Origin of the sequence: Bradyrhizobium sp. 199 (genome assembly GCF_023073355.1) — a bacterium.
GTDB lineage: Bacteria > Pseudomonadota > Alphaproteobacteria > Rhizobiales > Xanthobacteraceae > Bradyrhizobium.
On record NZ_JADPJI010000005.1, the window covers coordinates 507,730 to 732,097 of the forward strand.

Sequence of the window (224,368 nt, forward strand, 5' to 3'; positions counted from 1 at the left end):
GACTTCGGGACGACCGAGCAGGCCGGTCGGCATGAAGATCAGCACGACGATCAGGATCGAGAACGCGGCGACGTCCTTGTATCCGACCGAGAAATAGGCCGACCAGAACGTCTCGATCAGGCCGATCGCAAGGCCGCCGAGCATGGCGCCCGGCAGCGAGCCGATGCCGCCGAGCACGGCGGCGGTGAACGCCTTGATGCCGGCGACGAAGCCCATGAAGAAATCGACCGTCCCATAGTAAAGCAGGTACATAAGGCCCGCGACCGCGGCGAGCGCGGCGCCGATGACGAACGTCATGGAGATGGTGCGGTCGACGTCGACGCCGAGCAGCGCCGCCATGGTCTGGTCCTGCTCGCAGGCGCGCATGTCGCGCCCGAGCCGGGTGCGCGACACCAGCCAGGTGAAGAGCGCCAGCAGCACGACGGTGATGACGACCACCATGATCTGGATGTTGGAGAGCTGGATCACGAAGCCGTCCGTGCTCTCATGCAGGGTGTAGCCACCGGTGATGAAGGGCGGGATCGGCTTGACGCGCGCACCTTGCGCAACCTGCGAATAGTTGGTCAGAACGAATGACATGCCGATCGCCGACAGCATGGGGGCGAGGCGGAAGGAATGGCGCAGCGGCCGGTAGGCGATGCGCTCGATGGTCCAGCCATAAAGCGCCGTGATCGCCATCGAGACCAGCAGCACGACGAGCAGGATCAGCGGGATCGCGGTCAGCCCGAGCGAGATCAGGATCAGGAAGGTGATCAGGGCGATGAAGCCGCCGATCATGAAGACGTCGCCATGGGCGAAGTTGATCATGCCGACGATGCCGTAGACCATCGTGTAGCCGATGGCGATCAGGCCATAGATCGAGCCAAGGACGAGGCCGTTGATGAGTTGCTGGGTGAAATAATCCATGGCTGCCGTACCAAACCTGACGCGGGCTCAAAGTGAGCTCTGAGGAGAGTGGGTTGGAGTGTGGTTTCTTGGGCCCCGGCAGCGCCTAGGCATTCTTCCGGGTTTTGTAACAGGAGGGAACTGGCGGCTGCAACTGGTCACGATGGACCGAAAGGGATTGTACAGAAGTCATTTGGCCTTTGGGTTCCGCAACTGTGAGGAACCGGCTTCCCGGGGGCGACCAAAATGGATCGGCAGCTGTCTCGCCTCTGACGTCAACGAGGCAGTTCCCCGAATGACGGAGCAGAACCAGAAACCGGGTTAGCAGAGTCAGAACCCCGGCCGGCAGCGCCCAGGTCAACAGCCGCGCCAGCAGCAGGGCCGCGATCAGGTAATCTGGGAGTCCACCCGTAAGAGGGGTGAAGAGCGTCCCGCCGAGAGGCCGGGCCCTTTCTTGTGGGCTCACCCGGGGCAATTAAGGTAAACAAACGGTTTAAATTGCCGCCACAGTCTGATGCGAGTTAGCTCCCGCAAAAGCCTTCCAGCGAAGGCGTGTGTAGACGAAGTGGGAAGCGGCATGTTCGGGAATTGGCGGATCGGCTCGGTCAACGGCGCGCTGCTGGCGGCCTATTTCATTCCGGCCTGGAGCCTTGTTGCCTTCAACATCATGGTCGCGCCGGTGCACGGCCTCTACGAGCGGCCGAGTGTCGCGGTCGCGCTGTTCCTCAGCGACCATTTCGAGATGGCAGGGATGAGCACGGTGCGGGCCGCCTGGCTGTTGGCGCTGGGCCGGATGACCGTGGTGGCGTTCTTTGCGATCTACCTCGTGCTTCTGTGCATCCCCCGCGTCCGCAAGGGCGGCGGCAGCGACGAGGCGCTTGGCATTGCGCTGGCGATCGGCAGCCTGATCTCGTTTACCAGCATGGTGATGGCTTCGAAGGTCGGCGAGATGGCCGCGCTGCGGCTGCATGCCACCGAGCTGCTGCTCTTGCTCGGTGCTGCCATCGTGGTGGTGATCGAACGGCCGGAGGCTGCGCCGAAGACCGTCGAGAGAGCCGCGCCGCCGAGTCTTCAGCCGCTAGGACTTGAGCAGGCCGAGCTCCTGCACAATCGCTGAGGCTTCCTTCACGGCGTGGTTGGTGGCCGGCACGCCGCAATAGATTGCCTGCTGCAGCAGGATTTCCTTGATGTCGTCGGGGGTGAAGCCGCCCTCGGCAAGCGCCGCGCGCACGTGCAGGCGGAATTCGTCCCACTGCCCGAGCGCGACCATGGTGCCGATCACCAGCACCCGCCGCGTGCGCTCGTCGAAATGCGGCCGCGTCCAGATCTCGCCCCATGCGTAGCGCGTGATCAGGTCCTGGAAGTCGGTGTTGAAGGCGTTGCGGTTGGCAATCGACTTGTCGACCCAGGCATTGCCCAGCACTTTGCGGCGCACGTTCATGCCGGCATCGCGGCGCTTCTGGTCGTCCATTGTGTTTCTCCGGATCAGTCATTCCGGGGCGATGCAAGCATCGAGCCTGGAATCTCGAGATTCCGGGTTCGCCTCTTCGGCGCCCCGGAATGACAGTAATAACATCAGCGTTGCGTCAGGAAGCCCACCACGGCGTCGGTGAACGCGTGTGGCTGCTCGATGTTGGAAATGTGCGCGGCGTCGATGATGGTCATGCTGGCGCCGGGAATGTTCGACCGGATCAGTTCGCCCGCCGAGACCGGCGTCGCCATGTCGTGGCGGCCGGCGATCACCAGCGTCGGGCTCTTGATCTTGGGAAGCAGTTCGCGCTGGTCGAGCCTCGACAGCGCCTCGCAGCAGGCGAGATAACCTTCGACCGGGGAGGCGAGCAGCATCGACTTCATCCTTGCGGTGATGTCAGGCTCGCGCTCGCGGAAGTCCTGCGTCAGCCAGCCTGCGATCACGGCATCGGCAACGGCGGCGATGCCGCCTTTCCTCACCGCGCCGATGCGCTCCAGCCATTTGGTCGGCTCGGCATAGTAGCAGGAGGTGTTGGCGAGGATGAGCTTGCCGAAGCGTTCCGGTGCGTTGGCGCCCAGCCATTGCCCGACCATACCGCCCATCGACAGGCCGCACCAATGCACCTTCTCGATGTTGAGGTCGTCGAGGATCGCGAGCACGTCGCGGCCGAATCGCTCCATCGTGTAGGGGCCGGGCGGGACGTTGGACTTGCCGTGGCCGCGGCGGTCGTAGCGGATGACGCGGAACACCTGCGTCAGCGCCTTCATCTGCGGCTCCCACATCTGAAGCGTGCAGCCGAGCGAATTGGAGAGCATCAGGGTCGGCCCGCCGTCGCGGCCCTCGACGGAGACGTTGATCAGGCAACCGTCGGCATCGATCATGGGCATGCGGCGTCTCCGTCGTATTTGCAGTTCTTACTCGCGGTCGAGGCTGTCGAGCAGCCGGTCGATCATGGCCTGGGAAGCCCCTTGATAGGCCATCGGCTCGAACAATGCCGCAATTTTTTCCGGCGAAAGATGCGCGGTGACCTGCGAATCGGCTGACAGCACCTCGCGCAGATGTTTCTTCTCGGTCACCGCGCGCTTGCTCGCAGCTTCAATGAGATGATGCGCATCGCTCTTGCCGATCTTTTCGGCCAGCGCAAAGGTGATCGCCTCTGCCATGATCAGCCCGTGCGTCGCATCGAGATTGCGGCGCATGCGCGCGGAGTCGACCTCGAGGCCTTCGGCGATGTCGATGACGGCGGCAAGCGCCCCCGAGGTGACCAGCATCAATTGCGGCAGCGTGGGCCATTCCGCATGCCAGGGGCCGGCGCTGCGCTCGTGGTCCTGCACTTGAGCCGCGAATATCGTCGCGGCAAGCTGCGGAGCCATTGTGGCGGCGCCGAGCGCGCTTGCGGCGGCGACCGGGTTGCGCTTGTGCGGCATGGTCGAGGAGCCGCCGCGGCCCTCGCCGGCCGGCTCAAACGCTTCGGCGACGTCGGTCTGCATCATCAGCGAGACGTCGCGCGCGATCTTGCCGCAGCTTCCGGCCAGAATAGCGAAACAGGAAGCGGCCTCCGCGATCCGGTCGCGATGGGTGTGCCAGGGCGCTTCGGGCAGCGGCATGTCGAGCTCCAGCGCCAGTCGCTCGGCGACCGCGAGCCCCTTGTCGCCGAGGGCGGCGAGCGTGCCCGCGGCGCCGCCGAATTGCAGCGCGAGGCCCTCGCGGGAGAGCCGCCGCAGGCGACAGCGGGCGCGGGCGAGGCTTGACGCATATCCGGCGGCTTTCAGGCCGAACGGCATCGGCAGTGCGTGCTGGAGCCAGGTCCGCGCCACCATCGCGGTGTTGCGATGGTTGCGCGCGAGCGCGGCGAATCCCTTGATGGCGCGGCTGAGGTCGGCGTCCAGCGCGTCGATGCCGGCGCGAAGCGTGAGCATGGTCGCGGTGTCGATGACGTCCTGGCTGGTTGCACCCCAATGCACGTAGCGCGCGGCCTCTGCGTCGGCCTTGCCGACATTGGCGGTCAGCATCTTGACCAGGGGAATCGCGAGGTTGCCCGATCGCGTCGCGGCCTCTGCCAGCGCGGCCATGTCGAAGAAATCGGCCTTGCACGCCGCCTCGATCGGGCCCACCACAGATGCCGGAATCACATCCGTGGCCGCCTCGGCGCGTGCCAGGGCTGCCTCGAAATCGAGCATGTTCTGCAGGGTCGACCGGTCGTCGCAGACCGCGCGCATGGCGGCGCTCGACAGCATCGGCGCGAGCAGGGGGGACAGGGATGTGCTCATTGCGCGCGACCTAATCATCATGGCCCGGCTGTGCCAATCCCCAACCGCCCGCACACGTCTTTTTGCAGTTGCGAATATGCATTGCACTTGATCGGCTACCGCCCTTTCCTTTGCCGCGTCCCTGCGTTACTTGATCAGCACTATAGTTGCGCGATCCGGGAGGCACCCCATGGCCATGACGATGAACGGCGAAGTCCAGCTTGCGGCGCCGCGAGAGGCCGTCTGGGCCAAGCTCAACGATCCCGAGGTGCTGAAGGCCTGCATCCCCGGCTGCGAGGAGCTCGAGAGGACCGAGGACGGCGGCTTTCGCGCAACGGCGAAAATGAAGGTCGGCCCGGTGTCGGCGCGCTTCAAGGGCAAGGTCACGCTCTCCGATCTCGACCCGCCGAACGGCTATAGGATCTCGGGTGAGGGCGAGGGCGGGGTCGCAGGCTTCGCCAAGGGTGGCGCGGTGGTCAAGCTGGCGGAGAAGGACGGCGGCACGCTGCTGTCCTACGACGTCGAGGCGCAGATCGGCGGCAAGTTGGCGCAGCTCGGCCAGCGCCTCATCAACGGGGCCGCCAAGAAACTCGCCGACGAATTTTTCGCGAACTTCGCCAAGGCGGTACAGGGCTGAAGGCCAACACCTTGAGCATTGCGCCTTTCGGCATCGCGATTTGTCATGGCGCCTTGCGTCCGGGGCGATGTTGCCCCGGGGCATAATGGCCCATATGATGGGTCGGAATAATTATAAGAACCGCTTCGACGGGACCCGTCGGGGCGCTGATAGAGAGTGCTTATGGCAAAAATCTCCCTCATCGTGAACGGCAATCCTGTCACGGCCAACGTCGATCCCCGCACCTTGCTGGTGCAGTTCCTGCGCGAGAATCTGCACCTGACCGGTACCCATGTCGGCTGCGATACCTCGCAGTGCGGCGCCTGTGTCGTGCATGTCGACGGCAAGGCCGTGAAGTCCTGCACCACGCTTGCCGTGATGGCCGATGGCCACGAGGTCAAGACGATCGAGGGGCTGGCCGCCGACGGCGCGCCGCTGCATCCGATGCAGGAGGCGTTCCGCGAGCACCATGGCCTGCAATGCGGCTTCTGCACGCCGGGCATGATCATGACCGCGATCGACATCGTGCACCGCAAGGGCAACGAGCTCGACGACCATACGATCCGGGAAGAACTAGAAGGCAATCTCTGCCGCTGCACCGGCTACCAGAACATCGTCGCCTCGATCTCCGCCGGCGCCAAGGCGATGGCGAAATCCGATCTCGCGTAACGCGCATCCCGCGATCAGGACATTCAGATGTACGAATTCAAATATCATCGCCCCGGGACCGTGCGGCAGGCCGCCAACCTCCTGGTGAAGAACGAAGACGCCAAGGTGATCGCCGGCGGCCACACGCTGATTCCCGTCATGAAGCAGCGCCTCGCCAGCCCGCCGCATCTGGTCGATCTCTCCCATATCGAGGGGCTCGACACGATCGAGATGAAGGGGCGCTCGCTGGTGATCGGCGCCACTGCCAGGCACGCCGAGGTCGCAAGCTCCGCCATCGTCGGCGAGGCGATCCCGGCGCTGGCGAACCTTGCCAGCCAGATCGGCGATCCCGCCGTGCGCCACAAGGGCACGATTGGCGGCTCGCTCGCCAACAATGATCCGACCGCGGACTATCCGGCCGCGGTGCTCGCGCTGGGCGCGACCATCGTCACCAACAAGCGCCGCCTCAAGGCCGAAGAGTATTTCCAGGGCCTGTTCACCACGGCGCTGGAAGCCGACGAGATCATCACCAGGGTGATGTTCCCGCTGCCGAAAAAGGCGGCCTACATCAAATTCCGCAACCAGGCCTCGCGCTACGCGCTGGTCGGCGTGTTCGTGGCGCGGCGTCCGTCGGACGTGCGGGTTGCCGTGACCGGCGCCGGCTCCGAAGGCGTATTCCGCGTCGAGGCGTTCGAGGAAGCGCTGAAGAAGCGGTTCTCCTCAAAGGTGCTCGATGGCATCAACGTGCCGGCGGAGGGCCTCAATAGCGACATCCACGGCAGCGCCGAGTATCGCGCGCATCTCATCGGCGTGCTGACGCGCCGCGCCGTCGATGCCGCCAACGCCAAGGAGTGAGGTGACCTCACGCCTCGGCCCAAACTTGTCCCCGATGAGGGCGTAGCAAGACTGGCATTTTCATGACTTCAGCGGCCAATACCTCCGGGGCCTTGCCGGCATCGGTCGATGCGATGCTCGAACTCCTGACCTCGCGCGGCTATCTCGCCGAGCGGTCGCTGGCGACGGTGACATATCTCTCCCTGCGCATGGGCCGGCCGCTGTTTCTGGAAGGCGAAGCCGGTGTCGGCAAGACCGAGATTGCAAAAGTGCTCTCGGCGGCGCTGGGACGGAAGCTGATCCGCCTGCAATGCTACGAAGGGCTCGACGTCTCCTCAGCAGTCTATGAGTGGAACAGCGCCGCGCAGATGATCGCGATCCGGATGGCCGAGGCCGCCGGCGACACCGATCGCGACCAGCTATCGAGCGACATCTTCGCCGACCGCTACATGATCAAGCGGCCGCTGCTGCAGGCGCTGGAGCCCGACGTTGCTGGGCCGCCGGTGCTGCTGATCGACGAGCTCGATCGCGCCGACGAGGCCTTCGAAGCTTACCTGCTCGAAATCCTCAGCGACTTCCAGGTGACGATTCCCGAATTCGGTACCGTCAAGGCGCCGAGCCCGCCCATCGTCATCATCACCTCCAACCGGACCCGTGAGATCCACGACGCGCTGAAGCGGCGCTGTCTCTATCACTGGGTCGATTATCCCGCCGCCGAGCGGGAGCTCGCGATCGTCAAGTCGCGCGTCCCCGGCATTTCGGCCAAGCTGTCGCAGCAGGTGGTGCGCTTCGTCCAGGCGCTGCGCAACCAGGACTTCTACAAATCGCCTGGGGTCGCCGAGACCATCGACTGGGCCACCGCGCTGTCCGAGCTCGACGCCCGCTCGCTGACCCCGCAAGTGGTCGGCGACACGCTGGGCGCGCTGCTCAAGTACCAGGACGACATCACCCGGATGCAGGGCGACACCCTGCAGACGGTGCTGAAGGAAGCGACGAGCGAGAATTGACGTGGGTGCGTCATAACGACCCCGTCATGCCAGCGCGCGCGTAGCGCGAGCCCGGATCCGTCGGGCCGCGGAGTTGGTGCATCAACGGATTCCGGGCTCACGCCAAGGGGCGCGCCGGAACGACGGCTGAGAGTGTACAACCATGGCCATCAACCATCTTGCCCCCGAGCAGACCGAGCAGTTCGCCGACAACATCGTCGGCTTCGCCCGCGCGCTGCGTTCGGCGGGCATGCCGGTCGGGCCGGGCGCCGTCATCGACGCCATGAGTGCGCTCCAGGTGATCGACATCGGTAACCGCGCCGACGTCTTCGCCACGCTGGAGGCGATCTTCGTCAAGCGCCACGAGCATGCGCTGATCTTCAAGCAGGCCTTCAACCTGTTCTTCCGCGCCTCCGAGGAATGGAAGCACATGCTGGACTCGGTGCCGCTGCCGGACCAGGCCAAGAAGAAGCCGCAGGCCGGCTCGCGCCGCGTGCAGGAGGCGATGTCGAAGCCGCGCATGACGGAGACGCCGCAGCATCAGGAGCAGGATCTGCGCTTGTCGGTCTCCGACAGGGAAATCCTTCAGAAGAAGGATTTTGCGCAGATGAGCGCCGCCGAGATCACCGAGGCGCTGCGTGCCGTCGAGCGGATGCGGCTGCCGCAGGCCGAACTCCTGACGCGCCGGCACCGGCCCGAGCCGCGCGGGCTTCGTCTCGATTTGCGCCGCACGCTGCGTGCATCGTTGCGCACCGGCGGCGACATCATCGACATCCATCGGCTCGGGCGGATCGAGAAGCCGGCGCCGATCGTGGCGCTGCTCGACATCTCGGGTTCGATGAGCGAGTACACCCGCCTGTTCCTGCATTTCCTCCATTCCATCGGCGATGCGCGCAAGCGCGTTTCGGTGTTCCTGTTCGGCACCCGTCTCACCAACGTCACCCGCGCGCTGCGCCAGCGCGATCCGGATGAGGCGCTGGCGAGCTGCTCGGCCTCCGTAGAGGACTGGGCCGGCGGCACGCGGATCTCGGCTTCGCTACACAACTTCAACAAATTGTGGGCGCGGCGCGTGCTGAGCCAGGGCGCCATCGTGCTGCTGATCTCGGACGGGCTGGAACGGGAGGCCGATTCCAAGCTTGCCTTCGAGATGGACCGGCTGCACCGCTCGTGCCGGCGGCTGATCTGGCTCAACCCGCTCTTGCGGTTCGGCGGGTTCGAGGCCAAGGCGCAGGGCATCAAAATGATGCTCCCGCACGTTGACGAATTCCGTCCGGTACATAATTTGAGTTCGATCCAGGAGCTGATCACGACGCTCTCCCGGCCGCTGCCGCCGCATCACCGCAGCCTGATCCGCTCTGCAGCTTGAGAGGCCACCCATGCTCGATCGCGACGAGGATATCCTGAAGGCGGCCGAAGACTGGCAGAAGGCGGGCCATGGCGTCGCGCTGGCGACGGTCGTGGAGACCTGGGGCTCGGCGCCGCGCCCGGCCGGCTCGAGCCTCGTCATCAACGACGAGGGCACGTTCCTGGGCTCGGTCTCCGGCGGCTGCGTCGAGGGCGCCGTGGTCACCGAGGCCATGGACGTGATCCAGAGCGGCAAGCCGCGCATGCTTGAGTTTGGAGTCGCGGATGAGACCGCCTGGAATGTCGGGCTGTCCTGCGGCGGCACCATCCGCGTCTTCGTCGAGAAGGTCGGTTAGCCGTGAAACTTGAAATTTTGCACGAGCTCAACGCCGAGCGGGCCGCGCGCCAGCCGGCGATCCTGGTGACGGACACCGAGAGCGGCGAGCAGCGCCTGGTGAAGGCCAGGGACTTCGCCAGGGATCCGCTGCGCGCCGAGTTGGACAAGCAGCTTCGCATGGGCAAGAGCGCCAGCGTCGAAGCCGGCGGCAAGAAGCTATTCCTCAACGTCTACGCGCCGACCGCAAAGCTCGTCATCGTCGGTGCGGTCCATATCAGCCAGGCCTTGGCGCCGCTGGCGCGCTCGCTCGGCTACGACGTCACCGTGGTCGATCCGCGCACGGCATTTGCGAGCCCCGAACGCTTTCCCGATATTCCGCTGGTGGCCGAATGGCCGGACACCGCGCTGCCGCCGCTCAATGTCGATGCCTACACGGCCTTCGTCGCAGTGACGCACGATCCCAAGATCGACGATCCCGCGCTGTTGCACGCCTTCGAGCGCAATTGCTTCTATATCGGCGCGCTCGGGTCCCGGAAGACGCACGCCAAGCGCGGCGACCGGCTGCGGACGCAGGGCGCCAGGGAAAGCGATATCGCGCGCATTCACGCGCCCATCGGGCTTGCGATCGGCGCGGTCTCTCCGTCCGAGATCGCCGTGTCGATCATGGCCGAGATCACGGCGGTGCTTCGGCTCCCTCCCAAGGAAAAAGAAGAAGCCGCATGAAGTTCGGACCGGCCAGCCCCAGGGATGCGATCGGCGGGGTGACCGTCCACACCCTTCGTCAGGGATCGCTGGTGCTGAAGAAGGGCACGACGATCGGCCCGGCCGAGGTCGAAGCGCTCGAACGTGCCGGCATCAAGGACATCGTGGTGGTGCGCATGGAGGCGGGCGACGTGTCCGAGGACGTTGCGGCCGCCAGCATCGCGCTTGCCGTCGGCGGCGAGGGCATCCATGTCGAGCGCGCCTTCACCGGCCGCGCCAACCTGTTCGCCGCGCGCCCGGGCGTGCTGGTGATCGACCGCGCCGCGGTCGACCGCATCAACAACATCGACGAGGCGATCACCTTTGCGACCCTCGCCGCCTACAAGCCGGTGGTCGAAGGCGAGATGGTCGGCACCGTCAAGATCATTCCGTTCGGCGTAGGAGGCAAGTTGCGCGATGCCGCGGTGAGGGCTGCCGGCAAGGACGTGCTCAGAATCGCGCCTTACGTGATTCAGCGCGTCGGCGTGGTCTCGACCCTGCTGCCGGGCCTGTCCACCAAGGTGATCGACAAGACGCTCCGTGTCACCGCCGAGCGGCTCGCGCCGGCCGGCGCCAGCATCGTCGCCGAGCGGCGTGTTCCTCATGAGGAGCAGGCGCTATCGGCCGCGATCAAGGAGCTGCTCGGGCTGGGCGCCGAACTCGTCATCGTGTTCGGGGCCTCCGCGATCGCCGATCGCCGCGACGTCATCCCGGCCGCCGTCACCGGCATCGGCGGCGAGATCGAGCATTTCGGTATGCCGGTCGATCCCGGCAATCTGCTGCTGATTGCTCGCGCCGGCAATGTGCCGGTGCTGGGCGCGCCGGGCTGCGCGCGCTCGCCGGTCGAGAACGGGTTTGACTGGGTCCTGATGCGGCTCCTCGCCGGCATCAAGGTGACGCGGTCCGAGCTGATGGGCATGGGTGTCGGCGGGCTCCTGATGGAGATCGTCACGCGCCCGCAACCGCGCGCCAAGCCCGAGACCGAGGGCAACAGCAAGGTGGCAGCCATCGTGCTCGCGGCTGGCCGTTCGACCCGGATGGGCGGGCCGAACAAGCTGCTGGCCGAACTCGACGGCAAGAAGCTGGTGCGGATCGCGACCGAGCAGGCGCTGGCCTCCAGGGCATCCGAGGTGATCGTGGTCACCGGCCACCAGACGGAGCTGGTGGAGCAGGCGCTGCAGGGCCTCAACGTGAAGTTCGTTAGAAATCCGGATTTCGCCGGGGGTATTGCGAATTCAGTTAAAGCCGGCATCGCCGCCGTGCCGGAAGCCTGCGACGGGGCCCTGGTCTGTCTCGGCGACATGCCGCTGATCGATGCCGACCTGATCAACCGCCTTATCGACGGCTTTGCGCCGGACCGCGGCAACCTCATCGTCGTACCCGTCAGCGAAGGTCGCCGCGGCAATCCCGTGCTGTGGTCGCGCCGCTTCTTCAAAGAGCTGATGACGCTCGACGGTGATATCGGCGCGCGGCATCTGATCGCAAAGCACACGGAGGCGGTCGCCGAAGTGCCGGTGGATGGCGAGAGCGCCTTCCTCGACATCGACACGCCGCAGGCGCTGGAAGCCGCAAGAGGCGGATGATGCGGCCGTAGTGCCGGTAGGGTGGGGAAAGGCGCAATGCGCCGTGCCCGCCATCTCTGCGCACGGTGATCTGCAATGATGGGCACGCTCCGCTTTGCCCAACCTGCGGCACTTTCCCCATCATCCCATTCCAACCACCCGTTCACCATCTGGAAACGACCGGCGCTTACAGTGCCTCCACCTACCTTGGGGGGAGGGGTTTTTCCATGGCTTCGAATGTCGTCGCGCGCCGTTGCGCGATGTTTTGCTTTGTCTTGTCAGTTGCCGTCACGGGCGCACGTTACATCACCGAAGCCCACGCCGCCGGTGCCATCGCGGTCGGCAAGTGCGGCGCCTATGGCCAGGCTTTTGATTACGGCGCCGAACACGAAGCGCGTGCCGCGGCACAAAAGCAATGCAAGGGCGATTGCACGACGGTGACGATGAAGCGCGCCTGCGCTGCGATGTCGGTCGATCTCGCCAATCCCTGCGGCGCCTATGGCTATGCCGTCAAGCCGAAGATCTCGGCCTCCCTCAACGCCGCCACGCGTGAGTGCTACAAATTCGGCGGCAAGGAATGCGTGATCCGCGCCTGGGCCTGCGACGCGAAAGGCTAAATTCTCTTGCTGTCAATCCGCGGCGATGCGTAGCATCGAACCCGGAATCTCGAGATTCCGGGTTCGGTCCGTTGGACCGCCCCGGAATGACGGTGGAAGGAAAAGATGCAGTTCGACACCAAGATCGCGGTCGTGATCCGCACGGATCTTCAGGCCTGGCAGAAGCTCAACGTCGCGGCCTTCCTCACCAGCGGCATCGCCGCGGCTTTTCCCGAATGCATCGGCGAAGCCTATGAAGACGCCTCGGGCACGGAATATCATGCGCTGATCGGCCAACCGATCCTGATTTATGGCGCCGACGGTCCGGCGTTGTCGCGCGCGCTGGACCGTGCGCTCGCGCGCAACGTCAAGCCGGCCGTCTATACCGAGGACATGTTTAGCACCACGCACGACGCCGCCAATCGCGAGGTGGTGAGGGCAGTGGCGCGCACGGATCTCAATCTCGTCGGCATCGCCATGCGCGCCGAGCGCAAGGTGATCGACAAGATCGTTGATGGGCTGAAGTTTCACAGCTAACGAAGGTGCTGGTTGGTTTCACCTCTCCCGCTTGCGGGAGGGGTCGGCGTGAAGCGTTTGGAGCGGGCTTTCTCCGCTTTGGAACTATTCCAGCGCCGAAACCCCTTCCCATGCGCGGCTTGTGCGTCAACCCGGCGGCATGCCGTCGAACTTTGTCAGGCCGAGGGCGAGCGGATCCCAGTCATATCCGCGCGCGGCATAGGTCACGACCTGCGGCTTGTAGCGGGTGGGCTCGTCGAGGCTTCCGGCACGGATGGTGAAGACGTCGGGCTGGGCCGCGAAGGTCATGTAAACGGATACGCCGCATTGCGTGCAGAAGCCGCGCGTCTTCACTTTGCCGTTGTCGGCGACCATGTCCCAACGCTTCGCTTCGCCGGTCAGCGTAACGCCGGCGCGCGCGAAGCTGGCGTAGGAGCCATGGCCGCTGCCGCTTTCCCGCTGGCAGTCGCGGCATTGGCAGTGATTGCTGAACAGGGGCTCGCCGGCAATCGAATAGCGGATCGCGCCGCAGGCGCAGCCGCCGGTATAGGGCTTGTCCATCGCGATCCCTCCTTACTTGTCTTCGCCGGAGATGGCATCGAGCCGCTGCAGCACCTTGACCCAGCCGTCGCTCATGTTGCGATAAGCGGTATCGTTCTTTGGCGTCGCGAAGCCCGAATGCACCACGCGCACGCGCGTCCCTGCTTCGACCGGCGTGAGAAACCAGGTGACGACGGTATCGAGCGCCGAGCCGTAGCCGGCGTTACTCTCGTCGCCGCCCTTCCAGGCGTAGGCGAAGCGTCGGTTCGGCACGACCTCCAGAACGCGGCAATGGATCGTGCCATCCCACGCGCCGGCCGGATTGGTCTTGAACGTGAAATTGTTGCCTTCGACGGCTTCGAAGCCGATCGGCGGCATCAGCCAGCGCGCAATGAGCTGGGCGCTGGTCAACGCCTTCCAGATCGTCGCGGTAGCGTGAGGGAAGACCTCGTCGACGACGATGTCTTGAGTTTGGACTTTGGAAGCAACTGCACTCACTGATCGATCTCCTTCAAGAGGTCACGCAGATTCTGGAAGCGCTCGCGCCAGAACACGCCGTAATGGTCCATCCAGGTGACCAGCGGCTCGAGCCCTTGCGGTGCGGCGCGGTAATAGACGTTGCGGCCCTCGGCACGCTCGGCGACGAGGCCGGCCTGCTTCAGGGACTTCAGGTGCTGCGAGATCGCGCCCTGGGTCACGCCGCTGCCGCGGGTGAGCTCGGCGACGCTGATCTCCTTGCTCTCGAAGACACGCTCGAACACGGCGCGCCGGGTCGGGTCGGCGAGGGCGCGCATCACGGTGGTGATGGCATTTGGGGCGGCATCGGTCATGCCGTTTCAATTAGCCAAGACTAATTCATTAGTCAATACTAATTCGTTGATACTTGTAAGAGTGCGCCTGGCTTGACTATGACTGACTAGTCAGTCATATTTTGGGGATGATAAAGAGATCAAACAAGTCGGCCAACCCGTCAGCAGAGAGCGGGGGGCATACGTCCGCAGCCCAGCGCGAGCTGCCTGTGTCGAACCGCACTGCGCGCGCGCAGGAACGGCGCGCGGCCATCGTAGAGGCGGCGATGGAAGAGTTCATCGCGCGGGGCTTCGCTGCAACGCGCCTCGACGACATCGCCAAGCGCGCCGGCGTCGCCAAGGGCACGATCTACCTGCACTTCAAGGACAAGGAATCGATGTTCGAGGAGCTGGTGCGCATCGTGATCGTGCCTGTCGTGGCTCGGCTGACCGCGCTGCCGCCGCCGACGGGCTCGGTACGCGACCTCGTCGAGGGCTTTGCCAGCAACTTTCTGAAAGAGATCATCGGTACCAGGCGCGGCGATCTGGTGCGCCTGATCGTGGCGGAGGGGCCGCGCTTTCCTTCCGTTGCCGATTTCTACTACCGCGAGGTCGTCTCCCGCGGGATGGCCGCCATGCGTGGGCTGATCGAACTCGGCATCGCCCGCGGCGAGATCCAGCAGAAAAACCTTGCGAGCTATCCGCAGATCCTGGTTGCGCCCGCGATGATCGCAGTGATCTGGCAGAGCCTGTTTGCGCGGCATGCGCCGCTGGACGCGCAGGAGATGCTGCGCGTCCATCTCGATTTGATTTTTGGCGAACGGAGGACGACATGACGTCGTCGCAAGCTATTTTCAGATTGGCACTGGTCGTCGCGCTCGCAACCGGTCTTGGGGGCTGCAACGAGAAGCGCGATCCCGGCTTCCAGGGCTGGGTTGAGGCCGACATGATCTTCGTCAGCCCGGACGAAGCCGGCCGGGTGACGAAGCTCAATGTTCGGGAGGGCGACGAGGTCAAGGTCGGCGATCACCTCTATTCCGTCGACGACGATCTCCAGCTTGCCGATCTCAACCAGAACAAGGCGACGCTCGCCAATGCACAGCAGACCTATGATCGGGCGGCCGCGCTAAACAAGACCGGCTCCGGCACGCAGGCCAATCTCGATTCCGCCGTGTCATCCTTGCGCGTCGCGGAGGCCCGGGTGGCGACGTCGGAGACGCGGATGGCGCGGCGCAAGGGCTTCGCACCCGTTGCCGGCACCATCCAGCAGATCTATTTCCGCGAAGGCGAGATGGTGGCGGCGCAACGGCCGGTGCTATCGATCATGCCGCCCGGCAACATGAAATTGCGTTTCTTCGTGCCGGAGACCGCGCTGCCGAAGGTCGCGATCGGCGATATCGTGCTTATCTCTTGCGACAATTGCGCGGCCGACCTCACCGCAAAGATCTATTTCATCTCGACTTCGGCCGAATACACCCCGCCTGTCATCTACAGCCTCGATGAGCGCAACAAGCTGGTCTATTTGATCCAGGCGCGGCCATCACGCCCCGACGCCTTGCGCGTCGGCCAGCCGATCGACGTGTATCTCGATCCCAAGACTCCGGTGGCGGACAAGCGATGAACGGCGGCAACGGCATCGCGATCGACGTCAAGGGCCTGACCAAGTCGTTCGGGGGCCGCGAGGTCGTGCACGATCTGTCGATGCAGGTGAAGCGTGGCTCGATCTACGGCTTCCTCGGGCCGAACGGCTCGGGCAAGACCACGACCATCCGCATCCTTTGTGGGCTGCTCACGCCTGATAGCGGCGAGGGCACCTGTCTCGGCTACGACATCCGGCGCGATGCCGAAAAGATCAAGCGCCAGGTCGGCTATATGACCCAGCGCTTCAGCCTGTACCAGGACCTTTCGGTGCGCGAGAACCTCGAATTCGTGGCGCGGCTCTATGGCCTCACCGACGCGCGAGGTGCGGCGCGCGAGATGATCAAGCGGCTCGGGCTCTCCGGGCGCGAGGAGCAGCTTGCGGGCGAGCTCTCCGGCGGCTGGAAGCAGCGACTGGCGCTCGGGGCCTGCACGCTGCCCAATCCGCAATTGCTGCTGCTGGACGAGCCCACCGCGGGCGTCGATCCCAAGGCGCGGCGCGACTTCTGGAACGAGATTCACGCGCTCGCCGCCGAGGGCCTCACGGTACTGGTTTCGACTCACTACATGGACGAAGCCGAGCGCTGCCACGAGATCGCCTACATCGCGTACGGCCATCTGCTGACGCACGGCACGGTGGAGGAGGTGATCGCGAAATCCGCGCTGACGACCTACACCGTGACGGGGGAGGACCTCAACCGCCTCACGGCCGAGCTCACGGGCAAGCCCGGGATCGACATGGTGGCGCCGTTCGGCACCTCGCTGCACGTCTCCGGCCGCGACGTCGCGGCGCTCGAAGCCAGCATCGGGCCGTGGCGTGAGAAAAGTGGCCTGCGCTGGCAGAGATCGTCGCCATCGCTGGAGGATGTGTTCATTGAGCTGATGGGTCGCTCCAAGGACAATTTCCAATGAGCGTCGTCGATCACCCCGCACCACGCCACGAAATCCGGGAACGCTTCGGATTCCTGCGGCGCTCTTACGCGATGCTGGTCAAGGAGTTCATCCAGCTCAGGCGGGATCGCGTGTCCTTCGCGATGATCGTGATGCTGCCGGTGATGCAGCTCATGCTGTTCGGCTATGCCATCAACACCACGCCGCACCATCTGCCGAGCGCGGTGCTGCTCCAGGAAGACTCCGATCTCGCCCGCTCGATCCTGAAGGCGCTCGAGAACACCGCCTATTTCCGCTTCCTCTACGAGGTGCACGACGTCGAAGATTTCGACAATCTCCTGAAGTCCGGCAAGGTGCTGTTCGGCGTCGAAATCCCGCGCGGCTTCGAGCGCGCGGTGCGGCGCGGCGACCGGCCGGCGCTGCTGGTGGCGGCGGATGCGACCGATCCGGTGGCGGCGAGCGCGGCGATCGGCTCCCTCGGCATGGTCGTGCAGACCGCGCTCAAGCACGATCTCTATATCGGCAATCCCCCGGAGATGCCGTTCGAGATCCGCGCGCACGCCCGCTACAATCCGACCGCCGCCTCCAGCCTCAACATCGTTCCGGGTCTCGTCGGCACCATCCTCACCATGACCATGCTGATCTTCACCGCGCTGTCGGTCACGCGCGAGGTCGAGCGCGGCACCATGGAAAGCCTGCTGTCGATGCCGATCAACCCGGTCGAGGTGATGTTCGGCAAGATCGTGCCTTACGTGCTGGTCGGCTTCCTCCAGGCCTTCCTCATTATCGGCATCGGCGTCGGCTTGTTCGGCGTGCCCGTGCTCGGCAATCTGTTCCTGTTGGCGCTGCTCTCGGTGCTGTTCATCACCACCAATCTGGCGATCGGCTACACCATCTCGACGGTGGTGCAGAACCAGCTCCAGGCCATGCAGATGTCGATGATGTTCTTTCTGCCGAGCATCCTGCTGTCCGGCTTCATGTTCCCGTTCGCGGGCATGCCGGCCTGGGCGCAATATCTCGGCGAAGGCCTGCCGCTGACGCATTACCTGCGCATCGTCCGCGCCATCATGCTCAAGGGCGCGACCATGGAGAATTTGCGCTTCGACACGCTGGCGCTGGCAGCCCTGATGCTGCTCGCGATGACCATCGCCGTGACGCGCTTCCGCCGCACACTGGATTGAGGCAAACTGTTTCCCAGTCATTCCGGGGCGATGCGCTAGCATCGAGCCCGGAATCTCGAGATTCCGGGTTCACGGCTTCGCCGCGCTCCGGAATGACAAGGGGGCGGAATGGTCAGGTTTGCGAGCAGGAGGACGCGGCAGCATGCCGCGCTGTCGGAGGATTTCGAGCGCGAGCTGACGCGGGAGGTGCTGCGCACCGAGCTGCTGCGAGTGAGGACGCTGATCCTAACGGGCTGCGTCATGACCGTGCTCCTCACCTCCATCTACCTGATTGATCCGGCCGTCGTGAACCGGGTCTGGCGTGGGACGGAAGGGCTGGTCGAGGTCTACGGGCTCCTGGTCGGCTTCATCCTGTTCGAGGTCTGGGTCCACATCCAGATCAGAAAGAACCTCCGGCTTGATCGCGACCTGCCGGTGATCAGGCGCTATATCGGTGCGCTGATCGAGACGTCGCTGCCGACGGTGATCCTGATTCTGCAGATCCGGAGCATGGGCGCAAGCCAGGCGCTCGGCTTTGCGGTGCCGCTGATGTACTTCATCTTCATCGTTCTCTCGACATTGCGGCTGGATTTCCGGCTTTCGAGCTTCACCGGCTTTGTCGCCGCAGCCGAGCTGCTCGCCGTGGCGCTGATCTACGATCCCGCCAGCGGCGTCGGCGAGCCTCAGGCCTACTTTCACGCGGTGCGCAGCACCATCATTCTGATCTGCGGGGTGCTCGCGGGCGCGGTCGGTGCGCAACTCCGGCGCCAGTTTGCTGCGAGCATTGCCGCGGCCACTGCGCGCGACCGGGTGACGAACCTGTTCGGCCAGCATGTTTCCCCTCAGGTGGTGGAGCGGCTGATGGCGGCGGGAGCCAGCGCGGGCGGCGACCTTCGCCGTGTCGCCGTGATGTTCGTCGATTTCCGCGGCTTCACCGCCGGCGCGCAAACGCGCACCCCGCAGGAGGTGGTCGACCGGCTCGACGGCGCATTCGCCGTGCTGGTCGACATCCTCGACCGGCAGGGCGGCATCGTGAACAAGTTTCTCGGCGATGGCTTCCTCGCGCTGTTCGGCGCGCCGCTGGAGGCCGCCGACGCGGCGCAGCGCGCGGTCGCCGCGGGCCGCGAGATGCTGAGCGCGATGGACCGCATCAACGCACAGACGAGCTGGCCGCTTCGCATCGGCATCGGCATCCATTTCGGCGAGGTCGTGGCCGGCAATATCGGCTCGCCCCGGCGGAAGGAGTACACTGTGATCGGTGACACCGTGAACTTCGCCTCGCGGCTGGAAGCGCTGAACAAGGAGTTTGGCTCGCAGCTCCTGATCTCCGCGACAGTGCGCGAAGCGCTTGGTGATGACTGCGACGATGCCGTTGCGCTCGGCGAGGTCGAGGTGCGCGGCTATGAGCAGAAGGTCCCGGTGTTTCAATTGGGGTAGCGCGCCTTCAAATGCGAGGCGCCTTTCGTTGAAGCGCGCCGCGCTTCGGTGAAGGCGTGGGATGAATCATCTCTGCCATAGCTTTTGAGCCTTGCATTCTGGACGCCGCTTACTCGGCTTCCAACACGTCACCGCGATTGCTCCGATTGCACCGAATATTGGGGCATGACGAGCGATATCGCCGGCTTGTAGACTGTCGGCGATGCGGCCGGATCCGGCCGCGACTTGCATGAGGAACTGACGATGCAGCGCCGCTACGTCACCGTCGACGTGTTCACCGACCGCGCCTTCGGCGGCAATCAGCTCGCCGTGGTGCTCGATGCAGGCGGGCTCACGACCCGGCAGATGCAGACGATCGCCACGGAATTCAACTATTCCGAGACCACCTTCGTGCTGCCGCCGCGCGACAAGGCCAATGACGCCGAGGTGCGCATCTTCACGCCTGTCAGGGAGATGCCGTTCGCAGGTCATCCCAATATCGGCACGTCCTTCGTGCTCGCAAGCCTCGCGAAGGAGCCGAAGCCGCGCCTGCTGTTCGAGGAGAAGGCGGGACTCGTGCCGGTCGATATTTTTCGCGAGCAGGGCAGGGTGGTCAGTACCGAGCTCACCGCGCCGCAACCGCTGTCGCGGCTTGCGCAGCTTTCCGCCGAAGATGTCGCGGCCTGCATCTCGCTGACGGCCGATGACATCAGGACCGATCACCACGCGCCGCAGGTCGTCGGCGTCGGGACGCCGTTCGTGGTCGCGGAGGTGCATTCGCGCGATGCGTTGAAGCGGGCGAGGCCCGATGCGGCCGCCTTCGCCAGAGTGTTGCCGCGCGACGACGCCCGCTCGGTATGGTTCTATACCCGCGATGTGTCCGCATCCGAGGCGCCTTGCGAACGGCAGGCGCGGATGTTCATGCGTGGATCCAGCGGTCTTGTGGAGGATCCGGCCACCGGTAGCGCGACGGTCGCCGCGGCCGCGCTGTTCGCCGATCTCGATCCCTCGCGTGAGGGCGAGCTCAAGCTCACCGTCGGCCAGGGTTTTGACATGGGCCGGCCGAGCATCCTGCTGACGCGCGTGCGCAAGCAGGACGGAAAAATCGTCTCCGCCCATGTCGGCGGGCAATGCGTGCAGATGATGGAAGGAACGTTCCGGCTGGCCGGGGAGGGCTAAAGCATAATCCGGAAAAGTGCGCAGCGGCTTTCCGAAAAGATCATGCTTAAACAACAACCTAAAGCGCGATGGCGATTGATCCTAATCGCATCGCGCTTTAGCCGGTCATTCCGGGGCGCGACGAAGTGGCGAGCTACGGTGCGCAATTGCGCAGCTGAGAATCCATTTATCCACTTAACTCCGCCGTTCGATGGATTCCAGGCTCGCGCCAAAAGGCGCGCCCCGGACTGACAGCTCGCTACACCTGCCGTCCCACCAGATTCTTCACCGTCACGCCATCGCGCTCCTCGATGAGCTCCGCGATCATTTGGCGGTGGCAATGGGTGTGGTCGCGCTCGTAGCAGAGCAGGCAAACGGGGCCAGCCTTCTTCACCAGTGCCGAGAGTTCGTCCATCGCTTCCCTGGCCTCAGGCGCCTTCAGGTGCTTTGAGAAGATCTTCTCAAGCACGTCGTACTGGCCGCTGCGCGCGGCGAGGCGGCCTTCCTTCGGCGTGCCGAGTGCGGCCAGATGGACATAGGCGATGCCGCGTTCGTCGAGCCCGGCGGACAGCTGCTTCTTGGAAAAGCCGGGGCGGCGCGACGATGTCACCGCGCGCACGTCGACCACGAGCTTGACGCCGGCCTCTTCCAACTCGTCCAGCACGGCCTTGGGCGGCGTCTGCTCATAGCCGATGGTGAAGAGCTTTTTTGCCTTTGCCATGGAGCACCTCAGCTTAGCCGCGCGATCAGTTCCATGGCGCCGTGAGGTGCGCGCACCTTGCCCTCGTGGATGACGTAGGCGAACACGTCGCGCGGCTCTTTCTTCGGCTTGGCCTTGTCAACTTTCGGCAGGTCATCCGGTTCACCGCCCGAAGCCCAAGCCTGAAAGCGCTCGGCCCAGGCGTCTAACTGCTTCGGCGGGTAGCAGGTCTTGATTTCGTCATTGCCTTTCTGAAGCCGGGCATAGACGAAATCGCCGGCGACATCGGTGATGGCAGGATATTTGCCGTGCTCGGCGAACACCACAGGCGTCTCGAACTCCCGAATCAGCGCCACGAAGTCCGGTGTGCAGAAGCTGTCGTGCCGCACTTCGACGACGTGCCGTAGCGCGCGGCCCCCGAGCTTGCGGGGCAATAGTTCGAGGAACTTGCCGAAATCGGCGCCGTCGAACTTTTTCGTCGGCGCGAACTGCCAGAGCACCGGCCCGAGATGGTCGCCGAGCTCCAGCACGCCGGAATCATAAAACCGCTTGATGGAATCGCCGGCCTCGGCGAGCACACGGCGGTTGGTTGCGAAGCGCGGTCCCTTCACTGAAAACACGAATCCGTCGGGCACCTCGCTTGCCCATTTGCGGAAGCTCTCCGGCTTCTGCGAGCCGTAATAGGTGCCGTTGATCTCGATAGAGGTCAGCTTCGAGGCTGCATAAGACAGCTCCTTCGCCTGTGTGAGTTTTTCTGGATAGAACACGCCGCGCCAGGGCTCGAAGGTCCAGCCGCCGATACCGATGAAGATGTTACCGGATTTTTTAGACGCGGTTTTTGCTTTTGCCACGGAAGGATCTCGCATCGACGGGGAGGGAGGACTTTATCCTAGTCAAACGAGATGTGATTGGCCAGTTCTCGCGTCGAGTCTAAGCTCGGCAGCGCGATCTGCGAAGAAGGAGAACAAGATGCGGATGCTGGTGGTGGGAGCGGCGCTCGTCATGATGACATCTGCTGCCATAGTATCTTCAGCGATGGCGGATGATGACGATGCCAAAGGCGCGCGGAAGCTCGCCCAGCAGGGCCGCGACGATTACTGGCATTGCCTGGCGCGGGAATATTCGCGCGACAGCAATCAGGGAATGACGGAGCAGGATTTTGGCCGCTCGGTTGCCGGCGCCTGTCCGTCGGAGCGGCAATACTACCGGGTGGCGCTGCTCGACTATCTCACCACACAATATCCGAACCTTGATGCCGGCGCCCATCTCGCGACCGCAAACAGGGCAGTGGAAGCCGCGCAGAAGGACATCGTGACCGCCTTCGTCAAGCGCAGGCCGCCGGCGAAGTAGGGAAGGGCAAGTAGTGAGCAGGGCAGAAGCCAGGATTGCCTCATTCCCTACTCATCGCCCCCTCGGCAGCCCTTCCGGCTCCGCGCGCATCCGTGGTATCAGGGGGCACATCTGGAACAGGGGTGGGGTTCATGTCGTCTGAGTCGGTGGGAGGCATTTTGGGCGCGATCGTCGCCGCGACCGTGCTCGCGGTCGCCGTCGTGTTCGGGCCGATCGGCCAGTATGGCAAGCCGCCCAAACCGGCGAAAGTCGAGCCGGCCCCGGCTGCGGCCGCCGCAGCCCCTGCCGCACCCGCGCCGCGTGGCCCGATCATCCGGGAAGTGCCCAACCAATAGGGCAGAAAACGTGGTTTTCGCCCCTTGCAAAGCGATTTTGTCGTTCCTATCTAGCTTCTAACGGCGACGTTGAGCGAAAACTCCGGCGCTGGGACGACCTTGGAATAGCTTGGGCTTGCGCCGGATGTACGCGCGGCCCGCCGTTCCGGGGTCGTTGGCATTTTGGGACCCCTTTGGGTCATTTCCCACAGACCTCCCCCGGCTTGGCAGGCAGCGCAAGAGCTTGGCAGCGTAGGACGCGGCGGATATACGCTGCCGTCATGAATGAAGCGATCAGACCGGGCTCCGACAATCCGCCGCAGGCTCTCGAGGGGCCGGAACTGTCGGTCATCGTCCCGACCTTCAACGAGCGCGACAACGTCACGGTGCTGTACCGCCGGCTGGCGGCGACCCTCGCCAACGTCGTCTGGGAGGTCGTGTTCGTCGACGACAATTCGCCTGACGGCACCTGGGACGTCGTGCGCGCGCTGGCGCAGCAGGACAGCCGCGTGCGCTGTGTCCGCCGCATCGGCCGCCGCGGCCTGTCGGGCGCCTGTATCGAGGGCATCCTGGCCTCGAGTGCGCCGTTCGTCGCCGTGATCGACGCCGACCTCCAGCACGACGAAGCGCAGCTGCCGAAGATGCTGTTGCTGCTCGCAAGCGATCAGGCCGACCTCGTCGTCGGCAGCCGCTATATCGAGGGCTACAAGAGCGAGGGCTTCAACAAGCAGCGCGCCGGCGCCAGCGCGCTCGCAACCGAGTTCGCCAGGAAGATGCTGCGGGTCGAAATCGCCGATCCCATGAGCGGCTTCTTCATGATGCGCCGCGATCGCTTCGAAGAGCTCGCGCCGAAGCTGTCCGTGCACGGCTTCAAGATCCTGCTCGACGTCGTCGCGACGGCGCGCGGCGGCTTGCGGGCCGTCGAGATACCCTACACCTTCGGTGCCCGCCAGCACGGCGAGAGCAAGCTCGATTCCATGGTCGCGCTCGACTTCCTCGGTCTCGTCCTCGCCAAGCTGAGCAATGACATCGTCTCGCTGCGCTTCATCCTGTTCGCGATGGTCGGCAGCATCGGCCTCGTGGTGCACCTCACCACGCTGTTCATCGGACTTCAGCTGTTCAAGGCGCCGTTCGCGGAGGCGCAGGCCGCCGGCGCCATCGTCGCGATGACCAGCAATTTCATCCTCAACAACTTCCTCACCTATCGCGACCAGCGGCTGAAGGGCTTTGCGCTGCTGCGCGGCCTGATCGCCTTCTACATCGTGTGCAGCGTCGGCCTGCTCGCCAATGTCGGCGTCGCCTTCTCGGTGTACGACCAGGAGCCGATCTGGTGGCTGGCAGGTGCGGCCGGGGCGCTGATGGGCGTGGTGTGGAACTACGCGATGTCAGGCCTGTTCGTCTGGCGCAAGAAATAGCGCGATATGGGGGGAGCTGACGCGCGGATTGTCCGCAACACCGCGCTGCTGATTCTCGCGCTGGTGGCCCTGCGGCTGGTCGCGGCCGCGTTCACGCCTGTTACCTTCGACGAAGCCTATTACTGGATGTGGTCGAAGAATCTGGCGGGCGGTTACTACGATCATCCGCCGATGGTCGCCTATGTCATCCGTGCCGGCACCATGATCGCCGGCGACACCGAGCTCGGCGTCCGCCTGGTCTCGATCTTGCTGGCGCTGCCGATGAGCTATGCGGTCTATCGCTCCGCCGCGATCCTGTTCGGCGGCGCGCGGGTGGCCGCGGCCAGCGCCATCCTGCTCAACGTGACCATGATGGCCTCGGTCGGCACGCTGATCGTGACGCCCGATGCGCCGCTGCTGGTCGCCTCCAGCTTCGTGCTGTTCTTCCTCGCCAAGGTGCTGGAGACCGGCCGCGGTGCCTGGTGGCTCGCAGTCGGCGCGGCCGTCGGCGTGGCGCTGCTGTCGAAATACACCGCGATGTTCTTTGGGCTGGCGATCCTGATCTGGCTCGCTGCCGTCCCGAAACTACGGCGCTGGTTTCTCTCGCCGTGGCCCTATCTCGGTGGCCTCGTTGCGCTCGCGCTGTTCGCCCCGGTGATCCTCTGGAATGCGGACCATCAATGGGTCTCCTTCGCAAAGCAGCTCGGCCGCGCGAAGATCGAGGACTTTCGCCCGGTCTTTATCGCCGAGTTGATCCCGACCCAGATCGCCTTCGCAACCCCGCTCGTGTTCATTCTCGGGGCGATGGGCCTGCACGCGCTGACCTGGCGGCGCGCCGGCGCGCTGGCCTCGCGCGTGCTGATCGAGACGATGTTCTGGACCATCGTCGCCTATTTCGTCTGGCATTCGCTGCATGCCCGCGTCGAGGCCAACTGGTTTGCGCCGGTCTATCCACCCTTCGTCATCGCGGCGGCCGCCGCCGCCAACCTCGTGCAGTGGAAACCGCGTGCGCGGCGCCTGGTGGATTTCTGCCTGCGCTGGGCCGCGCCGGTCGGCATCGTGATGTTTGCCGCGCTGATTGTGCAGGCCAACACCGGCTGGCTCTCCGGATATCGCCGCGATGCCACCGTGCGCAGCGTCGGGGTCGGCTGGCGCGAGCTTGCCGCGGGAATCGAAGCCGTCCGCGCGCATCATGGCGCGACCTGCGTGCTCGCGCAGGACTACGGCACCACGGGCTGGCTCGCCTTCCACTTGCCGCGCGGCACCTGCGTGGTGCAGCAGAACCAGCGCATCCGCTGGGTCAACATGGGCGAGCCGGATCCAAAGCTGCTTGCGGGCAAGCTGCTCTATGTCGACGAGCTGCGCCCGGAGGGGCATCCTGTCCTCAACGACCTCTTTGCCAAGGTTACGCAGGTTGCGCAATTGCAGCGCAAGCGCGGGCCACTCGTGGTCGAGACCTACGGCATCGAGCTGCTGGAAGGCGCCAAGGGCGACGTACTGGACCGCTCACCGCCGCCGGAAGCGCGCTAAAGCATGATCCGGAAAAGTGCGCAGCGGTTTTCCGAAAAAGATCATGCTTGGACAACAAACCTAAAGCGCGATGGCGATTCATCCTAATCGCATCGCGCTTTAGCCGCCTCAGTCGATCATTTCGGCCCTGGCTGCTGCCTGGTCCGGCCGGTCCTGGTCGCGCCAGAACCACACGGTCACGATGCCTGAGCGGCCGCGGACCTGGGCGAGCAGGGGGCCTGACAGAACGCCGTCGGGTGCCACGTGGAAGTCGGCCGCATCGAGCAACGGGTCGCTCAGCGCGAGCCGCGCGCCATTCTGAACGGCGACCTCCATCAGCCGGCTCGCGACGTTGACGGTGTCGCCTGTCGCCGTGATGTGCTGGTGACTTTCGCCGAGGCGGGAGGCGACGATCTCGCCGAAATGCGCGCCGATCTTGAAGCTGAGCCGATCGCCGATTGCTGATGGCAGCGAGGCAATCCAGCGGTCGACGCCGCGATGCAGGTCGATCGAACATTTCAGCGCGCGTGCCGCATCATCGGGCATCGCGCCTGGCAGTCCGAACAGGATCATGGCGCCATCACCAAGAAAGCCGGTGATCGTGCCGCCGCAAGCGACCGCGGTCTTGTCGATCAGCGCGTGAAATGTCTTCAGGATCTCCTGGACCGCGTCCGGATCGGTCCGTTCGCTCAGGGCCGTGAAGCCGGAGAGATCGATGAACACCACGGCGGCGTTTTGCCGGACGGGCTTTGACAGAAAATCCGGATCGCGCGCCAACCATTCCTGCACCGCAGGCGCCTGGAACCTGGCGAGCGAATTGCTCTTTGCAGCGAGATATTGCGTGCGGCGGCCCCCGGCCCACAGCTGGACACCGGCGAAGATCGCAAGCGGGGGCACCGCGGCGGCAAGCGTGGTTGCTGCATTCAGCCAGATGCCATGCGTGAACGCGAACGTATTGAGTCCGGCCCAGGCGATCATCACCGCCGCCGCCGCCATGATGCCGAGCGCGCTGCGCCGCCAGGCCAGCAATCCCACCAGCAACATCGGCAGCAGGATCGCAGCAAGCGCGTCCGCGATACGAACCCTGCGGTCGCGCACGACGCCATCGCCGGCAACGAGATGCGTGATCGCAGTCGCGACCACCTCGACACCGGGCATCAGGGAATCGAACGGTGTCGGATAGAAATCGCCGCCGCCGGCAACGGAGGCGCCGATCACGACGATCCGGTTCTCGATCACGGCGCGATCGAGTGTGCCGTCGAAGATGCTCTGCGCACTGACGGTGCGGATGGTGCGTCGCGGACCATAATAGGTGATCGGCAGCGCGAAATCGGTGTCGGTCGGCACGGCGCGGTCGCCGAGCATGAGATGATCCGGCGCGATCGTCAGCGGCTTGTCGAGCGCGCGGCTGGCGACGCGCAAGGGGAACGACAGCTCGACCTTGTCGTGCGTCCGGAACAGCATCGGCACCGAGAGAGGTGAGCCCGACTGCCCCGTCGCGACGTTGACGACGCCGACCTCGGCGTGGTCGGCAAACGCCGGCAATGGCAGCAAGAAGCGTTCTGCCTGCGGCAGTACGGCGAGGGGGCCCTGGCTGCTGGCGTCGACGGTCTCGCTGGCGCTGGGAAAGATCGCCGCGGCGGCGAGCACCATGGGGCCGGTGGCGAGCGTGTTTGCCAGCGTGGCATCCCCGATCGCGGCGCTGCGGTCGACCAGCAGCAGGTCGATCGCGACGACCTTCGGCTTGAACTGCACGATGGTATCGACGACACGGGCGAGGTCCGCGCGCGGCAACGGATAGCTGCCGCCGCGCTTCACCACAGTATCGTCGATCGCGACTATGGTGACGAGATCAGGCGGACGCTGCACGCCGCGGACCTGGGTCCGCCAATCGGTCAGCGTCGCTTCGAGGCCGTCGAGAAAGCGCAGATGGCCGCCTGCGTGCGCGGCATAGATGCCCGCGCCCCACAGCGCGGTGAGGACGAGGGCCACCAGGATCTGAACGCGTCTAGTCACTACGTACTGCAATCTTCTTTGTTCTAAGTTCTGTCGACCAAGCCTTGTCGTGCAAGCCTTATCGTCTAAGTTTTAGCGTCCAAGTCTTATCGACCAAGTCTTATCGACCAAGTCTTGCCATCAGCGCGTCGACGCGCGGTTGGCCCCATGTCTTGACGGTCAACGGGCCGGTCGCTTCGACGTCGACGCCTTCGCCGGGGCCTAGAACGACGCCGCGCCCGCGGGTCCTGCGGCTGACGCCGACACGGCCGTCAGCGACGAAGACGGATGTCTTGGTCTCAGCGACATCGACGGCCCATCTGGTGCCGCGCACCGCGGCAATCGCCTGCGGGGTCAGCACCTTGAAGGGATTGCCGCCGGGCTTCCTGGGCACCTCGATCAGCAGCGCTTTGCTGCTCAATTCCACGGAGTCTATATGTCCGTCGCGGTTGGCGTCCTTAAGTTCAAATCTGGCGCCGTTTTCTGCAACGATTGTGATGCCGTTGTCGCAGCGCCAAATCTGTGTGCTCGCGGTGGAAACCGACGCTGTGCAACCGGCATTGACAGGCTGCGCGGCCGCATATCCCGTCAATAAAGACAACCAGGCCAGGGCGTAACATCCGGCGTGCGCGAACCTTCTCAAGCCAGCCTCCGTTTGCATGCGCGGCACAGTTCAAAGCGATATTGATACGGTACCGTATCACACGCAGAGGCTGCCGAAAAGCGCCGCTCTACGAGTTATTTCCTTCGCATAGCCTTTTCCAGAGCGGCGCGATCAACTTTCAGTCAGGGACCGTGGCACCTGAGTGCCGCGCGGCGCGAGATGATGGGCATGCGCGGCCACCGCGAGCGGCCATGATGCCAGCCTCGCGCAATGCTCCCCCGTCATCGTGCGGGCATTAAAGACCACGAAAAGGACTTGGTTGGATGCGCTTAGAGAGGCGGCCGGAGACGTCCGCTAATGCGCCGATCCGGCCGAGAATTTATGGTTAACAGACGCGCCTAAGTCCGTAGCTTTGCGGACTTTTTCTCAGAATGAGACAGCGTCGACGAGCTGCCCTACATCCGCCCGAACTTAATCCGCATTTAACTAAAAGTCGCCTTAATGACGCTCCGCCCCTCTGCGAGATGCTGTTCCCGGATCGTGACCAGCGGCACTTTGAAGGGGGACCGAGTGACACCGTCCTGGACGCAAGGCGAATGAGTAAGAGTATCGCTACGCAGAGTAACGCGGCACGGAAGTCCAAGAATTCTCTTCGGAAGTCTTCCCGGAAAATGACCAGGACCAATTGGCTTGGCGCCGCGGCGATCGGCTGCGTCGTGATGGGCGCCGGCTGGACCATCTACAACAACGTGCTCGGCGCCAGCGTCTATCCGACGGTCGGCAGCATTGGCTACGATGAGCCGGTGATCAAGCGTGCACCCAAGGTCGCGCTGCGCGAGGTCGGCGACGCCATCAAGGAAACTTTTGCGCTCCTGCCTGACCGGTTGCAGGTCGCCACGCCGATTTCGCGCGAGATGTTCAACGAACGCTTTGCCGCGGCGGCGACGCAGGGCGTGACCTCGAATGCGGCCAGCGCCGCGCCAGCGATCCAGGTTGCGGTCGCCAAGGACGCGCCGAAGCAGAGCGTGATCGCGAAGGTCGCGGAAGCGCTGAAGCCGTCGGCACCGACCAAAACCAGTGACAAGACAACGGACAAGGCCAAGCGCGCTCCGGATGCCCAGATGCAGCTTGCCTCGGCCGATCCGGCCCAGATCGTGCCGGCACCCGAGGCGAAGCCGAAGTCGATTGCCGACCGCGCCAAGGCGGCGGTGATGTCGATCACGGGCCCTCGTCCCTCGATGGTCGAAAAACTCTGGGGCAAGCGCGAGCCGTCCGGCGGGCTGCTCGCTTATGCCTCGGCCGATGCCAGCATCACTGCGTCCATCGCGCCGAAGGAGCAGAATCCGATGCTGGGCGGCGCGCCGCCCTATGAGCGCGATACCGCGGTCTACGACATCACTGCCAAGACGGTGTATCTGCCCGACGGCACCAAGCTCGAGGCGCATTCCGGCCTCGGCTCCAATCTCGACGATCCGCGCTCCCAGCGCACCCGCATGCGCGGCGTGACACCGCCGCACATCTACACGCTGAAGCCGCGCGAGGCGCTGTTCCACGGCGTGCCCGCGCTGCGCCTGACCCCGATCGGCGGCGAGAGCGCGATCTACGGCCGCGACGGCCTGCTCGCCCACACCTTCATGCTCGGGCCGAACGGCGATTCCAACGGCTGCGTGTCGTTCAAGGACTATTACGCGTTCCTCGATGCCTACCGCAACAAGGGCATCCGCAAGCTCGCGGTGCTGGCGCGCGTGGAGTGATCTGGGCTCATTCGCGATGATGCAAAAGGGCCGCTTGCTGCGGCCCTTTTCCTTTTCGTGTGCCGCGGACCTGTCTCAGCCTGGCCAGCACTGTCCGCCGCCGTCGATCCGCAGCACCTGGCCGGAGACGAACGCGCCCATGGGACCTGCGAAGAACTCGACGACGCGTGCGACCTCGTCCACGGTGGCGATACGGTCGAGCGTGCCGGTCTCGACCATCCTGTCAGGGTCCACCGCGCGCGTGCCGAGGAAGCGGCCGGTGCGGGTATCGCCGGGCGCGATGCAGTTGACGGCGATGTCGTAGGGGCGCAGCTGGTCGGCGAGGCATCGCGTGTAATGCGTCACGCCGGCCTTCGAGACCGCATAGATCGAGCCGTTGGTGCGTCCCTTGAAAGCAGCGACCGAGCCAAGCGTGACGATGCGGCCGCGCCGGCGTTCCATCATTCCCTTGGCGGCCGCCTGGCAGGTCAGGATGGTCGAGAGCAGATTGCGCTCCAGCACCGCGCGCACGTCGGCCTCCTTGATGTGGACCGCGTCGTTCGGATCGGGTTTGCCGCCCCCGGCCGCGATGTCGCCGCCGGCATTGTGCACGAGGATGTCGATCGGGCCTAGCGCGGCTTCAGTCTCGGCAATCACGCGCGCGATGTCCTCGCCCTTGGTGAGATCGCCGAGCACACGCTGGCTGCGGACGCCGAATTGCCGGTCGATCTCGGCGGCCACCGCGGTCAGCGTCGTGCCTTCGCCATATTCCGCCGGCCCGTTCTCGCGCATGCCGTGGATGGCGACGTCGGCGCCGAGCTCTGCAAGCTTCTCCGCGAAGGCGCGTCCGAGGCCGCGGCCAGCGCCGGTCACCAGCGCCACTTGGCCTGCCAATACTTTCCCGTCATGTGCTGCCATGATCTTCTCCTGTTGTGAAACCCTAATCGGCCGCGAGGTCGAGGCCGATCGCCATCGCCTGCACGAGACACATCGGTGCGACCAGCGTGCGCAGCGCCGGCTCCGGCATGTCCTGGATCTCGAACACAACATGCGCGCCTTCGACAATCGGGCTCAACAGGCTGTCGGTGATGGAGATGGTGGGGACGCCGCGCGCGACCAGTTCGGGAAACAGCCGTGCCGTGTCGGGATAGTAGTTCCGGAAGCTGATCGCGACCAGTGCGTCCTCCACGGTTGCGGCATGCGACTGCTCGTGGATGCTGCCACCGGTGCCGTCGAGCAGGACGACGCGCCGTCCGAGCTTGCGCAGCACATAGGCGAGGTGGGTCGCAACCGGAAACGAGCCGCCAAGGCCGAGCAGATAGATGTCGCGCGCTTTCGCAAGGATGCCGGTTGCGGCGTCGAGCTCGCGCGCATGCACGGACTGGCTCAGCGCGACCAGCGAGGATTGCGCTTCCGAGACGAAGCGCGACAGCACCGCGGCCGGCCGGCGCCCGAGCACCGATTTCTCCTCGCTCTTCATGCGGGCGAGCCGCGCCTTGTAGCTCGGCGCGACGCCGGCAACGAGGCGTGAGCGGAACACCTGCTGCATTTCCGTGAAGCCACCGAATCCGAGCGCGTGGGCGAAGCGAACGATCGCCGACGGCGGCACGCCCGAACGCTGCGCCACCTCCGCCACAGTTCCGAGCGCGACGTCCGTCGGGTGATCGAGCACGAACTCCGCGATCTGCTGCAACCGGCCGGACAGCGCCCGGTGCCGCTGCGCAATCGCGCCGCGCAGCTCGTCGTAGCTCATCGCGCCTTCTGACTTGTTCATTGCCTCGATTCTCTCCGGATCGGTCGCTGTTTAACGGCATTTCGCGGTTTGGACCAAATATTCCACTTTACATAACAAATGGAATGAATATTCTAATCCCACAAAAAAGCAAAAGATTTCGAAAACGGGAGGAAACGATGAGAGGGCGTCAGATCTCACGGCGAAGCGTTTTGAAGGGCAGCTTGATGGCGAGCGTCATCGGCGGCACCGGCAGCTTCTTTGGTCCGTGGAAAGAGAATCACGCGTGGGCGCAAGGTGCAAAGCCGATCAAGCTGGGGCTGACCTGCGATGCCAGCGGTCAATACGGCAACAGCGGCCAGGATGATTTCCGCGGCATCAAGATGGCGATCGACGAGTTCAACGCCAAAGGCGGCGTGCTCGGCCGCCAGGTCACCTACATCACTGCGGATACCGAGACGACGCCGGCCACCGGCAGCCGCGTCGCCGAACGCTTCATCACCCGCGAGGACTGCACCATCCTGATCGGCGCGCTGCATTCCGGCGTCGCCAACGCCATCACGCAGGTCGCGAGCAAATACGGCGTGATCTACATGAACACCAATTCCTCCGCGCCGAGCGAGGCCGGAGAGAACTGCTCGCGCGTGAAATTCGTCTGGGACGGCAACGGCACCAATTTCTCCAAGGCGTCGGTCAAGAACGCAGTCGATTCCATCGGCAAGAACTGGATGCTGCTGACCAACGACTACGTGTGGGGTCACACCACGTCTGCCGCGACCAAGGCGCAGGTGGAGGCGGCCGGCGGCAAGATTCTCGACAATCTCCTGGTGCCGCAGAACACGCGGGACTTCACCGCTTATCTGTTGAAGATCCAGCAGGCCAAACCAGACGTGGTCGCGACCGCGATCGGCGGCGACGACATCAAGGCATTACGCGAGCAGGTGGCGCAGCTCAAGCTCGACGGCAAGCCGGCCTGGATCAACAACCAGCAGGACTGGCCCGATGTCTGGGGCGCGCCCGACAGCCTGTTCGGCGTGTTCGGCACCACGTGGTATCACAAGCTGCAGCTGCCCGGTGTCGCCGAGTTCGTCAAGAAATGGCAGGCCGCCAACAAGGATGGCCCGATCCCGGTGCCGGGCAACGTCTCCTACAACGGCTACATGTCCACGCGCGAATTGCTCCGTGCGATCGAGCGGGCAGGGTCGACCAACAACGTCAAGATCATCAAGGAGCTCGAGAACCTCAAGGTCTCCGCGACCGATCGCATGCAGCATTTCGACGCCTACATGGATCCGATGACGCATCAGATGCAGCAGACGATCTATCTGGCGCGCCGCAACGCCAAGCCGGCCGACAATACCGACCTGTACGAGCTCATTAGCTGGACCGAGCCGAAATCGGCCGCCGACGATACTGCACCCGGCAAGTGCAAGCTCACGCCCTACGAGCAGGTGCCGACCGTCGATTCCTAGAGACGACCCGCCACGTCGCAGAACGGACGGCGCGCAAACCGCGCGCCGCGTGCCCGGGTCATCTGTGTCCCGGGTGTGAGCAAATGCCAGTTGCGAGATCCAGACCTTGTTCGACCTTCTTCCGCATCTCCTCAATGGCCTGACGCTCGGCCTCTTGTTCGCGCTGATCGCGCTCGGATTTATGCTCATCGTCGGGCTGATGGAGCAGATCAACCTTGCGCACGGTTCTCTGTTCGCGCTCGGCGCCTATGTCGCCATGCAGCTGACCGGACCGCGGCCGCCGTTACCGGCCGATCTTGCCAAGGTGTGGCTGGCGCTCCCGCTCGGCTGGCGCTACGCAGCGACGCTGGTCATCGCGCCCGCGGTCGTAAGCCTGGTGGGCATGCTGATCGAGTTCTGCATGCGTCGCACCTACGGCAAGGATCCACTTTACGGACTGCTCCTGACCTTCGGGGCCGCGATGGTGATCGAGGAGCTGATCCGCCTGGTCTGGGGCACGCGCGACTATGTGCTGCAGGTGCCGTCCGCCATCAATGGCGGCTTTCTGTTCGGCGATCTGATCTGGTCGACCTACCGCTTCTACGCCGCCGGCATCGCGGCCGGGGTCATCGGCCTGGTCTGGCTGCTGATCGAAAAGACCTCGTTCGGCGCGACCGTCAAGGCCGGCGCTCATGACAGCGAGATCGTCCGCGCGCTCGGCATCAACCTGTCGCGATTGCGCCTGCTGGTCTTCGTGTTCGGCACCATGCTGGCCGCGGTCGCCGGCATCATCGTCGCGCCGATCTGGGGCATCCGTCCGCATATGGGCGTCGATGCCGTCATCCCCGCATTCCTGGTGATTGTGCTTGGTGGCATCGGCAGTTTCTGGGGCGCAGTCGTGGCCGGATTGCTGGTCGGGCTCTGCGTCGGGCTTGCCGGCGCCTATGCGTCCGAATGGTCGCTGCTGTCGATGTACATCCTGCTCGTTGCCGTCGTGACCTTCCGTGCGCGGGGCCTGTGGGGCAAGAAAAGCGTGCTCGAGGCCTGAGGAATGATTGTGGGATCAAAAGCTTCATCCGACGCCGCGCGCCTCGTCACGCCGACGATGCTGGTGCTCTGGCTCGTGCTGGCAACGCTACCGCTCTGGATCACGCGGATCGGGCTCTATCCTTATCTGGGAATTGAGATCCTGATCTGGTCCCTCTATGCGCTGGCGTTCAACCTGGTGCTGGGCACGGCCGGACTTCCGTCGTTCGGACATGGCGCCTATTTCGGCATCGGGGCCTATGCATTCGGGCTCTGCCAGCTCGATATTGCTGCCAATCTCTGGGTCTGTCTTGCTGCCGCAGCTGCCGCGGCTGGGCTTGCCGGAGTGCTGGTGGCGCTGTTCATCTCGCACCGGCGCGGCATCTACTACGCCTTCATGACGATCGCCTTTGGCCAGATCTTCTGGACCCTGGCAATCAAGTCGCACCGGATCACCGGCGGCGAGGACGGACTTCTCAAGATCAAGCGGCTGCCGGCCGATTTCGGCCTGGTGTCGTTCGACCTCACCGACAACGTCGCATTCTACTATTTCGTGCTCGCCGTCTTCGCGGTCGGGACGGCCGCATTGTGGCGACTTGTGCACTCGCCCTATGGCCGCGTCGTCGCTGCGATCAAGCAGAGCGAGATTCGCGCCGCCCATCTCGGCTATGATGTGTGGCGCTACAAGGCATCGGTCTTCGCGCTGTCGGCTGCCGTGTCCGGCTTTGCCGGCGGACTGTTCGCGATGGCGCAACTCGCCGCCTTCCCAGATGTCATGAGCTTGCATCAATCCGGCTACGTGGTGATGATGACGCTGGTCGGCGGCGGCCTTGTCAGCTTCTGGGGCCCGGTGATCGGCGTATTTCTCTTCCTCATCGCGCGCGACGTGATCGGTGCGTTGACCAACGCCTGGATGCTCTATTTCGGTCTGCTGTTCATCGCCATCGTGCTGTTCCGTCCAGAAGGCATTGCCGGCGCGCTCTCGGCCGCCGTGCACCGGCATTCCCTCGATGCGCTGCGGCGCCGCGGCACGTCAGCGATGCGGCTGTTGGCCGGAGGCGGGCGATGAGCATGATCGAGGCTGCAGGCGTGCACGTCCGATTCGGTGATCGCGTCGTGCTGGAAAGCGTCGATCTTGCGGTTGCCGAGGGCGAGTTTCACGGCGTGATGGGCCCCAACGGGGCGGGCAAGACCACCTTCTTCAACGTCCTCACGGGCAGAGTGAAGCCGAGCCGCGGCAAAGTCCTGCTTGGCGGGGAGGATGTCACGGGATTGCCCCCGCACCGCATTGCCGCCAAGGGCATCGCCCGCTCGTTCCAGATCATGACGCTGTTCGACGAGTTCTCCGCCCGCGACAACGTCATGATGGGCCTGCCCGAGTTTCGCGCCCGTGGCCTCGATGTTGCCCGTGCCGCGGCCGGCGATAGCCAGTTTGCAACGAAGGCATCCGAAGCGCTTGCCGCAGTGGGGCTTGTCGATAGGGGCGACATCCGAGCCAGGGACCTCTCCTATGGCGACCGCCGCGCGCTGGAGATCGCGGTGGCGCTGGCGCAGGCGCCCCGCGTGCTGTGCCTGGACGAGCCAACCTCCGGCCTCGGCTCCGACGGCGTGCAGCGCCTCGCCGCGCTTGTCGCGCGTTTGAAAGGCAAGCTCACCATCGTCGCGATCGAGCATGACATGGAGTTTCTGTTCTCGCTCGCCGACCGCATCTCGGTCATCCATTGGGGTCAGGTGGTCGCGCGCGGCACGCCGCACGAGTTGCAACAGAACGACTGGGTACGCCGCTCCAATCTCGGGAAGTTCGCATGATCCTCGAAGTGGATGGGGTAGATACTTTCTACGGCGAAACCCAGGCGCTGTTCGGGGCCTCGCTCGCCATCCCGCAAGCCAAGGTGTTTGCGCTCCTCGGACCTAACGGCGCCGGCAAGACCACCATGCTGCGTTCGATTCTGGGATTGTCGCGCCCGCGCCGCGGCGCCGTCCGTTTCGACGGGCGCGACGTGACGCATAATCCGACCCATGAGATCGCGCGCGCGGGCGTCGGCTGGGTGCCGGACGATCGGCGACTGTGTCCGACCTTGTCGGTGGCGCGCAACCTGGCGATCGCGCAGAAGCGTACGCGCTTTCGCAACTGGAGCGTCAAGGAGGCCGCTGCGATCTTCTCGCCGCTCGAATATCTCATGGAGCGTGATTGCGAGAACCTCTCGGGCGGCGAGATGCAGATGGTCGCCATTGCGCGCGCGTTGGTCGGCTCGCCCGGGCTGGTGCTGTTCGATGAGCCGAGCCAGGGCCTGGCGCCGAAAATCGTCGGCGACGTGCTCGCCACCATCTTGCGCATGAAGGACGAGGGCATCGCCTCGCTGGTTGTGGAGCAGAATGCCGAGATCGCACTGTCGGTCGCAGACCATGCCGCCGTGATCGATCGCGGCCGGATCGTCTGGACCGGCGAAGCCGCTGTCCTGCGCGATGATCGTTCCCTTCGGCAGCGCCTGCTGGGAGTACAATAAGTGGCCGCACCGCTGCTCGTGCTCGATGATATCCGCAAGGTCTATACGAAGGGCCGCATCATCCGTCATCCGACCTTCACGCTTCAGGCAAACCTGTCGCTGGATGAGCCCGGCATCGTCGGTGTCGTCGGGCCGAACGGTGCCGGCAAGACGACCCTGTTCGAGATGATGACCGGCTCCAACGCGCCGACGTCGGGGCGCGTGCTGGTAGCGGGAACGGACATCCACGGCGTGAAGTATCGCGAGCGCGACCGGCTCGCGATCCACTATCACCAGTCCTATCAGGTCAGGCGGTTCCGCAAGCGCGTTCCATCCGCCTTGCTGGCGCCGTCGCCGACCCGGACGCCGCTGGTTCACCTGTTCGACGAACCGCAGTTCAACCTGCAGGACGGCTATATCGGCTTCATGCTCGATTTCTTCCGCAAGCTGCGAGACGAGGGCAAGCTGGTCATCCTCTGCATGCATCCGACGGCGAGCTGGCACCTCGACGTCCTCGCCGAGATCGCCGGGCAATTCCTGTTCGTGGCCGGCGGTGGGGTGAGCCGGATCGCGGACTTCCGTGAGCTGAGCGCCGAGCCGCGCTTCCGCGCCTATCTCGGCCCCGAGATGACGCGCGCCGCGGACGCTATCTGTCACAGTTCGACGTAAAAGGAGACTCCTTTGGCTTATTCGAACACACAGCTCTTCATCGGCGGCACATGGCGACCGGCTCATTCGGGCAAGATCATCGAAGTCCGAAATCCCGCGACTGAAGAGGTGATCGGCACCGTTGCGCATGCCGGCCGGTCCGACCTCGACGAGGCGCTGACGGCTGCTGCTGCGGGTTTCAAGATCTGGCGCAATATCGCGCCGTTCGAGCGATGCCGGATCATGCGCAAGGCGGCTGCGATCATGCGTGACCGCAACGACGAGATTGCGCCGCTGCTGACGATGGAGCAGGGCAAGACGCTCGGTGAAGCGAAGATGGAGGCGATGGCCGCCGCCGACGTGATCGAGTGGTTCGCCGAGGAAGCCAAACGCGCCTATGGCCGGCTGATCCCGGCGCGCGGCCCCGGCATTTACCAGATCGCGATGAAGGAGCCGGTCGGCCCGGTCGCGGCGTTCACACCGTGGAATTTTCCGATCAATCAGGTCGTGCGCAAGCTCTCCGCGGCGCTCGCCGCCGGCTGCTCGATCATCGTCAAGGCGCCGGAGGAGACGCCGGCGTCGCCCGCGCAGCTGATCCGCGCCTTTGCCGACGCCGGCGTGCCGGACGGCGTCATCAACCTCGTCTATGGCGTGCCTTCGGAGATTTCCGAATATCTGATCCCGCATCCGGTGATCCGGAAGATCTCGTTCACCGGGTCGACGAATGTGGGCAAGCAGCTCAATGCGCTCGCGGGCCTGCACATGAAGCGCTCCACCATGGAGCTCGGAGGCCATGCGCCGGCGATCGTCTTCAAAGATGCCGATGTCACGTCGGCCGCGAAGATTCTGGCGGCAGCAAAATATCGCAACGCTGGCCAGGTCTGCATCTCGCCGACGCGCATGCTGGTGCAGGACGACGTGTTCCGGCAATTCGTCGACCAGTTCGTCGACAGCGCCAGGACGTTCAAGGTCGGCAACGGCCTCGATCCCGAGTCGAAAATGGGCTCGCTCGCCAATCCGCGCCGCGTCACCGCCATCGAGGGCATGGTGCAGGATGCCGTCGGCAGGGGCGCAAAGCTCGAGACCGGGGGCAAGCGCGTCGGCAACAAGGGCCATTTCTTCGAACCGACCGTTGTGAGCGACGTGCCGAAGGATGCGCGCGCCATGAACGAAGAGCCGTTCGGCCCGCTCGCCTTGATCTCGCGTTTCTCGTCATTCGACGACGCCGTCGAGGAGGCCAACCGGCTGCCCTTTGGGCTGGCGTCCTACGCCTTCACCAGCTCGGCCAAGACCGCGGCCGCGATCGGCGCGGCTGTCGAGGCCGGCATGATGTCGATCAACAGCTTTGGTCTCGCGCTGCCCGAGGTGCCGTTCGGCGGGATCAAGGATTCCGGCTACGGCTCGGAAGGCGGTATCGAAGCCATGGAGGGTTACTTCAACACCAAATTCATCAGCCAGACCGGCGTATAACTGCGGCTAGCGCTTGACGAATACCAGATTGCAGGCACGCGCCTCGTTGCGCTTGCCGCTGCCGCGCGTGCGTTCGAACTGCGCGTCGATCGTGTAGGCGTAAGGCGAGCCGGGGGCAGAATTGTTAATGGTATAGGCGCTCGGACCGGTGAGGCCGCGGGCGGTGAGCGTGGTCTTCCCGTCAGCCGGTATCTGTCCGTCGATGACGAGGGTGCTGTTCGTGCGCTGGTCTAGATCTTCGGCATGAAATACGCCGTTCGCCACGGTACCCGACAGGGCTCGGGTGTAGCCCAACGCTTTACCGGCACCGACGCAGTTCACGGTGACGTCCCACCTGCCGTCGAATGTCTTGCCGTCGAATGTCTTGCTCTCGCCGGTCGCAGGCGCCAGCGCCACCTTCTGCTTCAGGCCCTCGATCCGGGCCTTGGCGAGACTGGCGAAGCTGCAACTCGAAAATCGCGCCAGATGATCCTCGAAGGCGCCGCCGGTGCCGATCGTGTCGGCGGCCTTCCAGTGCGCCTCCGCGGATGCGCAAGGGTCGGCCCGCGGCGGGCCTTGCGGAGCCGCGGGAGCGATCGTGACCGAAACCGGTCCGTTCAGGTAGAACTTGCCGATGATCGAGAGCGAGAGCTCCGGAAGCTGCGTCTTGCCGCTGGCGTCATAGACATCGCTGCTGATGTCGCGAAAGATATCGCCGATCTCGTGCGGCTCCTCGATATGTTTCAGGAACGCCGTCGTGTAGGGGCTGTTGCGGCCGGCACCGTCGGCAGCGACCTGGCCTGATTGCGTCGAGAACGACACGATCGTGCCGCGCGGCGCCTCGACTTTCGACAGGCCGCGTCCAACCGAGGCCGCGCGCGTCGCAGAGCGCTTCAGCATGTCGGCCAGCGGATTGTCGCGGCAGGAATCGAGCACCAGGATGCGCAGGTTCTTGGCTTGTTGCAGGTCGTTCACGATGTCGTCGACCCGCACGAAACGCTTGAGGTCGGCCTCATCGGTCAGCGCGGCGTCGACAGGCATCAGATAGTTCACGCCGTTGTACTGCATCGCATGGCCGCTGTAGTAGAATATGGCGACGTCAGCCCTGCTCGCGGCGCGCGCGAAGCGGATGGTTAGGTCCTGCATGTCGGCCTGGCGCAGGTCGACGCCCTGGATCACCTCGAAACCGCTGCGCTTGAGCGAGTTTGCGACGTCCTCGGCGTCGTGCGACGGGTTGGGAAGTTGCGCCGTCGAGACATAAGCCCCGTTGCCGATCACCAATGCCACCCGCGTCTCCGCCGACGCAGGCCCGATGCCAAGCGCGGCGAAGACCGTCAGGCAAAAACCGGGCAGGGAAAGTCCAGGCAGGACAAATCCGGCGAAACACAATCTGGAAAGAGCACTCATGAATGCCTTCCGGGCAAATATTCGAAAATATCCCCCAGATTAGCGCATGCCGCGTCGACTTCAATGCCCTCGCCTGGACAGCGCTCGGAATTCGCGACCGTGACGTCCGGTCACACCATTGCCTTGCGCAGGGCCATTTCGGTTGCAATCGCTTGCCGCACGGCCGGCCGCGCCTGCATGCGCTGAAGATAGGCCGACAAGGACGGCCATTGCGCGATGTCGACGCCCGCCGGCCGCAGCAGCAGCAAGGCCCAGGTAAGATGCGCGTCCGCGACAGTGAAGCCGTCACCGACGAGGAATTCGCGTTCCGCCAGATGCGCCGACGGCACCGACAATGTCTGCGTGATTCTCGCGCGCGGCTTGGCGAGCGAGCCCTCGTCCTTGTACCAGAAGGTCGGAAACAGGAACGCCTTGTGGATCTCGGCGCCGACGAAGCTCAGCCATTCCTGGAGACGATAGCGATCGGGATCGCCGAACTCCGGTGCAAGGCCTGCCTTCGGCTTTACATCTGCGATGTATTGCAGCACCGCCGCGCTCTCGGTCAGCCGTTCGCCGTTCTCCAGCACCAGAACCGGCACCGCGCCCTTCGGCGACACGCCGCGGAAATCACTGCCGTCATCCACGACCTGCTTGGTCCAGATATGGGCGAGGTGATACTGCGCCTCGATACCAGCCTCCATCAGCGCGATGCGGCTCGAGAGCGAGCAGGCCATCGGAAAGAAATAGAGTTGCAGCATCGTATGCTCCCTCAAATCAGCGCATCGCTCTGCGCGATGATCGCGAAGCGGTCCGAGAGCTCGGCCAGCGCGACCGCGTGAATTGTCCGGGCGTCCAGCGTGCCGCCGCGGCCGTCCGGCAGGTCGCGGGTGGCGCAAGCATCGGCCGCGATCGTCGTCCGAAAGCCGAGGTCGAGCGCCGCGCGGGCGGTCGAAGAGACGCACATGTGAGTCATGAAGCCGGCCAGCACGATGTTCTTGCGTCCGGTGGCGGCAAGCCGGGCTTGCAGGTCGGTGCCGGCGAACGAGTTCGGCAGCGCTTTCTCGATCACGGGCTCGCTTGCGAGCGGTGTCAGGCGTTCGACGATCGCGCCGCGCGCAGCTTCGCGGTCGAACAGGCCGCCGGCGCGCCCCTTGTGCGCGACATGGATGATCACAGCGCCGCTCTCCCGTGCCCTCACCAGCAGGCGCGCCGCCACGGCGATCGCGGGCTGCGCATCGGGCAGGGCCAGCGGGCCGGCGCAATATTCGTTCTGGATGTCGATCAGCACGAGGCAGGATTCATTGAGCTTTGGCGGATCGAGATCGGCGCCGGCGAGTTCGAGCAGGGTCTTGGGAGCGGTCATGCTGGTCGGGCCTTCCAGGGACATCGGTGGCGCGACACTAGCGCAGCAGCGGACTGCCATTGTGCAGGACTATTGCAGCTTACGGCTGCAAATTTGCAGGATGCGGCATCGCCTGCTAGGCTCGCCAGCATGAACTGGGACGATCTGCGCATCATTGCCGCGGTGAGGGACGAGGGGACCTATGCCGGTGCCAGCGCGCGGCTGCGCATCGACGAGACCACCGTCGGGCGCCGGCTCGCGCGCATCCAGCGCGATCTCGGCGTGCCGCTGTTCGATGCGGTGGACGGGTTGCGGCGGCCAACACGCCATTGCGAGGCCGTGATCGAGCATGTCGGCGCGATGGCCGCCCATGTCGCGGCGATCGACCGCATCAAGGAGAGCCAGCCCGGGCCGGTCGGCCGCCTGCGCATCGCCTCGACCAACGCGGTTGCCGAAGAATTGCTGGCGCCGCGGGCAAGCAGCTTTCTGCGCGATCATCCCGGTCTGACCCTGCAATTCCTAACCTCCAGCGGCAACGTCAAATTCTCGCGCTGGCAGGCCGATCTTGCCATTCGCCTGCGCAAGCCGGAGAAGGGCGACTTCACCATCTCCAAGCTCGGCGATGTCAGGCTGTATTTCTTCGAGCCCGCAGATCGCTCCGGCGACCCGGTCGCCTGCGTCTATCCGGACGAACTCGACACCATTCCCGAACAGCAGTTCCTGCGGGCGAAGCGACTAAAGAACGTCCGCTGCATCACCGACAATGTCCGTATCATCAGGACCATGATCCAGTCGCATCACGCCGTCGGCGTGCTGCCCGAGCACAGCTGCGAAGGCCTGCTCGCCGACCGCAGCCTGCGCGCCACGCTGCTGCCGAAACGGCGCGATGTCTGGCTGCTCGTGCAAAATCATCTCAAGCGCGACGCCGCAACACGCGTGACGATCGACTGGGTGAGGGCCTGCTTCCAGGTCACGCCGCGTCCTTGATGCCTGGTGCTGTTCGCGATCCGCGAGGCGGTCACGGGCCGGACGCTGGACGAGGTGCTGTCCGCGAAGGCGGCGCTGGACGCGGAGCTGCGCGACCATGTGCGGGCACGGTCGGTCAGTCCGGCGTGCAAGTGATGGTCCGCGAGCTCAGCTCCTCGCGACTTCGTCGCGCCCCCACAAACAAAAACCCCGGCATCGCTGCCGGGGTTTCGTAGTTCTTGAGATAGCCGGACCTTAGAAGTCCATGCCGCCCATGCCGCCGCCCGGGGGCATCGCCGGACCGGCGCCACCCTTCTTGGGCAGCTCGGCGACCATGGCTTCCGTGGTGATCAGCAGCGCGGCAACCGAGGCTGCGTTCTGGATCGCGGTACGGACCACCTTGGTCGGGTCGATGATGCCCTTCTTGACGAGATCGCCGTATTCGCCGGTCTGGGAGTCGAAGCCGTAAGCGTAGGTCTTGTTCTCCAGCACCTTGCCGACGATCACCGAGCCGTCTTCACCGGCGTTGATCGCGATCTGGCGAGCCGGAGACGACAGCGCCTTGCGCACGATCTCGACGCCGGTCTTCTGGTCGTCGTTCTTGGTGCGCAGGCCCTTGAGCTGCTCGGAGGCACGGAGCAGGGCGACGCCGCCGCCCGGGACGATGCCTTCTTCCACGGCCGCGCGGGTCGCATGCATCGCGTCATCAACGCGATCCTTGCGCTCCTTCACTTCGACCTCGGTCGCGCCGCCGACGCGGATCACCGCGACGCCGCCGGCGAGCTTGGCCAGACGCTCCTGGAGCTTCTCACGGTCGTAGTCCGAGGTGGTTTCCTCGATCTGCGCCTTGATCTGAGCCACGCGCGCTTCGATGTCGGCCTTCTTGCCGGCGCCGTTGACGATCGTGGTGTTCTCCTTGTCGATCATCACCTTCTTGGCGCGACCGAGCATGTTGAGCGTGACGTTCTCGAGCTTGATGCCGAGATCTTCCGAGATCGCCTGGCCACCGGTCAGGATCGCGATGTCCTGCAGCATGGCCTTGCGGCGATCGCCGAAGCCCGGAGCCTTGACGGCCGCGACCTTGAGGCCGCCACGGAGGCGGTTCACGACCAGGGTAGCAAGAGCTTCGCCTTCGACGTCCTCGGCGACGATGACCAGCGGCTTGCCGGTCTGCACCACGGCCTCGAGCAGCGGCAGCAGTTCGTTCAGCGAGGAGAGCTTCTTCTCGTTGATGAGGATGTAGGCGTCGTCCATTTCAACGCGCATCTTGTCGGCGTTGGTGACGAAGTAGGGCGAGATGTAGCCGCGGTCGAACTGCATGCCCTCGACGACGTCGAGCTCGGTCTCGAGCGATTTGGCTTCCTCGACGGTGATGACACCCTCGTTGCCGACCTTCTTCATGGCGTCGGCGAGGAACTTGCCGATCTCCGCGTCGCCGTTGGCCGAGATGGTGCCGACCTGGGCGATCTCCTCGTTCGAGGTGACCTTCTTGGAGTTCTTGACGAGGTCCGCGACCACGGCTTCGACCGCGAGGTCGATACCGCGCTTGAGGTCCATCGGGTTCATGCCGGCGGCTACCGACTTGGCGCCTTCACGCACGATCGCCTGGGCCAGCACGGTCGCGGTGGTGGTGCCGTCGCCGGCCGCGTCAGCGGACTTCGAGGCGACTTCGCGCACCATCTGGGCGCCCATGTTCTCGAACTTGTCCTCGAGCTCGATCTCCTTGGCGACGGTGACGCCGTCCTTGGTGATGCGGGGAGCGCCGAACGACTTGTCGAGCACGACGTTGCGGCCCTTCGGACCGAGCGTGACCTTCACCGCGTTGGCGAGAATGTCGACGCCGCGCAGCATCTTGTCGCGTGCATCAACCGAGAATTTGACTTCTTTGGCTGCCATGTGGATTTTTCCTTGGAATGTTGGACTGGAGGGAGAGAGGGGCTGTTAGGCCGCCTTCTTCTTGGAAGCGGGGACGTCGAGAACGCCCATGATGTCGCTTTCCTTCATGATTAGCAGGTCGACGTTGTCGATCTTGACCTCGGTGCCGGACCACTTGCCGAACAGCACGCGGTCGCCGACCTTGAGGTCGATCGGGAGCAGCTTGCCGGCTTCGTCGCGGCCACCTGGGCCCACGGCGACGACTTCGCCCTGAGAGGGCTTTTCCTTGGCAGTGTCGGGAATGATGATGCCGCCAGCGGTCTTCTCTTCTGCGTCGATGCGCTTGACCACGACGCGGTCGTGAAGCGGACGGAATTTCATGCAGTCCTCCTAAGCATTTGCTTGGGTTGTGGTTTTCAGATTGTTAGCAATCGGTGCCAGCGAGTGCTAGCACACGCGAGCTGAAATAGGGCAGGAATTTTGCGGGAGCAAGGGCTTCTAGCAGAAAAATCAGCACTCGGTAGCACGGACTGCCAGAATCCTTTGCCATCGTTAACTCTGCCGTGTCCGTATTAGCACGGGGGCGCATCTGCTGCTAAAGCATTGAATTTCAACAGCTTGTTAAACTTTTGGGCTTGAGATGGATTGTCAGTTTGCGTCACATTTCTCTCATGTGAGCGCATCAGTACCGGGTGGCTCGTAAGGCGCACACCGACCAAGCCGCCCCTGAATGCGCTCCTGCAAAGGAGGTTGGCATGGGCTTGCGGAGTGGGGTCGTTTCCGAGGAATTCCGGAAACAGATGCTGGGTTACGGGCTGACGACGGCACAGATTCTCTATCGGATGCCGGATCATCCCTCGTTGCTCCAGACCTACGTCTGGCAGAACTACGACATGTTTCCGAAATTCCCGGCGCTGAAGGATTTCCTGGCGTTCTGGCAAGAGAAGCTCGACGGCCCCCTCCATTCAGTCACCGTGGCGCATTCCAAGCTGATCAAGCCGGCGGAGCTGCGCACCGTGGATGGCGTGTTCCGGCTGCATTGAGGCAGCGATGGGCTAGGTGGATTGGCGTGGCGCAATCCACCTCTTCGCCCGACGCGGACGCAAGATTGCGGGTTAGGCCCTCGTCTAACCCACCTTACGTTTTCGCGATCTGTGCTAGCCTCTCCCCACAATAACAGGGGATGCAGCCCATGGCCAAGAAAACAAAATCGCGCAACGCATCGCAAGCCGCGGTGAAGAAGCGGAGCGGAGCCAAGGCCGCGACCGGATCATCGGCGCGCAAGACGGTGAAGGCGAAAGCGCCCGCCGTCATCTCGAAAAAGCCCGCGCGTCCCAGGCAGCGTATCGCGATCAGCCATCACCGCGAGGAAGACTTCAAGGCCGACGGCCTGCGTACCTACGCGCAATATCGCGACCTCGGCATTGCCGCAGCGTCCCATGGTCTTGCCCAAGCGCACGTGATCCGGCTGCAAGGCCCCTGCAATCCGGACGAGGTTTCGAAGCTGCATTTCCACGACGTCGAATTCCAGATGGTCTACGTGCTCAAGGGCTGGGTGAAGACCTATATGGACGGAGAGGGCGAGACGCTGATGAAAGAAGGCAGCGCCTGGACCCAGCCGCCGAAGATCAAGCACATGATTTTGGATTACTCGGATGACGTCGAGCTGCTGGAGGTGATCCTCCCGGCGGAGTTCAGGACGGTCGAGCTGTAGGCGTAGGCTTTCTCCTCGTCATTGGGAGGAGCCTTGCGACGAAGCAATCCAGAATCTTTCCGTGGGTGCAGACTGGATTGCTTCGCTTCGCTCGCAATGACAGCCACGGTGGCTCACGCCAACACCCCCACCACCGCTCCCATCAAACACGTCGTCAGCGTCCCCGACACAATCGACTTCAGCCCGAGCGTGTTGATCTCCTCGCGCCGCTCCGGCGCCATCACGCCGAGGCCGCCGATCATGATGCCGAGGCTGGCGAAATTGGCGAAGCCGCACATCGCATAGAGCATGATCAGGCGCGAGCGCGGATCGAGCGTGTCAGGCGGCAGCTTCGAGAAGTCGACATAAGCGATCAATTCGTTGAGCACGGTCTTGGTGCCCATCAGGCTGCCGCCGGTAACGGCCTGATCCCACGGCAATCCCATCAGCCAGCACACCGGCGCCATCACGAGCCCAAGCAGGCGCTGCAACGAGATCGCGGCGCCGCCGAGGTGTGGCAAGAGGCCGAGCATGGCATTGACGAGATAGACCAGCGCGACCAGCACCAGCAGCATCGCGACGATGTTGATCAGCAGTTCAATGCCCGCGGCGGTGCCCTTTACGATCGCATCCATCGTGCCGGAGACCTCCTTGTCGGGATCGCTGGCGACCCGGGGATCTCCCAGCGTGCCGCCGGTGCGCCTGTCGGAGGTTTCAGGCACCATGATCAGACTGACGAGGATCGCAGCAGGCGCGCCCAGCACCGAGGCGACGACGAAATGCGCGGCGGCATCTGGAATGAGAGGCGCCAGCAGCGTCGCATACAGTACCAGCACCGTGCCGGCAATGCCCGCCATGCCGCCGGTCATCACCAGGAACAATTCGCTGCGGGTCATCTGTTGCAGATACGGCCGCACGAACAGCGGTGCCTCGACCATGCCGAGAAAGATGTTGGCGGCGGTCGAGAGGCCTACTGCACCGCCGACGCCCAGCGTCCGCTCCAGCAGCCAGGCCATGCCGCGCACGATCGGCGGCAGCACGCGCCAGTAGAACAGCAGCGTCGTCAGCACGCTCATGACCAGCACGATCGGCAGCGCCTGGAATGCCAGGATGAAATCGGCGCCGGGCACTTTCAAATCGAAGGGCAGGGGGCCGCCGCCGACATAGCCGAACACGAAGGCGGAGCCGGCGCGCGAGGCCGCGGAGATCGCGCCCACGGCGTCGTTAATGGCTCCGAAGGCGCGCGCCACCACCGGCAGCTTCAGGAGCACGATCGCGGTGACGAAGGTGGCGACGAGGCCGATCGCCGCCTGTCGCAGCGACACGGCGCGCCGATTCTCTGCGAGCGCGAAGGCGATCAACAGCAATGCGAAAATGCCGAGTGCCGATTGCAAGCGCAGCATGATGTCCCCAAACCCTCAATGATTATGGCCGCGCCTGCGCTGCAAAGGCAATGCCGCCACATGCGGGCGGCTCCCCGGTGTTGACAAGCGGGTCCGCCTCGGCCACGCGGGATCGATCGACATCAGGGGCCGAGCGGTCCGAGGGTCACCCAAAAGACGATCCAAGAGGCGATGCCAGAGCAGCCAATATCCAGCCATCCGCCGGTCAGCGCTCGCGCGCTCCTCGCCCACCGCGCCTTCCTGTACTTCCTGCTGTCGCGCAGCCTGTCGCGCTTTTCCAGCCAGATCGCGGCGGTTGCGATCGGCTGGCAGATCTACGATCTCACCGGTTCGGCCTTCGATCTCGGCATGGTCGGCCTCGTGCAGTTCCTGCCCACCGCGCTTTTGGTGTTCGTCGCCGGTCACGCCGCCGACAAGTTTGAGCGCAAACGGGTCGTTCAGCTCTGCCAACTCGTGGAAGCCGCAACCGCGCTCTATCTCGCGATCATCACCTATCTCGGCGCGGTCAGCGAGGTGCAGATCTTCATCGCGACCTTCGTGCTCGGCATTGCCGGCGCGTTCGAAAGCCCGACCACGGCGGCGCTGCTACCGTTGATCGCGCCGCAGGGGTCGCTCCAGCGCGCCACGGCCGTCTCCAGCGGCGCGGCGCAGGTCGCGACCATCACCGGGCCGGCGCTCGGCGGCTTCGCCTATGCGGTCGCCCCGCATCTTGCCTATGCCATGATGGTCCTGTTCTGGATTTTCGGGATGATCCTGACCGGCTTCGTCCGGCCGCGCCCGCAGGCGGTTGCCAAGGAGGGGACAGACGCCGACAACATCTTCGCCGGCGTCCGCTTCATCCGCAGCAATCCCGCGATCCTCGGCACCATTTCGCTCGACCTGTTCGCGGTATTGTTCGGCGGCGTCACGGCGCTGTTGCCGATCTATGCCCGTGACATCCTCCAGACCGGGCCGCTCGGGCTCGGCGTGTTGCGCGCGGCGCCCGCGGTCGGCGCGCTCTTGATGACCATGGTGCTGGCGCGTCACGCCATCTCGCGGCATGTGGGCCCGCGCATGTTCCAGGCCGTGATCGTGTTCGGCCTCGCCACCATCGTGTTCGCGCTGTCGTCCTGGATGTGGCTGTCCGTGCTGTCGCTCGCCGTGCTCGGAGCGGCCGACACGATCAGCGTCGTAATCCGCTTCTCGCTGGTGCAGCTGTCAACGCCCGACGAGATGCGCGGCCGCGTCGGCGCGGTCAACTTCCTCTTCATCAACGCCTCGAACCAGCTCGGCCAGTTCGAGAGCGGCGTGGCTGCCGCGTTGCTCGGCGCCATGCCGGCCGCCGTATTCGGCGGCGTTGCTACCGTCGCGGTGGCGCTGCTGTGGATGAAGTTGTTCCCGAGCCTGCGGAAGGTGGAGAGTTTGGAGTAGGGGAAGCATCGTGTCCCGGACAAGCCGCAACGCATCAGCGTTGCGGCGCAGAGCCGGGACACGGAAGGCCAGAAACGAAACTGCGGAGGGATGTGCCCGGCTCAGCAGCGCGTCATTGCATGCCGCGCGGCGTCCGGGGCACGGTCTGACGCGGCATAGGGAAATCAATGAGATACCTACTGTGCATGGGGTTGTTTTCGCAATTTTTGCTTTAGCCCCGCCCCACGAACGGCATCTTGGTCGCCATCACCGTCATGGTCAGCACGTTGGCATCGAGCGGCAGGCCGGCCATGTAGGCGACGGCATCGCCGACCGCTTTCGCGTCCATGCGCGGCTCCTGCTTCGACGTGCCGTCGGGCTGCAGCACGCCGGGGCCGTTGACCATGCGATCGGTCATGGGGGTCGCGGCATTGCCGATGTCGACCTGGCCGACGGCGATGTCGTACATGCGGCCGTCGAGGTTGCTGGCCTTGGTCAGGCCGGTGATGGCGTGCTTGGTCGAGGTGTAGGCCGCCGAGAACGGCCGCGGCGCATGCGCCGAGATCGAGCCGTTGTTGATGATGCGGCCGCCGCGCGGGCTCTGGTCCTTCATCATGCGGAAGGCGTGCTGGGTGCACAGGAACGGGCCGGTGAGGTTGGTGTTCACCACCGCCTGCCACTGCTCGAGGCTGAGATCCTCGAAATTCACTGGAGGGGCGCCCATCCCGGCATTGTTGAAGAGTACGTCGAGCCGGCCATAGGTCGCCTTCACCTTGTCGAACAGCGCGGCAATGGAGTCCGGCTGGGTCATGTCGGCGGTAACGCACAGGCTCTTGCCGGCCGGGCCGAGCTTTGCGGTCTCCTCCAGCTTGTCGAGCCGGCGCCCGACCAGCACCACGGTGAAGCCGGTGTTCATCAGCGCCAGCGACGCCGCGCGCCCGACGCCGGTGCCGGCGCCGGTCACCACTGCGATCTTCTTTGCTTCACTCATCGTTTCCTGCCTTTTCTCATGCTGTCAGGTTTTCGGTTCTTTTTCGTTCTTGTAGGGCGGCCGCGGAATGTTCTGGTGTGCCGCCCGCAGCGCCGCAGACCAGCGTGAGCGCAAATCGTGGAAATAGGGCTCGCCCGCCTCGATGCGGTGGTTGAGATCGGCCTCGCAGGCGTCCGCGCGTACCACCAGCACATCGATCGGCAGGCCGACGCCGAGATTCGAGCGCATGGTCGAGTCCATGGAGATCAGGCCGGTCTTCAGCGCCTCGTAAAGCTCAACGTCGTAGTGCATGGCGCGGTCGAGCACCGGCTTGCCGTATTTGTGTTCGCCGATCTGCAGGTAGGGCGTGTCGGTGGTGCACTCGATGAAATTGCCCGCGGTGTAGATCATGAACAGGCGCATCCGGGAGCCCTTGATCTGGCCGCCGAACAGGAACGAAACGTCGAAGGACACGTCCTCGGATCTCAGTGCCGGCCCTTCGGTCGCATGCACTGCGCGGATCGCGCGGCCGATGCGCTGGGCGGCCTGGAACATGGTCGGCGCGTTCATCAGCGTCTCGATTTCGCCGGTGTCGGGGTCTTCGAGACCTTCGGTCAGCGTTGACAGAACCGACTGGCTGATGGCGAGGTTGCCCGCGCTGGCGATCGCCATGATGCGCTCGCCAGGCTTTGAGAAGATGTGAAGCTTGCGGAAGGTCGAGACGTTGTCGAGACCGGCATTGGTGCGGGTATCGGCGATCATCACCAGACCGTCCCGAACCAGGATTCCGCAACAATAGGTCATTTCCAGTCCCCGAACGCGTTTGCGCGGAATTACTAGCCAATTTCGGGAAGGCATGAAACCCCCGATTCCGGCTGTCATTCCGGGGCGCGACGAAGTCGCGAGCCCGGAATTCCATTCGTCCACGAACCTTGCCGCCTGATGAATTCCGGGTTCGCGCCACGCGCGCCCCGGAATGAGAACTCGCTTTGTCGCTCAACCCGTCGGATCTACGAGGACGGTTGCCATGGGGCTCCTCGCGGGGACGGTCTGGTCCCGTAGCACGGCCTCGGCATTCGGACGGTCGCGCCTAGCTCTGCCACTGTGACTGTGATTGCGACTGCCCGCCGCGGCCGGTCGGCTCGACCTTGACCGCCACCGTCAGCGTCTCCGCACCGCCGCCATAGCGGGTGCCGCGCACCGGGGCTGCGCCGAGATAGTCGAGCCCGATCGCGACGCGGACATGAGCGTCGGTGGCGCAGATGCTGTTGGCGGGATCGAAGCCGATCCAGCCGAGATCAGGCACGTAGGCCTCCGCCCAGGCGTGCCCGGCCTCCTGATGCAGCATACCGTCCGAGCGCAGGAAATGGCCGGAGACAAAGCGCGCCGGCACGCCGCCGGCGCGGGCGCAAGCAATGAAGATGTGCGCGTAGTCCTGGCAGACCCCGCGCTTGAGCGTGAACGCTTCAGCTGCCGAGGTGCCGCTGTTGGTGGGGTCCTCGTCGAACGTCATGTGATCGGCAATCTGGCTCATCAGCGTATGGAGGAAGCCGAGCCTGTCGCTCTCGGCCTCGCTGCGCAACTGGCGCGCAACCACCATCATCGCCGGATTGACGGAGGTGAGGTCGGTTGAGCGCAGGAACATGCCGGCCGGAAAGCGCTCGTCGGTGCCGCGCAGCACGCCGCCGGTGTCGTGGGTCTCGACCAGGCCTTCGGCGATGATCTTGATGTCGCCGACCGGTCCGCAGGACAGCACGTGGGTGACGTTGCCGAAGGCGTCCTCATGCGTGTCGAGCCTGGTGTCCGTGGAGACGTCGATCTGCCATTCCGCCACATATTGCCCGTCATGGCTGCCGGGTGTCATGCGCAGGATCTGGATCACGCTCGTGGCCGGCGGCTCGTAGCGATAGGTCGTGGTGTGCAGGATTCGCAGGCGCATGGTGTTTCTAGATCCGTCATTCCAGGTTGGCGCGAAGCGCCGGACCCGGAATCTCGAGATTCCGGGTTCGATGCTTCGCATCGCCCCGGAATGACGAAGGGTGAGAGGTTCGGTCCTGACTAGATCAGATACTGCTTCGTGATGATTTCGCCCAGCCTGGAATTGTCCGTGATGAATTCCTGAATGAATTCATGCACGCCGTGCTGGAAAATGTCGTTCATGTTGCTGTGTTCCAGCCGGTTCCGGATGCCGCGGGCGTGGCGCTGGGCCGGGCCCTGGCGACCATAGGCGACGCCGATCTGGTCGAGGTTTCGCGTGAGATTGTCGTAGCAGCTCGCAAGCGAGCGCGGCAGCGTGCTGTTGAGGATCAACAGGTCCGCGACCAGCCACGGTTTGAGCGTCTCGCGATAGACCCAGTGATAGGCCGTCAGCGCCGACACCGAACGCAGGATCGAGCTCCACTGATAGAAGTCGAGCGGGCCGCCGACATGCTCTTCCTCGGGCAGCAGCACGTGATACTTCACATCGAGGATGCGCGCAGTGTTGTCTGCGCGCTCCAGGTGCAGGCCGAGCCGCGAGAACCAGTAGGCGTCGTTGCGCAACATGGTCCGGTAGGCCGAGCCGTCGAAGCGCAGGGAGGTCTCCTGCACGAAGCGAAGGAATTTGGCGAGGTCCTCGCGCGTCGAGGTGCCTTTGCTCCAGACCGCCTGAAGATCGATCCAGGCCGAGTTGATGGTGTCCCACATTTCGCTCGTCAGCGCGGTTCGCACCGAGCGCGAATTCAGCCGCGCCGACTCAATGCAGTTCCTGATCGAGGACGGATTGTTGGCCGAGAACGAGAGGTAGTCGACTACGTTGTGCTCGTTGGCTTCCTCGTAGGTCTGATAGAAGCTGGCGGCGACGCCGGCGGTTAGCAGCGCCGAGTCCCATTCGTTGGTCTTGCCGATATAGGCGGCGGGAAGTGCGGTGACGCGCAAGGTCGCATCGATGGTGCGCGCGAGATATTCGGCCCGTTCGACGTAGCGGGCGAGCCAATAGAGGCTTTCGGCAGTACGCGACAGCATCTGTCTACTCGTCCAGGATCCAGGTGTCTTTGGTGCCGCCGCCCTGGCTCGAATTCACGACCAGGGAGCCTTCCTTCAGTGCGACGCGTGTCAGCCCGCCCGGCACGACGGTCGTGCCCTTGCTGCCAGTGAGCACGAAGGGCCGCAAATCGACATGGCGGGGCGCAAGGCCTGACGCCGTGCAGGTCGGGCAGGTCGAGAGCGCCAGCGTCGGCTGCGCGATGAAGCCTTCGGGCTCGCGCTTGAGCTTCTCGCGAAACGCTTCGATCGTCGCTTTGGTCGCGGCAGGTCCGATCAGCATGCCGTAGCCGCCGGAGCCGTGAACCTCCTTGACGACGAGCTCGCCGAGATTGTCCAGCACATAGGCGAGATCCTTGGGCTCGCGGCAGCGCCAGGTCGGCACGTTCTTCAGGATCGGCTCCTCGCCGAGATAGAATCTCACGATGTCCGGCATGTAGGAGTAGATCGCCTTGTCGTCGGCAATCCCGGTGCCGACGGCGTTGGCGAGCGTGATGTTGCCGGCCGCATAGGCCGACATCAGTCCGGGCACGCCAAGTACGGAATCGGGACGGAAGGTGAGCGGATCGAGGAAGTCGTCGTCGACGCGGCGATAGATCACGTCGACCCGCTTCAGCCCTTCGGTCGTCCGCATGAACACTTCGTTGTTCTTGACGATGAGATCGCTGCCCTCGACCAGTTCGATACCGAGCTTGTCGGCGAGGAAGGAGTGCTCGTAGTAGGCCGAGTTGTAGACCCCGGGCGTGAGCAGGGCCACCGTCGGCTCGCCTGATGTGCTTTGCGGCGCGACGGAACGGAGTGCCGAGAGCAGCTCGTCCGGATAGCGCTCGACCGGGGCCACGCGGTGCCGGGCGAACAGATCCGGAAACAGCCGCATCATGATCTCGCGGTTTTCCAGCATGTAGGAGACGCCGGACGGCGTCCGCGCATTGTCCTCCAGCACGATGAAGTCGTTGGCATCGACCCGGACGATGTCGATGCCGGCGATGTGGACGTAGACGTCGTGCGGCACCTGCTGGCCGTTCATCTCGGGCCGGAACACCGGGTTCTGGAAGATCAGATCGTCGGGTACGATCTCGGCGCGCAGGATGTCGCGGCCATGATAGATGTCGCGCAGAAACATGTTGAGCGCGCGCACGCGCTGCTTCAGGCCCTTCTCCAACAGGGTCCATTCCTTGCCGGACATGATCCGCGGGATCACGTCGAACGGGATCAGGCGCTCGGTGGATTCGGCCTCGCCATAGACCGCGAAGGTGATGCCGATGCGGCGGAACAGGAGCTCGGCCTCCTGGCGGCGATATTCAAGCGCCTCGGGAGGCGTCTCCTTGAGCCAGCGCGCCAGCTCCTCATAGGCAGGGCGAAGCTCCCCGCCGGGAATATTCATTTCATCAAACGCGACTGCCATAAATCCCGACTTGTCTCCGCAAGGCGTTGCCCCATTGGACAGGTCGCGCGGCCCTGGTGAAGACCGCAACGTCCTGTGGCCATGCGGCAAGAGTGCATGACTTTCATGTGGTAGCAAGGGCCGGGCCAGCGCGATAAGCATGGAGAGAGGGCAATTGCCTGAGATGGCCGGCGGCTTGCCTGAAAAAATGGCGGAGGACTGCTTATTTCGGCAGCAAAACCGCGTGACTTCAAGGCGTTACCCCGGCAAAGTCGGCGCCACAGGTGAGGGACTTAAGGTATGAGCGAGATCGTCACGGCGGGCATTCTGGTCATTGGCGACGAAATCCTGTCCGGCCGGACCAAGGACAAGAATATCGGCTTCATCGCCGAATATTTGACCAATATCGGCATCGACCTGAAGGAAGTCCGGGTCGTCTCCGACGATGAGGCCGACATCATCGCGGCCTTGGATGCACTGCGGCATCGCTACACCTACGTATTCACCACCGGCGGCATCGGGCCGACCCATGACGACATCACCGCCGACAGCGTGGCCAAGGCGTTCGGCGTCGGCATCGACCACCACCCGGAAGTCGTCGCCCGTTTCCGGGAGCGCTGGAGCGAGCAGGACCTCAACGAGGCCCGCCTGCGCATGGCCCGCATTCCCGATGGCGCCGAGCTGATCCAGAGCGCGACCATCCTCGCCCCCGGCTTCAAGATCGGCAATGTCATCGTGATGGCCGGTGTGCCCTCGATCATGCAGGCGATGATGGACATCGTCTCGCCCAAGCTGAAGTCGGGTGTGCGCATGCTGTCCGAATCGGTTCGCGCCAATGCACGGGAGGGCGACATCGGAAGTCCCCTGCGGGCGATCGCCGCCGCGCACCCCGACACCATCATCGGCAGCTACCCCTTCATGGACGAGGAGCAGAAGCCCAACACCAATCTGGTGGTGCGCTCGCGCGATGCGGACAAGCTCGCATCCGCGATGGCGGCGGTGAAGGAAATGCTGGCGGGATTGAACATCACCCGCTAGCAGAGAAAGCTGCCGCAGACCAATGGCAGGAGACGACAATGGCTGGCGAAGCACCGGAACTGAGCGCACAGGAGCGGGCGGGCAGGCCCTTTCCGGTCTCCTGGGACCAATTTCATCGGGATTGCCGGGCGCTGACCTGGCGGCTCAACGAGGTCGGTCCGTTCCACGCGGTGATCGCGATCACGCGCGGTGGTCTCGTGCCGGCGGCGATCGTGGCGCGCGAACTCGGCGTGCGCGTGATCGATACGGTCTGCATCGCCAGCTACGACCACAACAAGCAGGGCGAGCTCCAGGTCCTCAAGGGCATTTCGGAAGCGGCGATGAAGCTCGGCGGCGGCACCGGCAAGGGGCTGTTGATCGTCGACGACCTCGTCGACACCGGCAAGACCGGCAAGCTGGTGCGCGAGATGCTCCCCGATGCTCATTTCGCCACCGTCTACGCCAAGCCGATGGGCCGTCCGCTGGTCGACACCTTCATCACGGAAGTCTCGCAGGACACCTGGATCTTCTTCCCCTGGGACACCGCGCTGTCCTATCACCCGCCGCTGCGTGACGGGGCGGCGTGAGGCATGGAGTCATTCCGGGGCGGTCCGCAGGACCGAACCCGGAATCTCGAGATTCCCGGTTCGATGCTTCGCATCGCCCTGGAATGACGATCGTTGAACCGTCGCGCCATCATGCCCCTGCAAAACCGTGTCACGCCGACAGGCGACATCATCGCGACCCCGCACCGCGGCCTGTTCACCGGCAATCGCGGCATCATCCACGATCCCGCGACCAGGACGCTGCTGAATAAGCGCTGGTCGTCACCGGCATGGATTACGTGCCTGTGTGAATTCCGCGGCTGGCGGCGGCCGGTGATGGCGCGGCGGAGCTGGACCGAGCTGTTCTTTCTCGACGAAGCCACAGCCTTTGCCGCGGGGCACCGGCCCTGCTTCTTCTGCCGCCGCGACGATGCCAAGCGATTTCGCGCTGCGTGGGAAGCGGGGAACGGTGCCAGCGGCGTCAGCGCGAAGACGATGGATGCCGTGCTGCATCGGGAGCGTCTCGATCGCGGCCGCAAGCGCTTGCACGCATTGGCGGTGCCGCTCGCAGACCTCCCCGACGGCGCCATGGTGCGGCAGGGCGAAGAGAGTTTTCTGGTGCTGCAGGGCAAGGCGCTGTTGTGGTCGCCGGCGGGCTATGGCACCAGCGCACGTCAGCTCGACGACGTAAAGTTGCTGACGCCGCCCTCGACGCTACGCGCGCTCAAGGCCGGCTACCAGCCCGTGCTGCATCCGACGGCGTCAGGCTAGAGCAAGGCCACCACCGTCGTGATGATCACGCCAGCTTCTCGCGCGCCAGCGCCGCGCCTGCGCCGAGCGCCATCAGCTTGGCTTCGGCGATCTCGCGCCGCATCGGCGCCATGCCGCAATTGGTGGTGGCGATGATGTTGCTCTTGGGCACGAATTTCGATACCGCGTCGATCACCTGAACGACGTCTTCGGCGGTCTCTACCGTGTCGCTGGCGACGTCGATCACGCCGGCTTGCACGATCTTGTTCTTCAAGAGCGCGAGCAGGTCGAGCGGCACTTTCGAATTGCGACATTCGATCGCGACCTGCTGGATCGGGCTGGCGTCGATCGCCGGAAAGATCTGCTCATACTGCCGCCACTGCGCGCCGAGCGTTTCCTTCCAATCGGTGTTGGCCTTGATGCCGTAGCCGTAGCAGATGTGCACGGCCGTGGCGCAGGTCAGGCCCTGCGCGGCGCGCTCCAGCGCCTTGATGCCCCAATCGTTGACCTCGTCCATGTAGACGTTGAAGGCAGGCTCGTCGAACTGCACGAGATCGACGCCGTCGGCCTGCAAGGCCTTGGCCTCCTCGTTGAGCAGCTCGGCGAAGGCGAACGCCATCTTCACGCGGTCGCCGTAGTAGCGATCGGCGATGGTGTCGATGATGGTCATCGGGCCGGGCAGCGTGAACTTCAGCTTCTTCCTGGTATGCGTGCGCGCCACGCGCGCCTCGAAAGCATGCACGCGTTCCCTGAGCCGGAGCGGCGCGACCACTTGCGGCACCATCGCCTTGTAGCGATCCTTGCGGATGCCCATCTCGACCTTGTGGGCGAAGTCGATGCCTTCGATCTTCTCCAGGAAACCGTGCACGAAATGCTGCCGGGCCTGCTCGCCTTCGGTGAGGATGTCGATGCCGGCGTCCTCCTGGATCTTGACCCAGATCAGCGTCGCGTCGCGCTTGGCGCGGAGAAGCTCGTCGCCTCCAGACTTCCAGGGCGCCCAGAGCATGTTGGGCTCGGCGAGCCATTCCGGCTTCGGCAAGGAGCCGGCGATCGTGGTTGGAAACAGCATGGCGGCCCTTCCGGCAGGTTGTGTTGCGCCCCTTCCTGCCATGTCCTAACGTCGAGGTACAGAACAACAAAAGTCGCTCTCTATTCCAGCGGCGACGACGGAAAATGCCAAGGAAATTGCCAAGGGCCAGGTCATGATCGACCTCTATTACGCGCCGACGCCGAACGGCTGGAAGATCTCGATCATGTTGGAGGAGCTCGGGCTTCCCTACACCGTGAAGCCCATCAACATCCGCACCGGCGAGCAGTTCAGCCCCGAATTTCTGGCGATCTCCCCGAACAACCGCATCCCCGCGATCGTCGATCACGCACCTGCCGACGGCGGCGAACCGTTCTCGGCCTTCGAGACCGGCGCGATCCTGATTTATCTCGCGGAGAAGACCGGCCGCTTCTTGGCCACCGATTTGCGCGGCCGCTCCACCACCATCCAGTGGGTGATGTGGCAGATGGCCGGCCTCGGACCGATGCTGGGCCAGCACGGCCATTTCGCGCTCTATGCGGCGGAGAAGATTCCCTATGCGATCCAGCGCTACCGTGACGAGGCGGCCCGGCTGTACGGCGTGCTCGACCGGCAGCTGGAGCACACCAATGCCTATGTCGCCGGCGACTATTCCATCGCAGACATCGCCTGCTTTCCCTGGACAATGACCCACAAGGCGCAAGGCTTTACGCTCGACGACTATCCGAGCGTCAAGCGCTGGTACGCCGAGATCCGCGCCAGGCCGCAGGTGCAGGCGGGCCTTGCGATCGGCAAATTCGTGAAAGAGCCGTTCGACGAGGAATCACGCAAGATCATGTTTGGACAGCGTGCGAAGGAAGTGCTGGGAAAGAAATAGACCTCCGCTCTCTCCTCGTCATTGCGAGGAGCCCTTGCGACGAAGCAATCCAGACTGCTTCCGCAGAAAGATTCTGGATTGCTTCGCTACGCTCGCAATGACGGGGATGGAATAGAATGACAATAAGGGAAACGCCATGATCGAGTTCTTCTTCGACTGTTCCAGCCCCTGGACCTATCTCGCCTTCCACAATATCCAGCCGCTCGCCAGAGAGCTTGGCGCGGAGATCGTCTGGCGGCCGATCCTGGTCGGCGGCATCTTCAATACGGTCAACCCGAGCGTCTACGCGCAGCGCGAGACCCCGGTGCCGCTGAAAACGCGCTATATGAAGAAGGATCTTCAGGACTGGGCGCGCTCGGCCGGCCTGTCGATCAAGATGCCGCCGACGGTGTTTCCGGTGAACAGCGTGAAGGCGATGCGTGGCTGTATCTGGCTGGGTGCCGACGTGGTGACGTTCGCCACCGCATTGTTCGAGGCCTATTGGGGCGGCGACAAGGACATCTCGCAGGATGCGGTGCTGGCCGAGATCTGCAGCAAGGTCGGTATCGACGAGCGAAAATTCTTCGCCGGCATCTCGGAGCAGAGCATCAAGGATCAGCTCAAGGCGAATACGGAAGAGGTGATCGCCCGCGGCGGCTTCGGCTCGCCGACGATCTTCCTTGGCAAGACCGACATGTATTTTGGCAATGACCGCCTGCCGCTGATCCGCGAGGCGCTGCTGCGCAGCAAGGCGAGCGCGGCCTGATGGTGCGCGCTGTCGTCTGCCGCACGCTTGGCTCGCCCGAAACCTTGCGGCTGGAGGAGTTTCCGCCCCGCGCCCTGAAACTGGGCGAGGTGCGCGTCGCGATCCGGGCCGCCGGGCTGAATTTTCCGGATGTGCTGATGGCCGCCGGCGAATATCAGCTCAAGCCGGAGCTGCCGTTCACGCCGGGCATGGAAGCCGCTGGTGACGTGACCGAAGTGGGCGCGGAGGCGAGCGGTGTTGCCGTCGGCGACAAGGTCATCGTCAAGATGCGACACGGCGCCTTCACCGATGAAGCGGTGGTGACGCCGTCGCAGCTGACCCCCAAGCCGTCCACGTTCGACTATGCGGAGTCTGCGACCTATCTCGCCGGCCATGGCACCGCCTATCATGCGCTGATCGATCGCGGCCGGGTTACGCCCGGTGAGGTGCTGCTGGTGCATGGCGCCGGCGGCGGCGTTGGCCTTGCTGCCGTCGAGATCGGCAAGATGCTGGGTGCGATCGTGATCGCGACCGCCTCCAGCGACGAGAAACTTGCCATCGCCAAGGCGCGCGGCGCCGACCATCTCGTGCGTTACGATCGCGAGCCGTTTCGCGATGCCGTCAAGCGCATCACCGATGGCCGCGGCGCCGACGTCGTGTTCGATCCCGTCGGCGGCCAGGTCTTTGAGGACTCGATGCGCTGCATCGCCTGGGGCGCGCGGCTGCTGGTGATCGGCTTCACCGGCGGCATCGGCTCGGCCAAGACCAATCTCCTGCTGATCAAGGGCGCCAGCGTGCTCGGCGTGCGCGCGGGCGAAGCGGTGCGGAAGAACCCGGCGCTGGGTGAGGTCCGGCTGAAGGCGCTCTTGGAGTGGGCGGAGGAGGGCAAGCTGCGCCCCAACGTCTCGCACCGTCTGCCGCTGGCGGACTATGCAAAGGCGATGCAGCTGTTGCTCGACCGCAAGGCGATCGGGCGCGTCGCGCTGGTGATGGAGTAGTTTCGTCATTCCGGGGCGCCCGGAGGGCGAACCCGGAATCTCGAGATTCCGGGTTCTCTCTTCGCGAGCCCCGGAATGACCGTGAACTATTTATATTCCCGCTCCGTCCACCATGGGAAATAGTCCGGCATATCGCTCGACACCTTGTTCTTGAATTGCGCCGGACGCTTCTCCAGGAACGACACCACGCCTTCCTTGACGTCGTCGGAGCGGCCGCGGGCGTAGATGCCGCGGCTGTCGACCTTGTGGGCTTCCATGGGATCGTCGGCGCCCATCATCCGCCACATCATCTGGCGGATCAGCGCAACGGATACCGGCGCGGTCTTCACGGCAAATTCCTTGGCAAGCGCGCGGGCGGTCGGCAACAGATCGTCGGGGGCGACGACTTTGCTGACGAGACGGCCAGCGAGGGCCTCTTGCGCCGGGAAGACGCGCCCGGAATAGCACCATTCCAGCGCCTGCGAGATGCCGACGATGCGCGGCAGGAACCAGCTCGACGCCGCCTCCGGCACGATGCCGCGCTGGGAGAACACGAAGCCGAACCGCGCCGCGTCCGAGGCAATGCGGATGTCCATCGCAAGCTGCATGGTGACGCCGATGCCGACGGCAGGGCCGTTCACGGCGGCGATCACCGGCTTGAGGCACTTGAAGATTCGCAGTGTCACCTGGCCGCCGCCGTCGCGCACCTGCGGATCGCTATAGTCGACCTTGCCGTCGGCAAAGCGCTTCACGGGACCACGGCGCGCGTCGCGATCGAACGTGTCGGCGCCGGAGGAGAGGTCGGCGCCCGCGCAAAAACCGCGGCCGGCGCCGGTGACGATGATGGCGCGGACATTGTCGTCCTTGTCGGCGGCGTCGAATGCGTCGATCAGCTCGGCCTGCATCTGCGCGTTGAAGGCGTTGAGCTTGTCGGGCCGGTTCAGCGTGATGGTGAGGATCTGCTCGGCGACCTCGTATTTGATCGTCTCATACGCCATGTGGTTTCCTTCCCTGTTTCTTTGCCGGTCTCTCTAGCATGTCATTCCGGGGCGCGCGACGCGCGAACCCGGAATCCATCTCTCCGCACCGATTGTGCCGAGGAATGGATTCCGGGCTTGCGCCAAGACGGCGCAAAACGAGAGAGCGTGTTAATGCGCCGGCGGCTTCGGCCAGGGCCGCTGCGGCCCGCGCAGACCTTCGAACGCCTTGGCCATGCCGAGCACGCCGATATCGTCGAAGCGGCGGCCGACGATCTGCACGCCGATGGGAAAGCCCTTCGCGTCGAAGCCGCCGTTGAGCGAGACGGCAGGGTTCTCCGACATATTCCACGGCACGGTATAGGCGATGTGCTCGAACGGCTTCATCGGATCGTTGGTCGGCGAGGCCCACTCCGCCGCATAGTTCACGTTCGGCGCGGTCGGCGAGATCACATAGTCGAGCTCGCAGAACAGCTTTCCTGCCGCGGCCCGGATCGCCATGGTCTGGTTGAAGCCGCGGATGACATCGACGCCCGACAGTTTCGCGCCGGACTCGCCCCATCTGAAGATATAGGGCAGCACCTTGGCCCGGTCGGCCGGCGTCAGCTTGGCCAGATCGTCCCACATCCGCGCGCGCCAGAAATTGTCGAGCCCATCGAGCATCTCGCGGGTGAGGATGCCATCGACTTCGGTGACGACCGCACCTGCGGACTCGAACGCTTTTGCCGCCTTCACCGCGACCTCGCGCACCGGCTTCTCCAGCGCCAGGCCGCAGCCGGGATCAAGCATCAGCCCGATGCGCAGTTTTCGCGGAGACTTCTCCAGGCCCTTCCAGTTGAGCGGCTCGGCGGGCAGGCTCATGCCGTCGCGCCGGTCGGGCTTGGCGATCACGCTCATCATCAGCGCGCAATCGTCGACCGTGCGGGTCATGGGACCCGCGACGCGGCCGACATAGGCAGGGTCGATCGGCACGCGGCCGAAGCTCGGCTTCAAGCCGACGAGGCCGCACCAGCCGGCCGGCAGGCGCACCGAGCCGCCGATGTCGGTGCCGAGATGCAGCGGACCATAGCCGGCTGCAGCGGCCGCGCCGGCACCGGCGCTGGAGCCGCCGGGATTCTTGGAGAGGTCCCAGGGATTGCGCGCCAGCGCGTGGAAGCTGGAGAGCCCGGAGGACAGCATGCCGTAATCTGGCATGGTGGTCTTGGCGAAGATGATCGCGCCGGCCTCGCGCAGCCGCGCTGCGGGCGGGGCGTCCTTCTCGGCCGGCACGAGCTTGACGCTGGCCGCCCCGAGCGGCACCGGCACGCCCTTGGTCGCGATGTTGTCTTTCACTGTGACCGGAACGCCGTCGAGCGCGCCGGATGGCTCGCCGCCGGCCCAGCGCGCGGTCGAGGCCTTCGCGGTCTCGCGCGCGCCGTCGGGATCGAGTGCATAGAGCGCCTTCAGATGCGGCTCCCACGCAGCGACGTGCGCGAGCACGTCCTCCAGCACCTCGCTCGGCGAGAACTGCTTGGCGCGATAGCCCGCGATCAGATCGACCGCGGACAGATCGTGCAGCGGGGTGATCGCCTCTTCGACGTTCTCTTTATGCACTGGCACCTACCGGCATGCGCGTCTCGACGATGCGGGCGAACATGCTGGCGCCGATCGGCAGAATCTTGTCGTCGAGCACGAAGCCGGGATTGTGCACGGGCACCGAGCCGTCATGGCCGACCCAGAAATAGGCGCCGGGAATGGTCTGCAGCATGTCGGCAAAATCCTCGCTGCCCATCTTCGGCTGGGCACGGGTGATCACGTTGGCGGGCTCGACGATGGTGCGCGCGACCTCCTCGACCACCTTGGACTGCTCGACCTGGTTGACCAGCACGTCGAAGGTGTCGCGGATGTCGACGTCGATCACGCACTCATAGGCGCTCGCGATGCCGGCGCAGATCGTGCGGATGCGTTCGCTGATCAGGGTGCGGACGTCTTTCGAGAAGGTGCGGATGGTGCCGCACAGATGCGCATCACCGGGGATGACGTTGTAGGCGGAACCGGCGTGGATCTGCGTGATCGAGATGACGGCGGCCTGCAGCGGCTCGACGTTGCGGCTGACGATGGTCTGGATCGCCTGCGCCAGCGTGGTCGCGATGATCACCGCGTCCTTGGAGCGCTCGGGCATCGCGCCATGCGCGCCATAGCCGGTGATGCGGAGGTCAAAGAAGTCGGCGCTGGCCATCGCGGGTCCGGGCAGGATCGCGATCTCGCCATGGTTGAGGTCGGGCGCGTTGTGCAGGCCGTAGAGCTCATCGCAGGGAAACTTCTCGAACAGTCCATCCTTGATCATCGCGCGGGCGCCGCCGAGGCCTTCCTCGGCCGGCTGGAAGATCAGGTGCACGGTGCCGTCGAAATTCCTGGTCTCGGCGAGGTAGCGCGCGGTGCCGAGCAGTATCGTGGTGTGGCCGTCATGGCCGCAGCCGTGGAAGCGGCCGGGGATTTTCGAACTCCATTTCAGATTGGTGTTCTCTTCCATCGGCAGCGCGTCCATGTCGGCGCGGAGGCCGATGCGCTTGCCGCTCGAACCCTTGCCCTTGATGACGCCGATCACGCCCGTGCCGCCGAGGCCGCGATGCACCTCGATGCCCCAGCTCTTCAGCTTGTCGGCGACGATGCCGGAGGTGCGCACTTCCTCGAACCCGATCTCGGGATGGGCATGGAGGTCGCGGCGGATGGCTGTGAGTTCGTCGGCGTAGCCGTCGATGCGGTCGATGGTGGGCATGTGTTCCTGTCCGGTTAGCGTGAAGGTGGATTGAAAACGGGACCGTTCGGCTTGATGCGGATGCCCGGGCGCAGACGCGTCCAGGGCAGCGTTGCGGTGTCGGCCGGCATCGCGCCGGGCGCGGCGCAGATCAGAAGCATCTCCGCGATCGGCTCGAAATCGGCGCGGAAGTGCACCGAGCTCTTGTTGACCAGGATCTTCTCACGCGTGGGCTCGATGCCGACATAGCGGTACATCGCCTGGTCGGCGAGCTGCGCCTTGTGCGAGCTCACCACGACGCGGACGTCGCCGATGCGCAGGCAGGCCGAGGGGCCCATCTCCATCTCGCGGCCGCCATAGTAAGGGCCGGGCGCGACGAAGCGGCCGTCGGACAGCTTTTCGACGACGAAGGTCTCGCGATAAGGCTCGTCCCCGGGGATGCCGGACTTGCCGCCGAGCGACAGCGTGACGGCAGCGCCGACGCCGGCCGCATGCGCGGCCTTGGCCGACACCGGATCGTAGATCGCGCCCGTCGCTGCGCTCGCCTTGTTGCGCACCAGCGCGCGCAGCATGCCGGTGGTGTCGGAATCGCCGCCGGCGCCAGGATTGTCCTGGGTGTCGGCGATGATGATCGGCTTGCTTGCGCCTTTGGAAAGCTCCATGGCGTGGCGCACGCCTTCGTCGGGAGACCAGATCTTGCCGTCGAAATCGTCCTCGTGGCTTTCGATCAGCTTCACGATCGCATCGGCCGCACGGTCGGCGTCCTCTTGCGTCCTGCCATAGGCGAACACGCTCGGACTGCAGTCGCGGAAGTCGGCAGCAGGGAATCCCGGTGCAAAGGAGAGCGTCGGAACCGCATCGCTCTCCAGCGCGGCGAGTTTTTCGTAGATGCCCTTGGTCGGCTGGTCGTTGGTGCACTGCCAGCTGATCGGGATCAGGAACGGCAATTGCCGGAACGCCTTTGCGAAGCGTTGCTTCGTCTTCAGCAGCAGGGCGAGATGCCGCGCCGAGGCGCGGCCGGTCTCGGCCATGTCGACATGGGGATAGGTGCGGTAGGCGATCAGCGCGTCGGCATGCTCGATCATCGCGGGCGTAACGTTGGCGTGCAGGTCGAGGCTGGCGACGAGCGGAACATCCTTGCCGATGAGGCGGCGCACGCGGGCGAGAATCTCGCCTTCGCCGTCGTCGAGATGCTCGGTCACCATGGCGCCGTGCAAGTCGAGATAGACGGCATCGATGGGACCGGCGGCTGCGATGCCCTCAACCATCACCTTCACGATGCGTTCAAAAGCATCCTCCGTGACATGCGCCGAGGGGCTGGCCCCGCAGGCGATCGTCGGAACGAGTTCCCAGCCGTTGGCTTCAGCGCTGTCGACGAAGCCGGCGAGGCCGACATTGATGCGCCGCATCACCTTCAACACGTCGGCGCCCTCCGTCATCGCCGGCCAGCCGCCGCCATGCTGGAAATCGGCGAAGGTTGCCTTGGTGGGAGCGAAGGTGTTGGTCTCGTGCAGGAAGCCGCCGACGGCGATACGTGTCATCAATTTAAGTCCAGCGTTGGAAAGTGCGCGACGTTAGCCTTGGCTCTGCGGGGAGAGCAAGGTGAGAGGCAATCGCGCCGTGCATGGGGTCAAGTTGTTTTGGGAATGCTGCGGTTGCGGGTACGTTTGAGCTGCTCCGCCAACCAGACTCCTGGTGTCGTCCCTGCGAAAGCAGGGACGCATAGCCCCAGGGAGGAGTTTGGGAAGGCTCGTGGTCCGGGATTAGCACCGCACGCGACCGGCAGATTCCGCGGTATGGGTCCCGGCGTTCGCCGGGACGACACCGGTGAATGTAGCTACAGCGTCGCCGCCGCGCCTTCCGACACCGGCCGGAAGTTCGCAAAGTCCCAGCCGCGCCCGGGTGCTGCTTCCAGCAGCGCCCTGGTGTAGGCCTCCTTCGGATGCGTCAGCACCTCGGCGGCGGGGCCTTGCTCGACGACGCGGCCGTGCTGCATCACCACGACCTCGTCGCAAATCTGCGCGGCGACGCGCAAATCGTGGGTGATGAACAGGATCGCGATGCCGAGGCGGTTCTGGATCTCGTGGAGCAACTCCAGCACCTGCGCCTGCACGGAGACGTCGAGCGCGGAGACCGCTTCGTCCGCGACCAGCACGTCGGGATCGAGCGCGAGTGCGCGGGCGATGGCGATGCGCTGACGCTGGCCCCCCGAGAATTGGTGCGGATAGCGCGACACCGCATCGGCCGGCAGACCGACGAGCTCGAGCAGTTCGCGCGCCCGTTTCATCGCGTCAGTGTGCGCGACGCCGTAATTGATCGGGCCTTCGGCGATGCTCTCGCCGACGGTGACGCGGGGATTGAGCGAGCGATAGGGATCCTGGAATACGATCTGGATCTTCTGCCGGTGCGGCTGCAGCAGGCGCCGCGAGATGTCGGCGATCTCGCGCCCGGCGAGGCGTACGCCGCCGGAGGTCGGGTCGATCAGGCGCACGATACAGCGCGCCACCGTCGACTTGCCCGAGCCGCTCTCGCCGACGATGCCCAGCGTGCGGCCCTTGCGCAGCCTCAGCGTCACCTTGTCGGCGGCGACGACCTCGCGGCCTTTACCGAAGAAGGCGCGTTCCTTGTAGACCTTGCTGAGCTCGTTGGCCTCGAGCACCACGGGCTCACGGCTATCCTCGCGCGGTGGCCGGGGCACCAGGCTTGGCACCGCAGAGAGCAGGTTGCGGGTGTACTCCATGGTCGGATTGCGCAGCACGGTGTCGAGAGGGCCGGTCTCGACCAGGCGGCCCTGCCGCATCACCGCGACGCGGTCGGCGATCTCGGCGACCACGCCCATGTCGTGGGTGATGAACAGCACGGCGGTGCCGTGATCGCGCTGCAGGTCGCGGATCAGGGTCAAAATCTGCTTCTGTGTGGTGACGTCGAGCGCCGTGGTCGGCTCGTCGGCAATGAGGAGCTTCGGCTCCAGCACCAGCGCCATCGCGATCATGATGCGCTGGCGCTGGCCGCCGGAGAGGCGGTGCGGGTAGGAGGCGAAGATGCGCTCGACCTGGGGCAGGCGAACCTGCTCCATCATGTCGAGGATGCGCTTCTTTCGCGCTTTGGCATCGAGATTGGTGTGGGCGCGCAGAACCTCGTCGATCTGGCCGCCGACCGGCACCACCGGATTGAGCGCGGTCATCGGCTCCTGGAAGATCATGGCCATCCGCGTGGCGCGCAGCTGCCGCAGGCGGCGGTCGGTGGCGGTGAGGATCTCCTCGCCGACCAGCTTGACGCTGCCGCCGGTCGGCACCAGCGTGCCCTTGGGCAAGAGCCCCATCGTGGTGAGCGAGGTCACCGACTTGCCCGAGCCGCTTTCGCCGACAAGGCACAGCGTCTCGCGCTCATGGACCTGGATCGAGATGCCGTCGATGATCTTCGGTCCGCCCGGCTTCTTGCCGATCGAGACGACGAGATTGTTGATGTCGAGGATGATGTTGGTCATCACTTGCCTTCCCGCTGCTTCATGCGCGGATCGAGTGCGTCGCGGGCGGCGTCGCCGATCAGATTGATGCTGAGGATGGCGATCGAGAGCAGCAGGCCGGGCCAGAAGATCAGCGATGGCTTGATCTGGAAGTACTGGCGGCCCTCGGCCATGATGTTGCCCCAGGTCGGCGTTTCCGGCGAGATGCCGGCGCCGAGGAAGGAGAGGATCGCCTCGGTGAGGATGGCGCTGGCGCAGACATAGGTGCCCTGGACGATCAGCGGCGCGATCGTGTTCGGCACCAGGTGCCGCCACATGATCTTCGGCAAGGACGAGCCGACCGAGATCGCCGCCTCGACGTAGGGCTCTTCGCGCGCCGACAGCACGACCGAGCGAACCAGACGCGCCACGCGTGGAATCTCGGGAATGGTGATCGCGATCAGCACGGTCCAGAGGCTGGCACCGGACAGCGACACCACGGCGATCGCGAGCAGGATGCTGGGCATCGCCATCAAGCCGTCCATGACCCGCATCAGCACGGCATCGACCAGCTTGAAGAAGCCGGAGACGAGGCCGATCGCGAGCCCGATGGCGATCGACAGGATCGCCGAGCCGATGCCGATCAGAAGCGAGATGCGGCCGCCATAGAGGACGCGCGACGCCAGGTCGCGGCCATAGGCATCGGTGCCGAGCAGGAATTGCGCGGACGAGGGCTTGAGGCGTTGCGACGGCGCGAGCTGGATCGGGTCATGCGGCGCGATCAGCGGCGCGAGGATCGAGACCAGCACGATGAGCGCGAGCAGGACCGTGGCCGTCGCGATGATGGGCGTCGAGGTCAGGAATCCGAAGCGCGGCCGCAGCGGCGACGTGATCGGAATGGAGGACTGGGGAAGGGTATCGACCGACATGTTTTGTCCTTGCCTCAGTACCGGATCCGGGGATCGAGCAGGGTGTAGGCGACGTCGATGAGAAGGTTGACCACGACGTAGATCAGCGACGTCAAGAGGATCATCGCCTGGATCACCGGATAGTCGCGCGCCAGCACCGCATCCACGGTGAGGCGGCCGATGCCGGGAATGTTGAACACGCTCTCGGTGACGACCACGCCCGAAATCAATAGCGCAAAGCCGGTGCCGATCACGGTAATGACAGGCACCGCGGCGTTGCGCAGCGCGTGCCGCATCATCACGGCAACCTCGTTGATGCCCTTTGCGCGCGCGGTGCGGACGTAATCCTCGCCGAGCACGTCGAGCATAGCCGCCCGCGTCATGCGCGCGATCAGCGCGATGTAGATGAAGGAGAGGGCGCAGGTCGGCAGGATGATGCGCTCGAAGAACGGCCCGACGCCGTTGAAGATGCTGCGGAAGCCCTGCACCGGAACCCAGCGCAGCTCGATCGCGAAGACCTGGATCAGGATGTAGCCGACCACGAACACCGGCACCGAGAAGCCGAGCACGGAGAGGCCCATCACGAAACGGTCGATCCAGGTTCCGTGCTTCCACGCCGCGATCACGCCCAGGGGAACGGCGATGACGACGGCGAGGACGATGGTCGACAGCGCGATCGAGATCGACGGCTCGACGCGCTGGCCGATCATCTTCATGACCGGCAGATTGGAGATCAGCGAGGTCCCGAGATCGCCGTGCAGCAGCTTGTTCACCCAGGTGACGAACTGCACGATCAGCGGCTCGTTGAGGCCGAGCGAGGTGCGGATGCGCTCCAGCCGTTCGGGCGTCGCGTTGTCGCCGGCGAGAATCGCGGCGGGGTCGCCCGGGGTGAGGCGGAGCAGGAGGAAGACGAACAGCGCGACGACCCCCATCACGGGCACGGCGGCGAAGATTCGGCGAAGGAGATATCCGAGCAAGTTGGATTCCGTCAGATTGGAGTCAAATCATGGCAGCGACTAGGGTCCGTTCTGCCACCAGCCTAACATTTCAGCAATTCCCGTGCCATCAGGGCCACAGGTTTTGCAGTGCGGTCACTCGTTTTGGGGCAGCTCCTCGGACGATGCAGAGCGAAGGGGCCCGCCGGACGAAATAAGGCGGTGGACGCAAAGGCGCTCCGCGCACCTGACCACACTGTTCAGTCCAGTGTCGCAAGCAGCCCCGCCATCAGGCGGCCACGCTCCACCAGGCTCTCGACCTCGATATACTCCTCGAGCGTGTGGCCGTTGTCGCCGCGCACGCCCAGGCCGTCGAGCGTCGGGATGCCCATCGCACCCGTGAAGTTGCCGTCGGAGCCGCCTCCGGAGCTCGCATGCGGCAGCTCAGTGCCGAGCGACTTGGCGATGCCGCGCGCCTTCTCGTACAGCGCCATCGTGCCGGCATCCGGCTCCCACACCGGACGCGTTACGCCGCGCGTCACCTTGAAGGCGACCTCGTTGGTCGTGCCTGACAGTGCCAGCATCCGCTCGACGCCGCGGTCGAGATCAGCCTGCCGCTTGGCCATGGAGAGCGCTTCGCCGGTGGCGGTCGTGGCCACGCAATTGACCCACTGCCCGCCATGCACCACGCCGACCGAGAAGGTGCAGTCCTCCGTCGTCATGGCGTCGATGGCGAGAATCTGCCGTGCCATCTCGCGGATCGCCGAGCGTCCCGCCGACAAGGTCGCGCCGGCGTGGCTCGGCCGCCCCCTCGCCTCGAGATTGAATCGTGCGATGGCGTAACGTCCGGTGGTGACGCCGTTGTCGGCACGGCCGGGCTCGGGCACCAGCACATATTTGTTGCGCGCAGCCTCCGCCTCGATGATGTCGCGTGTCGAGGGCGTGCCGACTTCCTCGTCCGGCGTGAACAGGACGGTGATCGGCAGCGGCGTGGTGAAGGACGCGCGCGCCAGCTGCCGGATCGCTTCCAGCGAGAGATAGTTGCCGCCCTTCATGTCGTAGATGCCGGGGCCGTAGCATTTGTTGCCCTCGCGCCGCCATTTCAACGTCTCGATGGTACCGACCGGGTGGACGGTATCCATGTGGCCGGCGATCAGGATGCCGGGCTCGCCTTGCCTTGGGTGTGGAAAGCGCGCGCGGATCACGCCGCCGAAGCCCTGCCGGCCGGCGATGCGCTCGATCGTCGCACCCATGATCGCCATGTCCCGCGCTGCGATATCGAGCATGCGGTTCACGGCACCAGCGTCCCAGGTCGGGCTTTCGCATTCGACCCAGCCGCGCAGACCCTCGAGCATTGCCTCGGAATCGAAAGGAAGATTGGCAGGATTCATCTCAATGTCTCTCAAGCTTCGCAAGGTGGAACGCGCATTGCATTGCCGCGGCAGGACGAGTGGAGAGTGTTGTAGAGCTAAACCGATCCTTGTGGAGCCCGTGCCCGCGCCGCCAGGGCTTGCAGCGAAACCGGATTGACGCGCTCGGCACTGTCTGCAAGTCTCGAAAGATAAAGGCATTGCATGAGGTTAGTTCGCCCAAGGAACGAGCCGCATGCTGAACCAATAATCTGCCTTTGAACAGTTTCACGTCAGGAGAAACTTTTTATGTTCAACTTCATGCGCCGGAGGCCTCGCGCGTTTGCCTCCAAACTTGCGCTGTCTGTCGTCGCGCTTTCGACGGCGCTTGCCTCGCCCGTGCTCGCGGCCGGCAAGACCATCACGGCGGTGATGCACTCGGATCTGCGCATCATCGATCCGATCTTCACCACGGCCTACATCACGCGCGATCATGGCTACATGGTCTACGACACGCTGGTGGCCCCCGATTCGAGCTTCAAGATTCAGCCGCAGATGGCGGACTGGAAGATCTCCGACGACAAGCTCACCTACACCTTCACCCTGCGCGACGGGCTGAAATGGCATGACGGCGCGCCGGTGACGGCGGAAGACTGCGTCGCATCGCTGAAGCGCTGGGCCGCGGTCGACGGCATGGGCCAGAAGCTCATGGACTTCACCGCGAGCATCGAGGCGACCGACGCCAAGACCATCACGCTCAAGCTGAAGGAGCCCTACGGCCTCGTGCTCGACTCCATCGGCAAGCCGTCCTCGCGCGTTGCCTTCATGATGCCGAAGCGCCTCGCTGAGACGCCGGCGGACAAGCAGATTCCGGAGCAGATCGGCTCGGGTCCGTTCAAGTTCGTGCAGTCGGAATTCCAGCCGGGCGTGAAGGCGGTCTACGTCAAGAACACCGACTACGTGCCGCGCAAGGAGCCGGCGAGCTGGACCTCCGGCGGCAAGGTGGCGAAGGTCGACCGCGTCGAATGGATCACCATGCCGGACTCGCAGACCGCGGTGAACGCATTGCAGTCGGGCGACATCGACTTCATGGAGAACTTGCCGTACGACATGCTGCCGGTGCTGGAGCCGAACAAAGAGATCACGATCGAGGTCTTGAACAAGTTCGGCTTCCAGACGCTCGGCCGGATGAACTTCCTTCATCCCCCGTTCGATAACGTGAAGGTGCGCCGGGCTGCATTCCTGGCGATGAATCAGAAGGACGTGCTCGACGCGCTCATCGGCAACGCCAAATATCAGAAGATCTGCGGCGCCTTCTTCATTTGCGACACGCCGCTTGCGACCGAAGTCGGCGCCGAGACCCTGGTGAAGGGCAATGGCATGGCGGAAGCCAAGAAGGCGCTTGCCGAGTCCGGCTATGACGGCACCCCGATCGTAATCATGGCGCCCGGCGACGTCACGACGCTGAAGGCACAGCCGATCGTTGCAGCTCAGTTGCTGCGCGAGGCCGGCTTCAAGGTCGATCTGCAGGCAACCGATTGGCAGACCGTGGTGAGCCGTCGCGCCAGCCAGAAGCCGCCGAAGGAGGGCGGCTGGAACATGTTCTTCACCAACTGGGTCGCGGCCGACGTCTCCAACCCGATCGCCAATCTCTCGATCGGCGGCCAGGGCAAGAAGGGCGGCTGGTTCGGCTGGGCGGAGGACGCCAAGATCGAGCAGCTCAAGGACGCCTTCGTTCGCGCCCCCTCGCTCGACGAGCAGAAGAAGATCGCCGCCGACATCCAGAAGGAAGCCTATGAGCAGGTGATTTACATCCCGCTGGGACAGTATCTGGGGCCGAGCGGTTGGCGGAAGTCGCTGAAGGGCGTGCTCGACGGCCCGGCCACGCCGGTGTTCTGGAACGTCGACAAGTCGGAGTAAGCGGGAAACGCCTGGGTTTGAAAGCGGACGGCGCCGCAGGTCATCGCGGCGCCGTTTTTTATGAAGCGATCCCTGCGCGATCGGGTCTAGCAGTTCCCGTCGCGCAGCTGCTCGAGCCCTTCGCTTGCGAACGGCAGGCTCGTATCCGGCCGCTCACCGGACGAACCTTGCCTTGAAGCTGGCCGTTTGATCTCCCATGCGGGCTGATCCGGTCTGTTCTCTTGTTCCATGTGGCCAATCCTCTGAATTGCTGCGGTACAACATCGAGAGAAAAGGGAAGTTCCTAGCCGGTGGGACGATGATGCGGCTTGAACAGCCGTCCCTTCTCCACCACCAGCACGATCGCGAGCGCAGCGAGCGTCGACAGGAAGAAGCCGATCGAGAACGGCAGCAGCGTGCCATCGAAGCTCTGTCCGATCGCCATGCCGACCGCGATTCCGATCAATGTCGTGATCGAGCCGTACAGCGAGGAGGCGGTGCCGGCGATGTGGCCCTGCGGCTCCATGGCGAGCGCGGTGAAGTTCGCGACCATCATGCCGAACGAGAACATCATCAGAGCTGAGAGCACCATGAACAAGGCAAGCGGGAGCACGCCGAGGCTTTCCGTCAGCAGCATCACGGCGGCAACGACCGCGTAGAGCGCCAGCGCCCCGTGCGAGATCACGCGCATGCCAAGCCGCCCGACCAGCTGCGAGTTGAGGAAGCCGGCCACAGCCGTGCCGGCCGCGATCGCGGCGAAGGCGAGCGGGAAGTAATGGCCGAGGTGATAGATATCGGTGAAGACCTGCTGGGCGCAGAAGACATAGGCGAAGAGCGCGCCGATGACGCTGCCGGCGGCGGTGGCATAGCCGATGGTCTGACGGTTCGTCACCGTATGCCGGAACGCCGAGAGAACGTCGGCGGGCGCCAGCGACCGGCGCCCGGACTCGGGAAGGGTTTCCGGCAGCCGCAGCACGCACCATGCGAGCGCGAGCAGACCGCACAGCATCAGCACCACGAAGATGCCGCGCCATGCCGTCACCAGCAGCACCGCCTGTCCGAACGAGGGGGCGATCACCGGCACCGCGATGAATACCATCATCGCGAGCGACATCACGCTCGCCATGCGGCGGCCGGCATAACAGTCGCGCACGATCGAGGTCGCGATCACGCGCGTCGCCGAGGTGCCGAGCCCCTGCAGCGCGCGCGCCAGCAGCAGCGTCTCGAACGAAGGTGCGGCGACCGCCAGCACGCTCGCCACCGCATAGACCGCCATGCCGCCGAGCAGCACCGGCCGGCGACCGAAGCGGTCCGACAGGGGGCCCATGACGAACTGGCCGGCGCCGAAGCCGATCAGGAAGGTCGACAGCACCAGCTGGAGATGGTTGGCGAAGGGAATGTTGAAGGCTGCCCCGATATTGGGCAGCGCCGGCAGCATCATGTCCATCGCAAGCGGGTTCAGCGCCATGATGGACGCGATCATGATGACGAATTCTGGAAATCTCATGGGACGGTGTCCCGAGGACACCCAATCGTCGGCATTGACGTCAGACAAGAAGCTCACCTCTGAAATTCAGCGGCTTTATCCATTGTCCATGCTGCGTTGCACAACCCATGTTTCGGGATGGCTGGCAGGCGGCGCGGGGGCGGACAAGAATTGGTGAAGTCGCCCAGGGCGGGACGCCTCCTCAATCAGCTTGCGTTGCGGCTCTGGTAACCAAGTCGCGTGCCAATCGTCCAGCTGTCTCGACGTAGTCGAGATCGCGATGGATCAGCATCACGGTCGTGGCGCCGTCGAGCAGGATGACAAGCTGCCGTGCGAGCGCCGTCGCATTGGGAACCTCGTGATCGCGCAACTCCGTCGCGAGCCATGCTTCAAAACGCTTCTTGTGCGCCGCGCCGGCTTTAACCGCCGGGTGTGCCGGCGTGTTGGCGAGCTCGGCGATCGTGCGCAGGAATCCGCAGCCTCGCCATCGCGGCACATCCACGGAGCGTCCAAGTTTGGTGAAGAGACCCCGGACCTTTTCGGCCACCGTGCCGTCAGTCTCGGCGAACCAGCGCATGTAGAGCTCCAGCATCGGCTGGTCCCGGGCCGCAATGGTTTCGGCGACGAGCTCGTCCTTGCTGGTGAAGTGGTAGTAGAGCGTCTTCTTGGTGACGCCGGCTTTCGCGGCAACCGCATCCATGCTGACCGCCCTGATGCCATCGCCATAGAACAGGCGAGTCGCCGCAACGACGATCTGCTCGCGCGTGCTGTCACCTCTGGCCGCCATGACGGGTGTATACCGCCTAGTGAGTATACATGACAAGGCCGATGTGGCTGACTTGTTTGCCCGTTCGACCTGGAAGGAGCTGCGACTTGTCCGATCTGATACTCTTTGAGACCCGGGGCGCGGCCGCGCTGCTGACGTTCAACCGTCCGGCCAAGCTCAACGCGCTAAGCTACGCTCTCATCGACCGCCTGATGACGATCCTCGACCGCATCGAGGACGATGCAAACATCCGCGCGGTGGTCCTGACCGGGGCCGGCGATCGGGCCTTCTCGGCGGGCGCCGACATTGCCGAATTCTCGGAAAGCGTGAAAGCCGGGCCAGATATTGCGGTCAAGGACTTCGTGCGACGCGGGCAGGCGATGACGGCACGCATGGAGGCCTTTCCGAAGCCGATCATCGCCGCCGTCAACGGCATCGCCTTCGGCGGCGGCTGCGAGATCACGGAAGCCGTGCATCTCGCGGTCGCCAGCGAGCGGGCGACGTTCGCCAAGCCCGAGATAGCGATCGGCATCACGCCCACCTTCGGCGGCACGCAGCGGCTACCGCGGCTCGCAGGCCGCAAGCGGGCGCTGGAACACCTTCTGACCGGCGACTCCTTTTCGCCACAGCGAGCCCTGGAGATGGGATTGGTCAACCGCATCGTGCCGCACGGGCAGCTCCTCGACGCAGCCTTCGCGCTCGCGGAACGCATCACGCGAAATTCCCACCTGGCGGTCGCCCGGATCATTACGGCCGCCACGCGGGGCCTCAACGTCTCGATCGCGGAAGGCCTCGCCATCGAGCGCGAGCAGTTCGCGCGCATGGCAGCGACAACGGACACTCGTGAGGCGCTCGACGCCTGGCTGGCTGCCCGCCCGTCGCGGTAGGGCCGCCTGGATGTTTTCGCGAGCGTGGCGGGCCAGATCCCTCTCGCTCGTCTCGCAGCTTGGCAACCAGGGATTCACCATAAGCTCGGTCACAGCGCATCGGAGAGATGAATCCGCAACCCATCCTGTCCATTGTGGCCCGATCGGCGCCGCCCAGCGCGCCCAGGGAACTCAGCAGGACAGGTATTCTCGCGGTGTCCGACGTGACCGATGCAGCACGATGGTTGGGATCCTCGGCCGACCCGGCCGCGAGGCAAAGGACCTGGCTTGCCTGCCTGATCGCGCTGACCGCGCTGTTCGTGCTTGGCAATATCGCCAATTACGCCCGGCTCGATCTGAACTATGGCTGGGATCTTCACGTCAATTGCGCGGCGGTCGGTGCTCACACCGCCGGGCTCGATCCCTATTTCGTCGGGAATCTGAAGGTCACCACGCTCTCCTATCCCTATTTGCCCGTGACGCTGGATGTCTTTCGCCCGTTCTGCGCGGGTGGCTTTCTCGCCGGTCACTACATGGGCGTCTATTTCGCCCTTGCCGTGCTCTGCGGCCTGCTCTTGCCTGGTCTGGGCCGCAGGCGCACCCGCGCGCGCGATGTTGCGCTTAGGGTGCTGTGCGCGCTCGGCGCCTTCGTCGGTTTCGAATGGGTGCACGTGTCCGGCAACTTCGCGATCCTGAGCGGCGTGCTGACCACGATCGCGTTGATGCTCCTGCTTCGTGCAGCGGCCGGCGGAGCGTCGGAGGATCAGAGCTTTGCCTTGCGCCTCGGCGGCGCTGCGCTGCTTGGCGTTGTGGCGTCGTTCAAGCTGGTGTTCTTCCCCGTGCTGGCTGCGCTGTATTTTCTGCCGCTGTCGCGTGGTCGCAAGCTGATGCTGATCGCGGTGGCGGCGTTCTGCTTCGCCGTGCCGATCCTGATATCGCGGATGTTGTACCCCGATCTGTTCGCGAGCTGGCTGCTTGCGATTGCGGGACAGATTCCCAACCAGCACGCCGTCAATCTCGTGGAGGTCAATCCGTCGCTGCTGCTGCTCGCGCAGAGCCTGATGGATCATGCCGGCATTGATGCCAGGCCGGCCGTGTTTGCGACCTATGCGCTCGCAGCGCTCGCGCTCGTGCTTATTCCGTTCGCGTTATCCGTCCTGCGCGTGGCTGCGAGCCAGCCTGTGAGGGAAGGGGGATCGCCTCCGTTGCAGCTTGATCGCTGGCTGATGGATCATCCCCGCGCGGCCATGCGCATCACCGTGCTTGCCATGTTTGCGCTTTATCTCAGCTCGCCGCGCCTCAAGGAATACGCCTTCTTCGAGCTCGCGCTGTATGCCGCGATTCTCGTCGTCGACCTGCCGGCCCGCGCGCTCGCCGCCGTTCTCACCGTCGGTCTTCTCATTCCCGCGCTGATCTCGCTTGCAGGAACGGAGCTCGAAGGCACTTTCATCCTCCTCATCGTCGCGCTGATGAGTTTCTGGATCCTGCTGCTGGACTTTCGCGCGGAGCCGAAACGCCTCGAGATGGAAGGCGCGCAACCATGACCGACGTCGCCGCATCCGAGGAAAGCGCAGAACGACGGGGCCCTGCCGTCAATGCACGGGGGAGCAACTGGATGACCCGCTTCATCCTGGCCTTGGCGCTGCTTGTCGCCACGCTTGTCGTGATCGATATGGGCATGGACGAGACGTTCGGCTGGGATGCGCGGGTGAACTGCGCAGCCGTCGATGCGCATATCGAGGGGCTCGATCCCTATTTCGTCAAGAACCTGAAGGACACCAAGCTCTCCTATCCCTATCTTCCGGTGACCCTCGATGCCTTCCGGCCGGTCTGCGCCGGCGGTGTCCTCGTCGCGCACTACAAGCCGATCTATCTCGTTCTTGCGCTGATCTCCGCGCTGCTGCTGCCCGGTCTCGGCAAGACCCGGCCGGGCTGGAGGGATGTCGTGCTGCGGAGCCTGTTCGCGCTCGGTGGCTTCCTCGGCTTTGAATGGATCATCGCTACCGGAAATTTTGCGATCCTGAGTGGCCTGTTGACGGCCGCATCGCTTGCCCTGTTGCTGCGTCCTGCGCAGTCCGAGGTCGCGGGCGGCACGAGCCTCGCACCGCAGCTCGCAGGTGCGGCCGTGCTCGGCCTTGTCACCTCGTTCAAGCTGGTGTTCTTCCTGGTTCTTGCCGCGCTCTATTTCCTGCCGCAGCCAAGGGGTCGCAAGCTTCTCCTGATCGCCGTCGCAGCCGGCATGTTCGTGCTGCCGATGCTGGCTTCGCTGCTGATCCATCCGGACCTGTTCAGAAGTTGGCTGAGCGCGATCCTCGGCCAGATCCCCGGACAGCATTCGCCGGGGAACGAGGTCAATCCGTCTCTGCTCTTCCTCGCGCAGACGCTTGCGGACCGGATTGGGCTCGCCGGCAGCAAGGCGGTCGTTGCGACGCTTTATGGTCTGATCGCAGTCGCGCTCGTGCTCGCGCCGCTCGCGATCTCGGTGTGGCGCATGGTCGGGGCAACGCGCCCGGCTCGCAAGGCGTCGCTGCTTCAGATGTTCGACGACTGGCTCGTCGACCATCCGGTCGCCGCGATGCGTATCACCGTGCTCGCGATGTACGCGCTCTATCTCTGCGCGCCCAGACTGAAGGAGTACGCCTTCTTCGAGGTGGCGCTGTATGCCGCCGTGCTCGTCGTCGGCCTGCCCGCGGTGCTGATGGCGGCCGTGCTGACGGTCGCGATAGCCATCCCGGCCCTGGCGTCGGTCTCTGGCGTGTTCATGGACGGGTTCAGCCAGCTCACGATCGCGCTGATCTGTTTCTGGCTCCTGCTGCCGCGTGGCTATTCAGGCGGCGCTGCATCTTGGCGCGAGCCCCGGCAGGGCTGATCTTACCGGGGTGCGGCTTCTTGCCGGGTGTAGAGGCTGACATACGCGCCGGTATATTCCTCTTTCCAGCCTCTCTCGCTGACCAGGAAGTGCCGCAGCGGGTCATGTGCTCTGACCCAGAGCACGGCATCGATCTCATACTTGCTGATCGCCTTGTCCCAGGTGGCGCCATCGATGTCCCACCGAACCAGCTTGAGATAGTCGCGCAGCAACTCGTCCGGGTAGGCGGTCGCCGCCCGGCCGTCCACGAAGACCGGCACTGATCCCTTCGTTCTGAAGATCAGGAGCCCGCCGATGTTCCAGTGGTTCAGCAGGTGCGCGTGCGAGCTGTGCGCCTCGAGATAGCGCGCATCCTCCTCCGAGAGCATGTCCGGCAAAGCCAGAGCCGGTCTCACTTGCATGAAGGTGAATGGCAGCAACAGGATGCCGACGATTCCTGCCGCCAGCATGGCGCGCTGGACCTCGAAGCCCGACAGGCGTTTCGGCAGCAGCCGGTCGATGTGAAGCGCCATCGGGACGCTCGAGAAAATGAAGAAGAACGCGGCATATCTGAACTGATAGAGACCCAGGACCAGGAAGAGCCACGCAAGCACGCGCGCCTCGAGCGGAACGCGCGTGGAGCTTCGGTATCGCAGCTCCAGTGCAACGAAGGTCAGCGCATAGGCCATGCCGGGAATGCTGCCCGGCAGCTCAATGTTGTAGAAGTAGGACCGCCATTCGCCGATATCGGCCTGGACGAAATGACCCAGCGTCGCCCTGACGCCGTCATAGACGTGCCATCCCAGCGGATTGACGAAGATCGCGACGAAGCACCCAACGCCGGCGAGGCAGTAATTCCGAAAGTTTGTCCAGTCCCGCCGCAGCAAAGCGAGGCCACAGAAGACGCCGAGAATCGGGAAGGCGAGCATAAAGCCGCCATGCAAATTGACCCAGACGATCATCATCAGGGGTAGCAGGAACCATCCTCGCCGCCGCAGGCACTCCCCGTAGAAAACCACTGCGAACAGCATGGTCGCGATGTTCGGCGATGCCGCCAGATACATGTTGGGTGAAGCTTCGTAGCAGGGGTAGAGCAGGCACGCGGCGAACACTGCGATGCACACCGCCAGGGGCGACGCGCCGCTGCTCAAGCCGCAGTAGGCGAGGTATCCTGCGATGACCGCGCCGCAGGCGACGACCATGACGACGATCCCCGCAAAGCCGGCGTGCTGATAGAGCGCGCTGGCCATCACGTCCCAGAGCCAGGACAGATTGTACCATCGCTTGTCGCCGAGGGTGAAGGCCCACGGATCCTGGAAGGGGACTTCGCCGCGCTGCCTGATCAGGTCTCCGGCGGCGAGATGCCAGCCCAGATCATAATGGCCGAGCAGAAGTGGTCCGTTCGACAGATAAAACACGCAGAGGAAGGCGATCAGGAAGATGTAGACGGCGGCCCCGTGACGCCCGGACGCTGGCTGTTCTCCGGCTATCCCGGACCGGGACCAATCCTCGCGCGCGTCCATTGGAGCTCTCACCATCGAAGCCAATAGCTCCAGGCCCTGCATGTCCCTGGGTCTGCATTCGCTTTAGCGGAAGACGCTCTAAAGTGGAGTAAAGGCTGTTTGCGCAGGACCGGTTCCGGGAAGGGCAGGTCGTCTTGGTAAACGAAACATTGCCTCGCGGCTGGCCAGGCCGTCACGCGGGCTTGGTGCCGCACACCGTCCAGCTATAGCCGTGACGATGATAGATCTCCACATCTTCGAATCCGCCGGCTGGGAGCAACGCCTCGGCCTCTTCGCGGGTGTAGTATTTTGCGTAGGCCGGATTGAGCTGATCGTAGATCGTCAGACGCCGGACGCTGCGCGGAAATTTGGCCAGCACCGAACGCATGTAGGAGCGCATCGGGAGCGGCAACATTCGGCATAGCCCGATATAGGCCGTCAGCGCCCATTCCAGAACGTGGGATAGCGCCACAAGCAGACGGTGCGGCAACAGGACCGTAAGCCTGCGCAACGGGACCACGAGGGACAGATAGGTCTCGTTGCCCTCGTAACCGTAGAGCCAGACGATGCATCGCCCGCCGGGACGCAATGCCTCGAACGCCGCGCGAACCACGGGGATCGGCGCCGGGATGTGATGCAAGACGCCCATCGAAATCACATAGTCGAGCCCGAGATCAGGCGGCAATTGGTCGCCGGGAATCTGCAGATAGTCGATCCTGTCTTTGCGCGCGGCCGTGTTGTCCTTTAGGACCTCCATGGCGGCAGATGGCTCGACCGCGACGACGCGACCGGCTCCGGCATCCAGCAGCATGTTGACGATTCGCCCCGAGCCGCTGCCGATGTCGGCGATCGTCTTGCCCTTGAGTTCATCGATTGCAACGAGGGGACCAAGGAGGTCGGCGAGCAAAACGGCGGATCCGTAATAGCCGGGGTTGTCGCGGAACGCGCTCCATTGCTCCCCGAAATCTCTGATCGTGTCTTCCTTCAGATCGCCCATGCGTGCGTTCCCCGCCTGGTCCGCTCAGCGCGGCGCGGGGCAGGCCAGCCCCAGCAACCAGATTCCGAGGGTGAGGATCGGCCACAACGCGAATGCGTTGTCATTGCTTCGGTCAAGATGATCCTTCCACAGCTGCCGGATCGCATTCGGCTTCAGGAACGGCGCAAACACGTCGGCCTCTTGGTTGAGCACGCGCTCGCAGATCGGCCGCAGCCCGCTCCGCATCAATTGCGCGATGGGGACGTTGAAGCCGCGCTTGCGTGACCAGGCAGCTTCGCGCGGCATGCCCAGGCGCTCGGCGAGCTTGCGCAGCACGTATTTCGGCGCGCCTTTCGGCCAGGGATTGAGCAGCGAGCTGTCGATGGTGCCGGCGAGGTCCATGACACGTCGGTCCAGGATGGGAACGCGCACCTCCAGCGAATGCGCCATGCTCATCGCATCGACCTTTGACAAGACGCTTTGCAGATGGAAGCGCTGGTCGGCGATCAGGGCGCGGTCAAGCACGTTCGCGTGCGGCTCGGCGTAATATTCGGCGTATTCGGCGAATGGATCGGTCGATACCAGATCGGCCATCTCGCCGTCATAGATCTTTTTGGCCAGAAACCGGGGAACGAGGCGTCGCCATTGCAGGTGAGGGCTGCCACCGGCTTCGCCCAACCCGAGTGCAAAGCGGGCGAGTTGGGCTGCCGGCGGAAGCCGCTTCTCGTTGCCGCGCACCGACGCATAGGCGATGCGGCCGGTCAGGCCTGCGACGGAGCGCGGAACGAAGTGGCGCACGCGCTCCGCCATCATGGTTGCGGCGTAAGTCTCATATCCGCCGAAGAATTCGTCGCCGCCATCGCCGGACAGGACGACCGTGCAGTGCTGCCGGACGGCGCCCGCCAGGTGGTAGAAGCCGAGCGCGCCGGTGTCGGCGCACTGTCCGTCGAAATGGTAGACGACGGCACGCAACGCGCTCTCGGCGCCTTCGCCGGCTTCTCCGTCGATGACGTGAAGCGGCAGGCCTGCGGTCGCGGCGATCTGGCGCGCCACCGCGGTTTCGTCATGGCTCTTCTCGGTGAAGCCGGCCGTGAACAAGGGCGGCTTCAATCCGAGCCGGCCGAGCGTGAGGCTGATCAGCGAACTGTCAATTCCGCCGCTCTGCAGCACGGCGAGCGGCACGTCGCTCACCATCTGGCTCTTCACCACGGTCTCGATCGTCGATTGCAGCCGGACGACGGCTTCATCGAGGTCGCGGATCGCGGGCGCGCGCACCGGCCGCCAGAAGCGTCGCTCGGTCCGCTCGCGATCGGTGAATCCGATCATTGTACCGGGCGGGAGCTGCTTGATGTCCTGGTACAGGCTCTGTTGCGTGCCTGGATGGCCTGCGGCGAGATAGCTATGCAGTGATACCGGATCGATCCGTGCAGCGAGGTCTCCGCTCGCCGTAAGTCCCTTGATCTCGCTTGCGAACAGGACGCGGCTGCTGCTTTCGGAATAATAGAGCGGCTTGATCCCGATGCCGTCGCGCGCAAGGATCAGGCGGCCTTCCTGCCGATCCCACAGGCCAATCGCGAAAAAGCCCTCCAGGCGTTCGAACATCGCCTCGCCCCAGGCGAGGTAGGCGTAAGGCAGGATTTCGGTGTCGCAGGTGCTGCGAAACCGGACGCCGAATGATCGCTCGAGCTCGCTGCGCAATTCGCCGTCGTTGTAGATTTCGCCGTTGTAGGTGACGACGATGCGCTCCGACGCATCGAGCATCGGCTGGCGCCCGGCATCGGAGAGATCGCGGATAGCGAGCCGGCGGTGGGCGAGGCCGACAGGCCCGTCCAGCCAAGCGCTCTCGCCGTCCGGCCCGCGGTGAACCAGCGCCGCCGACATGGCCGCAACCGCGCGGCCGTCGGCGGGGCGGCCGTCACGATGAAAGATGCCCGCTATGCCGCACATCGGGTTCCCTTGCCGAGGGAGATCATGTTCGCCGATTCATGATCTGCTTCAGCAGCACCGCGAGCAGACCCATGGCGATGACGAGAATGCTGAGCAAGATCGCGCCGACGCCGAGGACGAACGCGCTGACGAGCTGCAGGATGATCCCGCCGATCAGCGAGACCAGTGCGAGAGCCATGCACATCATGGCCAGCAGCACGAAGATCTTCAGCGGGTTGTAGTAGGTGCAGGCCTCCAGCACGTATTGCAGGGTCCGGATGGAGTCTCGGAACAGGTTCACCTTGGAGCGGCCGATGCGCTCGTTGTAGTCGATGTCGATGTAGTCGACGAACTTTGCGTTCATCATATAGGCGAGTGTCAGCGACGTCGTGAAGCTGAAGAGGTCGCTGACATGCTCGAAATAGGAGATCGCGACCTGCCTGCCGAACACGCGCAGGCCGGAATTGATATCCGGAATATCGCGGTTGGCGGTGAACTCGACGATCGCCTTCAGGATGGCGCGTAGCGGCGACTTCAGTCTCGACTCGCGGTAGTTCGGCCCGGTCCTGGCGCCGACGACCATGTCGAAGCCCAGGTTGAAGCGAGCGACGAGTGCCGGAATCGCCTCCATCGGATAAGAACCGTCGGCATCGCTGATGACGATCGTATCGTACGTCGCTGCGCGAATCCCGTCCTTCAGCGAGCGGCCGTAGCCGATGTTGTGAGGATGCCTGAGCACCTTTGCCCCCGCCTGAGCGGCGAGCTCGCCGGTCCCGTCGACCGAACCGTCATCGACTATGACGATTTCATAGGGGGTGAGTTGCGCACCGTCGAGAGCCGCCTTGGCTCGATCAATGGTCTCAACAATGCCGTTGCACTCGTTGAGCGCGGGAATGACGACCGAAATCATAAGCGACGTGCAATGCAGGTGACGGATTGCCCGAAGAAGCTTCGCGAGAGCGGATCGAGCGCCCGCGACAGCGGCACGGCATATTTGTCGAACAGGGCGATCTGCCCGTTGACGGCGGCATCGTTGAGCGACTGATGACGCTTCAGGCGATTGGCGAGCCATCCGAGCCCGCCGATCGGATTGAAGTAACTGAGCCGGACCAGCTCGACCGGTTGATCGGCGAGCAGGTTGGCGAGGCGCGCCGTGGTGTAGCGGCGGCAGTGCCCCGCCAGGCGATCGAGATCGTTATAGAGCAGCATCAGGGCCGGAACGCTGATCAGCAGATGTCCTCCGGGCTTGAGCACCTGCACCAGATTGGCAATTGCGGTGGCGTCGTCCTCGATGTGCTCGAGAACGTTGATGGTGAAAACCGCGTCGACGCCTTCTGGAAACAGCGAGTTCAGCTGATCGCGGATCAGAATGTCGCAGACGGCGAACTTGCGGTCGGGCATCGCCATGGTGGCACGTTCGACGCTTTCACGGTCGTGGTCCACGCCGCAATAATCGCCGAGCTCTCCGAGCACTCTGCTGTAGAGCCCATGGCCAAACCCGACCTCGACGATGCTGCCTTTCAGGTATGGACGGAACTGGTCGACGACCCAGTTCATGTAATTCTGTGCGTCGGCGATTGCGCTCGAATACGTATCGGCCCCGACTTTCAGGCCTTCCGTCGTGGGCTGGGCGGGAAAGGAGGTTTGAGCCATGGAGCCTGCCTTGTTCGAGCCCGAGTTAGCAGCGAGCGGCGCATTTCTCAAGCAGATGTGGGGCACCATCGCCTTAAAGTTGACGGCTCTCGCTTTCGTCTGCGATGGCATCAACGTCCACCTGGCGCTGGTTCCTTTCATGGCTCACCCACCATGCGAATCCACGCAACCAACCATTGGATTGATCGAGCCGTCGCCAGCCGCGCGTGCGATGATCGCTGGCTGAACCCGGTGGTTTGACCGATGGCTCGCCGGGCTGCGCCTCATCGCTCCGGACCTGTGTCCGGAGGCTGCGGCCGCGCGGCGTCAAATCTCGTGGTGCGGGCAGCCGGGGTCGAACCGGCACAGCGCTTGCGCACCGAGGGATTTTAAGTCCCTTGCGTCTACCAATTCCGCCATGCCCGCTTGATCCAACGAGATCAAACACTTAAGTCCACTCCCGGCCGTCTGGAATTGGCGCTTTGCGCAGCGGAGGGGACGGTTCTTCCTTAAGCGAGCCGGGCTCACAAGGCAAAGCCTCAATCCGGACATCTGTTGTTGCTTTAGGCATTGTCAATCCAGTGGGGCTATTCATCTGGCATGGTTGCTTCGTGTTCCTCTTCGCCGCGCGGCTTTGGCGCGCTCCTGGCGCTGCTTGCGGCCGGCGCCGCGCTGTCCGGCTGCGCCAGCATGAGCGAGACGATCGCACCGGCCTTCGCCGATCCCGCCAAATACGAATTGTACGACTGCAAGCAGCTGGAGGGTGAGCGCAAGGCGCTCGCCAAGCGCACTGACGATTTGCGCGGGCTGATGGACAAGGCTGAGACCGGGACGGGCGGCGCGGTGGTGTCCGAACTCGCTTATCGCAACGACTATGTCGCGGTGCGCGGGCAGGCCCAATTGGCCGAGGACGCCTGGCGCCGCAACAGGTGCCGGGAGACGCCGCCAGAGGCGCCGCCGCCCGCCGCGCCATTGTCGCCGGCGCCGACCGCCAAACCCGCACCGAAGTCCGTGAAAGCGGCCCGCTGAGACCGGCGCCCGTCGATCAAGGCCGCCAGCCGTAGATCCAGTCCTGCCGCGCCAGCATGCGGTCCGGGCCGAGCGCGCGGATCGCAAGGTCCCGCGCGGTCGCGAGCGGCCCGCCGAGATGATAGATGCGGCCCTGCTGCCGCGCGGTCCGTTGCACCCGCCGTACCCGCGCTCGACGCGCGCTTCCATATTGCTTCAGCGCCGCGATGATGCCCGCGGTGCTCTCGGCGGCTTCAAGGCTCAAATGCCGGGCGAGCACGGCGGCATCCTCGATCGCCATGCCGGCGCCCTGGGCTGCAAAAGGCAGCATCGCATGCACGGAATCGCCGAGCAGCGCCACCGGACCGTTGCTCCAGGGGCAGCCGTCGGGCACGCCGAACAGCGCCCATTTCCGCCAGCTGTCGACCGTGGCGAGCATCATGCGCGCCGAGGGCGGCCAGCGTGGGCCGGCAAAGGCGTCCATCACCTCGAGAGGATCGCCAGGCGTGCTCCAGCCCGGCCTGTTCCAGGTGCCCGGCAGCACCGCGACCACGTTGATCTGGCGTCCGCCCGCGATCGGATAGGCGACGAGATGGGCATTCGGTCCCATCCAGAGCTGCACCCGGCGTGCGGTGTAGTCCTTTGGCAGTTGCGTGGCGTCGAGCGTGCCGCGCCAGGCGATCAATCCGGAGAAGCGGGGCTGCACCTCCGGAAACAGATGCTGGCGGACCGTCGACCAGATGCCGTCGGCGCCGATCAGCGCACTGGCGAGATCGCTGCGGCGGATCGTGCCGCTGCGATGGACGACCGTCAGCCCCTTGGCATGAGGCGCGACGTCTTCGAAGGTCGCGCCCAGTTTCAGGTCGATATCGGGATGATCGGCAACAGCGCCGGCCAGCGCGGATTGCAGGTCGGCGCGGTGCACCACCCAATAGGGAGCGCCGGCGCGCGCGGCGGCGGCTTCTCCCAGCGGCATGCGCAAAAGCTCGCCGCCGGCCCGTGCGCTCATGATCGAGACCGCCTCCGGGGTGACGGCGCGCAGCTTGAGGCGATCGGTAAGGCCGAGCTCGACCAGCACGCGGCTGGCATTGGGGGAGAGTTGCAGGCCGGCGCCGACTTCCTCGAGGCGCTCGGCCTTTTCCAGCACGATGATGCGGAAGCCGCGGGCTGCGAGCGCAAGCGCGGCCGTCAGTCCGCCGATGCCGGCACCGGCGATGGCAATCGTTCGGGAGAGCGCCACCCCTGACCGATGGAAGCGGTCAGGCCACCTTGTCCTTCAGCACGCATTCCGGCGGACGAGCTTCGCCTGCCTTCAGGTCGGTCGCGAAGCGGTACAGGGTCGAGCAGTAGGGGCAGATGATCTCGTTATCGTTGCCAAGGTCGAGGAAGACGTGCGGATGGTCGAACGGAGGGTTGGCGCCCACGCACATGAACTCTTGCGAGCCGATCTCGATGACGGGGACACCGGCATCGTTGTGGAAGTGCGGGACGACATGGTCGGACATCGAACTCATCCTGGAGTGGCAATGGCGGCAGACACAATCAAGAACTGACGCGGCATCTTTAAGGCGCCGCGGACCATACTGGCGGGTGCAGATGATTGCTAGTCCAGCGGAACCGAAAGCTCCGCAATTGCCCCATGCTCATTTGCTCATGCAAATTCGACACAATCTTGAGGCCTGAGAGAAGCCCTTCTTTCGTCGGGGACGTTGTGTCGCAATTTTGGCGTACTATGTCTGTGGACGAGTGCAATTGCGGCCAAAGACGACTCAATCGTCAACGATTTCAGGACCGTCCGGGTTTCCATATGAAGTGGCTGCGAATCACCACAGCGTTGACCGGTCTTGCGGCGTGCAGCTTCATGCTCGCGCAGGTAGCGCCGCACGCCCGTGAGGCCGGCGCGATCCTCGCCGCGCAGGATGATCCCGCCGTGCTCTCCGAACTGAAGCTCGATACGCTGCTGCAGCGGAATGAGCGATTGGTTCAGGACAACATCGAGGCCGCGCTCGCCGCTGATGACGCCGATCTCGCCGACAGTTTCGTGGCCTTGGCGCGCGACCGGAACATCGCCTTGCCGGACGGCCTCCTGAGCCGCGTGAGCGATGCGGTCAAGGAACAGAATTCTACCTCGCATTTCGCTAAGCGCTTTGCCACCGGCCTCGTCACCGGCAATGCCGACGACGTCGCGAGCCTTTCCGGCACCGTGGCCGGGGATCTCTTCGTGTTCGGCGACATCAGGGATGTCGTGCGGGAGGGCAAGCACCTCGCCATGGGCGAGGACACCGATCGCCTGGTGCTTGGCCTTGCGACGGCCGGCCTTGCCGTGACTGCGGCAACCTACGTGTCGGTCGGCGGCGCTGCGCCCGTGCGCGCCGGACTGTCGCTGGTCAAGGACGCCCGAAAGGTGGGGCGGCTCAGTGAGGGCCTTGTGGTATGGGCCGGACGCTCCGCGCGCGAGGTGGTCGATGCGCCGATGCTCCAGAACGCCGTGGCCAAGGGCTCCGTATTCCGCCCGAGTGAGACCGTCAGCGCGATCAAGGCCGCGTTCCGCGTCGAGAAGGCCGGTGCGCTGGTCCGGCTCGGCAAGGACGTCACGCGCGTCGCCGGTAAGACCGGCACGCGCGGAGCGATGGATACGCTGCGCATCGCTGAAGGTCCGAAGGACGTCGCGCGCGCGGCGCGGCTTGCCGAAGCGCACGGCGGCAAGACGCGCGCGATCATGAAGCTGCTGGGCCGCGGCGCGCTGCTGCTCATTGGCGGTGCGTTCGATCTGGCGCTCTGGCTCTTCGGTGCGGTACTGACGCTGTTCGGCCTTCTGTCCTCCATCAAGGCGACGAGTGAGCGCCTCACCCAGGCGTGGTGCGATCGCAGGCGGGCGCGGCGGCTTCGCCGGACGCAGATCGCTGCCGAGGCCGCGCTGGCGAACTCCGCCGCCACAGCCTGACGCGCGAAGCGTTCAGGCCGTTGTTTTGAGCATGATGTTGCCCGAAAACCGCTGCACAGCTTTCCGGATCATGCTCTAAGACCCTCCATTCCCCTCAAGACCTCACGGAACTGATGATGCCGAGCTTTCACAACGGCGCCGTTGAAATTGCCTATCTCGACGAAGGCGAGGGCGATCCGGTCCTCCTGGTGCACGGCTTCGCCTCCAGCAAGAACGTGAACTGGGTCTATCCGACCTGGGTTTCGGAGCTGCGCAAGAACGGCCGCCGCGTGATCGCGCTCGACAATCGCGGCCACGGCGAAAGCGCAAAGCTTTACGAGCCCCCGCAATATTCAATTCCCGTCATGGCCGGCGACGTTCTCGCGCTGATGGACCACCTCGCCATCCCGCAGGCCGACATCATGGGCTATTCGATGGGCGGACGGATGACAGCCTGGCTCGCGCTCAACGAGCCGCAGCGCCTGCGCTCGGCGATCCTCGGCGGCATTGGCATCGGCGGTCTGATCGAGGGCACCGGACCCGGCGAGAACGTCGCCAAGGCGCTCGAGGCGCCCGCGCTCGACGACGTCACCGATCCAGTGGGACGTACCTTCCGTGCGTTCGCCGACCAGACCCGTTCCGACCGCCGCGCGCTCGCCGCCTGCCTGCGCGGCACGCGCGAGCTGATGACGCGGGAGGAGGCTGCCCGCATCGAGGTGCCGGTGCTGATTGCGGTCGGCTCGACCGACGATGTCGCGGGATCCGCCAGCGCGCTCGGCGCGATCATCCCTCGTTCTGAAGTGCTCGACATTCCGAACCGCGACCACATGCGCGCGGTCGGCGACAAGGTCTACAAGACCGGCGTGCTGGAGTTTCTCTCACGGCGCGGCTGAGACTGTGTTGTCTGAGCGATGTTGCTGCCAAAGATCCTGAAATTCGAGTCACAACGGGGCCATGCGCTCCCTTCAGGGCATCCGTCCACTCCTTCAGGCGCAGAGATCTGGAGTCCGCTCAGGATGGTTTATGAGACGTCCGCTCGAAGCCGGTAGGAACGTCGGAAAAGGGCGAGAAGCTGACATCAACAGGATGAACCAAAGTCATCGCCGGCGGCCAACTCGTCACGCGAAATGAGCTACTGCGCCGTGCAGGCGAGGCCTCCGGTCAAAAGCTACCGTCAGGACGCCGAAACCCTCGCCGTTTCGGAGGTGCTTGTTCGATGCAGGTCTTCGGCCTGGCGACGATTTCCGCTGGCGATAGCTCCTTGAGAATTCGCTTACGTTCATTCCCAAAAATAAGAACAAGCCCGAAGAGCCGCTCACGTTCACCTTCAGGCTCACGTGTGTCCAACCTTCAAAAGTCACCGGCGCGTTTCTCTGGCTACGCGTGTCCCTCACGCATTCTCGATAGAGCCGCCCTTTGGAGCCTTATGAGGCAAGTCCCATCCGAAGTAGACTTCCACCCGGACGATCTTGCCGCCGCGCACGGTTGTGACCTCACAGTTGCGGAACTTGTGGTCTCGGGCGGCTGCCTCATAGAGGATAACTGCACGGTCTCCGTCTTCGATCGCGAGCATTTCGTCAAACGAAGTAGTTTTCTCGCTATTGGGCCAGCAGCGGCTCAGATAGGTCGCCCGATCCAGTTGATTGTCGATTGGACTGCAAAAGCGATATTCGTCCGATAGTAGTGCCTCGATCGCTGCCCGATCCTTATCGACATATGCCTTCAATCTGGCACGTGCCAGCTTGAGCGTGCTTTCCGGCATGCTGTTTCTCCTTCTAGAGTTCGATCGATCGGAACCTCGACCGCAGTCCCTGAGCGAAAAGTCAGGGTCCTTAAGTTGCACGAAGTGCTCGCCCCAATTGGCTTCACGCCGGGGCTGACCTTGGCCCTAGCCGTTTGTTGTCTCGCGCTCCGCCACCGGACGCGGTCAAGAGGGCCGTGCAAATCCTCAACCTCTGTGTCGGACGAACGAAAGTGAAATGCCGTGACGTCCTCCTTCGCGGGTCAGCCCTTGTCGGGCGCCCGGCTCAGGATAACGGCCGATGTCGGTTTTTGATCCACATTCGGACCCTTCCGCAACGTCAGCTTCGAGGTCACAAGCAGACTCATCGCAGCGCTAACGGCACGTGCGCGAAGGGGCCAGAAGCGGACTCGCGGGGCCGCACTCTAGTTTTTACCGCGGCGGCAGATCATTGACGGCGAGCGTCCATAGAGTTCGCGAAAAGCGGCGTTGAACCGGCGCACGCTGCGAAACCCGGCGCGATATGCAATCTGGGCTAACGGTTCATTCGTCTCGTCGATTAAGCGCTTGGCTCGCTGGACACGCCTGGTCTTTGCCACCTGTTGCGGACCGGCCCCGACATGCCGCTCGAACAGGCGCGCAAGGTGGCGCGAACTGACCCCAAGGCGGTTGGCGAGGCTAGCAACCGAACCGCCGTCCAACGCACCACGATCGATCAGTTTCAGAGCGCGCGCGACTGTCGAGCGCGTGCCATTCCAGGCGGCACAGAACGGCGCAGTTTCCGGACGGCAGCGAAGGCAGGGCCGGTAACCAGCAGCTTCGGCCGCTGCCGCTGTTGGATAGTAGGTCACGTTGCGGTCGAGCGGCTGCTTTACTGGACAAACTGGGCGACAATAGATTCGCGTGGTCCTCACTGCCGTGAAGAAGAGGCCGTCATAGCGCGGATCGCGTCGCAAGCGAGCGGTGTTGCATACCTCGAAGCTGAGCATGATTCATTCTATCGCAGGCTGCGGCTTCGGAACAGCCGTCGGATGATCGGGTCCGATTCCGGCCAGCCGTGTCGATGATACCTCCTTATACGGGGAGACTTAAACCCACCGAACGGCTCGAGAAGCAAAATGAAATTCACAGATCCTAAAGAGGTTGTCATCAACGCCTGGAAGACCTTCAAAACGCGTGATGCCGGGCTGATCGCAGAATTATTTACGGCGGATGCAGAATGGATAGCGCCGCCGGGAAATGCCACGGCAGTCGCTCTCAAGCACACCGACCACATGATTGGACCCGACCAGATCGCAAATTTCATTGCATTGGAAATGCATCGTCTGTTCTCGAACATCGACGTCTCGTTTCGCGGCATTCATGCGGTCGGGGACATTGTGGTGGTAGAGGAGCGCATGCGAGCCACTCTCCCGGGCGGCAAACCCTATGAAATTGACCATTGCTTCGTCTTTGTCGTTTCGGGCGACAGCATCAAGCAGGTTCGTGAATATATGGACACACGGAAAGGCTGGCAGATGATATTTGAGCGGGATTGACGATAGTTCCTGGGCATTCGCGACGGAGTCTGGCCGCTAGCACGCCCGCTATCTCCACTCTACTGGGACGGCGACCAGATCCCGCCCAAATATCGGTAGCGCAGCGAAACGACGCGATTGGTCAAAGCTGACTTCCGCGCCAACTTGTCAACGACGCGCGACAGCGGACACCGAGACAAGCATCCTGATGGACAGGGTTGGATTACGAGCTGAAACGAAACGCCGCTCAGGAATAAAACTGCCGATCGGGCGGGCCGGGCGCCCAAGTCTTTGCCTGAATCGCCTGAACTAGAGAACGGAATTGCCCGCTGAACAGCCTAAGTTGCGACAGCGAAGGTGAGCAGGCGATGAACGGCGTACGAATGGGATTTGTAGACTCCATCGGCAATACGCCATTGATCAGATTGCGAATGGCGTCGGAGGCCACAGGCTGCGAGATCTACGGCAAGGCTGAATTTCTGAATCCTGGTGGCTCGATCAAGGATCGCGCGGCGCTCGCCATGATCAATGATGCTGAGCAGAGCGGCAAACTCGCGCCGGGCGGTGTCATTGTTGAAGGCACGGCCGGAAATGTTGGCATCGGCATTGCGCTCGTGGCCAATGCACGCGGCTATCGAAGCGTGATCGTGATGCCCGACACGCAAAGTCAGGAAAAGAAGGATCTGTTGCGGTTGTGTGGTGCGGACCTGCGACTGGTCCCCGCCGTCCCCTATTCAAATCCCGGTCATTACGCTCGCTATTCCGGCCAGCTCGCCGAAGAACTCGGTGCGTTCTGGGCTAACCAGTTCGACAACGTCGCCAATCGCGAGGCCACTACCGCACGACAGGACCTGAGATTTGGGAACAAACGGGCGGCAAAATCGACGCCTTTACTTGTGCCGTCGGCAGCGGCGGGACTTTGGGCGGGGTTGCGCGAGCGCTAAAGGAGCGAAATCCAGCCGTCAGGATTGCACTCAGCGATCCCATGGGGGCTGCGCTCTACAACTGGTTCACCAAGGGCGACCTGACGACAGAAGGCGACTCGATCACTGAAGGCATAGGGCAAATGCGCGTGACAAGGAACCTGGAAGGCACGCCAATTGACGCGGCGTATCAGGTCACTGACGAGGAAGCGTTGCCCGTTCTATTCGACCTGATCGAGCATGAAGGACTCGTGCTCGGCGGGTCGAGCGCCATCAACATCGTTGGAGCCACGCGACTCGCGCGCGACCTCGGTCCGGGCAAGACCATCGTGACCATCCTCGCGGACGGCGGGGAGCGCTATCAATCCAAGCTGTTCAACCCGGATTTCCTGCGCAAGAGAAATCTGCCCACCCCACGCTGGATGCAATAGCATCGCGCCATCGGGCTGCACATCCGTGCTTTCGCAATGTCTGTTCCGGGTCTTGGCTGTGTGAAAACGCCAGGACGCTATGCGGCGCTAGGACAAGTTATTCGCTCGATACCGTCTTCGCGGTCAAACGCGCAAGCGCATTGAACTTGGAGATCGAACTGAAGAATGTAATTCTAGCCGAGTTTCGAGCTTTCGCGTTCTTACGGAGCCAGGGTCAATAGTGCCGACTTCGACCGTGGCAGTCACGCCCGCGCCGCTCCCAACTTCGGAAAATGGCGGGCGAGGTACGTAAGATCGCGAAGGGCCTAAGCAGACGGATCCGCAACGCATCTTATGGTTGTTTTTGCAGCCATTCCATACATAATTGCCGAGTGGACATTTCGCGAGTGCCGAAGGCGCTCGCGACTAGACCGAGCGGCGACCACCGTGCTGAGTGTATTGACGTGATAATGGTCAAGTGGCTCTTAACTGCGCACCAGTTTCTAACATCGCGGCACCTAAGCACTGCTTTTATGCCGGGAAGATTCTGATCGTCAATTGAGGAAACGGTTATGCTCACTAGGATTCTTACGGTGGGTTTTGCGGCGCTGTGTCTTTCGACACCTACTGTCGTCGGCGCTCAATCGGACTCCTCGTCCTCCGCGATATCAAGCAACGGACTCAGAGAGCGTGCCGTGGATCAGCTATTCGCTCGATGGGCTGAACCGAATTCACCGGGCGCAGTCATCGCTGTCCTTCAAGATGGCAAGATCATGTACAGCCAGGGTTACGGCGCAGCCAATCTGGAGCATGGTGTGCCCAACACGCCAGCAACCGTATTCCACCTAGCATCGGTCTCCAAGCAGTTCACTGCCTTCGCGATTTATCAGCTCGCTTACGAAGGAAAACTGTCTCTGGATGACGACGTTCGCAAATATGTGCCGAGGTTACACGACTTCGGCACTCCGATAACAATTCGCCAATTGCTTCATCACACCAGCGGAGTCCGAGACCAGTGGAATCTTCTGGCGCTCGCGGGTTGGCGGCTAGATGACGAGATCACGGAGGATGATGTCGCGCACCTGCTGTTTCAACAAACCGACTTGAACTTCGCACCCGGCGATCAGTTTCTCTACAGCAACAGCGGCTACACGCTACTCGCGATGGTAGTGAAGCAAGTATCAGGCAAAACCCTGCCCGGGTTCGCGAAGGAGCGCATCTTCGACCCTCTCGGTATGTCTCATACACACTTCCAGGACAAATATGGCAGGGTGGTCAAGGACCGGGCCTATTCCTACGCGCGGCAGCCGGACGGCAGATACCAATACATTGCGCTGACCTATTCGACAGTCGGACCGTCAAGCCTGTTTTCAACGGTCGGCGATCTGGCACACTGGGATGAGAACTTCTACACCGGAGAAGTCGGCGGCCTGGCGCTGCTCGCCGAAATGCAGCAGAAGGGCAAACTCAACAACGGCAAGGATATCAATTACGCGTCGGGCCTCTCCATCGGAAGATATCGCGGGCTCAGGACGGTTGAGCATGCCGGCGGCGATGCCGCATACCGGACCAATATTCTCAGATTTCCAGACCAGCATTTCTCGGTCGTGGTACTGGCAAACGCGGGAGATCTTAACCCCACAGCGCTCTCGTTCCGGATCGCTGACATTTATCTCAAGGAGTTGCTCAAGCCTGCGCCTGAGAAGCCCTCTCTTGAAGACAAGCCGGAGGTCACTGTCGACCCCAAACTCCTCGATGCCTACGTGGGCGACTATGAACTCAGACCGGGATTCATCATTTCGATCAGCAAAGATAATGACCATCTCGTCACGCGCGCGACCGGCCAGCCATCATTTCCAATGTACGCGGTCTCTGACACCGCTTTCCGCCTGAGGGTGGTTCCCGCCGAAGTTGTCTTCGACGCAGTCGCGCAAGGCGGAACGGCTCAGAACGCGGTCCTGCACCAAAACGGCGCCAATCTTCCTCTGAAGCGGATCACCATCACCAAGCCTGCAGCAGACCGGCTTAAAGCGTACGAGGGTCACTATTACAGCGCAGAACTTGGCGTCATCTATGACGTGTTCGTTCAGAAGACCGTGCTGATGGTGCATTACCCGCGAGGAGCACTTGATCTACGGGCTGTCGGGGCTGATGCGTTCACGACGGGCTTTCCGATCGGAAATCTGAAGTTCGCCTGCACAGACGATGGCAAGTGCAACACGTTGTTGATCGATGCCGGCCGCGTCAAGCAGTTGCGATTCGACAAGATCTCGCTCGATCCGATCGGCTCGAAGTCGTCGCAATGATCTACGAATGCGCTGCCCGGAATGCGGGCAGGAAACGCGTGCTTGGGCCGGGATCGGAGTGGCCCGCCCGACAGCACACGTCCGCCGGGGGGTGGCAAACCATGGTAGCGCTCAATTGCGCAAGCGCTTTCATCTTAGACGACGAGCTGAAGAATGTATTTCTAGCCGAATTTCGATCCTTCGCGTTTTTACACGGCCAGGGTCACGAGCAGACGTGCAAGCGGGCCCTCGAGAGCGCCTGGAGTCCGCCAAGGGCTGTTGTCGGACTCTAATTCTTTGCCGAGGCGGATGCGCTTTTGATGCCAAGCCAGTTCTGAGTCTTCCTTTTCGATGAAAGCGATCGCTGCTCGGACGAAACCAAGCCCGACGACGCTTCACCCAACCTCACCCCGCTTTGCTGTCGTCCCCAAACCGCCGCGCCAGCGCGATCAGCACCACGAAGGTCGCAACCCACACCATCCGCGCGCCGTAGCGGTCGTGCGGGCCCGAGATCACGCCGCAGATGAAGGCGTTGCCGAGCAGCGCCAGCGTCACCGTCGCCGCCAGCAGCGTCAAATCGTCCAGCCGGCGGCTCGCGAGCGCATGGCCGAGCAGCGCGACCAGCGCCAGCATCGAGGCCAGCGCCACCGGCACGTGCAGCCAGTTGATCGCGGCGAAGTCGAGCTGCCAATTCTGCTGCCGCGCGGCGCGCATCGGCCCGGCCTGCGCGGGAATGTAGCGCTCGATGATGCCGCGGGTGTGCGGGATCCAGCCATCGGTGCCTTCGCCGGTTGCGACATGCAGCAATTGCCGGCCCATCGCCCGCAGCGCCGCGCCGGCCTGCCAGGCCGGATAATCCCTAAGCGACTGCACGACGATGTAGCCCATCTCCTCGTTCATGCCTTCGAAGCGACCGAGCGTGTTGAACATGCTCTTGCCCCACAGGAATTCGTCGGCGGTCGCCGGCAGTTCATTGCGATACGGACAGAGCTTGTAACGCTCGCACGGGCAATGATCGCTAAGGTAGCGCGCGACGATCCCATCCTGCATCATGCGGCCGAAAGCAACGCCGTAGCCGCCGGGCGTCCAGGCCAACTTGCCGGACAGCGCATAATTCGCCGAGACCAGCATCAGGCCGCCCACGACGATGGTGAGGCTCGCCTGCGTTAGTCCGGCCAGCGGAAGGCGCGCGCCGAGAAACGGCCTTGCCATCCAGCCTGCGGCGCAAAGACCGAGCAGCACGCCGAGCGTGGCGCTGTGGGTTGCCGCGGCAAAGGCGGTGAAGACGAACAGCGAGATCTTTTCCAGCATCGAGGTCCGGCTTCCGCCGACGGTCAGGAGGAATAGCGACAGCACCGATAAGCCGGCAAAGATGTCGGTGAGCAGCATGCTGGCAAGCCAGGGCAGCGCGGTCGACAGGATCAGGCAGAGGCAGATCGCGACGAAGCGGAAGGTCTGCATCATCGAGAGCACGCGAAGGGTGAGCTGCAACAGCCACAGCGCCGCCAGCGACTGGACCGCGAGGTTGATCCAGAAACCAAAACTCTCGCCATAGTGCAGATAGAGGCCGAACACGGTGGAGCGGCTGGGAACGAGATAGCCCTCGTACCAGCGCGCCAGATAGCCGCCGGTATCCCATTGCAACAGCGGATAGCCGTTCCAGAACGCCGGCGCGATCATCAGAAGGGGCAGGGTCACCGCCGCCAGGCGCAGCCAAAAAGTATCCGCGGCGCGCGCGCGCAATTGATCGGTGGTGATGCTCAAATCTGCTTCCGTCCTCGCTTGCGACCATGCCGCCAATAACGGTCGGCAGAGAATTCACCAATAGTTTGACGCCGCCCGGCTTGAATTTGGCAGAAGTCTGACCACTTTGAGCCAACTTGCCGCTTGGGGGCTTCAGAAGAAATCGTTGTGTTTCAATGTCTTGGTATGCTTTGGCGGGGCAAGGTGCTGTTCACTCTCAGGCAAGCCCGTCAGGACTTTGTCCCCTAGACTATGCTATAGAGCCGATAAGACGAGCCCATTCGAAAGAGCAAATCCCAGAGAGCAAATCCATGGCAGTGCATCAGGTCAATCCGGGAGGAAAGCTCGCATCGCTCGATCCGATCTGGGAGCGGATCCGGGGCGAAGCGGAGGACATCGTCCATCGCGAGCCCGAGCTTGCGACCTTCATCTATTCGACGGTGCTGCATCACAGCCGCCTTGAAGACTCGGTGATCCACCGCGTCGCCGACCGGCTCGATCACTCCGCGATGTCGGGCGACCTCGTGCGCCAGACCTATGACGAGGCGCTGCGCGACGATCCCGATCTCGGCAACGCCTTCCGCGCCGATCTTGTTGCCGTCTACGACCGCGATCCCGCGACCTCGCGTTTCATCGATCCCTTGCTCTACTTCAAGGGCTTTCACGCGATCCAGACCCATCGCCTCGCGCACTGGCTCTATCTGAAGGGCCGCAAGGATTTCGCGTATTATCTCCAGAGCCGCGCCTCGGCGGTGTTCCAGACCGACATCAATCCGGCCGCCCGCATCGGGCGTGGCATCTTCCTCGACCACGCCACCGGCTTCGTCTGCGGCGAGACCGCCCTCATCGAGGACGATGTCTCGATCCTGCACGGCGTCACGCTCGGCGGCACCGGCAAGGAGAACGAGGACCGTCATCCGAAGATCCGTCATGGCGTGCTGATCGGCGCCGGCGCAAAAATTCTCGGCAATATCGAGATCGGCCATTGCGCGCGCATCGCCGCCGGCTCGGTCGTGGTCAAGCCCGTGCCGCACAACGTCACGGTCGCGGGCGTTCCTGCCAAGATCGTCGGCGAGGCCGGCTGTGCCGAGCCGTCACGCACCATGGATCAGATGATCAACGCCATGGGACTGTAAGACATGGGGCTTTGAGACCCGGCTTTGACGCTGAAAAAGGGGCCGGATCTTCCGGCCCTTTCGATCCCCGAATTCTTTGGCAATTCATGCTGGCGGTTCGTCGCGTCTCGTCCTAAAACCCGGCCAACCAGATTTCGATTGGAGACTTGCCGTGGACGTCAAAGAAGTCAGAAAGCTCGATGCATATCTGAAGCGCGTATTCGGCAATCCCAAGATCCGCGTCGTGCCGCGGCCGAAGAAGGACGATTCCGCCGAGGTCTATATCGGTGAAGAGTTCATCGGCGTGCTGTTCGTCGACGACGAGGACGACGATCGCTCGTTCCAATTCCAGATGGCGATTCTCGAGGACGATCTCGTCGATCAGGAGTAGTTCGGTAATCGTGCCGTTCGACGGGGCCGTGCGGACGCGGCTCCGTGCGTTTACTTCCTTGTAAGAATGCGTAGCCGCGCCGCGGCAGTATGTTGCCACGCTATTACGCCTCCCGTTGCTGGCGGCCGGTCGAGGAGCTCGAGTTCGTCGGCAAGATGCGTACCGTGATGGTAATTCGATCTACCCTAGACGCGTCCGCTCGACACCACCGGGAAATGCTCAGCTCAGGTCGTGCAGGTCTTTTCCAAGCGGCGGTGTCAGACGAAACGTCGAGAATACGACTTTTAGCCCCGCCCGTTCGGGGGTGCAGGCCATCGGTCCCACGAGGTAAGCGTTTGCTTTCGGAAAGGGCGCCAGCCGCATGAGGGGCCAGGATTTGCCGTCAGCCGAAACCTGCAGACGAAGTACACCGTTGGCGACGGTTGCGCGAACCCGGAAGTCGCTGGCATTATGCTCATAAGGTGCTGTCGCCCAGTCTGATCGCCCGTTTGTCAGCACGCTCGCGAGCATCGCGCGGCCATCCGAGAGTTCGATTCCGGCCTTGACCCAGTGATGCGCGTCAACGCGCACCATGATCCCCGCCTGATCGTAGAGCGCTCGGAAATCGCCCTGAACACGCAAATCTGCGGTGAATGCTTCGCCTGTCGGAAAGCCCAGGAAATGCCCGCTATCGCGATCGAAGCCGTAATGGGTTTCGCGCCAGAAATCGGTGGATTTATCCGTGACTATCCGCAGATCATCACCCTCTGCTGCCCATCGCTGCGGTTCATTCAGCCACACACCGTCACGTCTGCGGAGAATCATATCTGACCTCGGTCGCGGATGCCTGCCGGTTCGGTCCGTGAGTCGGACAAGCACAGCGTCGTGCATGAGACGAAAAGCTAACTTGGCTGACATGGGATTGTTGCGTTGGGCCGGCTGCCTGGGATTCAAATTACTAAACTGGGAGCCTTGATCGTCGCCTCCATTGTTCGCGTGCATCAGCATGGTGCCTGCATGACAAGGAACCCACGCTAAATCGACGGGCAGATCACGTGGCGGCTCGACGGGCTGCCCGTAAGAGTCCAGGGCTTGGCTTAAGCACAGAACCGGGCCGCTCAGCCCTTCGGGCCGCGCAGCTGCGCCGTCAGCCTGTCCAGCGCATCCGCCACGTCATGCCATTGCGACAGCCAGCTGCGCGGGAAGCGGAAGGTGAGGTCGGCGCCGCCGACCCGGCGCTCGGAGAGGCACATGCCTGGCGTCGCCGCATCGCGGGTGCAGCGCGCGGTCAGCGCCGGGCTTGCGGCGGAATAGAGGTCTTCGCTGCCATAGGGCGTGTCGCTGCGGAACATCCGCATCGTCAGCCCGTCCTGCGGCATGGCCGTCGCCTGGTCGAGATACCGCGGATAGATCGTGGCGGTTCGCTGCTCGGGCGAGAGCGCGTCGTGATGGGCCGCGATCGACAGGAAGATGCGGTCGATCGCTTGCACCGCCGTCTCCACCGTGTCGACGGTGACGTGCTTCGGCGTGCCCGGCGGCTCCAGGGAGGGATAGAGGAAGTCGAGGTCGATGCGCTCCTGCGGTCCGGAGTGCCGCTGGATCTTCATGCGGATCGCGGTCGTCGGCACGTTGAACAACGTGCCGCCGACGCTCACCGGCAGCTTGTCCGGAGCGTTCGCGCCGCGGGTGCCCCAGGTCGGCCACAACAAATAGGCGACGAGCGCGACCGCGCATGCCGCCGCGATGCCGCCGAGCACGATCGGGACGACATGCGTCCGGGTGCGCGTACGGGGAGACCTCAAGGGAGCTGCCGAAAACATCGTCATGAGCTAGCGTAAGTCGAGCCGGAAGTGTCGGCCGGTGGCCGACGAATCAGCGGCGAATATGCCATGTGGCGGCGATTTCGCGGAGCGTTCCCGGCTGCGGGGAGCGGGGACGGCCCTGCGTGGGAGGGACAGCCGTGTTAACCTTCCCTTAAGGATAATGTAGCGTTAACCAGCACGATTTGTCACAGGAAGGCGGTGGCGTTGCGTAAGGGCGGACCGTTCCGATGACACCTGAAGCTCTCAATACCTTCTTCTCGATATGCATTGGTTTCGCGCTCGCGGGCGCGCTCGTGAACGGATACCAGGCGCTGGCGCAGCGGCCCGCCGGCTTTGGCCTGTTGCAGGACGGCGTGGCGCCGAAGACCTTCGCGGCGGTGCCGTTCCTGGTTTTCGCCGCGCCTTTCATCATTATGCGCAACACGCTCCGCGGCATGCGCGTGGAAAGCCGCCGTGCCGAGTTCGTGATGATGGCGACTGTCATCGCCGGCTTCTGGAGCATGATGAGCGGGACCTTCTTCCTGATGACGCTGCGCGCGGCCGGCGTTCTGGGCTGACGTCCGGCAGGACGGCCGGCGCGGCGGCCTTTGCCTCTTCGCCGCCGTTTCGCTATGGCTGAGGTCGACGCGACAGGAGACCTCCATGGCGATCTACGAGCTCGACGGGCAGGCGCCCGATCTTCCCGCCGACGGCAATTATTTCATCGCCGAGACCGCCACCGTGATTGGCCGCGTGCGCCTGAAGCCGGGTGCGAGCGTCTGGTTTGGCGCCGTGCTGCGCGGCGACAATGAGTGGATCGAGATCGGCGAGGGCGCCAATGTGCAGGACGGCTCGACCTGCCACACCGATCTCGGTTTTCCCCTCGTCATCGGCAGGAACTGCACCGTCGGCCACAACGTCATCCTGCACGGCTGCACCATCGAGGACGGCGCCCTTGTCGGCATGGGTTCGATCGTGATGAACGGCGCCAGGATTGGCCGCAACAGCATCGTCGGTGCCGGCTCGGTCATCACCGAGGGCAAGGAGTTCCCCGAACGCTCGCTGATCATCGGCTCCCCCGCGCGCGTGATCCGCACGCTGGACGACGCCCAGGTCCAGAAGATGGGCAGCGCCGCCAAATTCTATGTCGCCAACGGACCACGGTTCAAGAAGGGCCTGAAACGGATCGACTGAAATGCACGCAGGCCGTGCGCAGCCGGCATCTGGTTCTGGACTGTAAAAGCATCCGCGGGTGCTTCAATCCTCCGCTAAAGCGCGATGCGATTAGGATGAATCGCCATCGCGCTTTAGGTCGTTGTTTAAGCATGATCCTTTCGGAAAACCGCTGCGCACTTTTCCGGATCATGCTTTGCGCCATCATGCGCGCTATCCGAAGCGGCGCATCAGCTGCCCTCGGACTCGCTCGCTTCGATCGCGCCTGCGACCTTCTCGTGGCCGGCGGCCCACAGCGCATGCTCGTCGCTGCCGTTCTGGTACGGATTGGCTTCTGCCGGAATGGTCTCGCGCGCGGCACGTTCGCCCTCTGCAAAAGGATCGCGATCGGTCATGGTGATTTGCCTCCTCGGCTTTCAAGCTGATGTGACGGCAATTGTTCCGGAACTGGACTTCGTCGCCGCTGTTGACCGGCAAAGGAGAATTCCGATGGCCGGATCGCCTGCAACCGCCTCGATCAAGACCATGATCCTGATCTTCGTGCTCGCCGCGATGCCCGCCGTCGCCTTCGCGCAGGCGACCGGCGGTTCTGCCGGATCGACCGGAGGCCCTGCGAGGTCGACTGGAGGTGTCGCCAACTCGCCGGCCCCTCCGCCCGGCACCAACGGCCTCGGGACGGCTCAGTCATCGGGCGCAGGCGCCGGAGTGACCGCTGGCAGCGGCACGGGCGGCGGGACTGATGCCGCCGTCAACGCCGAAAGTCGCATGCTCGACAAGAAGCTCAAGAGCATCTGCCGCGGCTGCTGAATGCTCGCGCGGAAGTGAGGCAGCTGACTTTCCGGGATGCCCAAGTGACGTCAGCTTGGTCCTGCTTTGAAGTGTGGAGCGTGTCCACGCGGAGGATCGAGTGATGTTGCGCAGGATGATGATGGTGGTGCTGGCCGCCGCGGCAGTCGGGCTGTTGGCGCCGCAAGTGGCCCAGGCGCGGGGGTTCGGACATGGCGGCTGGGGCCATGGTGGCCATTGGCATGGCGGCGGGTTCTGGCCAGGTCTCGCGATCGGGGCGGGTTTCACCGGCGCCGGCTATTACGGCGCTTATTACGGCTCCGGCTCCTCCTACGGCGATCCCTACTATTATGGTACCGGCTACAACGATGGTTATGGCGGCTGCTACGTCGCGCGAAAGCGCGTCATGACGCCGGCAGGCTGGCGTACCCGCCGTGTGGATGTCTGCGAATAGCGTACCAGTAAAAAACAAGGTCGTTGACGCAGTATACCGTCAACGACCTTGCCAGCCCCGGACATTGAAATCGGCTCACGCCATCCGGTAACGGCAAGCATCGCGTGGAATCATACGGACGAATGTGATCCAGTTCACAAGTGGCGAAAATAAAGTCCGCCGTTTGGCAGCAGGCTAGCCGCGCGAGCGCTTGCGCGCGCTGGCGTGGACGCGATGCCGCGCCGGTTTCCTGCGGGTAACTGCCGGCGGTTCCGCCTCGGTTGCTCGCGCGCTGGCAAATGATTGCCGCAGGCCGTCGATGGACTCGTTCAGCGATGCGACCTGCTCGGACAGACGCTTGGTGTCGGCCTGCTGCGCCGCCATCAGCCGCTTCATGGTCAGGAGCTGATCCTGCACCACCTGGAGCTGGTCGATCGATTCCTGCTGGGTCGCCTCCAGCCCCTTGGTCTTCTCGACGAGCTGCTCGGACGCCTGGGCGGTCCGCGCCTGGAGCTGCCGCGATGCCACCACCCTGTCGGTCTCGGGTGCCGCGCCGGTGGTGGCCCGCCAGATCGCGATCGAGGTGACCCCTGCGATCAGGAGCAGGAGTGCTGCGGCCGTCAGCGCGATGGGCTGGGCGCCGAGACGGAGAAGGGGATTGGACCGTGTGTCCTCTGCGAGATCGATCATCGCTGACAAAACCCAAATTGAAACTTGGTGAGTGGCGAAGAGCGGCAGCCCTGAGGCAGCCGGGGCGTCCCGAAAACGTTACGTTTCGACAAGGAATGGGACCAAAAAGAGGCTAAGGGCCAAAAAACCAGCCATCAGCCGGCCTTGCGGCCTCCGAATGCCCCGAGAGGAGCATGTTCAGGGCTGAAACGACGAAAACGGCCCGGAATAGGTCTTCGAGCGCGGCGCGGCATAGGGGCCGAGCCGGGAGGTCTTCAGACCCAGCCGCACCAGTGATTCCGCCAGCGTCACCGCCGCAGCGACGCCGTCGATCACGGGCAGGCCGTGCGTGGCGGCGAGCTCGCTGGCGAGATCGGCCATGCCGGCGCAGCCGAGCACGATGGCTTCTGCGCGCTCGTCACGGATCGCGGCCGTGATCTCCGCGGAGATCTTCGCGAGCGCCTCCGTGCTGCGCTCCTCGAGCGCCAGCACCGGCACCTCGGCGGCGCGGACGCAGGCGCAACGCTCGGCGAGGCCGTATTTCCGCAAGTTATGTGCGATCGGCACGATGGAGACACCGAGCGTCGTCACCACGGCAAAGCGCGCAGCGACCAGGCTCGCCATGTGGAAGCCGGCTTCGCCGATGCCGATCACCGGCACCCTTGCGACCGCGCGCGCGGCGTCGAGGCCGGTATCGTCGAAGCAGGCGATGATGTGCGCATCCACACCGTCGCGATCAGCCTCGCGGATGCAGCCGAGCATGCCGGGGACGGCGAAGGCTTCGTCGTAAAATCCCTCGATCGAGACCGGGCCCATCGTCGGCTGGCGCGCGTCGACCACGGTGCCGGGCAGGGCGATGCTGCGCGCGGCGGCGGCGATCTTCGCCGTCATGGATGTGGTGGTGTTGGGATTGACGATGTGCAGTCGCATCTCGATCAGACAAGTCCCTTGTCAGACAAGCCCTTTGCCGGCGTCCGAGCCCTTGGCTGCCTGCCGCTTGTTGAGCATGTGGATGGTGCCAAGCGCAAGCGTGATCACCGTGAACGAGACTGCCGAGATCACGGTGCCGAGCGCATAGATGTCAGGGTTCGTCACGGTGGTGGTGAGACCCTGCAGATCCAGCGGCAGCGTATTCACCGCCCCGATCGCCTGGCTGGAGCGGGCGAGCTCGTCCCAGGACAGCGTGAATCCGAACAGTCCGATGCCGATCACCGAGGGCAGGATGATCGGCAGCACGACATGACGGAAGGCCTGCCACGGCGTCGCACCGAGGTCCCGCGCGGCTTCCTCGAGCCTCGGGTCGAAGCGGTTGAAGATCGCGAACATGATGAGCAGGCCGAACGGCAGCGTCCAGGTCAGGTGCGCGCCGAGCCCGGAGGTGAGCAGGCCCATCGAGGTCTCGAAATTCTCGTTCCAATGCGCTTTGATCAGGTCGTCGATGATGCGGAATTCAAGCGAGATGCCGAGCGAAGTGATGATCGAGGGCACGATCAGGCTTGCGATCGCCGAGTAAAACAAAACGCTTTGCGCCCTGAACCTCCTGCGGAAGGCCATGCCGGCGGCGACCGAGAGCACGACGGTGACACTCATCACGATGATGCCGAGCAGCAGCGAGCGGCGGAAGGCGGCGCCGAGATCGACGATGCCGGTGCCCTGGAACAGTTTCGCGATCCAGAAGGTCGACACGCCGTTCATCGGGAAGGTGAGGCCGCCCTGCGGTCCCTGGAATGACAGCACGTAGATCGCGATCATCGGACCGTAGAGAAACAGCACATAGGCCGCGAAGAAGATCGCGAGCACGTAGAAAGACCGCGGGCGTCCTTCCTTCATGCTCTAGAGCTCCTTCTTGATGTCGACGATACGCGACATCATGGAGATGATCAGGAAGGTGATGACGAGCAGGATCACGGCGTTGGCTGCCGCCGCAGGGAACTGCAGCGCGTTCACGCGCGTCTCGATGATCTTGCCGGCCGCGGCGATCTGTTGGCCGCCCATCACCCCGATGGTGATGAAATCGCCCATCACGATGGTGATGACGAAGATCGAGCCGATCACGATGCCGGGTTTTGCCAGCGGAATGATGACGTTGACCAGCGTCTGGAAGCCGGTGGCGCCGGCGTCATAGGCCGCCTCGATCAGCGATTTGTCGATACGCACCATCGAATTGAAGATCGGCACCACCATGAAGAAGGTGAAGAGGTGGACCAGTGCCAGCACCACGGAGAATTCGGAGAACAGCAGCCATTCGATCGGATGGTTGATCAGCCCGGTCTTGACGAGGCCGGAATTCACCAGCCCGTTGCGCCCGAGCAGCGGGATCCAGGCGATCATGCGGATCACGTTGGAGGTCCAGAACGGGATCGTGCACAGCAGCGACAAGCCCATCTGCCAGGTCTTGGACCTGACGTGGAATGCGAGGAAGTAGGCGACCCAGAAGCCGATGAACAGCGTGCTCGCCCAGACCAGGAAGCAGAGTTTTAGCGTCTTCAGATAGGTCTTGCCGATCGTGCATAGCTCGGGGAGCTGCGCGATGCAGCCCTCGAACGTGTCGGTGTAGCCACGGCCGGAGAAGGCCGGCAGCAACTGGTATTCGTTGTAGTCCCAGAACGAGACGATGACGACGAACACCAGCGGGATCAGGAAGAAGGCGAGAAACACCAGCATCATCGGCCCGGCCTGGAGCCAGGAGATTAAGGACGGCGACAGGCGCGTCGGTTTTACGGCGCGCGCTGTGCCCGACCCCGGGATCAAGCCCGGGGACGCCTGTTGCAGGACTTCTTCCGACATGTCCATTACGCCGCGATGAACTCATTCCACTTGCGGACCATGTAGTCGTTCTCGTCCATCACCGCGTTCCAGCAAGCGACGCCGCCCATGCGGTCCTCGTAGGAGCCGCCGTCGCGCACCGCGCCGGCCTTCTCGAGCAGCGAGCCGTCGGGCGCCTTGATGTCCTTCTCGGCCGGCTTGCCTTCCATCCAGTAGGCCCACTCGTAGGGCTCCATGTGCGCCTTCGCGGTCGAAAGCACGGCGGAGTAGTAGCCCTGGCGGTTGAGATAGGCGCCGGCATAACCTGATAGAAACCAGTTGACGAACTCGTAGGCCCATTCGAGCTTCGCACCCGACACGCCCTTGGAGACGCAGAAGCCGGAGGCCCAGGAGCGATAGCCTTCCTTCAGCGGCTGGAAGGTGCAGGCGATGCCCATCGAGCGGACCTTCGTCACGGCCGGCGACCACATCGACTGGATCACGGTCTCGCCCGAGGCCATCAGGTTGACGCTCTCGTTGAAGTCCTTCCAGAACGCGCGGAACTGGCCGGCCTTCTTCGCCTCGGTCATCACCTTCATGGTGAGATCGATCTCTTCCTTGGTCATGTTGCCCTTGTCGGCGTATTTGTACTTGCCGGAGGCTTCCACGACCATCGCGGCGTCCATGATGCCGATCGAGGGGATGTTGAGGATCGAGGCCTTGCCCTTGAAATCGGGATTGAGCAGCTCCGACCACGAACTGATCGGCCGCTTGATCAAATCGGGACGGATGCCGAGCGTGTCGGCGTTGTAGACGGTCGGGATCAGCGTGACGAATTCGGTCGCCGAGGTCGCGAACTTCTTGGAGTCCTTGCCTTCGAGATAGAGCACCTTCCAGGGCGCGGTGCCCTGGCCGCCGATCTTCTTGCCGCCGGGCGTCTCGCCCTTGGTGAAGACCGGCGTGATGTTGTCGAACTCCTTGATCTTCCTGGCATCGAGCGCAAGGATATTGCCCGACGGCACGATCTTCTTCAGCGAGAAATATTCGGTGTCCAGCACGTCGAAGGAGTTCGGCTGGGTCATCACGCGCTTGGTGACGTCATCGGTGGTCGCGGTGATGTATTCGATCTTGATGCCGATGTCCTTCAGGCACTGTTTCGAGATGTCGTCGCCCTCGTTCACGGCGGTGCCGAGATAGCGCAGCACCTTGGTCTCAGCCGATTTCACGTAGGGAAAGCCGGTGATCGCGCCGGAGCCGGCGGCAAGGCCGGCCAAACCCGCGGTGCCCTTTAATAGCGTGCGGCGGCTGACGCCGGTCTTCCTGGTCGTCTCGGTCATTTCGCTCACTCCTCTGTTGCGCATTCCAGTGATCGTTCGGCGCTATTGCAGGCGTTGCGCCTTGGCGGGATCCCAGATGGCCATCACACGATCGCCCGGACGGAACGGGTGGACGTCGAAGGTGGCTTCGGGAACGTGGGAGAACAGGGTCGTGCCGTCGTCGAGCGTGAGCGAGACGGCGACATAGGAGCCCTGGTACTCGGTCTGGGTCAGCAGCGCGGGCGCACCGCACGCAGCACTGGTGAACGGCGCGATGCCGAGTTGATCGGCGCGCACGGCGATGAGCTTGCCGGCGTCGCTGAGCACGTTGTGGCCGCCGATGAAGCGCGCCACGAATTCGGTCCGGGGATGGTGGAAGATGTCGCGGGCTGTGCCCTGCTGCTCGATCCGGCCGTGGTTCATCACCACGATGTGGTCGGCGAGCGCCATCGCCTCCTCCTGGCCATGGGTGACCTGGATGAAGCTGATACCAAGTTCGCGCTGAAGCCGCTTGAGTTCACCGCGCATCCTCACCCGCAGGAACGGATCGAGCGCGGACAGCGGCTCGTCGAGCAGGAGGATCTGCGGCTCGGTGATCAACGCGCGAGCGAGCGCGACGCGCTGCTGCTGGCCGCCGGAGAGCTGCGCCGGCAGCCGGCCCGCATAGGGGCTCATCGCCACCAGCTCCAGCAATTCGCCGGCGCGCTTGTGGCGCGTCGGCTTGTCGATGCCGCGCATCTTCAAGGCGAAGGCGACGTTGTCGAGCACGCTCAGATGCGGAAACAGCGCGTAAGACTGGAACATCATCGCCGTGCCGCGCTCGGCCGGCGGCAGGTCGGTGACGTTCTGCGCGCCGAGGATGATGTCGCCCTGGCTGACCGCCTCGTGGCCCGCGATCATTCGCAGGGTCGTGGTCTTGCCGCAGCCGGACGGGCCAAGCAGGCAGCAATAGGTGCCGGCTGGGATCTTCAGATTGACGGTGTCGACCGCCAGCGTCGTGTCATAGCGCTTGGTGACGGCGACCAGTTCGAGAGCGGCGGGAGTGGCCATGGCGTGTCCAACGTGGGGCGGTGCTGCCGCTCTCTCCGCAAGGTCCGTGCCAATCGCCTCCGTGCTAGCAAAATTCCGAAACTGTGCAGCGGAGTCAGATCGTTAGATCGAATCCGGTACATCCGTTCTGCCCGCCCCGTGCGCAGTCTCTGCACACAAAACGGGCGAAGATTGTATAAAGTTTCGCCTGTGATTGGATACAGCTCGTCGACTACCATTCACATTCGAACGTTGCCGATGAGCTCCCACACCCATGGCCGCCAAGCCCCGCCCCAAATCCGACGCGCCAGATGCGAGCGATCGCGTCAGCCGCATCCGGGAGGGTGTGACCGCGGCGATCCTCGAGCATCGCCTGCTGCCGGGCACGAAACTCGGCGAGGACGAGATCGGCGAGATCTACGGCGCGAGCCGCACGCTGGTTCGCACTGCGCTCCAGCAGCTCGCGCATGAGGGCATCGTCAACATCGAGAAGAACCGTGGTGCCTTTGTCGCGCGCCCGACGCCTGCGGATGCCCGCGAGGTGTTCGAGGCGCGCCGCCTGATCGAGCCCACGATCGTCGATCACGCCTGCGAGGCAGTGTCGCCGGCCTGGCTCGATCGTCTCCAGCGGCATCTTGCCGAGGAACGCGAGGCCGAGCTGCGCGGCGACGCGCGCGCCTCGGTGCGGCTCTCCGGCGAGTTTCACCGGCTCATTGCCGAGATGAGCGGCCACAGCATTTATCTCGGTTTCCTCAAGGAGCTGATCGCGCGCTCCTCGCTGATCATCCTGCTCTACCGCCGCCACGACACGCCGGCCTGCGGCACCGATCATCACGCCGGCATCGTCGCCGCGATCCGCAAGCGCGACAGAGAGGCCGCGCGCGCGCAGATGCTGTCGCATTTGGACGAGATCGAGGCCGAGCTGTTCCTGAAGGACCCCGCCACCGACGAGCTGCGGCTCGCGGATGTGCTCGGCGCGTGAGTTCAACGAGGCGCTCGCTTTGCTGCCGTTCCTGGTTGATCACCCGCAGGACTTCGAGACCCCTGGATAACGCGATGACGGGACGGAACGACGTCATGGCAGCTCCTTGTGATTGCCTGTGCCGCTACCCAATGGCGGAACCGCCGGACCAGTCAACAGCGGTGCGGCTTAACGCGACTATTCCTGGCGAGCTACACCGGCTATATGCTGTCGCTCTGCCTCGAATTGTCATGTACCGTAAATGCTAAAGTCAGATGCAACGGCGGCCCGCAAGACCCGGAGCGCGCCGAACAGGAATCCTGCTCCAAAGGACAACAAGAGAACGCAAGTGGCCGCCCGCTTCCTGAGGCAAGGTGAGGAGGGCGCGAAACCCGCGAAGGTCGAGGGCGCTGTGATCGATCAGACGCCGTCGCAATACGCAACCCCCGCGCCGGCTCAGTTGGTCACCGCCCCACGGCCCGCCAGTGAAATCGAACTCAAGCTCGTCGTCGATCCCGAGCGTATGGCGCATTTCCACGCCGCGCCGGTCATCGCGGCGCACGCGCGCAACAAAGGCTCGCGAAAACATCTCAAGTCGGTGTACTACGACACGCCCGAACGCACACTCCGGCGCAATGGCCTCAGCCTGCGTGTTCGCCAGAGCGGCGCGCGCTTCGTGCAGACCCTGAAGACCGAGGTTGCTGACGATCCGCTGCGCCGTGGCGAGTGGGAGGCGAAGGTGCCGTCGCTTGCGCCCGATCTCGCTCTGGCGATGCCCTTCCTTCCGGAGAAGCTTCGCGGCTCCCTCGAAGCGCATCCGCTCGAAGCCGTCTTTACCGCCGACATCCATCGCCATGCGCGGATGATCGACTTGCCGACCGGCACGGTTGAAGTCGCGTTCGACCAGGGCGAGCTGACGGCCGGCGACCGCTCGCTGCCGGTGAGCGAAATCGAGCTCGAACTCAAGAGCGGCAGCGCGAGCACGATTTACGAGGTCGCCTTGCTGCTTGCGGAGCAGGGGGCGGTGAAGCCGTCGATCCGCAGCAAGTCCGCGCGCGGCTTCGACCTTGCTGCCGATCTGGCGCCGGGGGCGCGTCGTCCGCGAAAACTTCGCCTCGATCCGTCGGTGACGCTCGACGAAGCCTTCGCGGCGATCCTGCGCTCCTGCTTGCTTCATCTGCTGCAGGCGCGGCCGGCGGCCGAGGACGGCCGCAATCCGGAAGGCGTGCATCAGCTGCGTGTCTCGCTGCGCCGGCTGAGATCGGCGCTCGATCTGATGCGATCGGTCGGCGCGCTCAACAATCTCGATGCACTGCGGTCGGAGGCAAAATGGCTGGCGCGAGAGTTGTCCGCCGCGCGCGATTGGGATGTATTCCGGCTCGAGACCTTGCCGACGATCGCAAAAGCCTGTCCCGCGGTCACCGGCTTCGATGCGCTCGACCGGGCGGCAGCGAGGGGCCAGTCCGAGGCCTATCGCAGGGCGCAGCGCGCGCTCGATGATCGCCGCTGCGCCCTGTTCCTGATCGGCCTCGGTCACTGGATCCAGACGCGGGGATGGCGCGACGATGTTGCCGCCGAAGATCTCGGCCAGCTCGCCGAGCCCGCCGTCAATTTCGCCCAGCGCATCCTGTCGGAGCAGCACGCGAAGGTGCTCAAGCGCGGCCGCCGCTTCAAGTCGCTCACGATCGACGAGCTGCATAGGGTTCGGCTCGCGACCAAGCGGCTGCGCTATCTCGGCGAATTCCTGCTGCCGCTGTATGAGGACCGCAAGTCCACGCGGCGCTTCTCGCGCCGGCTTGCCGATCTGCAGGAGGAGCTCGGCGCGTTCAACGACATGGCGGTCACGGCCTCACTGCTCGAGAGGCTCGATGCCGAGCCCGGCAGCGCGATTGCCGCGGCGGCGATTGCCGGCTGGCAGGCGCGTGCATCCGTCGGCGTGCAGCCGGTCTTGCGAAGCACCTGGCGCGATTTTACCGGCGCGCGTGTGCCGTGGGCGCGGCAGACGCAGCAGGACTGATCGCGCATCCCCAAAAAAGTTGCGCCCAGCCATTGGGGGATGGCTGGGCGCGCGCGAACCGGTCTGGGACGGGGAGGGGTGGGGATGTGACCGGGTCGCGTAACTCCTTGTATCGTTGCTAATCTTTTGCGCTGGCGGTGGAGACCGCCGGCCTGGTATCGCCGAGCGAGACCCAGACGTTGGGATCGCTCTGCGACTGGCGCTTGACGAAGCGGTAGCCGGTCTCGGTCCAGGCAACGACGTTCTCGTTCTGATTGTCGAGAACGAACTCGCCTTTGTCGGTCTTCACCGTCAGTACCGCGTGTCCTTCGCCCTTCTTGTCGCGCACGACGGTGATGAGCAGGGCCTGGCGCGGCCATCCGGCATCGATCAGCATCTTGCGCTTCAACAGCACGTAGTCTTCACAATCGCCGTAGCCGTCGGTCGGCAGCGACCATTTCTCGATCACGCCCCAGTGCTCCTGGTCGGTCAAAGGCTTGACGGTCTCATTGACCCAGCGATTGACCTTGACGAGGTCGCGCCATGCGGCCTGCGACATCACGATGTCGCGCGGCTGCGCCGGTGCGCCCTGGCACTGCGCGGTATTGTCCGCACAGAACTCGACCCAGCCGATCGGCGCACGCGTGGTGTCACCGAGGCTCGCGTAGAGCAGACGGCCTTCGCCGGCCTGCGCTGTCGCGCCGATCCCGAAGAGCATGGCGGCGAGCGCCAATCCCTTCCCCTGTCCCCTGAAATCAAACATTGCGGCCCCCGTTTCTTGTTGGGACCACATTTCGCACGGAGCTTTTGAGTTGCCGCTAAGTCAGCCAAGTCAAGTCGAGACGAATACAAGTAAAAGGCGCGGCGAATTCGATCTATACTTGAATCGAATTCTCATAAAATTTGAAATGGCTGCAATTGATTCAAATTTTATCTGTTAACGCGCAGACGCTGGCGGAACACGATTTCCGGGCGCAAACCGGCTGCGCGTTAACCGGCGTGGGACCCGTCACCACGCACGAAAAAGGCGGCGTCCGCATCGCGGAGGCCGCCTCTAGGGCTGGAAATACAGTGGTTTTGACGTCGTCGCGCTTTACCGCGCGGTAACGCTCTCTTCGAGTGTTTCGATCGGCTGCGCGTGGACGAACTCCAGGGCGAAGCCGTCTTCGAGGTTTCGGACCACGCGGCCCTGGACCCGGCCGAGCAAAACCGTCGACTTCAGCGGCGGCCGGTTCTCCGCCGCAATGGCAGCACCGGACAAGGACAGGTCGATGATGCGGCAGGTCATCTTGGTGCCGTCCTCGAGCGTCAGCACCGCGATCGGGTTGCGCGGCACGATACGGTCGTGGCGGCGGTCCTCGGGCAAATTGAGGATGTCGCGGTTGGCGAGCCAGGTCAGCTGTGCCGCGAGCTTGTCACGCTTGCGGGGCGTGGCACCGACCGTCATGGCGAAGCCGTTGTCGATGATGCGGGTGATCTTGCCTTCGACCCGGCCGATATGGTCGAGATAGGCGACCACGCGGTCGCCGACATTGCCGATGCCGGGGGCCAGCAGTGCCAGCCCGCCCGGCGACATGTTGATCACCTGGCAGGGGAATTCGCGGCGGTCGGGCAGCATGTAGCGGCCGAGCAGGTGCACTTTCACCCGCTGGAAACGCCGACGCTCTTCGGCGGCCGGAAGAAATTTTTTGTTCGCCAACGCCATTTTCAACACCCGACCCCCCGCCCGGGCGGAGTCCGGGACGACCCTAAGGTCCACAGGGTTAATGCCGCGTTAGGATTGGACGCGGCGGTCACGGACAGACACAATGCGCTCGAAAAGCCACATCAAGGGCGGGCAGGCCAGCACCGTCAGTGCGCCCAGGTCGAGCGCGACCGCTGCACTTCCGACCGATTTGGCAAGCCGGCCCGCCACCGCCGGGCCCAGCATCATCGTGGCATAGAAGAGTGTGTAGAACACGCCCATCCCGATCGCCCTTGTCTCCGGCGCGAGCACGCGGGCGGCCAGGCTCATGATCGGGCCGGCCGGATGGCCGCCGATCAGGCCGATCAGGACGAGGATCATGATCACGGCGTCGGACCGGGTCAGCCACGCCAGCAGTCCGGCCACCATGAGGCTGGCCGCGCCCGCCAGCACGAGCGGGCGTTTGAACCGATCGGCCAGATAGCCGCCCGTCGGCACCGAGATCACCGACAGCCACATCACAAGGCTGATCGCCGATCCCGCCGCCGCAATGCTCCAGCCGCGCTCGGCCAGCAGCGACGGGCCGAACGAGAAGATCATCGCGAAGCCGACATTGTAGAGACCCCAGATCATACCCGCGACGATCACCGCCAGCAGCGCCAGGGGATCGAGCCGGCCAGAGCCCACCGCGCTGGCGGTCGCTCCCGGCGGGGGCTGATAGAGCATGATCAGCACGATGCCCATCGCCGTCAGCGCGCCGGCCGCCAGAAACACCGCGCCTGCGCCGTAGGCGGTGCCGATCGCCGGCAGCACCAGAAGTGAGATCGCAACGCCGGCCGGCCATGAGTTGACGAAGATCGCCATCGCGGTTGCGATCTCCTTACCCGCGAACCAGTCGGTGCCCATCTTGGTAAGCTGCACCGTCAGCAGCACGCCGCCGGCGCCGGAGCCGAGCCGGCCCGCCAGCTGCCAGCCCCAGACGTCGGTCGTGGCCATTACGAGGCTGCCCGCCGTCATCAGCAACAGTGCGGCGATCGTCGTCGGCCTGTCGCCAAGCCTTCGGCCGATCGCGCCGCCCGGCAGCGCCAGCACGACGCCTGGCGCGAAGTAGAGCCCGATCAGGATGCCGATATCGGCCAGCCCGACGCCAAAAGTCTGTTGCAGCAGCGGCGCGACCGCGGCCACGCTCTGGAATTGGAAGGCGATGGTGAGGCGCACGACGAACAGGATCGCAAGAATGCCCCAGCGATTGCGCAACGTTCATCTCCCCCGAGCCCTGTGCCGAGCGTGCGGTGGAGAGAGGCCGGAGTCAACCGACTGTCTTCTTCGCCGCGCGCCGATACAGCAGACACAACAGCGCCAGCAGCACCGCGGCCGACAGCCCGAGCGACCAGTGGATGCCGATCGCCGCGCCTGATAGCCCAACCGTGATGCCGCTGAAGGCCCGCATCCCGAGCCCGGCCATATTATAGAGTCCGACGACGCGGCCGCGGATGTCGTGCGGCGCATTCAGCTGCACCAGAGCCTGCGCCATGGTGTTGAACGACAGCTCGAAGAAGCCCGCGCAGAACAAGAGCGCGATTGCAACCGGATAGATCGGCACCACGGCGAAGCCGAGCAGCGCCACGCTCCAGAGCATCGCGAGCATGATCGCGGTGCGCGGCGTGCCCTTGAGGCGTCCCCAGGATTCCAGCGCAATGCCGGCGAGCAGCGCGCCGGCGGCGTCGGCCGCGAGCAGCACGCTATAGGAGACGCCGGGATCGCCATGGCCGAGATCGCCGGCATAGCCCGGCATCTGGGCGTGGTAGGCATTGCCGATCATGAACGAGGTGAGGCCGGCAAGCCACGTCATCGCGGTCAGCACCGGCTGGGTTCCGATGGCGCGGATGGTCAGCACGATGTCGGCAAGGCCGCGCACGGCAAAGCGTCGCACCGCCGCGCTATTGTCGCGCATCGGCGCCCAGAACAGCCACAGCAACATCGGCAGATAGAATAGCGTGTTGAAGATGATGCCGTGCGAGGTGCCGAGCGTCAGCATGATAATTCCCCCGACGGCAGGTCCAACCAGGATGCCGAGATAGCGGGCCATCGCGTTCAGCCGCACCGCGCTTGGAAGGTCGGCGGGGCCGACGAGGTCGTACAGCAGCAGCTGGTTCGGCGTCTGCCACAACACGCCGGCGCAGCCATGGATCACCAGCAGCAGCATCGCGTGCCACATCTGGATCGTGTCGGTGATGAAGAAGAAGCCCCATCCGCTTGATGCCACAATGAACAGCAGCATGCCGCACTGGATGATACGGCGGGGATCGAACCGGTCGGCGAGCCCGCCAACCGCGACCGAGAACAGCAGAAACGGCAACCAGTGCGACAGCACCGCAAAGCCCGCCAGCGCCGGCGAATGGAATTTCTGGAAGACCACCCAATAGCTGATCACATGTTCGATGTTGTCGGCCATCATCGCCAGCACATAAGCCATGAACTGGAGCCGGTACGGCACCGACTTCATCGCCGCGAACGAGCCGGACGCAGCGACGGGATTTTGGGGCAGGGGGTTCAAGCGATCACCTGGGTGAGACCCTTGCGGCCTTACACGTTCGCCGGACGGCGCTCAAGATACTTGGGTGTGCTCGAACATCAGCCATGCAATGCTGCGGCGGCCGTCGTGGTCGACTACGAGTGCAGCTCTACGCCAGCGACTTCACGTACACCGCATACGGCACGCCCAAAATGTCCGGCGCGTCGCCAACCCTGGCAAATCCCATCCGCAGATACATCGGCAGCGCGACCGTCATGATCGGCGTCGTATGCAGGGCGATGACGCCAGACTGGTCACGCTCGGCCCGGCGAAGGCACTCTTCGGTCAGTTGCCGGCCGATGCTTTGGCCGCGCGCGAGGGGATCGACCACGAGCATGCGGATGACCGGCCAGGCCGGATCGAAGAAGGCAGCCTTCGGTGCTTGCGGGTCGACATAGGCGACCGCGCCGACGATGCGCCCGCCATCCTCGGCCACGATGATCTCGCCGGTCCTGGCAAGCTCCGGCATTTTTGCGACATGGGTTCTGAACAAGGGCCAGTCGGAATAATGCTGCTCGAATTCCGCGAACGCCGCCAGCGCGACGCGCACGACCGCCTCGGCATCATCGGCACGATAATCACGCAGCATTGGCGCAGCCCTCCTTTGTAGCCGGGATGAGCGCAGCTATCCGGGGCCGTCGCTCCCGCATGTCGCTTCCGCCTTCGCTCGTTGAGCTACGGCGGACAAGTCGCCTCATGCGGGCTACGAGACCGCCGGCTTGGCATGCGCGCGCATCTCACATACGCTTCGCCTCAGCCCGCACCAATCGATCATAACAGACGGGTATTGGGGAACAGCCATGCTAGAGATTCGCGTCTGCACCCATGCTGGTCCCGGCTCGGAGCCCGTCATCCGCACCGTGCCGTGGCCGAAGGTCGGCCGCAAGGCCGCGCTGATCAAGGTCGGCGCCTGCGGTGTCTGCGGCACCGACTTGCACATCCTGAAAGGTCATTGGCCGAAGCCGCTGCCCTGGCCGTTCACGCTCGGTCACGAACTCGGCGGCATCATCGTCGAATGCGGCGAGGAGTTCACCGAGGACTTCATGAGCAAGCCGCTGAAGGTCGGCTCGAAGGTGATGATCCCGCCGCTGATGCCGTGCGGCCATTGCTATTACTGCATCCATTATCCGCAAACCGCCAACAAGTGCCTGACGCCGGTCTATTACGGCCGCTATCTCGGCTTCGACAAGGCGCCGCACATGTGGGGCGGCTGGGCCGAATATGTCTATGTCGATCTCGACATGCTGCCGGGCACCAAGATCTACAAGCTGCCCGACGACATGTCGCTGCGACTGGGGGCGCTGTCCGAGCCGCTGACCTCCTGCATCCGCGCCTTCAACCGCGCCAGCCGCGCCGGCGGTTTCAGTTGGGGTGATACGGTGGTGATCCAGGGCTCGGGTCCGATCGGCATTTTGGCGGTCGCGGCCGCAACGGAGATGGGGGCAGGGCGCGTGATCTGCGTCGGGGCGCCGGAGGAGCCGCGGCTCAAGCTCGCCCGTGAGTTCGGCGCGGAGGCGACCGTCAACATCGAGGAGATCAAATCGCCGCAGGAGCGCATTGCGCGCGTGCGCGAGATCGTGGGCGGCTTCGGTGCCGATCTCGTGATGGACTGCTCGGGCCATCCCACGGCAGGCCCGGAGGGCATCGAGATGCTGCGCGACGGCGGCACCTATGTCGAGATGGGCCAGTTCACCGATGCCGGCTCGATCGACACCTCCTGGCACCGCATCTGCACCAAGGATCTCAACGTGCTCGGATCCTGGGGCTTTACCGGCAACGACCTGCCGCTCGGCGTCGACATGCTTTATCGGACGGCGAACAAATATCCCTGGCTGAAGATGCAGACGATCTATCCGTTCACGGAAGAGGGCGTCGCGCAGGCGGTGCGGGACGCGATGGCGATGAAGACGGTGAAGTCGACCATCGTGCCATGGCCGGAATTGGTGGAGTAGAAGATGCCAGCGATCCCGCACGATCTCGCGGCGTTCCTGGTCGAGGCCAAGCTGCGCACCTATGCCGGCCGCGATGACGATGCGACCATGACTTCGCCGTTGCTCGCTGGCTCCAAACAGCTCGAGCATCGCGCGCCGCCTTATATCTATCGCGATATCTATTTCGGGATGGGATTTTTCGTCGGACAGGAGACCGTGTCGCGAGACGAACGTGTGATCTGGTCGATGAGCTACAGCGGCGGCGTCCGCGCGGAGATCAGGGATCGGCAGACCTTCCTCGCGATCTACCAATTCCTGCGCCAGGCGCTGCTCGGCGTACGGGTCGAGCAGCCCTACCGGGGACCGCCTCTGTTCGCGCAGGCGGACATGATTTATCGGAACGAAGTCGAAGGCGCGCTCGATCGTTTCCATGGCGTCGAGACGATTGCGCGGCTTGATGGTGCCAAGCTCTACGAGCTGCGCTATGGTGGCGGGCTGCTGCGTTAGTCTCCACCCTTGTAGCCCGGATGGAGCGAAGCGTAATCCGGGGCCGCCGGTCCCGCATTCAGTTTCGCTTCACGCGGGCTACGAGCCGGAGTGTGGAAGAAGGCCATCATGACAACCGAACAAGCCCTGCGCGCTCGCTCCCCCTTCCACGGCATCCGCGCGATCGACTACACCGTCATCTTCGTGCGCGATATGGCCGAGATGCGCCGGTTCTATGAGGACGTTCTCGCCTTATCCCTGCTACGTGAGCTTTCGCCGAACTGGATCGAGTTCGGCATCGGCCCCAACACGCTGGCGTTGGCACGGCCGCACCGCACTGCTGCTGATGCGCCGATGCCGGCGGGCAGTGCCTCGCTCCAACTGGCCTTCAAGGTTTCCGCGGCCGAAGTCGATGCGTGCGCCGACGAACTCGTGCGGCAAGGGGTTGCGCTGCTATCGCCGCCGACGAACCAAACCTTCGGCCATCGCACCCTGTTCTTCCGCGATCCCGACGGCAATCTGCTGGAGATCTATGCGGAGATCTGACGAGCGATGCCCAAAAAGTTCCATCTGATTTCCCCGAACTATTCACGCCGAGGTGAAACTTAGGCCCAAGCTCCCGCTTTGACTTTGCGGGAGAGGTGCCGTGAAGCGAATCCTGAAACCACTCACTTACATCCTCGCTGCGATCTACTTCCTGGTGGATGCGGTCTTCATGGCCGTGGCCAAGCCGATTTCGCGCTGGATGGAGCGACATCTAGTATTGGAGCGACTCCGAACCTGGATCAGGTCGCTGCCGCCTTATGCGTCGCTCGCCCTGTTTTCCGTGCCCGTGATCATTCTGGAGCCGGTCAAGCCGGTGGCGGCGTACCTCGCCGCAACTGGCCAGGTTGTCAGCGGTGCTGTGACTTTCATCGTCGGCGAACTGCTCAAGCTGGTGCTGGTCGAACGCCTGTTCCACCTCACGCGTGACAAGCTGATGAGGATTCCGGCTTTCGCCTGGGCGTACGGGAAGTTCGCGGAGGTGAGGGCGTGGATACAAGCAACCGAAGCCTGGCGCGCTATCCGTGTCGTGAGCCGCGCGGTGAGGGACAGTGTTGCGCGGGCAAGAGCAAGGCTGGTCAGCAGCTTCAGCAGACTGGCGACGTCTCGGGATTAAAGGAGCGGCTGCGCGAATTGTTCTCGCATCGCCCGGCGATACGCCTCCTACACGAGCTTGCGCGCCGCGGCAGTCGCCTTGTCGCCCGTGTTCGGAGTGCCGGTCGGTTCGATCAGCATCAGGTGAACCTCCTCGCGTGCCACCGGGCGATGCTCGACCCCTTTGGGCACGACGTAGAGCTCGCCCGGACCGAGCGTCACGGTGCGGTCTCGCAACTCGATGTCCAGACGGCCTTTCAGGACGAGAAAGAAATCGTCGGTGTCGTCGTGTTTGTGCCAGGTGAATTCGCCCATCACCTTCACCACCATCACGTCGCAATCATTGAAGGTCGTGACCGTCCGCGGCGACCAATGGTCGTGAAAAGTCGCGAGCTTGTCGGCGAGCGATATGCTGTCGGCCATGTGTCCCCCTTTGCTCCTCGTGAGGCACAATCTGGGAAGGGATGGCCGAGGCGACAAGACCCTATCCGTTAACCTGTCCGAAGTGGCGCAAAGCCAGCTGCAACCTTTAGGCGCGGCTCTTTTTGCGAAGCCATGCATCATAGGCATGGTGATTTCCGAGCGTTTGGCGTAAAGAGCGGCCAGATCAAATCCAGCGTGCGGCCGGGCCGTTTGCCCCCCACGAGCTCAGGCCCGCCGGTTCACCGTTTGCGCGCCTGAATTAACCAAGGTTTTCCATCCCGTGTCTTTTCCGGCCCTGACCCCGCCGCTCGCCCAAGCTTTGGCCGAGCGGAACTATGATTCACCGACCCCCGTTCAGCTCGCCGTGCTCGCGGACGAGGCTAGCGATCGCGACCTCCTGGTTTCGGCGCGGACCGGCTCCGGCAAGACACTCGCTTATGGCCTTGCCATGGCCAAGGACCTGCTCGGGGATGCCGAGCGGTTCGAGCGGGCGGGCGCACCGCTCGCCCTCATCGTGGCACCGACCCGCGAGCTCGCCATGCAGGTCCAGCGCGAACTCGCATGGCTCTACGGGCGTGCGGGCGGGCGCGTGGTCTCCTGCGTCGGCGGCATGGATCCGCGCGGCGAGCAGCGCGAGCTGGCGGCCGGCGCCCATATCGTGGTCGGCACGCCCGGCCGGCTCTGCGACCATCTGCGGCGCGGCCGTCTCGACATCTCGGAATTGAAAGCGGTCGTCCTCGACGAGGCCGACGAGATGCTCAATCTCGGCTTTCGCGAGGACATGGAATTCATCCTCAAGACAACGCCGGAGACGCGCCGCACCCTGATGTTCTCGGCGACGTTCCCGCGCGGCATCGTCGCGTTGGCCAAGCAATACCAGCAGCAGGCGTTCCGGATCGAGGTCGCCGGCGACGAGGGCGGTCACGCCGACATCGAGTATCGCGCTATCCGGGTCGCGCCCGGTGACGTCGAGCACGCGGTCGTCAACGTGCTGCGCTTCTACGAGGCACCGAGTGCTCTCGTGTTCTGCAGCACACGCGATCACGTCAGGCATTTGCAAGCGGCGCTGCTGGAGCGCGGCTTCTCCGTGGTCGCGCTCTCAGGCGAATTGACGCAGAACGAGCGTACCATGGCGCTGCAGTCGCTGCGTGACGGACGCGCCCGCGTCTGCGTCGCGACGGACGTCGCCGCCCGCGGCATCGACCTGCCGAGCCTCGACCTCGTCATTCATGCCGACCTGCCCAACGACGCCGAGGTGATGCAGCATCGCTCGGGCCGAACGGGGCGCGCGGGCCGCAAGGGGACGAGCGTTCTGCTGGTGGTGCCGGCACGCCGACGGCGTGCGGAGCTGCTGCTCAATCTCTCGGGAACCGACGCGGTCTGGGGCACGGCGCCACAGGCCGAGGAAATCCGCAAGCTCGATCACGATCGCATGAAGGACGTGTTGTTCACCGAGGAGACGACCGCCGACGATCTGGCTCTGGCCCAGGCACTCCTGGCCGAGCGATCGGCCGAGGATATCGCCGCCGCACTGGCGCGGCTTTACCGCGCGCGGCTGCCGTCGCCCGAGGACATCATCGACCCCGGCGAGCGAACCAGCCGGCCGCGTGACGATCGCGGGCGGGACAAGTTCCAGGACAGGGGGGGCGATGATCGTCCTGAAAGGCCTCGGCCCAAATCGGGAAAATCGTCGTCGAAACACGGCATGGCGGACGGTAGCGTCTGGTTCCGGGCCAACATCGGACGAAAGAAGAACGCCGAAGCGCGCTGGCTCCTGCCGATGATCTGCCGTCGCGGCGGCATCGACAAGGGCGACATCGGCGCGATCAAGATCATGGACACCACCACCGAGTTCGAAATCTCTGCGCGGGTCGCGGACTCCTTCGCCACCAAGATCAAGCGTCCGGACAAGGAAGACAATATCCGCCTTGAGCCGATGGCGGACGCGCCGCAGCGACAGGAGCGTTCGGAAGAACGGTCCCATGCGCCCCGGCGCGAGGCCGGCGAGCATCGTGAACGGCGCGACGAACGTCCACGCGAGACAAGCGGATTCAAATCGCGCAGCAAGCCCCATGGCGAGCGCGCGCCGAAATTCGACGAGGCTCCTTCCTTCGGAAAGAAAAAGAAGCATCGGCCGGGCCACGCAGAGCCATCATCGGTCACCCCCTGGACCGTGAAGGGCGCACCGGCAAAGAAGGCCAAGAAGAAGCATCGCGGTTGAGCTTCTGCCGTGCAGGGCTGACAGCACTGATGCCGCCGGATTGCACCGGCGGCACCATCTGAAAGGTCAGGTGTGAGTTCAGCGGCCACCGCCACCACCACCTCCGCCGCCACCACCGCCCCCGCCACCGCCGGCGTCGCGGATCGACGAGCTGTAGCGCGGGTCAGTCTGCTTCATATAGGTTGGCGAGGTATCGTGGCTGAGGCGAACGACGTGGCGTGAGCGCCCCGGGTTCTGCGTCTCCACGACGCTGCCGCAGCCTTCGAAGAACCCGAATTCGCAGCCGTAGGTTCGGTGTTGCGCCGCGTTGGCGCTGGACGCGGCGAACGCGCTCGTCGCGACGCATGCAATCAAGGCGACTTTCGACAATGTGAGCTTCATGGATAGTCTCCAGCCTCGGTTTGGCGAGACCGGAACGGCTCGCACACACCTTCGACGGAGCCTGACCTGACCCGGTTCGACGGCGCCGCTTCACGCCCGCGTGAGCCGGCTTGCCGTGGAGGGACGTTACGCCGCGGTAAGGTCGCGCAGCATGTATGTCGCGCCTTCGCCATAGGATGCGAGCTTTGCGCGCAGTTCCGCGTCCGCCGCGATCGGCCGAAAGCCGATGCGCTCCCACAGCGGCCGCGTCGCGTAGACCGAGACCAATGCGAGCGTTGCGATGCCCGATGCACGCGCCAGCTGCTCGATACCGGCGATATAAGCGCGCAGAACGCCGCCGCGAAAATCCGGCAACACGGCGACGTCGTGGACATAGAGGCAATCCGCATCGTCAGGCAATCGCGCGAGGAAACCGTCGAGCGGCGGAATCCGGTGCTGCTTCCAGGGATACGAAAAACCGTAGCCGGCGATCGCATCGTCGGCAACGAGCACGCGGCATGCTTCGGGATAGAGCCACATCTTCTCGGCGAACACTTCGGGCCGTTCAGGAAGATCAGGATGTATCCGCGCCGCGATGGCGTTGATCGCGGGCAGGTCGGATGCTCGCGCGGGACGCCAATGCGGCTTGCTCATGTCTCTTCGTCTTCCGTCTCGGTCGGCCAGTGTATTCTGCTGCGCCAGCGCTTGCAGCGAAAAATATCTTTGCCGGCGTCTCAGGAATGCCGGGTCGCGCCTGGCATCTGGCGATACCGTAACGGCGTTCCGCCTTTATCTCGGATATTCGAGCTGCATCGCGACGAAGTCGGCGGTGCGCGGTCCGTAGCGCACGTCGATGGCACGCAACGTCTGGTCCAGAGCTCGCGCCGGCGGCAGGTCGATTGCGGCCGGCTGGGTCAGCTTTGCGGGCCAATCGGCCGCAACCTTGTCCGGCAGGATGCGAAGACCGCTGCGGCTAGTCTGCGGCTCTGCGGTGGCCGCGAAGGTGAGGGCGCGCGAGCGGTAGGTGCGCGACCACGCGTCGGCGATCAGCGCGAGCGAGACCTCGTCGATACCAGGCGTCAGCGCGATTCCGAGTTGCTCGCGGTTCCAGAATGCGAGCGTGTTGCCGATTGCCGTCAGCGCGAAGGGGCGTGTGAACTGGAACGCCTCGCTGCGATGGCGCGCATCCCAATGCGCAAGACCGATCTCGCGGGCGACCGCCTCGGCCTTGGCGCGGCCGGCGATGGCCTCGACCAGGGTCAGGGCCATCGGCATGGATGCGGTGATGCCGGTCGTCGTCGCCACGCCGCGGTCGATCACCAGCCTGCGGTCCGCGACATAGCGGATCGTGGAATGCTTTTGCAGATCGCGCACGGAATACCAGTGCGTGGTGGCCTGCCGGCCGTCGAGCAGCCCGGTGTTGGCAACGACCTTGGCGCCGACACAGATGCCGATGACAATCGCGCCCTTGCAGGCCTGGCTCTTGATCCACTGCAAGGCCGCCGCATCGTCTTCGCGGCTCATCGCGGGCACGATGACGTAGTCGGCGCCTTCAGGATGCGCGGCATCGAACTCGGCGATGGTCGCGTGCGGCTGCACTTTCAGCGCGGGATAAAGCGTGACGGGTCCAGGCTGCGTTGCCAATGTGAGGACGTCGGCGACGTCGGCGCGCGCGAGGATGCCGTATGGCATCAGATAGTCGGTCGTCTCGCTCATGTCATTGATGCCGACGATGGCGATCAGGGGACGTTTGCGTTTTGGCGGCTTCAGTGCCGCGAGCGTTGCCTCCGTCTCGTCTTTGGATATCGCAGGCGCGGTTCCCCGAGCCGGCGAGCCCGGCAGCAGGAACAGCCAGGTTCCGCCGATTGCGGCCAGCAATGCCACGCAGCCGACGCCGCTCCACGCCAGAATGCGCCATGTCATGATGATGTCACCCGATCCTCGTTGCTTCACGCGAGGTGGAAGCTAACTCTTGGCAACGACATCAGGAATGACGCAGATCCGGCAAAAACGGACATCGGCACGCGCGTGGATGTGTCGCGCGGCGCGTTCTCTTGCGCGATGCCGCGCGCCGGACGGAGACTATCTCAGTCCCTCATACACCATCAGCCCGCGAGCGATCTGCAGTTTGCGGATCGCGCGCGGCAGGAGTTTCTCCGGCTGGTGCAGATAGCGCCAGGAGCTGAGGGTGAAGGCTGACAGCGCGCCGCATTCGTCGTCGAACGGCGCAAGTACGCCCGTCACGCTCACGGGCGTGTGCGGGCGGGCGTTGAACGGCAGCAGCAACAGCTCGAGATGGGCCTTGCTGCCGTCCTCGCGCGCGGCGGTGACGCCGGCGATCGCACCTAACACTTCGTCGGCGACGATGGTTGTGATCTCGTCGATCTCGCTGCGGCTCGAATCGTCGAACAGCGCCGCAAAGCTCTGGTCCTTGAGGTCACGTCCCGCCAGCGCGCAGACCCGCGTGCCGGCGACACGGAACGGGAAGCCGAGGTTCGGCTCGCAGGAGAGCACGAAGATGTCGCCGAGCAGGCCGCGGACCGCGGCCGGATCGATGTCGGCCCTGTCAGGGGCCCGTGCAGCGCCGCGCTTCTTGTCCCAATACGCGAAGAACGCGCGGCTCGACGGATGTTTCATGACTGAACGCTTACCCCGGGGTGCAACCGCGAAGGGACAGACCTGTCCCGCTTCAGTGCACCCGCGATCCCTTGTGTTGTTGTGCAGGAGGGGATTTGCAGCGTCCATGCCGAGAGGGCGTTTTCGCGCTCGTTAAGGCCGCCTTTGCGTCGTTAACGTTAAATTAACTACGCGCTTTGCGCCTCGCACTCCGCTGCTATGGTGGCCGCAGTCGCAAGCCTCGCCGGTTTGCTCCAGGTTCTCGGCGGGGTCTGTACACAGGGCGTCAAACAGTTTGGCCACGGGCCGGGGAGGGGTGGGGATACACCTTCATTCCTCCGGTACCGGAAAGGCCGACACGGACAGGCAGGGCTTTCCCAGGGCCCTGCCTTTTCCTTTTGTGCACTTGCGCAACGCTGGCAAAGGCGACTATCTGCAAGCTTGTTGCCCCGGTCGGGCTGAAAGCGAAGCTGCCTTGGATTCCCCGCAAAATTCTCCGCCGCAAGGCCCTCAGCAAAATCCTCAAGCGGAGGTGCCGGCGGTCGTCGAGGAGGCTCCGCGCGAGCCGGTCCTGACGCTGCCCACGGCGCTGACCGCCTATATCGTCCTGCTGGCGGTGATCCATCTGCGGGTGCTGCTGCCGCCCGCAATCGAGAACTGGACCATCGACGTCTTCGGCTTCATCCCGAAGCGCTATGATTCCTCGCTGCTCAATCTGCAGATCCCCGGCGGTGCCGGGGCGAAGGTGTGGACTTTCGTCACCTACTCGCTGCTGCACGCCAATCTGACCCATCTCGGCTTCAACGTGCTGTGGCTGCTGCCGTTCGGTAGCGCGCTGGCAAGGCGCTTTGGTGCGGTCAGGTTCTACCTGTTTCTCGCGGTGACGGCGGCGGCCGGCGCGCTCGCCCATCTCGTCACCCATGAGCATGCGGTGGCGCCAATGATCGGCGCCTCGGCCTCGGTGTCCGGCGCGATGGCAGCCGCGATCCGGTTCGCCTTCGTCCGCGGCAGCTTCCTGTCGTTCAACCGTTCGGACGCCGATACCGCGGCAAAGGTTCCGGCATTGCCGCTGTCGCGCGCGCTGCGCGACGGGCGGGTGGTCGGCTTCCTGGCGGTGTGGTTCGGCGTCAACATCATCTTCGGTGTGGGGGCGATCGGCATCGATTCCGAAACCACGAGCGTCGCCTGGCAGGCGCATATCGGCGGCTTCTTTGCCGGCCTGTTGCTGTTCACCCTGTTCGATCCCGTGCGGCGCGTGCGAGGCGATGCTGCGGATGCGTCATCACAGGACGTTTCAGACCGTATTTGAAGCGGCGCTTGCGGTGCGGCCCGAATTCATCCATCATTTGCGGGAAGAATGTTCCGAAGCGACAAGCCCATAGAGGCAACGCTTAGACAAGCGCGCGAGCGTGAAACCCGCGCTGAAACTGTTAGTTGAAGACTCGAAGAACAAGTCCGGACCGCCAAGAGGCGGACGGGTCCGATTCAGGGAGGCAACAATGACGGTACGTTCCATTCTCAACACCAAGGGGCACCAGATCATGAGCGTCGAGCCTGACGCGAAGCTGGCTGCCGCGGTCAAGCTGCTCGCTGAGAAGAAGATCGGCGCGGTGCTGGTGATGAACCAGAGCCGGCTCGAAGGCATCCTGTCGGAGCGCGACATCGTGCGCGTGCTGGGCGAGCGCGGCGCCGGCGTGCTGGAGGAGCCGGTCGCTCAGGTCATGACCCGCAAGGTCGTGACCTGCAAGGAGACAGACACGGTCGCCGAGCTGATGGAGATGATGACGTCAGGCAAGTTCCGCCATCTGCCCGTGATCGACAACGGCACGGTGGTCGGCCTCATCTCGATCGGCGACATCGTCAAGCGCCGGGTCCAGGAATACGAGTCCGAGCAGGAAGCTCTGCGCGACTACATCAAGACGGCCTGACGGACCTCAGGCATCCGCCTCACTCGTCCGCTTTGGGCGCGCTGCCTGCGGGCGCCGGCGCGAGCACGTCGATCGCCTCCTGGATCGATTCCAGCGCGCGCTCGGCGGCGCGCGTGCCGTGGGCGATCAGGTCCTCGGAACGATGGAAGTCGAACCAGCCGAACTGGCCGACGCGCGGCGTGATCAGAAGGTCCGGCGGGTCGCCGGCGAGGCGCGCGCGCGTGATGCGGTCCTGCATGATGTTGAAGGCGTCGACCATCACCGAGGAGATGCCGGGCCGGCCGGCGCCGCCGAAGAATTCGCGCTTCATGGTCTTCTCGGGCGAGAACAGCCGTGGGAAGCGCCGCTTGGCCGCAGGCTCTTCCGCCTCCGGCGCGACCCGGGTGGGCGGTGCGCCATGCGAATAGATCGTGGTGGAATGGGTGAAGATGTCGCTGGAGAGATTCGCCGCGATGACGATTTCGGCGCCGAGTGCGCGAGCGGCGGAGACCGGCACGGGATTCACCAGCGCACCGTCCACCAACCAGCGGTCACCGATCAGCACCGGCGCGAAGATGCCGGGCAGGGCATAGGACGCGCGCATCGCATCGACCACACGGCCGCGCGTCAGCCAGATCTCGTGGCCGGTGCGGACCTCGGTCGCCACGCTCGCGAACTTGACGGGGAGATCCTCTATTAAGGTCTGCCCGACCGCGTCCTCGAGCCGGGTTGCGAGCTTCTCACCGCCGAGCAGGCCGGAGCCGTTGAGGCGGATATCGAGATAGCTGAGGATGTTGCGCATGCCTTGCAGGCTTCGCCCCCACTCCTCGAGCGTTTCGAGCCGACCGGCCGCATGGAGGCCCCCGACCACGGCGCCAATGGAGGTGCCGACCACGACGTCGGGCACAATCCCGTTGGCAAGCAGTGTCCTGAGAATCCCGATATGGGCAAAGCCGCGCGCCGCACCGCCACCAAGGGCAAGCCCAATCACTGGCCGGCGGATGCTGCCCAAGCCGACTTTTTCGCCGACCTTTTCACTGGCTGTTTCGCCATTGGAGCCGTTCGCGCCCCGACCCTTCAAAATATCCAGCACCGAAAACTCTCCCACTGGGGCCAGCCCTCACTCCAGAGTAGGCGCCGTATTTCTGCTCCGCCATAACCAGGGTGAAGCATGGTTTATACCGTTCGGGGAAGCAGGGGGCAGCAGTGTGGCGAGGACTGGTCGGCGGCAGCCCGATCACGCAGGCGTCAATCGGGTTCCTCAGAACCGTATTTCTCGGGGGTTCCGAGGCTTGAATTTGCCGCGTTTCAGTGAAAACCAGGAGGCATGACACGCGGGGGTGACGGCATCATCGGACGGCGGCGCAGCGGCAGGCTGCTGCCGGCGCTGATCTTTGCCGTGTGCCTCGTTACCTCAGGCCAAGACACTGCGCAGGCGCAGCTTTTCTCCGACCGTCCGCCGCCGGTGCCGCCGGCTTCGGTGCCCGACCCCGGCGGGGCCATCAATCTGGCGCCTCCCTCCGGGCCTGGCGCCGGTCCTCCGAGCCTGCCGCCGACCCTGATGCAGCCGACCACGCCCAGCATGCCGCCGCCTGCCGTCACGACCGTGCCGCCGGCCGCCCCGCTCAATGCGGCCGCGCCCGGACAGGGCGTGCTGTCGCTGACCGCGAAATACGGCAAGGACTCAGCCCCCATCACCAGCGGCCTGGTCTGGCGCGTGTTTGCGGACCGTCCCGATGAGAACGGCACTTTCAAGCTGATCCGCGAGGACCGCAACGCCACGCCCAACATCGTGCTCTCGCCCGGCAATTACGTCGTGCACGTCGCCTTCGGCCTCGTCAGCGCGGTGCGCACGATCAGCCTCAAGGCCGAGACCGACCGCGAGTCCTTCGTGCTGCCGGCCGGCGGCCTGCGCATCGAGGGCCGGGTCGGCACCAGCCGTATTCCGCAGAACCAGATCTCGTTCGCGATCTACAAGGGCAGCCAGTTCGAATCCGGCGAGCGTGCCTCGCTGGTGCCGAACGTCGCCGCCGGCGACGTCGTGCTGCTGCCGGAGGGCACCTACTACATCATCTCCAACTATGGCGACGCCAACTCGGTGGTGCGCTCGGACATCCGCGTCCAGATCGGCAAGCTCACCGATGTCACCGTCACCCACCGCGCTGCCGTGATCACGCTCAAGCTGGTCAGCGACAGGGGCGGCGAGGCGCTCGCCAACACCGCCTGGTCGGTGCTGACCCCGGGCGGCGACGTCATCAAGGAATCGATCGGCGCCTTTCCGCGCGTAGTACTCTCCGAAGGCGAATACCGCGCCATCGCCAAGAACGAGGGCAAGGTCTACGAGCGCGGCTTCAACGTCGTCAACGGCGTCGACGGCGAGGTCGAGGTCGTCGCGCGGTAGACACGGGCGTCAGTATCGGCTGCGGCAACGCGCCAGACTTCGCGCCCGCACAACAGTTCTTGTCTGGCGCACGAATGTGCATCCCCTGTTACCGCTGCCGCCACCATGAATGCGGGTGTGAGGCAACCGTTCTCCGCCTCCTCGCGATCAGCTTTCAATGCTTTGTTCAGCACTACCAAGCGGTCTCTGGGGGTCGAAGACGACACCGCTGGCGACGGCTTATTCCAGGCCATCGGGACTTGGCCACAGGCGGGTACAAGATGCGTATTTCCGATAATCAATTTTATTCTCTTTCCATCCTGCTACGTTATATGTCGGGCATCCCTCTAACGGAGGAGGCCGGAGCAGGCTTGTGCGTCTGCGAGACCGGCAAGGGGCAGGGATCAAGTTCGTCGGCATGTTCGAAGTGATCCTCACCAGGCGTAAGCGGTTTGGCTGGCGGTGGCATGTGCGCGACCAGTCGGGCAAGGTATTTGCCGACGGCTTCGAGCGCACCCGGCCGTCGGCCAAATATCATGGCGCGCGTGCCTTGTTCTTCCTGTTGTCGCAGGCGTACTTGCGCGACCGCTCCGCCGCGTCCAGGGAGGACTAGCGGCGGGCCCAGCTCCTTAGCCCCGATGGAGCGAAGGCCGATCCGGGACCTTCCCCCCCTTGGCCGAGAACCGAATGGCGCTTCGCACATCCGGGCCACAAGACTTTGCGTTGTCGACGGGCAAAACAGGCCATGGCTCGGTCAATCCGCGTTGCGGAAAATATTCCACTTTACCGAAATTCGGAATGACGTATGTGTCGCGGCAACCCGGCCCAAGGAAGAGGGGCGTATCGCGATCGTCACGAACGCGCGCCGGACGGCGGTGGACGCTAGTTGCATCGGCGCGAAGAGCTTCGCAGGGCGGAGAGCCGTGAGCGAGGTCGTCGCGCACACGACCGGTGTAATCGGCGTACGGCAAAATCGTGTGGTCCTGACGCCCGGGGGTCTGTGCGTCAAGTCTTGTGGTGATGCGTGCCGTCCAACCGGACGCATGCGTCAGCCATCCGCAAGGCGACGGGGGCAATAGTGCATCGCTCCCCGGGGAGAGCACGACATAAGCCGTAAAACCACTGCGCAGGGAAGGCCGGTTGTTTGGCTTCACCTGTATGCCGCTGTACAAATTCTTGTTCCCACCTTTCGCACAGTGGACCGTGGGTGCCCGGCCGGCACCCGGTCTTCCCTGCGCCCTCTTTCAATGAGGGTGAGACCACAAAGCAAAGCTCGGGCGAACACGCCGCGAGGATGCGATCCCATGCCAGTTATTCAACGAACAGTCCCGTACCCCGGACGCAGCCTTGCTGGGTCCCGGCTCTGCGGAGCGTCACTGCGTGCCGCACCGCGTCCGGGGCACGAGAGAGACGAGCGTTGTCGCCACACTCCGTCATTGCGAGCGCAGCGAAGCAGTCAAGGCTGCCACCGCGGGAAGAGTCTGAATTGCTCCGCTGCGCTCGCAAACGACGATGTCCGATATGCCGCGCGCCGAAACTGCGACCTCGTGTCAGCTGTCACAGGTTGCAGGACTTTTTTGTTCAACGCGGCGCGGCCCGCCGGCGAGGTCGCAAAGCTGCTCGCCGATCTCGGCCAGCGCGCCTCACGGGCGGCGTAGCCCTTCAGGGTAGCAGTCGTAGACCAGCGCCTTGAACGCGGGCGTAGTGCGGCTGCGCTCGTTCTGGGTCTGCTGCATCATGAGGTAGACCATGTCGAGCTTGGGATCGACGCCGAAATAGGTGCCGCTTCCACTGTCCCATTTCAGCTCGCCGAGCGAGCCGGGCGGCGGCGGTTTCGCGTTGCCGGGGTCGGTCCGCACCGCAAGGCCGTAGCCATAGCCGAAGCCGTCGCCCGGGAAATAGAAATAATCGCGTCCGACGCCGGAGCCGGGCCCGATGTGGTCCGTCGTCATGGCCTTGAACGCGGCGGGGCTCAGATAGCGCTTGCCCTCGAACTCGCCGCCGTTCAGCAGCATCTGCGAGAAGCGCTGATAGTCGGTAATAGTCGAGAGCAGGCCCCCGCCGCCGGACTGCCATTCGGGGTGGTCGAGGCGATCGCGCTCGCCGGCGAGCAAAATGAAATCGTTCGGCAGCGGCCGCGCCATCCGCACCAGCTCGCCCTCGGTCGCCAGCGCGAATTTGGTGCTGCTCATGCCGAGCGGATCGAAGATGCGCTGCTTGAGGAAGGCGTACAGCGTCTGGCCCGAGATGATTTCGATGACGCTGCCGAGCACGTCGGTGGAATGGCCGTAACGCCACAGCGTTCCTGGCTGCCGCGCCAGCGGCAGCTTGGCGATGCGATCGGCGAACTCCCTGTTGTTGAATTGGCCTTCGAAGATGTTGGCGGCCTGGTAGGCCTGCTCGACCCATTTGCCGCCGATATAGTCGTAGCTGATGCCCGAGGTATGCCGCAGCAGATCCTCGATGTTGACGGGACGGACCGGCGGCACGAGGTTGAGCTCCAGCTTGCCGTCGGGCAGGGTGATCTCGAGGCCAACCTTGGTCTCGGCAAACAGGGGGACGTATTTCGACACGGGGTCGGTGAGCGCGAGCTTGCCCTCGTCGATCAGCATCATTGCGCCAAGACACGTGATCGGCTTGGTCATGGAGTGGATGGCGAAGATCGTGTCGGGCGTCATGGCAAGGCCCGTCCTGGTATCGCGCACGCCGAAGGTCTTCAGGTAGACCGGCTTGCCGTGCTGCTGCACCAGGATCACGGCGCCGGGAAGCCGGCCGCTTCCCACCTCGTTGTCGAAGAAGGTCGTGATGCGATCGAGCCCCTCCGGCGAGGGGGCGGGGATGTCTGCGGCCCGGCTTCGGGCCATCGAGCCGGCGAGCAGTGCGGCTCCGACCAGAAAATCACGACGCTTCATCCGGCCTTCCTCCCTCGGCGGGATCAAAGCCGCAAGACGCGAGATGCGTCAACACAACATCGATTAAAAACGCGTCACGATTTCCGACAGGAACGGTCGCGGGCGGTCTTCGCTCGGCTTGGTCGGCGTGCCGACGTGGACGAAGCCGGCGAGCTTTTCGTCCGGCTTGAGGCCGAGGCCGTCGAGCACGTCGCGATCGAAGGAGAACCAGCCGGTCAGCCAACAGGCGCCGTAGCCGAGCGCGGTCGCGGCCGTGACGATGTTCATGGCGCTGGCGCCCGCCGACAATTCCTGCTCGAACGCCGGCACCTTCGGGTGCGGCCTGGTGAAGCTGACGATGCCGATCACCAGCGGCGCGTCGGTGAGGCGCTTGCGCTCGATCTCGACGTCGGCGGCGGGTGCGCCGGGATTCTTCCGCGCAAAGACCTTCGCGATCACCTCGCCGGCGCGCTGGCGGCCATCGCCCTCGAAAATGATGAAGCGCCAGGGGGCCAGCTTGCCGTGGTCAGGCACGCGCGCCCCGATGGTGAGGATCGTCTCGAGCTCGGCCGGAGAGGGGCCGGGCCCCGTCATCTCGCGCGGCTTGACCGAACGACGGGTCTTCAGGAGTTCGATGGCGTCGGGCACTGCAATATCCTCTTCGGCTGGTCGTCGGGCGTGTCATGCCGAGATAGGCATGCACGCCCGCAACCGGAAGCGAATTTAGATCGATTTCAGGGACTAGCCCGCTTCCCGCATCCGGCGGACATCCGGCGGCGTCGCCTCGTCGACCAGCGCGGCGATCGCCTCGGCCGTCGTCATCACCTTCTGGCCGTCGCTGCCGAGGCGGCGGACCGAGACCGAATGCGTCTCGGCCTCTTTCTTGCCGACCACGAGCAGCGCGGGGATCTTGGCCAGCGAATGCTCACGGACCTTGTAGTTGATCTTTTCGTTGCGCAGGTCGATCTCGACCCGCAGCCCCGCGCGCCGCGCCTGTTCCATCACCACCTTGGCGTACTCGTCGCCTTCCGAGGTGATGGTCGTGACCACCGCCTGCACCGGCGACAGCCAGAGCGGGAAGTTGCCGGCATAGTGCTCGATCAGGATGCCGATATAACGCTCCATCGAGCCGCAGATCGCCCGGTGCACCATCACCGGCGGCTTCTTGCCGCCGTCATGGTCGATGTAGAACGCGCCGAACCGCTCCGGCAGGTTGAAGTCGACCTGCGTGGTGCCGCACTGCCAGTCGCGGCCGATGGCATCGCGCAGCACATATTCGAACTTCGGACCGTAGAAGGCGCCTTCGCCCGGATTGATCTCGGTCTTGATGTGATTGTTCTGCGACTGGATCTCGCGCAAAACCGTCGCCATCACGCGCTCGGCGTGATCCCACATCGCGTCGGTGCCGACGCGTTTCTCCGGACGGGTCGACAGCTTCACGGTGAGATCGCCGGTGAAGCCGAAATCGGCATAGGTCGACAGGATCAGGTCGTTGATCTTCAGGCATTCCGCGGCGAGCTGATCCTCGGTGCAGAAGATATGCGCGTCGTCCTGGGTGAAGCCGCGCACGCGCATCAATCCGTGCATGGCGCCGGAAGGCTCGTAGCGATGGACCACGCCGAATTCGGCGAGGCGCAGCGGCAGGTCGCGGTAGCTCTTCAGGCCGTGCTTGAAGATCTGCACGTGGCCCGGGCAGTTCATCGGCTTGAGCGCAAACCAGCGCTTGTCCTCGGCCTCGTCGCCGGCCGACTGCGCCGCGAACATGTTCTCGCGATACCAGCCCCAGTGTCCCGAGGTCTCCCACAGCACCTTGTCGAGGATCTGCGGCGCGTTGACCTCGCTGTAGTCGCCGGTCAGGCGCCGGCGCATATAGGCGATCAGCTGCTGGAAGATGGTCCAGCCCTTTGGGTGCCAGAACACCACGCCCGGACCTTCCTCCTGGAAGTGGAAGAGGTCGAGCTCACGCCCGAGCTTGCGATGGTCGCGCTTTTCGGCTTCCTCGATCTGCTTGAGATAAGCGTCGAGGTCCTCCTGCTTGGCGAAGGCCGTGCCGTAGATGCGAGTCAGCATCGGGTTGTTGGAATCGCCGCGCCAGTACGCGCCCGCCACCTTCATCAGCTTGAAGGCGTTGCCGACCTTGCCGGTCGATGTCATATGCGGGCCGCGGCACAGATCGAACCAGTCGCCCTGGTAGTAGATCTTGATCGGCTCGGTGCCGGGAATGGCGTCGACCAGCTCGACTTTGAACGCCTCGCCCTTGTCGCGGAACACCTGCTTGGTCTTCTCGCGGTCCCAGACTTCCTTGGTGAAAGACTTGTCGCGCGCGATGATCTCGCGCATCTTCTTCTCGATCGCGGCAAAATCTTCCGGCGTGAACGGCTCGTTGCGAAAGAAGTCGTAGTAGAATCCGTTCTCGATTACAGGTCCGATGGTGACCTGCGTGCCCGGCCACAGCGTCTGCACGGCTTCGGCCAGCACATGCGCGCAGTCGTGGCGGATCAGTTCGAGCGCGCGCGGATCGTCGCGGTTGACGAACTCGATCTTGGCGTCGGCCTCGATGGGATCGTTGAGGTCGGCGACCACGCCGTCAAGCGCCATCGCAACCGTGCGCTTGGCCAGCGATGGCGAGATGCCCTTAGCGATGTCGAGGCCGGTGATGCCGTGGTCGAACTGGCGCTGGGCGCCGTCGGGAAAGGTGAGGGTGACTTTGGCGGCGGGGGTCACGGGCTTCAGATTGGAGAGGCTGTACTGGAATCCGGACTCGGATTTGGGCTGGTCGGTCATGCTTTTCTCCTGAGGCTCACTCCTGCGAACGAGCGCAGGTAAGCGGGAACGAGCGATATATCAGGCGATTCGGCCCGCGCAATCCGGCAATTCCAAGAAAATCGGCGCAGAAAGCGGCGCGCATACGAACTATTCCCCGCGGGCCCTTTAACCGGCTGGGCGACTGCTCTACATGCACCTGCATGGAAAATGCACGCGCCCGGCGTTTCGCGCCGACCGCCCTGATGCTCGGCAATCTCGTCACCGGCTGCTCCGTGCTGGCCCCGGCGGGTATGTTGCCGGAATTGGCGAGCGGGCTCGACGTCAGCATTCATGCGGCCGGGCTGCTGATCACCTTCGGGGCGGTGACGCTGTGCATCGGCTCGCCCCTGACGGCCTGGCTGACCAGTCGCATCGAACGGCGGACGTTGCTCACGACGGCGCTCGCGGTGCTTGCGCTCGGCAATCTCGCCTCCGCCTTTGCGCCCGACTACACCAGCCTTCTCGCCATCCGTCTCGCGATGCTCGCGGTCGGTGCGCTCTATACGCCGCAGGCCGCCGGCACGGCGGCGTTGATCGTGCCGGCGCAGCGGCGGGGCAGCACCATCGCCTATATCTTTCTCGGCTGGTCGCTGGCTGCCGCCGTCGGCCTGCCGCTGATCACCTTCATCGCCAGCCGCTATGGCTGGCGGGCGGCCTATGGTGAGGTCGGCGCGCTCGGTTGTCTCAGTTTCCTGCTGTTGCTGCTGCGGCTTCCGGCGGGCCTGAAGGGCGCCCCGGTGGATTTGAAGACCTGGCGCGAAGTCGGCGCCAACAGGACGATTCTGCTGCTGCTTGCGATCACCATGCTGCAAATGTCGGGGCAGTTCGTGGTGTTCACCTTCATGGGCCCGCTGCTCAACAAGCTCACCGGCGCCGGCCCGGATGCGATCGGCATGGTGTTCGCGCTCTACGGCGTTTGCGGACTCCTCGGCGTCGTCTTCGCCACCCGCATCGTCGACAGCTCTGGACCCTATCGCACCTCGCTGCTGTTCACCTGCCTGCTGCTTGCGGGGGTCACGGGCTGGGCGGTCGGCGCGGGGGCGCTTGCTTTCATGACGTGCGGGGTCGCGATCTGGGGCCTCGGCTTTGCCTCGACCAATTCGATGCAGCAGGTGCGGCTGGTCGCCGCCGCGCCGCCGCTAGCATCGGCGACCGTCGCGCTCAACACCTCGGTCCTCTATATCGGCCAGGCGGTCGGCTCGGCGATCGGCGGACTGTTGTTCGCCCGCGAGCTCCTGCATACGCTCGGCTTCGTCGCCGCCGCTTTCATCGCCGTGGCGCTGATCCTGCTGATCCTGACCCGGCCCCGGCCCGCTGCCTCAACGGCCTGATTCCCGCGGTTTAGTGTGCGCAAGATGCTTGGCAAACCGCGCGCGGGAGCGCTAGAAGGCGAGGCAGGGGGACCAAAGAGAGTTGACTGAGATGAGGATGATTCTGGCGGTTGCCGCGGTGCTCTATTCAGCCTCCGCGTTTGCGCAAGCCGACAAGCCACCGATGGTCGGGGACAAGCCGCTGGTGCAGGTCAAGCCCAAGGGGACCAAGGCGGGGACCAAGGAGGCAGCGGCCAAGCCGGCCGCGGCGCCGAAGGGCAAGCCGCAATCGGTCGCGGCGCGGCTCCAGGCCTGCCTTGAGCTCGATGACGGCACCAAGGACCGGCTCAATTGCTACGATGCCGTGATTCCGCCGGCGCCGAAGCCGAAACCGGCGAAGGCCAAGGGCTACGCCGATTGCCGTTTCTTCAAGGAAGAGGACGAGCGACTGGCCTGCTTCAACGGCTTTGCCGAGAGCATTCCGAAGCTACCAAAAACCTGAGGCAGATCAGGGGCAGGACAGTTGTAGGCAAGCCTGGCCGACTACCGCTGGCGCAATATCGCAAGCCCTAAAGCGCTATGCGATTAGGATGAATCGCCATCGCGCTTTAGGCTGTTGTTTAAGCATGATCTTTTCGGAAAACCGCTGCGCGCTTTTCCGGATCATGCTTTAGCGGCTCGAGGCGGGGGGATTGGTGGAGGCGACGCGCGTGAGCGCCAGCGACGGAGTCGCCGACATCTTCACCAGCACGTCCTTGAGCGGATCCCGCGTCCAGGCACGGGTGACGTAGTCGCGATGGCTGATGCCGTCGCCGGTCTCGACGAACACCACGCTGCCGGGATGGAGCGGCCCATCCATGTCCTCGGCGACGCTGATGCCCTTCTGACGGAGCATGCCCATTAGCTCGCGGTCGCGCGGCGCGGTGTGGCGGGTGTAGGCGCTGACGAAGAAGCCGGAGCGGTGGCTCTCGATCCAGGATGCGAACTTGTCCATTTCACCATAGACGGCGTCGAGCAGCACGACCCCGCGGACGCGGTCGCTGATGCCGCCGACCTCCAGGCTCCAGGCCGTCGGCAGGAAGCCGCCGCTATAGCCGACGATCACGATCGGCATGTTGGCGAAGGCGCGCGTGCTGTTGGGATCGCCGGTGACGCGGGCGAGGTGGTCGGCCGCTTCCGCCATGAAGCGCTTGAAGCCGCCCGGTTGCCAGAACTTGCCGGCGCTGGAATCGGCGGCATTGACCGCCATCTGCGGTGCAAGCAGCACGGCGTTGGCGCCGGAATCGGTGATCTGCTTGGGCACCAGCTGGCGATCGCGCACGTCGCGTTCGAGCGTTGCGCCATTGCCGTGGAAGAACACCACGATCACGCCCGGCTTGCGCACGTCGAAATGCTCGGGCACGTGCATCAGCACGCGGCTGTCATTATAGGTCTCGTCCTGCCAGAACACGCGACCGGAATAGCTGCGGTGGCCACGGCGATCGCCCTTGGAGATGTTGAGGAAGGGCGCGTCGGAGGCGGGGTTGTTGCCGAAATAGGGAAAGGCCGACGACTTCATGCTGACGAGGGTCGTCAGGTCGTCGCGTGGCGGGCGCTTATAGGGGGCCTGCGGCTCGAGCGAGGCGACCTTGTAGGGGGCTTGCTCCGGCACCTGTTGCTGCACAGCGCGCTTGGGCGAGAAGTCCGACATCTGCCGCTGCAGCAGACTTTCGCTCCCCGAGGGAAAGCGCTCTCTGAATTGCGGAGCAGGGAAGCGATCCTCGAACGTGTCGCCGCTTGCTACTTGCTGTCTGGTTTTCGCGACGACCTGATTGACCACCGGGACATTGGCCTGCGAATTCGCGGCAAGGGCTGCCGGGTTCGGCGCCTTGCCGCATTGAACCAGTGTCAGCGACAGCGGCACCAAGGCTGAGATCAGGCCGATCCGGAGCGCACGACCGCGTCGACCGGACCGCGTCCGATCGGCACGACTGTCAGCTCTCATTTTCGGAACGGCCCCGACCATCCACCCAAGACCCCAAAGTCACGTCCATCGGCAATCTCTAGACAATTGAGCCGACGGGCGTTTAGGCGACGTTAAGCGTCCGGAGAACTTCCCCACATCCGGAACGCTCAAAAGGACCACGCAATCGTGTCCTGATTGTGGGGAAGGGGAGCTGGTTTTTCCGGGAGAGACGCAGCTTTTCACCTGGCAGTGGGGACAAGCGGTGCTGCAATACCCGTTTCCGCTGCCTCATTTAACCCTTGTTAACCCTGCTTGAATTGACTGGGCCAAACTGCACGATGCGCCCCCAAGGCATAACGCCTGAGGTGAAGGACCCCGATGACGGCATCAGATGCGGGAACCGCACCCTGGACGGCTCGGCTGACCGGAAGCGGGACCGGGGTGTCGGTTCGGGTCGCAACCGCCATCGTGGTGGCCGACATGATCGGGGTCGGTGTCTTCACCAGCCTCGGCTTCCAGGTCAAGGATATCCCGTCCGGCTTCTCGATCCTGCTGCTCTGGAGCATCGGCGGCATCGTCGCGCTATGCGGGGTGTTCGCCTACAGCGAACTCGGGGCGATGTTTCCGCGCTCGAGCGGCGAGTATAATTTCCTCGGCCGTGCCTATCATCCGGCTTTCGGCTTCCTCGCCGGCTGGGTTTCGGCGACGGTGGGTTTTGCGGCGCCCGTCGCTCTGGCGGCGATGGCGTTCGGCGAGTATGCCAAATCGGTCGTGCCCGATCTGCCGCCGATCCCGCTTGCCATCGCCGTGGTGTGGCTGGTCTCGCTCGTGCAACTGACCGGCGTCCGGCACTCCTCCACCTTCCAGCTGATCTCGACCATCATTAAGGTCGTGCTGATCGTGGCCTTCCTGGTCGCCGGCTTCGTCATCGCTACCCCGCAACCGATCACGTTCGCGCCGCAGCCGGGCGATCTCGCCCACATTGTCAGCGCGCCCTTCGCGATCGGGCTCGTCTTCGTGATGTATTCGTTCTCGGGCTGGAATGCCGCGACCTACATCATCGGTGAGATGAATACCCCGCAGCAGAGCCTGCCGCGCGCGCTGCTGGTGGGCACGCTGATCGTGCTCGTGCTGTATGTCGCGCTGAACGCGGTGTTCCTCTACTCCACGCCGGTCGGCGCGCTCGCCGGCCAGCTTGACGTTGCCAGCGTTGCCGGCAGCGCCATCTTCGGCAGCCTCGGCGGCCGGATCGTCGGCGCGATGATCTGCGTCGGGCTGATCTCCTCGATCTCTGCGATGATGTGGATCGGCCCGCGTGTGATGATGACGATGGGGGAGGACATTCCCGCCTTACGCGTCTTCTCGAAGCGATCGGCGCGCGGCGCGCCGGCCTATGCCGTCCTGTTCCAGCTCGCCGTCGCCAATTTGCTGCTGTTCACGCGCAGCTTCGAGGCGGTGCTCGATTTCATCCAGTTCGCACTCTTGTTCTGCTCGTTTTTCACGGTCGCCGGCGTCATCAAGCTTCGCATCACCGATCCCGATTTGCCGAGGCCCTATCGCGCCTGGGGATACCCGTTCACGCCGCTCGTTTTCCTGCTCGTGACCGGCTTCATGATGTACTACCTGTTGACCGAGCGGCCGGTGCAGTCGCTCTCAGGGATGCTCGTCATGCTCTCGGGCCTGCTGATTTATGCTGTTTTCCGCAGGCGGCCGGTCGCCGCTGGCAATTCACACAATCGCGAATAGACATGCTTCGACCCTTCAGAATTGCGGCCGCAGCTCTCGCCCTGCTGGCTGCGGCCGTCTCGTCCGCAAACGCCGCCGACGTGACCTTCGATGACACCGCACGCTTCCTCGCGGGCATGCAGCCTTCGGCGGACTCGCCGCTGGTGCCGCTCACCAAGGATCCGGGCTGGCAGCGCCATGCAAAGTTCTTCGACGGCGCATTCGCCCAGCTCGAACAGCGCCAGCTCTCGAAGATCCGCAATTGGGCCGACGTCAATCTCGCCGCGCCCCGTCCGACCATGTTCTACATGTTCAGCGGCCCGGATTTCCTCTACGCCAACACCTTCTATTCCAAAGCCAGCACCTATGTGCTCGGTGCGCTGGAGCCGGTCGGCGCCGTGCCCGATTTGACGCGGCTGCCGCGTGGTTCGGTCGGCGCGGCGCTCTACAATGTCGAGCGTTCGCTCGGCTCGATCCTGAGCTTTTCCTTCTTCATCACCAAACAGATGAAGGTCGACCTGCACGCCAACCAGGTCAACGGCACCTTGCCGATCCTCTATGTGTTCCTCGTCCGCTCCGGCAAGACTATCCGCAACGTCGAGATGGTCGCGCTCGACGACAAGGGCGGAATGCATGCCGGCGACGACAATCCGGGACGGAATGCGACGCGCGGTGTCCGCATCACCTTCGCTGGGAGCGATGGGGAAACGCGCACGCTGTATTATTTCTCGACCGATCTTTCCAATTCCGGCGCCCGCGCCGCAGGTTTCCTGAAGTTCTGCGAGACGCTCGGACCCGGCAACAGCCTGCTCAAGAGTGCGTCCTATCTTATGCACTCCGGCAACTTCACGGTCGTACGCGATTGGCTGCTTGCCAACAGCGCCACCATCATCCAGGACGATTCCGGCATTCCGCTTGCGAATTACAACCCACGGCAATGGCAGTTCTTCCCATTCGGCCGCTATCTCGGCCCGATCGACGAATTCCCCGGCCGCTACCAGGAGCGCTATGCCCAGCTGTTCACGCGCGCTCAGCCGATCGATTTCGGCGTTGGCTATCGCTGGCGGATGCACGAATCGAATTTGCTGCTGTCGGTGAAAGTGCCGGGCAGCGAGACCGCGCCCGCTGCGGAGACCACTTCGGCAGCCGAGCCGGCGGCAAAGCCGCCGCGTCCGAAGCGACTGCGTCCACCCGAGCCGATCCCGCCGCCGCCCGGCCGCTTCTATTGGTTTCGCTGATTACCAGTGCACGCTCTGGCTGGGCACGATGAACGCCGTCGTGCTCGGCGCCGTCGCAAGGCTCGTTGCAAGATACCAGCCGGAGCCGAGCACAAGCGCCAGCAAGCCGACGATCGCGAGCAGATCCATGGTCCTGGGATCGTGATGCCGCCTGGAGCCGGGGGTGGGCCCAGATCCGAAGTGAGAATGAGGGCTGATTTTCCAGCGCATTGTTATTTCCTCCCGGGGGAGCACCAAAACAACGCGGGAACGAAGTGCGAGGTTCCGCTCAAGCCATCAATGCGCAAGGCATCGCAGCAATCTCAGGAGGCATTGACGCCGCGCCAGCGGGCATAGCGCCACGGCAGATACCAGCGCCCGCGTTGCGGCGCGGCGAGGGGTACGTTGTCGATGCCCGACGTGCCGAACGGATTGCAGCGCAGCAGCCGCGCGAGCGTCATCCAGCCGCCCGCCCAAAGCCCGAACCGCTCGATCGCCTCGTCGCCATAGACGGAGCAGGTCGGCAGATGCCGGCAATTGTAGCCGACCAAAGGCGAGAGCGTGTGCCGGTAAAGCCAGATCAGCATACGGCCGAATCTGCGTGGGAGCCGAACCACCCCCTCAACCGAACTGGAACAGTGCCCGCAGGCTGAATGCTTCATGTGCGCTGTGATGCCACGTTGGGCAGGGTATTGCACGGTTCCGATGCAGGGAACTGTAAGCCGTTGTTTCCACGCCATATTTTGCATGCTTTTTGGGAGCAGTGCAGCAAGTGCCTATGGACGATCTGTATTCCCCCGGATACCATTTTTGTGACGTCCGTGTGTAGACTCATCGGACGCAAAAGGGGCTTACCCGAATCGCTTTGGGGCTTGGGGGAAGGGACCAGTTTGAAAGTTCTGACGTCGCTCAATCTTCGCGGCTGGTTGCTAGTGGGAACCGCCGTATGTGGAGTCGTGCTGGCTAGCGCCGTCGCGACGCTCGGGTCGTCGGCCCGCGCCGGTGCTGCTCTCGAAGAGCGCAAGCTGCCGATGAAGTTCAACTGGATCGCCTGCGAGCCGAATTGCCGCGGTTGGGTCAGCGCGGTGGGCATCATCACCGCCGACACGCCGAAGAATTTCGAAGAGTTTTCCCGCGGTCGCCAGCTCGGCGGGGCCACCGTGGTGCTCGATTCCAGCGGCGGTTCCGTCAATGACGCGATCACGCTTGGGCGACGCTTCCGCAATCTCGGGCTCCTGACCACGGTCGGCGTTAGCCTCCGGGGCGGGCAGTCGGCTCGTCCGGCGGTCGCGCCTGAGGCCTATTGCGAATCCATGTGCGTGTTCCTGCTGCTGGCCGGCAAGAAGCGCTACGTGCCGGAAGCGGCCCATGTCCGCGTCCACCAGATCTGGATGGGCGACCGTGCCGACGATGCCAAGGCGGCGAGCTATAGCGCGCAGGATCTGATGATCGTGGAGCGCGATATCGGCCGGCTGGCCAAATATACCTTCGACATGGGCGGAGCGGGCGATCTGCTGTCGCTCGCGCTCAGCGTTCCGCCCTGGGAAGATCTGCACGAGCTGGACGCCGGCGAGCTCAAGCTCACCAATCTCGTGACCACGGATCTCCTTGCCGACGTGCTGCCGCATGTGGACATCTCCGCGCCGGCGATGGCGGAGCTTGCCCCGAAGACGCAGGCCCGGTTCGGCGCGGAACCGGAGCAACCTGCCAAGTCGACCAAAACGGCGGAAGCCGTGGTGCCGACGGGCGGTGTGGCCGCGCCGGCTGCGGCGACGCAGAAGTAAGCTCTTTTGACAGTCATTCGGGGCGCTCGTAGCGCGAACTATGGTGCGCAGTTGCGCAGCTGAGAATCTCTGGATTCCGGGTTCGATGCTGCGCATCGCCCCGGAATGACGCGAGAGATCTCAGCCCTGCGCCACAGCCGGCTGCTTGGCTTTGGCTTCGATCTGGCCGATGGCGTCAACCACGGCATCGAAGGTCAGAAGCGTCGAGGCGTGGCGCGCCTTGTAATCGCGGACCGGCTCGAGGAACTTGATCTCCTCCCATTTGCCTTCAGGAGGCGCACCGTTCTCCTTCAGCATCTTGCGAACAGTCTCGCGTAACTCACGGAGTTCGCTCGCAGTCGAGCCGACGATCCGGCTTGCCATAATGGATGAAGAGGCCTGGCCCAGCGCGCAGGCCTTCACGTCATGAGCGAAGTCGGTGACCGTGTCTCCGGTCATCTTGAGATCGATCTTGACGGTCGAGCCGCACAGCTTGGAGTGGGCCGTGGCGGAGGCATCGGGGTCCGATAGCCGCCCGAGGCGCGGAATATTCCCGGCCAGTTCGATGATCCGCTTGTTGTAGATGTCGTTCAGCATGTGAAGGAGTCCAGCACTTCCGCACCCGATCGGCCTTGGCGGGCGGCGTTCACGGTCCTATATAGGGTCGGAACTGGCGGAAAAACAGTCCAGCGGCGCGCCGGCGGCGATTTCCAACTGTGCGACCGGCGTTGCAACCTGCGGACCCTTTGCGCCAAAACTGTTCTCTTCAGGCGTCCGGCGGCTTGTTCGCCCCGTCTGCCGGTGACACTCCGGCCGCAAGGCCGTCGAACGGAGTCGATATGGACGCTGCAATCAAATCCATCCGCCCGGGCAAGCCCTCCGACCGGCAGCCCGAGAGCCGCCCGGCCGAGCTTGATCCTGCCGAATTCCTCGCGGCCGCCGTTCGGGCCGACCAGCCGCGCCCGGCGCGTGCCGAGGCCGAAGCAGCCGTGAAGACGCTGCTCGCCTATATCGGCGAGAACACCCAGCGTGAGGGCCTGCTCGACACGCCGCGCCGCGTGGTCGAGGCCTTCGACGAGCTCTATCAGGGCTATCATCAGTGCCCGGCCGAGGTGCTCGACCGCACCTTTGGCGAGACTGCGGGCTATGACGATTTCGTGCTGGTGCGCGACATCGAGTTCACCTCGCAATGCGAGCATCACATGATGCCGTTCTACGGCAAGGCGCACATCGCCTATACGCCGGTGGAACGCGTCGTCGGCCTGTCCAAGCTGGCGCGCCTCACCGACATCTTCGCCCGTAGGCTCCAGACCCAGGAGCATCTGACGGCGCAGATCGCGGCGGCGATCGACGAGGTTCTCAAGCCGCGCGGCGTTGCGGTGCTGATCGAGGCCGAGCATACCTGCATGTCAGTGCGCGGCGTCGCCAAGCATGGCGCCTCCACCTTCACCAGCCGGTTCACCGGAATGTTCCGCGACAATCCGGCGGAGCAGGCGCGGTTCCTGTCCCTGGTGCGAGGTCTGCAGCGCTGACCTCGCGAATAAACGGCGAGGGTTGCTGTGTCCGCTCACTCCCATGAGATTGAGGAAGGCTTGTCCTTCCAGCCGCGGTTCGACGCGACAGGGCTCGTGACGTGCGTCGCGACCGACATCGCCACCGGCGATGTGCTCATGGTCGCGCACATGAACGAGGAGGCGCTGCGCAAGACGATCGCGACCGGAGAGGCCTGGTACTTCAGCCGCTCGCGCAATGCCTTGTGGCGAAAAGGTGAGACCTCAGGTCAAACCCAGCGTGTGGTCGAGGTGCGCACTGATTGCGACCAGGACGCGGTCTGGATCCGAGTCGAGCAGATCGGCGCGGCCTGCCATACCGGGCGGCGGTCCTGCTTCTATCGCAAGGTGGCGGCCGAGGGCGGGGGAGCCAAGCTGGTGTTCACCGATGCCGACAGGCTGTTCGATCCGGATGCGGTCTACAAGAAATAGCAGGGCCGTCATTCCGGGCTCGCACATACGGGTGTGCCCCGGAACGACAGCGGCCAAGTTAACCGCGCATTAACCATGCCTGTCCCACGGTGAGACGACGGGCGCCGAATTGCCGGCGCCACTCAACGTCGCGCGGGGCGGGCACCTCATCATGTCGGTCGACAATTCCAGTGCCACGCAGACGGCCGTTCTCGATCCGTCGCGGGCGCGCGTCGCCGGTGCGATCAAGCAGGCCTCGAACGTCACCGGCGTCAGCTTCCAGTACATGCTGACCACCGCCAAGATGGAATCGGATTTCGATCCGACGGCGGGAGCCACCACCTCGTCGGCGCACGGGCTCTACCAGTTCATCGACCAGACCTGGCTCGGCACCGTGAAGGAGGCCGGCACCCAGCTTGGCTACGGCAGCTATTCCGACGCCATCACCAGGACCTCGTCGGGCACCTACGCCGTCGATGATCCCGCCATGAAGCGGTCGATCATGAAGCTGCGCGACGATCCGGAGGCAGCGTCCAGCATGGCGGGCGCACTGACGCAGTCGAACAGCTTCAAGCTCACCGGCCTGCTCGGCCGCCGGCCGAGCGATAGCGAACTCTACATGGCGCATTTCATGGGCGTCGGCGGAGCCGCAAAACTGATCGCCAATGCCGAGGACAATCCGCAAGCGGTCGGCGCGCGTCTGTTTCCCAACGCGGCGTCCGCCAATCGTTCGATCTTCTACGCCAGGGACGGCCGCGCCCGCAGCGTCTCCGAAGTGTATTCGGTGCTGGACGCGCGCTATGCCAGCGCGGCCAATTCGAAAACGACCCGCAGCGCGATGGCGATGTATGGCGGCACGCCGTCGACCACCGAGGTCGCAAGCGCGAGCGGCGTGCAGCCCACCGCGCCCGTCATCGATAACGCCGCCTATCTCCAGACCTTCCCGAGCATCCGCGCGGTGACGCCTGTCAGTGCGACATCGCCAACGACGATCGTGGACAATACGCCGACCACGCCGGCCTTCCGATCGATCTATCAGCCCGGCGACGCCACGCAGCCGGTCTCGACCACGGTGCAGAAATTATGGGGCAACAACGCCTCGCTCACCTCGGTCGCGTCAGCGAGATCGGTCGCACCGGCGACCTCGGCCGCGTCAGCGACGCCGGAAGTGCGGCCGCCGCAGCCACTCGATCTCTTCAGCGATCGTAGCGGCACGTTCTCGAGCTGACGGTCTACTCTCGTGTCCCCGACGCGCTGGTGCGTGAAGCGCTGCTGCGCTGAGCCGGGACCAAGCGCGGCGGCAAATGCGCGTGGGGAAATGGGCCCCGGCTCAGCAGCGCATCACTGACGTGCTGCGCACCCTCCGGGGCACGCGCGATTGTCGTTCCAGCTGCGCTCGCGATGACGGAGTATAGGCGCGAGCTCTCGTCCTCCCGGTGTTTCGCGGCCTGCAGCGATTTTCCGTCTTAACAAATCATCAATAAAACCAGCCAGTTATGGTGAACGCTTTGTTAAGCGTCGTGGTTTATTTTGTGTTGCAGGTGACGAGCCGTCACCATTTTCGTTTGTTGTGTAAGCCGGAAGCAGCATGATTGTTCGGCAGTTCATCAATTGGATCAGGACGGCACCCGCCGGCGAGCGGGCCGAGGCAACACGGGCGTTGGCCCGGGCCTGGCTGATCTCAGATCTTTCGACAGACGACCGCATCGCCGCCGAAGGCGCGCTTTTGATGCTGCTCGACGATCCCTCGCCGCTGGTGCGGCAGGCGATGGCGGAGGCCTTTGCACGCAGCCCTGATGCGCCGGCATCGATCGTGCGGGCCCTGTCGGCGGACCAGCCGACCGTCGCGCTGCCCGTGCTCGAACATTCCCCGCTGCTGATCGACGCCGATCTCGTCGACATCGTCGCGACCGGCAATGACGAGGTGCAATGCGCGGTCGCCCGCCGTATTGCGCTGCCGGTATCAGTCTGCGCCGCCATCGCCGAAGTCGGCTGCGCGGCGGCTGCGCTGGAGCTGATCGAAAATCCCCATGCCGAGCTTGCGCCATTCTCCTGGAATCGCATCGTCGAGCGCCACGGCCATCTCGCCGCGATCCGCGAAGCGATGCTGGTGCTGGATGATCTGCCGTCCGCAACCCGCGCCGCGCTGGTGGCGAAACTCTCCGAGACGCTGGCGCAATTCGTCGTGGCGCGGAACTGGCTGAGCGCCGATCGTGCCGATCGCATCACGATCGAGGCGCGCGACCGTTCCACCCTCAACATCGCGGCGCGCTCGCGCGGCGAGGACATGCAGGGTCTGGTGCGTCATCTGCGCGTCACGGGCCAGCTCACCGCCGGGCTCATCCTGCGCGCGCTGCTGTCGAGCAATCTCGACCTGTTCGACGCGGCGCTGGCCGAACTCGCCGATCTGCCGCTGGCGCGCGTCACCGCGCTGCTGCACGACCGCTGCGGCAACAGCGTGCACGCGCTGCTCCGTCGCGCCGGGCTTCCCGAGGCGACGTTCGCGGCGTTCCAGGTCGCGCTCGATGCCTGCCACGAGCAAGGCTTCGTCGACAGCGACGACGGCGCGGCACGGCTGCGCCGGCGCATGGTCGAGCGCGTGCTCACCCATTGCGAGACCGACGGCGGTGCCACCGAGCCGTTGATGGTCCTGCTGCGCCGCTTCGCCACGGAATCGGCGCGGGAGGAGGCAAGGCTGTTCTGCGACGAGCTCGTGACGGACGAGGAAGCCTACGACGATCTGATCGCGGCGTAGCGAGAGTGAGGCGCGAGGCGCCGTGCCCACCCACTTGTCAGTGTCATGCGAGATGAATCGTGGGCACGCTTCGCTTTGCCCACCCTCGGATACTGCTCGTGGCGGTGGAGCAGGCCTAAAACACGTCATTGCTGCGTCGCAAGTGCTCCTCGCAATGACGAGGGGTAAGAGCTCAGCCTTGCTCCGCCGGCACGATGCTCGGCGCCAGGATCACCTCGAGATGCTCGGGGCGGTCGCGGTTGACATGGGCGAGATAATCGTCGGCGACCTTGCGCAGGCGCCGGCTGAGCTCGGCGGAGACGCTGATGCTGTCGAGTTTGGTATTCTCGTGCACGATGGCGAGGATCGCGTTGATGTGGTGCGTGAACAGTTCGGCCGGCACCTTTTCGAGATTGGGCGCGTGCTCGATGACGCGGCACAGGCTCTCGGCGATTCCTGCAGCCGCCGGATAGCCGAATGTCGCGGCGTCGCCCTTGATGTCGTGGGCGGCGTGAAACAGCTCGTCGCGCCTTTCCTTGGTGAAGCCATCATTGCGGACGGCGACATAGGCGGCCGAGAGCCGGTTGATTTCGGTGGCCATCCAGTCCTTGAACTCACCGGAAAGGCCCGCGAGCGCCTGCTCGGCGCGGCCGACCGGATCGTCCAGGTCCTTCTCGTCGACGCGGCGGATAACCTTGCGCAGCGGGTTGGGCTGCGTGATGATCTGATGCGTGGCGAAAGCCTTGACCTCGATGTCCTTTGCGCTGTTCTTCGCCATGATGCCTGCCTCGTCTGAAGACTTGCGCTAGATGGAGGAGCGGGCTTTGTCGAGCAGCGAAGGCTGCTGGAGCAACTCATGCTTTTCGCCGACTCGGCGCTCGGGACCCATATAGGCGGCATTGGTGTTGCGGCGCCGGTCCGGCCCGAAATAGGTCTTGGTCTTGATGAAGGGGCGGGGATTGGCGACCACATTGAGGATGCGCTGATAGAGCCCCTTGGCGGAGATCGGCTTGGCCAGGAATTCGGTGACGCCGGCATCGCGTGCCACGGTGACGCGGCGCTTCTCGGAATGACCGGTCAGCATGATGATCGGCGCGTAGGGGTTTCCCTTGGAGTCCGGTTGCCGGATCATCTGCGCGAGCTCGAGTCCGTCGAAAATCGGCATGGCCCAGTCGGTGATGACGATGTCGGGCACGTAGTGGCTGTACATCTCGAGCGCGGTGGCGCCGTCCTCGGCCTCGTAGACCTCGCGCGCCCCGAAGGAATGCAGCAGCGTCCGCAGGATGCGGCGCATGTGCGGATTGTCGTCGCAGACGAGGAAGCGCAGCTTGTTGAAGTCGATACGGAACATGACGCTCGGGCCAAAACGGTCAACCTTCGTTAACCATATCGTGGCGAGGGTTAACGAAGGGTTGCGAGCGAAGCGCCGGCGGCGACCGGGGCTGCGGTTTAGTAGCCGAACTGCTCGCGCAGGATGCGCTCTTCCAGGCTGTGGCCTGGGTCGAACAGCATGCGCATCGAGATGCTCTTGTCGGAGAGGATCTCGACGCGCCGAACCCTGCGTACTTCCTCATGGTCGGCAACGGCCGCGACCGGACGCTTGTCGTCCTCCAGCACCTCGATCACGACATAGGCGGTGTTGGGTAGCAGGGCGCCGCGCCAGCGCCGCGGGCGGAAGGCGCTGATCGGGGTCAGCGCCAGCAGGGCGGCGTTGATCGGCAGGATCGGTCCCTGCGCCGACAGATTGTAGGCGGTCGAGCCGGCCGGCGTCGCCACAATGATCCCGTCGGCGATCAGCTCGGGCATGCGCTCGCGCTCGTCGATCAGGATCCGCAGGCGCGCTGCCTGGGAGGTCTGCCGGAACAGGTACACCTCGTTGATGGCGTGGTGCAGGTGAACACGGTCGTTGAGGTCGGTCGCGCGCATCAGGAGCGGATTGATCTCGGACTCATGCGCCGTCTCGAGCCGCGCGCGCAGATCGTGCGGCGAATACTCGTTCATCAGGAAGCCCACGGTGCCGCGATGCATGCCGTAGATCGGTTTTCCCGTGTGCATGTTCTGGTGCAGCGTCTGGAGCATCAGCCCGTCGCCGCCGAGCGCGACCACGATATCGGCATCCTTCAGGGCGCAATTGCCATAGTCCCTGGTGAGCTGGCCGAAGGCGGCCTGCGCCTCGCTGCTCGGGCTGGCGACGAAGGCGATGCGGTCGTATCGCTGGGGCTTGGTCATGGTATCCGGGCAGGGCCGCTGGAGGAAGTTCCGCCGGGCTCGTCTACCCGACCTGAGCCTCCATTGTCGAGGATGACCGCCGCTCAAGGCAAACGGGCGATGGTCGATCCAGAGAACAAAACGGGTTGATTAGAGCCGGCCCAGGCGCCGCACGCGTCAACGGATCGGTGATCCCGCAAACCGTCGCAATTCCCCGCTAGTTTCGGGGCGCACCGGCTGTTGCAGCCGGGCAGCAGGGAGAACGATCATGCTCACGATCTTGCCGACGCTGCGACGAACGGGGCTGGTGCTGGCCGTGTCGGCGGTCGCGCTCGCAAGCGTCGCGCGCGCCGACGATCCGGCGCAGCCGCGCTCCGAGGCGGCGGGACAGAAGGGAGGGCGCGCCGGCAACGTGCAAGGTGCGACGCAGGCGTCGCCCTCGGCGGCCGAACCGCACCGCCTCCCGCCTGACACGACCACGAAGCAGACGCTGGATCTGCCCGGCCGCACCCTCAACTTCGCTGCGACCGCCGGCTCAATCCGCGTGTTCGACGGCAAGGGCGAGCCGCTGGCCGACATCGCCTATACGTCCTACCAACTCGACGGCGCCGACCGCGCCACGCGCCCGGTCACGTTTCTGTTCAACGGCGGGCCCGGCGCGTCCTCGGCCTGGCTCCAGTTCGGCGCAGGCGGTCCGTGGCGGCTGCCGCTCGATGGCGATGCGCTGTCGCCGTCGGCCTCGCCCGAGGTGAAGCCGAACGCTGAGACATGGCTCGACTTCACCGATCTCGTTTTCATCGATCCCGTCAGCACCGGCTACAGTCGCTTCGTTGCCAGCGGCGAGGACGCGCGCAAATCGTTCTATTCCGTCGATGGCGACGCCAACGCGATCGCGCTGGTGATCCGCCGCTGGCTCGAGAAGCACGACCGGCTGACCTCGCCGAAATACGTCGCCGGCGAGAGCTATGGCGGCATTCGCGGGCCGAAGGTCGTGCGCCAGCTGCAGCTCCAGCACGGGGTCGGCGTCAAGGGCTTGATCCTGGTGTCGCCGCTGCTCGATTTCCGCGAGTTCACCGGCACCAGCCTCCTGCAATATGTCGCGACGCTGCCGAGCTATGTGGCGGTGGCGCGCGAAGTCAAAGGGCCGGTCAAGCGCGCCGATCTCGCCGATGTCGAGGCTTACGCGCGCGGCGAATTCCTGGCCGACCTCGTCAAGGGCGAGGTGGACAAGGAGGCAACCAATCGCCTGGCCGACAAGGTCGCCGAGCTCACCGGCATCGACCAGGCGGTGAGCCGCAGGCTCGCCGGCCGCTTCGACGTCGGTGAATTCCGCCGCGAATTCGACCGCAGGAACGGCAAGGTGACGGGGCGCTACGACGCTTCCGTGCGCGGCTTCGATCCCTATCCGGATTCGAGCAGCTCGCGGTTCGGCGACCCCTCAGGCGATGCGCTGCAGGCGCCGCTGACGAGCGCTGCGGTCGACGTGCTCTCACGCAAGCTCAACTGGAAGCCCGACGGCTCCTATGAGCTCCTTAATGGTGCCGTCGAAGGGCACTGGGATTTCGGCCGCGGCATCAACCCGCCGCAATCGGTGTCCGAGCTGCGCCAGATCCTCGCCACCGACACCAAGCTGAACGTGCTGGTCGCGCACGGCCTGTTCGACCTTGCCACGCCCTATTTCGGAACGAAGCGGGTGCTCGATCAGATGCCGGCCTTCGCGACCCAGCGCGTGAAGTTCGTCGTCTATCCCGGCGGCCACATGTTCTATTCGCAGGGCGGCTCGCGGCAGGCGTTTCGCAGCGAGGTCGAGGCGCTCATTCGGGAGTAGGCCGCCGCTTGCGCGGTGAATACCGGCGTGCGATCTCGCGCGCCACGACTTTTTCCGGCTTCACATTGGCGCCCGCGATCCAGATGTCGCTGATCCTCCCGCGCGCATCGCGGATGCGGCGCACCGGCTCGCCATGGCTGGAATAGCCGGCCGCCCAGGCGAGCTTGCCGGTGTCGCGGCCGGTGACCTCGATCTCGGCGGCATCCATGAACGGATTGACGAATTGCGGATTGGCGACCAGCACACGGTTGCCGGCAGGGACGAGGTCGGTCGCGCCCCAGATGGTCCACCACCGGCCGGTCCAGTCACGCAGGCGCCGGTCGGCCGCACCGCGAGTTTTGAACACGCGCAAGATCTGCATCGCGCCGTCCATCCAGAACGGTGCCGCACCGTCGATGGAGTTGCTGAGGATGCTGACCGTGAGCTCGCAAGCTGGGATGGAGCAGGTCCGGGAGATGTAGCCCTGGAAGCCGCCGCCATGGCCGAACCAGTCCCAGCCGTCGGTCTTGCCGGCGTTGACGCCCAGGCCGTAATAGGCCTCGAAGCTCTGCGGGATGCGCCAATGGTGGCGCGTCATCTCGCGGCGGCTTGCGACCGACAGCACGCTCCTTTTGGCATTGGGCGCAAGCTGCGCGAAGAAACGCGCGGTGTCGCCGGCGGTCGCAACGAAGCCTGCGGCCGATGCCATCGCGTGCGCGGCATTGTCACCGGGGATCACGCAGCGCCCGCCGAACGGCACCCTTCGCGTGTGGCCGCGCGCGAACGGCGCGCCCTTGGGAAGCGGCGCGTCCGGCTCGGTCTCGCGCAGGCCCGCGGGTTCGATGATCTCGCGCTTGATCCAGACGGAGTAGGGCTCCTTCGATACGGCCTCGATGACGAGGCCGAGCAGGCCAAAGCCGTGATTGGAATATTTGAAGCGGGTGCCGGCCTCGATCGCGCTCGGCAGCTTCAACTCCGCGAGCAACTCGCTCGCGTCGAGATAGGGACGCCTGTCGATGAACTGACCGGAATCGGCGCCGTCGCGCGTCAGCCCCGCGCTGTGCGACAGCACCTGGGCAATGGTCGTCTCGGCGACGCGCGGATGCAGGCCGCCGACATGTTGGCCGATCGTGTCGTCGAGCCGGATCTTGCGCTGCTCGCGCAGCTTCATGATGCCGGCGGAGGTGAAGCTCTTGGAATGCGAGGCGATGCGGAAGCGGTGGCGCGGAGTGAGCTTCTCGCCGGTATCGAGATTGGCAACGCCGAACGCGTGTTCGGCGACAATTTCGCCGCGATGGGCGATCGAGAGGATGACGCCGGGCTGTTGGGTTGTGGTCAGCTGGAATTCGATCCAGGAGCCGATGTAGTCGATCGCAGATCGCAGCCACGGGTCCATTGCGCACCAATTAGCCAGGGGGAAGGTTGCGCGAGGCTAGCCGAGAAGGCGGAACGGGCACAACCCCAGGGTTGTGCCCGGTCGTTTGAATGCGACGAATGCGATCTTCAGTAGACCAGGGTCGCGCCGGTCGGCTTGTCAAGCGCTGTGGCGAGGGAGCGATACTCGGAGCTGTCGGTGCCGGCGAGCGAGGCGATCTTGTTCAGATGATACTGCGCCTGTTCGCGGTTGCCCTGCTCGAGCTGCCAAAGGCCGTAATACTGCCAGGTGCGGACGTGGTTCGGATCGTCCTTCAGCGCCAGCTCGTAATAGACCTTCGAGGACTGATAGTCGCCGAGCTTGCGATAGGAGTAGCCGATCAGATTGGCGACGTCAGCGACGTCGTCGCGCTTCAGCGACTTCAACTGGCCGATCGCGCCGCTGTAGTCGTGGTTGTCGTAGATCGCAGTGTAGGCGGTGCGATAGGCGGCGAGAAATTTGGGATCGCTGACGGACGAGCTCTTCTTCTTGCCCTTCTTGGTCGAGGAGTCCGACTTCGGCGGCGACGAGGGCTCGTCACTGCCGGCGGCATAGGCGCTGGACAGCACCGGTGCGGCCGCCAGCGACATGGCGACCAGTCCCGGCACGACAAGCATTGAGAGTTTGCGCATCTAAATTCTCCCGTATGGAACGTGGCGATCCTACACGATTGCCCGAAGACCGGAACACCCGTCTGGCAAAAACATTCCCGCTTCGCATGATCTGTTCGCTCCGCCCAGATGACAAACTTGTCATTGAAGATGAACGGGAGCCTGCTGCGAGCTTCAGACCGGGTTCAGGGCCTCATCCCTAGGCTCCGACCCACGATCAAAGGGTGGGCGAGAGGGTGCCGCCTGGAGATCCTTCCAAGAGGAGACCACCATGCTGAAGACCATTTCCGCAGCTTTGCTCGCAGCTTCCGTGATCGCAGCCCCGGCCTTCGCAGCCGAGACCGGCAAGACCACCACGACCGCCCCGGTGATCAAGGCGGACCAGAGCCAGACCAAGGCCTCGACCATCGCCGCAAAACCGGACGCCGGCGTCAAGGCTGGCGACGTCAAGCCCGCCGACGTCAAGGCGGACGCCAAGGTGGATACCAAGTCGAAGGCGATGAACGCGAACGCGGCGGTCAGGCCCGGCGAGCACAAGGCCGTGCGCACGCATCGCCATCACCACAAGCATCTGTCGGCCAAGAAGTCGCAGAAGACGCAGCCGGATCTGGCCAAGCCGGCGGCCATCGAGAAGCGCATCTAACGACTGATCCTGCGCGGCGGCATTCCAAGCATTGCCCCGCCGCCGCGTCAGGGCTTCAGGCCCGGCCCGCCGTCTCGGCGCCTTGCGCGAAATCGCAAGACGCCGGCGGCGGGACGGTGCGTCCGTCGCAAGGCCCTGCGGACGCGAATTCCCTTTGCGCGGCCTTGGGGCTAGAACGTCTCCGACTCTGATCGAGCGGAGAGGATGGCCTGTGGGGCGATTGGCGAAACGTACGGTGCGCCTGGCATTGATGTTGACTTTGCCGCTGGCGCTTGCGGCCTGTTTCGGCAGCGATGGTGACCGGCCAACCGTTATCGGCGGGCCACAGGCCGGAGGGCCGCAGCCGTTTCCCGACAATTTCCGCAGCGACACGCTGGCCCTGATGCGCACCTATCTGAACAATCCGGTCGGCGTGCGTGAGGCCAGCATGGCCGAGCCGGTCCAGCGCGAGGTCGGCGGCCGCCAGTTCTATGTGAGCTGTCTTCATTTCACCCCGCGCGAGAGCGATGGCAGCTACAAGGCCATGCGGGAACGCGCTGTGATCTTCGTCAACGGTCGAGCGGACCGCGTCGTCGACCGGACCAGCGAGCTCTGTGCCGGCGCGGTTTACGCATCCTTTCCGGAACTCGAAAAGATGGCGCGGTAGCGCAAAGCCCGCCTTCATCGCCTGCTGTTAGAACGAGGTTCGCCGGAGCCGCTGGATCACATTTCGGCGAGCTTTGAACGGGGTGGTTTTGGCTTGCGACAAATCGTGACGGCAGGTCTTGCGCAGGTGGCAAAAATAGTCGGCGCAGGCGTTGTGACGGAACAAAATCGCGTTGTTGCCACCCCGTCACAGTAACGAACGATCAACGTTCCGGCATCGCCGCGAAGCAACCCAATTCACGCCACGTTGTTTCCTGAGTGTCGTAAATGAAAGAACGGGGATGATCATGAAATCGATTTTGCTGGGCGCAGTCGCTCTGCTCGCGCTGGCCGGATCGGCCGCAGCAGCCGACATGCGGCCGCGCCCTTATACCAAGGCGCCGGCCTATACGCCGCCGCAGGTGATCTATAACTGGACCGGTTTCTACATCGGCGGCCATGTCGGCGGCGCCTTTGCCGGCGACAGCAGCTTCCAGTCCAGCGACGCCCGCTTCCTGGGCGGCGTGCAGGGCGGCTTCGACTACCAGTTCGCGCCCAACTGGGTGGTGGGTATCGAGGCCCAGTATTCCTGGCTGCCGACCAACAACAACGGTTCGACGTTCCCGCTGGGCACGCAGGTGACCTCCAACACCGACCAGCTCGGGTCGGTGACCGGCCGCATCGGCTACACCTGGGGACCGACGCTGCTCTACGCCAAGGGCGGTTACGCCTGGCGCAATGGCGGCCTGGGCGTCAACGTCGCCGGCGTGCCGCAGACCTTCACCGCCACCGGCAACAACAAGGACGGCTACACCGTCGGCGCCGGCCTCGAATACATGTTCGCGCCGAACTGGTCGGCCAAAGCCGAGTACCAGTACTATAATTTCGGCAGCACCACCTTCACCTCCGGTCCGGCCGACATTGTCGGCGTCCGTGGCCGGGAGGACGAGCATACCGTCAAGGTGGGGGTGAACTACCGCTTCGGCTGGGACGGTCCGGCAGCCTCGCGCTACTGACGGTCTCCCGCAAGATCACGCTCTGACAAAGGCCGGCTCTGCCGGCCTTTCGTTTGCCCCCTGAATTTTCCATGCGTGAACCATCTGGCGCGTCATTTGCAGACAAACATTCCGCCGCGCGCCTTCTCACGCGCGTCTTGGGACTCGGGTAGCGCAAAAATAATTTTTGCCGCTTACGGAACTCGCGCTCCGGAACGCGTTATATGAGAATTACCGGGCTGGTGGGACGACGGACATGCGTATCTTGGTGTCGGCAGGGGTGCTCTGGTGCTTCGCCTGCTTGCCGTGCTCTGCACAGACAATCCTCAAATCCGAACCTTTGGTGCTGGCACCTTACGAGGTGGCCTTCGTCAAGGACGCGTCCTGCCCGTCGGGCAAGGTGCTGAAGGTCACCGGTGCCATCCGCGGGCTGCACCGCCGCAAGGCATGTGTGGCGCTGGCCGGCGAGCAGGCCTCGCTTGCAGCCGCAACGCCCTGACCATGTTGCGGCATCCACCGCAGAACCTCACGAATTCAGCTCAAGCTCCATCGTCGACTGGCGCTCGGCCTCGGCCTTGTTCTTGGCGGGGTCCTCGCCCTGAGCGACCCGGCAGGGCTTGATCTCGTACTCATTATCGAGCACCCGGCGCGGCCCTGGACGGTCCTCGTCGGCGCTGACATCCACGACCAAGCCGCTGCGGTGCGCGAGCTTCCAGACGTCGGATTCGCTCGGATAGGCCTTGCTGATCTGGGCGTCGTTGCAAAACAGGGCGTAGGGCATTCTTTCCGCTCCCGGAAAGCGCGTTAACGAGCTGATCTAGCTGAGGGTTCCAGGCTGCGAGTGATCACGGGCCCGTGATCGGAACTGCGGGCTCTTGAGTCCTTAACGAGTCCTGAATCGCGAAAAAAAGATTCCCTGGGACTCGTTTGGCGGAATCAGCGGATGTTTTTGGTCATGACGACCGACTTGAAAACCTCTTGCGGGCATATGCTGCTGCCCCTGACGCTGGCCCTGTTCGGCGCCTGCGCGGCCAATCTCTTGCTGGTGTGGTCCTGGCTTTAGGCCCGCGACGGCACGCCCGGCTTACTTTTCAGCCGGCGGACGGGGGGAGGCGTCGTGGATGGCGGCGCGCAATCTGGTCAGGGTTTGGGCACAATATTCCTCGCGCTCGCGCTCGAACCGCTGCTGATGCTGGCGGAAATTGGCGATGCGGGCCTGCATCTCGGTGCGGAAATCACCGCTCGCGCGCGGCGGCGAAAGCTGGATGCGCTGAGGCTGCGGAGGGGGCTGGGGCGGCTTGATCTCGGCCACGGCGGCCTCGAGCGCGGCGGTCTCGACGCTTGCCGCCGGAGAATCCGATGGCGCGCGCGGCCGAAGGACGTCATCCTTCTTGCCGGTTACCGATTGGACGAAAGCCATTGTCTGCGCGATCAGTGCGTCGCGCTCCCTGATCCACTTCATGGTCCACCTCAGCCGTGCCCCCCATTCCAGCAAAGCGCCTGCGCCGAATCAAGGTCATTTGAAAGGGATTGCATATTTTTCCCGATCGCCCGACAGTGCGCCAATGGATACCAACCACGGACGGGTGGACGAAACGGAGGGCTTAAGGCTGATCCGCGCGTTCCTGACGCTGCCGCCCGACAGGAGGGCGGAGGTGATCGCGTTCGTGGAGGAATTGGCGCGTGCCCATGGCCGGCCCGGGGAGGGCACGGAGGCATCGCCGAGGTGAGCGCTACCGCTGGCGCGGGTTGACGTTGAGCTCGAACGGCGCGCCGACCACCCGAACCGGCGTCTGGGCGGTCGCCTCGATCGCCACTCTCTCGGCGGCCGGCTTCTCGGGCGCAGACCCAACAACAGGTTCAAGCGCGGGCTCGAACAGCGTCAACGTGCCGGCCAACGCGCCACAGCACAGTGTCACCGTCGACAGCAGAAACATGTTTCGGTTTTCTTCCCGGATTCGCATGGGCCGACAACGGCTGAGGCACGCCTCTGGTTCCGATCCGGCCCTGTTCGGTCGCGGACGCCGTCTATCGCGCCAGCAGAAATCCCATTGCGATGGCAAGTAACACGACCGTCGTCACGACGGCGCCGCGTGCCCTACTTCCACATCATGGAATGGCAAAAGCCGGATTGAGCGAGGCTCGCGGTTTCCAGCGCGACGATCCGCCGGTCGTTGTAAGCTTGCGACGTGATTTGAGGATCGCCGATGATCGCCAATCGTCCGCCCGTGCTCGCCCACGAACGTTTCCTCGCCGACCGCGACATTTTCGCAGGCCTCGATCTGGCTGCGCGGTTCGAGCGGATCGAGCGGACGAACCTTTGGGGCGCTGCCAGCTCGGTGTCGGGCCTCGGCTCGGAGGATACTGCCACGGCCGCGATCCGGGAGGCGCTTCCGCCGTTGCTGCAACGGCTCGGCGCGCGCTCGCTGCTCGATGCGCCCTGCGGCGATGCGGGCTGGATCGGGCGCATCAAGCTCGATCTCGAGTACATCGGCATCGACATCGTGCCGTCGCTGATCGAGGCCAACAACCGGTGCGTGGCGGGCGGCGAATTGGCCGGCCGATTCCTGGTCGCCGACATCACGCGCGACGCGCTCCCGCGTGCCGACCTGATCCTGTGCCGGGACTGTCTGGTGCATCTGAGCTTTCAGAACATCGCCCACGCCACCGCGCGCTTTCGCGAGAGCGGCGCGAAATTCCTGCTCGTCACGACCTTTCCGCAGTGGGAGGACAATTGCGACTGCGAGGATGGCGACTGGCGCGCGCTCGACATGACCAAGGCGCCATTCAATTGGCCGGTGCCGCGCGCCTTGATCGACGAGCGCTGCGCGGAGGGCGATGGCGGCTGGCGCGACAAGAGCCTCGGGCTGTGGCGGCTGGACGAGTTGCCGGATCGCGCCGGCATCACCACGGACGTGTGACGGCTGCGGGCGCAAGATCGAGTTCATCCACGATCGCGCGGCAACAGGCTTGGAGTTGCGTGAAGCGACGAAGGGAGAGCACAATCGATGATCGATGCCAGATGCAATTGCGGTGCGCTTGCGCTGTCGCTTCCGGAGCCATCGCCGTTCGTGGTCGCCTGCATTGCATTGAGTGCCAACGCCGAACTGGTGCGCCGTTGGGCGTCGGTGCATTCTATCCGGTCGAGGCCGTCACGATCTTGGGGACGCCGAAGGAATACGTTCGTGCGGCAGCGAGCGGCGGCAAGGTCCGTTTCTATTTCTGTCCTGGCTGCGGTTCGACGGTCTATTGGAAAGCCGACAATCTACCCGCGATGATCGCGGTCGCCGTCGGCGCAATCGCGGACCCAAACTACCCGGCTCCCGTCAGATCGGTGTTCGAGCAGTCGAAACACGCCTGGGTCGAGATATCGGGCGCCGAACACTCCAGCAAAGCAGCGCGCCAAAGCGCTCGGGCGGAGACCTGAGCGCGTCAGGCGGTGAGGAGATTGAATAGCTTATGAGCCGGGCGCCAGTGGTATGACCAACATCATCGGAGAATTGCTGATTCCGATTGTGAGGTCCTTCGTCGAGGATTGGTCGCGCGCGTTGTTCACAAAGGCGGGAAAGCGGCTTGATGCCAATGTTGCCGGGCGAAACGTGAAGCTCGCCATTGGCGTGTTTCTCGGGCTCGCCGCGTTTTTCTTTTCCCGGTGGTGTGTGGATTGCTGGGTCTTTGATGGTGCCGGCTGAGGGGATTGAACCCCCGACCTTCGGTTTACAAAACCGCTGCTCTACCGCTGAGCTAAGCCGGCGACGCCTGGAGATGGACAGGGCCCGGCAGGTGCCGGGGCTGTCTGCCCGTGCGCGCCGCAATACCAGAGTTGATTGGAAAGTGCCAGAACCCGCGCTTGCAGTCGCAAGACATGAATCAGGCGGCCCTGGGGCCGCCTGATGTGTCGCATTCGATGTGGGCCGCTTACTGGCAGATGTGCCGGCGTCCGTCTGCGCCCTTGAACCAGGTGCCGGGCGTACAGACGAAGCCGTTACGCTCGGCGTAGCTGCGGGTGTCCCAGCCGCGATTGTCCCAACCGCGGTTATCCCACGAGTTGTCGTAGGCATAGGAATTGTCCCAGGCACGGAACGGTGCCGAGGCAATCGCGCCGGCAGTACCAATGGCTGCGCCGGCCACGCCTGCGGCTGCTCCGACCGCGCCAGCGGCGACGTCGGTCGGCCAGAAGCCGGTGCGGCTCCTGTTCCAGTCGTTATTCCAATCGCCATTGGTCTGCCGATAAGACACGCGGCGTTGGCGATAGCCGCTGTCAGTGTAGGGATTTCCTGCACCGAGGTTCTGGCAGTTGGCGTTGGGGAATTGCGCCGAGCAGCGCCCGGGATTGGTGACGACGGCCTGCGCCATGGCAGAGCCAGCCAGCAAGGTCGCCGCGATCGTCGTAGCCCCGAGAAGCTTGATGTTCATGGTTGTTGGCTCCCATTTTGTTGACGGGGGGTAAATGCAGAAGGCCCGCGACGTTCCGTCAAACCGGCGGATTTTCGCCAGCGATTTGGTCAAACGGATGTGAGCGCACGACGCGGTTCCGTGCGGCGGCGCCATAGTGCCGTTAACGCTTTGCTAGCCGCCTTGCGGCATTTGCGCGGCGCTCAATCCTTACACATTAGGCTTACCGGAAGTTGGTGAGCGGGCCTTAACCCTCTGTGCGCCGCGATCGGTTAGGTTGCCGCCGGATAACCGGGGTCCTCTCATGCGTGCTGTGGCGCTCGCCGCCTTTCTGATCGGATTGCCCGCAACGGCATTTGCCGGCGGCTTCGACGTCGTCGTTCCCGGCCGTCCGGGCGTGCCGATCATCATCAACAACATCGACGCATCCTATGCCGTGGTCGAGGGCGTCTGGGGCTTGGGCAAGAACCAGCAAGTGCAGCCCACGATCTATGGCGGGCGCTATGTCGCCGAGCGGCAACCCGAGGACGTCGGCCATTATTATCCGACGCTGGGCCTGCGGCCCGGCTACGGCCGGCTCGAGGTCGAGCCGCCCGCGAACCGCAAATTGCCGAAGCCCGCCGAGAGCTACTACCAGAGTTGGGGCGCGCAATCGGCGCCGCTGCCGCCGCAGATGGATGTGCCGGTCAATCCGCCCGCGGTGATCCTCGCCCCTGAGATCAACGATCGTCCGCGGCCACCGCGACCGCGGCCGCACACAGAGATACCCGGCAGGCCGCCGGGTTAAGAAACGTCAAAATCAACAAACGAAAATCAACAGGAGAGAGTAATGCGTCAGATGATTTCGGGACTGGTTGCGGCCGCTGCCGCGATGTTCATCGGGGCCGCGCCCGCCGCGGCCTGCGGCTTCAATCCATGCCAGCCGGTTGCGCCGGTCTATTCCGGCTGCAACACCGGTTGCGGCGGCTACGGTTATGGTGCCGGCTACAGCTATGGCGCCTATGAGCGTCTCGCCGAGCCGACCACGCAGTATTATTACGTCAACCAGGGCCCGACCTACACCGGCCCGGGCGCCTTCGCGCCGTATCCGACCTATCGTGAAGACGCGGTCGTCGCGCCCGCCAATTACGGTTATGGCTATCGCGCCGCCGTCGCTCCCTATCACCGCCCGCACTACCGTCCGTACCGCTACGGCTACGGCCCGCGCGTTGGCTATCTGCCGCGCGTGCAGTACGGTCATGCGCCGCGCTATGGCTACGCCCAGCGCTACGCACCGGCGCCCTATTACGGCGGTCGCCGCGTGCTGCGCCGCTATTACTGATCTCTGATCGGTCGAGCCAACGGAACGCCCGTCCGCGCGATGCGGACGGGCGTTTTGTTTTTGATGTGAAGCGAAGCCGCTATCGCTTCATCAGCCCCAGCCGGCTCGCGCCGACATAGAGCGAGAGCACGGCGGCGTTCGACACGTTGAGGCTCTTGATCTCGCCGGGCATGTCGAGCCGCGCCACGACGCTGCAGGTCTCGCGGGTCAATTGCCTCAGACCTTTGCCTTCGGCGCCGAGCACCAGCGCGAGCGGCTCGCGCAGGGTGACCTCGGAGAGATCCGCGCTGCCTTCACTGTCCAACCCGACGGTCTGGAAGCCGAGCTCGTTCAGCGTGGTCAGCGCGCGAGCGAGATTTTGCACGGTCACCATCGGCACCAGCTCCAGCGCGCCGGAGGCAGCCTTGGCGAGCACGCCGGTTGCTTCCGGACTGTGCCGCGCGGTGGTGACGATCGCCTTGACCGCGAAGGCGGCTGCCGAGCGCAGGATAGCGCCGACATTATGGGGATCGGTGATCTGGTCGAGCACCAGCACCATGCCGTCCTGCGTCAGGGCCTCGATATCAGGCGAGGGCAGGGGATCGGCCTCCGCGAGCAGGCCCTGGTGCACGGCATCTGGCGACAGCATGCGATCGATCTCCTGGGGCCGGACGATCTCGGGTGTGACGCGGGTCTCGATATTTTCGTCCGCAAGGCGCTTTGCGGCGTTCTCGGTCAGCGTCAGCTTGCGGATCTGCCGCTCTGGATTGGCGAGCGCCATCGTGACGGTGTGCCAGCCATAGAGGATGACGGGTCCGTCGGGGTGCGAATCGCGGTCGCGCCAGGCCGGCCGGCCTGCCGATTTCCCGGGCCTGTTGAAGGGCTTAGCTCCGCCGCGGGGACCCCTGGGGGTGAATTTTCGATCCTTCATGGGCTCGCTTGTGTCACGGGTCCCGGAATATGGCAATTTGGCTGCTTCAGCGGCGATTTTAGCTGTTCGCCTCGGTTGACTTTGCCCCTCTGGATCGCCGATAACCGCGCCCGGTCGCGCCCCCATCCGGGCTGTCGCGGCCTTCACGTTCCATGGCCGTCTTCGGTCGCCGGCAAGATCCGGCCCGATTGTGCTGCCGTCGAGCGGGGGAGTGTCCCGAGTGGCAAAGGGAGCTGACTGTAAATCAGCCGCCTTATGGCTTCGCAGGTTCGAGTCCTGCCTCCCCCACCACCTTGATGGGTCGACGTTTTTTGGATTTTGTATATGACGGCGGCTATTTTCAACGGAACCCTAACACAAGGGTAACGTCAGGGGTAACGAATCTCGCTCAGCTTCAGTAGAGAGCAATCGTGCCGACACCTCCTGTATATAGCTTGCTCGGAAAAGAGACTGACGACGGCCGGAAAATTATCGAGCCGGTCGGCTGGAAGCTCGATCCGATGGGGAAGCCGATCGCGCAGCTGGCACCCCAGGTTCCGGCGGCAATATCTCGGCCGGCTACCGGGTATTGAAGGATGGTCGCAAAGCATTCCTTAAAGCGATTGACCTTAGCAGAGCGATGAAGGCACGCGATATTATCGCCGCGCTGAAAACCATTGTCGACACCGCGTCATTTGGAAAATCGCTGTGCGTTCTGTGCGGCGAAAAGCGTATGGACCGGGTAGTCCTTGCTCTCGGCTCAGGAGATTTTGTTACCGGTCCGAACCTGCAGTACACGGTTCCTTACATCATTTTCGAACTGACAGATGCAGACGTTCGGAGGCGCGTTCGTCTTGTCGACACGAAGATGCGACCACAATGGGGTCTTCAAAGCGATTCAGAACTCTGCCGTTGGCTTGCGTCAGCTGCACTTAGCGAGCGTCGCTCACCAGGATTTCAAGCCCCCAAAATGTGCTTCAATTTGAGGCGCAGAAAACATTCAAGGTAGGGACGTTGGTCGCGCCGTGCAGGAGGGCGTAGCGGTGGCTCACGACGCCTTGGCATAGCGACCAGCGTACGCTCCTCCGGAACTGCTTTACAGCCGTCTCGATCCAGACTGGCGGACACGCCGCTACGGCTGCGATCCCTACATGTTTGGCAGCCTGATTGTATTCTTCTTTTTAGCAAGGGCTCACCCCCTGATGGTTTGCAAGATCAAGCCCGCTTACTTCCCGCGGGCACGTGGCGGAACCTGGTCAGGCACATCCGTCCGGGCTTGCTTTCATTGCACATAGCGGCGCAAAAAACATTGTGCTGTCACCAACCGTCGTGGATCGGACAAGCCTGCAGAAAAGATTGGGCGGGTGTTTAGCTGACCTACCGTACGCCTCTGATAGGGAAATGTGGTTAGGGCTCGCCGCACACGGGGATGTCGGGGTCATTGCCGCTGACCAAGCCGTGTATCGAGCGCACTCGGCCAATATGTCAGGTGAGCCTTCGCGGGAGCAAGACCTCCTCCAGCGCAAGGCCGCGATAGAACATTTCCTGAATAGTAGCGCCGCCAGCGTTGACCAACGCTGCTGATCTTCGTTCCTGGATGAAGAAGCGTCCGCCCTGACGTGAAGCCAGTGGGCCACCCGCATGAACAACCTGGAAAATCTGCGGCCGACGAACGGTTTGGAACGACTTGCCGATTGCAAAGTTTGCCCGTTGCCCCTTGCTAAGGGTGGCTGCCTTCCCCAAGGGCTAGCCTCAAGACAGCCCCAGCTTCACCGCCCTGAAGCTGGGGTCCTTTGGGCCTGGAACGAGCTGCCAGCCTTCTTCCCAAGCAGCGCACCCATCTTTAACGCCGTACAGACCATCATCCCCCACACAAAGCGAAGTCAACCAGCAGCGCATCAACCATGCTGCACCTCTTGCGTATCCCCACGCCAACAGTGGTGATGATTTGCCGAAGTCGCCGCGCCGCAGCCTCGTGCCGCACGTCAAGAACGACAGCAACGTTGGCCGTTTATTTTCCGCGACGCCGCACCGCGGTCCGCGTATTGTTCCGTTTTTCCAGCAGCGGGTTTGATTGCCATGCACCACATCCAGAGTACGCATGTTGCCGCGATCCTCAAACTGACCGCCCAACAGCTTGAAGCAGTTCGCACCCCCCCGGAGATCCAAAAGGAATATTTCGAAATCCTCGCCTTGAGAGAGAAGATAAAACTGGCGACCGATCAGAAAAAGGCTCGCCGGCAATTGCTTGCTCGGAGCCTTCCACGCGCCTGAGGTAAATGATCCTGAACTCCACGATCACGTGTCCTAAGTGCGGTCACGCTGCTGCCGAGGTCATGCCGACCGACGCCTGCCAGTTCTTCTATGACTGCAAAGGCTGCGGCGAGCGCCTGAAGCCGCTCCCTGGCGACTGCTGCGTGTTCTGTTCCTTCGGCACCGTTCCCTGTCCGCCGGTCCAGGAGAACGGCAAGGGCTGCTGTAGGTAGCTGCCCCAGAGGGAGCGACGGCAGTCCCTGAGGGAATGGAGTGGACAAGGACGTACTTGAAACGGTTAATTGTATTAATTTAGTTAATATTGTTTAATATGTTAGGAAGACGCGACGCCGGATTACGAACTTGGCCGCCGCCGCGTAGCGACCGGATTGTGTGGCACGTTGGAAGCCCAGCTATTGCCCGGATTGGGAGCCGGCCGAAACACCCAATGGCAAAAACAGCGGAACAACTTCTCCGAACCGCTAACCAACTTGAAGGGAGCGGATGCCGGCGTTCCAATTCGGAACAAGCCCTGGCAGATCGAAGCACCGGCCGCAGAGATGCATCTGCTTTATTGGCGCCTGCCCCGACACACGCCTCTTACTAAAGTCTTTTCAGAATGGCTCATGGAGGCGCATTTGCAGAGCTTTCGCCAATTCCGATTTGCCCACCGATTGAACCAACTCGCTTCAAAGCACTCAGTACTCGAAGACCTTCGATTTCAAATCAAAAAAGCAGATCGGCGCGCCAAGATTGCAGTACGGTCGCCGGTGACCACCCCATCGCATTGCGAGATCTTGCCGAAGCGTCCGCTCCGCCCGCTGGGTGGACGGAAACTACTGCAGTCGATCGACCTTAACACGCCATGACGGCGATAGCATCGACACAAGTAGCGTTTGCATGTGGGAAATGCGGTCAAGGGTACAGCGCTGTACAATTCTGCTCTTTAGTGAAGAGAGCAAGCTCTTTCAACTGCCTATCCTGCGACGCCGTAGTACTCAGCTGGATGGGTGACTACGACTATGGAGATTGGAAGCCACTTGCCCGGTACCCACCCAAAATGCAGACTCTCCTGAAGGGAGTGGACCGTTAGGTCCGCCCTTGGCCCGTTGCCGACCTCCGCTTACACCGCCGCTATGTCTGCCTTCAGGAGATAAGCCGACCCCAGGTCAAGTCGGCGCGGAAGTCAGCCTGTGACCCGAAGCCGACCTCGCTGCATTGGAACGCCAGTGTCCGCCTGCGGATCTAGGTCATCCGACCATTCAAGCCGAAATGTTTCGCCCTCGCGCATTGCGGTGGTGATTGCGAATCGAATGATGCGATCCATCGGAATGAACTGGCGCGGACTATCTAAAAAGAAGCCGATCAATCGCCGAATTTCATCAGCGGTTGGCCGCCGCGTCCTTGCCCGGCTCTTTCTCGTCAGTTCTTCAAGGCGGTTCGAGCAAGCACGAACTCGTCGTGACGTATCGGGACGCCGTGGACGGACCCTGCGTAGGTCAAAATTGCCCTAATGTCAGAGAAAGTTGAATTGAACTGTCGCCGGGCCGCACCATTCTGCGCTCGCTCGCGGCCATATTTGACAAAGTTGGCACGTGTTAGCTCCGGCAGCTTCAGTCGGCGCGGGGTCGGTCGAATGCTTTCAAGAAAAAGCTGCCTGGTTCTGCCAACGGTTCTTCCAAATTCAAACATGTCCTGGAAGATAGAGGTCAATCAGCTCCTCAAGCGTGCGCTCATCCCAATCTGAAGGAGCCCTGGCCGTGAGATTGATCTCGCGTTCCAGCGCGGCTCCCCACGTTTCGGCATCCTCCTTTTTCCGAAACGTCCTCGTCGCATACCGACCCTTCTGTCGAATCTGAACGCCCCAATTTCCGGAGCCCAGCTTTGTAAGAGTCGCCATGACTGTTCCTCAACATCGTCGAGGGAGAGTCGGCGGCAATAACCGAAAACAAATCCCTTCTCAAATGAGATCAATTAGCTTGCTTTGATGCGTCGCTTCCCAACTCTCAGTCCTTGCGACTGATCGATCCAGGCAACCCAGGAACCAAAACAGCCAAGCGATAATATCGAGGTCACCTTTTGAGTGTTCTTCAGCACGTCGTAGTAGGCGTGTCGTTCTTCGTATCTGAGCGGACATGCTGGAAAAGCGCTGCGGTGAACCACCGACCGTGCGAGCGACATCTCAGAGATAGCGCGCGCGATCCGCACAGTGCCGTCCTCGAAAGGGTGAATGGTCACAAACCAAAGGTGCGCGACGGCTGCCTTGATGATCGCATCGACGTTCCCTTTGGCGTTGTGCCAGTTCAGAAACGCTGTCATTTCAGCCTTCACGCCGGTGCCGGGCCATGCCCAACTGTGATTTTCTCCATGCCCTTGCGCCCGGTGGGGAGAGCGACGCATGCCACCCGAAGAGCCGCTCGGAGGTGAGCTTGCCTTTGAAATGTTGCGTAGCATCGAGCATCATCTCGACGGCCCCTTCTATGGCACGATCAGCGGGCGGCGAACCATTCGCGTCAACCCCAAGTCGCCAGGCGTGTAGAGAGCGCACCTCATAACTGTCGCATTTCCCCTGTTCAATTTCGCTTGATCTGACTATCTCGTCGGTCAGGGTGGACAACATCGCTCCTTCCCGCTCGGGCCTTGATAGAAGGAGCATCCGGCTAGTGAGCTGAGTTTGTCGCAGGCGAATCATCCCCATTGCCGTCGCGTGCGGCCTGCGCACCTCGCTAGTCCGCTAATTGCACTGATCGACCGCTCGAGCGCGCTGCGCCTTATTACCATCATCGAGAGGAAAACGGGCGAGCAGCCTGTCGATACTTTCAATCAGTTTGGCGTCCAGTCGCTCTGCGCGGATAATTGACTGGCGCGCGTTGTCGCGCGCGACAAAGCCGAAGATAGCAACGTCCCGGGCGGCAGACACCTAAATGCGAAATGATCAGCCCCTTGCTCAAGCCTCACCACGCGAGGACGGTGAAGTTCACTTCCTTCAGGGCAATTGGGCTGCACGTCGTCTACGCTCGTTCGCTAACGCAAGCTAAGTCGGTTCCAGTCACTCCTCGGGAGTCTGGTCCGCGGCCCGCCGCCGCTGGGATCGAGTGCTCGGAGGCGACTGCAATGCAGGTACAGCCGAGGCGCGTCGCTCCGCCTCTTGGACTTTAAGCCGCAGATGTTCCAGCTCTGAGAGTTGACAAACGAGGTCGTTCAACCGTTGGACAAGAAGGATCGAGCTATAACCGTGCATCAACGCCCTCCTGAGTCTGCAGCTATCCAGACAGCAAAAGGACCCCAGCCTCAGGGCGGTGAAGCTGGGGCTATCGAGCTGCCTTGGTGAAGGCAGCCGCCCCTTGGGGAGGGCACGGGAAAACTTGGCAATCAACAAGTCGTTCCAAGCCGAACAAAATGAGCCTTAGCTCGGGCAATGGGGAAAGCTGGGCTCGACTGCATCGCCCACTTGGGAGATAAATCGGGAAAACGTGGTAATCGGCGAGCCCGTTCCAACCGCCGTGCCCCCGAAAACGTGAGCGGCCTCTGTCGTCCTTGCCGTTGGGGCTCCCATCGCCGCCGCCATTACCCCATGGCTCACTTTTTTGCTCTCCTCCGTGAGCGCGTGCGCCAGGGAGTGGGTCGATCGATAGGCAGTGTCGACCAATCGAAAGCGCGGCCGGACGACTGCAAATTAGATTGAAATTCCATATTTAATATAGTTTAATATCAAAATTAATTCGCGACGATTTTCTGGGTTTTGTGATCATGCCTCATTCTCAGTCCATCGTGCCCCATCCATATCCACGTGACGTCTATCTTGTCCTCGAGGATTATGGAGGTGGGCTCGGACGTGCCTGGAGCGAAACCTCCGAAGACGACACTGGTCGAGCGACGCTGATGCACCAAATAATGGAAGGTCAATACAAGCATCCTGCTCGGATCGTGGTCTTCAACACGGTGGAGGGATGGTCGCGTGATGTAACCGTAGAGATCGCAGATGAACTGCGCCGCTGCTTTGTCGAGTTCGATGACATTGCGCCAGCCGCGTTGGAATTCATCGAGAGAGTCGGAAGGAACTGACTGAGGTGCGCAGTCGTGCCTTGTTTTGGTTTGCGCTAATCTCACAAAATTATCCGAGACGAAGATGATGAGCGGCAGCACGAACAAACAAGCGACGACGTCTGATGTGAGATAACTGCCTTGCGCGGCATAAGACCAACCCTTTAGTGTTTGGAGTTGCCATGTCGATGGGTTGTGGTCGCGCTGTTGAATGGGACGGAAAGATTCTGACAGGGTCGGTGGTCGTAAATGGCGTGGCGACCAAAGTGACTGCGGACCGAGCGATCATCCATGCTCATGCCGCGGGATTTAGCGATGCGCTTAGTTGGGAGATCGATCGCTTTCGGACAGAAATCTTTGAAAAACTGGTGCCATTTCTCGTTCGTCAGAATAGTTGACGGACCTCGCCGCGTGTCCGGGATTTCTCCGCAGCGATGCTGATGAACTTCCGCTGCCGTGCACCTTACCTGGCTTCCGGCAAGCAGATATCGTCATAGGATTAAAAGAGGCGGCGCATCGATCGACGGTCGAACGCTGCTTTCCTGGCCATCGCGGACCGGGTCCAGAATTGGCACGTGGACGATCTCGATGCGGCAGAGCCCTGTGATGCCCTGCCGCACTTGGAGCTGGTGGTCGCGAACCTGATCGCTATGTTGCGAACGGACGACCTGCAGTCCCAAGGCCCGCTGGCGAGCCCGAGGTAGGAACGGTAGGAGACGCGGTGCAGCCTCCGCTCGATGGCGAGTAGTCAAGGTCGACGTTCATAGTCGCCAGGATGTAGCCGACGGGTGAGCGCAAGGCATTCAGTTCCTCGAACTCGACCTCCATCCGTATTCCCCACGCGGAATCGTTGCGGTGATCTCGACGTCATTGCCGGCCGACACGCGCCAGGCTGCCACCCCGAAGCACAAGGTGAGCGTCAGAGCGAGGGCAAGCAGAAGCATAGAGACGAAATGGCTCACGCGCGTGTACCCGCAAATCTGAACACAGTTGAGAGCGTGCACAGAGGCCCGATTCGGAAAATGCAGACGACCTGACGCATCGGCCGTTTTCCCATCCTTACACGGGGCCAAAAGCGCTCACGATCCCGATCGTGATCGGCACGAGCGCGACCACCACCCACAAAGCCGGCGAGGTGGAGGACAGGCCAACGACCAGTATCAAAACGCCGATACCCACGAGGGCCGCTGAGATTGCGTAGGCGACTGCCTTTTCCATCTGTCGATCCACGACAACAAGGGATCGGTCGCACAAGCAAGACTCGAGGCAAATCGAAACGTTCCTTACTTGATCTAAGTCGTTTTAAAATCATATTTAATTCTGGTTTTGCATCTTAATTTCGCCAAATTAAAAGTCGCTTCCTGCGAGTCGGGGCAGGCTATTAACCCGGAGTCCTGCATGTTCAATCGAGTAGTCGTAGCTTTAGTGCTCGCTTTTGCGACATCCATTCCTTCTGAAGCGCGCCCCTTGCGCGCCGCTTCGCCACCTGAATGCAACGTGATTATGCCATGCGACTTTTCATCTTCGCTGGTGCAGGCGCAGAGATTCGCGAGACCGGCACCGCGCCTGCAGCGAGGTGCCGTTGCTAGCCCACGGACGTCTGTGGCCAGCTCAGGGGCCTTAAGTAGTGAGATCGTCAGCGGTCGTCCGGCCGGTTGCCCTCGATCGTTCTGCGGATGTGGTGCGGCGATCCGAGTGTTTGGTCGGGTAGTACCGGAACTGAACCTCGCAGCCAATTGGCTGCGCTTTCCCCGCACCTCGCCAGCACCGGGAATGGTTGCCGCGCGACGTGGACACGTCTTCGTCCTTGAACAGCACATCGCCGGTGACATCTGGAAGGCGTACGATGCCAACTCAGGTGGGCACGCAACGCGAATTCACCCGCGCTCCCTGCGAGGGTACACCATCGTCAACCCTCATGCGGCCTAAGGCCATCGTGCAGCGTTCTCATTAGATTTTTCTCGCCACGTTCCGGAGCATCCGGTTCGCGGCTTCCGCTCAAAACAGGGCCGCAGCAGTTTTCCCTGCGGCCCTGAAGTTGCAACTTGATTCTGCGCCGGCTTGTTCTCGCAACAACGAGGTTGATAGGTCCGCCATCATAGGAAGCTTCAATGCAGGCAGGGCGTTTCATGACGATCGTTGGTGTTCACATCAGAACGATAGAATTCGACGATGCGGTGCTTCATTGAAACCCGGACACGATAACCAGCGGATATCCACGCTCTCGCTTGAGGACCTGCTCTCTTCAGTGTGCTCCACCAGGCAGTGAAGGTGTAGGCTGATCTCGGCAGAGGCCTCCCCAAGATCGCTTCAATTTCTGAAAAGGTCAGGCGGAGACTTTGACCGTTTTCCGTTCGCAGCCTTTCATGCAATGGCTGGTAAATCGACCTCGGCATGCGAGCATTATGTCGACAAAATGGGCCGGCTGCCCGGCATCGGAATACCAGTCTGGTGCATATAGAGCGCGGAGGCAAAAGGCATTATCATTTAGGTCTGCAAGACCTCGCGGAGCCTGACGCAACGATGTCTCTTCAGTGTTCCCTTAGCTCTAGGTCTCTCAGCAGCACGTGGAGAAATTCGCTGGCGTGGTCATAGCGTTTACGACCATTTAAGATCTCGCGGGTGCGCGGCTCCGGTGCTGGCGATGGTTTCCGCGCCGGGTAGATCAGCCTGGTGGGGCCACTGCTGTAGCAGCCGATCCGGAATGTCTTGAGCGGATCCAAACAGCTTCAACACACAATATTCGCCATCGTGCTTGCGATCAGCTTTCACAGAAAAAGCGAATAACCCTCGAAAGGTATTACGGGAAACGGCAGGTTTTGCCATTTAACATCCCCCAACGTAAAATCGACTCGCTTTAAGTCTAGAAATCTGACGCGTTAACAAAATAAAATCCAGTGGAATTTAATCGCTTGCCTTCGAAAAGAGGTCATCAGAACTGACGTAAATCGAAGCACCGTGCGTCACAGCTCGCGCTGTCCTGCGTCTCCGATACCCTATGCTGCTACGGGACAATCGACCTGAGCAGGCGGCCGAGTAGGATGGGCGGGCCAGGGGCTGCCCCGCAAAATCGTTACCAGACTTCGCAAGTGACTGAGACGAACCGATGTTCGCTCAACCCTCTCCCGAAGTCGCTCTCGTAATCAGACGGTCGGCCTGGCGCTGCCCGGCGAATAGCGCGCGATAGATCTGCCGATCGAGGTCAGTTCAATTTGCGTCGGCTGCGGCGACCCACCCGATCGGGGTGTCGCGACCGCAGGCCGGCACCTAGCCGCCCGATAGGCATTGTCTGGTCGCCATTTCATGGCTTGACGTAGGTCCATCCCTGCTCCTGCAACTGCATCACCCTAACGACGCCCGACCTCACCACTTGGGCTTGAGCAACGATCGGAATGTCTTTATTTTCGGCCTTCTGCATTTTCTCTTGCGTGTTTCCACAGGCTTTGAATGATACTTCCGGCGTGCTCAGAGCCATTTCCTCAATTCGCGCTTTCACCGGCGACGTGTCATCGCGGAGCATATGGAGGCCGGGGCCGAAGGTAATCACCTCAACTTTCACCCCTTCACCAACCTCCTTGTAGTATTGCGCGACGTTGAGTGCGTTGTTCAATGCAAGATTCATTGACGCCGAGTCGCTTGTGTTGACCTGAAGGATTAAGCGGTGCTCTTTCTTGGCAGCAGACGATGGCGCGATGCGCGCCAGCTCAAATTGCTTTGGCGTCGCGGCCCGCGCCGATGAATTCGCGTGCGTTCTTGCCGCGCCATGTGTTGAGGCTGCAGGCAAACTGGGCTGTGCCGGGAGCAGGCGAGTCTCCTGTGCCGCGGAGCTAGACAACCCGACCAGCAGCGAGATGATTGTCGCGATCATCGCTGTGATAATCTTCGGAAATGTGGGCATTATGTTGTTTCTCCAGGCAGGCTGAGGTTCATGATCAATTGTTGGGCTTCGCGATCGCGCGTGGCCATTTGCATGTTGCCGCCAGTTTTGCACGCACGCTCTCGATACCATCGAGAGCGAACACTGCACCGGCGCCGGTCCCCGTTCGGCGTGACACATGCACGGAAAGTTCGCTGTGGCCGGGGATCGATTGCAACAGGCGAACGACATCGCTTTCAAGCGCGACACCGCGCGCCGACGTGATTGTCGAGACCTGAAAAGGTGGATCATCATTGATGCGCAGGGAAAGGGTGTAGTCCTCGCGGCGGCCCGACAGGCCGGCTCCATCAAGCAACACTTCGGTCAGGCCGCGGCGACAGCGTATTGACAGGCTCATTGCTGCGTCGGAGCTGCCCCCTTGAGACGGTAGCGTAGCCTTGATGATCGATGAATAATCAACTGGCGAGGTGGTCTCGCTGACGATCCACGCCCCGGCTCCATTTGCGGGCCGATCAGAGACGCGAACCGGCGCCATAGGGTCTTCGGCGCCTCGGGCCCGAGCGAGGTCGTTTGCGATCGCGAGCGTCACGACGAGAGCGATCAGGGTGAGCGTCATTGTGCCGCCTGGCTCGAACGCGGCAGACGATCGAGCCAGGCCTGCGCCGCGGGAAAACGCGTCAGGCCAGGGACCGTCGCCGCCAAGTTGATCGACTTCCATTTCGGATCGAAACCGGGCTCCTGCAGCCTGCTAATCCGCGAGAACAGGCGGTCAACAAAGCGCGCCACACGATGAAAGCGATTGGATTTGATCGGCCAATTGAAGGCGACCAGCACGGTTGGAACGGCAATAGTTGTCACGCGTTCCCCCTGCCTGATCAAGTTCGGGTAATCAGCTGCGTCCAGCGAAGATGGCAGATAATAATCTTCGAACTTGCTCTCGTAGGGCACCGGCAAGAACTTGAAGCCGGCATCCCAGCGACCACGTATGAATGCATCCACCGGCTTCGATGTTATGAAAACGACGGCGGCCAGCTCACCCCTGCGCATTTGTTCCATCGCAACCTGATGGGGGATGAATGCCTTATCGACCTCGATTCCCAGCCGGCTGAAGATCAGCGGGCCCGAATAAGCTGCGGCGGTACCTTGGGTGTTGAAATTGACCTTCTTTCCGACCAGATCACTCAAGCTCTGGATTTCGGGCCTGACGAATACGTGCAGTTCAGATGGAAACAGGTTGAGCACATAGGTGATCCGTCGCTGGATGTCCGGCACTTGGCTCTTGTACTCGTCAAGGGCGTCGGAATTGATGATTGCTGCATCAATGCCCCGCAAATACAGCAGCGAATTGACGTTTTCGGTTGCGCCGCGGGTCACGATGGGCAGCACGTGGAGGTCCGTTCCGTCATCGGCCACTCGCGCCATTTCCGCGGCAAGCCGAATGGGAGCTCCTTCCAGCAGACCTCCGGCAATTCCAACAGTCCAATCGTTCATGGCCGTAATTTCCGCCCTTGCATGATCCGCACGCGCCCGCGGAGTCTGCTGGGCCATCGCTGGGCAACAGCCCATGATCAGAAGCGGAGCGGCTATCACGATGAGGAGAAACCAAGAGCGTATTCCAACCAGCTGCTTCATCGATCCGGCTCCACTAGGAACGTCTATTCTGTTTTGTCCGCTGCGCTCTTCACTTCGGCACGTAAGCTTTAAGTTCGATCTGACTAGTCGATACTGCGCACGACCATTTGTCTGCACCAATGCTGCTAACGACCAAGTGCGTCGAACCGCTCCCTTGCCTCCTTGACCCCTCCGGCTGCTGCTCTGGCGTAAAGCTCTCGCGCCTTGGACGTGTCGCCGCGCGTTCCGCTCGCGCGCCATTTTGCAAGCAGGCTCGGATCATACGTTTCGGCGAGCGCGAAACTTGCCGGTGCGCTCCCCAATTCAGCAGCACGCTCCAGGACCACTCGTGCCGCGCCAATGTCGCCTTGTCGAAGAAATCCGGTTGCGCGAGCGATCAATCGCACGAGCTCGGCGGCGTTTTCGTTCCCGAGAACCGGGGATGGCGCCTTCGGCTCAGCTGCTGTGATCACGAGCTCTCGCGCGAATTGCGCGGCCGGCGCCTGCGGCGATCCCAGCAGCAGTGTTCGGAGCGGTTCCCTTGTTGGCGAATTGCCGGCTCCGCCTTCACCCGATACCCCGGCGGGTAGCCACGGTCCGACACTCGGGCGCGCTGCGGCAAGTTCTTGCTCATCTCGGCCGGGTTGGTTGCATTCTCGCCGGAGCTGGTTTTTCAACTGTTCGGCTCGATCATCGTTTGCCGCGGCTTGCGCTTCATACGCGAACAGCTTGGAACGCGCCAACGAGAGCTCTTGCGCCAGCGCATCTGCTCTTTCGTGCTCCTCCTTTAATGTGAGCTTCAGTTTAGCCGAGGTATTCTCCGCTGTTCGCTTCGTCTGCACCGTTTCTTCGATTGCCTTCGCGATCTGCAGGGATCGGTTGTCGAGCTCGATTCGCGTCGTCGCGAGTGTCTCCTCCAGCTGTTTGGTACGATCGTGCTCTTGTCGGAGGCTTGCCTGTACCTGAGCCTCCGCTGCCTCTTTTGCGCTGATCTCTGCGGCTTGTCTGGTTACCTCTGCCGACTGGGTCTCCAGGTCGTGATGAGCGGCTGTCAAATTCTGCTCCAGCCGGTTTGCCCGATCTTTCTCCCGCTCGACAGCTTCTTGCAGCTCTCTCGGATCACTCTGTGCCCGGCGTTCGGGTTCGCGACCCTCAGTGCCGATTTCGCGGCTTAGCCGTGCCTGCACTTCGAAGTCGTTGCGCGCCTTAACAAGTTCCCGTTCCAGACGCTCCGTGTGCAAGCGCTCCTGCCGGAGCGATTTCTGCAGCTTATCGGTTTCATTCTCGGTGGCCTCCGCAATGCTGGTCCATTGCTCGCGTGCATGCTGCAACAGCCCCAGCACGGTATCCTGCTCCCGTCGGCATGTTCGAAGGTCAGCAGCAAGGGCCTGTATCCTCTCCTGTTCTGCGGCGAGCGCTTGCCGTGATCGCTCGGTATTGCTGGTTGAGGCTTGTGCGAGCTTCAGGAGTGTCGTGTCGGCAGATTGTTTCGGCTGCGCCGCGCGCCACCCTCCCGAGCCGGTCGCGCCGCGCAAGTGCGTCGCAATGACAGGGGCGTCGATTGCCGGCCGGTTTGGCTGCTGCGCGAGAACGGGTATCGTCAATACCGATATTACCGTCAGGACAGTCGGTGCAACCCACGCCGACCTTGTTGCGCAGGTGCGCGCACAGCTACGAGCGCAATCCGAAGCAATCCACACGTCTGCGCGGCGAACGGGCGATCCAAGGCCCGACCCTGCCTGCATCGACGCTTGTGCCCACATCCGCGACATTAATTGCTTCAATCTGTTAACTGCAGCTTTTGCATGGGCAAAATAAACCCAGATTATATTTTATTCAATGGCTTGTATCGTTAATTAAAGTTCGATGATTCGGTTGGTCGATTTTGCTTGAGAAGGAGATGGTCCAATGCGCTACCGAAGCCCTTGCCTCATCGTGCGGTCATCACGAGTGTATCTGTGCTAGCCTTGGCTCAAGGAGGCGGCGCAGTGGCGGGCTCCGCGGGTGCCGGCACTGGCACTGGGACAGGCACGGGCAGCGCCAATACTGGCGGGTCAGCTCCGTCCGGCATGGGTACAAATGCGAGCAGCGCCAACCTTGGTCCATCGGCGCCTCCGGGAATGGGGACACAAGACGTTGGTACCGGTGCAAACCTGAACCGCACCACCCAAACCAACAGTCCGGACGTTCAACCCGCCACGTCGAAGTCGCGGGCGGCGGCGCACGCCAAAAGAAATGCGGGCGCTGGCCACGCTCAAAATGGTTTGCCGGTTGGAGCTAGTGGCACCGGCACGAGCAACGAGGAGCAGATGATCGTTGGACCGTCACCTGACCGAAAAACGCCGGCAGCGAAGGTCGACGGAAATATCGCTGGAATATCTGGTAGGGGCTCCAGCCTTTCGGACCAGGTCAGCCGGCCGCGCGCCGCACGAGCTCGGGAGAAAGTGCTGCACGCCAAAGCGCAAACCCAACGGCGAACGACAGTTTCGCCTAAGCGCATTCCCGACCTAACAAACGGAACTCAGGAGTCCGAGCGGCCGAGCCGGGCGGCGAGCGCGCTACGGCATCAACCTGCTCAGATCTGTGTGGCGCCGGACCGCTCACTTGAAATTTGCGTGGTTTCCAATTGATCTCGACTGGAGAGCGCCGGCTGGCTTTTCTGTATGAGACTCCTTGAAGAGGACTGACGGCCGGCACAGTCCAGCGAGGTCTAGAGTTAGGCGAGAGCATTCAGGCGGTGATGCGCGCGCTTGATTTCGCGATATTCGGATCATCTCCGATCGGTGGGAGCGAGGAGCTCGCCGTGCATTGTTCGAAATGCTCGCGAAGCATGTCATCGGCCAAGTGCTCCCAGAACTCGGCTTCGGCGAGGAGCTTCCAGCTTCGATCAGGACGATGCGCGGAAGTCTGTCGGCACAGCGACGCCATTGCGCGCAAGCGGCGTATATTCTCCATCCACTCCTCCCACTAGTTCTCCCCCACCTTATTTTCTGTTTTGCGTCCGATTGATTACGATTATATCGGATAACTAAATTCACGTTCAGCGGCGCTAGTCCCGATCCGATTTGGACACGAGCGATTTTCGCTTCGCTTTCAATTCGTCTTTCAGATGAAGTGCTGCTTTATAAAACTAAATAGCCAGATAAAAAGTCAGGGCTTAAGGGACGCAATGGCGGATCCAAGTGCAGCCTCTTTCAGCCGCAGGCCTCTCGTATCGGCCGGCCTTGAACTTCTGCACGCTCCATTGGGGAGCGATCCAACGGCTTGGAGCTGTGCCAAAGGGTAATCGGGGGCTTCAAAGTCGGTCCGCGAAGGCGATCGTCTTCGAACTCGCTGAATTACGCGCGCCGTTCGCCATCATTGAATCCGCTTGCGGCAACTCGTCGCAAACCGGGGCCTACGCATCCGCGACGCCGACCTTAGTCTCGCCCTTTCTCCGAGGCTTCGCGCTTCCGCCCTTCGCACTTGCTCCCGAAGCCTCTGCAACTGAACAAGCAGGCTAACGAGCTCCATCGCCGTTTGTCGCAGAGCAGCCAAGCGGCCGCAAACCCCGCTACTCACTACAATACCCCCAAACAGGCCCTTGCAGGATCAGCGATCGGAAGCTTTGTTTGCGCCGACCCGCCGGTGTGACGCTTAACGTACGGTTCATATGGGCGTCAGTTCGCTTTACGACGATAGGCCAAAATATTTCGCAACCCTGCCGGCATCTGATCCTTACCAAGTCCAGTTCCGAGCCGGTGCGGCGGCAATGCCGCTCCAGGTCAACTCCGCACGCGTGGCGCAAAATGAGGCGATCCGCTCGAATCCGTGTAGCTAGTCAGTCGGCTCCGCGTCTGTTCCCGAAGCGCGCCACGCATCAGCACAGCGGCGCATCACCGAATATCTCACTGGGCCGCACGGCTGGCTCCTCGACCCAGGCCTCGCGAGCGAACCAGTTGTGATTGGCGCGACAGACCGGGCAACGAGTATTGCCATAAAACACAACGCTCCGCAGGAAAGCCTCACGATCCGACCTAATACCAGTAGGAATCGCGCGACCGGTTTGCGGACACTTGACCATGATCATTCCCATGCGAGCCTCCCTAGGAAATTATTATTCGTTGTCGAACGAAAGAGAACCGGCCGGCTGGAGTGCGTCGTCATCTCAGTGTGGGTTACTTGGGGGGCATCGCACACTGGGAGTGCTTGTTCGAGCAGGGCGGGTTGCTCGTGACGACGTTTTTCCAACCGGCCGGATCGCTGCTTGAGCGATTCCTTGGACGCCGCCGCTCTTTGGCTCGGCAGCGCGGGCGTTGATTATTCGTCTCTCGAAAGCTCCTGGGGCGCCACTGAAAATGGGCCAATCTGAGCGGGTGGGAGTTTTGCGCGTGCTATGCCGCTCGCGACGAAGACGATCATGTCGCCCGTGATGGGCAAATTGGCTAATTCGATCACTGGTTCACTCCACTCTCGTCAGCGAAATATTCGTCGTTGGAGTTAATCCTGCAAATTAAGCCTTGCGCTGTCGGTCTGGTTTGCGACTCTCGTCGAGTTTTATCTGTCTTGCGCGCAGGAGGCCAAGGTCATCGCGGCGATTTTCGCGACGTTGTTCTCGGTCGCTGTTATTTCTACGCAGGACCCGCTCTTGGTATTTGAATGGTTGCATCCGGTTCAAACATGAAATAAATATTGATTATATTGAGATCATATAAATATCGTTGTTAATCGTTGTCAATGGCGTAAGCTGTTTTCGTCATTTTTTTGGTCGGAGGAGACGATGCAGCAATCAGTCCAGAAGAAGCGCAACTCCACCTCGGCTGCGAAGCAGTTGGCTCAAATGCGCGAGAAACTAGCGAGCATCAGCGAGAGGGAGCGCGTTCTACGAGAGCGGAGCGCTGCTCGCGAACTTTACCGCTATCTGCTGGACTCTCACCGGTTGACCGCGCCGGCGACCTTTCTCGGAGGACAAGTGTTGAATATTTCTCCATCTGGGGTGAACGAGGGTGGTCAGCTGGCGGCGTGACCCGGGGCCGTATGGTCATTCGAAACGAATCTCAGTCAGGCGATGTGCATCCGCACTGAAGGTGGATTTGCACCGCTGCAGCACGGCAATAAAGCCGAATTTCCTCGGCAACTGCAGCTCGCTTGAGCGCGCCGCGGACAGGACATTGCAGGATGTTGTCGCCACCGCGTCGACACGGCGGCGAGACAGATATCGTTAATATCGGGCATAGCCATGCTGGAAAAAACATTGGCAGAGATGGTGTTGAGACCCGCCGCGGGTGCAGTCTTCGCGCTGGTGGACGGTCGATCAGTGCTTTTCAGCGAGACAAGGCAGAAGCTCTATGAGTTGGACCAGCTAGGGGCATTCATTTGGTGCAAGTTGGCAGAAGGCGCTTCTTTGGAAGACGTCCATCAGGAACTCGGGCAGCTAGGCATTGGCGAGCGCGCAGCGCTCGAGTTCACATGGCAGGCGATGAACGTCTGGATCGATCGAGGGGTGCTCGATCTCGGCTGGCGAATGTCGGCCGATTGTGCCTTCTCAACGGTTCTTGGTCAGCGCAGGATCAGCGTCCGGGCTGCAAATCGGGAGCTCTCGCAACAGTTGATTTCGCTATTTTGTGTTACGGACGACAGCGGCGAGGAGGAGGAGGATATTGCGATCGAGACAATGATGCTCGGCGACCGAGTATTCTTCCGCGGGAATGACGCGAGCATCCAAAGATGTGAAGCCGCAGCTCTGGCCCCTACAATCAAAGCTCACATCACCGAGCGACTTATCCGAAGCAATAAGTGGGCTTTCGCGCTCCACGCCGCTTCTCTTGCAAAGTGCGGCATGGGCTTGCTGCTGTGCGGCCAACCGGGAGCCGGCAAGTCGACTCTTGCACTAGAACTGGTAGACGCTGGATTTCAGTATGCCGGCGATGACGTTGCGCTGATTGGGGCTGACGGAACGATCTGCGGCATCCCATTTGCCCTCACCCTCAAGCAGGGATCGTGGCGGTTGCTATCCCGACTGTATGGCGATGGGAACGACGTGACGCACCGCCGGTCCGATGGCGCCGAAGTGCGGTATTTGCCGATTCCGGATGCGCACAATGGGAGCCTCTCTGCCAACTGGATTATCTTTCTGAACCGGGTTGCAAGCGGCCCCGTCGAGCTGACCCCCCTGGATCAGCTTGATTCGATCAAGCGGCTCATTGAGGGCGCTTTTGCCGCAGACGGGAAGCTGTCGCAGTCCGCCTTTTTCGCTTTGAAGCGGATTGTTGCACGCGCACGATCGTTCCAACTTATCTATTCGGAATCGGCCCAGGCTCGACAGCTGCTGATGGACTTGTGCAATGACAAGGCATAGTGCGGCACTGACAAGCCTATGCAACTGCTTGCGAGGCATGCCGCCCGTCGAGGTGGAGTGGACCTCCGTCATCGGGCTCGCAAACCAGACGTTGACGACGCCTGCGCTCATTGACTTCGTCGATCAATTTGCATCGGTGTTGCCGGAGGACGTGTGCACCTATATCCGCCAGATCCATCGTCGAAACGTGCTGCGCAACGACCGGTTGGCCAATCAATTGGAAGAGGCTGTCATTGCGATAAACGGCCAGGGGGTTACGCCGGTGTTGCTCAAAGGTGCGGCAACGCTAGCCACAGCACCTGTCGAGCGGCGAGGAGTTCGGCTGATGTCCGATCTGGACATCATGGTCGTGCCGGACGAAGCTGAAAGGGCAGTCGCCGCTCTGGCCGCAATTGGCTATGAAATTCATGATCAAGCGCGCCCCGAAAGCCGGAGATGGTATGTCGAGCTAGGTCGACCGCGGGATGTCGGAACCATCGATCTGCAACGGGCCGCTCCAGGCCCCGCGTACCTCTATGCTGGCCCCGGACATGCCCTGAACCATTGCGTCCCCTCGCTGCTGGGGCGGGGACGCGTGTACGTCCCGACGCCCACTTATCGAGCGCTGATGTTGATCATCCACGATCAGTTTCAAGACTACGGCTACTGGCTTGGCCAACTCGATCTGCGGCATCTGGTTGAGTTGCGCGACTTGAGTGATTCCGAAGGGCTGGACTGGCAGGACCTTGCCTCTCATGTCTCCGGCGAACTGATGAAAAACGCGGTCGAAACCCAACTGCTCGCCCTTGCTGCGCTGCTTGGGGTCGATATCCCGCGCTCAATGCGCACCCGGCTGATTCCTCGTCTGCAGTTCATGCGACAATTAATGCAAGCGCGCTTTCCGGCCACACGTGTGCCGTTCCTCGCAATGACGGTCCTGGATCTCAGAAGCTACCGGCGGGCGACCTCTGGTTGCACGCAAACCGGTCGGCCTGGATTGTGGTCCGTCCCAAGAACGGACACCTTACAGTTCCTGTTGAGGGCCGCCACCGCCGTTCGTGTCGGAAAGGTGTAAAGCCAGCAACGCTCGCACGCCTTCAAGGCCAAACAGTTCTAGCAAGCGACATGTCTGCAGTTGCGCGGAGTCACTGCCCTTGTCCACCGGCATTCCGATCGGACGACTCGTCGTTCTCGCGAATCCTGAACTCTTCGAGCGTGTGCCCCGATTGGAGCGCGGCAACTAGCCAACGAGGCTGTTTGCCACGCCCCGACCAAGTCTCCGTCGGGCGGAGTGGATTGAAGTATTTTGGTACGACTTTCGGGTATTTGCGGCGCGGCGGCTCGCTCGTTCCGGCGTTGGCGAGCCGGCGTTCAGTTTCACCGAATTGATCCGGCTGGTTGAGTTGCGCAAGACGCTTTTCGAGTTCTCGCTTCTCGACTGTGATCTTTTCGGCAAGCATCTTGGTCAGCTCTTCGTGAAGGAGCCAGAGTTCCTCAAAGTCCATGGCTTCGAGATCTTGCCGACGCATAGCATTCTCGTCACCGTTTGACTGACGTCTGATACATCTGTCATCCTCAGCTTACGAGCACATCATTGCCCGAACGCCCAAATCAACGATGGACCAAAGCCAGTGCTTCAAATCGACGCTAGAATAAATAAATAGTATATTATTTAATAACTATTACTAGGGTTATTTTATTAAATGGGGGGTAGGCAGATCAACGACTTGCTGCAAAGCAAGAAAGGGGAGTCTCTCAATCGAGTTCCTCTCGGCGGCACGGTCGGAGCATCCTTCCCAGCTGGCCCCTCGGACATTCGGGACCTGAAGCTCAAATCGAGTTCAGGCGGCTAGCGCTGAGGGACATTGAGTTCGTTGGCGCTCGTGCATACCCGAAGGCTGCAATATCGAGATTGCCCAAAACAAAGGACAGCCTACGCCAACCATATTCATCGAGAATATTGCGTCGCGGATGACGCGTAAAGCGCTTGATGTGATCCCATCATATCAGTTCGCTTGAATGGTTCCAGGCTGCCCGCTACACGTGTGAATTTACCCGCTCCGCAATTAATTTATGCGGATACCCCATGTTTCGGCTTGATTGATTGCTGCGACGCAGTTATCTGGGGATGAGATTTGAGTACGGTTCCATACATTTTGTTGGGTAAATCTAGTTCACCATCTTGATTAATGTCGATCCGGGGCATATTAAGTTTGGCGCAACTACAGGATGCGAGCATGCCAGCTAAGAAACTCGAGTTAGAATCAATGTCCCTTGACGATCTCTGGTCGCTTCATGAGGAAATTAGCGGGATCTTATCGGACCGAATTAAGGCAGAAAAGCACGAACTGGAGAAGCGCTTGGCGGTTCTCGGGGGCGGGGTGGCTGCTTTGGCGGCAAGCGGACCGGGCGTGTCTCCGACTGCCAAGGCGAGACGAAAATATCCGCGTGTGCTGCCGAAATACCGGAACCCGCAGACCTCCGAGACCTGGTCGGGGCGCGGCAAGCGGCCGCGGTGGTTGGTTGCTGCCATGAAATCTGGCCGGAGAATTGAGGACTTTCGCATAGGGGATGCAAGTCCAAAGCTTCGTCAGCGCGCGTAACCTAATCTGCACTGTTCGACGGGGTGGTTAAATGGCGGCCGCAGTGCCGTGATCCTGTGGCCTAATAGGCGTTGCGTCCCCGCAGCACTTCGAGGGGAGTTCGCAGCAGGATTACGAGATCAAGCCGAAGGCTCCAGTTGTCGATGTACCAGAGATCGTATTGTACGCGTGTTTCGACCGTGATGGCTGTGGGGGTTGGACCGCGGCAGCCATGGACCTGGGCCCATCCGGTCAAGCCTGGCCTGACCCTACGGCGTAGGGCGTAGTTCCGCACGAGCTTGTCAAATTCTCCGTCATGAGCCAAGGCATGAGGACGCGGACCTACCAGCGACATGCTGCCGTCGAGCACATTTAACAGCTGTGGCAGTTCATCGAAGCTTGTCCGTCGCAGCCATTTGCCGACGCGTGTCACCCGTCGGTCGAGGCGACGGGCCTGAAGGATCGCGGGCCCGTCCTCGAGCACATGCATCGTCCGGAATTTGCGGATCAGGAAGATCCGGCCATTAAAACCACAGCGTTGCTGTCGAAAGAATATGGGGCCGGGCGAGTCCAGCTTGATTGCAAGTGCGGCCAGCACAAGCAGCGGGGCAAGTATCGTCAAGGCGAGCGCGGCGCCGAAAATATCAATGATTCGTTTGGTCGCACAGTCCAGCTGCGTAAGCGGCCCACGCTGGAGTTCAACACAAACGGTACTTCCAAGAGTTCGCGTAGGATGTCGAAGCAGTTCGGATGTCGTACCGACCGGCACGAACACGACCGGTAGCGGCAAGACCCGCAAGTCGGCAACGAAGGCCCGAAGTTCGGGCCACCGTTCCGGGTCCGCTTCCACCACCACCTGGTCGAACTCGGAACTGCGAATGTGGTCGATCACGCGAGCTGTAAGCCGCCTTCGGCAGGCAGGACCGAAGCCGATTGGGGGCAAGCTGAACCGGCCTCGGACAGAATAACCATGCATCGCCAGCGTTTCAGACAGTCCGGCGTCTTTCGATGGCGACTGGTCACTAATCAGAACAATGTTTGTGGTGGCGAATTTTCTGCCGCTCAAGCCTCTTCCCAGAAGCGCTCTCACTCCCCACCGCTCGGCCAGAAGCAAGCCCAGGCCCAGGACAGCGAAAAGTGACCCTGCTTGGTGAGAAGAGCCGGGACCAATTGCAAAGCCGCACCCGGCCCATATCAAGAGCAACAATGACGCCCATGCGATCCAGACGGCGCGCATCTGACTTCGGAGGACAAGAAGCTCAGCTGGCCGATAAAGGCCGTGGGTCTTCAACAGACAAACAAGACATGCTGCGCTTACTAGCGCCAAGCCTAGTGCGTTGCTTAAGTCGCCTGCAGCCCACCCATTCTGAGTTTGGCACAGCCACGTCGAAACGACGCTCGCAAAAATAATAGTCGCAACATCCGCACAGAGCGCCACGTATTCGATCGAGTCGTAACGGAGAGGCCATTTGTGTTGGTGGGATACTATCGGTCCGGGACTGACACGATCCGTAACCTCCCGATCGGGGAAATGTCGGTTCACGAAATTCATTGTCTGGTCACCAGCTAGTTAATATTTAATATATTATTAATTGGTCTAATTTATCAAGAAAAATCGTGGTTTTAGACGTTTAAATATGTCGCTGCTCGGAGGATCCTATCTAGATCCCTGCCGCGAGTTCCGCGCGCGCATGTTGTCGAGATAGGTCGGATCGAGTTCCGAAATCAGGTTCTCGAGATAGATCTTCCCCTCGGCCGAGGCTGATCGGTACGCGGCCACAAGCGCTGGTCTGATAGCAGGTCGACGCGTAACGACGAGGCTGACGTCCCGCTTGATCAAGTCTCGAAATTCAAGCTCCCGTACCACGGCATCTGTAGCGAGTGCGACGGATAGCCTTAGCGGAAGCAGATCCAGATCATTCGGCGCAGTATAGTATGACATCTTGAGCATGGCTGCCGTCTGGATCGAATTCTGTTTCGACGCCGCCGCGAGCATGAGCCAAATGTCGCCGCGGAGCGGCGACGAGCGTAGCGCGCGGGCAAACGCATTCGACGCTGCCGGAAGTTCCGTTTTTTGCTCGTCCGCGGCGAGAGCCGGATCTTTACCTGATCGTGATTCCCCTCGGATCCAAAAGTCTTCATGCGCTGCCGCAACCGAAACTGGTTTCGAGATCTCGTTCGGCCATCCTGCTGCGGCCGAAATAGCTGCCGCTAACGAAGACTGACCTCCGAGATACCACCCTGGGAGGATCATCCATATCGTCGGTATGATCAGCGCTATTCCAAGCACCGCCAGGGCAACGCGCGGCCAAAGGGTGAGAAACGCTGGCGCGAGCCTTGGACGAGATGCCGGAACTGGACCGGCCATCCGGTCCGAAGCCTCTTTCGACTCCAAGGACATGGCCTCACGGCCCGCACCGGAGACGCTTTGACCGAACGCCAGTCCAAAAAGCGCAGCGACCAAAAGCGATGCTCCCAAACTCAGAATTCCATGGTCGGCAAAGGCCAGTATCGTCAGTGCAATCGAAGCGCCGGCGCCCAAGGCCGGGTACACGTAGTCGTAAGCTCGTGAAAGAGAACGCCTGATCAGAATACAAGCGGCGAGCATCGCTATAGCTACAACGCCGCAAAGGAACGCCGAGCCCATGTCTATAACCATTGCGGCGGCAGCCGTTGGCCGTTCTCGCGGGGCGCCAATTCCCATGTCCCGATAAAGCGGCAAAAGGACCGTCGAAGCGCCGGCACCGGATCCCGCCGGCCTGACGTCCTGGAGCATCCGTTCCGTCGCGATCTGGCTGCTCGTTGACAAGGCGATCGTCACATCGGTGTTCGTCCTAAACGGAATGACCGTTGCGCTGGCAACAAAGATTATTGCGGCGGTTGCGAAAACGCCGGCGGTACCCCACAAGCCCAAGAACCACCTGCGAATTGCGAACACCGAGAGCAAGATTCCTGATCCGAGGAGGGCGGCGATGACGGCGGTGGAGTTGGTCCGAACGAGCAGCGCGGCCAAGCAGACAATCATTGCGATGGTCGCGGTGGACAGAACAAGGAGCGGAGCTGGCGCAATTGTTCCTGGCCGACTGTGTCGCGCTATCTGATCGGCCGCGCGTATTGCCGTCGCGCAGGAGAACAAGACGCCGAGCACTGCGACGGTTGAGCCATCGGCCCCGCCGATACCGTCAGTTTTCTTGCCGAACCATATGGCCGTGGCAATCGTGGCTATCGACAGTAGAATATGCAGGACTTGCGCTGCACGATATCGGTCAAGCGTGATGACCCCAGTGACGAGGGCCGCGGCGAGAACAGCGCCATACTGCGCGAGCGAGAGCATAGTCGCCCCCTTGTCGACTGTGATCGTTTCGGTGAGGGGCTTGCCTAGGGCCGCCGAAGCCGTTGCCCAGATGGGATTGCCGAGCGTGTCCATAGGCATCGGCACCGCCTGTAGCGCCATCCAGAGGGCCGGAGCCGCGAGCACAACGACGGCAGCAGGCCGGAGCACCTTGGCGACCCCGGAGGCGGGGGATGGAAAGATCGCTACAACCAGCGCGGCTGTTGCTAGTATGAATGATGCCAATCCCAAGCTTTGCAGGCTTTCCGGCATTGCGAGCGCCGCGGTGATCGCCACAAACTCGGCTGACATGACAAGCCGGAAAATCATGTAAACACCATGGTGTGGTGCGGCCACTCCGCTGGCCGGAGAACGTGCAGGCGGCTAGGAGACAGCCTCAAGAGCCAGAAAGGCCGTAACGGATGTAGTGGCTGTCATGATAGTAGTAGCTCCGATGTCCGTCATATCGAGCCATTGCCTTGGTATCCGTTTTGCTGAGAACTGCCCCTATCAGCGATTCGTGAACGTTGGGTGCGGTGTGCAGAGCGTGCTGCACGACATCGATTTTGGTCCGGCCCCATTCCACGACTAGAATGTAGCAGTCAATTAGAGACGAAGTGGCTCGGACATCAACCAAGGGGGTCAGGGGAGGAAGGTCGACGATGATGTAGTCATAGTCATTTCGCAAACGGTCGAACAGCTTGCTTATCGCGTCGGCGCACAGAATTTCGCTGGTGTGAAGCAGCGGTCCCCGCCGCACGCCGGGAAGAAACGCAAGGTTGGTCGTGGGATCTCGCCAAATTGTGTCCGCCAGGGATCGGCTGCCGTTTGCAACTTCGATGATTCCGTTGACAGCCTTGGGCGCAAAGATCGCAGAAAGTGACGGATTCCTGAGGTCGCAATCGACGATGATAACTTTCTTGCCGGTGTGCCCGATCAATTGCGCGAGCGAAGCTGCAATCGTAGTCTTGCCCTCATTCGGCAGGGCCGAGGTAATGCCGATGACCTGAGAGGAAATTTTCGCCGGATTGTGGTCGATGGCTAGCTTGATAGAACGAATTGCCTCGGTATATCGAGATAGCGGCATCCCGACCACGGTTCGATGAATTGCCGTCGGAGACGGAATTATCCGTTGTTGAACATCATCATCGGTTGGCTGGGAGCGAATTGGTAGCTTCGCGGATTTGCGGGCCGGCAACAATGGGACCAGAGATATGCAAGGCAATTCCAACACAGTTTCCACTTGTGAAGAGGTCCGAAAGACGCGGTCCATGAGGTCTCTCAGGAGCGCCAAGCCGACGCCCAACGCGAGACCGCCGAGAATGCCGAGCGCCAGTACCAGCCTTGTCTTCGGCTTGCTCTTGCTCGCCGGCGGCGAAGCGGGAAAAAGTACCCGCGTTTCTGAGATAGAAAATGTCTCCTGCTGTGCGGATCCCATGTAGCGCTGCAGGAAGGTCTCGTACAAACTACGCAAGCCCCTTGCCCGGCTTTCCAAGTCCTTGATAGTCAGCTCAGCCGAATTGACTGAGCGGGACCGCGAAACGGCCGCAGACAGCTGCTTTTCAATTTCTTGCTGCCTCCGGTTGGCGAGTTCGAACTCGCTTCGGCTGACTTCGGCAAGTCTTTTGACTTCGTCGAAAATGGAGACGCGGAATTCCCGCTCCCGGTTCCGGATATTGACAACTGCCAGGTGGTCGCGCCCCACCCTGGCCGACAACTCGGCCTCACGCCTCGCAAGTTCTAGATACTGCTGACGCAGCGCCGTAATAATCTGACTGTTCGTCGCATCGGTCCCGACAGCATCCAGATTGCCCATCGAGGACGGCTTTGTCGGATCTGAGGCGAGGAGAGTTTCGTAGCGAGCCAGCTTGGCCGCGGCCTCGGAGATCTGGGCGCGTGCAGCACCCAATCGATTGTTGAGTTCGGTGATCTGCTGTTCTTCGATGGGCTTTCCGTCCGAGGACACGATATTGTTCTGGGTCTTGTAGGCGTCGACGGCACGTTGAGCAGCAAGGGCTTGGTCCCCCAGATCGCGCAGCCTGTCCTGCAGCCAGCTTGTTGCCCTGCGATTGGCATCGAATTTTGCATTGAGCTGGTCCGCAACATAAGTATTGGCTACCGCGTTGACGATCTCCGCGGCTCGGGCTGGGTTGCTCGAATTGAAATTGATCTCAATGACGTTGCTGTACCCGACACGCCCTGCTGAAAGCCGGCTCAAAAATGCGTCTACGAGTGCGTCCGACGATCCGGTCTGCGTATCGAGTGGGCCATCTTTCTTCGGCCCAGGCGAGGCCCAAGACCGAATTCGCTGCCAGAGCGACTGTAAAGACAGCCCTGCCCCGTTCAAGTCCGGATCGTCCGCCAGTTTCAACTGGTCGATAACCGCCACCGCAGTGGCCTTTGATCTAAGGAGTTGAAGCTGGGTTTCGATTTGGCTGAGATCGAAAGCCGGCTCGGCGATAAGTGATTGCTGCTGGACGAATTGAGGCTTGGGATTAGCCAACAGGATCTGAACCTGTGCGGTATAGGTTGGAGACGCCAGCCGGAGATAGAGCAGGCTGGCTGCAGTTACGAGCCCGGCAGTGACCAGGATCATGACATATTGCCGTCGCAGAAGCCCGATGCCGAGATTGATGACGTCACTAATTCCCCCGCTATCCGCCTGAACGGGTTGGGCCAGCCCGGTCACAGGCAGCCGTACGCTAGCGGTGTGTCGAAGATTGTTCTGGAGCATCACGTACCTGTCCGACGGTGGGTCACGTTGGGCCGCTCGCCCGCAGGCCCACGTTTAGGGAGCGCGCAAGCGTCGGGAGATTATATGCATATAAAAATCCGCTTGCCAAATTAAATAAATAATATATTAATGAGAATGAAATCGTAAATATCGGCGGCGCGGGCCATTCTCGATCTAGCTCTGGTAAAATATAGTATGTTCTACAGGTTATGGTCTGGCCGGCATTTGCGTCGAGAATAATGTGAGCGGTCCGAGACGGATTGCGGGTGGCTAATTAAATTCCGTTTGATATTTTTGGTCCGTCAAACGAACGCCGATGGGATAAGCGAAATTGAGGGCCGGCCGGAGGTGCCCAATGCTGGAACTGCGATCCTTGGCGATCCCTGATGTCAAAGTAATTCGAACAGATCGGTTTTCCGATGCCCGCGGCTACTTCTGTGAGACCTTTCAGAGATCGGCTTTTGCTGAGAAGGGAATTCTCCATGACTTCGTGCAGGATAATCAGTCCAGCTCAGATCGGATCGGCACGGTGCGCGGCTTGCATTTTCAGCGACCGCCTTTCGCGCAGGCCAAGCTCATACGGGTGTTGAACGGGGCCATTCTCGATATTGCCGTTGATCTCCGGCGTTCATCGCCCACCTTCGGCAAGCACATCGCCATCCAGTTGGATAGCGAAAGCGGTGAGCAGTTGTTCATTCCGAAGGGATTCGCGCATGGGTTCTGTACCCTGCAGCCTAAGACCGTCGTCTTGTACAAGGTCGACCATGTCTACGCCCCCAGCCACGACGGCGGCGTCTACTGGGCTGATCCCGCATTAGCGATCAAATGGCCCTTCACACCGTCAGAGGCTCAGATATCGCCAAAGGACCAGACTCTTCCTGCGCTCAACCAGCTTGCTTGCGTTTTCGAATAGTGGAGATGAGTAGAATGCGTATCTTGGTGACCGGCGGAGCGGGCTTTATCGGTTCTGCTGTGTGTCGCCGGCTGGTGCTGCAGGCCAGTGCCGCGGTGGTCAACATCGACAAGTTGACCTACGCAGCCGACCTGACTTCGCTGGCGAGCATCGAGGGGCTGGGGTCTTATGCATTCCTGCAGTCCGACATCTGCGATCGAGAGGCTATGGGTCTCGCGTTCGCCGACTACGAGCCGGATGCGATCATACACCTGGCCGCCGAAAGCCACGTCGACCGTTCGATCACCGGACCCGAGGCCTTTGTCAGCACCAATATAGTTGGTACCTACACGCTGTTGGAGGCGGCCAGGACCTACTACGAACGTCTGCCGCTTCCACGGCGGAAGCGGTTCCGCTTCATCCACGTATCGACAGACGAAGTCTACGGGTCATTGGGGCCCGAGGACTTGTTTCGCGAGGACACGCCCTACAGGCCGAGTTCGCCGTATTCGGCGAGCAAGGCGGCCTCGGACCACCTCGCACTCGCGTGGTTTCGAACCTACGGTCTGCCGGTCATCGTATCGAATTGTTCGAACAATTACGGGCCGTACCAGTTCCCGGAAAAGCTCATCCCGCTGACGATCCTCAATGCGCTCGACCGGAAGCCGCTACCCGTCTATGGCGACGGCAGAAATATCCGCGACTGGCTTCATGTCGATGATCACGCCGCTGGCTTGATAAGACTGCTGTACGAAGGAAGACCGGGCGAGAAGTACAATTTCGGCGGAGATGGCCAGCGATCCAACCTGGAGGTGGTCACCCGGATTTGTGACGTGGTGGATCGGTTATCCCCGGGCGCGGGAGCGAGACGATCTCTCATCAGGTTCGTGCCGGATCGTCCAGGACATGATGCGCGCTATGCGATCGACGCGTCGAAGGCACATCGCGAACTGGGCTGGGAACCGACGAGAACCTTCGAACATGGCCTGGCCGAAACAGTCGGATGGTATCTCGACAATCGTGCATGGTGGCAGCGTGCTCGCTGCGGTATCTATGACGGCTCGCGTCTGGGCCTGCTCGCTACTCAGCATTGAGGTGAAGATGACAGATCGACCCATCCTCATTGCCGGGCGGAACGGTCAGTTGGCAAAGTGTCTTCGTAACCTCGCTGCAATGCGCGGTCTGCCTGCGGTGGCTCTCGGGCACCGAGAACTCGATCTGGAGAACCGCGAAGGGATCGACAAGCTCATCGCATCGATCGCGCCGTCTGCAATCATAAATACGGCCGCTTATACGGCAGTCGATCGGGCCGAATCTGAAGCGGCGAAGGTGTTCAGCATCAACCGCGATGGTGCGGCAACGCTGGCAAATGTCGCTTGGCAGATGAATATTCCACTCATCCATCTCTCGACCGACTATGTGTTCGACGGCGCAAAACCGGATGCGTACGACGAAAGCGACATTCCCGCGCCGTTAAATGTCTATGGCGCGTCGAAGCTTGCCGGCGAAGCTGCTGTATTGGCCGCGCATCCGCTCGCGACCGTGATCAGATGCTCGTGGCTCTACAGCGCCTATGGCAGCAACTTCGTTCGAACGATGTTGCGCTTATGTGAGACGCAGCCCATCGTAAGGGTTGTCCGGGACCAGCACGGAAATCCGACCTACGCATACGATCTTGCGGAGGCTGTCCTTCAGATCGCAGAACGGCCAGTAACAGTCGATCGCAGGGCCGCGGCCGGCATCTTTCATCTCGCCGGTCAAGGCGAGACAAGCTGGCACGACTTTGCGAAGGCAATCCTCGACGAGCTTTCCCGCCGCGGAGCGCGGATTCCGGCGCTTGAGGCGATCACGACTGAAGAGTTTCCGACCGCTGCGCGTCGACCTCGAAACTCGCGCCTGGATTCATCCAAGGCCGAACGGGTGTTCGGAATTCGACTGGCACCCTGGCGCCATTCACTCGAAGCCTGTCTTGACCAACTGGTCGGAGGAGGAGATACCGATGCTGAAGGGAATCGTCCTGGCTGGCGGCAGCGGAACGCGCCTCTATCCGATCACGCGCGTGGTCAGCAAGCAGTTGCTCCCGATCTATGACAAGCCAATGATCTATTATCCCCTGTCAACGCTGATGTTGGCAGGGATCCGCGAAATTCTGATCATTACCACGCCGGCAGACCGGTGTCAGTTCGAGCGGTTGCTGGGGGACGGCAGCCAATGGGGCCTTCGGCTCACATACGCGGAACAGACCCGTCCCGCCGGTCTCGCAGACGCCTTCATTGTTGGTGCCGATTTCATCGGCAGCGATCGTGTGGCGATGGTGCTTGGAGACAATATCTTCTTCGGCGATGGCCTGAGCGAACTGCTTGCCAGGGCGGCAGGGCGTGAGGAAGGTGCAACAGTTTTTGCTTATCACGTGAGGGACCCAGAACGATATGGCGTCGTCGCGTTTGACGAGGCGGACCGTCCAGTATCGATTGAGGAGAAACCCAGACGGCCAGCTTCGAATTGGGCGATTACGGGTCTGTATTTTTTCGACAGTCGCGTTGTCCGCTACGCTCGTCGCGTCGAGCCATCGTCCCGCGGAGAGCTCGAGATTACCGATCTTCAGATGCGCTATCTTTCGGCCAATATGCTACATGTTGAGCGCATGGGGCGAGGGTTCGCCTGGCTGGACACCGGCACGGTTGAATCGCTTATTGATGCCGGGACGTTCGTGCAGACTCTGGAAAAGCGACAGGGAATGAAGATTGCCTGCCTCGAGGAGGTCGCCTTCAGGCTTGGCTTTATCGATCGTGATCAGCTTCTCGCGCTGGCGCAACCGTTGGAGAAGAGCGGCTACGGCAGATATCTGAACGAAATCATCCGGCTACCGCCTCGCTTTGAGGCCATTCAATAATTGTTTGGAACTGTGTTAAATGTGCGCGCATTTAATTGACGAGTTGTTTAAAGAAGATTAAAATATAAAACGACTTTATTTTAATTGGTGTAACCATGCTGGTTCAGAAGGCGAGCGTCTTCAGTCGGGGAGCCCGGGCCGCTCTACCAGGGGAAGATATTCCCGCCATGGATGTTTTTCGGCGAGAAGCGCCGTTCTGGAATGCGTTCGATGGCTCCGATCCGACCGACCGGTGGGTTCCGCCGTTTGCTAATCCGTCAGTAGATGACGCCACTTTCTTTCCGCAATCGTCTCGGGCTGCGGGCGATCCGCCAGACTTGCGCGGCGTTTTGCCCCGTCTCTTCTCCACATCTTTCCAATCGCGATTGTCTGCTCTGCTGTCTTCGACGTCTTTGACGAGCCGCTATCAGAGCTTGGTCCCGACATCTCCATCTGCGGCTAGCAGAGGGACGCCGCCGACGTCATCATCGGTTTCGACCACGGGCACCACTCGCTGGACCAATCCAAGGGACGGAGCCTGGAATGACGCCACGAACTGGAGCGCCGGCGTGCCGGGGATCATTGATTCAGCTATCCTCGATGCGATGGGAACGTATGTCGTCACCAGCACCGCCAGTGTCGATATCAGGAGCCTGGTCGTTGATGCAGGCGCAACGCTTTCGTTCGGTGCCGGGTCGCCCTTTGTCGTCGAAGGCGACGTAGTGAACAATGGGATTATCGAGGCCGGGGCGTTCCTTGGCAATCGCATTGCTACGGGATACTTCAAGGGCGACGTCAGCGGCACAGGATCTTTCGAGATTTCAGACACGGCGATCCTGGAGATCGGGGGGGCGGTTTCCGGGCAGTTCTTGAATGGATCGTTCTCCGGCATAAGGGTGTCGTTCGACACGGAAGCTGGCACGTTGGTCCTCGATCAGTCGACCGAATTCCACGGATTGATCGGAGGTTTGTCGCCGGCGGCGCCGCTTTCGCCAGGGAACCTCATCGACCTGAAGGATCTACCTTTCACATCCTCGATGACGGCAACCGTCCAGTACGACAACAGCTCGAATATCAGCGTGGTCGATTTCAGCAACGGTGCCGCAAATGTCACTTTGCTGTTCTCGGGGATGGACCTGAATTGGAATTTCAAGAGCGATGGGCGGGGAGGAACCCTTGTCTCTGATCCACCCACAAACTCCATAGTACTGGAAAATCAGAAGCCGGGTACGCCGAAAAGTGTCTGGCAGATCCAGCCGGGAGACAATTCGACTCAGACCCAAGGGTTTACAACTGCAATCAGCACTAATGTCGGGGGGCTGGTCCAATTCAAGATCAACAACCTGACCGGCAACCCGAACTATCACGTCGATCTTTACCGGCTAGGCTATTACGGTGGCAATGGTGCCAGACTGGTTACGAGCCTGCAGCATCAGGGCGCAACTGCGGTCGTCCAACCTGCACCGTTGACTGACCTGTCGACCGGCCTCGTAGACGCCGGCAACTGGAGCGTGACCGACTCCTGGAGTGTACCCACCGATGCGGTCTCGGGCGTCTATATCGCCAACATCGTCAACGGCACCCAAATCTTCCAGGTCCCATTCATCATAAGGAACGATGCTTCGCACAGCGACGTCGTCCTCCAGACAACCGATCAGGACTGGCAAGCCTACAACGGGTGGGGCGGGGCCAATCTCTATTTCGGCAACGGTCCGGGTGTCAACGGATCAGCCTACGCAGTCAGTTACAATCGACCTATCGTAACTCGTGACGGCACCGGCACGTTTGCCGAGGGTGGAGACTCCCCGTTCGCCGCTGAGATTGCGGCTATCTATTGGCTGGAGCAGAACGGGTACGATGTCTCCTACATCTCTGGAATCGATGCAGCGACAAACGGTTCGTTGTTGCTCAACCACAAAGTCTTCATGGACGCGGGGCATGACGAATATTGGACCGAAGCTCAGCGCGCCAACGTAGAGGCCGCAGCGCATGCGGGCGTGAACCTTGCGTTTCTCACAGGCAACGAGATCTTCTGGAAAACAAGATTGGCAGCCAGCATCGACGGCAGCGGATCGGCCAACCGTACACTCATTAGCTACAAGGATACGCACGCAAATGCCCTGATTGATCCAACGGGACAGGCGACCGGAAATTACGCTGACCCGCGGTTCGGTCCGGCTCTTCCCGCAAATTCATTGACTGGTACATTGTTCGCGGTCAACGCATTCCGGTATGACACGATCACGATACCGTACCCGATGACCCAATTGCGCTTCTGGCGCAATACAGCTGTTGGGCAAACGTCACCCGGACAGACCGCCTCGCTCGTGCCGGGCCTACTGGGCGTCGAATGGGACACCGCGCCGGACAACGGATTTCGTCCAGCTGGGTTGATCAATGTCTCCTCTTCAACGGTGCAGGTGGACGGAAAGTATCTCCTTGATTATGGCAACACATTCGGAGCAGGCACGGCGACCCATAATCTCGTGGTGCATCGGGATCCCGTTAGCGGCGCACTGATATTTTCGGCCGGTTCAATGAACTGGTCCTGGGGGCTTGCTAGCGACCACGACGGGCCGGCGACTCCGGTAGATGTCAATGTACAGCAGGCGATGGTGAACCTTTTCGCCGACATGGGGGTTCAACCGGCGACGCTGCAAGCGAGCTTAGTAGCCGCGTCTCAGTCGACAGACGGTACGGCGCCGACCTCTGCCATCACCAATCTCTCGGCTGCCAGCGTTGTCGAGGGGCAATCGATCACAGTGACGGGGACGGGCACTGACGCGGGTGGAAAAATTGCCGGCGTCGAAATCTCCACGAATGGTGGAACAACCTGGCATCCAGCCAACAGCAACGTCGGCGCGGCAAACGTGACATGGTCATATACGTTCGTCGCAGGCGCTCAGGGGACATATAATCTCAAGACCAGGGCGGTCGACGACAGCCTGAACTTGGAAACACCCGGGGTGGGCACTACCTACACGGTCACGCCATCGTCCAGCCTGACACTCTTCAGCACGACCGATACGCCTGCGGTGATCTCAAACAGCGATTCCGACTCGGTTGAGCTTGGCCTCAAATTCGTCCCCGCTGTATCGGGAAAGATCACCGGCATCCGTTTCTACAAAGGGCTTGAGAATACCGGTACCCACATCGGTGATCTCTGGACCACAAACGGCACGCTGCTTGCGAGCGCCACCTTCAGCAACGAAACCGCGAGCGGCTGGCAGCAGGTTGATTTCGCGACGCCTGTCAATGTGCAGGCCAGCGTCACGTATGTCGCCTCCTATCACACGAACACCGGCCACTATTCCTCAACCGACTACTACTTCATCAACTATGGGGGCCTAACGAAGGGTGCGCTCACCGTGCCTGGAAGCAGCCTCAATGGCGTCTACGCCTATGGCAGTGGCCCGGTCTTCCCCGGCAACGCTTCTTACATCGACGCCGCGAATTACTGGGTGGACGTCGTTTTCACCGATTCAGGCACGACGTCGCCGCAAGCTCACGAAGACAGCGGCTTCACGGTTAGCCAAAATAATGTGCTGAACATTCAGGCATCAACGCTACTCGCCAACGACACCAATCCGTCCGGGCTGGCTTTCTCGATTACCAGCGTCGGTAACCCAGCCAATGGAAGCGTAAGCTACAATTCGCAGAACCAGACCGTGAGCTTTACCCCCACCATTGGCTATGCCGGGGCGGCGAATTTTACCTACACGATCACGGACACGAGCGGCCAGAGCGGGTCCGGCCAGGTGTCGCTCCAGGTCAACTATCCGGCCTCCGCACAGAGCCTGTTCGGCACCAGCGATGCGCCAAACGTGGCCAATTCCGGCGATACCAGTCCTGTCGAAGTCGGAGTCAAGTTTAGCGCATCCGTGAACGGGACAATAACCGGCCTGCGCTTCTACAAGGGATCATTGAACACCGGCCTCCATATTGCGGATCTCTGGAGCTCGACCGGAGCCCTGCTTGCAACTGCTACATTCACGAACGAGACAGCCAGCGGCTGGCAGCAGGTCAATTTCTCCAATCCCGTGGCCATCACGGCAGGCACCACCTACGTCGCGTCCTATCACACCAACGGCAATTATTCCGGTACCCAGAACTATTTCGTGACATCGCTTGCCAACGGCCAACTAACGGCGCTGGCTGGCGCCAACGGAGTCTATAGCTACGGATCCGGAAGCGCGTTCCCGACGAGTACCTTCAAATCCTCCAACTACTGGGTCGATGTCGTCTTCAACGGCTCCTCCGCTGCCAGCGTGCCACAAGCTAGCGCCGACAGCGGCTTCACGGTTAGCCAAAATAATGTGCTGAACATTCAGGCATCAACGCTACTCGCCAACGACACCAATCCGTCCGGGCTGGCTTTCTCGATTACCAGCGTCGGTAACCCAGCCAATGGAAGCGTAAGCTACAATTCGCAGAACCAGACCGTGAGCTTTACCCCCACCATTGGCTATGCCGGGGCGGCGAATTTTACCTACACGATCACGGACACGAGCGGCCAGAGCGGGTCCGGCCAGGTGTCGCTCCAGGTCAACTATCCGGCCTCCGCACAGAGCCTGTTCGGCACCAGCGATGCGCCAAACGTGGCCAATTCCGGCGATACCAGTCCTGTCGAAGTCGGAGTCAAGTTTAGCGCATCCGTGAACGGGACAATAACCGGCCTGCGCTTCTACAAGGGATCATTGAACACCGGCCTCCATATTGCGGATCTCTGGAGCTCGACCGGAGCCCTGCTTGCAACTGCTACATTCACGAACGAGACAGCCAGCGGCTGGCAGCAGGTCAATTTCTCCAATCCCGTGGCCATCACGGCAGGCACCACCTACGTCGCGTCCTATCACACCAACGGCAATTATTCCGGTACCCAGAACTATTTCGTGACATCGCTTGCCAACGGCCAACTAACGGCGCTGGCTGGCGCCAACGGAGTCTATAGCTACGGATCCGGAAGCGCGTTCCCGACGAGTACCTTCAAATCCTCCAACTACTGGGTCGATGTCGTCTTCAATGGCTCCTCTTCGGCTACAAATTCACCGCCGACCGCGGTCGCGGATACCACTGATGCGACCGAGAAGGGTGGCGTAAACAACGGCACGGGCGGCACGGCGGCCAGCGGCAACGTACTGACCAACGATACCGATCCCGATCCCGGTGACACCAAGACTGTTACTGCAGTCAGCTTCGGCTCGACCAATGGCACACCCGGTTCGGCTCTCGGGGGCGCGCACGGCACCTTGGTTCTCAACGGGTCGGGTGCCTTCACTTACACGGTGAACGAGAACGATGCAGCGGTGCAAGCCTTGCGGCTGTCGACCAATACGTTGACGGATGTCTTTAGCTACACGATGCGGGACTCTGTGGGCGTCCCATCGTCGGCCACGCTCACTGTCACTATTCATGGCGCCAACGACGCGCCGGTGCTGGCGATTCAGACCGGCAGCCAGACTGCGACCGTTGGCTCCGCGTTCTCGCTGACAGTGCCCGCAGGCACTTTCACGGACGTCGATTCCGGCGACTCGCTCACCTACGCCGCAACCGCCGCTGACGGCTCGGCGCTTCCAGCGTGGCTTGCGTTCATTGCGTCGACCCGCAGCTTTAGCGGGACGCCAACGTCTTCGGACCTTGGCACGCTCAGCGTCAGGGTCTCTGCTGCTGATCTTGGTAACCTCACTGGCAGTGAGACGTTCGATATCGCGGTGTCGGCAGTTCCTTCAACGGTGAGCCTGTTCTCAAGCTCGGATACCCCGGCAGTGCTGTCCGGTTCGGATACCTCCCAGGTCAACCTCGGAGTGCAATTCACGTCGTCCGTGGCAGGCACGATTAGCGGCATCAAATATTACAAGAGCGCAAATGATCCCGGTACCCACACGGGCTCGTTATGGAGCAGTACCGGCACGCTACTGGCGACCGCGACTTTCACGAACGAGAGCAGCAGCGGCTGGCAAACCGTCACCTTCAGCAATCCCGTGTCCATCGCGGCTGGCACCAGCTACGTCGCGAGCTTTCACAGCAACGGCCATTATGTCTCCAGCACTAGCTACTTCACCACCGCTCGCACCAACGGTCCGCTCACGGCTCCCGCGAACATCAACGGCGTCTACACCTACGGAGCAAGCAATCTGTTCCCGACCAGTGCCTATAACGCAAGCAACTACTGGGTGGATGTCGTGTTCAACAGCTCGAGTGGCGGCGCCAACCAGTCACCGGTCGCTGCGAATGACAGCGGCTTCTACGCCACTCAGAACGTCCCCTTGGGGATTCCGGGCTCGGCACTGCTTGCCAACGACACCGATCCCGACGGCAATACGCTCACGATCACGGGCGCAAGCGGCGGTGTGAATGGCGTCGCCAGCTTCAACGCCCAAAGCAATAGCGTGGCCTTCACTCCGACAGTCGGCTACACGGGGCCGGCGTCCTTCAACTACGGCGTCTCCGACGGCCATGGCGGCGTCGCCAGTGCATCCGTCGCTCTCAACGTGAACGCTGCGTCTTCGACGACGGTGCGCCTGTTCAGCGCAAGTCAGGAGCCCAGCATCGTGGCGGCCAATGATCCAAAGTCAGTGGAACTGGGCATCAAGTTCCAGGCGTCGACCCCAGGCGATGTTATCGGCCTTCGCTTCTACAAGGGCCCATCCAACACCGGCACACACGTTGCGGATCTTTGGAGCAGCAACGGGACTTTACTGGCAGCCGCGACCTTTACAAACGAAACGGCCGACGGCTGGCAGCAGGTCAATTTCGCAACGCCCGTGACGATCATGCCGGGAACCACCTACATCGCCTCCTATCATACGGCCGGCAATTATGCGGCCGACCCGGGCCTGCTGGCCGACGCAATTACCAACGGTCCGCTGACGGCCCCGTCCGCGGCATCGATCGGCGGCAACGGTGTGTTCGCGTACGGGACAGGTAGCCTATTTCCGACCAACACCTACAACGCGACTAGCTACGGCGTTGACGTAGTTTTTAGGCCGCAGATAGCTGCATAGGAGAAGTAAGATGCACGCCGAACTATATACAGACGGAATCGAAGAAATTACCGTCAGCGGAACTATCGTCCGCATCGATCTGGTCAGTCTTTCACCGACGGAGCGTGACGCCAACAATGTCCCGAAACGCGTGTTTTCTCAGCGGCTGATCTTTTCGGTCGAATCCTTCGCCAATTCGGTCGATGTGATGCAGAAGGCGCTTCAGGGGTTAGTCGACGCGGGCGTAGTCCGGCGAGGTCAGCCAGCTGAGTCGCACAACGGTGCGTCGGTCGTACGCGATGCGCTCGCGCCCAACACGCCACGGTCCCATAATGTCTCTTCGAACTTCCGGTGAAATCGACGCCGCTTGTGGCGCGAAAGGCCTGGTTGTGGACCCGCCTGGATTGGCGACGCAGACGGCATTGGAGTGCCTGTCCAAGATTGCCGGTCATCACGGCGTCGACCTGGCGGTCGAGCGTCTAAAGCACGCCTATGCCGTAGCCGCTCCGCTCTCGTTGAACCTTCTGTTGCGCATGGCCAAGGATGCAGGTCTGCGCGCGAGAAGCACGAAAATGGAGTGGGGTGCGCTGATCCGTCTCGGAGAAGCCTATCCGGCGCTGACGCGGCTCGTCAATGGCAACTGGATCGTTGTCCTGGGTGCAGGATTGGGAGCTGAGGGCACTGAGGTCGTCAGCATCTTCGACCCACTCGCCGACCACAAAGACGAGCTCTTGGTTGTCGACCGAGACCGATTCTGTGCCCAATGGGCCGGGGACATCATCCTGATCAAGCGCGAGCAGTTGACACGGGAGGCTCCCAGGACTTTCGGCCTCCGGTGGTTCGTGCCGGAATTGCTTCTTCAATGGCGACTGTTCAGGGACGTCGCGATTGCCGCTATCCTGCTCTATGCGCTGGGACTCGTCATCCCGATCTTTTTCCAGCTCGTCATCGACAAAGTTCTGGTTCACGAGAGCTTCACCACGCTCTACGTACTCGCGGCAGGGGCGGCCGCAGCACTCGTCTTTGACACGATATTCGGCTTTCTGCGCCGCTACTTGCTGCTTTATGCGACCAATAAGGTCGACATTCGAGTTGCTACAAAGACGTTCGGTCATCTCCTCGGGCTGCCGGTCACCTTCTTCGAGCACATGGCAGCGGGGGTCTTGGTCAAGCACATGCAGCAGGCGGCCCGAATCCGTGAGTTTCTGACTGGTCGACTATTCTTAACCACCCTGGACGCGCTTTCGCTATTCGTCTTCCTGCCGGTACTTGCGCTCTACAGCGTGAAGTTGACGCTCATGGTTCTGGCCTTCACTGCCGCGAGCGGCGCTGTTGTCGGCCTGCTCATGGGCCCTTTCAGGCGACGTCTCTACGATCTTTACCAGGCGGAAGGTGCGCGGCAGGCTCTCCTCGTCGAAACAGTTCACGGTATGCGCACGGTGAAGTCGCTGGGGATGGAGCCCGTGCAGGGCAGGATCTGGGATAGCCGCTGTGCACAGTCGATTACCATGCGATTCGGTGTCGAGAAGATTTCCGCCGGTGCCCAAGCGCTCACCGGATTTCTCGAGAAGATCATGACAATTGGGATCATCGCTGTCGGAGCCCTCGATGTCTTCGCCGGAGAAATGACAATCGGCGCGCTGGTCGCCTTTAACATGTTGGCCGGCAGGGTCTCCGGACCACTGGTCCAACTCGTGACCATGGTGCACGAATACCAGGAAGTTGCTCTTGCCGTGAAAATGCTCGGCGAGGTGATGAATCAGAAGCCTGAGCGTGACGGCAAGAAAGATGGGCTGCGCCCCGACATCGCCGGAAAAATCGAGTTCGAGAGTGTTTCCTTTCGCTACGGAGCTGAGGGAGAGCCGGCGCTCGATGATGTCTCCTTCACCGTCGAGCCAGGTTCGATCTTCGGGATCGTGGGCCGAAGCGGCTCCGGCAAGACGACGCTCACAAGGCTGATTTCGGGCATGTATCCGGTGCAGCAGGGGCTGCTCCGTATCGACGGTTACGATTCGAGGGAGCTCGACCTGGCACACCTGCGCCGAAACCTCGGAATCGTCTTGCAGGATAATTTCCTGTTTCGAGGGACGGTTCGCGACAATATCGCCTGCGTGAAACGGGACGCGACATTTGCCGAAGTGGTCGCTGCGGCGCAGCTCGCAGGCGCCGATGAGTTCATCGAGCGGTTGCCCCGTGGCTTCGATACCATGCTTGAGGAAGATGCCTCGAACCTGTCCGGCGGGCAGAAGCAGCGGCTCTCGATTGCGAGGGCTCTGATCGTCAATCCACGGATCATGATTTTCGATGAAGCGACGAGTGCCCTCGATTCCGAAAGCGAAATGATCATCAAGCGCAATCTCCGCCGTTTGGCGGCGGGACGTACCGTCATCATTGTCTCGCATCGGCTGTCCATGCTGACTGAAGCAAGCCAGATCCTGGTGATGGACCGCGGCCGAATCGTTGACCTGGATCGCCACGACCACCTCCTGTCGAAATGTACCATCTACAGGCATTTGTGGAACCAGCAGATGAAACAGATTGCATGATGGAGCCAAGGCAACCACGGACGGACGCGAACAGCAACGGTCTGGTCCCGGCCAGGACGGTCGAGCGACGGCTGAAGTTATTCAGGCCAGTGCCAAGACAGGTGCCTGTGATCGCCGAGTTCCAGTCCGATGCAACCGAAGTCGAGCACCAAGCGCCGCCGCGGCTCGCGCGTCTTACCCTCTACGGCGTGCTTGGGCTAATTGCGTTCGCGGTCACCTGGGCATCCGTTTCGCAAGTGGAGACGATCGTCACGGCGCAGGGGAAATTGACCACGACACGTCCAAACCTGGTCGTACAGCCGTTGGAAACGTCGGTCATACGCGAGATCCACGTCAAGGCCGGTGATCGCGTCAACCGCGGCGACGTTCTGGCTACGCTCGATCCGACCTTCTCGCAGGCTGATTTCGATCAATTGCGCGGGAAGGTGGCTGGTTTCGATGCGTCGATCGATCGCCTGGGCGCCGAATTGAATGGAACGGAGTATGCCGCCAAGGAGCTCACAAATGCGGACCAAATCCTGCAGGGCAAGTTGTTCTTGCAGAGGAGAGCCGCCTATGAGGCGCAGATCCAGAACTACGACGCACAGATCGCTTCCGCTCGAGCCAATCTGAAGACAGCGCAGGACGAAGAAGCGGTTCTCCTTCAGCGACTCGATACGATGCGTTCTATTGAAGCCATGCGCACGACACTGATGGACAAAGAGGTCGGTTCGAGGCTGAATTTTCTACTGTCTCGCGATGCACGGCTCGAAGTTGAGAGCAATCTGGCGCGCGTTCGTGGCAGTATCGCCGATACGACCCATCGGCTGGACAAGGCCCGTGCTGACCAGAAGGTCTTCGTCGAGGAGTTTCGTCGCGCCACTTATCAGGAAGTGGCGGAGACGCTACCGAAGCGCAATGGTGCAGCAGAGGAATTGAAGAAAGCCGAGCTTCGTCGACAGTTGGTCGTCCTGCAGGCGCCGGCAGATGCCGTGGTGCTGGATATCGCAAACCGTACAGTCGGCTCGGTGGTTCGCGAAGCGGAAATGCTGTTTGTCCTGGTTCCGCGTGACGTGCCTCTTCAGGCGGAGGTCAACGTCGAGGGTCGGGATATCGGTCAGGTGGCGCTTGGACAAGCGGTTCGAATCAAGTTCGAAGCGTTTCCTTTCCAGAAATATGGAACTGCAACGGGGGAAGTCCGCATCATCAGTCAGGACACGTTTTCGCCGGACCCGAAGGCCGAAGGTGCGCGCCGCGCGTCAGCTCCCTATTACCGCGTACTGGTCGATTTGTCGGACACGCACCTTCGGCTGCCGGCTGAGCGCATTCAACTGATTCCGGGTATGGCGGTGACGGCCGAACTGAAAGCTGGCAAGCGCACCGTGATCTCCTATTTCCTCTATCCATTGCTGCGCGGATTGGATGAAAGCATTCGTGAATACTAACCCGGCTTGGAATGGCGATTGACCATGATCATTAGTCCGAATTTTGGGGCGAAGCTCCTAGTGCCCACAGCGGCGGGCAAGCTCTCGCAAAATTCACCGCTCGTGAACTATGCGCTCAACGGGCTGGAACGTTGTTGGTTACCTGAACATCGTCGGTGGTCCCATATTTACCATCTTGATGGACGTTCTTCACCCAACGAGTCGGTACCTAACAGCGACGTATTCTATACTCTCAACGTTTTACTCGGGATGTCGCGCGTCGCTGGAATTCCAAGTGGTATTGATCTGCCGGAAATATTCCATCGCAATGTTCTGTTACTCACGAGGCTCCCGGTGCGCAAGTACGCCTTCGGTATGGCGCTATGGAGCGCCGCCGAGCTCGGCGTTGAAATACCGGAGCCGGTCAAACACCAGCTAAGAGCCATTCTTGCCAATGAGTCCCGGTGGAGGGCTTTCCGTGCGCAGGATCTTGGCATGCTGCTCACGGGGATCGTGGCTCAGGCGAGGGCGGGCGAGAACGAATGGTGGCGCTACGCCATGCCGCTATATCGGTTTTTGAAGGAACGCTTGCACAGCGAATCGGGATTGTTTTTCGATACACCGTTCGGCTTTCGGCGCCGTTTCTCGTCATTTGCAACGCAGACCTATCTCTCGATCGCCTGTTATCAATATGGTGAATTCGCTGGCGATGCTTCCGCGCTTGTCATGGCCGATACTTGTGTGCGCAATCTGATAGCGCTTCAAGGTCCGCAGGGCGAATGGCCCTGGTTTTTCGACGCGCTGAACGGTCGCGTCCTTGATTTTTACGAAGTCTATTCTGTCCATCAGTATGGAATGGCTCCGGCACTGCTGGAATGGGCAGAGCGCTTTGGCCAGAGGGGATCGCGGGACGCCCTGGTCAAGGGATTCAACTGGGTACTCGGCCAGAACCAACTGGGCCGAGCCATGCTCGTGCCTGAACTCAACCTGACCCTCCGCTCGCAGGTTCGCAAAGGTGAATTGACAACGAGGGCGCCCCGGGTATTGCGCGCGCTCAAGAACGCCTGGCTCGGAAAAGGGCCGCGGCTGATCGACGACACTAACGTGGAAGTTCGGCTTGAGTGCCGCAGTTACGAGCTGGGTTGGATCCTGTGGTCATTCGGCCGGCGTACCGACTTGCCGGAGCTGACTCACAATTGTGCCTTTGGCGGCGCCTGACGGAATTGCCGCTTCGCTAACGTTCCAAGCTACGGCGCGCCGGCCTTGTAGGTGTGAGAGCATCGTCATGGCGCGGTGCACTCGGACAGCGCACAATACGGCAATTGCTTTCAGGCGGACGCCGCTACCATGCAGGCGGTCACTGGCAAGCACAGTCAAAGCGTTTGGCGCAACTGATGCGAGGATGAGCAATGCTTGCGCGATCCAGCGCAATCGCCAGAGAGGTTTGCCTTCCGCCATATTGCGATAGTGCGCGATGTGTCGATCCCATTTGGCATAGAGCTCCAGGAGAGAGCCCCGGGAAGGATGGAAGACGATCATCTCAGGGGTGTATCGAAATCGAAGTCCCGTGCGCAGCGCACGCTGCCCCCACTCCATGTCTTCGGCGACGTCAATGCCAGCAAAAGGGCCGACGCGATCGAAATCGCGGCGAGACACCGCCATATTGCCAGTGCCGGAATAGCCGTGGCGCTCGATATAGAGCTTGAAGCGATACGCGAAGACGCTCTCGTAAGCCGCAATGGCGTCAAGCTTTGCGTTTTCCGGCCGCCAAATGCGAACATCACCCCCGAGAACCGTGCCAGCTGGCGACAACTGTGACCATCTCAGCACGCTGCTCAGCCAGTCCTGACGGGCCCGACAATCTGCATCGATGAAAGCGAGGATCTCGCCGCTGGCCGCGGCGACGCCTGCGTTTCGCGCCGGGCCGGGACCTGGATGCGATTCTTGCTGCAGCCGTACACCGGGATGACCAGCGACGACGTCCTTCGGAGGCGTTGCCGAGCCGTTGTCTACCACGATGACCTCGTACGAGTGTCGAGGCAGGGTCTGTGCGTCGAGGCTACGCAAGCATGCTTCCAGCGCGTCAGGTTGGTTGAGGTGGGGAATAATGACCGAGATCATACGTTAATTCCCTATTTAATTTTATGTCGCGCTTGTAGCTTGCTCGTTTGCGCGGTGGCCTTCACTTTCAGCGGGTGCGCGGTATCGATGGCGTATTTAAAACTTGCAATTAAATATTGAATGGGTATTATCTATATAATAATCTTAAATGCAACTTAAATTGCATCGTGATTTCTAGGGAGTAGGTTCCAATGCGCGCATCATTTCTGGGATGTCCCGTCGACCTCCTGACAATGGCCGAAACCGTCGAATTGGCGCGCGGGGCCATGCGTAGCCGCCAGCGGTTGCAGCATGTGGCGCTGAACGTTGCCAAATTCGTCAACATGCGTTCTGACTCCGTGCTCGCGGCCGATGTCGCCAGCAGCGATGTTGTCGGCATCGACGGGATGGGGATTCTCTGGGGCGCCCGAGTGCTCGGGCTCCCGGCGACGTCGCGGGTAGCGGGCGTGGATCTCCTTGCCGAGCTGCTTGCGGTATGTGCGCAGGAAGGGTTCAAGCCCTATTTCCTGGGAGCCACTCCTGCCGTACTGCAACAGGCGATGCAAGCCGCGCGCGAGAGGTATCCTTCACTTGCCTTTGCGGGCTGGCACGACGGCTACTTCAAACGCGAGCAGGAGAATGGCGTTGTCCGGGACATCCGATCCAGCGCGGCCGATTGTCTTTTCATTGGCATGCCGACGCCGCGGAAAGAACGCTTTCTCGCCGCCCATCGCGATGATCTCGGCGTACCCTTTATCATGGGCGTGGGTGGTGCGTTCGATGTTCTAGCAGGCACCGTTCGGCGTGCGCCGGTACAGATTCAGAGGCTCGGCCTCGAATGGCTGTACCGCATCTATCAGGAGCCTGGGCGCATGTGGTGGCGATACGCCACGACGAACACCCTGTTTGCGGGCATCCTGGCGCAGGCCATCGTCAGGCAGGCCCTTCACCACCCGCTTGGTGCGCCCGGCGTCGTTCCGCCGGGGCCGAGCCGGATCGGAGGGTAAGGCGTGCGCAAGCATTTTTTCATCCTTCTGGGAACCCGGCCGGAAGCAATCAAGCTCTTTCCAGTCATCAATCTGCTCAAGGCCGAGAAGAGCAAGGACATTTCCGTGACGATCTGTGCGACCGCACAGCACCGGCAACTGCTTGATCAAGTTCTCAAGCTGGCCAAGGTGGTCCCGGATTTTGACCTGAACGTCATGACGACCAATCAGACGCTGGATCATCTGACCGCCCGGTTGCTCGGACAAATCGGCGAACTCCTTGAAAAAGTGAAGCCCACCAGGGTTATCGTCCAGGGCGACACGGCGACTGCCATGACGGGTGCACTGGCATCCTATTATCACCGTATACCGGTCTCGCACATTGAGGCCGGGCTACGCAGCGGTGACATCTTCGCGCCTTGGCCTGAGGAGGTGAACCGCAAGATCGTCGGCTCGATCGCCGATCAGCATTTTGCTCCGACAGAGCGCGCGGCGCGCGCGTTGCGTTCTGAAAATGTCTCGGATGACCGCATTCACGTTACCGGAAACACGGTGGTGGACGCCCTCATCCTCGCGAAAGCCATGGTCGAATCCGATCCGGGACTGTCGTGCCGCTGGGATGGCATCAAGAAGCGTCACGGCAATCGGCGCATCATCCTGGTGACCTGCCATCGCAGGGAAAACTTCGGCGGCGGCGTCCTTAACATCGTGAACGCGCTGGAGACCATCCTGGAACGGGAGGACGTAGCTGTTGTGCTCCCTGTGCATCCGAATCCGAATGTCCGTGACCTGTTTGCGTCTCGGCTTTCAGACCACCCGCGAGTCGTACTTATTTCTCCTCAGGAATACACGGATTTCGTGAGCCTGCTCTCGCTCTCTTATCTGGTCCTGACAGATTCAGGCGGCGTACAGGAGGAAGCTCCCACTTTCGGAAAGCCGGTTCTGGTGATGCGCGACACGACCGAGCGTCCTGAGGGAGTGGAAGCGGGGACGGCACGTTTGGTCGGTGCGAACTACGATAGGATCGTTGCGGAGACATTTCGCCTGCTCGACGATGATCAGACCTATGCTGCCATGTCGCGTTCGCACAATCCGTTTGGTGACGGGCACGCGAGCGAGCGAATCGTGAAGGTCCTTCTCGATGCATGAATTACAAAAAATCAATGTCCTGGGACTTGGCTATATCGGTCTGCCGACCGCGGCGCTGGTTGCGAGCCGAGGGCTGCAGGTGGTCGGTATCGATACGAACGAACGCATCGTTGACACCGTTGCTTCTGGCAGAATTCACATCGCCGAGCCCGACTTGGATGGCCTAGTTTCCAAGGTCGTGTCGAGTGGTGCCCTCACGACTGCCAGAAGGCCTCAGCCGGCGGACGTGTTCATCATCGCAGTGCCGACGCCGATTGATCACGACAGCCGTCCGGACTTGTCAAGCGTGAATGCCGCAGTCGACTCAATCGTAGATCTTCTCGTGCCAGGCAATCTTGTCATTCTTGAATCGACATCGCCGATTGGGACTACTGAAGCCATCGCAAAGCGGATCCTTGAACGCAGGCCAGAATTGCACATCGGCGTCAACGGCAAGGAAGATGGCGCGATTTACGTCGCATACTGTCCCGAACGCGTGCTGCCGGGACGGATCTTGACCGAGCTTATCAACAACGACCGGTGCATCGGCGGGATTACGCCAACCTGCACGCGGCGTGCTCAGCGGTTCTACAAAATGTTCGTTCGCGGCGCTTGCGTTGGTACTACGGCGCGCGCGGCCGAACTGGTCAAGCTGACGGAAAATGCCTTTCGCGATACCAACATAGCATTTGCCAACGAGCTCTCGCTGATTTGCGACAGGTTCGACATCAACGTCTGGGAGGTGATCGATATCGCCAACCGCCACCCTCGCGTAAACGTATTGCGGCCCGGACCTGGAGTTGGTGGGCACTGCATTGCGGTCGACCCCTGGTTCATCATCGACTCTGCGCCGGACCTCGCGCGCGTGATGCGAACAAGCCGGGAGGTGAATAAAGCCAAAACGCAGAAGATCATCGAGCGCACAGAGGCACTGATCGACGATCACCCCTATGCAAACATTGCTTGTTGCGGACTTACCTTCAAGGCCAATGTCGACGACGTGCGTGAGAGCCCGGCCATGGAGATAGCCACGCATCTCGCGGCAAAATACGGTGAACGGATCAAGATTGTTGAGCCGAATCTGCGCCGTCTGCCGCCTCAATTGGCCGATCATCGTGTCGCATTCGTGAATATCGACGAAGCCCTGCGCAGTTGCGAGATCGCGATTCTTCTCGTCGATCACGACGAATTCAAGATGGTGCCGTTAGCAGAGCGCCGGCACCTCGACGTGATCGATACGCGAGGCATCTGGCAGGATATGCCGGCGCGGACATAACGTATTGCAGCGTAATCCCCAATGGATCGAGGTCAGTATGCGAGATAGCCAAGTGGGAATAGGGGTCGTGGGATACGGCTATTGGGGCCCTAATCTCGTTCGCAACTTCTCGATCAATCAGGACGCTCGCGTCGTCAGCGTCAGCGACCTTGATCCAGGCAGGCTCGGTGCCATAAGGCAGGTTTATCCGGGGGTATCAACTACGGCTCGATATGACGATCTGCTGAAGGACACCTCGATTGATGCAATCGCTATCGCCACGCCGGTGCACACACATTACGATCTGGCAATTGCGGCGTTGAGGGCTGGCAAGCACTTGTTGGTCGAGAAGCCCCTGGCACCAAGCACAGAGCTCGTGTCCCGCTTGATCGACGAAGCGGACCGTCGCGGATTAACGCTGATGGTCGATCATACCTTTCTCTACACACCAGCGGTTCAGAAGATCCGTGAACTCTTGGTGAAGGGAGAGCTCGGAGACGTCTACTACTACGATAGCATACGCTCGAGCCTCGGGCTGTTTCAAAAAGATGTAAATGTGATCTGGGATTTGGCGGTGCACGACATCTCGATCATCAACCATATCCTCGATGAGGAGCCGGTCGCGGTCTCGGCAACGGGCTCGTGCCATGTTGCCGGTTCGCCGGAAAACATGGCCCACATCACATTGTTCTTCCCCAACGCATGCGTGGCCCACGTCAGCGTCAACTGGCTCTCGCCTGTCAAGGTACGCCAGACGTTCATTGGTGGCAGCAAGAAGATGATCGTCTACGACGATCTCGAGCCGACCGAAAAGGTGAAGGTCTATGACAAGGGAATTACCCTTGATAGGCCTCCCGAGAGTGCACATCAATTTCGGATCGGCTATCGCGCCGGCGACATGTGGGCTCCGCATATCTCGCCCAAGGAGGCGCTGCAAACGGAGGTCGAGCATTTTATTGACTGCGTGCGCACCGGCGGACCGCCCATTTCCGGCGGCATGTCTGGGCTGCGAGTGATCGAGGTGCTTGAGGCCGCTTCGCGATCGATCGCCGAACAGGGCAAACCGGTCGCGATCAGGCAGTTGCCGGGCAAGCTACCGGAGCGGGCCCGGGCCACGGCTTAATTGGCAGGTTGGTCGTGGCTGTTCGTTCGCCGAGCCCCCGCGACGGAGTCGCAATGAACTCAGTACAGCGTTCAGTCTTGTTTTCTGCGGCGGACCGCTATGCGGGTCTTGTGCTTTTCCTCGTCTCGACGGCGGTACTTTCGCGTCTGTTGACGCCGGCGGAATTCGGGGTCTTCGCGGTTGTCAATGCGCTCACCGCCGTGATCGCGGCCGCTTTTCAGGAATTTGGGGGCGCGAATTACCTGATTCAGAAACATGAGCTATCGCGCGGGGCTATTCGCACAGCGTTCACTATCACCTGGGCGATCTCACTAGCAGTTGCCCTGATCCTGTTGGCGTCGGCCAACGCCATATCGCAACTCTTTGGGCAGGACAGTCTAAGGCGAGGTATCGAGGTTTCTGCGCTAAACCTTCTCCTTCTACCGGTCTCCGGAACGTTGGCTGCCTTGCTTCGCCGTGACATGCAGTTCGGAACGCTCGCGATCTGCAATCTTGCAAGCAACACGACGATGGCGCTGGTCTCGATCGGACTGGCGGCAATGAACCTCAGCTACATGGCTCCGATCTGGGGTGGAGTGGCAGGGAGCATGGTTCTCACGGCCATGCTGCTGAGCTCGTATCGGGATTTCAGCGTGTTACGTCCTTCGCTGTCCGAATACCGAGACGTCCTCGAGTTCGGTCTCTTTTCCAGCGGCGTCAGTGCCATCAATATCTTCTACAACCTTGCACCCCAGCTCTTTCTTGCGAAAATTCTCGATTTTACGGCCGTCGGTCTCTATAGCCGGGCGATAAACCTGACCCAGGTATTCGACAGGCTCGTCACGCAGGTGCTGAACCCGATCATCATGCCGGCAATCGTGACGAGGCGTGCAGCCGGGGCGGATCTAAGGGGCCTGTATCTTGACGCGGTCCAACTGCTTTCCGCAGTGCAGTGGCCATTCCTCTCGTTCATAGCGATTATGGCAAAACCGATCGTTTTGCTCTGGCTGGGTGAAGCTTGGCTGGAAGTCGTTCCGTTAGTGCGCATCCTTTGCCTTGCAAATCTAGCGTTGTTCGCTGCGTGTCTGACGTATCCTGTATTCGTGGCAGTTGGGCGCGTGCGCGACGCGCTTGTCTCATCATTCATCTCCCTGCCGCCATCGCTTCTTGCCCTTCTGGGTGCGTCCTTCTTTGGCGTGGAGGCAGTCGCAGCGTGCGCCTTGCTAACGTTGCCATTCCAAGCAGCAGTGGCGATTTACTATCTCACTCCGCACCTGGCGCTGTTGCCGGGCCAATTTTGCTGTGCCCTGCTGAAGAGCGGTGTCGTGACGATGGTGACTGCCTCGGGCGCAGCGACCTGTGCGGTGTTGATCGGGACGGGGACTCTTAATCTCATTGTAGGATTTATATCAGCGTTGGTGGTCGCCGCCGTCTGCTGGTTGTGGGGACTGATCGTGACAAGGCATCCTCTGCTGCAGCACCTTCGTCAAGCGGCGGAGGGGCTTGCCGAAATGGCGCCCCGACTGATTCCGTCACGCCCGCTACCGTGAAGGCTTGCCTGACTGACGAGACGAGGAACTGACATGCCAATAAAGGACACCGAGCTTGGCCGCGATGTCCGCATTCTGCATCCGGACCTGGTCAACCTGTATGGTTGCGCCGTTGGTGACGAGAGCAGGATCGGAACCTTTGTCGAGATCCAGGCGGGGGCAAAGGTAGGTGCGCGTTGCAAGATTTCGTCGCACAGCTTCATCTGCGAGGGCGTCACGATCGAGGACGAGGTGTTTGTAGGGCATGGCGTGATGTTCACGAACGACAAATTTCCCAAGGCAACAACCGCGGATGGTCGTCCTCAGCAAGCTTCGGACTGGACACTGCAGCGCACTCATGTCGGCAGGGGGGCTTCCATCGGCTCGAACGCCACCATTCTGTGCGGTGTGACGATCGGCGCCGGTGCCTCCGTGGGCGCGGGGGCGGTGGTGACGAAGGACGTTTCGCCCGGCAGCATCGTCGCGGGAGTGCCCGCTCGGGTTTTGTCTGCGGCCGAAACCGCCGTCTCGGGCGATCGTGGCTTGTCAGAGACGCCTCGCAAACCATTTTAAACCGCGGTATATATATCTAAATTTAATGCTTGATTAAATGCAATATCACTAGTTAATTGGCTTATAATGTTGGTCCCAACAAAAGGTCTTGTGTCTTGATACCTTTCCTGGATCTGAAAGCCCAATATAGCGCGATCAAGCCGGAAATCGACGCGGCGGTCGCGAGAGTCGTCAGCAGCGGGCACTTTGTGCTTGGCCCCGAGGTAGCTGTCTTCGAGGAGCGCTTTGCGGAGTATTGCAGGGCTGCCCATTGCCGCGCGGTGAACAGCGGAACTTCGGCGCTTCACCTTGCCTTGTTGGCGGCCGGCATCGGACCCGGTGACGAAGTCATTACGGTATCCATGACGTTCGTCGCGACAACCGCAGCCATTCTCTACAGCGGCGCGAGGCCCGTGTTTGTCGACGTTGACCCGCTAACATGGACGATGCATCCCGGCTCGATCGAAGCTGCGATAACACCACGAACCAAAGCGATCCTGCCGGTCCATCTCCACGGGCTGATGGCCGACATGGATCCGATCATGGAGATCGCGAGTCGTCACGGTCTGGTCGTTATCGAGGACGCCGCGCAGGCGCATGGCGCGGAATACCGCGGACGTCGCGCAGGCTCGATTGGCGATGTGGGATGCTTCAGCTTTTACCCCGGCAAGAATCTTGGAGCGTTTGGCGAGGGCGGGGCCATCGTAACCAATCGGCCTGAATTGGCGCGCCGGGTGTCGATGCTGCGGGATTGGGGACAGGAGACGAAATACAATCACGTCATTCCCGGATACAACTATCGCATGGACGAAATTCAGAGCGCGATATTGAACGTCAAGCTGGACTACATTGAGCGCTGGACGGAAGCGCGTCGGTCGCTCGCTGACAAATACAATGCACTGCTGTCTGATCTCCCATTCGCTCGTCCCCAACCGCCCCGGTACGCCCGTCACGTGTATCACGTCTATGCGGTCAGATCGCCGCGCCGCCATGAGGCGCTGACGCTATTGCGTGACGCCGGCATCGCAGGGGGAATCCACTATCCCGTTCCGGTGCACCTGCAGACGGCATACGCAGAACTCGGCTATCGTGCTGGTGATCTTCCCGTCACTGAGATGCTGGCGAACGACTTCCTCTCTCTACCAATTTATCCGGAATTGCTGCCGGAGCAGGCGGTCGAAGTTGTCTCCACATTGAGGAACGCTGCGGCACGGCGGCCTAACGGAGTGGTCAGCGACCGAGCAGAAGATCCACAAAACGTCATGACATGGTCGCACAACAGGAGAGCGTCTTGATTGATCTCAAGGGAAAGCGCGTTCTGGTCACCGGCGGGGCGGGATTCATCGGCTCCCACATCGTTGATCTGCTCTGCGACGAGGGCTGTATCGAGATTGTTGCCATAGACAACATGATAAGAGGCCGGCCGGAAAATCTCCGGCGCGCGCTCGGGCGTGGGCCGGTGAGATTGGTTCATGGCGACATACGCGACCGCAAGCTGATGGATGCGCTGGTCAAGGCTGCCGATATCGTCTTTCACCAGGCCGCACTCCGCATCACTCATTGTGCGGCCGAACCACGCCTTGCCAAGGAGGTCATGGTGGATGCCACGTATGACCTGCTGGAGCTATGCATCAAGTACGATATCCAGAAGATCATCGCAGCGTCGTCGGCGTCCGTGTATGGCATGGCCGAGGAGTTTCCGACGACCGAGCGGCAGAATCCGTACAACAACCGAACTCTCTATGGAGCCGCCAAGGCGTTTAACGAAGGCCTCCTGCGGGCGTTCAACGATGTATGCGGCCTCGACTATGTGGCCTTTCGGTATTTCAATGTCTACGGCAGCCGGATGGACCTCCACGGACGGTATACCGAGGTCTTGATACGCTGGATGGAGCGGCTGGAGGCCGGATTGACTCCGATTATCTTTGGTGACGGCCAACAGACCATGGACTTCGTTCACGTCCGCGACATCGCCCGCGCCAACATCCTAGCGGCCAGGTCGAAGATCACCGATGAGGTCTTTAACGTTGGAACCGGCACTGAGACCAGCCTGGCGGAGCTGGCTACGATGCTTGCGTCTGTGATGGGACGCCGCGGCCTGACACCCGAATTCGGGCCGGAACGCTCGGTTAATCCAGTGCCGCGCCGGCTGGCATCGACCGGTAAGGCAGAGCGTTTGCTGGGTTTCCGCACCACCGTTTCTCTGGAGCAGGGGCTCGCCGAACTCGTGAAATGGTGGCGATCCGAACGCGAACTCGCTGCGGACTACCAGCGCCAGGCGGCGGCATCGTGATTCCGATCGCGCTGCCGCTGCTTGCGGACGAAGAAGCCGACGCTGCGCGCGCGGTCGTGCTGTCGGGCTGGGTGTCGCAAGGTCCGCAGGTGGCGGCGTTTGAGCGCGAGTTCGCTACGTTTGTTGGCGCGCCGTACGCCTGTGCCGTCTCCAATTGCACCACCGCCCTGCAACTCGCCTTGGCAGCGTTGAATATCGGCACCGGCGACGAGGTGATCACTGTCAGCCATTCCTTCATTGCGACCTCGAATGTCATCCGACATCAGGGCGCCACTCCGGTTTTTGTCGATATTGATCCGGAGACCTACAATTTGGATTGCGCTCGGCTGGCAGAAGCCATCACCGAGCGCACGCGCGCGATCATCGTGGTCCATCAGATGGGCATGCCGTGTGATATGGCAGCGCTCATCGCCGTGGCGCGACACCACGGGATCGCGGTGATCGAGGACGCGGCCTGTGCCGTTGGATCGCAGATCCGGATGAACGGCGAATGGGAGCCGATCGGCAAGCCGCATGGAGACATTGCCTGCTTTTCCTTTCATCCACGAAAGGTGATCACGACCGGCGAGGGTGGGATGCTCACCACCGCGGATGCCGAGCTTGATCGCAAGTTCAAGCTGCTGCGCCAGCACGGTATGAGCGTTCCGGATACAGTGCGTCACAACTCGTCGTCCGTAATCTTCGAGGAGTACGTCGTTCTTGGCTACAACTACCGAATGACCGATATGCAAGCTGCAATTGGACGAAGGCAGCTCGAGCGGCTTCCAGAACTGGTGGCACGCCGGCGAGCGGTCGCCGCTAAGTATTCCGAACAGCTGGGCAATCTGGACGGTCTGCGGTTACCGAGCGAACCGGCGTGGGCCAGATCCAACTGGCAGAGCTATTGCGTGCGTCTCCCTGACCGCCTCCACCAACGCATTGTTATGCAACATTTGCTCGATAAGGGCATTGCGACCCGCCGCGGTATCATGTGCGCCCACCGTGAGCAGCCCTATTCGAGCCTCACCCAGGGGCAGGATCTGCGTCAATCCGAACTCGCCCAGGATCGGTCGATCTTGCTGCCCATTTATGCACAGATGGACCTGGAGGATACCTTGAGGGTGGCCGCTGCGGTGCGGGCAGAGTTGGAACGATGATCTCGGGGACCGCCGATCAAAAGGCATTGCGGCTTTTGGTCGTGATCGCGAGCTATGGGACGGCCAATAGCGCTTACCTCGATCGAGTGATCAGCGAGTACCAGTCCATGTCGTTCGACGTGGACGTCGTGATCATATCCAACATTGACAAGAAGCCAGCCGCAGACATCGAGTGTGTCGTTGGTCTTCCCAATAGGAATCCATGGTCGCTCCCGTTCGCGCACAAGGAGTTGTTTGCAGCGCGAGTTGATCAGTACGATCTTTTCATCTATTCCGAAGACGATATCCTGATAACTGAAAGGAATATCAGGGCATTTCTCGATGTGACTTCAGTCTTGAATGAGGACGAAGTTGCCGGACTAATGCTCGTCGAGAAAGCGTCAAACGGCGAGCTGAATTATCCGCAGGCCCATGGCTCTTTCCACTGGGACTGTACGTCGGTAAAGATCAGGGGAAATTACTACCTTGCTCATTTTACCAACGAGCATGCCGCCAGCTATGTGCTCACGCAGCAGCAGCTTGCGAGAGCAATTGCGTCCGGTGGGTTTTTGGTCGGACCTCACGAAGGCAAGTACGATCTGCCGTGCACTGCTGCGACCGATCCATACACGCAGTGTGGTTTCAAGAAGTTGATACCTATTTCCAGTATCGATGATTTCTCGGCCCACCATCTACCGAACAAATATATCAACCGGCTCGGCGTCGATCGCCAGCAATTGGATGCACAACTCTCCGTTCTGATGCAGATCGCGCGTGAGGGAAACAACGCGGTTCCGCTATTCAGTGCCGAGACGAAGCTCTGGCATGGCATGTATTCAAAGGACTATTACGAACCGGCCAGGGATGAAGTGTTGTCCGGCGTACCGAAGAGCGCAGCCGTATTATCGATTGGATCCTGCTCCGCTGCAAACGAGCGCCGACTGCTGGAGAGAGGAAACCGCGTGGTGGCTGTGCCCCTCGACCCCGTTGTGGGCAACGGCCTGGCCCAGCTCGGGGCCGAGGTGGTGTTAGGGGACGTCTTGACGGCGAGAGCGAAAATTGCAGCCGAGCGATTTGACCGGCTGCTTCTCGTCGATGTTTTGCAATTCGTCCGCGATCCGGTACATCTGCTTAGGCTACTTGTCGATCTCTTGGCTCCAGACGGGAGGGTAATCATAAGTGTGCCTAATCGACCGTCTCTTCGTTACGCCTGGGAATGCGCGAAGACCAGCAACGTCTTTCAACACTGGGGGAGCTTCGAGGCCGTTGGGATCCACAACACGACGGCCGGAAAAATTCAAGGCTGGTGTGCGGGGGCCGGTCTGGCGATCGAGAAGATCGAAAGGTGCGCTCCGCATCGAATCAGTCCAATGTTGCAACTCCTGTCCCCCATAATTGCATCCAACCTTGTTGCGACCGCCACAAGGCAGGAATCGCGAAAGCGGTTCTTCCGCGAAGATCACGGAATGGAGCAAATGGAGGTTTCCAGAGGGAGCGTCGTTCAATGAGCTTGGAGGCCGCCAAAAGGATTGAAGTCGGTGAGATGCAGCGACACGATGGTGCTCCGCAGGGCTCGGCTGCAAAGAACTACTATAGCCGCTCTCGTCGCGAGATTCGATCGTTGTTGCCCGGCCGCGCCTCTCGGATACTCGAAGTAGGACCTGGCGCAGGCTTCACTCTGATCTGGCTTAAGTCGATCTACCCCGCTGCCACGACATGCGGAGTCGAGCTCAATCCAGCACTTGAGGCCGACCTGCAAGAGCATGCCGATGTCGCGATCATCGGAGACATCGACCATTTGATATCGCGGGTGGCAAGCAAATTTGACCTGATCTTATTGCTTGATGTCCTTGAGCATGTCCCGGATCCAACTCGTACGCTTCAGGCCATCACGAGAAACCTTCTCGTGGATAGTGGGCGCGTGATTGTTTCCGTTCCGAACATTGCGCATCTGAGCGTGACACTTCCCCTGCTTTTCCAGCGTCGATTTGAATACGCAGATTCGGGAATCCTTGACCGCACCCATTTGAAGTTCTTTGTTGAAGATACCGCCGTCAAGCTTCTGAACGATTCAAATCTGATAATCAAAGATGGTCTGATTACAGGCCTTGAAGGTCCAAAATCCAAGATGTTGGATGGACTTACCCTCGGGTTCCTGACCCATCACTTGGCAAAGCAATACATTATGGCGGGTGAGCCGATTGGTGAACTTACCACGCAGCCGAAGATCAATTGGAAGAAGGCCGACTGACGGGATAGCGGGGGGTGATGATTGCGAGGTGGCCCCCCAGTCTCGCAGCGCGCAGTACTCGTCGGGGGCGTCGACTACAGGCGACCACAATCCGCGAATTCACCCTTCATCATGGATCGTGAAATCGCCCAAAGAAGAACCTCCGCATGCCGCTTGGAGCATGTGACAGGATCGAAGCGGCTTTTTGAATCCGCAGACAGTTGCCCGCGTATCCCTGACCAATAGTCTCGGTTTGCGATGACTGACCTCATCGCGGAGACGAGTTCATCCATATTTTTTTGCGGTTGAAACCGCATAAGGCTCGAGCTGTGCCAATTCGCCCTCTCGGGATCGCCAACCGGGTTCATTACCACGAATCCGCGGCTACCGTCCATCCCGAGTTGCTCACGCGCACCGCCGACGTCACTCACAATTGTGGGCAAGCCCGCGCCTAAGGCTTCCATGGAGGCCAATGACCATCCCTCGAAGAAGGAGTTCAGAACAAAGCAATCGGCGGCGGCTAGCAGGATGGACGGATCTGGAAACGAGTGCCGGAGATGAACTCGCTCCCTGCAAGGCATCTTATCGCGAAGAGTGCGCACCTGCCGCGTGTACACGGCATCGTCCAGGCGGCCGGCGATCAGCAGATGAACCTTGTGGTCATCCTCTGCGACTTCGGAGAACGCCCGTATCAGGCCGTATGCATTCTTCTGAACCGTGTGACGACCAAGCGAGAGGAAGAGAAATTCATCATTGAGGCCCAGCCAGGCCCGGGCTTCCGATCTGTTCACCAGCGGGCGATGCGTCTGGTTGAAGGCATTGGGGATGGTGATAATGGCGCGATCGGGATAGGACGGATTGCCTGATAGGTACTGACGCCTCACGAGCTCGCTGACCGCCACAAAGCAGGTAACGAATTTCGATCTCTGGTGCTCTTCCGTCCAATCCGTGCTTATGGGAGTTGGAACGCCGTGGAGCGTTTCGACGATTGGAACGCGGGCGTCACTAGCCGCCTGCAAAAGCCAGCTGGGCGGATCGTGCGCGCTGACGACGTCAGGACAATTCGCTTGCATCCATAAGCAAGCGTCGCTTGGCGAGGCGGCAAGAACCGCTGTGCCTTCCCCCTGCAATGCGGTGAACAGTTGTCCGACGGGCGCTGACGATGAATCTGCGCACATAACGGTGACGCGAAATCCGAAGTGGGGCAGGCGCCGCGCGAGAAAGGCGACAAATTCATCAAGGCCTCCGGCGTCGAGCACCGGAGTGACGATGAGGCAATGCACACTGCCTGGCGACACGAGAAGCTCGTTTGGGTTCGACATGCTGCTGGTCGGAATCGAGGCGGGGGCCGCCGGTGGATTGGGCGCAACCGCGGCATGGTATGGCACGAGTGGCCTCGACCAGTCCTCGACAATATCGTCGCTTCCGGAGGCCAACTCGCTGCTAATGAACAGTTTCTTTGCGATACGCCTAACGCTTCCCGGCAACCGCCAGGAGTTTCGCTGTGCCCAAAGTGTCGCACGTCCTCGCAAAGAAAGGTCGTTTTGACCGAGACCCGCCATTGGTTCAAATGCCGTCCGTCTGGGTGTGCTGAGGTTGAAAAGTAGCACGAAAATTAACTATTAAACATATATTGCGAAAAATAAAAAACCCAATTAAATGGACGGAATTATCTTTGCCCAACTGCGATGTACAATCAAGTGTGTCGCTGCGCGCTTGATGAATGGTCAGTCTGCAGTGGGTAAGCAACATTGTGACCTGAGGCCCAAGAATCATGGAAAGCTCTTTCCAGAGGCCTTTGGCGGGAATGGACACGCCGTGAGTTCCGTAGATGCGATCATTCCCTGTTTTCAGTATGGGCATTTCCTCCAAGAATGCGTCGACAGCCTCTTGAAGCAGTGCGGACCCGAGTTGCGGGTGCTGATCATTGATGACGCTTCGACGGACAGTACGCCTCAGGTTGCGCAAGAACTGATTCGTGCAGATCCTCGGGTCGAGTTTCGCAGGCATTCTGCCAACAAAGGCCACATCGCCACCTTCAATGAGGGGATCGCTTGGGCCGCTGCAGACTACATGATTTTGCTGTCCGCGGACGATTACTTGATGCCCGGTGCAATTGAGAGGGCGACGAGACTGATGGATGAGCATCCCTCGGTCGGCCTCACGTTTGGCGGCGCGGTCGCGCTTTATCAAGGTCACGAGGCGATCGTGGCACCGCCTCCGGAACTTGGGCCTGGTACAAAGATACTTTCCGGGCGAGAGTTCATAAAAATCGGGGGCGCCAGAAATATCGTGATCGCACCGAGCGTGATAGTGCGAACGAGCCTGCAGAAGAAGGTGGGAGGATACTTACCGGATTTGACGCACAGCGGTGATATGGAGATGTGGTTGCGGTTCGCAGCGCATGGTCCTGTCGGCTTTATCGATGCGATCCAGGCTGTGTATCGACGACATTCAACCAACATGTCAGGCGGATATTCGGCAGAGCAGGACTTCCTTCAACGCAAACTGGCGTTTGAACATTTCCTGGATAGCTGTGCCCCGGTGCTCGCAGACGTGAATGATCTTCGGTCGTGGTTGATAAGCCATTTGGCGCTCGACGCGACCAGTTGCGCGAGCCGAGCCTTCAACGACGGAGACGTTGAATTATCGGAGCGCCTTTCGGCGATTGCGTCAAAGCTGGACCCCAAGGTCACGAGATCGCGTCGTTGGTTGCTTCTCGCCTGCAAACGGCAGTTGGGATTGCGCGGATGGCAGTTGGTACGGCCAGCTATCAAGCGTCTAAGGTCGCCGTAATCGGCTCTGAGGCGTCTCGGGCCGTTCTGCAATCGGCATTTCCGCTCTGACTGCGAATTGCTTGGGATGCCGCAGCTACGAAATCCGCGTGTTTGGCCGGTTGGCAGGGCTAGACCTGGTACATCGAGAACTCGCGTAGCGACGCCCTAATGCCGATGCATACTCCCCAAAATATCCAGAGATAATTCCAGTAGTGAACCGTCAGCCCGGTAAACATGAGCATCACTATTGCGATGGTCAACGCGATGCGAAGATCTGGCGCGCGAGGATCCTCCATTATGCCCGTGAAGCGACTTTTCGCCGGTAGGATGCTCGCAACGTTTGTCAAGACAAGAAGGACAATCATCGGAAGCCCGAACCGAAGCGAAAACACCAACCATACAGAGTCGATCGTGGTATCGAGAATGTCGTGATTGAGCGGACCGAATGCGTACCCGGTAAAAGGAGACTCCATAATCTTTTGTGTAGCTGCGTCCCAGATCAGCATTCGAAAGTATCCCGACACCGGATCGAAGGTCAGGTGGGAGATGATCCAGCCAAGTGGGTGATTGGCCACGGCCATGATCAAGACAACGATCGTAACAAGACACAGCTGCAGCACGCGCCATCGTCCAGGGTATTCCTTCAGTGCCGTATTATAAAGGTAGAGCATCAGGATAACGAGACACGACAATAGCGGGGCGGAGGACAACGACAAGAGGCAGCCGAAAACACAAAGACTCGCCCAGAGCATCTTTGATAACGGGCGTTGTTCCGAAAACAGGAAGATGCCGCAGGCGACAGTGCAGTAGGTGCCCAACAGAATTGGGTGGTCGAATGTCGAGGCAGCTCTTACCCAATAAAGCCTAAAGTCGGGCGAGAGCGGCGCAAAGCTGCCGAAAGCGGCAGAAAACGTTTCCTGAACAATGAGCCGACCCGAAAGATTATCGAAAAGCGCCAGCAGGACGATGTAGGCAGTCACAATCTTGAATGGTCGAATGAAGCTGTAAATTGCCGCTGGTCCGAAGAAAAACCCGCGCGCGACAAGATAACCGCCCAGAAACTCGAGGCTCTCGGCGCCGGTCGATGAAATCGCACTCGGCCCGCTCGTGTAGTAAGCGGCTGCGAACATCCATGCTGCGACGGCACATGCAAGATAGTCCGAGGCGAGTGTATGACGACCAGCCCTGGCTAGTCTTGCCACCGCAGGTACTATGAGGAGCAGGATACTGATCCGACCTATCGTCAATTTCGCGTCGGCGAGGTACAGTTGGACTTGTGCTGCTGGCAGAACGAGTCCGATCAGCAGCAGCCAAGCCGGCAGCGTACTGGACCGCTCGGAGGCTCTCGGCAAAGCCGTACTTGTCAGGCCGTAATCGCTGCCTGCAACCGTGACGCTCATGAGAGAACCGCCTCGCTCCGTGACCCAGTTTCTTCGACCTGAACGCTGCGGCTGTGATCGTCAGTCAGATACCACGTGAAAGTGACTGAACGCGGCGCCACTCCCCTCTCGAAACGTCCGTTCTGAAAGATGTGCGGCCGATAGCCGATGTCGGAAACGAACTCCGAAAGCTCGTCCGATGCAAAGGCGCACATCAGTGCTGGCTTGTGCCGTCTCAGCGTCTGCTCCGACCCTTGCAGGATCTCCAACTCGGCTCCCTGAGCGTGGACCTTCATCAGGGACGGCGACATGGCAAAGGAATCGAGCGTGCGACATTCGATCCTGTGTTCGCCCACGGTTAGCTTGGACCGATCGAAACGGTACATGCGGCCGGAATCACTCAGCCACTCGGTGGCCGCCCTGCGGGAGGTCGCCGCCATACCATCGCAAGCCCACCAACCGTATGAAGGAACGAAGAATGTAATGGTGCCCGGCTTGGCCCCTAGAGCGCAGGCGAATATCGAGACGGACCGATCTCCGGAGAACCGGCTTTTGAGCCGCTCGGCCGAGACCGGTTCGGGTTCGAAGGCGACAATGCTCGATTGAGGCCTGAGTCTCTTAAACGCGCGAATGCTTTGTCCGCGGTTCGCTCCGATGTCGATGATCAATCCATCGACCCGAGCGGTCCAAGTCGCGCCACCGTACTCGGGTTTTGCAAGGTAGGAGGCCGCCGCGTCCTTAAATGCAAATCGCGCGGCGGCAACGCCGGGGATGTTCGCATATGCGAAACGGGCGAAGGGCTTCAAATTCATGACGATAGGACCTTGCCAAGGCAGAGGTTGCGCGCGGCCATCGATATCTCAAGATTAAACCAGATAAAGCAGATTGCAACGCCGACTATTTAAAGCTACGACAATATATACGATCTATTAAATACTCGGAGTGTAAGCCCCATGACGATCGGCTTGAAGGCCAGCGAAACAGACGCTTCGTATGGGCTGGCGGAGGACCTGGTTTCCGAGGTCGCGGTGCTTATCGTGGGCTATCGCAACTCACAAGACATCGTTGATTGTCTGCTGGCGCTGTCGCGTGCGACGGCTTCGCCCGCTTTCGACATCTTCATTTGCGAGAATGGCGGTGATGATGCCTATCACCGCCTTGTTGACGCCCTGATCAGCAAAGGAGGCCCTTGCCTGCGGGGCCAATCTCCGGGAATCGCGATAGATTGCAATACCAACCGATTTACCGACGTTGAACGCCTGGTTCTGCGAGCAAGATCGTCAAATGTGTGGGTTGCGTGCGCCTCCGACAATCTGGGTTATGCGGGCGGGATTAACGCGTGGTTGCGTCCGCTCTCTGCGATACCCACCTGGCAGGCCATCTGGATCTTGAATCCGGACACCCAGCCGACCGAGTCTGCGCTGGCGGCGCTACACCAACGGGCGGAGTCCGGCCGAAAGGCGATGGTGGGCAGCACCATTCTCGACAGCCTGGACGCCGATCACGTGAGATTCCGCGGCGGGCTCTCCTGGCAGAAGCTGGCGGCGAGGGACGTTGCCATCGGCCTCGGAGACCTTCTCAACGTGTCCTGCAACATCGCCGCCATCGAAGACGCGATGGATAGCCCTTCGGGGGCATCGATGTATGTGACCCGCTGGTGCATCGAGCGGATCGGTATGATGGATGAAAGCTATTTCCTGTTTTACGAGGATATGGATTGGGGACTTCGCGCGAGACATTTGGGGCTCGGTTACGCGGCCGATTCGATCGTCGTCCACAAGCGAGGTACGACGACGGGATCGGCCAGAGGTTCATCGGCCATACCAGTACTCTCCGTTTACCTCCAGCACCGCAATTGCGTTCGCTTTGTACGGCGACATTTTCCGTGGTCGGTGCCTCTTCGAATTGCGGTTTCCCTCCTTTATGCACTCAGGTTCTTGCTGCAGGGAGCGCCAAACAACAGTCGCGCAGCGATCGAAGGACTTGTCGCCGGATTGAGGGGCGAAATAGGCCGGCCGAAGGAGCGGATGGCCCAGTAACGAACACAAGTAGGGGGCAGTTCCAGATGCGGCAATCAAGCTTGATTAAGGCGCTTTTATTGCTTGCGGCCGCAAGCCTCGGAGTAGCTGCCGTTGCTGCGCGCGCCGCCGAGCGCGATCAGATACCCACGTTCGAGTGGCCCAACGCAAC

The 224,368-nt window shown here is 62.4% G+C and carries 216 protein-coding genes, 3 tRNA genes and 2 pseudogenes (2 of these 221 running past the window's edge); 119 read left to right on the top strand and 102 right to left on the bottom strand.

The genetic code is table 11. The features are described from left to right. Positions 1-906 carry the 5' portion of a branched-chain amino acid ABC transporter permease LivH gene (locus IVB28_RS10735; RefSeq protein WP_247526036.1) on the bottom strand. The gene continues 12 nt to the left of window position 1, outside the view, so 906 of the gene's 918 nt are visible here — the first part of the coding sequence; it begins with the start codon at positions 904-906; its stop codon lies off the left edge, out of view. Between the two features lie 556 nt (positions 907-1,462). Here IVB28_RS10735 and IVB28_RS10740 point away from each other — a divergent pair. Then, entirely contained in the window at positions 1,463-2,002 is a 540-nt protein-coding gene (locus IVB28_RS10740; RefSeq protein WP_247526037.1) for a hypothetical protein, read from the top strand. Here the strand turns inward: IVB28_RS10740 and IVB28_RS10745 are convergent. From IVB28_RS10745 to IVB28_RS10755, 3 genes are all read right to left on the bottom strand, one after another. Next, positions 1,964-2,356 carry a carboxymuconolactone decarboxylase family protein gene (locus tag IVB28_RS10745; RefSeq protein ID WP_247526039.1) on the bottom strand — a complete coding sequence of 131 codons (393 nt, stop codon included), beginning with the start codon at positions 2,354-2,356 and terminating at the stop codon, positions 1,964-1,966. The two genes, IVB28_RS10740 and IVB28_RS10745, sit on opposite strands and share 39 nt — an antisense overlap. A 104-nt stretch (positions 2,357-2,460) precedes the next feature. After that, entirely contained in the window at positions 2,461-3,243 is a 783-nt protein-coding gene (pcaD, locus tag IVB28_RS10750; RefSeq protein WP_247526041.1) for a 3-oxoadipate enol-lactonase, read from the bottom strand. A gap of 27 nt (positions 3,244-3,270) precedes the next feature. Then, the gene (locus tag IVB28_RS10755) at positions 3,271-4,626 is read right to left on the bottom strand and encodes a 3-carboxy-cis,cis-muconate cycloisomerase (RefSeq protein WP_247526042.1); all 1,356 of its coding nucleotides are present in this window, start codon (positions 4,624-4,626) and stop codon (positions 3,271-3,273) included. Positions 4,627-4,795: 169 nt separating this feature from the next. Between IVB28_RS10755 and IVB28_RS10760 the strand changes: the two genes are divergently transcribed. From IVB28_RS10760 to IVB28_RS10805, 10 genes are all read left to right on the top strand, one after another. Then, on the top strand, positions 4,796-5,242 hold the full coding sequence (locus tag IVB28_RS10760; RefSeq protein ID WP_106951899.1) for a carbon monoxide dehydrogenase subunit G: 447 nt from the start codon (positions 4,796-4,798) through the stop codon (positions 5,240-5,242). Between the two features lie 162 nt (positions 5,243-5,404). After that, positions 5,405-5,890 carry a (2Fe-2S)-binding protein gene (locus tag IVB28_RS10765; RefSeq protein ID WP_247526045.1) on the top strand — a complete coding sequence of 162 codons (486 nt, stop codon included), beginning with the start codon at positions 5,405-5,407 and terminating at the stop codon, positions 5,888-5,890. Positions 5,891-5,917: 27 nt separating this feature from the next. Then, complete coding sequence (locus IVB28_RS10770; RefSeq protein ID WP_247526047.1) at positions 5,918-6,724, top strand: xanthine dehydrogenase family protein subunit M; 807 nt, start codon at positions 5,918-5,920, stop codon at positions 6,722-6,724. Positions 6,725-6,786: 62 nt separating this feature from the next. Next, positions 6,787-7,710: a MoxR family ATPase gene (locus IVB28_RS10775; protein WP_247526049.1), complete on the top strand. Its 924-nt coding sequence runs from the start codon at positions 6,787-6,789 to the stop codon at positions 7,708-7,710. Between the two features lie 142 nt (positions 7,711-7,852). Continuing rightward, entirely contained in the window at positions 7,853-9,055 is a 1,203-nt protein-coding gene (locus IVB28_RS10780) for a VWA domain-containing protein (RefSeq protein WP_247526051.1), read from the top strand. A gap of 10 nt (positions 9,056-9,065) precedes the next feature. After that, positions 9,066-9,389 (top strand): XdhC family protein, encoded by a 324-nt coding sequence (locus IVB28_RS10785; RefSeq protein ID WP_097658284.1) that lies wholly within the window; start codon positions 9,066-9,068, stop codon positions 9,387-9,389. A 2-nt stretch (positions 9,390-9,391) separates the two neighbouring features. Next, positions 9,392-10,093, top strand: coding sequence for an XdhC family protein (locus IVB28_RS10790; protein ID WP_247526057.1), 702 nt, complete (start codon positions 9,392-9,394; stop codon positions 10,091-10,093). Further along, positions 10,090-11,694, top strand: coding sequence for a molybdopterin-binding/glycosyltransferase family 2 protein (locus tag IVB28_RS10795; protein WP_247526059.1), 1,605 nt, complete (start codon positions 10,090-10,092; stop codon positions 11,692-11,694). The genes IVB28_RS10790 and IVB28_RS10795 overlap by 4 nt, the downstream gene beginning before the upstream one ends. Before the next feature lie 206 nt (positions 11,695-11,900). Further along, positions 11,901-12,290, top strand: a complete 390-nt coding sequence (locus IVB28_RS10800) for a DUF4189 domain-containing protein (RefSeq protein WP_247526060.1) — start codon at positions 11,901-11,903, stop codon at positions 12,288-12,290. Between the two features lie 105 nt (positions 12,291-12,395). Next, on the top strand, positions 12,396-12,806 hold the full coding sequence (locus tag IVB28_RS10805; RefSeq protein ID WP_247526062.1) for a DUF2000 family protein: 411 nt from the start codon (positions 12,396-12,398) through the stop codon (positions 12,804-12,806). Between the two features lie 126 nt (positions 12,807-12,932). On the opposite strand, the gene IVB28_RS10810 is transcribed toward IVB28_RS10805, so the two are convergent. Genes IVB28_RS10810 through IVB28_RS10820 form a run of 3 tightly spaced genes read right to left on the bottom strand, consistent with a single transcriptional unit; the run spans position 12,933 to position 14,155 of the window. Next, positions 12,933-13,346 (bottom strand): GFA family protein, encoded by a 414-nt coding sequence (locus IVB28_RS10810; protein ID WP_247526064.1) that lies wholly within the window; start codon positions 13,344-13,346, stop codon positions 12,933-12,935. Between the two features lie 12 nt (positions 13,347-13,358). Next, the gene (locus tag IVB28_RS10815; protein ID WP_247526066.1) at positions 13,359-13,823 is read right to left on the bottom strand and encodes an SRPBCC domain-containing protein; all 465 of its coding nucleotides are present in this window, start codon (positions 13,821-13,823) and stop codon (positions 13,359-13,361) included. Further along, positions 13,820-14,155 (bottom strand): metalloregulator ArsR/SmtB family transcription factor, encoded by a 336-nt coding sequence (locus IVB28_RS10820; RefSeq protein ID WP_247526067.1) that lies wholly within the window; start codon positions 14,153-14,155, stop codon positions 13,820-13,822. Before IVB28_RS10820 ends, IVB28_RS10815 begins: the two co-directional genes overlap by 4 nt. Positions 14,156-14,262: 107 nt before the next feature. Here IVB28_RS10820 and IVB28_RS10825 point away from each other — a divergent pair, with 107 nt between their 5' ends. The 6 genes from IVB28_RS10825 to IVB28_RS10850 all read left to right on the top strand — a co-directional run bounded on the left by IVB28_RS10825 (position 14,263) and on the right by IVB28_RS10850 (position 20,397). After that, positions 14,263-14,949, top strand: coding sequence for a TetR/AcrR family transcriptional regulator (locus IVB28_RS10825; RefSeq protein ID WP_247526069.1), 687 nt, complete (start codon positions 14,263-14,265; stop codon positions 14,947-14,949). Next, the gene (locus IVB28_RS10830; protein ID WP_247526078.1) at positions 14,946-15,734 is read left to right on the top strand and encodes an efflux RND transporter periplasmic adaptor subunit; all 789 of its coding nucleotides are present in this window, start codon (positions 14,946-14,948) and stop codon (positions 15,732-15,734) included. The genes IVB28_RS10825 and IVB28_RS10830 overlap by 4 nt, the downstream gene beginning before the upstream one ends. Beyond that, positions 15,731-16,663, top strand: a complete 933-nt coding sequence (locus IVB28_RS10835; RefSeq protein WP_247526080.1) for an ABC transporter ATP-binding protein — start codon at positions 15,731-15,733, stop codon at positions 16,661-16,663. The genes IVB28_RS10830 and IVB28_RS10835 overlap by 4 nt, the downstream gene beginning before the upstream one ends. Beyond that, on the top strand, positions 16,660-17,823 hold the full coding sequence (locus tag IVB28_RS10840) for an ABC transporter permease (RefSeq protein ID WP_247526081.1): 1,164 nt from the start codon (positions 16,660-16,662) through the stop codon (positions 17,821-17,823). Before IVB28_RS10835 ends, IVB28_RS10840 begins: the two co-directional genes overlap by 4 nt. A gap of 108 nt (positions 17,824-17,931) precedes the next feature. Beyond that, positions 17,932-19,239 carry an adenylate/guanylate cyclase domain-containing protein gene (locus IVB28_RS10845; protein ID WP_247526083.1) on the top strand — a complete coding sequence of 436 codons (1,308 nt, stop codon included), beginning with the start codon at positions 17,932-17,934 and terminating at the stop codon, positions 19,237-19,239. Between the two features lie 243 nt (positions 19,240-19,482). Beyond that, on the top strand, positions 19,483-20,397 hold the full coding sequence (locus tag IVB28_RS10850) for a PhzF family phenazine biosynthesis protein (RefSeq protein ID WP_247526084.1): 915 nt from the start codon (positions 19,483-19,485) through the stop codon (positions 20,395-20,397). 238 nt (positions 20,398-20,635) lie between these two features. Here IVB28_RS10850 and IVB28_RS10855 read toward each other — a convergent pair whose 3' ends face one another. Continuing rightward, positions 20,636-21,097, bottom strand: a complete 462-nt coding sequence (locus IVB28_RS10855) for a DUF488 domain-containing protein (RefSeq protein ID WP_247526086.1) — start codon at positions 21,095-21,097, stop codon at positions 20,636-20,638. Positions 21,098-21,105: 8 nt separating this feature from the next. Then, positions 21,106-21,942 (bottom strand): DUF72 domain-containing protein, encoded by an 837-nt coding sequence (locus IVB28_RS10860; RefSeq protein ID WP_247526087.1) that lies wholly within the window; start codon positions 21,940-21,942, stop codon positions 21,106-21,108. Between the two features lie 103 nt (positions 21,943-22,045). Between IVB28_RS10860 and IVB28_RS10865 the strand changes: the two genes are divergently transcribed. The 4 genes from IVB28_RS10865 (at position 22,046) to IVB28_RS10880 (ending at position 25,664) form a co-directional block, all read left to right on the top strand. Further along, positions 22,046-22,426: a hypothetical protein gene (locus IVB28_RS10865; RefSeq protein WP_247526089.1), complete on the top strand. Its 381-nt coding sequence runs from the start codon at positions 22,046-22,048 to the stop codon at positions 22,424-22,426. A gap of 131 nt (positions 22,427-22,557) precedes the next feature. Then, positions 22,558-22,761: a hypothetical protein gene (locus tag IVB28_RS10870; RefSeq protein ID WP_247526090.1), complete on the top strand. Its 204-nt coding sequence runs from the start codon at positions 22,558-22,560 to the stop codon at positions 22,759-22,761. Between the two features lie 260 nt (positions 22,762-23,021). Further along, complete coding sequence (locus IVB28_RS10875) at positions 23,022-24,155, top strand: glycosyltransferase family 2 protein (RefSeq protein ID WP_247526092.1); 1,134 nt, start codon at positions 23,022-23,024, stop codon at positions 24,153-24,155. 6 nt (positions 24,156-24,161) lie between these two features. Further along, a complete protein-coding gene (locus tag IVB28_RS10880; protein WP_247526093.1) occupies positions 24,162-25,664 on the top strand; it encodes a glycosyltransferase family 39 protein in 1,503 nt (500 codons plus the stop codon). Between the two features lie 108 nt (positions 25,665-25,772). Here the strand turns inward: IVB28_RS10880 and IVB28_RS10885 are convergent, their stop codons facing one another. Both IVB28_RS10885 and IVB28_RS10890 read right to left on the bottom strand, forming a co-directional pair. After that, complete coding sequence (locus IVB28_RS10885) at positions 25,773-27,659, bottom strand: adenylate/guanylate cyclase domain-containing protein (protein WP_247526095.1); 1,887 nt, start codon at positions 27,657-27,659, stop codon at positions 25,773-25,775. A 100-nt stretch (positions 27,660-27,759) separates the two neighbouring features. Continuing rightward, complete coding sequence (locus IVB28_RS10890) at positions 27,760-28,281, bottom strand: FecR domain-containing protein (protein WP_247526096.1); 522 nt, start codon at positions 28,279-28,281, stop codon at positions 27,760-27,762. Positions 28,282-28,913: 632 nt separating this feature from the next. Here IVB28_RS10890 and IVB28_RS10895 point away from each other — a divergent pair. After that, positions 28,914-29,996: a DUF2778 domain-containing protein gene (locus IVB28_RS10895; protein WP_247526098.1), complete on the top strand. Its 1,083-nt coding sequence runs from the start codon at positions 28,914-28,916 to the stop codon at positions 29,994-29,996. Between the two features lie 75 nt (positions 29,997-30,071). Here the strand turns inward: IVB28_RS10895 and IVB28_RS10900 are convergent, their stop codons facing one another. After that, on the bottom strand, positions 30,072-30,893 hold the full coding sequence (locus IVB28_RS10900; RefSeq protein WP_247526099.1) for an SDR family NAD(P)-dependent oxidoreductase: 822 nt from the start codon (positions 30,891-30,893) through the stop codon (positions 30,072-30,074). Positions 30,894-30,915: 22 nt separating this feature from the next. Then, positions 30,916-31,749, bottom strand: a complete 834-nt coding sequence (locus tag IVB28_RS10905; protein ID WP_247526102.1) for a MurR/RpiR family transcriptional regulator — start codon at positions 31,747-31,749, stop codon at positions 30,916-30,918. Between the two features lie 185 nt (positions 31,750-31,934). Here IVB28_RS10905 and IVB28_RS10910 point away from each other — a divergent pair, with 185 nt between their 5' ends. From IVB28_RS10910 to IVB28_RS10940, 7 genes are all read left to right on the top strand, one after another. Then, positions 31,935-33,179 (top strand): ABC transporter substrate-binding protein, encoded by a 1,245-nt coding sequence (locus IVB28_RS10910; RefSeq protein ID WP_247526103.1) that lies wholly within the window; start codon positions 31,935-31,937, stop codon positions 33,177-33,179. A 106-nt stretch (positions 33,180-33,285) separates the two neighbouring features. After that, entirely contained in the window at positions 33,286-34,206 is a 921-nt protein-coding gene (locus IVB28_RS10915) for a branched-chain amino acid ABC transporter permease (protein ID WP_247526105.1), read from the top strand. A gap of 3 nt (positions 34,207-34,209) precedes the next feature. Next, positions 34,210-35,253 (top strand): branched-chain amino acid ABC transporter permease, encoded by a 1,044-nt coding sequence (locus IVB28_RS10920; protein WP_247526107.1) that lies wholly within the window; start codon positions 34,210-34,212, stop codon positions 35,251-35,253. Continuing rightward, positions 35,250-35,993, top strand: coding sequence for an ABC transporter ATP-binding protein (locus IVB28_RS10925; RefSeq protein WP_247526108.1), 744 nt, complete (start codon positions 35,250-35,252; stop codon positions 35,991-35,993). Before IVB28_RS10920 ends, IVB28_RS10925 begins: the two co-directional genes overlap by 4 nt. Beyond that, the gene (locus IVB28_RS10930; protein ID WP_247526110.1) at positions 35,990-36,691 is read left to right on the top strand and encodes an ABC transporter ATP-binding protein; all 702 of its coding nucleotides are present in this window, start codon (positions 35,990-35,992) and stop codon (positions 36,689-36,691) included. The genes IVB28_RS10925 and IVB28_RS10930 overlap by 4 nt, the downstream gene beginning before the upstream one ends. Beyond that, positions 36,692-37,339 carry an ATP-binding cassette domain-containing protein gene (locus IVB28_RS10935; protein ID WP_247526112.1) on the top strand — a complete coding sequence of 216 codons (648 nt, stop codon included), beginning with the start codon at positions 36,692-36,694 and terminating at the stop codon, positions 37,337-37,339. Between the two features lie 12 nt (positions 37,340-37,351). Beyond that, positions 37,352-38,788, top strand: coding sequence for an NAD-dependent succinate-semialdehyde dehydrogenase (locus IVB28_RS10940; protein WP_247526118.1), 1,437 nt, complete (start codon positions 37,352-37,354; stop codon positions 38,786-38,788). 6 nt (positions 38,789-38,794) lie between these two features. Here IVB28_RS10940 and IVB28_RS10945 read toward each other — a convergent pair whose 3' ends face one another. The 3 genes from IVB28_RS10945 to IVB28_RS10955 all read right to left on the bottom strand — a co-directional run bounded on the left by IVB28_RS10945 (position 38,795) and on the right by IVB28_RS10955 (position 41,516). Beyond that, positions 38,795-40,174, bottom strand: coding sequence for a caspase family protein (locus tag IVB28_RS10945; RefSeq protein WP_247526119.1), 1,380 nt, complete (start codon positions 40,172-40,174; stop codon positions 38,795-38,797). Between the two features lie 110 nt (positions 40,175-40,284). Next, a complete protein-coding gene (locus IVB28_RS10950) occupies positions 40,285-40,911 on the bottom strand; it encodes a glutathione binding-like protein (protein WP_247526121.1) in 627 nt (208 codons plus the stop codon). 11 nt (positions 40,912-40,922) lie between these two features. After that, positions 40,923-41,516, bottom strand: a complete 594-nt coding sequence (locus tag IVB28_RS10955; RefSeq protein WP_247526122.1) for a cysteine hydrolase family protein — start codon at positions 41,514-41,516, stop codon at positions 40,923-40,925. Between the two features lie 129 nt (positions 41,517-41,645). On the opposite strand from IVB28_RS10955, the gene IVB28_RS10960 reads away from it, so the two are divergent. Further along, positions 41,646-42,482, top strand: a complete 837-nt coding sequence (locus IVB28_RS10960; RefSeq protein ID WP_247526124.1) for a LysR family transcriptional regulator — start codon at positions 41,646-41,648, stop codon at positions 42,480-42,482. Between the two features lie 6 nt (positions 42,483-42,488). After that, the gene (locus IVB28_RS29400) at positions 42,489-42,617 is read left to right on the top strand and encodes a hypothetical protein (RefSeq protein WP_256466984.1); all 129 of its coding nucleotides are present in this window, start codon (positions 42,489-42,491) and stop codon (positions 42,615-42,617) included. 99 nt (positions 42,618-42,716) lie between these two features. On the opposite strand, the gene groL is transcribed toward IVB28_RS29400, so the two are convergent. Together groL and IVB28_RS10970 are read right to left on the bottom strand one after the other, a co-directional pair. Beyond that, positions 42,717-44,357: a chaperonin GroEL gene (gene groL, locus IVB28_RS10965; protein WP_247526126.1), complete on the bottom strand. Its 1,641-nt coding sequence runs from the start codon at positions 44,355-44,357 to the stop codon at positions 42,717-42,719. 45 nt (positions 44,358-44,402) lie between these two features. Beyond that, positions 44,403-44,717 carry a co-chaperone GroES gene (locus IVB28_RS10970; protein WP_247526128.1) on the bottom strand — a complete coding sequence of 105 codons (315 nt, stop codon included), beginning with the start codon at positions 44,715-44,717 and terminating at the stop codon, positions 44,403-44,405. Between the two features lie 374 nt (positions 44,718-45,091). Here IVB28_RS10970 and IVB28_RS10975 point away from each other — a divergent pair, with 374 nt between their 5' ends. Continuing rightward, complete coding sequence (locus IVB28_RS10975; protein ID WP_247526130.1) at positions 45,092-45,379, top strand: usg protein; 288 nt, start codon at positions 45,092-45,094, stop codon at positions 45,377-45,379. A 149-nt stretch (positions 45,380-45,528) separates the two neighbouring features. Beyond that, positions 45,529-46,050: a cupin domain-containing protein gene (locus IVB28_RS10980; RefSeq protein WP_247526131.1), complete on the top strand. Its 522-nt coding sequence runs from the start codon at positions 45,529-45,531 to the stop codon at positions 46,048-46,050. 113 nt (positions 46,051-46,163) lie between these two features. Here the strand turns inward: IVB28_RS10980 and IVB28_RS10985 are convergent, their stop codons facing one another. Then, positions 46,164-47,432, bottom strand: a complete 1,269-nt coding sequence (locus IVB28_RS10985) for a nucleoside transporter C-terminal domain-containing protein (protein WP_247526132.1) — start codon at positions 47,430-47,432, stop codon at positions 46,164-46,166. Between the two features lie 171 nt (positions 47,433-47,603). Here IVB28_RS10985 and IVB28_RS10990 point away from each other — a divergent pair, with 171 nt between their 5' ends. Then, the gene (locus tag IVB28_RS10990; protein ID WP_247526133.1) at positions 47,604-48,842 is read left to right on the top strand and encodes an MFS transporter; all 1,239 of its coding nucleotides are present in this window, start codon (positions 47,604-47,606) and stop codon (positions 48,840-48,842) included. Positions 48,843-49,053: 211 nt separating this feature from the next. On the opposite strand, the gene IVB28_RS10995 is transcribed toward IVB28_RS10990, so the two are convergent. The 5 genes from IVB28_RS10995 to IVB28_RS11015 form a co-directional block, all read right to left on the bottom strand. Next, on the bottom strand, positions 49,054-49,812 hold the full coding sequence (locus tag IVB28_RS10995) for an SDR family oxidoreductase (RefSeq protein WP_247526135.1): 759 nt from the start codon (positions 49,810-49,812) through the stop codon (positions 49,054-49,056). Positions 49,813-49,836: 24 nt separating this feature from the next. After that, positions 49,837-50,595 carry a proteasome-type protease gene (locus IVB28_RS11000; RefSeq protein ID WP_247526136.1) on the bottom strand — a complete coding sequence of 253 codons (759 nt, stop codon included), beginning with the start codon at positions 50,593-50,595 and terminating at the stop codon, positions 49,837-49,839. Positions 50,596-50,881: 286 nt separating this feature from the next. After that, the gene (locus tag IVB28_RS11005) at positions 50,882-51,730 is read right to left on the bottom strand and encodes a transglutaminase family protein (RefSeq protein ID WP_247526138.1); all 849 of its coding nucleotides are present in this window, start codon (positions 51,728-51,730) and stop codon (positions 50,882-50,884) included. A 119-nt stretch (positions 51,731-51,849) separates the two neighbouring features. Then, complete coding sequence (locus IVB28_RS11010) at positions 51,850-52,794, bottom strand: alpha-E domain-containing protein (protein ID WP_247526139.1); 945 nt, start codon at positions 52,792-52,794, stop codon at positions 51,850-51,852. Between the two features lie 4 nt (positions 52,795-52,798). Next, on the bottom strand, positions 52,799-54,217 hold the full coding sequence (locus IVB28_RS11015; protein WP_247526141.1) for a circularly permuted type 2 ATP-grasp protein: 1,419 nt from the start codon (positions 54,215-54,217) through the stop codon (positions 52,799-52,801). 279 nt (positions 54,218-54,496) lie between these two features. On the opposite strand from IVB28_RS11015, the gene IVB28_RS11020 reads away from it, so the two are divergent. The 3 genes from IVB28_RS11020 (at position 54,497) to IVB28_RS11030 (ending at position 56,529) form a co-directional block, all read left to right on the top strand. Next, entirely contained in the window at positions 54,497-55,234 is a 738-nt protein-coding gene (locus tag IVB28_RS11020) for a molybdopterin-binding protein (protein ID WP_247526142.1), read from the top strand. Positions 55,235-55,272: 38 nt separating this feature from the next. Further along, complete coding sequence (gene gpt / locus IVB28_RS11025) at positions 55,273-55,800, top strand: xanthine phosphoribosyltransferase (protein ID WP_247526144.1); 528 nt, start codon at positions 55,273-55,275, stop codon at positions 55,798-55,800. A gap of 111 nt (positions 55,801-55,911) precedes the next feature. Then, positions 55,912-56,529 carry a hypothetical protein gene (locus IVB28_RS11030; RefSeq protein WP_247528507.1) on the top strand — a complete coding sequence of 206 codons (618 nt, stop codon included), beginning with the start codon at positions 55,912-55,914 and terminating at the stop codon, positions 56,527-56,529. Between the two features lie 25 nt (positions 56,530-56,554). Here IVB28_RS11030 and IVB28_RS11035 read toward each other — a convergent pair whose 3' ends face one another. Continuing rightward, positions 56,555-57,577, bottom strand: a complete 1,023-nt coding sequence (locus tag IVB28_RS11035) for a methionine synthase (protein WP_247526147.1) — start codon at positions 57,575-57,577, stop codon at positions 56,555-56,557. A 133-nt stretch (positions 57,578-57,710) separates the two neighbouring features. Here IVB28_RS11035 and IVB28_RS11040 point away from each other — a divergent pair, with 133 nt between their 5' ends. From IVB28_RS11040 to IVB28_RS11050, 3 genes are all read left to right on the top strand, one after another. Continuing rightward, on the top strand, positions 57,711-58,412 hold the full coding sequence (locus IVB28_RS11040; protein WP_247526149.1) for a glutathione S-transferase N-terminal domain-containing protein: 702 nt from the start codon (positions 57,711-57,713) through the stop codon (positions 58,410-58,412). Between the two features lie 136 nt (positions 58,413-58,548). Next, positions 58,549-59,157, top strand: coding sequence for a 2-hydroxychromene-2-carboxylate isomerase (locus IVB28_RS11045; RefSeq protein WP_247526151.1), 609 nt, complete (start codon positions 58,549-58,551; stop codon positions 59,155-59,157). Continuing rightward, the gene (locus tag IVB28_RS11050; RefSeq protein ID WP_247526153.1) at positions 59,157-60,134 is read left to right on the top strand and encodes an NADPH:quinone oxidoreductase family protein; all 978 of its coding nucleotides are present in this window, start codon (positions 59,157-59,159) and stop codon (positions 60,132-60,134) included. The genes IVB28_RS11045 and IVB28_RS11050 overlap by 1 nt, the downstream gene beginning before the upstream one ends. A gap of 86 nt (positions 60,135-60,220) precedes the next feature. Here the strand turns inward: IVB28_RS11050 and IVB28_RS11055 are convergent, their stop codons facing one another. The 8 genes from IVB28_RS11055 to IVB28_RS11090 all read right to left on the bottom strand — a co-directional run bounded on the left by IVB28_RS11055 (position 60,221) and on the right by IVB28_RS11090 (position 70,506). Continuing rightward, positions 60,221-61,111 carry a crotonase/enoyl-CoA hydratase family protein gene (locus IVB28_RS11055; RefSeq protein WP_247526154.1) on the bottom strand — a complete coding sequence of 297 codons (891 nt, stop codon included), beginning with the start codon at positions 61,109-61,111 and terminating at the stop codon, positions 60,221-60,223. A 150-nt stretch (positions 61,112-61,261) separates the two neighbouring features. Further along, positions 61,262-62,683 (bottom strand): amidase, encoded by a 1,422-nt coding sequence (locus IVB28_RS11060; protein WP_247526156.1) that lies wholly within the window; start codon positions 62,681-62,683, stop codon positions 61,262-61,264. After that, positions 62,676-63,848: a M20 aminoacylase family protein gene (locus IVB28_RS11065; protein ID WP_247526158.1), complete on the bottom strand. Its 1,173-nt coding sequence runs from the start codon at positions 63,846-63,848 to the stop codon at positions 62,676-62,678. The genes IVB28_RS11060 and IVB28_RS11065 overlap by 8 nt, the downstream gene beginning before the upstream one ends. 14 nt (positions 63,849-63,862) lie before the next feature. Then, positions 63,863-65,368, bottom strand: a complete 1,506-nt coding sequence (locus tag IVB28_RS11070; RefSeq protein WP_247526160.1) for a M81 family metallopeptidase — start codon at positions 65,366-65,368, stop codon at positions 63,863-63,865. Positions 65,369-65,664: 296 nt separating this feature from the next. After that, a complete protein-coding gene (locus IVB28_RS11075) occupies positions 65,665-67,314 on the bottom strand; it encodes an ABC transporter ATP-binding protein (RefSeq protein WP_247526161.1) in 1,650 nt (549 codons plus the stop codon). Continuing rightward, the gene (locus IVB28_RS11080) at positions 67,314-68,201 is read right to left on the bottom strand and encodes an ABC transporter permease (RefSeq protein ID WP_247526163.1); all 888 of its coding nucleotides are present in this window, start codon (positions 68,199-68,201) and stop codon (positions 67,314-67,316) included. Before IVB28_RS11080 ends, IVB28_RS11075 begins: the two co-directional genes overlap by 1 nt. A gap of 14 nt (positions 68,202-68,215) precedes the next feature. Continuing rightward, complete coding sequence (locus IVB28_RS11085) at positions 68,216-69,157, bottom strand: ABC transporter permease (RefSeq protein WP_247526165.1); 942 nt, start codon at positions 69,155-69,157, stop codon at positions 68,216-68,218. Positions 69,158-69,375: 218 nt separating this feature from the next. Next, on the bottom strand, positions 69,376-70,506 hold the full coding sequence (locus tag IVB28_RS11090) for a M20/M25/M40 family metallo-hydrolase (protein WP_247526167.1): 1,131 nt from the start codon (positions 70,504-70,506) through the stop codon (positions 69,376-69,378). A 267-nt stretch (positions 70,507-70,773) separates the two neighbouring features. Here IVB28_RS11090 and IVB28_RS11095 point away from each other — a divergent pair, with 267 nt between their 5' ends. Beyond that, a complete protein-coding gene (locus IVB28_RS11095) occupies positions 70,774-72,384 on the top strand; it encodes an ABC transporter substrate-binding protein (protein ID WP_247526168.1) in 1,611 nt (536 codons plus the stop codon). 283 nt (positions 72,385-72,667) lie between these two features. Here IVB28_RS11095 and IVB28_RS11100 read toward each other — a convergent pair whose 3' ends face one another. After that, complete coding sequence (locus IVB28_RS11100; protein ID WP_247526170.1) at positions 72,668-73,918, bottom strand: multidrug effflux MFS transporter; 1,251 nt, start codon at positions 73,916-73,918, stop codon at positions 72,668-72,670. A gap of 133 nt (positions 73,919-74,051) precedes the next feature. Next, positions 74,052-74,636, bottom strand: coding sequence for a TetR/AcrR family transcriptional regulator (locus IVB28_RS11105; protein WP_247526172.1), 585 nt, complete (start codon positions 74,634-74,636; stop codon positions 74,052-74,054). Positions 74,637-74,722: 86 nt separating this feature from the next. Here IVB28_RS11105 and IVB28_RS11110 point away from each other — a divergent pair, with 86 nt between their 5' ends. The 3 genes from IVB28_RS11110 to IVB28_RS11120 all read left to right on the top strand — a co-directional run bounded on the left by IVB28_RS11110 (position 74,723) and on the right by IVB28_RS11120 (position 78,350). Beyond that, positions 74,723-75,502: a crotonase/enoyl-CoA hydratase family protein gene (locus IVB28_RS11110; protein ID WP_247528509.1), complete on the top strand. Its 780-nt coding sequence runs from the start codon at positions 74,723-74,725 to the stop codon at positions 75,500-75,502. Positions 75,503-75,705: 203 nt separating this feature from the next. After that, positions 75,706-77,025: a hypothetical protein gene (locus tag IVB28_RS11115; RefSeq protein WP_247526174.1), complete on the top strand. Its 1,320-nt coding sequence runs from the start codon at positions 75,706-75,708 to the stop codon at positions 77,023-77,025. Positions 77,026-77,096: 71 nt separating this feature from the next. Beyond that, positions 77,097-78,350 carry a hypothetical protein gene (locus IVB28_RS11120; protein WP_247526176.1) on the top strand — a complete coding sequence of 418 codons (1,254 nt, stop codon included), beginning with the start codon at positions 77,097-77,099 and terminating at the stop codon, positions 78,348-78,350. Between the two features lie 2 nt (positions 78,351-78,352). On the opposite strand, the gene IVB28_RS11125 is transcribed toward IVB28_RS11120, so the two are convergent. From IVB28_RS11125 to IVB28_RS11145, 5 genes are all read right to left on the bottom strand, one after another. Then, a complete protein-coding gene (locus IVB28_RS11125; RefSeq protein WP_247526177.1) occupies positions 78,353-79,852 on the bottom strand; it encodes a hypothetical protein in 1,500 nt (499 codons plus the stop codon). Positions 79,853-80,024: 172 nt separating this feature from the next. Continuing rightward, positions 80,025-80,828: a class I SAM-dependent methyltransferase gene (locus IVB28_RS11130; protein ID WP_247526179.1), complete on the bottom strand. Its 804-nt coding sequence runs from the start codon at positions 80,826-80,828 to the stop codon at positions 80,025-80,027. A 24-nt stretch (positions 80,829-80,852) separates the two neighbouring features. After that, positions 80,853-82,754 (bottom strand): asparagine synthase (glutamine-hydrolyzing), encoded by a 1,902-nt coding sequence (gene asnB, locus IVB28_RS11135; RefSeq protein ID WP_247526180.1) that lies wholly within the window; start codon positions 82,752-82,754, stop codon positions 80,853-80,855. A 22-nt stretch (positions 82,755-82,776) separates the two neighbouring features. Next, positions 82,777-83,643: a glycosyltransferase family 2 protein gene (locus tag IVB28_RS11140; protein ID WP_247526183.1), complete on the bottom strand. Its 867-nt coding sequence runs from the start codon at positions 83,641-83,643 to the stop codon at positions 82,777-82,779. After that, positions 83,640-84,386, bottom strand: a complete 747-nt coding sequence (locus tag IVB28_RS11145; RefSeq protein ID WP_247526184.1) for a class I SAM-dependent methyltransferase — start codon at positions 84,384-84,386, stop codon at positions 83,640-83,642. The genes IVB28_RS11140 and IVB28_RS11145 overlap by 4 nt, the downstream gene beginning before the upstream one ends. Between IVB28_RS11145 and IVB28_RS11150 the strand changes: the two genes are divergently transcribed. Beyond that, positions 84,385-84,612, top strand: a complete 228-nt coding sequence (locus IVB28_RS11150) for a hypothetical protein (RefSeq protein ID WP_247526185.1) — start codon at positions 84,385-84,387, stop codon at positions 84,610-84,612. The two genes, IVB28_RS11145 and IVB28_RS11150, sit on opposite strands and share 2 nt — an antisense overlap. 90 nt (positions 84,613-84,702) lie before the next feature. On the opposite strand, the gene IVB28_RS11155 is transcribed toward IVB28_RS11150, so the two are convergent. Then, a tRNA-Leu gene (locus IVB28_RS11155) sits at positions 84,703-84,791 on the bottom strand. Positions 84,792-84,965: 174 nt separating this feature from the next. Between IVB28_RS11155 and IVB28_RS11160 the strand changes: the two genes are divergently transcribed. Beyond that, a complete protein-coding gene (locus IVB28_RS11160) occupies positions 84,966-85,394 on the top strand; it encodes a twin-arginine translocation pathway signal (RefSeq protein ID WP_247526186.1) in 429 nt (142 codons plus the stop codon). A 16-nt stretch (positions 85,395-85,410) separates the two neighbouring features. On the opposite strand, the gene IVB28_RS11165 is transcribed toward IVB28_RS11160, so the two are convergent. After that, positions 85,411-86,613, bottom strand: a complete 1,203-nt coding sequence (locus tag IVB28_RS11165; RefSeq protein ID WP_247526187.1) for an FAD-dependent monooxygenase — start codon at positions 86,611-86,613, stop codon at positions 85,411-85,413. A gap of 19 nt (positions 86,614-86,632) precedes the next feature. Then, positions 86,633-86,878, bottom strand: coding sequence for a zinc-finger domain-containing protein (locus IVB28_RS11170; RefSeq protein ID WP_008140025.1), 246 nt, complete (start codon positions 86,876-86,878; stop codon positions 86,633-86,635). 302 nt (positions 86,879-87,180) lie between these two features. Here IVB28_RS11170 and IVB28_RS11175 point away from each other — a divergent pair, with 302 nt between their 5' ends. Together IVB28_RS11175 and IVB28_RS11180 are read left to right on the top strand one after the other, a co-directional pair. Further along, positions 87,181-88,317 (top strand): hypothetical protein, encoded by a 1,137-nt coding sequence (locus IVB28_RS11175; protein ID WP_247526188.1) that lies wholly within the window; start codon positions 87,181-87,183, stop codon positions 88,315-88,317. Positions 88,318-88,433: 116 nt separating this feature from the next. After that, on the top strand, positions 88,434-89,189 hold the full coding sequence (locus tag IVB28_RS11180) for an alpha/beta hydrolase (RefSeq protein WP_247526189.1): 756 nt from the start codon (positions 88,434-88,436) through the stop codon (positions 89,187-89,189). Between the two features lie 497 nt (positions 89,190-89,686). On the opposite strand, the gene IVB28_RS11185 is transcribed toward IVB28_RS11180, so the two are convergent. Then, on the bottom strand, positions 89,687-90,058 hold the full coding sequence (locus tag IVB28_RS11185; protein ID WP_247526190.1) for a nuclear transport factor 2 family protein: 372 nt from the start codon (positions 90,056-90,058) through the stop codon (positions 89,687-89,689). A gap of 404 nt (positions 90,059-90,462) precedes the next feature. Next, the gene (locus tag IVB28_RS11190; protein ID WP_247526191.1) at positions 90,463-91,026 is read right to left on the bottom strand and encodes an Ada metal-binding domain-containing protein; all 564 of its coding nucleotides are present in this window, start codon (positions 91,024-91,026) and stop codon (positions 90,463-90,465) included. A 129-nt stretch (positions 91,027-91,155) separates the two neighbouring features. Between IVB28_RS11190 and IVB28_RS11195 the strand changes: the two genes are divergently transcribed. The 3 genes and pseudogenes from IVB28_RS11195 (at position 91,156) to IVB28_RS11205 (ending at position 95,193) form a co-directional block, all read left to right on the top strand. After that, positions 91,156-91,575 (top strand): nuclear transport factor 2 family protein, encoded by a 420-nt coding sequence (locus tag IVB28_RS11195; protein WP_247526192.1) that lies wholly within the window; start codon positions 91,156-91,158, stop codon positions 91,573-91,575. Positions 91,576-91,937: 362 nt separating this feature from the next. Next, a pseudogene (locus IVB28_RS11200) lies at positions 91,938-92,908 on the top strand (cysteine synthase A). 674 nt (positions 92,909-93,582) lie between these two features. Further along, positions 93,583-95,193 carry a serine hydrolase gene (locus tag IVB28_RS11205; RefSeq protein WP_247526193.1) on the top strand — a complete coding sequence of 537 codons (1,611 nt, stop codon included), beginning with the start codon at positions 93,583-93,585 and terminating at the stop codon, positions 95,191-95,193. A gap of 384 nt (positions 95,194-95,577) precedes the next feature. Here the strand turns inward: IVB28_RS11205 and IVB28_RS11210 are convergent, their stop codons facing one another. Next, on the bottom strand, positions 95,578-96,936 hold the full coding sequence (locus IVB28_RS11210) for a hypothetical protein (protein ID WP_247526194.1): 1,359 nt from the start codon (positions 96,934-96,936) through the stop codon (positions 95,578-95,580). Between the two features lie 290 nt (positions 96,937-97,226). Here IVB28_RS11210 and cysE point away from each other — a divergent pair, with 290 nt between their 5' ends. Together cysE and IVB28_RS11220 are read left to right on the top strand one after the other, a co-directional pair. Beyond that, positions 97,227-98,051, top strand: a complete 825-nt coding sequence (gene cysE / locus IVB28_RS11215) for a serine O-acetyltransferase (RefSeq protein WP_247526195.1) — start codon at positions 97,227-97,229, stop codon at positions 98,049-98,051. Positions 98,052-98,202: 151 nt separating this feature from the next. Further along, complete coding sequence (locus IVB28_RS11220) at positions 98,203-98,421, top strand: DUF3126 family protein (protein WP_007602550.1); 219 nt, start codon at positions 98,203-98,205, stop codon at positions 98,419-98,421. 219 nt (positions 98,422-98,640) lie between these two features. Here the strand turns inward: IVB28_RS11220 and IVB28_RS11225 are convergent, their stop codons facing one another. Next, positions 98,641-99,225, bottom strand: a complete 585-nt coding sequence (locus IVB28_RS11225; RefSeq protein WP_247526196.1) for a DUF1349 domain-containing protein — start codon at positions 99,223-99,225, stop codon at positions 98,641-98,643. Positions 99,226-99,518: 293 nt separating this feature from the next. Then, on the bottom strand, positions 99,519-100,226 hold the full coding sequence (locus IVB28_RS11230) for a hypothetical protein (RefSeq protein ID WP_247526197.1): 708 nt from the start codon (positions 100,224-100,226) through the stop codon (positions 99,519-99,521). A 224-nt stretch (positions 100,227-100,450) separates the two neighbouring features. On the opposite strand from IVB28_RS11230, the gene IVB28_RS11235 reads away from it, so the two are divergent. After that, entirely contained in the window at positions 100,451-100,780 is a 330-nt protein-coding gene (locus IVB28_RS11235) for a hypothetical protein (protein WP_247526198.1), read from the top strand. Between the two features lie 85 nt (positions 100,781-100,865). Then, positions 100,866-101,396, top strand: a complete 531-nt coding sequence (locus tag IVB28_RS11240) for a gamma carbonic anhydrase family protein (RefSeq protein ID WP_247526199.1) — start codon at positions 100,866-100,868, stop codon at positions 101,394-101,396. 209 nt (positions 101,397-101,605) lie between these two features. Here the strand turns inward: IVB28_RS11240 and IVB28_RS11245 are convergent, their stop codons facing one another. Further along, a complete protein-coding gene (locus tag IVB28_RS11245; RefSeq protein ID WP_247526200.1) occupies positions 101,606-101,770 on the bottom strand; it encodes a hypothetical protein in 165 nt (54 codons plus the stop codon). A gap of 94 nt (positions 101,771-101,864) precedes the next feature. Between IVB28_RS11245 and IVB28_RS11250 the strand changes: the two genes are divergently transcribed. Together IVB28_RS11250 and IVB28_RS11255 are read left to right on the top strand one after the other, a co-directional pair. After that, positions 101,865-102,182 carry a hypothetical protein gene (locus IVB28_RS11250; protein WP_247526201.1) on the top strand — a complete coding sequence of 106 codons (318 nt, stop codon included), beginning with the start codon at positions 101,865-101,867 and terminating at the stop codon, positions 102,180-102,182. A 103-nt stretch (positions 102,183-102,285) separates the two neighbouring features. Further along, the gene (locus tag IVB28_RS11255) at positions 102,286-102,615 is read left to right on the top strand and encodes a hypothetical protein (RefSeq protein WP_247526202.1); all 330 of its coding nucleotides are present in this window, start codon (positions 102,286-102,288) and stop codon (positions 102,613-102,615) included. Between the two features lie 174 nt (positions 102,616-102,789). On the opposite strand, the gene IVB28_RS11260 is transcribed toward IVB28_RS11255, so the two are convergent. The 6 genes from IVB28_RS11260 to IVB28_RS11285 form a co-directional block, all read right to left on the bottom strand. Continuing rightward, positions 102,790-103,284, bottom strand: a complete 495-nt coding sequence (locus tag IVB28_RS11260) for a hypothetical protein (protein WP_247526203.1) — start codon at positions 103,282-103,284, stop codon at positions 102,790-102,792. A 177-nt stretch (positions 103,285-103,461) separates the two neighbouring features. Next, complete coding sequence (locus IVB28_RS11265; RefSeq protein ID WP_247526204.1) at positions 103,462-104,193, bottom strand: aspartate/glutamate racemase family protein; 732 nt, start codon at positions 104,191-104,193, stop codon at positions 103,462-103,464. A gap of 21 nt (positions 104,194-104,214) precedes the next feature. Next, positions 104,215-105,093, bottom strand: a complete 879-nt coding sequence (locus tag IVB28_RS11270; RefSeq protein WP_247526205.1) for an ABC transporter permease — start codon at positions 105,091-105,093, stop codon at positions 104,215-104,217. Positions 105,094-105,096: 3 nt separating this feature from the next. Next, positions 105,097-106,056 carry an ABC transporter permease gene (locus IVB28_RS11275; protein WP_247526206.1) on the bottom strand — a complete coding sequence of 320 codons (960 nt, stop codon included), beginning with the start codon at positions 106,054-106,056 and terminating at the stop codon, positions 105,097-105,099. Continuing rightward, positions 106,056-107,345 carry a PotD/PotF family extracellular solute-binding protein gene (locus IVB28_RS11280; protein ID WP_247526207.1) on the bottom strand — a complete coding sequence of 430 codons (1,290 nt, stop codon included), beginning with the start codon at positions 107,343-107,345 and terminating at the stop codon, positions 106,056-106,058. The genes IVB28_RS11275 and IVB28_RS11280 overlap by 1 nt, the downstream gene beginning before the upstream one ends. A 42-nt stretch (positions 107,346-107,387) precedes the next feature. Beyond that, entirely contained in the window at positions 107,388-108,374 is a 987-nt protein-coding gene (locus tag IVB28_RS11285; protein ID WP_247526208.1) for an ABC transporter ATP-binding protein, read from the bottom strand. A gap of 253 nt (positions 108,375-108,627) precedes the next feature. On the opposite strand from IVB28_RS11285, the gene IVB28_RS11290 reads away from it, so the two are divergent. Together IVB28_RS11290 and IVB28_RS11295 are read left to right on the top strand one after the other, a co-directional pair. Further along, positions 108,628-109,335 (top strand): GntR family transcriptional regulator, encoded by a 708-nt coding sequence (locus IVB28_RS11290; protein ID WP_247526209.1) that lies wholly within the window; start codon positions 108,628-108,630, stop codon positions 109,333-109,335. Between the two features lie 241 nt (positions 109,336-109,576). Further along, positions 109,577-111,331, top strand: a complete 1,755-nt coding sequence (locus tag IVB28_RS11295) for a CYTH and CHAD domain-containing protein (protein ID WP_247526211.1) — start codon at positions 109,577-109,579, stop codon at positions 111,329-111,331. 118 nt (positions 111,332-111,449) lie between these two features. Here the strand turns inward: IVB28_RS11295 and IVB28_RS11300 are convergent, their stop codons facing one another. From IVB28_RS11300 to IVB28_RS11320, 5 genes are all read right to left on the bottom strand, one after another. Next, positions 111,450-112,073, bottom strand: coding sequence for a transglutaminase-like cysteine peptidase (locus IVB28_RS11300; protein ID WP_247526213.1), 624 nt, complete (start codon positions 112,071-112,073; stop codon positions 111,450-111,452). Positions 112,074-112,403: 330 nt separating this feature from the next. Beyond that, positions 112,404-113,015 carry a PilZ domain-containing protein gene (locus IVB28_RS11305; protein WP_094895511.1) on the bottom strand — a complete coding sequence of 204 codons (612 nt, stop codon included), beginning with the start codon at positions 113,013-113,015 and terminating at the stop codon, positions 112,404-112,406. A 69-nt stretch (positions 113,016-113,084) separates the two neighbouring features. After that, positions 113,085-114,251, bottom strand: coding sequence for an MFS transporter (locus tag IVB28_RS11310; protein WP_247526215.1), 1,167 nt, complete (start codon positions 114,249-114,251; stop codon positions 113,085-113,087). A 52-nt stretch (positions 114,252-114,303) separates the two neighbouring features. Beyond that, positions 114,304-115,551 (bottom strand): MFS transporter, encoded by a 1,248-nt coding sequence (locus tag IVB28_RS11315; RefSeq protein ID WP_256466986.1) that lies wholly within the window; start codon positions 115,549-115,551, stop codon positions 114,304-114,306. 127 nt (positions 115,552-115,678) lie between these two features. Next, positions 115,679-116,158: a GNAT family N-acetyltransferase gene (locus IVB28_RS11320; RefSeq protein WP_247526217.1), complete on the bottom strand. Its 480-nt coding sequence runs from the start codon at positions 116,156-116,158 to the stop codon at positions 115,679-115,681. A gap of 211 nt (positions 116,159-116,369) precedes the next feature. On the opposite strand from IVB28_RS11320, the gene IVB28_RS11325 reads away from it, so the two are divergent. The 4 genes from IVB28_RS11325 (at position 116,370) to IVB28_RS11340 (ending at position 119,145) form a co-directional block, all read left to right on the top strand. Next, positions 116,370-117,521: a zinc-binding dehydrogenase gene (locus tag IVB28_RS11325; RefSeq protein ID WP_247526222.1), complete on the top strand. Its 1,152-nt coding sequence runs from the start codon at positions 116,370-116,372 to the stop codon at positions 117,519-117,521. 3 nt (positions 117,522-117,524) lie between these two features. Beyond that, on the top strand, positions 117,525-118,007 hold the full coding sequence (locus tag IVB28_RS11330; protein WP_247526224.1) for a DUF5680 domain-containing protein: 483 nt from the start codon (positions 117,525-117,527) through the stop codon (positions 118,005-118,007). A 108-nt stretch (positions 118,008-118,115) separates the two neighbouring features. Continuing rightward, complete coding sequence (locus tag IVB28_RS11335; RefSeq protein WP_247528513.1) at positions 118,116-118,532, top strand: VOC family protein; 417 nt, start codon at positions 118,116-118,118, stop codon at positions 118,530-118,532. A 100-nt stretch (positions 118,533-118,632) separates the two neighbouring features. Further along, positions 118,633-119,145 carry a hypothetical protein gene (locus tag IVB28_RS11340; RefSeq protein WP_247526225.1) on the top strand — a complete coding sequence of 171 codons (513 nt, stop codon included), beginning with the start codon at positions 118,633-118,635 and terminating at the stop codon, positions 119,143-119,145. A gap of 47 nt (positions 119,146-119,192) precedes the next feature. Here the strand turns inward: IVB28_RS11340 and IVB28_RS11345 are convergent, their stop codons facing one another. Further along, entirely contained in the window at positions 119,193-119,546 is a 354-nt protein-coding gene (locus tag IVB28_RS11345) for a cupin domain-containing protein (RefSeq protein WP_247526227.1), read from the bottom strand. A gap of 280 nt (positions 119,547-119,826) precedes the next feature. Here IVB28_RS11345 and IVB28_RS11350 point away from each other — a divergent pair, with 280 nt between their 5' ends. Continuing rightward, complete coding sequence (locus IVB28_RS11350; RefSeq protein ID WP_247526229.1) at positions 119,827-121,767, top strand: DEAD/DEAH box helicase; 1,941 nt, start codon at positions 119,827-119,829, stop codon at positions 121,765-121,767. Between the two features lie 78 nt (positions 121,768-121,845). Here IVB28_RS11350 and IVB28_RS11355 read toward each other — a convergent pair whose 3' ends face one another. The 4 genes from IVB28_RS11355 to IVB28_RS11370 all read right to left on the bottom strand — a co-directional run bounded on the left by IVB28_RS11355 (position 121,846) and on the right by IVB28_RS11370 (position 124,764). Continuing rightward, on the bottom strand, positions 121,846-122,148 hold the full coding sequence (locus tag IVB28_RS11355; RefSeq protein WP_247526231.1) for a hypothetical protein: 303 nt from the start codon (positions 122,146-122,148) through the stop codon (positions 121,846-121,848). A gap of 126 nt (positions 122,149-122,274) precedes the next feature. Beyond that, positions 122,275-122,781 (bottom strand): GNAT family N-acetyltransferase, encoded by a 507-nt coding sequence (locus tag IVB28_RS11360; RefSeq protein WP_247526233.1) that lies wholly within the window; start codon positions 122,779-122,781, stop codon positions 122,275-122,277. A 135-nt stretch (positions 122,782-122,916) separates the two neighbouring features. After that, a complete protein-coding gene (locus IVB28_RS11365; RefSeq protein WP_247526242.1) occupies positions 122,917-124,050 on the bottom strand; it encodes a DJ-1/PfpI family protein in 1,134 nt (377 codons plus the stop codon). 159 nt (positions 124,051-124,209) lie between these two features. Further along, positions 124,210-124,764, bottom strand: a complete 555-nt coding sequence (locus IVB28_RS11370) for a PAS domain-containing protein (protein WP_247526244.1) — start codon at positions 124,762-124,764, stop codon at positions 124,210-124,212. A gap of 454 nt (positions 124,765-125,218) precedes the next feature. On the opposite strand from IVB28_RS11370, the gene IVB28_RS11375 reads away from it, so the two are divergent. Both IVB28_RS11375 and IVB28_RS11380 read left to right on the top strand, forming a co-directional pair. Further along, the gene (locus IVB28_RS11375; protein ID WP_247526246.1) at positions 125,219-126,052 is read left to right on the top strand and encodes a rhomboid family intramembrane serine protease; all 834 of its coding nucleotides are present in this window, start codon (positions 125,219-125,221) and stop codon (positions 126,050-126,052) included. Between the two features lie 190 nt (positions 126,053-126,242). Next, positions 126,243-126,671: a CBS domain-containing protein gene (locus IVB28_RS11380; RefSeq protein ID WP_247526248.1), complete on the top strand. Its 429-nt coding sequence runs from the start codon at positions 126,243-126,245 to the stop codon at positions 126,669-126,671. A 19-nt stretch (positions 126,672-126,690) separates the two neighbouring features. Here the strand turns inward: IVB28_RS11380 and IVB28_RS11385 are convergent, their stop codons facing one another. Continuing rightward, entirely contained in the window at positions 126,691-127,743 is a 1,053-nt protein-coding gene (locus IVB28_RS11385; RefSeq protein WP_247526250.1) for a patatin-like phospholipase family protein, read from the bottom strand. Positions 127,744-127,977: 234 nt separating this feature from the next. Between IVB28_RS11385 and IVB28_RS11390 the strand changes: the two genes are divergently transcribed. Continuing rightward, on the top strand, positions 127,978-129,051 hold the full coding sequence (locus IVB28_RS11390) for a hypothetical protein (protein ID WP_247526252.1): 1,074 nt from the start codon (positions 127,978-127,980) through the stop codon (positions 129,049-129,051). 352 nt (positions 129,052-129,403) lie between these two features. Continuing rightward, positions 129,404-129,643, top strand: a complete 240-nt coding sequence (locus tag IVB28_RS11395; RefSeq protein WP_247526253.1) for a hypothetical protein — start codon at positions 129,404-129,406, stop codon at positions 129,641-129,643. Between the two features lie 1,030 nt (positions 129,644-130,673). Here the strand turns inward: IVB28_RS11395 and IVB28_RS11400 are convergent. The 3 genes from IVB28_RS11400 to thrS all read right to left on the bottom strand — a co-directional run bounded on the left by IVB28_RS11400 (position 130,674) and on the right by thrS (position 134,705). Next, positions 130,674-131,942: a serine hydrolase domain-containing protein gene (locus IVB28_RS11400; protein WP_247526255.1), complete on the bottom strand. Its 1,269-nt coding sequence runs from the start codon at positions 131,940-131,942 to the stop codon at positions 130,674-130,676. Between the two features lie 63 nt (positions 131,943-132,005). Continuing rightward, on the bottom strand, positions 132,006-132,569 hold the full coding sequence (locus tag IVB28_RS11405) for a nitroreductase (RefSeq protein ID WP_247526256.1): 564 nt from the start codon (positions 132,567-132,569) through the stop codon (positions 132,006-132,008). Positions 132,570-132,662: 93 nt separating this feature from the next. After that, complete coding sequence (thrS, locus tag IVB28_RS11410; protein ID WP_247526258.1) at positions 132,663-134,705, bottom strand: threonine--tRNA ligase; 2,043 nt, start codon at positions 134,703-134,705, stop codon at positions 132,663-132,665. A gap of 182 nt (positions 134,706-134,887) precedes the next feature. Here thrS and IVB28_RS11415 point away from each other — a divergent pair, with 182 nt between their 5' ends. Next, positions 134,888-136,057 carry an MFS transporter gene (locus IVB28_RS11415; RefSeq protein ID WP_247526260.1) on the top strand — a complete coding sequence of 390 codons (1,170 nt, stop codon included), beginning with the start codon at positions 134,888-134,890 and terminating at the stop codon, positions 136,055-136,057. A 91-nt stretch (positions 136,058-136,148) separates the two neighbouring features. Next, entirely contained in the window at positions 136,149-136,538 is a 390-nt protein-coding gene (locus IVB28_RS11420) for a hypothetical protein (protein ID WP_247526267.1), read from the top strand. Between the two features lie 168 nt (positions 136,539-136,706). Here IVB28_RS11420 and IVB28_RS11425 read toward each other — a convergent pair whose 3' ends face one another. After that, positions 136,707-138,041 carry an alpha/beta hydrolase gene (locus IVB28_RS11425; RefSeq protein ID WP_247526269.1) on the bottom strand — a complete coding sequence of 445 codons (1,335 nt, stop codon included), beginning with the start codon at positions 138,039-138,041 and terminating at the stop codon, positions 136,707-136,709. A 318-nt stretch (positions 138,042-138,359) separates the two neighbouring features. On the opposite strand from IVB28_RS11425, the gene IVB28_RS11430 reads away from it, so the two are divergent. Continuing rightward, on the top strand, positions 138,360-139,727 hold the full coding sequence (locus IVB28_RS11430; RefSeq protein ID WP_247526271.1) for an amino acid permease: 1,368 nt from the start codon (positions 138,360-138,362) through the stop codon (positions 139,725-139,727). A gap of 2 nt (positions 139,728-139,729) precedes the next feature. Beyond that, a complete protein-coding gene (locus tag IVB28_RS11435) occupies positions 139,730-140,944 on the top strand; it encodes a hypothetical protein (protein WP_247526273.1) in 1,215 nt (404 codons plus the stop codon). Here the strand turns inward: IVB28_RS11435 and IVB28_RS29405 are convergent, their stop codons facing one another. Then, positions 140,945-141,073, bottom strand: coding sequence for a hypothetical protein (locus IVB28_RS29405; RefSeq protein ID WP_256466987.1), 129 nt, complete (start codon positions 141,071-141,073; stop codon positions 140,945-140,947). It abuts the gene before it with no gap. A 173-nt stretch (positions 141,074-141,246) separates the two neighbouring features. After that, on the bottom strand, positions 141,247-141,585 hold the full coding sequence (gene yidD / locus IVB28_RS11440) for a membrane protein insertion efficiency factor YidD (protein ID WP_247526275.1): 339 nt from the start codon (positions 141,583-141,585) through the stop codon (positions 141,247-141,249). 228 nt (positions 141,586-141,813) lie between these two features. On the opposite strand from yidD, the gene IVB28_RS11445 reads away from it, so the two are divergent. Then, positions 141,814-142,707 carry a hypothetical protein gene (locus IVB28_RS11445; protein WP_247526277.1) on the top strand — a complete coding sequence of 298 codons (894 nt, stop codon included), beginning with the start codon at positions 141,814-141,816 and terminating at the stop codon, positions 142,705-142,707. A 120-nt stretch (positions 142,708-142,827) separates the two neighbouring features. Here IVB28_RS11445 and IVB28_RS11450 read toward each other — a convergent pair whose 3' ends face one another. After that, on the bottom strand, positions 142,828-143,283 hold the full coding sequence (locus tag IVB28_RS11450; RefSeq protein ID WP_246922843.1) for an iron-sulfur cluster assembly scaffold protein: 456 nt from the start codon (positions 143,281-143,283) through the stop codon (positions 142,828-142,830). Between the two features lie 242 nt (positions 143,284-143,525). Here IVB28_RS11450 and folE point away from each other — a divergent pair, with 242 nt between their 5' ends. The 4 genes from folE to IVB28_RS11470 all read left to right on the top strand — a co-directional run bounded on the left by folE (position 143,526) and on the right by IVB28_RS11470 (position 147,402). Further along, positions 143,526-144,218 carry a GTP cyclohydrolase I FolE gene (folE, locus tag IVB28_RS11455; RefSeq protein WP_247526278.1) on the top strand — a complete coding sequence of 231 codons (693 nt, stop codon included), beginning with the start codon at positions 143,526-143,528 and terminating at the stop codon, positions 144,216-144,218. 27 nt (positions 144,219-144,245) lie between these two features. Then, a complete protein-coding gene (hisI, locus tag IVB28_RS11460) occupies positions 144,246-144,668 on the top strand; it encodes a phosphoribosyl-AMP cyclohydrolase (RefSeq protein ID WP_247526280.1) in 423 nt (140 codons plus the stop codon). Between the two features lie 151 nt (positions 144,669-144,819). Next, the gene (locus tag IVB28_RS11465) at positions 144,820-145,875 is read left to right on the top strand and encodes a lytic transglycosylase domain-containing protein (RefSeq protein WP_247526281.1); all 1,056 of its coding nucleotides are present in this window, start codon (positions 144,820-144,822) and stop codon (positions 145,873-145,875) included. A 360-nt stretch (positions 145,876-146,235) separates the two neighbouring features. Beyond that, positions 146,236-147,402, top strand: a complete 1,167-nt coding sequence (locus tag IVB28_RS11470) for a DUF2336 domain-containing protein (RefSeq protein ID WP_247526284.1) — start codon at positions 146,236-146,238, stop codon at positions 147,400-147,402. 172 nt (positions 147,403-147,574) lie between these two features. Here IVB28_RS11470 and IVB28_RS11475 read toward each other — a convergent pair whose 3' ends face one another. The 3 genes from IVB28_RS11475 to IVB28_RS11485 form a co-directional block, all read right to left on the bottom strand. Continuing rightward, positions 147,575-148,159 (bottom strand): Hpt domain-containing protein, encoded by a 585-nt coding sequence (locus IVB28_RS11475; RefSeq protein WP_247526285.1) that lies wholly within the window; start codon positions 148,157-148,159, stop codon positions 147,575-147,577. Between the two features lie 27 nt (positions 148,160-148,186). Next, positions 148,187-148,732 (bottom strand): response regulator, encoded by a 546-nt coding sequence (locus IVB28_RS11480; protein ID WP_247526287.1) that lies wholly within the window; start codon positions 148,730-148,732, stop codon positions 148,187-148,189. 98 nt (positions 148,733-148,830) lie between these two features. Beyond that, a complete protein-coding gene (locus tag IVB28_RS11485) occupies positions 148,831-149,610 on the bottom strand; it encodes an NAD kinase (protein WP_247526289.1) in 780 nt (259 codons plus the stop codon). Between the two features lie 247 nt (positions 149,611-149,857). On the opposite strand from IVB28_RS11485, the gene IVB28_RS11490 reads away from it, so the two are divergent. Further along, on the top strand, positions 149,858-151,417 hold the full coding sequence (locus IVB28_RS11490) for a peptidase S10 (RefSeq protein WP_247526291.1): 1,560 nt from the start codon (positions 149,858-149,860) through the stop codon (positions 151,415-151,417). Here the strand turns inward: IVB28_RS11490 and IVB28_RS11495 are convergent. Beyond that, positions 151,404-152,792: a serine hydrolase domain-containing protein gene (locus tag IVB28_RS11495; RefSeq protein ID WP_247526293.1), complete on the bottom strand. Its 1,389-nt coding sequence runs from the start codon at positions 152,790-152,792 to the stop codon at positions 151,404-151,406. The genes IVB28_RS11490 and IVB28_RS11495 overlap by 14 nt on opposite strands. Before the next feature lie 107 nt (positions 152,793-152,899). Beyond that, positions 152,900-153,442 (bottom strand): tetratricopeptide repeat protein, encoded by a 543-nt coding sequence (locus tag IVB28_RS11500; RefSeq protein ID WP_247526295.1) that lies wholly within the window; start codon positions 153,440-153,442, stop codon positions 152,900-152,902. Positions 153,443-153,692: 250 nt separating this feature from the next. Between IVB28_RS11500 and IVB28_RS11505 the strand changes: the two genes are divergently transcribed. The 4 genes from IVB28_RS11505 to IVB28_RS11520 all read left to right on the top strand — a co-directional run bounded on the left by IVB28_RS11505 (position 153,693) and on the right by IVB28_RS11520 (position 156,182). Then, the gene (locus tag IVB28_RS11505) at positions 153,693-154,064 is read left to right on the top strand and encodes a hypothetical protein (RefSeq protein ID WP_247526297.1); all 372 of its coding nucleotides are present in this window, start codon (positions 153,693-153,695) and stop codon (positions 154,062-154,064) included. Between the two features lie 250 nt (positions 154,065-154,314). After that, positions 154,315-154,710 (top strand): hypothetical protein, encoded by a 396-nt coding sequence (locus IVB28_RS11510; protein ID WP_247528515.1) that lies wholly within the window; start codon positions 154,315-154,317, stop codon positions 154,708-154,710. Positions 154,711-154,996: 286 nt separating this feature from the next. Then, positions 154,997-155,704 (top strand): outer membrane protein, encoded by a 708-nt coding sequence (locus tag IVB28_RS11515; RefSeq protein ID WP_247526298.1) that lies wholly within the window; start codon positions 154,997-154,999, stop codon positions 155,702-155,704. 235 nt (positions 155,705-155,939) lie between these two features. Next, positions 155,940-156,182 carry a DUF6719 family protein gene (locus tag IVB28_RS11520; RefSeq protein WP_247526299.1) on the top strand — a complete coding sequence of 81 codons (243 nt, stop codon included), beginning with the start codon at positions 155,940-155,942 and terminating at the stop codon, positions 156,180-156,182. A gap of 27 nt (positions 156,183-156,209) precedes the next feature. Here IVB28_RS11520 and IVB28_RS11525 read toward each other — a convergent pair whose 3' ends face one another. The 3 genes from IVB28_RS11525 to IVB28_RS11535 form a co-directional block, all read right to left on the bottom strand. Further along, positions 156,210-156,464, bottom strand: a complete 255-nt coding sequence (locus IVB28_RS11525) for a hypothetical protein (RefSeq protein ID WP_247526300.1) — start codon at positions 156,462-156,464, stop codon at positions 156,210-156,212. Positions 156,465-156,767: 303 nt separating this feature from the next. Further along, complete coding sequence (locus IVB28_RS11530; protein WP_247526301.1) at positions 156,768-157,145, bottom strand: hypothetical protein; 378 nt, start codon at positions 157,143-157,145, stop codon at positions 156,768-156,770. A 271-nt stretch (positions 157,146-157,416) separates the two neighbouring features. Next, on the bottom strand, positions 157,417-157,620 hold the full coding sequence (locus IVB28_RS11535; protein WP_247526303.1) for a hypothetical protein: 204 nt from the start codon (positions 157,618-157,620) through the stop codon (positions 157,417-157,419). Positions 157,621-157,890: 270 nt separating this feature from the next. Between IVB28_RS11535 and IVB28_RS11540 the strand changes: the two genes are divergently transcribed. The 3 genes and pseudogenes from IVB28_RS11540 to IVB28_RS11550 all read left to right on the top strand — a co-directional run bounded on the left by IVB28_RS11540 (position 157,891) and on the right by IVB28_RS11550 (position 159,375). Then, a complete protein-coding gene (locus IVB28_RS11540) occupies positions 157,891-158,604 on the top strand; it encodes a class I SAM-dependent methyltransferase (protein WP_247526305.1) in 714 nt (237 codons plus the stop codon). Positions 158,605-158,691: 87 nt separating this feature from the next. Then, a pseudogene (locus tag IVB28_RS11545) lies at positions 158,692-159,139 on the top strand (GFA family protein). A gap of 23 nt (positions 159,140-159,162) precedes the next feature. Further along, positions 159,163-159,375 (top strand): hypothetical protein, encoded by a 213-nt coding sequence (locus IVB28_RS11550; RefSeq protein ID WP_247526307.1) that lies wholly within the window; start codon positions 159,163-159,165, stop codon positions 159,373-159,375. Here IVB28_RS11550 and IVB28_RS11555 read toward each other — a convergent pair. Beyond that, a tRNA-Thr gene (locus IVB28_RS11555) sits at positions 159,363-159,437 on the bottom strand. The two genes, IVB28_RS11550 and IVB28_RS11555, sit on opposite strands and share 13 nt — an antisense overlap. A gap of 164 nt (positions 159,438-159,601) precedes the next feature. Next, positions 159,602-160,099 carry a hypothetical protein gene (locus tag IVB28_RS11560; RefSeq protein ID WP_247526308.1) on the bottom strand — a complete coding sequence of 166 codons (498 nt, stop codon included), beginning with the start codon at positions 160,097-160,099 and terminating at the stop codon, positions 159,602-159,604. 283 nt (positions 160,100-160,382) lie between these two features. On the opposite strand from IVB28_RS11560, the gene IVB28_RS11565 reads away from it, so the two are divergent. Next, positions 160,383-160,865 carry a hypothetical protein gene (locus IVB28_RS11565; RefSeq protein WP_247526310.1) on the top strand — a complete coding sequence of 161 codons (483 nt, stop codon included), beginning with the start codon at positions 160,383-160,385 and terminating at the stop codon, positions 160,863-160,865. A 42-nt stretch (positions 160,866-160,907) separates the two neighbouring features. Continuing rightward, complete coding sequence (locus IVB28_RS11570) at positions 160,908-161,399, top strand: hypothetical protein (RefSeq protein WP_247526311.1); 492 nt, start codon at positions 160,908-160,910, stop codon at positions 161,397-161,399. 79 nt (positions 161,400-161,478) lie between these two features. Here IVB28_RS11570 and rlmB read toward each other — a convergent pair whose 3' ends face one another. Beyond that, on the bottom strand, positions 161,479-162,309 hold the full coding sequence (gene rlmB, locus IVB28_RS11575; RefSeq protein WP_247526312.1) for a 23S rRNA (guanosine(2251)-2'-O)-methyltransferase RlmB: 831 nt from the start codon (positions 162,307-162,309) through the stop codon (positions 161,479-161,481). A 205-nt stretch (positions 162,310-162,514) separates the two neighbouring features. Here rlmB and IVB28_RS11580 point away from each other — a divergent pair. The 4 genes from IVB28_RS11580 to IVB28_RS11595 all read left to right on the top strand — a co-directional run bounded on the left by IVB28_RS11580 (position 162,515) and on the right by IVB28_RS11595 (position 165,410). Next, positions 162,515-162,600, top strand: a tRNA-Tyr gene (locus IVB28_RS11580). Positions 162,601-164,367: 1,767 nt separating this feature from the next. Next, a complete protein-coding gene (locus IVB28_RS11585; protein WP_247526314.1) occupies positions 164,368-164,562 on the top strand; it encodes a hypothetical protein in 195 nt (64 codons plus the stop codon). Between the two features lie 5 nt (positions 164,563-164,567). Continuing rightward, complete coding sequence (locus IVB28_RS11590) at positions 164,568-164,774, top strand: GDCCVxC domain-containing (seleno)protein (protein WP_247526316.1); 207 nt, start codon at positions 164,568-164,570, stop codon at positions 164,772-164,774. A gap of 168 nt (positions 164,775-164,942) precedes the next feature. Then, positions 164,943-165,410, top strand: a complete 468-nt coding sequence (locus tag IVB28_RS11595) for a hypothetical protein (RefSeq protein WP_247526317.1) — start codon at positions 164,943-164,945, stop codon at positions 165,408-165,410. A 1,105-nt stretch (positions 165,411-166,515) separates the two neighbouring features. Here the strand turns inward: IVB28_RS11595 and IVB28_RS11600 are convergent. The 3 genes from IVB28_RS11600 to IVB28_RS11610 all read right to left on the bottom strand — a co-directional run bounded on the left by IVB28_RS11600 (position 166,516) and on the right by IVB28_RS11610 (position 168,687). Next, on the bottom strand, positions 166,516-166,941 hold the full coding sequence (locus IVB28_RS11600) for a Fic family protein (protein ID WP_247526319.1): 426 nt from the start codon (positions 166,939-166,941) through the stop codon (positions 166,516-166,518). Beyond that, positions 166,862-167,239, bottom strand: coding sequence for a DUF4172 domain-containing protein (locus tag IVB28_RS11605; RefSeq protein WP_346730727.1), 378 nt, complete (start codon positions 167,237-167,239; stop codon positions 166,862-166,864). The genes IVB28_RS11600 and IVB28_RS11605 overlap by 80 nt, the downstream gene beginning before the upstream one ends. A 1,019-nt stretch (positions 167,240-168,258) precedes the next feature. Next, the gene (locus tag IVB28_RS11610) at positions 168,259-168,687 is read right to left on the bottom strand and encodes a hypothetical protein (RefSeq protein WP_247526321.1); all 429 of its coding nucleotides are present in this window, start codon (positions 168,685-168,687) and stop codon (positions 168,259-168,261) included. 80 nt (positions 168,688-168,767) lie between these two features. Here IVB28_RS11610 and IVB28_RS11615 point away from each other — a divergent pair, with 80 nt between their 5' ends. Then, a complete protein-coding gene (locus IVB28_RS11615; protein WP_247526322.1) occupies positions 168,768-168,983 on the top strand; it encodes a hypothetical protein in 216 nt (71 codons plus the stop codon). 661 nt (positions 168,984-169,644) lie between these two features. Here the strand turns inward: IVB28_RS11615 and IVB28_RS11620 are convergent. The 7 genes from IVB28_RS11620 to IVB28_RS11655 form a co-directional block, all read right to left on the bottom strand. Continuing rightward, positions 169,645-169,803 (bottom strand): hypothetical protein, encoded by a 159-nt coding sequence (locus IVB28_RS11620; protein ID WP_247526323.1) that lies wholly within the window; start codon positions 169,801-169,803, stop codon positions 169,645-169,647. Between the two features lie 1,380 nt (positions 169,804-171,183). Continuing rightward, positions 171,184-171,411, bottom strand: a complete 228-nt coding sequence (locus IVB28_RS11630; RefSeq protein ID WP_247526325.1) for a hypothetical protein — start codon at positions 171,409-171,411, stop codon at positions 171,184-171,186. A gap of 475 nt (positions 171,412-171,886) precedes the next feature. Further along, positions 171,887-172,483 (bottom strand): DsrE family protein, encoded by a 597-nt coding sequence (locus IVB28_RS11635; protein ID WP_247526326.1) that lies wholly within the window; start codon positions 172,481-172,483, stop codon positions 171,887-171,889. Positions 172,484-172,517: 34 nt separating this feature from the next. Next, complete coding sequence (locus IVB28_RS11640; RefSeq protein ID WP_247526327.1) at positions 172,518-173,078, bottom strand: hypothetical protein; 561 nt, start codon at positions 173,076-173,078, stop codon at positions 172,518-172,520. Beyond that, entirely contained in the window at positions 173,075-174,094 is a 1,020-nt protein-coding gene (locus IVB28_RS11645; RefSeq protein ID WP_247526328.1) for a TAXI family TRAP transporter solute-binding subunit, read from the bottom strand. The genes IVB28_RS11640 and IVB28_RS11645 overlap by 4 nt, the downstream gene beginning before the upstream one ends. Positions 174,095-174,219: 125 nt before the next feature. Next, on the bottom strand, positions 174,220-175,677 hold the full coding sequence (locus IVB28_RS11650; protein ID WP_247526329.1) for a hypothetical protein: 1,458 nt from the start codon (positions 175,675-175,677) through the stop codon (positions 174,220-174,222). A 2,255-nt stretch (positions 175,678-177,932) separates the two neighbouring features. Next, positions 177,933-178,148: a hypothetical protein gene (locus IVB28_RS11655; protein ID WP_247526330.1), complete on the bottom strand. Its 216-nt coding sequence runs from the start codon at positions 178,146-178,148 to the stop codon at positions 177,933-177,935. Between the two features lie 684 nt (positions 178,149-178,832). On the opposite strand from IVB28_RS11655, the gene IVB28_RS11660 reads away from it, so the two are divergent. From IVB28_RS11660 to IVB28_RS11670, 3 genes are all read left to right on the top strand, one after another. Beyond that, the gene (locus IVB28_RS11660) at positions 178,833-179,078 is read left to right on the top strand and encodes a hypothetical protein (RefSeq protein ID WP_247526332.1); all 246 of its coding nucleotides are present in this window, start codon (positions 178,833-178,835) and stop codon (positions 179,076-179,078) included. A 213-nt stretch (positions 179,079-179,291) separates the two neighbouring features. After that, positions 179,292-180,410, top strand: coding sequence for a serine/threonine protein kinase (locus IVB28_RS11665; RefSeq protein ID WP_247526334.1), 1,119 nt, complete (start codon positions 179,292-179,294; stop codon positions 180,408-180,410). A 37-nt stretch (positions 180,411-180,447) separates the two neighbouring features. After that, complete coding sequence (locus IVB28_RS11670) at positions 180,448-181,464, top strand: nucleotidyltransferase family protein (protein ID WP_247526335.1); 1,017 nt, start codon at positions 180,448-180,450, stop codon at positions 181,462-181,464. A 70-nt stretch (positions 181,465-181,534) separates the two neighbouring features. Here the strand turns inward: IVB28_RS11670 and IVB28_RS11675 are convergent, their stop codons facing one another. Beyond that, the gene (locus IVB28_RS11675) at positions 181,535-181,918 is read right to left on the bottom strand and encodes an H-NS histone family protein (RefSeq protein ID WP_247526337.1); all 384 of its coding nucleotides are present in this window, start codon (positions 181,916-181,918) and stop codon (positions 181,535-181,537) included. A gap of 708 nt (positions 181,919-182,626) precedes the next feature. Between IVB28_RS11675 and IVB28_RS11680 the strand changes: the two genes are divergently transcribed. Then, positions 182,627-182,992, top strand: coding sequence for an H-NS histone family protein (locus IVB28_RS11680; RefSeq protein WP_247526339.1), 366 nt, complete (start codon positions 182,627-182,629; stop codon positions 182,990-182,992). A gap of 61 nt (positions 182,993-183,053) precedes the next feature. Here IVB28_RS11680 and IVB28_RS11685 read toward each other — a convergent pair whose 3' ends face one another. The 3 genes from IVB28_RS11685 to IVB28_RS11695 form a co-directional block, all read right to left on the bottom strand. Next, the gene (locus IVB28_RS11685; RefSeq protein WP_247526346.1) at positions 183,054-184,523 is read right to left on the bottom strand and encodes an exopolysaccharide biosynthesis polyprenyl glycosylphosphotransferase; all 1,470 of its coding nucleotides are present in this window, start codon (positions 184,521-184,523) and stop codon (positions 183,054-183,056) included. Between the two features lie 105 nt (positions 184,524-184,628). Continuing rightward, a complete protein-coding gene (locus IVB28_RS11690) occupies positions 184,629-186,632 on the bottom strand; it encodes a hypothetical protein (protein WP_247526347.1) in 2,004 nt (667 codons plus the stop codon). Between the two features lie 67 nt (positions 186,633-186,699). Continuing rightward, on the bottom strand, positions 186,700-189,036 hold the full coding sequence (locus IVB28_RS11695) for an AAA family ATPase (protein ID WP_247528518.1): 2,337 nt from the start codon (positions 189,034-189,036) through the stop codon (positions 186,700-186,702). Between the two features lie 355 nt (positions 189,037-189,391). Here IVB28_RS11695 and rfbC point away from each other — a divergent pair, with 355 nt between their 5' ends. The 9 genes from rfbC to IVB28_RS11740 all read left to right on the top strand — a co-directional run bounded on the left by rfbC (position 189,392) and on the right by IVB28_RS11740 (position 204,950). Then, positions 189,392-189,949 (top strand): dTDP-4-dehydrorhamnose 3,5-epimerase, encoded by a 558-nt coding sequence (rfbC, locus tag IVB28_RS11700; RefSeq protein ID WP_247526348.1) that lies wholly within the window; start codon positions 189,392-189,394, stop codon positions 189,947-189,949. A gap of 14 nt (positions 189,950-189,963) precedes the next feature. Then, a complete protein-coding gene (gene rfbB, locus IVB28_RS11705) occupies positions 189,964-191,022 on the top strand; it encodes a dTDP-glucose 4,6-dehydratase (protein WP_247526349.1) in 1,059 nt (352 codons plus the stop codon). A 7-nt stretch (positions 191,023-191,029) separates the two neighbouring features. Beyond that, positions 191,030-192,019, top strand: coding sequence for a dTDP-4-dehydrorhamnose reductase (rfbD, locus tag IVB28_RS11710; RefSeq protein ID WP_247526350.1), 990 nt, complete (start codon positions 191,030-191,032; stop codon positions 192,017-192,019). Beyond that, positions 191,928-192,821 carry a glucose-1-phosphate thymidylyltransferase RfbA gene (rfbA, locus tag IVB28_RS11715; RefSeq protein WP_346730728.1) on the top strand — a complete coding sequence of 298 codons (894 nt, stop codon included), beginning with the start codon at positions 191,928-191,930 and terminating at the stop codon, positions 192,819-192,821. Before rfbD ends, rfbA begins: the two co-directional genes overlap by 92 nt. A gap of 95 nt (positions 192,822-192,916) precedes the next feature. Further along, on the top strand, positions 192,917-199,804 hold the full coding sequence (locus IVB28_RS11720; RefSeq protein ID WP_247526351.1) for a DUF4082 domain-containing protein: 6,888 nt from the start codon (positions 192,917-192,919) through the stop codon (positions 199,802-199,804). A gap of 10 nt (positions 199,805-199,814) precedes the next feature. Further along, on the top strand, positions 199,815-200,138 hold the full coding sequence (locus IVB28_RS11725) for a hypothetical protein (RefSeq protein ID WP_247526352.1): 324 nt from the start codon (positions 199,815-199,817) through the stop codon (positions 200,136-200,138). Positions 200,139-200,187: 49 nt separating this feature from the next. Then, on the top strand, positions 200,188-202,329 hold the full coding sequence (locus IVB28_RS11730; protein ID WP_247526353.1) for a peptidase domain-containing ABC transporter: 2,142 nt from the start codon (positions 200,188-200,190) through the stop codon (positions 202,327-202,329). Between the two features lie 107 nt (positions 202,330-202,436). Further along, a complete protein-coding gene (locus IVB28_RS11735; protein WP_247526354.1) occupies positions 202,437-203,753 on the top strand; it encodes an HlyD family type I secretion periplasmic adaptor subunit in 1,317 nt (438 codons plus the stop codon). Positions 203,754-203,777: 24 nt separating this feature from the next. Next, on the top strand, positions 203,778-204,950 hold the full coding sequence (locus IVB28_RS11740; RefSeq protein ID WP_247528520.1) for a hypothetical protein: 1,173 nt from the start codon (positions 203,778-203,780) through the stop codon (positions 204,948-204,950). Here IVB28_RS11740 and IVB28_RS11745 read toward each other — a convergent pair. Further along, positions 204,888-205,853 (bottom strand): glycosyltransferase, encoded by a 966-nt coding sequence (locus IVB28_RS11745; RefSeq protein ID WP_247526355.1) that lies wholly within the window; start codon positions 205,851-205,853, stop codon positions 204,888-204,890. The two genes, IVB28_RS11740 and IVB28_RS11745, sit on opposite strands and share 63 nt — an antisense overlap. Positions 205,854-206,086: 233 nt before the next feature. Between IVB28_RS11745 and IVB28_RS11750 the strand changes: the two genes are divergently transcribed. The 11 genes from IVB28_RS11750 to IVB28_RS11800 all read left to right on the top strand — a co-directional run bounded on the left by IVB28_RS11750 (position 206,087) and on the right by IVB28_RS11800 (position 218,043). Beyond that, entirely contained in the window at positions 206,087-206,839 is a 753-nt protein-coding gene (locus tag IVB28_RS11750) for a WecB/TagA/CpsF family glycosyltransferase (RefSeq protein WP_247526356.1), read from the top strand. A gap of 3 nt (positions 206,840-206,842) precedes the next feature. Beyond that, complete coding sequence (wecB, locus tag IVB28_RS11755) at positions 206,843-207,967, top strand: UDP-N-acetylglucosamine 2-epimerase (non-hydrolyzing) (RefSeq protein WP_247526357.1); 1,125 nt, start codon at positions 206,843-206,845, stop codon at positions 207,965-207,967. After that, a complete protein-coding gene (gene wecC, locus IVB28_RS11760; RefSeq protein WP_247526358.1) occupies positions 207,960-209,222 on the top strand; it encodes a UDP-N-acetyl-D-mannosamine dehydrogenase in 1,263 nt (420 codons plus the stop codon). The genes wecB and wecC overlap by 8 nt, the downstream gene beginning before the upstream one ends. Before the next feature lie 37 nt (positions 209,223-209,259). Next, a complete protein-coding gene (locus IVB28_RS11765) occupies positions 209,260-210,324 on the top strand; it encodes a Gfo/Idh/MocA family oxidoreductase (protein ID WP_247528521.1) in 1,065 nt (354 codons plus the stop codon). Positions 210,325-210,377: 53 nt separating this feature from the next. After that, entirely contained in the window at positions 210,378-211,853 is a 1,476-nt protein-coding gene (locus IVB28_RS11770) for an oligosaccharide flippase family protein (RefSeq protein ID WP_247526359.1), read from the top strand. A gap of 33 nt (positions 211,854-211,886) precedes the next feature. Then, positions 211,887-212,405 (top strand): acyltransferase, encoded by a 519-nt coding sequence (locus tag IVB28_RS11775; protein WP_247526360.1) that lies wholly within the window; start codon positions 211,887-211,889, stop codon positions 212,403-212,405. Between the two features lie 95 nt (positions 212,406-212,500). Beyond that, complete coding sequence (locus tag IVB28_RS11780; protein WP_247526361.1) at positions 212,501-213,679, top strand: DegT/DnrJ/EryC1/StrS family aminotransferase; 1,179 nt, start codon at positions 212,501-212,503, stop codon at positions 213,677-213,679. Continuing rightward, positions 213,652-214,677 carry an NAD-dependent epimerase/dehydratase family protein gene (locus IVB28_RS11785; RefSeq protein ID WP_247526362.1) on the top strand — a complete coding sequence of 342 codons (1,026 nt, stop codon included), beginning with the start codon at positions 213,652-213,654 and terminating at the stop codon, positions 214,675-214,677. Before IVB28_RS11780 ends, IVB28_RS11785 begins: the two co-directional genes overlap by 28 nt. Continuing rightward, positions 214,617-215,813, top strand: a complete 1,197-nt coding sequence (locus IVB28_RS11790) for a DegT/DnrJ/EryC1/StrS family aminotransferase (RefSeq protein WP_247526363.1) — start codon at positions 214,617-214,619, stop codon at positions 215,811-215,813. Before IVB28_RS11785 ends, IVB28_RS11790 begins: the two co-directional genes overlap by 61 nt. Further along, positions 215,810-217,300 carry a methyltransferase domain-containing protein gene (locus IVB28_RS11795; RefSeq protein ID WP_247526364.1) on the top strand — a complete coding sequence of 497 codons (1,491 nt, stop codon included), beginning with the start codon at positions 215,810-215,812 and terminating at the stop codon, positions 217,298-217,300. Before IVB28_RS11790 ends, IVB28_RS11795 begins: the two co-directional genes overlap by 4 nt. Beyond that, positions 217,297-218,043, top strand: coding sequence for a class I SAM-dependent methyltransferase (locus tag IVB28_RS11800; protein ID WP_247526365.1), 747 nt, complete (start codon positions 217,297-217,299; stop codon positions 218,041-218,043). Before IVB28_RS11795 ends, IVB28_RS11800 begins: the two co-directional genes overlap by 4 nt. Before the next feature lie 74 nt (positions 218,044-218,117). Here IVB28_RS11800 and IVB28_RS11805 read toward each other — a convergent pair whose 3' ends face one another. Beyond that, the gene (locus IVB28_RS11805; RefSeq protein ID WP_247526366.1) at positions 218,118-219,344 is read right to left on the bottom strand and encodes a glycosyltransferase family 4 protein; all 1,227 of its coding nucleotides are present in this window, start codon (positions 219,342-219,344) and stop codon (positions 218,118-218,120) included. A 337-nt stretch (positions 219,345-219,681) separates the two neighbouring features. Here IVB28_RS11805 and IVB28_RS11810 point away from each other — a divergent pair, with 337 nt between their 5' ends. Beyond that, the gene (locus IVB28_RS11810; RefSeq protein WP_247526367.1) at positions 219,682-220,818 is read left to right on the top strand and encodes a glycosyltransferase; all 1,137 of its coding nucleotides are present in this window, start codon (positions 219,682-219,684) and stop codon (positions 220,816-220,818) included. A gap of 109 nt (positions 220,819-220,927) precedes the next feature. Here the strand turns inward: IVB28_RS11810 and IVB28_RS11815 are convergent, their stop codons facing one another. Together IVB28_RS11815 and IVB28_RS11820 are read right to left on the bottom strand one after the other, a co-directional pair. After that, on the bottom strand, positions 220,928-222,199 hold the full coding sequence (locus IVB28_RS11815) for a hypothetical protein (RefSeq protein WP_247526368.1): 1,272 nt from the start codon (positions 222,197-222,199) through the stop codon (positions 220,928-220,930). Continuing rightward, positions 222,196-222,990: an FkbM family methyltransferase gene (locus IVB28_RS11820; RefSeq protein WP_247526369.1), complete on the bottom strand. Its 795-nt coding sequence runs from the start codon at positions 222,988-222,990 to the stop codon at positions 222,196-222,198. Before IVB28_RS11820 ends, IVB28_RS11815 begins: the two co-directional genes overlap by 4 nt. Before the next feature lie 141 nt (positions 222,991-223,131). On the opposite strand from IVB28_RS11820, the gene IVB28_RS11825 reads away from it, so the two are divergent. Further along, on the top strand, positions 223,132-224,217 hold the full coding sequence (locus tag IVB28_RS11825; RefSeq protein ID WP_247526370.1) for a glycosyltransferase family 2 protein: 1,086 nt from the start codon (positions 223,132-223,134) through the stop codon (positions 224,215-224,217). A 26-nt stretch (positions 224,218-224,243) separates the two neighbouring features. Next, positions 224,244-224,368 carry the start of a right-handed parallel beta-helix repeat-containing protein gene (locus IVB28_RS11830; protein WP_247526371.1) on the top strand. Its footprint extends 712 nt past the window's final position, so only the first 125 of its 837 coding nucleotides appear in the window; the start codon lies at positions 224,244-224,246; its stop codon lies beyond the right edge, outside the window.

Excerpts from the sequence above, each read along its gene's own strand:
- IVB28_RS11380 (WP_247526248.1), top strand. The coding sequence starts at position 126,243 with ATGACGGTACGTTCCATTCTCAACACCAAGGGGCACCAGATCATGAGC.
- gpt (WP_247526144.1), top strand. The coding sequence starts at position 55,273 with ATGGCTGGCGAAGCACCGGAACTGAGCGCACAGGAGCGGGCGGGCAGG.
- IVB28_RS11490 (WP_247526291.1), top strand. The coding sequence starts at position 149,858 with ATGCTCACGATCTTGCCGACGCTGCGACGAACGGGGCTGGTGCTGGCC.
- IVB28_RS10755 (WP_247526042.1), bottom strand. The coding sequence starts at position 4,626 with ATGAGCACATCCCTGTCCCCCCTGCTCGCGCCGATGCTGTCGAGCGCC.
- IVB28_RS10830 (WP_247526078.1), top strand. The coding sequence starts at position 14,946 with ATGACGTCGTCGCAAGCTATTTTCAGATTGGCACTGGTCGTCGCGCTC.
- IVB28_RS11485 (WP_247526289.1), bottom strand. The coding sequence starts at position 149,610 with ATGACCAAGCCCCAGCGATACGACCGCATCGCCTTCGTCGCCAGCCCG.
- IVB28_RS11795 (WP_247526364.1), top strand. The coding sequence starts at position 215,810 with ATGATCTCGGGGACCGCCGATCAAAAGGCATTGCGGCTTTTGGTCGTG.
- IVB28_RS11810 (WP_247526367.1), top strand. The coding sequence starts at position 219,682 with ATGGACGGAATTATCTTTGCCCAACTGCGATGTACAATCAAGTGTGTC.
- IVB28_RS10905 (WP_247526102.1), bottom strand. The coding sequence starts at position 31,749 with ATGAACAAGTCAGAAGGCGCGATGAGCTACGACGAGCTGCGCGGCGCG.
- IVB28_RS11665 (WP_247526334.1), top strand. The coding sequence starts at position 179,292 with ATGCTGGAAAAAACATTGGCAGAGATGGTGTTGAGACCCGCCGCGGGT.
- IVB28_RS11420 (WP_247526267.1), top strand. The coding sequence starts at position 136,149 with ATGAGGATGATTCTGGCGGTTGCCGCGGTGCTCTATTCAGCCTCCGCG.
- IVB28_RS11050 (WP_247526153.1), top strand. The coding sequence starts at position 59,157 with ATGGTGCGCGCTGTCGTCTGCCGCACGCTTGGCTCGCCCGAAACCTTG.
- IVB28_RS11465 (WP_247526281.1), top strand. The coding sequence starts at position 144,820 with ATGTCGGTCGACAATTCCAGTGCCACGCAGACGGCCGTTCTCGATCCG.
- IVB28_RS11505 (WP_247526297.1), top strand. The coding sequence starts at position 153,693 with ATGCTGAAGACCATTTCCGCAGCTTTGCTCGCAGCTTCCGTGATCGCA.
- IVB28_RS10945 (WP_247526119.1), bottom strand. The coding sequence starts at position 40,174 with ATGAGTGCTCTTTCCAGATTGTGTTTCGCCGGATTTGTCCTGCCTGGA.
- IVB28_RS11685 (WP_247526346.1), bottom strand. The coding sequence starts at position 184,523 with ATGAATTTCGTGAACCGACATTTCCCCGATCGGGAGGTTACGGATCGT.
- IVB28_RS11400 (WP_247526255.1), bottom strand. The coding sequence starts at position 131,942 with ATGAAGCGTCGTGATTTTCTGGTCGGAGCCGCACTGCTCGCCGGCTCG.
- IVB28_RS11570 (WP_247526311.1), top strand. The coding sequence starts at position 160,908 with ATGCGTCAGATGATTTCGGGACTGGTTGCGGCCGCTGCCGCGATGTTC.
- IVB28_RS11550 (WP_247526307.1), top strand. The coding sequence starts at position 159,163 with ATGACCAACATCATCGGAGAATTGCTGATTCCGATTGTGAGGTCCTTC.
- IVB28_RS11585 (WP_247526314.1), top strand. The coding sequence starts at position 164,368 with ATGCACCACATCCAGAGTACGCATGTTGCCGCGATCCTCAAACTGACC.
- folE (WP_247526278.1), top strand. The coding sequence starts at position 143,526 with ATGGACGCTGCAATCAAATCCATCCGCCCGGGCAAGCCCTCCGACCGG.
- IVB28_RS11680 (WP_247526339.1), top strand. The coding sequence starts at position 182,627 with ATGCCAGCTAAGAAACTCGAGTTAGAATCAATGTCCCTTGACGATCTC.
- asnB (WP_247526180.1), bottom strand. The coding sequence starts at position 82,754 with ATGTGCGGCATAGCGGGCATCTTTCATCGTGACGGCCGCCCCGCCGAC.
- IVB28_RS10900 (WP_247526099.1), bottom strand. The coding sequence starts at position 30,893 with ATGGCAGCACATGACGGGAAAGTATTGGCAGGCCAAGTGGCGCTGGTG.
- IVB28_RS11235 (WP_247526198.1), top strand. The coding sequence starts at position 100,451 with ATGACACCTGAAGCTCTCAATACCTTCTTCTCGATATGCATTGGTTTC.
- IVB28_RS11560 (WP_247526308.1), bottom strand. The coding sequence starts at position 160,099 with ATGAACATCAAGCTTCTCGGGGCTACGACGATCGCGGCGACCTTGCTG.
- IVB28_RS11180 (WP_247526189.1), top strand. The coding sequence starts at position 88,434 with ATGCCGAGCTTTCACAACGGCGCCGTTGAAATTGCCTATCTCGACGAA.
- IVB28_RS11360 (WP_247526233.1), bottom strand. The coding sequence starts at position 122,781 with ATGAGCAAGCCGCATTGGCGTCCCGCGCGAGCATCCGACCTGCCCGCG.
- IVB28_RS11470 (WP_247526284.1), top strand. The coding sequence starts at position 146,236 with ATGATTGTTCGGCAGTTCATCAATTGGATCAGGACGGCACCCGCCGGC.
- IVB28_RS11365 (WP_247526242.1), bottom strand. The coding sequence starts at position 124,050 with ATGACATGGCGCATTCTGGCGTGGAGCGGCGTCGGCTGCGTGGCATTG.
- IVB28_RS11740 (WP_247528520.1), top strand. The coding sequence starts at position 203,778 with ATGATCATTAGTCCGAATTTTGGGGCGAAGCTCCTAGTGCCCACAGCG.
- wecC (WP_247526358.1), top strand. The coding sequence starts at position 207,960 with ATGCATGAATTACAAAAAATCAATGTCCTGGGACTTGGCTATATCGGT.
- IVB28_RS11815 (WP_247526368.1), bottom strand. The coding sequence starts at position 222,199 with ATGAGCGTCACGGTTGCAGGCAGCGATTACGGCCTGACAAGTACGGCT.
- IVB28_RS11045 (WP_247526151.1), top strand. The coding sequence starts at position 58,549 with ATGATCGAGTTCTTCTTCGACTGTTCCAGCCCCTGGACCTATCTCGCC.
- IVB28_RS11080 (WP_247526163.1), bottom strand. The coding sequence starts at position 68,201 with ATGTCGGTCGATACCCTTCCCCAGTCCTCCATTCCGATCACGTCGCCG.
- IVB28_RS11335 (WP_247528513.1), top strand. The coding sequence starts at position 118,116 with ATGACAACCGAACAAGCCCTGCGCGCTCGCTCCCCCTTCCACGGCATC.
- IVB28_RS11605 (WP_346730727.1), bottom strand. The coding sequence starts at position 167,239 with ATGGGGATGATTCGCCTGCGACAAACTCAGCTCACTAGCCGGATGCTC.
- IVB28_RS11620 (WP_247526323.1), bottom strand. The coding sequence starts at position 169,803 with ATGGAAAAGGCAGTCGCCTACGCAATCTCAGCGGCCCTCGTGGGTATC.
- rlmB (WP_247526312.1), bottom strand. The coding sequence starts at position 162,309 with ATGAAGGATCGAAAATTCACCCCCAGGGGTCCCCGCGGCGGAGCTAAG.
- IVB28_RS11825 (WP_247526370.1), top strand. The coding sequence starts at position 223,132 with ATGACGATCGGCTTGAAGGCCAGCGAAACAGACGCTTCGTATGGGCTG.
- IVB28_RS11415 (WP_247526260.1), top strand. The coding sequence starts at position 134,888 with ATGGAAAATGCACGCGCCCGGCGTTTCGCGCCGACCGCCCTGATGCTC.
- IVB28_RS11275 (WP_247526206.1), bottom strand. The coding sequence starts at position 106,056 with ATGGACATGTCGGAAGAAGTCCTGCAACAGGCGTCCCCGGGCTTGATC.
- IVB28_RS11325 (WP_247526222.1), top strand. The coding sequence starts at position 116,370 with ATGCTAGAGATTCGCGTCTGCACCCATGCTGGTCCCGGCTCGGAGCCC.
- IVB28_RS11320 (WP_247526217.1), bottom strand. The coding sequence starts at position 116,158 with ATGCTGCGTGATTATCGTGCCGATGATGCCGAGGCGGTCGTGCGCGTC.
- IVB28_RS10970 (WP_247526128.1), bottom strand. The coding sequence starts at position 44,717 with ATGAAATTCCGTCCGCTTCACGACCGCGTCGTGGTCAAGCGCATCGAC.
- IVB28_RS10800 (WP_247526060.1), top strand. The coding sequence starts at position 11,901 with ATGGCTTCGAATGTCGTCGCGCGCCGTTGCGCGATGTTTTGCTTTGTC.
- IVB28_RS10780 (WP_247526051.1), top strand. The coding sequence starts at position 7,853 with ATGGCCATCAACCATCTTGCCCCCGAGCAGACCGAGCAGTTCGCCGAC.
- rfbC (WP_247526348.1), top strand. The coding sequence starts at position 189,392 with ATGCTGGAACTGCGATCCTTGGCGATCCCTGATGTCAAAGTAATTCGA.
- IVB28_RS11030 (WP_247528507.1), top strand. The coding sequence starts at position 55,912 with ATGCCCCTGCAAAACCGTGTCACGCCGACAGGCGACATCATCGCGACC.
- IVB28_RS11790 (WP_247526363.1), top strand. The coding sequence starts at position 214,617 with ATGGTGGCGATCCGAACGCGAACTCGCTGCGGACTACCAGCGCCAGGC.
- rfbA (WP_346730728.1), top strand. The coding sequence starts at position 191,928 with ATGCTGAAGGGAATCGTCCTGGCTGGCGGCAGCGGAACGCGCCTCTAT.
- IVB28_RS10910 (WP_247526103.1), top strand. The coding sequence starts at position 31,935 with ATGGCGAGCGTCATCGGCGGCACCGGCAGCTTCTTTGGTCCGTGGAAA.
- IVB28_RS11120 (WP_247526176.1), top strand. The coding sequence starts at position 77,097 with ATGACCCGCTTCATCCTGGCCTTGGCGCTGCTTGTCGCCACGCTTGTC.
- IVB28_RS11520 (WP_247526299.1), top strand. The coding sequence starts at position 155,940 with ATGCGTATCTTGGTGTCGGCAGGGGTGCTCTGGTGCTTCGCCTGCTTG.
- IVB28_RS10865 (WP_247526089.1), top strand. The coding sequence starts at position 22,046 with ATGCGGATGCTGGTGGTGGGAGCGGCGCTCGTCATGATGACATCTGCT.
- IVB28_RS10745 (WP_247526039.1), bottom strand. The coding sequence starts at position 2,356 with ATGGACGACCAGAAGCGCCGCGATGCCGGCATGAACGTGCGCCGCAAA.
- IVB28_RS11255 (WP_247526202.1), top strand. The coding sequence starts at position 102,286 with ATGTTGCGCAGGATGATGATGGTGGTGCTGGCCGCCGCGGCAGTCGGG.
- IVB28_RS11430 (WP_247526271.1), top strand. The coding sequence starts at position 138,360 with ATGACGGCATCAGATGCGGGAACCGCACCCTGGACGGCTCGGCTGACC.
- IVB28_RS10845 (WP_247526083.1), top strand. The coding sequence starts at position 17,932 with ATGGTCAGGTTTGCGAGCAGGAGGACGCGGCAGCATGCCGCGCTGTCG.
- IVB28_RS11655 (WP_247526330.1), bottom strand. The coding sequence starts at position 178,148 with ATGGGAATGATCATGGTCAAGTGTCCGCAAACCGGTCGCGCGATTCCT.
- IVB28_RS10835 (WP_247526080.1), top strand. The coding sequence starts at position 15,731 with ATGAACGGCGGCAACGGCATCGCGATCGACGTCAAGGGCCTGACCAAG.
- IVB28_RS10920 (WP_247526107.1), top strand. The coding sequence starts at position 34,210 with ATGATTGTGGGATCAAAAGCTTCATCCGACGCCGCGCGCCTCGTCACG.
- IVB28_RS11495 (WP_247526293.1), bottom strand. The coding sequence starts at position 152,792 with ATGGACCCGTGGCTGCGATCTGCGATCGACTACATCGGCTCCTGGATC.
- IVB28_RS11475 (WP_247526285.1), bottom strand. The coding sequence starts at position 148,159 with ATGGCGAAGAACAGCGCAAAGGACATCGAGGTCAAGGCTTTCGCCACG.
- IVB28_RS11230 (WP_247526197.1), bottom strand. The coding sequence starts at position 100,226 with ATGACGATGTTTTCGGCAGCTCCCTTGAGGTCTCCCCGTACGCGCACC.
- IVB28_RS10805 (WP_247526062.1), top strand. The coding sequence starts at position 12,396 with ATGCAGTTCGACACCAAGATCGCGGTCGTGATCCGCACGGATCTTCAG.
- rfbB (WP_247526349.1), top strand. The coding sequence starts at position 189,964 with ATGCGTATCTTGGTGACCGGCGGAGCGGGCTTTATCGGTTCTGCTGTG.
- IVB28_RS11515 (WP_247526298.1), top strand. The coding sequence starts at position 154,997 with ATGAAATCGATTTTGCTGGGCGCAGTCGCTCTGCTCGCGCTGGCCGGA.
- IVB28_RS11615 (WP_247526322.1), top strand. The coding sequence starts at position 168,768 with ATGTCGATGGGTTGTGGTCGCGCTGTTGAATGGGACGGAAAGATTCTG.
- IVB28_RS11150 (WP_247526185.1), top strand. The coding sequence starts at position 84,385 with ATGGAGCCTGCCTTGTTCGAGCCCGAGTTAGCAGCGAGCGGCGCATTT.
- IVB28_RS10875 (WP_247526092.1), top strand. The coding sequence starts at position 23,022 with ATGAATGAAGCGATCAGACCGGGCTCCGACAATCCGCCGCAGGCTCTC.
- IVB28_RS11270 (WP_247526205.1), bottom strand. The coding sequence starts at position 105,093 with ATGAAGGAAGGACGCCCGCGGTCTTTCTACGTGCTCGCGATCTTCTTC.
- IVB28_RS11660 (WP_247526332.1), top strand. The coding sequence starts at position 178,833 with ATGCAGCAATCAGTCCAGAAGAAGCGCAACTCCACCTCGGCTGCGAAG.
- IVB28_RS11250 (WP_247526201.1), top strand. The coding sequence starts at position 101,865 with ATGGCCGGATCGCCTGCAACCGCCTCGATCAAGACCATGATCCTGATC.
- IVB28_RS11750 (WP_247526356.1), top strand. The coding sequence starts at position 206,087 with ATGGCCGAAACCGTCGAATTGGCGCGCGGGGCCATGCGTAGCCGCCAG.
- IVB28_RS11290 (WP_247526209.1), top strand. The coding sequence starts at position 108,628 with ATGGCCGCCAAGCCCCGCCCCAAATCCGACGCGCCAGATGCGAGCGAT.
- IVB28_RS11540 (WP_247526305.1), top strand. The coding sequence starts at position 157,891 with ATGATCGCCAATCGTCCGCCCGTGCTCGCCCACGAACGTTTCCTCGCC.
- IVB28_RS11390 (WP_247526252.1), top strand. The coding sequence starts at position 127,978 with ATGACACGCGGGGGTGACGGCATCATCGGACGGCGGCGCAGCGGCAGG.
- IVB28_RS10855 (WP_247526086.1), bottom strand. The coding sequence starts at position 21,097 with ATGGCAAAGGCAAAAAAGCTCTTCACCATCGGCTATGAGCAGACGCCG.
- IVB28_RS11125 (WP_247526177.1), bottom strand. The coding sequence starts at position 79,852 with ATGGACGCGCGCGAGGATTGGTCCCGGTCCGGGATAGCCGGAGAACAG.
- IVB28_RS11765 (WP_247528521.1), top strand. The coding sequence starts at position 209,260 with ATGCGAGATAGCCAAGTGGGAATAGGGGTCGTGGGATACGGCTATTGG.
- IVB28_RS11245 (WP_247526200.1), bottom strand. The coding sequence starts at position 101,770 with ATGACCGATCGCGATCCTTTTGCAGAGGGCGAACGTGCCGCGCGCGAG.
- IVB28_RS11305 (WP_094895511.1), bottom strand. The coding sequence starts at position 113,015 with ATGGCGTTGGCGAACAAAAAATTTCTTCCGGCCGCCGAAGAGCGTCGG.
- IVB28_RS11725 (WP_247526352.1), top strand. The coding sequence starts at position 199,815 with ATGCACGCCGAACTATATACAGACGGAATCGAAGAAATTACCGTCAGC.
- IVB28_RS11745 (WP_247526355.1), bottom strand. The coding sequence starts at position 205,853 with ATGATCTCGGTCATTATTCCCCACCTCAACCAACCTGACGCGCTGGAA.
- IVB28_RS11265 (WP_247526204.1), bottom strand. The coding sequence starts at position 104,193 with ATGCGACTGCACATCGTCAATCCCAACACCACCACATCCATGACGGCG.
- IVB28_RS11055 (WP_247526154.1), bottom strand. The coding sequence starts at position 61,111 with ATGGCGTATGAGACGATCAAATACGAGGTCGCCGAGCAGATCCTCACC.
- IVB28_RS11425 (WP_247526269.1), bottom strand. The coding sequence starts at position 138,041 with ATGGTCGGGGCCGTTCCGAAAATGAGAGCTGACAGTCGTGCCGATCGG.
- IVB28_RS10770 (WP_247526047.1), top strand. The coding sequence starts at position 5,918 with ATGTACGAATTCAAATATCATCGCCCCGGGACCGTGCGGCAGGCCGCC.
- IVB28_RS11185 (WP_247526190.1), bottom strand. The coding sequence starts at position 90,058 with ATGCCGGAAAGCACGCTCAAGCTGGCACGTGCCAGATTGAAGGCATAT.
- IVB28_RS11535 (WP_247526303.1), bottom strand. The coding sequence starts at position 157,620 with ATGTTTCTGCTGTCGACGGTGACACTGTGCTGTGGCGCGTTGGCCGGC.
- IVB28_RS11635 (WP_247526326.1), bottom strand. The coding sequence starts at position 172,483 with ATGCCCACATTTCCGAAGATTATCACAGCGATGATCGCGACAATCATC.
- IVB28_RS10960 (WP_247526124.1), top strand. The coding sequence starts at position 41,646 with ATGAACTGGGACGATCTGCGCATCATTGCCGCGGTGAGGGACGAGGGG.
- IVB28_RS10870 (WP_247526090.1), top strand. The coding sequence starts at position 22,558 with ATGTCGTCTGAGTCGGTGGGAGGCATTTTGGGCGCGATCGTCGCCGCG.
- IVB28_RS11695 (WP_247528518.1), bottom strand. The coding sequence starts at position 189,036 with ATGCTCCAGAACAATCTTCGACACACCGCTAGCGTACGGCTGCCTGTG.
- IVB28_RS11105 (WP_247526172.1), bottom strand. The coding sequence starts at position 74,636 with ATGGCGGCCAGAGGTGACAGCACGCGCGAGCAGATCGTCGTTGCGGCG.
- IVB28_RS11020 (WP_247526142.1), top strand. The coding sequence starts at position 54,497 with ATGAGCGAGATCGTCACGGCGGGCATTCTGGTCATTGGCGACGAAATC.
- IVB28_RS11130 (WP_247526179.1), bottom strand. The coding sequence starts at position 80,828 with ATGGGCGATCTGAAGGAAGACACGATCAGAGATTTCGGGGAGCAATGG.
- rfbD (WP_247526350.1), top strand. The coding sequence starts at position 191,030 with ATGACAGATCGACCCATCCTCATTGCCGGGCGGAACGGTCAGTTGGCA.
- IVB28_RS11065 (WP_247526158.1), bottom strand. The coding sequence starts at position 63,848 with ATGCCCACCATCGACCGCATCGACGGCTACGCCGACGAACTCACAGCC.
- IVB28_RS10840 (WP_247526081.1), top strand. The coding sequence starts at position 16,660 with ATGAGCGTCGTCGATCACCCCGCACCACGCCACGAAATCCGGGAACGC.
- IVB28_RS10860 (WP_247526087.1), bottom strand. The coding sequence starts at position 21,942 with ATGCGAGATCCTTCCGTGGCAAAAGCAAAAACCGCGTCTAAAAAATCC.
- IVB28_RS11330 (WP_247526224.1), top strand. The coding sequence starts at position 117,525 with ATGCCAGCGATCCCGCACGATCTCGCGGCGTTCCTGGTCGAGGCCAAG.
- IVB28_RS11040 (WP_247526149.1), top strand. The coding sequence starts at position 57,711 with ATGATCGACCTCTATTACGCGCCGACGCCGAACGGCTGGAAGATCTCG.
- IVB28_RS10985 (WP_247526132.1), bottom strand. The coding sequence starts at position 47,432 with ATGCTGCGCTTGCAATCGGCACTCGGCATTTTCGCATTGCTGTTGATC.
- IVB28_RS11675 (WP_247526337.1), bottom strand. The coding sequence starts at position 181,918 with ATGCGTCGGCAAGATCTCGAAGCCATGGACTTTGAGGAACTCTGGCTC.
- cysE (WP_247526195.1), top strand. The coding sequence starts at position 97,227 with ATGGCAGTGCATCAGGTCAATCCGGGAGGAAAGCTCGCATCGCTCGAT.
- IVB28_RS11285 (WP_247526208.1), bottom strand. The coding sequence starts at position 108,374 with ATGGCCACTCCCGCCGCTCTCGAACTGGTCGCCGTCACCAAGCGCTAT.
- IVB28_RS10995 (WP_247526135.1), bottom strand. The coding sequence starts at position 49,812 with ATGAGTGAAGCAAAGAAGATCGCAGTGGTGACCGGCGCCGGCACCGGC.
- IVB28_RS10765 (WP_247526045.1), top strand. The coding sequence starts at position 5,405 with ATGGCAAAAATCTCCCTCATCGTGAACGGCAATCCTGTCACGGCCAAC.
- IVB28_RS11075 (WP_247526161.1), bottom strand. The coding sequence starts at position 67,314 with ATGACCAACATCATCCTCGACATCAACAATCTCGTCGTCTCGATCGGC.
- IVB28_RS11175 (WP_247526188.1), top strand. The coding sequence starts at position 87,181 with ATGAAGTGGCTGCGAATCACCACAGCGTTGACCGGTCTTGCGGCGTGC.
- IVB28_RS10775 (WP_247526049.1), top strand. The coding sequence starts at position 6,787 with ATGACTTCAGCGGCCAATACCTCCGGGGCCTTGCCGGCATCGGTCGAT.
- IVB28_RS11195 (WP_247526192.1), top strand. The coding sequence starts at position 91,156 with ATGAAATTCACAGATCCTAAAGAGGTTGTCATCAACGCCTGGAAGACC.
- IVB28_RS11190 (WP_247526191.1), bottom strand. The coding sequence starts at position 91,026 with ATGCTCAGCTTCGAGGTATGCAACACCGCTCGCTTGCGACGCGATCCG.
- IVB28_RS11450 (WP_246922843.1), bottom strand. The coding sequence starts at position 143,283 with ATGCTGAACGACATCTACAACAAGCGGATCATCGAACTGGCCGGGAAT.
- IVB28_RS11225 (WP_247526196.1), bottom strand. The coding sequence starts at position 99,225 with ATGATTCTCCGCAGACGTGACGGTGTGTGGCTGAATGAACCGCAGCGA.
- IVB28_RS11345 (WP_247526227.1), bottom strand. The coding sequence starts at position 119,546 with ATGGCCGACAGCATATCGCTCGCCGACAAGCTCGCGACTTTTCACGAC.
- IVB28_RS11600 (WP_247526319.1), bottom strand. The coding sequence starts at position 166,941 with ATGCGTCGCTCTCCCCACCGGGCGCAAGGGCATGGAGAAAATCACAGT.
- IVB28_RS11435 (WP_247526273.1), top strand. The coding sequence starts at position 139,730 with ATGCTTCGACCCTTCAGAATTGCGGCCGCAGCTCTCGCCCTGCTGGCT.
- IVB28_RS11160 (WP_247526186.1), top strand. The coding sequence starts at position 84,966 with ATGGTTGCTTCGTGTTCCTCTTCGCCGCGCGGCTTTGGCGCGCTCCTG.
- IVB28_RS11015 (WP_247526141.1), bottom strand. The coding sequence starts at position 54,217 with ATGGCAGTCGCGTTTGATGAAATGAATATTCCCGGCGGGGAGCTTCGC.
- IVB28_RS10820 (WP_247526067.1), bottom strand. The coding sequence starts at position 14,155 with ATGACCGATGCCGCCCCAAATGCCATCACCACCGTGATGCGCGCCCTC.
- IVB28_RS11630 (WP_247526325.1), bottom strand. The coding sequence starts at position 171,411 with ATGGCAAAACCTGCCGTTTCCCGTAATACCTTTCGAGGGTTATTCGCT.
- IVB28_RS11010 (WP_247526139.1), bottom strand. The coding sequence starts at position 52,794 with ATGCTGTCGCGTACTGCCGAAAGCCTCTATTGGCTCGCCCGCTACGTC.
- IVB28_RS10795 (WP_247526059.1), top strand. The coding sequence starts at position 10,090 with ATGAAGTTCGGACCGGCCAGCCCCAGGGATGCGATCGGCGGGGTGACC.
- IVB28_RS11000 (WP_247526136.1), bottom strand. The coding sequence starts at position 50,595 with ATGACCTATTGTTGCGGAATCCTGGTTCGGGACGGTCTGGTGATGATC.
- IVB28_RS11035 (WP_247526147.1), bottom strand. The coding sequence starts at position 57,577 with ATGCTGTTTCCAACCACGATCGCCGGCTCCTTGCCGAAGCCGGAATGG.
- IVB28_RS11645 (WP_247526328.1), bottom strand. The coding sequence starts at position 174,094 with ATGAAGCAGCTGGTTGGAATACGCTCTTGGTTTCTCCTCATCGTGATA.
- IVB28_RS11295 (WP_247526211.1), top strand. The coding sequence starts at position 109,577 with ATGCTAAAGTCAGATGCAACGGCGGCCCGCAAGACCCGGAGCGCGCCG.
- IVB28_RS10825 (WP_247526069.1), top strand. The coding sequence starts at position 14,263 with ATGATAAAGAGATCAAACAAGTCGGCCAACCCGTCAGCAGAGAGCGGG.
- IVB28_RS29405 (WP_256466987.1), bottom strand. The coding sequence starts at position 141,073 with ATGGATCTGCTCGCGATCGTCGGCTTGCTGGCGCTTGTGCTCGGCTCC.
- IVB28_RS11805 (WP_247526366.1), bottom strand. The coding sequence starts at position 219,344 with ATGTCGAACCCAAACGAGCTTCTCGTGTCGCCAGGCAGTGTGCATTGC.
- IVB28_RS11500 (WP_247526295.1), bottom strand. The coding sequence starts at position 153,442 with ATGCGCAAACTCTCAATGCTTGTCGTGCCGGGACTGGTCGCCATGTCG.
- IVB28_RS11260 (WP_247526203.1), bottom strand. The coding sequence starts at position 103,284 with ATGATCGATCTCGCAGAGGACACACGGTCCAATCCCCTTCTCCGTCTC.
- IVB28_RS10895 (WP_247526098.1), top strand. The coding sequence starts at position 28,914 with ATGACCAGGACCAATTGGCTTGGCGCCGCGGCGATCGGCTGCGTCGTG.
- IVB28_RS11690 (WP_247526347.1), bottom strand. The coding sequence starts at position 186,632 with ATGATTTTCCGGCTTGTCATGTCAGCCGAGTTTGTGGCGATCACCGCG.
- IVB28_RS10810 (WP_247526064.1), bottom strand. The coding sequence starts at position 13,346 with ATGGACAAGCCCTATACCGGCGGCTGCGCCTGCGGCGCGATCCGCTAT.
- IVB28_RS10980 (WP_247526131.1), top strand. The coding sequence starts at position 45,529 with ATGGCCAAGAAAACAAAATCGCGCAACGCATCGCAAGCCGCGGTGAAG.
- IVB28_RS10760 (WP_106951899.1), top strand. The coding sequence starts at position 4,796 with ATGGCCATGACGATGAACGGCGAAGTCCAGCTTGCGGCGCCGCGAGAG.
- IVB28_RS11145 (WP_247526184.1), bottom strand. The coding sequence starts at position 84,386 with ATGGCTCAAACCTCCTTTCCCGCCCAGCCCACGACGGAAGGCCTGAAA.
- groL (WP_247526126.1), bottom strand. The coding sequence starts at position 44,357 with ATGGCAGCCAAAGAAGTCAAATTCTCGGTTGATGCACGCGACAAGATG.
- IVB28_RS11240 (WP_247526199.1), top strand. The coding sequence starts at position 100,866 with ATGGCGATCTACGAGCTCGACGGGCAGGCGCCCGATCTTCCCGCCGAC.
- IVB28_RS11005 (WP_247526138.1), bottom strand. The coding sequence starts at position 51,730 with ATGCGCCTGCGAATCCTGCACACCACGACCTATCGCTACGAGCCGCCG.
- IVB28_RS11640 (WP_247526327.1), bottom strand. The coding sequence starts at position 173,078 with ATGACGCTCACCCTGATCGCTCTCGTCGTGACGCTCGCGATCGCAAAC.
- IVB28_RS11170 (WP_008140025.1), bottom strand. The coding sequence starts at position 86,878 with ATGTCCGACCATGTCGTCCCGCACTTCCACAACGATGCCGGTGTCCCC.
- IVB28_RS11785 (WP_247526362.1), top strand. The coding sequence starts at position 213,652 with ATGGTCGCACAACAGGAGAGCGTCTTGATTGATCTCAAGGGAAAGCGC.
- IVB28_RS10880 (WP_247526093.1), top strand. The coding sequence starts at position 24,162 with ATGGGGGGAGCTGACGCGCGGATTGTCCGCAACACCGCGCTGCTGATT.
- IVB28_RS11070 (WP_247526160.1), bottom strand. The coding sequence starts at position 65,368 with ATGACACGTATCGCCGTCGGCGGCTTCCTGCACGAGACCAACACCTTC.
- IVB28_RS10930 (WP_247526110.1), top strand. The coding sequence starts at position 35,990 with ATGATCCTCGAAGTGGATGGGGTAGATACTTTCTACGGCGAAACCCAG.
- IVB28_RS10850 (WP_247526084.1), top strand. The coding sequence starts at position 19,483 with ATGCAGCGCCGCTACGTCACCGTCGACGTGTTCACCGACCGCGCCTTC.
- IVB28_RS11300 (WP_247526213.1), bottom strand. The coding sequence starts at position 112,073 with ATGTTTGATTTCAGGGGACAGGGGAAGGGATTGGCGCTCGCCGCCATG.
- IVB28_RS10740 (WP_247526037.1), top strand. The coding sequence starts at position 1,463 with ATGTTCGGGAATTGGCGGATCGGCTCGGTCAACGGCGCGCTGCTGGCG.
- thrS (WP_247526258.1), bottom strand. The coding sequence starts at position 134,705 with ATGACCGACCAGCCCAAATCCGAGTCCGGATTCCAGTACAGCCTCTCC.
- IVB28_RS11720 (WP_247526351.1), top strand. The coding sequence starts at position 192,917 with ATGCTGGTTCAGAAGGCGAGCGTCTTCAGTCGGGGAGCCCGGGCCGCT.
- IVB28_RS11095 (WP_247526168.1), top strand. The coding sequence starts at position 70,774 with ATGTTCAACTTCATGCGCCGGAGGCCTCGCGCGTTTGCCTCCAAACTT.
- IVB28_RS11775 (WP_247526360.1), top strand. The coding sequence starts at position 211,887 with ATGCCAATAAAGGACACCGAGCTTGGCCGCGATGTCCGCATTCTGCAT.
- pcaD (WP_247526041.1), bottom strand. The coding sequence starts at position 3,243 with ATGCCCATGATCGATGCCGACGGTTGCCTGATCAACGTCTCCGTCGAG.
- IVB28_RS11670 (WP_247526335.1), top strand. The coding sequence starts at position 180,448 with ATGCCGCCCGTCGAGGTGGAGTGGACCTCCGTCATCGGGCTCGCAAAC.
- IVB28_RS11590 (WP_247526316.1), top strand. The coding sequence starts at position 164,568 with ATGATCCTGAACTCCACGATCACGTGTCCTAAGTGCGGTCACGCTGCT.
- IVB28_RS11770 (WP_247526359.1), top strand. The coding sequence starts at position 210,378 with ATGAACTCAGTACAGCGTTCAGTCTTGTTTTCTGCGGCGGACCGCTAT.
- IVB28_RS10925 (WP_247526108.1), top strand. The coding sequence starts at position 35,250 with ATGAGCATGATCGAGGCTGCAGGCGTGCACGTCCGATTCGGTGATCGC.
- IVB28_RS11800 (WP_247526365.1), top strand. The coding sequence starts at position 217,297 with ATGAGCTTGGAGGCCGCCAAAAGGATTGAAGTCGGTGAGATGCAGCGA.
- IVB28_RS11480 (WP_247526287.1), bottom strand. The coding sequence starts at position 148,732 with ATGTTCCGTATCGACTTCAACAAGCTGCGCTTCCTCGTCTGCGACGAC.
- IVB28_RS11090 (WP_247526167.1), bottom strand. The coding sequence starts at position 70,506 with ATGAATCCTGCCAATCTTCCTTTCGATTCCGAGGCAATGCTCGAGGGT.
- IVB28_RS11510 (WP_247528515.1), top strand. The coding sequence starts at position 154,315 with ATGTTGACTTTGCCGCTGGCGCTTGCGGCCTGTTTCGGCAGCGATGGT.
- yidD (WP_247526275.1), bottom strand. The coding sequence starts at position 141,585 with ATGAAGCATTCAGCCTGCGGGCACTGTTCCAGTTCGGTTGAGGGGGTG.
- IVB28_RS10785 (WP_097658284.1), top strand. The coding sequence starts at position 9,066 with ATGCTCGATCGCGACGAGGATATCCTGAAGGCGGCCGAAGACTGGCAG.
- IVB28_RS11355 (WP_247526231.1), bottom strand. The coding sequence starts at position 122,148 with ATGAAGCTCACATTGTCGAAAGTCGCCTTGATTGCATGCGTCGCGACG.
- IVB28_RS11530 (WP_247526301.1), bottom strand. The coding sequence starts at position 157,145 with ATGAAGTGGATCAGGGAGCGCGACGCACTGATCGCGCAGACAATGGCT.
- IVB28_RS10950 (WP_247526121.1), bottom strand. The coding sequence starts at position 40,911 with ATGCTGCAACTCTATTTCTTTCCGATGGCCTGCTCGCTCTCGAGCCGC.
- IVB28_RS11820 (WP_247526369.1), bottom strand. The coding sequence starts at position 222,990 with ATGAATTTGAAGCCCTTCGCCCGTTTCGCATATGCGAACATCCCCGGC.
- IVB28_RS11525 (WP_247526300.1), bottom strand. The coding sequence starts at position 156,464 with ATGCCCTACGCCCTGTTTTGCAACGACGCCCAGATCAGCAAGGCCTAT.
- IVB28_RS10990 (WP_247526133.1), top strand. The coding sequence starts at position 47,604 with ATGCCAGAGCAGCCAATATCCAGCCATCCGCCGGTCAGCGCTCGCGCG.
- IVB28_RS10975 (WP_247526130.1), top strand. The coding sequence starts at position 45,092 with ATGGGCTTGCGGAGTGGGGTCGTTTCCGAGGAATTCCGGAAACAGATG.
- IVB28_RS11565 (WP_247526310.1), top strand. The coding sequence starts at position 160,383 with ATGCGTGCTGTGGCGCTCGCCGCCTTTCTGATCGGATTGCCCGCAACG.
- IVB28_RS10955 (WP_247526122.1), bottom strand. The coding sequence starts at position 41,516 with ATGACCGCTCCCAAGACCCTGCTCGAACTCGCCGGCGCCGATCTCGAT.
- IVB28_RS11280 (WP_247526207.1), bottom strand. The coding sequence starts at position 107,345 with ATGACCGAGACGACCAGGAAGACCGGCGTCAGCCGCCGCACGCTATTA.
- IVB28_RS11370 (WP_247526244.1), bottom strand. The coding sequence starts at position 124,764 with ATGAAACATCCGTCGAGCCGCGCGTTCTTCGCGTATTGGGACAAGAAG.
- IVB28_RS11140 (WP_247526183.1), bottom strand. The coding sequence starts at position 83,643 with ATGATTTCGGTCGTCATTCCCGCGCTCAACGAGTGCAACGGCATTGTT.